The sequence below is a fragment of the Shewanella sp. UCD-KL12 genome (genome assembly GCF_001957125.1).
Taxonomy (GTDB): domain Bacteria; phylum Pseudomonadota; class Gammaproteobacteria; order Enterobacterales; family Shewanellaceae; genus Shewanella.
Window position 1 is genome coordinate 1 of record NZ_MPHJ01000005.1, and the last position, 230,686, is coordinate 230,686.

The following is a 230,686-nucleotide window of genomic DNA, read 5'->3' on the forward strand; positions in this document are numbered from 1 at the left end:
CAAACCTCTTTGATGGACTGGTTACGTATTAACCCCATCCAAAGCACGAGCCAGACTGCCTGCTGTGCAGGCAAACGGCGATTACGGATACTTGCCTTGTTGGCTGTGAGTAATGACTGCTCTATCCACTCTGAATCAATAGCCTCCATTACAGAACCATAAGACCCACTTTCTTCAACAGACTCATGAACTAGCTCAAGCTCTTGCGCAAACATAAAAAAATCCCCACCAGAATACTGGTAGGGATTATCTTTCATCTGCAGGATCGTTCAAGTCCTCTTAAACGATCGGCATTATCCATAAGGAAGCCATTATTAGGGGGACAGTAAAAGAAGATGCTCGCTGGACCTAAGGGTTTAACTCATCTCCCTTCGGCTGTTTTTAGCCTTGTGGCAGTGGGCTCAAGATAATTTCAACACGGCGGTTTTGAGCGCGTCCTTCTGCGGTACTATTGGTAGCAATCGGTCTAGCCTCACCAATACCTTCAGATTTAACTCGTGCATACTCTACCTTCTGGGCAACTAAGTAATTACCCACTTCAATAGCACGTATTTTAGATAAACGAAGGTTATACGATTCAGAACCTGAACTATCGGTATAGCCTAATACGTTTAATTGAGTTTGATCATACTCCTTGGCAACTAGAGCCACGCTATTAAGTACATTCTTGGCACCTGGGTTTAATTTCACCTCGTCGACACCAAAAGTCACCTCATTAGGCATATTCAGTACAATATTTTCGCCCGAGCGCGTCACGCTCACACCGGTAGATTGGAGCTGCTTTCTAAGCTCAGCTTCTTGAGTATCCATGTAATAACCGATACCACCACCTAATGCAGCACCAGAAGCAGCACCAATCAGTGCGCCCTTACCTCGGTCACTTTTACTTGAAGATGCAACACCAATAGCGGCACCAGCTATCGCCCCAATTAAGGCGCCATTAGTGGCTTTAGCATTTTGGCCTTCATTGGTGTACGGATTCGTTGTCTGACAACCTGAGATGAAGAGCATTGAGCATACTGTCGCTGCGCTAACTAGGATTTTTGTTTTTTTATTTATCATGTTCACTCCAGGCAAACAGCCAATAATATAGTGGCTTTGAGCCTATAACTTAATAATCATAACCCTGCAATATAACCCATATTGTCGCATAACCGCAGCGTGATACTCACCTTAAACTTCATTAATTTATTAATACAAACTTAATGATGAAATAGCACAGAGCATATACCACTAGCGAAAGGCGAGTTTATTTGCCCCAAGCCAGTTAATCACTAGACCTGCAAGCACGCCTATGGCTAAACACGCAGCAGACCAATAGGGAACATCTATAGCGAGTGAATTAAAAAAGTAGAACACGGACAGATTAACCATAGCCGCCAAGCAAGCAACAAGCGCACAAAGCGATAACTGCTTGCCTTTTTTCATCTTTGGCCGATGGCTAAAAGTAAAAATGCGGTTTCCCGACCAGGTAAAAATAACCGCAAAACCAAAGGCAGCTAATCTCGCGACGATCACAGGCCAACCAAGATAATGTGAGAATGATAGGAATAGCAGCATGTCTACAACAAAACCGCCGCCCCCTACCAATAAGAACTGCAAACCAGTTACCTCTTTCAACCCTGCAAGCTTAGATGGAAGCTTCATGGGTTTTCACAGAATAGCAGCGCTTTTCTTTTTCTTTGCGCTTGCAACTGGCAGTTAGCAAACACGCTAGTGTCCTGAAGTTGCTTTAACCCAACCACTAAATAATGAGGACTCATTTGAACCTGGCGATACTCCTCTGCATCTTTTACTAACTCTGCCTTTCCTTGACTATAAAAGCGGGAAGAGAACTCAAGGTTTTGCCAATAATAGGTAGGAAGCGCTTGAGTACGTTGCTGTAAAAGCCAACGGTCACTCTTATCTTTACTTGGGCCTAAACCTAATACAATTGCGGTGAGTAATAACAGAGCTGAGATAATTAAAGCTATCCCTTTAAACTTAGGCACTTCTGCCCCCGCCCACGCATGAGCGATTAACAAGGCAACGGCCGGCACGCCAGGAAGGACATAAGCTGGCAGTACGTTTCCAGCAAAAGTGAATAATATCATTGGCGATATCATCCAACTGACAAAGAATTTTGTCTGCAGATCAAGCCCCTGGCCTTTACGCCATAGACGCCATAAAGCGCGAGGAATAAATAGAGTCCAAGGCAGTGCGGCAACAGCAAAGAATAGCCAAATGGTGCCTCTAGGCTCATCATGTGCTGTGCCATATAGATCGCCCTGCCAGCCACTATCAACAAACCTTAGCCAGTGCTCTCCTAGAATGAAATACTCAAGAAAACCCGGTGTAGCCTGCTCAGCCATCAGATACCAAGGTAGACTACAGAGCAACATCAGCAGTAAGCCCGACACAAGCGGCACTCTTTTAACCAGCTCTCGCCAAGGCTTAATAGCACCAAAGCCCCAGACTAACCATAAGGCAACGGCTAAGCCCATAAGAACGAGTATGACAGGCCCTTTTGCCAATAAACCTATCGCTAAGCCCACAAAGCCTAAATAGCCCCAAGACTTGTTACCTTGCCAGCACAGGTAAAAGCCAACCATAGCCAGCGTCATACCGACAGTCAGCGCCATATCTGTCATGACTGCACCAGCACTGACATAAAACACCACAGTAGAGGTCAGAAGAATGGCGACTTTAAGTGCTGATAACCCCAACGTTTTAGCAAAATGTGCGGTTAATCCGATAACCACGACTGCAGCCAACCAATGAGGGAAGCGCACAGCAAACTCCGAAACGCCAAATAACTCAATGCCAGTTGCACTCATCCAAGTATGCAGGGGCGGTTTGCCCCAGAATGGCACATCATAATTAAACAGTGGTGTTAACCAGTTGCCTGTTTCGGCCATCAGTCGGGCCATCTCACCGTATCGGGCCTCTGTCGTATCCATCAATGGATAGATAGCGAGTGATAATAGGCGAACAAGTAACAAAATACTCAACACCGCCATTAACGGGTTGGCGAGCAAGGCCTTACTTAATCTGTTATTCATCGGGTCTGGTCCAAGTAACTGACATTACTCTTTGGCGTTCTATCTCGACCACTGACTTGATGAGTCACATCACCTATCACGTAGATTGGCCGCTGTTTTACCTCCATAAAAATTCGCCCGATATACTCTCCCATCATACCTAACGCGAGCAACTGAATACCGGCTAAGCCTAATTGGATAATCATCATAGAGGGATAACCTGCAACAGCATCTCCCCAAATGGACGTTTTCACCAGCACCCAGATACCATAAATGAAAGCACTTAACGCAGTGAGCAAACCTGCCCAAGTCGCCAGTCTTAAAGGTTTAATGCTAAAGGAGGTAATGCCATCCATCGCTAGCCCTACTAACTTGGGGTAATTCCATTTAGTTTCACCGATAAATCGAGGGTCACGATCAAACAGTATCGTCACTTGGCTAAAGCCAGGCCAACTGAGGATCCCCTTCATAAAGCGGTTACGCTCTGGTAATGAGTTAATACTATCGACAACTTGACGGCTCAATAATCTAAAGTCACCAACATTTTCAGGCACCGCAGAGTCGGACATTGAGTTAATCACTCGATAGAAAGCAGCGGCTGAAAAGCGTTTAAACCACGACTCTCCATGGCGCTCATCACGCTTCATGTTGACAACATCAGCCCCATCTCTCCAGGCTTCAAGCATCTGCGGGATCAATTCAGGTGGGTCCTGCAGATCGGCATCGAGCAAGATAACGCAAAGGCCTCTTGCCTGCTCAAGCCCTGCCGTCATAGCAGCCTCTTTACCAAAATTTCGGCTTAGTTTGATGCATTGATGCTCACTTACTGATAAAGGGAGTTGCTGCACCAGTTGCCATGTATCATCGCTGCTACCATCATCGATAAAGATAATCTCCGATGTCACAGAAACTTGTGATAACACTTTGCTTAACCGTTTAAAGAGAGGCCTGATAACCTCTGATTCGTTAAACATAGGGATCACGACGGAAAGGCAGATTTGCTGCTTACCATCATTATCATTTCCCAACTGTGTCATACTTGTCTCCCGTACAGGCTAAAAGAGTAAATTACACTATACAGCTTGATACACAGGCTGTGAAATTATTGTCATCGACATTTCTTCTACAGTCAACTGACACAATTCTAAATTTTAACGGAGCTCTCATGGATAGAACAAAGATACTCGTCGTTGAGGATAATCAGGATGTAGCGGGGATCCTTGCGGACTATTTTGAAGCCCAAGGTGCAGAGGTAGATTTTGCAACGAATGGGGAACTCGGGCTGTCATTAGCACTAAATGGCACGTTTGATGTCGTCATTTTAGATCTTATGTTACCGAAAATGGATGGTTTAACTGTCTCCAATAAGCTCAGAGAGCAAGGGTGTACGACCCCGATCTTAATGTTAACCGCACTCGATGATAAACAAGATCTCCTTAATGGATTTGCCTCCGGTGCCGATGACTATCTAGCCAAACCCTTTGACTTAGATGTGCTTGATGTCAGAGTGACCGCTCTGCTAAAGAGACAGCAAGGCCGGGTTGCCAAAGGCGTCATATCTTTCGGTGAAGTGGAATTAAATACCGCTGAACATCAGGTGTTTAGACAGGGTAGAAAACTCGCTCTTACCCCTGCTTGCTATCAAATATTGCAACTGCTTATCAATAAAGCACCTAATGTCGTCAAGCGTGAAGAACTTATTGAAGAGCTATGGGGTGATATGCCGCCGGGAAATGATATTTTACGCAGCCACATGTATCAATTGCGCAATCAACTTGATAAACCTTTCGATCACCCAGTATTAGTCACAGTACCAAAAATTGGCTTTAAGCTCCTGCAAGATCCAAGCAGTGATACAAACAACGGCGCATGCTAATGAGTCAAAAAATTAACTCCTCAACAAAGACTTTTACCAATAAGCTAAGCCTGTATTTTAATGGCATAGCCTTATCAATTGGTGTGCTGATATTTATTTTATCTCAAGCGGGTCTTTACTGGCTTGAGGATGAGATTAATACGCGAAATTTAAACCAAAGTGTCGACTACGCCATAGATAAGTTTCAACGAGGCGCTGAATCTCCCTTAGCCATCGGCCCAAATATTGTTGCTTATGACTCAGTATCTGACATACCTAAAAATCTTGGTCAGTTAGGAAGTTTCCCCATTGGTTTCAATGCCGAAATCACTGATGATATCGCCCAAGATATGTTTTTATCCCATCAAACATTCCTAAAAGATGGGGTGAAACACTCGTTATACCTAACCATGGAGGCAGATAGTGTTGAGCTGACCTCAAAAGAGTGGCGCCACATAAATATTGCGTCACTGGTGGTCATGATTATCCTATATCTTGCCTTTGATTTTGCTATTTCCAAGCTATCAAAGCGCCTCGTTCAGCCTGTCGATCACCTTAGCTCACAGCTAAAATCTGATAATAAAAATAAAAGTTTTTCAGTCCCTGGGAGCTCAGCTTCAGAGTTCACTCAACTTGCTGACACATTAAATAGTTACCACCAAGAAAACCAACAACTTATCAAGCAAGAGCAAGCGTTTGCACGATATGCTAGCCATGAGTTAAGAACCCCATTAACCGTTATTCTTGGTGCCTCTAAGTTATTAAAAAGGGGCGGCGATCCTCAGTTTCAAACACGCCAAACTGAACGGATCTGTAAGTCAGCCATTGATATGCAAAATACGATTGATGCACTGCTTAGCTTAGTGAAGCAGGAGCAATCTAAAGAAAACAGTCAACCTAGACGCCTACATGCGGCAGAGATTGAACGCCTACTCGAATACCTAAAGCCGTTAATCGACTCTAAAGGCTTAACCTTAGTTTTAAACCTATTAGATGAACCCTTAATCCGGCCAAGTGAACCTGTGCTGAAGATGTTACTCAGCAACTTACTTCATAATGCGATTAATGCCACAGAGTCTGGTGAGATAACATTAACGATTAGCAGCAACTTGATTGAAGTCCGCGATTCGGGTAGTGGATTAACTGAAGCCGAACACTCTTCAAATGGACATGGATTGGGCTTGCAGATAGTTGACGCTCTTTGCCAAAGGTATCACTGGGATTTTAGCTTGGTAGAGGCTAGTGGTGGTGGTTGTATCGCCAGTTTATCTTTTCAAGATCAACAAGTAGCAAGTAAATTTACTTAGTGCCTGACCTATGCCTAGATAAGCTTTCAAAAAACTTACAATTACGCTTTTTAAGGGTGTATTCACGAACTGTTTTCCACTCTTGGAATAACGCGAAGGCAAAGGCACCAAATACGGTGATCATGATAATCAACCCCAGTGAAGTGATAAACTGAATCGCTATCATGGCGTTGTAATCAAATACAGTAGGGTCGAAACCGATCATAAATCCTCCGAGGTCGTTAAGGGCTAACAAGATGAATAAAAATTAAAATCTATTGTCATTAGCCTGAATCAAACTACTGAGCAAATAATACACGGTAATAATTAACCTTAGCTGAATAGAATTATTTTAATGAGAGAGAATATCAGGAAATATAAATGATATTTATTAGCAATTAAGTGTTCATTGAAAAATAAAAAACATAAGCCAATAAGACTTATGTTTTTTAAGTGTCTAGACCATTAAAAGGTCAAAGTTCAGCTTTTGTTTGAAGTCTTTGAGCATGCACAAGTTCTTGATCAAATACACCTGAGTTCACAGCATGCATTAACTTAGCTTTCATCTCTTCAACTTTTAACCTAGGTACTCTGAGCCGTGAACATCCATGGTGGATCTGCTCCATAGTCAGAACTTTCTTACCTAGTTTCAAGGTCAATATTCTAAAGTTATCATCATCATCTTTGGCATCATGCACCCGAGCGCGCTCTCTACACTCCTCTAACGTCAATTCCCAAATACGCTTTCGAACTTTATTGCCAGCACCATTGTTAACCATGGCGTACTCTTGAAAACACTCAAGTGAACTTTTATTGGCAGTCCCCATCATTATCCCCCTGCATTGAATAATTGATTGTTAGCCGTTGTTATTATCTTTACAAATAGTGCAGTTACCATACAAGCAAATACCTATTTAGATATAGGTTATATTCCTTATCTAAGACACTTGTCTACAGTGTTCATCTGCTAGTGTGACCAAGCTCAAGACGAGTATCTTAAAACAGTGATCTTCATAGTATTCAGGGTTTTGAACTCATTTTTCTACTAATCAGTCACCACCAGAATTAGTGCATTAATTCTAAACAATGACTGTTGTTAGTCCTGTTAGAATACAAAAAAGGCACCCTAAGGTGCCTTTGCTTTTGCAGGAAAACATTTTGGAGCATAAACTCCTAGAGCTAGCTTAAGTGCCTCTCTAGGAACTTAACAATTACAGAGTAAAACCGTGGTGACCCATGATTTTCTCTGGGCTATGACAAGTTGCACAAGCTTCCTTAGCATCTTTTGCATTACCCGCATCATTCACATCAACGATATGATCAGCATCTTTGTTAGCACCGAAATAGCCACCGTTGCTTCTAACATGCGACATAGCAGCATCAGACATATACTTCTGGTGACAGCTCATACAAGCAGCTACATCAGGAGAGGCATAGAAGGTTTCTACCACTTCATCTGCTGCAGGGCTCTGAGTGCTTGGAATCGCATGAGCTTGACCTGCATTACGACCTAATTCGAAGCCATACTTCAAGCCACCGTATCCCTCAGTTGCTGAGTGACAAGTAGTACAGTCTGTCTTAAGGATTGTACCGCTTCCGCCATGGCCATTATCATGTCCTTCAGCTTTATGGGCCTTGTACATGAAACTGGTAGACTTAAGTAAAGCCGCGCCATTGCTCGCTTCACCATTGCCCTTAAGGCTCTTATCGTTGGTATGACAAGCAATACAGTTCACACCATTTGAATCATGGTAGAACTCATAGCTATGACACCCATGACAAGATGCAGTATCAACAATCGGACGACGCTCACCAACAACGGCTTCAGCATCAGCTAACACTGTGCGGTAAGCAGGAGTCTGTACATAAGCTGGGTAAGCGTTTTCAGCATCGCAGCTAGTACGTTTATCAGTCCCCTCTTCGAAACAAACTTTTAGTACAGGTAGCACTTCAAGTGAACGTGTTGCTACATCTGCAGGGAAGTTGATAGTAACAGCAACACTTACCGTGTTATCAGCATTCCAAGTCGCTTTAGTCTCATCTTTGATATCGATTCGACGCTCACTGTATGGTGCTTGATTATAATCTGGGTAGTCTTTCTCTACATCCCAGCTAACAACCATATAAGGTTTGCTGTAACCTTCCTTATAAACCTCATCCTTAGCAACTAACTCACCATTGGCATCCATAACCTTCATATCAAACTTAATCAGGTTAGCAGCATCGATAGTCACATTACTGACTTCTACACTGTAATCTTTAGCTGCTTTATAAGGGTTGGCTGCTTGAGTATGTACCTCAACACTGTGACAGTCAGTACATGCAAATTCAGGGTTCTTATCTGATTTATGCTGTGCTGGTGAATCAGTGTGACAACCACTACATGCATTAGCATTGGCATTGGCCAGCCATAAATCTTTATCTGCTAGCTCTTCGTCTTGCACATGACAAACCGCACAATCCATAAATGGCTTAGTTGGGAATGCAGGGTAATCAAATGCATGGTCACCGCCGTAACCCGCGATTGTGTAAGGCATAGGAACAACGTTGCCTTCTGCATCTTTACCTTCACGCTCTGGTCCCATATGAATCGCATGTACCATATGGCCTAGCTCAACAGATACAGCATTTGGATCAGAGACAATACCGTTATGGCATGACTGGCAGTTTTCTAGATCAAGTCTACGACCACCGTGAGCCTTAAGGCTGTCAGGCTGATGACAGGTGTAACATGTCTCAAGCGTCACTAACTCACGAGTTTCAAGACCCTCTGTGCCATTGGTAGCAGGGATCCAATCATAATGAGCATTTTCAGCTAGCTCATGACCTGAGTCATATTCAAACTGCATCTCGATTGCAATACGTTGAGTCAGCGCAGCATCAAATACCACACCAGCAGGATCAACAGCTGAAGTTAGATTAGTACTGAATGTATAGGTATAGGTACCATCTTTATGATCAACTAAACACTCTGCACAGTTTTTTAGCTGCTCAAAACCTTGCTCGAAGGTTGTACCAGCATCATTAGTTGTTTCATTTAATAGTGAAATCCACTGCTTTAAATCAGATCCTTCATTGGTCTTTAGCTGGGCTAACGAGAAGCGGAAATCATGAAATTCATTTTCAGCACTCAGACCGTGTAGTCCTACACCCTGTTTATTTTCCAGATCGAAATCAACGGTAATGATACCGTCTGCATATGTCGCATTGCTGATACTCGCTACTGCTTCAGCAGCCATATCAATGTGAATCCCTGAAGTCCCTGGCTCACCACCGCCACCAGGCTGACCATCTTCGCCATCCTTGCCATCTTCACCATCGCTACAACCTACGACTCCCATAGTCATAGCAGCAGCGAGCACTAACCATAATTTACTTTTTTTAGTATTTAACATTGCTCATCATCTCCGTGGAGTTGTTCAATATAATTATTTTGTGAACAGAGCAATATTACCCACAAAGTGGTACTTAAAACTTGAGCAAGCTCAAAAAATCATTAACAAGTTATTTACCACTAGTTGCAATTATTAACAGCTGGAAACATTGGCAAGCAATAAATAACAAGTCATCTCTCCAAACATTTCAAAAATCATCGACGCAGCACTTAAAAAAAACATTAATCAATCATTCAAGCAAACATTTTGAAGAAGCTATTCTGCTCGACTATTAATTACTAAGAGAAAACTTCAGCTGCAGCTAGATTATTTAATATAAACTTATTCAAAAGACTATACAGATGTGTATACTCCACATTTATTTTACGTCCAGTTTGTCATAGTAAAAGTCATAACAAATATTTAGCTATAGGGGAGAACACTTGAAATACATTCAAGTTCCAATATTAATCATTGTCATCGCATGTTGTTCAATGATGTCAGGTGCCATCGCTCATGAGCATTCGAGCTCGTTACCTACCAAGCATAGCCTGCTACCCTTTTTTGAAACTGTTGAACAAGCTGAATTAAGAAGCTATACCTATGATAAAGCAATAGATGAAGCCAGTGAGGCTCAAGACGATTGCAGCTCAGAGCCTGAGTGCGATCAGCTCAGCCTATATGAGACAGATCTCGAGTATGCCAAAAGCGCCCATATAGACAAAAATGGACTGGATATGTTCGACATTCTTGGTGGGCCGGCTTACTCACCAGAGGGCGGTATCATGGCTGCCGTCGGTGGGCTCTACTCATTTAAAACCGATCGAAACCAAGCCGAGCTGCAACGTTCAAGCGTCTCTCTTTTTGGGGTCGGCAGCAAAACAGACGGCGGTCTAGGTTACGGTATTCGCTCAAAGCAAAACCTATTTTTTGATAATAATGCTATCCGCTATACTGGGCATTTTTTACTCGCTAATCAGAGTGAGAACTTTTGGGGGGTTGGCCAAGTTGCAGGTGAACAACGGGAGCCGTCCGATGACACACTATTAGATAAGATGTCACTGACCTATAACGCTAACTTAGATTTCCAAAACACCTATGGTTTCTATATTGGCCCTGCGATAAGAATTAAGTACTTTGACCCCGATCAGAGCACATTACCTCCATCAGCGATTGAAGATGAAAACTTCCAAGCATTCAAAGATAAACCACTTTCTATAGGGCTAGGATTTAGCCTCAACTATGACAGTCGAGATGTCACAGTTAACGCCTGGGAGGGACAATATCTTAACTTTGAATACATTAACTATAATCCAGCTTTTGGCAGTGATAACCAATATGAAAAGGTATTGCTTGATCATCGCTACTACTTAAGCCTTAACCCGGGACGTGTATTCGCCTTCTATAACGCATTCCAGTGGAGTACGGGAGATGTCCCTTATTATGATATGCCTACGTTAGGTGGCCAATCTTCACTGCGAGGGATTTATCAAGGGCGCTACCGAGATAACAGCACCATTGAACACACCCTCGAGTATCGCCACACCTTTTTACGGGGCAACGGCGATCTTTCTGCCCACGGTATGACACTTTGGGCCGGTATTGGCGCTATCGCCGGCACTGATACCGATCTATACCAAGCACTCCTTTATAGCTACGGCATTGGCTACCGCTATGAACTCCAACCCCGAATGAACGTACGCCTAGACCTTGGACTTAGTGAAGATGGAAATGGATTTTATCTGACGTTTACCGAAGCTTTTTAATTCCATTTCCGAGATATAAATAACATGAAATACCCAATATTGGCGCTCGCCGCCCTCTGCACTTTTAGTACTTCAAGTTTTAGCAACGAAGCCACGAATACTGAAAATATGGATTCAGCGACAAGCGATATAGAGAGAGAACAACCCGAGCACTGGAGTCATCTACCTTTTCTTGGCGAAAAAGCCAGAGAGCTTGGCTATGAACTGCCAATTCCAGTCGGGATGAATTTCTACTACAACACCCAATCAGTTAACTACGACGCGACAGATAACTTCAATTTAGGATTAGAAGGCACTGGCTGGCTTGGTAATATCAACAGCGATGTCGTTATTCCAGCAGAAGATGTGGTGATCACAGGTGAAGATCAAAGCTTCCAACTAAAAATAGATGCTTGGGTACTGCCTTTTCTTAATGTTTATGGCTTGATAGGGCATACAAAAGGGGAGAAAAATATCCTCGCAGATCTGAGTAATGCAGAAGGATTACCCGGTGGTGGCTTTGAAGGTGTTGTCCTGCCAATCCCTATCGACTATACCGCTTATAATGTGGGTTTAGGTACAGTTTTAGCCGGTCAAGCAGAGATAATTCCAGGTATGCACCCGTTTATCTTTACCGGTGTTGCCGCGTTTACTAACTCCTGGACAACCACAACCGACAGTAAAATCCAAACTTATATCGGTTCAGTGCGCGTCGGACAACGTCACGATGTCTACGGTGGTAAGCTTGCTGTTATGCTTGGCTATAATTACCAGCTAATCAATCAGAATGTTACCGGTAGTTATGTCTTTAATGTGCCCTCACCTAGAGGCGCACCAGGCAGCTTAACCGTTGATTACGATGTTAACTTGGTTAGCTCGCAGAGCCACAATATGTCGGTAAGTATGGTGTATGACTTTGGCCCAAATAATGAGTGGAATATCTTTGCTGAGTATGGATTCCTCAACTGGGATCAACTCATCGTATCGATAGGCCGTAGGTTCTAACTCTCGTCACTAATGTATGATCAACAAGGGAGCTCACGGCTCCCTTGATGTCTACAGCGACTCTTATCCCTGACGAGTAAAACGATATGATTGTATCTGCTGCTCTTCGCCTTTAATTTGGCTGAAGGTATCGACTAAGAACACATCATTACCAATGAACCTTAACTCTAAACGCATGTTATTACGCTCATCGCCATTTAAGGTTTGTCCCTGAACATTCACAGGATAATAGCTGTATCTCTGAGTGGTACCATCTAACTCCCCAGAAAATCGCATCTGCTCATTATTACTAAAATTCGTTTTTAGGCTATAACCATCATTTTGCGTATAGGCGAGTTTCACTTTTCCATTTAAAGCATGAGGTTCACCATTAACAGCGAGTTCGTCGAAATTAAGTTCGGCAGCGGTTGTTTTTGCAAGGCTACCTGTTGCCGTCCCATTAGCTTCAATGCGCTCACCATTGGCATCAAATGCCCAAATATCAACTCGCCATTGACCTGTAAACGTATCTAACTTATCCCAATTTTGCATCGCAGTGGCTGCTGGTGTGGCTAAAGCAGTATTGCCCAGACCACTCACGTTGATGTTTTTAGTCGCGTTTTCATTGCGGTGATCTTCTCTATCATTTTGGTAATCCGCTGCAGCACCAGCTGCAGCGCCCGTCGCCGCACCTACCATAGCGCCTTTGGCTGCAAGGCTTGCATCGCCCATCGCCGCCCCCATAGCTAAACCAACTAAGGCTCCACCAGCCGCACCAGTTTTCAAACCACGATTTTGATCTCGTTCACCATCTTCACCGGTACTCGCGCAACCACTCAGAACAGAAACGCACAATGCAGCAAGTAAACTTCTTTTCAAATTTGTCATAGTGTATTCCTCGACATAAAGCGGTACATTGGTACCAATAGGTGTGTATGGCTATCATTCAGTAAGTGTGATTATTTAACCAGATGCCATGCGTCCACATTAGTGCAAGCGAAGGATAATTTAATTAACACATGCCTAGGTCTTTTAGCCCCATTGGTACAGCATGGGTTCAGCTTAAGTTATTGAGTTATCAGCGAAGTCTCCAACAGGAAAATGAATCTGATGAAATACACAGGGATCGATGAGTACTTACTTCAAAAACGCACTCAACAGAACCTTTCTCAAGAATCTTTGGCGATCGCCTTACAAGAGTTCAGTTCACAGTTCTCGGAGTTAGATTCATTGACAATAAGTCGCTGGGAGCGAGGACGGGTCAGCCCTAACATTCGAAGGCAAGTAGCACTGATGGAGTTTTTTGGCGATGAGCCACACTTGCTACTCTCCAATCCAGATTTTGAGTTGAAACAGCTGCCATCAATGTCAGCTTTTCAGCAGATGTTAGCTCAGCAAACTAATTACAACCACCTTATGGGCGCCCACCCCTATATCCCTCAAGATGCCCTCAACTTTGAAAGGCTTAACAAGCATTGTGATAACCTGGCTCAAAAATTAGCTTGGGTATGTCACTACCATAATAATTTAACCCGACAGCGTGAGCCTTGGACTGCTGAGTTTTTATCTCAACTAACTTCATTTCCTTCTACTGAAGTGCTCTTCTATCAAATAGACGATATCTTGATGGGCCACTCCATCTATATACGTGTCAGTGAGCAGACTCTATCGGACTTGCTCACAGGGAGAATACAAGAAACAGATCTCACCACTCAAGACTTTATCGCTAAGGATAAGCCTGCTTGTCTGTTTATGTTAACGGCATATATTGGTGGTCGGCAAGTTGCCGAAGATTACTTGCTATATCTGGTATTCACTTTAGTTGAAAATCCGCTCAACCTATCCTTAGGATATAAAGCCCGTAGTGATATCGGCATTAAGTTAATGGATTTTCTTTCTGGGGAGCGTTGCGGGCAAGGTGAGCAATTAAAAGACCGTCTAGATGGCGCTAAATACCTCGGGAAACGTTATAGCTATATCTCGTTTAACGTACACAGATCCGATCTGCTTTCCAGCCCTTTGATGCTCAATGTTATGCGTAATCATAGTCCTAGCTAACAAGTGAAAGAGTGCCCATGCAGGCACTCTTATCAGGGGCAGTTGCTCATGACTCAACCGATATCATTCAATCACCACTACTCGATAACAGCAACTTTATAACCTAGCGACTGTTCAGTATCTTGGTATAAAGCTAATGCATACTGACTGCCATCAAATTGCAGGGTCTGTGACTGATATAGCAAGGTCAGATTACCATTATCATCCTCATGAACCACATTAAGCTCATAGTCCCCTAACGGTATAGTGAGATAGGCGATATCGGCAAGCTCTACCCCATCAATTTTATACTCCGCAGAATCTATCGTTTCACTGTCAGCAACAAAGTAAAGACTTAGCTCATCAAAGTCATCAACAAGATTGGCGAAGCTTATTTCACTCTTATAAGCCCTAGGCCTAAGGTCATGTGTTTGCGTTAATCCTTTTATCTGCCCCTCAGCATCTTGGTAAATCAGCATAGACTTACTCTCATCCTGATTGAAAGTCACTAGGAGGTTATTGGCTAATAATTGCTGCGATTCAGTGTCAGTAATCGTCACACCATAGTCATCGAAATCAACAGCCTGAAAGTCAGTGCTCTGACCGAGCACAATATCTTCCATTTCAACATTACTGCCGTTATTCGAGACCTTAACATCCACCGCACTATGCTCGCTGAGACCATTGAACACTCTAAACTCAGCATTAGCCTCGATATTGGCATAATTATCAGCACCAGAGGTGGAGTCCACATTATCTATCGTGACCTTAAGACTCCCTGGCCCAAAACTGTCTCTAATAATCAGCTTGTAAACCGTTTGTGAGGTGAGAGAAAGCGTTGCCGTTGTGTACACAGGCACTAAGGATCCAGGTTCGGTCAGGTAAACAAGGTAATCTCCAGTATCTAAGGTCACCCCTGTAGTACTGCCTTTATAGCTCAGGTTATCGAGCAAGGTGGCATCAATAAACTCACGGCCATCGACTCCGATATAGACATCAAACGAATCAGCTTGCATTGCAACATGCCCGACAAGCAGTTGCATCTTGCTGTAACTCTCATCTTCATTATCGTTAAACTCATCCATCTCAGTCGTCTGATAGCTGATATCGATAAATTCAGGCGAATGATAATCACCGATCAACATAAAGAGATGATGCTCACCATTATTTAAATCAACACTCCCCTGATAGCTAACCAACTCATCGCCTATCTCATCTTCGCCAATGATCTCCAAATCAAACTCACCCGTTGAATACGCATACTTAGGCATAGCATTGCCATATTCCACCGCGGTATACAGGTAATCATCTAATGACAAACTTAAGCTAGTACTATTAGCTGATGCGTTATAGAGCTGAATATAGCTCGCATCCGATGAACTCTCTTCATCATCAGAGCTACAAGCTGTAGCCCCCATTAGCATTCCTGTAAGTAGGAATGCATATCCCCATAATTTATTTTTCAAAATTTAACTCCCTTTGACACGCATTTGTTATCGCCTTTTTACTCAGGCGTTAATTATGACAAGTGAAAGCGGTCAAGAAGTGTCAAGCTAAGTAATAGTAAGTAATAGTAAGTAATCCTGCCTTTTGATTTGTTAGCCATTGAATATCAAGGTAAGCAAACAAAAAAAAGAGCACCTATTGGCACTCTTTTTTGTTTTTAACTGTCGTGAATAATGTTATTTAAATGAAGCTTAGAGTTTGCACCGCTAATCGACAACGCCAGCTATTACAGATCTATATAAACAACCCTACCCAGCTAAAATAACCATAAACTTATTCTGCAATGGCTCATCGTCTTGTTGACCATATTTAATCAAGAGATCGTCTTTGCCATCACCATTCAAATCTTCACTGGTGACCATGCCGCCATCTTGAGGAAGTTTTACACCAACTTTGTCACTGTGCTTAGAGAAAAGTCGCTCACTGTCGCCGCCAAGAAAAACCTCCAGCGTATCATCTCCATCCGACAGTAAAAGATCTTGTAAACCATCACCATTAAGATCGGCAAGCTTAACGACTGGGCTGCCGCTTTGGCCAGATGTTAAGCTAAAGCTTAACTCAACCTCTTTAGTCGCATTCGCATCTTCAGAAAACTGGCCCTCTTCATCCATCTTAAACAGATAAACATCTTGGTCTATGCTGCCAGAGATTAATGCACCAATGATTTGTGACAAGCCAATATCAAAACCCGCCACCAGTACTTCATCTTTCATATCGCTATCGATATCGATAAACTCAAGCCCAGTTAGCGTTCCATCGGCTCTTATGACACTGTTAGGTTTTTTGGGAAAGGTCAGCTTGCCCTTTATGTTTTCACCTAGGTATACCTCATAGTCATTAACTCGGTCGAGTACGCCTGAACTCTTGGTATAACGTACGACCATATCCGTCAGGCCATCATTATTAATATCCTTAAGCTCCTCCACTTTTCGGTAAACAAGATCGCTTTGATCTAACTGTTCACCATAAGCATCTCGCTTATTCCACCAATCCATACCGCTAATGGCCAAACGCACCGAACTGTAGCTAGCGATATCATCAAAACTACCAGACTCTTGCTGAGCATAAACCTCAAGTTCACCTTCACCAATTTTGACAATATCCGGTTTTCCATCCAAGTTTATATCTGCACTATAGACCTTTGATTCAGTGTAACGAGCACCATTATTATAAAGCCTAACTTGAGGCTTAATAGGAAGGTTTTGTCGCTTGAATCCGCCCTCACTCTGGGCAATAAAAAGCTCAACTTGAGAAAAGTCAGAGATAATAATGTCATCGAGTCCATCGCCATTAAGATCACGAATAAAATCGCTATCACTGATATGCGCTGGACGTGACTTTAAAGACATAGAGTGGATATCGGCAACGACCTGAAAGGGATTGAGCTTGTCACTTGGAACGAATTTATAGAGGTGATGACTCGAAGCAAACATCAGCTGCTGTAACTTATCTGCTTGAGCTGAAGATGCGTCATCACGTTGGGTTAAATCAAATCCCCAAAACTCGCCAGTCAGTTTGGTTTTCGATACCTCAGCATATTTACCGAGTGCTTTATCAAAAGCAAAAACACTCAGCCACTTTTGCTGCAAGCCATCCACACCAAACGTAATCAACTCTTTCCCATCGCTTGGTAATATATTGGCGGGTAAAATGGGATGAGTCAGGTTATAGGAGGCCTCAACATGATGAGACTCAAGTACCACTTCACTATTCTTCGAGGCTGCATGCGCACCAAATGATGCCACTGCAATCATAGGTGCCAACACTGAAAGTGCAACAAGCACCGATGAGCGAGGTAAACCGCCTGTTCTATTTTCCATCTGCCACTAACTCCATTTAAAGTCCCGATATGATCGCGATAACACTCATATTCTTGAGTGTCTAATCTATCGACTCTGAAAAAAAAAGAAAGTTCAGTTAATCAGATGTTACAAACTAATGGTTCAAATGAGGAGGAATCTACAAATAGGCGCAATATTAGCCTTCTTAACAGCATCGAGCTTTGATGGTCACCCTGCATTAAGAAAGCATTATCATTGCGCTTTAGTGGTCGCTATTTCCATACACGAGTCATCTCACGTCGACCTAAGGCGCCAGGATAGGCTTTCACCTTAAAGCCCGCCGCTTTTAAGTTGCGCTTAAACTGCCTATTGATTGCCGCAGTAGGAATATTCCCAGTTCCGCAGCATACCTACTTCCACGCCCGTGTCATCTCACGTCGACCAAGTGCTCCTGGGTATGGCTTTACTTTGAATCCCGCCGCTTTTAAGTTGCGCTTAAACTGCCTGTTGACTGCCGCAGTAGGAATATTCCCAGCTCCGCAGCATAGCTACTTCCACGCCCGTGTCATCTCACGGCGACCAAGTGCTCCTGGGTATGGCTTTACTTTGAATCCCGCAGCTTTTAAGTTGCGCTTAAACTGACCATTAGCGCAATAGGATACCAACATGCCGCCTGCTTGCATCACAGGAAACAGCCTATCGAAATTGTCTTGCTGCCAAAGCTCCGGCTGTTTACTCGGCGCAAAAGCATCATAGAAAACGAGGTTTATTGAGTCTGTATCACCAGTAAAGTCCTGCAACTTGCCATGTACCTTGTGCAGGATAAAACCTGGAATGATCTCCACATCACAATCCCAAGGCGCTTGGTGTAACTTATCGAACAGTACAGCAAGTTCAGGGGTAAATCCGGCCTTATAGTTAAGTTGAGCGACCACATCCATAGGGATGGGATACGCCTCAATAGAGGTAAATCGAATTGGCCTCTCTATCTTACCTGTTTGAGATAAAGCGCTTTTTAACGTCAAGATGGCATTCATGCCAGAGCCAAAACCTAGTTCAAGAATATCGACTCTGTTGAAGTCTGGAGAAAGAGCAGCAAAGCCTGCATCAATATAGACATGTTCAGACTCACTCATAGCACCGTTGTGAGCATGATAACTATCATCAAACAATGAACTCATCAGCGTATGAGAACCATCTTTTGTCATCTTAACTTCAATCTTATTTTCCACTCACTCATCCTACTTGTCGCTAAAGCAGCAGGTTGTTCGCCTGCAAAAATCATAATCATTCACTTGGGGATTATACCTGAAATTGTATCACTCTTGGTTCAATTGGCTTGCTATCAATGACAAGGTTCCCCTAGGCAGAGGCCAGCCCCCTTTAAGCATTACTGTAAACAAAAGTGGTAGGTTAACAATCTGTAAACAAGACGATTCATCGATAAGTACAGAAAAACAAATAACCACAAAAATACCTATTAAACAATAGGTTAAACAAGCCAGACTTTAAAGTGTTAGTTAGTAAATTTAACATCTGTCAGCCATTAAAAACTTCCCTTTGATAATCCCAACTATGTTGATAGTATCTGCCTATTCACTCGAGCCTAATACCACTCGGTATAACCATAAAAGTTTCATTTTCATCATCCTAAGTCGTTTTGGATACAGCCCTATGCCACACACAAGTCGCCCGACATTCCAAGGCAATGCACTTGCCGCCTTTGCATTTATTCTTTGGGGATTAATGCCACTCTACTTTCAGATGCTGCCTGGTGCAGATACCAATGAGCTGCAGGCCTTTAGGATCACTTTTTCAGTACCATTTATGCTGTTAGTGATTCTCGTTTTAGGAAAAAAGCTGCCCTCTTTAGCTGCGCTTAAAGCTGATAAGCGCTCGGTAGCCCTTTGTGGCCTCGCCGCAGTCATCATGTGCTTCTCTTGGTATAGCTTCACTTGGGCTATCACCCACGGGCAGGTCCTTGCCGCCAGTCTTGGCTTCTTTATTAATCCTTTATTTGCCATAGGGCTCGGGGTCGTGTTTCTTGGGGATAAACTGTCCAAAGCGCAATCACTCGCTGTGATATTAGGCATTTGCGGGATCAGTTATATGATCTTTAATTACGGCGAATTGCCTTGGCTATCTCTGTGTATGGGCGGATTTTTTGCGCTATATGGCTTATGTAAAAAGTTTATTCGATTCGACTCCATGACCTCTGTGACACTCGAGGCGGCGCTTCTTATGCCTATTGCACTAAGTTATCTACTTTGGCTAGGGCTATCTGAGCAAAGCACTGCTTTAGCAGGGCTATTTTCTGAAGTGCAAGCCTTTGATTGGCGACAACTCTTTCTGTATATGGGAACGGCTCCCGTGACCTTGATGCCGCTTATCTTTTTCGCACTCGCTATCAGCCGTACTAGCCTGTCTATGATAGGTCTAATGCAATATATCGAACCTAGCATGCATTTTCTTTTAGCTGTTTTGCTATTTAACGAGCATTTTGATCAAGTCAAAGCGGTCAGCTTCGCCTTAATCTGGACAGGATTATTGGTCTGTTCGTTAGAAGCTTTGCCAAAGCTTAGGCGCAAACATGCAAGTGTTAAATCATAAGAGAAGAGTCTTAGCTCTCCAGCCGACATAAGATCTCATCAACTACTTTTTGACTGAAGATCATCGACATATGCAGATAAACACTAAATTGTTTATTCGTCGCTATAGCCCAATATGAACGGCTAGGCGCTACGGTATAATCTATTGCAGCACTGTATGAGTGGAGCGAAAGTTCACTCAAACTAGCAGCCGTTTTATCGAGTAAGCTCAGTAACTCACTCTCGGGTCTAAGCTGCTTGAATGCTTTAGATGGATAGGGAAGGTAAGCCATATAACTGCCAAGATGTGGACTTGAGATAGTGAACAGGTGGGTGGTCCGCACGCTCCCCCCAAGTTGCTGCAGATAAAAGCGGGCAACTATCCCTCCCATACTGAAGCCGATAATCACAATTTTTTCATCTTCACCGAATTGAGCGATAATCTGTTGTTTAAGCTTTTCAGCCGCATACTCTATACCTTGCCCACCATCGAAGGGAGATAAGGTTGGCGTGAAACAGTCAAAGCCCTGAGACTGAAACTGCTTCTTCATCCACCCCATCACTTTGCCGGTATTGAATATGCCGTGGACCAAAATAAGCTTAGGTTTTTTCTCAATTATGCTCATATCTGCCTCGTTGAACATGTAAGTCTCATTTTTATCAGGCCCGACACCGATTTTAACGGGCTATTTTGTTATCATTACACTCAGGCAACTGCCCACCAACCCATATTAGCCATTTAACTGAGTTTTTTACCATGACCATCTCCGCATTATTAGCCACCGCGCTCGAAAAGCGTCACGATCTGCTTGCCCAAGCAAAAGAGCGCAATACAGATTGTTATCGGGTATTTCATGGCACTGTCGAAGGTATCAATGGATTAAACATCGACAGATATGGCGAGGCATGGTTAATTCAGAGCTTTCATCAAACCTTGACTGATGACGAATTAAAAGAGGTCAGCGACTCGCTCACTCACCTTGAGCCGTTACCCGTTATCTACAATGACCGCTCAGATAAAAACTCGCGTGTAATGAACAAGCTTGATGTCATTAATGATGATTTTGCTAACCAAGCCCAAGTTATGCATGAAAACGGCATCAAATTCACCTCAAAGCTGCGCCATGAAGGGCAAGACCCCTTGCTGTTTCTGGATATGCGTAAAGGCCGTGAGTTTGTTAAAGCCAATAGCCAGAATAAAACAGTGCTTAACCTATTCTCCTATACCTGCGGCATAGGCACCGCTGCAGCGGTTGGTGGTGCAACTCGGGTGATGAATGTCGACTTCTCATCATTTGCTCTGGCGGCAGGTAAAACCAATGCAGAGCTCAATGGTGTCAGCGATGTTTGTGAGTTTGTCCAAAGTGATGCTTTTCCTGCGCTTAGACAGCTGGCAGGGCTTAAAGTCGGCGGACGCCGTAACCAAAAGCTACCTAAATACCCTAAGTTACCCACAACACAGTTCGATCTGGTTTTTCTCGACCCGCCACGTTTTGCTAAAAGCCCATTTGGTATTGTCGATCTGATCAATGACTACCAAAGCCTATTTAAGCCAGCCCTACTCACCACCAAATCAGGTGGCACCATAGTCTGCTGCAACAATGTGGCTAAAGTAGATCGTGATGCTTGGTTTAACGCACTCGTTCGTTGCGTCGAAAAGCAGGGGCGTACGGTGAGCCAACATAACTGGCTAGATTGCCATGAGGATTTCCCATCATTTGATGGTAACCATCCACTGAAGATGGTCGCACTGACTATAGATTAATACCTATCAGATACGCCTACTCTGTACGCCTAGATGTCGTTGACCGCTAGGCGTTCTCTTATGTCTATTCGATAAATTTAAGCAGTCAAACCCGCTTTAAAAAACTGGCTGGTCACACGCAGCTCATAAAATAAGTGATTAAGTTGCTGCTGCTGCACGTCTGTATCGACTAATCTAGTAAGGGCACTGAGCGGTTTATAGATATTGTCTAAACACCAAATACGCCAGTGTCCCTCTAGCATATCATCAGACAAGGTATCTAACAGTAAGCGATACTCAGCCATATAGAGCAACCAAGCTTCCTCTTTGCTCCCTCCCATCCCTGCTTCCTCCATCGATAGCCAGATGGGGATCAAACCTGGGTTGTCAGACTCCTCAGCATAGCGAACCTTATGGCGTAGCATATTGATGGCAGGATCTTGACTGTCAAACTGTGGGAAACATCTACTCATAAAACGACTTAATGGGAATGACAACTCCTTGCATTAGGTCGTTTTCTTTTTAATGAGTCAACACAATTTACCTTAAGGTGCTTTGTCTATACCGCTTATTGTGATGCAGCCCACCATTGAGGTGGGCACTCATTGTCAACTCAAGCTAAACAGGTTAACACTCACCTAAGGCGTGACGATATTGAACACACCTTTTGGCTTATCTAATAACCTAAAGAATCCGATTAAATCTAACTTACTGCCTTGAATGTTCAACTCATCAGAAAACAGCAGATCACTCGCCCCTGCAGTGCCGATAATCAGATCAATAAACAGTTCATGGCTGATATTTAAGGTCACGTTGGCATTAGGCGCCTTGGCTGCTTTTTTATGGTGCAGCACTGAGTTTTTCAGCTCTAACACATAGTTTTCATTCAAGTCAGTGAAGGTAATATTAAGCAGGTAATGTTGACCAAACGCATCAGGGCCTATCACACGTGACGCCATAGATTGCAGAAAGTTCTCTACAGGAGATCGCAATAAGATCTGCTTCATAGAGACAAGATCGATCCCCTTCTCTGGCGCACCATGACGCAGTTCAAATGCAGCCGAGAGATACACATCGCGCCAGGCTGCAGATTCAGCCTGATAGCCAAGCTGATCATAGGCCTTAGCCAGCAGCGCTTTAGCTTGCTGATTAGTACTATCAGCAAAAACCAGTTTATTGAGCAGCTCTGCCGCCCAGCGATACTCCCCTGCAGCAAAGGCTTGCTCGCCATGGGTAAGCACAGCAGCGTTGCCGCCCATTAACTCAATATATTTTTGTGCCGATTGAGAGCTAGGCAGAGGGTCTAAGTTAGCCGGGTTTGCGTCATACCAGCCAAGGTAGGCCTGATAAACCGCCTTGGCATTATGTTTAGCGGTACCGTAATAGCCTCGACTGGCGAAGGTATTAGCCAGCGCTGGTGGCATCTCAATCGCTTCTGCTATCTCAGCAGGCGTCAGCCCCTGATTGAGCATACGTACTGACTGATCATGGATATATTTATAGGTATCTCGCTGCTTAACTAAAAAATCAGCAATAGCATCTCCACCCCATATCGGCCAATGATGACTGCCGAAATAGACCTTAGCCTCTTGCTGATTAGTGAGTGCCTCATCGATCGAGCGACTCCATTCCAGTGCATCCCTCACTTTTGCACCGCGTAAGGTATAGAGGTTATGCATGGTCTTTGAGACAAGTTCAGCGCCGCAATAAGCCTGATGCTGCGGTAGATAGAAGGTAAACTCAGAAGGCGCTTCAGTGCCTGAAACAATTTGAAATTCAAAGGGCACCCCATCGATAACCTTAGCCTCATCAGTCTCTACCGTAATAGTCGGAGATAAAATACTAAAGGTGCCAAAGGCAGGCTCTTTACCTAAGCCTGAATCGATATGACCCCGAGCCGTTCTCGGCAGCTGCTTACCATACATATACATAGCGCGGCGACTCATGGCGGTCCCCGCCATCACATTCTCACTGGTGGCTTCATGCATAAAGCCACCCGGCGCCACGACCTCAATGGCAGCAACCTCTTGCTCTGACAGTGTATCAAGCAAGCCCAGTGCTCCGCCAAAGTGATCCATATGGCTATGAGTAAAAATGATGCTAGAGATAGGTCGCTTGCCTAACTGTTCATTGATAAAATCCAAGGCAGCTTTGCCCGTCTCAGCGGTCGTCAAAGGGTCGACGATTATCCAGCCTTTTTTACCTGCAATAACGGTCATATTGGCTAAATCGAAGCCACGAAGTTGATAGATCCCCTCCGTCACCTCAAAGAGGCCATCGATATTGTTCAAACTTGCTTGGCGCCATAAGCTTGGGTTAACAGTCGCAGGTGCCTCCCCCTGAATAAAATCATAAGCTGGCCTATCCCAAATTTTCTTGCCCTGAGCATCAAGCACCACCAGCGCTGGCAGCTTGGCGATAAAGCCTCGACCTGCGTCGGTGAAATCTTGCTTATCTTGAAAAGGCAGCTGAGACATGAGCCCCGAGTTTACCGCTAAGGTGTGACTTGTTGCTGGTGTAAATCCATAAGCGTCAATAGCATCCTCAGTAACAGGTGTTACCGACGCTGCGGGGGCTGAGTCGACTGAGGGTTGGCACGCCACCAGCCACATTGCGCTTAACCCAGGCAATACAAGCTTGAGTCTACGCGCGACTTTTGTACCCATTTTTGCACTAATTCTTACGCTATTTTTTTCACTAAGCTTTACACTGGGGAGACGCTGTAAGCAGCAGTCCATTTTATTATGATTATTCGCCATCTTAGTTCGCTCTGGTATTAACAACTAGAGCCAACCTATTACACTAATGCAACATAGTAGTTATCATTTTCGGCCAATATAAACGTACGTTTATATTTTACTTTGTTCGCGAAAAGCGGCGGGACTGGCACCATGCCAACGATGAAAGGCACGGGAAAAGTTGGTCAAACTGCTATAACCTAATCTATCTGAAAGCAAGGTGATGGAGAGTTCAGTATTCATCAAGTAGTGATACGCCAGCTCTTGACGCTTTTGTTGGAGTAACAGCCGAAAGCTGCTGCCCTCAGCGTTTAATTTACGGCTCAAGGTCCGCTCACTCACATTGTACACTTGGGCCACTTTCTGAGCCGTTGGCTCACCAGAAGCCAACATGGCGTGAATAGCCTGGCTGGTTCTCTCCTGCCATTGCAGGGCCTGCATTGTATCTAAGTACTGCCTGACCTTAGTTTCATTTTGAGCCGCCAACTTGGGATTCCCCATCACAGTCGCTTGCTCAAGCATCCCTCTATCCATCCATAAGCAGTTCACTGGCTTATTAAAAGAGACAGGACAGGAAAAGCTAGAATGCCACGGCGTTTTATCTTTAGGCTCAGGACGCATCAACTCGACAGTTAACACGAATTTTCCATGACCCAAAATGAGTTCACCGTGATGCATTAAGGTCGCAAAAAAAGCATCTATCGACATAGGGCTAATATCCACGCCCGGCAATGGCATGATAGTAAAACCGAGCCTGTCTGGGGTTCTTTGTAGTGTAATTGCCGCAGAGTTACTCACCAATGCCGAGTAATTAGGTAGCGTCTCAAACGCTTGTGCCAGCGATGCTGATGTCATCATCAATAAACCAAGAGAGCGAAAATGCATTGGGTAAGCATATTGCCCAACAGTTAAGCCAAATGCTGATGACCCCGTCGCTTTGTCTGCCAAGTGCCAGAGCCGAGTCATATGCTCAATCGCAATTCTAGACTCTGGAGATACTTCTACATCCTTAAGGGATAAGCCTGCGGCGTCGAATACTTGATATGGATCGACACCACTGGCGCTCAAGGCTCTTGATATGGCAATAGCCCAGGCCGCAATCGTGCTGTACTTTGAGGGGCTCTCCATTTAAGGACTCTCCATAAACTGGGCTCTATTCACTATAAAGTAGGCCCAACTAATAGCATAAAAACTAGCTAGAGATCATCTAACTCTTGCTAAGTTAGCCATGACTAGGCCAAGTTTTTACCTCTATTTTCGATGAGATTAAATTTTGTACAACATAGATTGCACAGCTATTTAGGCAGTATTACTCAGTAAGCGTGTAACAAAGGAGATTTTTGCAGTATTGCATTGCGTCATTTTGTCTATTTAGACAAAGTATCAAGCTCTTTTAAGAATCAACAACGGCGCCTCACACGTTCAGGCTAACTTCCGCCGCTAAAAAAAATGAGTAACAACTCACAGCAGTAACCAGCGTGAACGCTCTACAGTGTTCAGTTCTACAGGCATGATGCTGAGATGACAACTCAGTATATTGGCACTCCCCCCTCAATAACGGCTGTACCCAATAGCCAGTAACGACATCTACTAATAGATAAATGCATAATAAAGCACCTCCCAAAGTGAGACATTTTGACACCAACAGCAGCGACATTTAGTCCAAACCCGCAAAACTGCAGAAAATTAGACATTAAAACCACAACAAATAAAAAAACCAGAACAAACAACCAGAAATCAAGCGATCAACCAGCATCAACCACCATTGCAATCCAAATGAGATCTAGCGCATGACGGACTTATTGTCAGTTTAGGTAAGTTTACGGATAATTTAATTAGAGCTTGTCTAGTATTTTTCACTCTGTAACTAAGCCTGATGAGTTTAACAAATAGAGTGAAGTGAAACTAAAACAAACTGTGTGAACCTGGGCAGCACTGTTGGATATGCTGCTTATTGATAACTATGAGAGGGTAAGATGAACAGACGTCAGTTTTTTAAACTGTGCGCAAGTAGTACCGCCACCTCGGCGATTGCAGGGCTAGGCTTAATGCCAAGCAGTGCAATGGCTGACGTGCGCGAGTATAAGCTACTTCGAGCCAAAGAGACCCGCAATAACTGCTGTTATTGCTCGGTGGGTTGTGGCCTGCTGATGTACAGTCACGGTAGTACAGGTAAAAATGCCGAGAAAGCCATTTTCCACATCGAAGGTGACTCCGATAACCCAGTAAACCGCGGCGCACTTTGCCCTAAAGGTGCTGGCTTAGTGGATTACGTCAACAGCCCTAATCGTAACCAGTTCCCTGAAGTCCGTGAGCCTGGCTCCGACAAATGGAAGCGCATCAGCTGGGATGATGCATTCAACCGCATCGCTCGTCATATGAAAGATGACCGTGATGCCAACTTCATCGAGAAAAACGATGAAGGCCAAACCGTAAACCGTTGGCTATCTGCAGGCATGATGACCTCATCAGCACAACCCAACGAAGGCGCGTTTATTACCCATAAATTTGCCCGTTCTCTTGGCCTAGTGGCCATCGATACTATTGCGCGTAACTGACACTCCCCAACGGTAGCAAGTCTTGCTCCAACATTTGGGCGCGGTGCCATGACCAACCACTGGATCGATATTAAGAACTCAAACGTCGTGGTGATCATGGGCGGTAATGCCGCCGAAGCACATCCGGTCGGTTTCGGCTGGGTTACAGAAGCTATGGAACACAATAACGCCAAACTGGTTGTTGTTGACCCTAGATACAACCGCAGTGCAGCACTATCTGACTGTTACGCCCCCTTGCGTAGTGGTACCGATATCGCGTTCCTGCTAGGCCTAAGTCGATACCTTATTGAAACCAAACAAGTGAACTATGACTATGTAAAGGCGTACACCAATGCCAGCTACATTGTCCGTGAAGACTTCGAGTTCAATGAAGGTCTATTTAGCGGCTTCGATGAGAAGACCCGTACCTACGACAAAGAGACCTGGCACTACGACTTAGACGAAAATGGTTACGCCAAAGTTGATGAAACTCTGTCTCATCCACGCTGTGTGTGGAACCTGCTGAAAAAGCACGTCGATCGTTACGATTTTGAAACCGTCAGCAATATTACAGGTACCCCTGTTGAAGATTATGAGAAGGTCTGCGCCCTAATCGGTAGCACCCATACTCATGATAAAGCAGCGACCTTCATGTATGCCTTAGGTTGGACTCACCACACTAAGGGTGCACAAAATATTCGTTCTATGGCGATGGTCCAGCTACTACTGGGTAACATCGGCGTACTTGGCGGTGGTGTTAACGCACTACGTGGCCACTCGAACGTACAAGGTGCAACGGATATGGGTCTGCTATGTCAGGCACTACCGGGTTACCTTAAGCTGCCTAATGATAAAGATACCGACCTTAAGAGCTATCTGAATCGTTACACCCCACAACCACTGCGTCCGGGTCAGACCAACTACTGGTCAAATTACCCTAAATTTTTTGTCTCGCAAATGAAGAGTTTCTGGGGCAATCACGCCACTAGCGAAAATGATTATGGCTACGACTGGTTGCCTAAATGGGATCTCCAGTATGACTTCACCAAGCACATCGACATGATGTACAAGGGTGAGGTTAACGGCTACTTCATTCAGGGCGTTAACGCGATTAACTCCATGCCAAACCGTAACAAGACTTTAGCGGCATTCTGTAAGCTCAAGTATATGGTTGTGATGGATCCGTTAGCGACAGAGACCTCTGTGTTCTGGGAAAAAGCCGGCGAGTTTAACAACGTCGAGCCAAGCGAGATCCAGACAGAAGTATTCCGTCTACCCACTACACTGTTTGCCGAAGAAGAGGGCTGTATCGTCAACTCTGGTCGTTGGATGCAGTGGCACTGGAAAGGCGCTAATCCACCGGGTGAGTCTAAGCCAGATGCCGAGATTTTATCGGGTCTATTGATGAAGCTTAGAGCCCTGTATGACGACGAAGGCGGTGTACTGCCAGAGCCTATCCAAGCCGCTCACTGGGCTGGATACCACGATAAAATGTTCCCACATGGCTTTGAAGTCGCTAAAGAGCTTAACGGTATCGATCTGAAAACCGGTAAGCAACTCAATAGCTTTAGTGAACTAAAAGATGACGGTAGCACCGCCTGTGGTTGTTGGATCTACTCAGGTTCATGGACCGAAGAGGGCAACATGATGGCCCGCCGTGATAACACGGATAAGTCAGGTAAAGGTATTACCCCTGGCTGGGCATTCGCATGGCCTGCAAACCGCCGCGTACTGTATAACCGCGCCTCAAGCGATGTTAATGGTAAGCCGTGGGATCCAAAACGTGCAATTCTCGAGTGGGATAATGGCAAGTGGCATGGCATAGATGTGGGTGACTTCAATATGAAGATCTCTCCACAAGAATCAGCCCATCCATTTATCATGCAGCCAGAAGGTGCAGGACGCTTCTTCGCCCTAGACAAATTGGCTGAAGGCCCGTTCCCTGAGCACTATGAGCCGGTGGAGTCACCAATTGGCACTAACCCACTGCACCCTAACGTTATCAGTAACCCTGCAGTTCGTATGCTAGACGGTGTGGCTGAAACCTTAGGATCGCACAATGACTTCCCCTATGTCTGTACCACTTATTGTGTGACAGAGCACTTCAACTTCTGGACTAAGCATTGTCGCCTTGCGGCTATCTCTATGCCTGAGACCTTTGTTGAACTCGATGAAGTGTTAGCTAAAGCGAAAGGGATCAACAACGGCGATTGGGTCACTGTGAGCTCTAAGCGTGGTGAACTCAAGACCAAAGCGCTGGTGACTAAACGTCTGCAGCCGCTGAAGGTCAATGGCCAACTCGTACACACTGTCGGCTTGCCACGTCATGGCGGTCATAACGCGCTGACTCGTAAGAGCACCAGCTGCAACATTTTGACCACTGAAGTGGGTGATGCAAATACTCAGGTGCCTGAATTCAAGGCCTTCCTGGTGAATGTTGCTAAGGTTGAGGGAGTCTAATCATGTCTACACAAGATATCATTTTAAGCTCAGGTACCTCTTCTTTGACACCTGCAGCTCAGGTAAGAAAGAAGCTCAGCAAGATAGCCAAGTTATTTGATGCAACTAAATGTACTGGTTGTAAAGGTTGTCAGGTGGCGTGTTCTGAATGGAACGATCTTCGCGCCCCAGTTGGTGAGTTTACCGGTAGCTACCAAAACCCAGCCGACCTTTCATCAGAATGTTGGACGCTGATGAAGTTCAACGAAGTCACCGATGATAAAGATAAGCTACGTTGGCAGTTTACCCACAGTGGCTGTATGCACTGTGAAGACCCAGCCTGCTTGACCGCCTGTTCAACCAAAGGCGCAATTGTTCAGCGCGCCAATGGTGTGGTGGATATCAACTCAGATAAGTGTATTGGCTGTGGCTACTGTGTGACAGCTTGCCCATTCGATGTGCCTAAGCTCGATAGCATCGATCAGAAAGCTTATAAGTGCAACATGTGTTCAGACCGACTGCAGGTAGGCCAAGAGCCAGCCTGTGTGAAGTCTTGTGTCACGGGCGCACTAAGATTTGGCACCCGTGAAGATATGCTGTTTATCGCCGATCTTCGTATCAAAGAGCTGCATAAGCGAGGCTTCACCAAAGCCGGACTATACAACCCTGAAGGTGTGGGTGGCACTGGCATGATGATGATCCTTCATGATGTCGACAAACCAGAAAGTTATGGCTTACCCGCCGATCCCAAGACCAGCGTGCCGATTAAACTTTGGCAAGATGTGGTTAAGCCATTGGGCGCGGCAGGTATCTTGGCAACGGTGGCAGTGGCGTGTGTGCACCGTATCACTGTGGGTCGCAATCTCGTAGACGAAAGTGATGTCGAAGAAGATGAAAATCGCGAAGCGATTGATCACAGCCATCCAACCTCATCGGATAAGGAGTAACGTTTATGAATAAGCCAAATATGATTATGCGTCACACCCTGTTCGATAGGCTTTGCCACTGGTTTATTGTGGCAACTGGGCTTGTAACCTTTCTAACAGGGTTTGCCTTCTTTTTCCCATCTTTTCAGTGGTTAGGGGCTATTGCGGGTACACCGCAAATGGCGCGCTTCGTTCATCCCATTGCCGGCCTGATGATGTGTCTGCCGCTAATGTTGATGCTCGTGCGTTACTACCACCATAACAAGTGGGAAAAGAACGATCTGAAGTGGATGCTAGCCATCAAGGATGTGATGTTTGAGAACGAGGACAAGATCCCCGCCATCGGTCATTACAACCCAGGTCAAAAGGTACTGTTCCGCACGTTTGTGGTGACCTCTATCGTACTCACGGTAACTGGCATCATGATGTGGCAGCCCTACTTTGCCCCATATTTTGAATCCGCCGCAATCCAATGGGCCATTCTACTGCACGCCGTTTGCGCGGTGATCATGTTTATCTTCGTGATCGTGCATTTCTGGATGGCAACTTGGGTGGAAGGCTCCGTTGCAGGCATGTTATATGGCAAGGTTTCCCGCGCCTGGTGTAAAAAACACCACCCTAACATGCTCAAGGATCCTGAACTAAAGACTATTAAGCAGGAAAAACACTAATTATGAGCACAGCAATACTGGATGCTGAAAAGATCCCAAGCCAAAATTTGGCGATCAAAACAATGATCCCAGCCGATCCACGATCGGTCTACCAATTCAGGGCTACAAGATTGGCAGAGCTAGCAGAAGAGTCAGGGCTTCCTGAGTACTTTCAGCTACTAACCTTAGTCGTTAACGCCCAGAAAAAGGTGGCCACACCAACTGAAACATCCGATGAGAGCTGCTTTGGCCCTAAGCCAGAGTTCGACTTAGCATGCGCTCATCCTATGGCTCAGGGACATTTTGACTGGGGGAATTATTGGCAGTCGGTATTGCTGGAGCTGATTAGTGAGCTCATGCCTAAGCTCTCCACTAAGAGCCAAGCTGAGCTGATAACTGTGTTGAAGGATCTAGCTGTCACTGAAACGGCGACTTTACAGCAATATGCCAAGTCGATGTTGCTAGGCAAGTTTGCCGAGGTCCCGGCTAAATACACCCTGTTTATCTGGGCTTCTTTGGCTGTTTATTGGTCCCATTGGGCAACAGGCGTAGCGAGCGAGTTGGCGAAGACTGATGAAGGTCATAAGACCTTATGCCCTGTTTGCGGTAGCCATCCTGTGGCGAGCGTGATCAAGGAGAAGCCACGCGCTGGTTTACGTTACCTGCACTGCAGCCTATGTGAAACCCAGTGGCATCAGATCCGCGCCGAGTGCACCAGTTGCGGTGAAGACAAAGGGGTTTTCCTCTGGTCTGAAACTGAAACTAAGGCGCCGGTTAGAGTCGAAAGCTGCGACACCTGTAAGGGATACACCAAGATGTTGTTTACCGATATCAACCCTAAGCTGGAAGTTGCCGCGGACGATCTCGCCACCCTGATGATGGATCAACATGTCGTCGAGCAAGGCTATTTAGCGACAACTGTGAACCCGTTATTACTGGCTCACGAACAGTAAAATCGACAAGCGCTGCAGACTCAAGCTTGAGTCTGCAGCGCTTTTTACTGTTTTGATAACAACTGACTTTAACTTTAAGTAACTGAATCTGATGACCCAAGCTATCAATACCACAGCCGCCCTATACCGCTCTCTACCAGCCATGGATAACCTGCTGCTGAACAGTACAGTATTAAAGCTGCGGCAGGAATATGGTGAGGCTTGGGTAAAGCAGCAACTTAGCATGCTGCTTAATCAAGCAAGAGCCCATATTGCCGAGCGAGAGGTGTTACCAAAATTTTGCGCAACCCATGACACCCTCATTAAAACGTTATCCGAGCAATTATTAGCAGCCCAGCGTCATAGCCTGCAAGCGGTATGGAATCTAACCGGCACAATTTTACACACTAACCTTGGCCGCTCTCAACTTGCCGAAAGTGCCATCTCTGCAGTCACTAAGGTGATGCGCTACCCCACTCCGCTGGAATTTGAGCTTGAAGCTGGCAAACGTGGTCATCGCGACCAAGCGATTGGAAAAATTCTCCAGCAACTCACTGGCTCCCAGAGCTGCTGCCTAGTGAACAATAACGCTGCCGCTGTACTGCTGATGTTATCCAGTGTCGCTGCGGGCAAAGAGGTGATTGTCTCGCGGGGTGAGCTTGTGGAGATTGGTGGTGCATTTCGAATTCCCGATATCATGCGCCAAGCTGGTTGCACCTTAATAGAGGTCGGTAGCACCAACCGCACTCACCTTAAAGACTACCAAGAAGCCATTACCGACAACACCGCAGCCATTATGAAGGTACACACCAGCAACTATCATATTCATGGTTTCACCTCTGCGGTAGATGAAAAAGCATTAGCACAGCTCTGTCAGCAACATAAGCTGCCGTTACTGTCAGACTTAGGCAGCGGCGCGCTGACCGATCTTACCGAGTTTGGGCTCGGTGATGAGCCTACGCCTCAGAAAATGATCCAAGATGGCGTTAACTTAATCAGTTTTTCTGGCGACAAATTACTTGGCGGCCCGCAAGCAGGGCTAATCGTTGGCGATTCTGAGCTAATAGAAAAACTACAGCAGCATCCGCTTAAGCGCGCACTGCGTTGTGACAAGATGACCCTAGCAGCGCTTGAAGCCACCTTACTTCTCTATCGCAACCCAAAAGCACTCAATGATGAGCTACCTATGCTGCGTAAAATGTCCAGGCCAGTGGCAGAGCTAGAGCAACTTGGGCAGTTGTTGATGGTTGAGCTTCCTGAGTTCTTCGCTCCCCACTTCAATCTGGCCATAGTGCCGACACAGACTCAAGTCGGCAGTGGCTCACAACCTGACACCTTACTCGAATCATTGGCACTCACCTTTACCCCAACCTCAAAGAGTCTATACCCAGTGCATCAACTGGAGCAGAAATTTAAGCAGAGCCCACGCCCCATTATTGGCCGAGTGAGCAATAACCAATATTGGCTCGATTTAAGGGGGTCTGAACAAGAGGTGCGCTTGATCAATGCACTGAGAGAAGTAGGCCAGAAATTATGATCATTTTTACCTTTAGGCCTATCGTCACTTTGCTAGTTTCAACAGGGGGCTCACAATGATCATAGTCACTGCGGGGCATGTCGATCATGGGAAAACCACACTACTTCAGGCGCTCACAGGCACAGATGCCGACAGACTGCCGGAAGAGAAAAAACGCGGCATGACAATCGATCTTGGCTACGCCTTTATGGATGTGAGTCCAGATTGTCGCCTCGGCTTTATCGATGTTCCCGGCCATGAAAAATTCATCAGCAATATGCTCGTTGGCGTCAGTGGTGCAAAGCATGCCATGCTCGTCATAGCCTGTGATGATGGCGTAATGCCGCAAACCGTTGAACATCTCGATATCTTGAGGCTGCTTGAGCTGGACAACTTAATTGTTGTGCTTACCAAAGTCGATCGCATTGATGCAAGGCGCCTTAAAGAGGTCGAGCAAGAAACCCAACAGCTATTGGCAAGCTATAACGGCAATGTGAGTGGACTATTCGCAGTTTCATCCATCACAGGCAGTGAAGTTGAGACACTAAGAGAGCATATTAAGCAGCTTGTCATTAAGCAAACTGCTCAAGCCTCAATTCAGAGCTTTAGAATGGCAGTCGACCGTGTCTTTAGCGTCAAAGGCGCAGGCCTTGTTGCCACGGGCACTGTGGTGAGTGGCGCCATTGAGCTTGACCAAAAGCTCTACTCGTCCACCCAAAACCAAACCCTGAGAGTTCGTAATATACACAGCCAAGGACGCCAGTCTCTAGCTGCACATGTTGGGGATAGAGTCGCATTAAACCTGACTGGCGTCGACTCTCACTCAGGCTTAAATCGAGGTGACTGGCTAACATCGCTAAAACCAGCGCCCCCATTAGATAGAGTGACCGCCATTTTTGATGGCCAGCAAGGTATTAAGCACTGGCAAAGTGTCCATGTCTATCATGGTGGCAGCCACAGCATGGCAAGAGTATCACTACTTAAATCACTGCAACAAAACCGTGCATTAGTCGAATTACAACTTGAACAAGCACTCGCACTCACCAAGCAAGATAGAATAATCATCCGTGATGCCGCAGCGACTAAAACCTTAGGTGGCGCACAGGTGTTGGAGCTAACAGTGCCAACTAGGGCCAAGCGGAAACCTGAGCGGCTCGAGTATCTTAGCCAACTTGCAAATTGCCTTTCACCGACCAGTGCACTGCAGTTCCAAAGCCGCTTTAAACCTGTGCTAATCACTGACTTCTGTTGGAGCTGGCAACTCAAAGATAAGCAGCTGAAGCAGCTATTTTCGCAGCTTCAAGTGGTGAACCTTGCAGGATACGCGCTTCACCCTGAGCTTTTAGTGCTGATAAGGGCTCAACTGTTGTCGATTATCGATGAATATCATAGCCAATACCCAGATCAACTTGGCTTAGCGATCAGCCGAGTTCAACGCATGAGCCATGGTAAATATCCCTTTGAGATTGTTAACAAGGTGATTGCTGACCTATGCCAGCAGCAAACACTGAAGATGAGCCGAGGTTTAGTTCACCTCCCTAAACACAATATTGAGCTAACAGAGCAAGAAACCCTGCTGTGGCAACGTATCTCCTCCCAGTGTGAGCAAGCCAATGCGCCACTTTGGGTGACTGATTTTGCCATGCTAAATGATGTCACGCCAAAATCGATGCGCCACTTTTGCTACAAACTCGTCCAGCTAGGTTTTCTTACCTCAATTTTAAAGGACAGATATGTCATATCAGAGTCAATCTATTGCTATGCAGAACATATTCGCAGCCATATTCATAATCATGGCGAAATAAAAACGACTGAATTTAGAGAACTCGTTAAATTAGGAAGAAAGGCAAGCATTCAGATATTAGAGTTCTTCGATAGAAGTGGTTTTACAAGTAGAAAATATGGCAGTAACAGCCGAGTTATTCGTGATAACGAATTATTTACCAGAGAAGAAATTTGGCGGAAGAACATAGGAGTTGAACCTACCCAGGACTGCTGGCAGCCCTACCCGGATTTGAAGTCCGGACGCCTCACCGGAGACGACGTTCTTCCTCTTGAACGAACTGGATAATAAACAGAACCATATTCATAAACAAGATAATTAATTTATTAAAATAACATTTGTGACAGACAGCAATAATTATAACAAGCGTTATTGACTAGCTATAATTTATTTAAAGGAAATATATATTATGAGTTCAATTCAAAATCAATTAGACAATGTAATTGAACAGAAAACTGTTAGATGTTTCAGAAATTTCAGAGAGTCAAAAATTATAGAATCAGTCGCATCTGAAGCTAGGGTTGCCTTAATTTATAATGGTATTTCACATACAGTAATGATGGCCAGCCCTGCAGATCTTGAATGTTTCGCCATAGGTTTCACCCTGTCTGAGCGCATTGTAGAGAAGATGTCTGATATAAAATCTATCGATGTTGAACCTAATAGTAGTGGGGTATTGATACATATTGAGATCACCAATAGATGTTTTATGGCCTTAAAAGAGCAGCGTAGAAATATGGCTGGTAGAACGGGCTGTGGGCTATGTGGCGTCGCTCAACTCGAACATGCAGTCAAGCCAATAACACGTGTCGATAATAATAATGAGTTCAACATTAACTTATTGCCACACTCATTAGAACAATTAGCTAAAGTTCAATCTATGTTTAATATCACTGGTGCCACACATGCTGCAATATCACTATCTGATAACGGTGACATTATTTCAAGTTATGAAGATATAGGCAGGCACATCGCACTCGACAAATTAATTGGTTCTTACTCAAAATATAACAAACCAAGTCCTTCTGCTATTATGTTAACTAGCAGAGCCAGTTTTGAAATGGTGCAAAAGTCTGCCAGTGCTAATATTGAAATCATATTTGCAATATCAGCAGCGACATCTTTAGCAATAGAACTCGCTGAGCAATCAAATATAACTTTAGTTGGTTTCTGCCGTAATAACAGAGCAACAATATACACGCATCCTCAGCGCATCACCTCAACAAAAATCAATAAACTTGTTGGTATTCCAGCTTAAAGACCTTATTGGCTAATCGCTGAGTTTGTTCGGGGCAATGTGACACCATCACCATGGTATATTGCCCCTTAAATGACTCCAGCAACTCCTCTATCACTTGTGTATTTAGAGGATCTAGCGAAGCCGTGGGCTCATCTAATAGGAGTAATTCCGGCTCAAGTACTAAGGTTCTGGCTAAGCATAACCTTTGCTGCTGCCCGCCAGAAAGTGAGTATGCATCCCCATTGAGCCTGTCTTTGACCTCATCCCATAATCTCACCTGCTGTAACACCTTTTCACAACGCTCAATAGCTGGAGTTGATTTGAGCCCAGCGACAACCTTCAATGGCAACAACAAATTTTCGATGATGCTACCCGGTAACAGGTTAGGTGTTTGAAACACCATCCCCACCTTTCTGCGAAGCAGTGGCAAATATTGATGAGTAAGCTGACTGATATTGAGCTCTCCTTCGGTCAACTTCAGCCGAATATGACCATGCATATAATGCTTGTCGAAACAGTCATTAAGCCGGTTTAATGCCCTTAACAAGGTTGTTTTTCCACAACCTGACGCACCAGTCAGCATATGTAATTGGCCTTTATGGAGTTGCAAATTTACCCCTTTAAGGACAGCTTTATCGGCAAAGCCGATATCTACATCTTGGAATAAACCTATGATCTCGCCGTCGCCAGCCTTATCTAACATGTGTCACCTTTATTACTGTTTGAGAGCCTAGTAAACTTAGGTCGTTTGATACTGGCGGCGAGTAAGGTAAAGACTGTACTCGTCACCATAAGCAGTACCAATGCTGCACCAAAGGCCATATTGAGCTCTTGCTGGGATTGATATTGAGCGCTGTAATAAAAAATAGTAAATGGCAAAGCTTCAAATCGTTCTAAAAATCCGCCTGGCAAACCTGCATTTGCAACGGCCCCGGTAAGCATTATCACAGCAGTATCTTCAGCCGCTCTACCTATCGCCAGCATGAGACCACTCATAATGCCATTTTTAGCTTGTGGTAAGAGTATTCGATAAGTCACTTGCCACTGCGTCAACCCTAATGCAGCCCCTGTTACAGCTAGCTGTTTAGGTAAACTCGTTAATGCATTTTGGGTCGCACAAGCGATGTAAGGTAATATGAGCAAGGCTAGACAAAATGCCGCCAGCAATAGGCTCGCATTAGCCTGTGGGAACACACTTGCCCTTAACAGTAGTATTAAGCTAAAGCCAAACAACCCCATTAAAATCGATGGGATCCCTGCCAAAATATCAACAAGCGTACTCAGTATTTTCTGAGCGGGTTTATCCGGTGCACTAGCGAGCCAAATGCCGCAGGCAACACCTGGCCCAGAGGCTAAAGAGACGGCAAGTATGACAACGGATATAGAGCCGACACAGGCGGGCCATATCCCTTCCCATACAGGCTTTTCCCCCAAGATTGCAGCAAGAGGGGGGGTATCACCAAAAAAGAGCTGAAAATCTACTATCGGTAAGCCTTTAAATAAAATAAAGCCAATCAATATCAGCATGGTAATCAATAGTAAAAAACTACAGATATTGCCCCAATAACGTATCCAGCGACTCATTTAGCGGCTGCCAATCTTGTTCGCCCCACCAAGTAACGCGACAATATACTGATACAAGCACTACTCATTAATAGAATGATCCCAGCAGCAAAGAGTGAGTTGTAAGCTTGGCTACCTTGATCGGTCGCTATCACTAAGGCGATATGCGCAGTTAAACTTCGAATGGCATCGAAGACTCCCGAAGGCAACTGAGTGGCATTCCCCGCAAGCATCAAGGGCAGCATGGTGTCACCTATCGCTCGGTTAAACCCAAGCAGTGCTGCACCACATATATTCACCTTACAGTGAGGTAAAATCACATATAAATAGGTTTGCTCAGGGCTCAAGCCTAGCGCTTGCGCACTTAAGGAATGCTGCTGCCATAAAGGCCGGGTAATATTGTCTAAAATGATACAAATCACAGGTAAAATAAGTAGCACTAGCATGCATATAGCTGCAAATAGGCTATAACCAGAACCTAACTGAAAGGTATTACGCAATAATGGTAATAGAATAAAAAGCGCGGCTAGGCCATATACCACTGTCGGTATAGCGGCCATAAATTTGAGCATAGATTGTAAGCTACAAACCAACCAACGTTGTCGTGATAGCAAACAAAAGCTATTCAATCCTATGGCGATAACAAATGCCAGCGATGCAGAGATTGACGCTAGCAATATTGTGCCCAAGACCATAGCTAAAATGCCGAAGTGTCCCTGCTCTGGTCGCCAGGTGAAACTGAAAACTTGATTGGATTCACTGAAAAAAACCGGCAAAGAAAACCAAATCAAAAACCCAAACACTGCAAGCAATATTAGCCCGCTGACAACCACTAAGGTTATCAACAAGCCTTGCATGCAGGTGTTTTGCTTTAGTAAAAGCTTATAGTTTGGTATCAAGTGCTATATAACCAGCAGCCTGTATGTGCTGCGCACCTTTCGGGCTATAAATATAATCAATGAAAGCTTGAGTTAAACCACTCGGTGCTCCCTTGGTATTCATATATAAACGGCGGACAACAGGGTACTCTCCAGAAGCACAAGCCTCTTGGCTAGGTGTGATTTTATTGTAAGTTGGCGCTTTGACCATATCATCAATGTAGCCAACACTGCTGTAACCGATCGCCCCTAAATCTTGTGATACAGCGGTTTTCATCGCCCCATTAGATGGCACGATATTAGCGCTTGTTGCGAGTGTGGCACCTTTTAATAGTTTCTTGCTAAATACTGAGCGAGTACCACTCGCCTCATCACGGCTAAATAGATGTATCTGTTTATCTTGGCCGCCCAGCTCGCGCCAGTTCGTCAGCTTACCTTGGTAGATGTCTATTATCTGCTGCTGACTTAAATCATCCACTGGGTTTTCAGGGTGAATGATCACTGCAACACCATCAATTGCAAAAGCGAAAGAATCTAGCCCTAAGCCCATCTCCTTATTTTTTAAAGCACGCCCTGTATTACCTATATCCACTAAACCTTTAGCAACTTGCTGCACTCCCACCCCAGAACCGCCACCTGCAATAGTGATACGAATATCTGGGTTATGACCCATTATCTCTCTCGCGGCTTTCTTCATCACTGGAATATGTGCAGTGCCACCAGCAATGTTCAATTGACCACTCATGTCATCAAAAGCAACGAGTTCATCGGCTGCAAGTGAGCCCGATAAGAGTAAGGGAAAGATCGTGATTAAACGGATAAAGTTGTTCTTCAGCATAATAAATAATTCCTAGCAGATAATTGAATTTGAATTAACGACAACCAAGAAGTAAAGAGTAACTTCTCATTATTCCTCTTAGTCTATATTTTTCAATAAAAAAATCTGTTTTTTGTCGCATAAATCATTTATTTAGCAATTTAATTTAACAACATGGACAGAATGACTAATTAACACCCTTACCTAAATTACCTTATTAGAATACACCCAAAAAACCACCATTATTAAAAACACTAACAACAGATAAATCACTCATTCACAAAAAACAACAAAACATATTATAAGTTACACATAACAGGTATAATAATTAAAACAAAACAAACTATAAACCACACAGAAAACAGTAATGTCAACTACAAAAATATCAAGCAAAAACTTAAAAAGCCCAACAATAAAAACCAACACAATTAAAAAACTTAAAACAAACAGCACAATAAAATCAGATACCAACCACTCATTGGCTAAAATACAACTAGAAGACATAGCTAAATATGGGTGGAATGAAATAGAAAAAATCACTAGCGATGAGTCGAGAAATAAAATGTCAAAATTAAGGCACTGGCGCAAGAGGTGATATACAGCAACAATATTATAATTTTATTGCTGTATACCCATCAATTTAAATTAAAGTTATTTCAATTTAAAACGTTCAACTAAAGTATTTAATCTGCTATTGGCAACAACTAAAGTTTTTGTTTCTTTAACTGTCTGTTCTCCACTAGTAGTTAACTCTGTAACCATGTCATTCATTGAAGATATATTGCGAGTTATTTCTGAAGACACAGAACTTTGCTCCTCAGCAGCTGTTGCAACCTGCGTATTCAACTCAGTAATCTTTCTTACCGAGTCACTAATAACATCTAAGTCATTAGCAACTAAACTCGTCGCCTTTGCCGTTTTATAGCAAGTATCTTTAGTCGACTCCATAGCAGACATTGCTGTATCTGCCCCCGTACGTAATTTTGATAATGTAGCTTCAATTTCAGCAGTGCTTGTCTGTGTTCTTGCTGCTAATGCTCTAACCTCATCAGCAACAACAGCAAAACCTCTGCCTTGTTCTCCTGCTCTCGCGGCCTCAATAGCTGCATTTAATGCAAGTAGATTCGTTTGATCCGCAATGTCACCAATGACCTTTAGTACATTGGTAATATCTAATGTGTCTTTGTCTATAGCGTTAATGCCAGAGGCAGTCTTATCAACTTCTGAAATGAGCAAGTCAACGGTTTGTGTTGCCTCACCCACCCCAACCTTGGACTTTGTTGCTTGTAAATTTGTATTTTGTGCAAAGAGTGCCGTATCAGAAGCGTTACTAGCAACATCATTTGCAGTCGCACTCATCTCCTCAATCGCGGTAACAACCAATTCAGTTTCACGTGTATGTGAGTCTAATATTTTAGTGTTAGTCTCTGTTTGTAGTTTCAAACAATCCACACTGTATGATATATGATTAGCAGACTCCTTTACTTCTAGCATCAGCCCTTGCAGCATAGAGATAAACCGATTGATTCCTGCTGATATCTCCCCTAAATCATCATTACTATTAATTGTTAATCGCCTTGTTAAGTCACCTTGTCCTGTAGATAGGTCACTCACCATATCTTTAAGCTCTACAATCGGACGATACAGTACTTTGAGTACAGTAAGAGAGGTTAATATACTGACTAACAACATTACTATAGAAACAGTAATTGCGTCTTTTAAAGCTTCATTAACACTGGCATATGCCACACTTTTATCCACACCAACAATTAAAACCCAGTGTTTACTATTAACTAACTCTATTGTTTTTGAGTAAGCCAACTTCTCCACACCATTTAATTTGTACTCCTGTTGAGTTTCAGCACTAGCAAGTACCTCTTTCTCAACATGAGTTAAACCTATGTCACTAAAGCGAGTCCCAAGCCGGTAATCTAGTTCACTAGACGCCATAATTCTACCTGCCGCATCAGTGATGACAGCAAAAGCGCCAGGAAAATCAATACTTGAAACTGTCGCATCTAACCTAGTAAGTTCTATACTTCCGAAAATAGCACCATCTCCAAGGTTGCTAACTATTGATACCCCTTTTTTTCCAGTATATTTGTCAATATAAGTATCCGTAACATCAAGCCCATTTACATTGCGAGCCTGCTTATACCATGGCCGTATCCGAGGATCATAATCCGCTGGGCTCATACCATTAACCCAGCCATGGTCACTAGTTGATGAGTACGCAATTCCAGATTCAAATCCCAGACAAATATTGGTCAAATGGCTGCCCTCCTGAGCCACTCTTGCTATAAGAGAGAAGTCATCATTAATCTTGCCTCTTTTGTAATTATTAACGATAGAGTTAATTACCAAAGTTTGATTATCAAACCACGTATTCAACTTTTTTGATTCAGAGTTAACGAAAGCTAGTGTTTGTTCATTCACACTCTGAACTGTTATATCCCGAATATGAATATATGAAAGCCAATTTGAAACTAACAAGCTCACAGTCAATAATAGAACTGATGATAATATTAATGCTTTTTTAAAACCCAACAACTCAATCCCCTATAAAACCAACATATTAAAATACTGTAGCTAACAACTTTCTAAAAAAATTCGCTCTATTACGCAAATGACATTAGCAATATTAGAAAAAAACCACATAGCAATAACACCAAAGAACTTAGGCCAATGATTAAATGTAAAGACTTCTCAAATTCCATCTTTTTGTCCTGTTTGATACATATATTGATAAATGCTTTCACTATAATGAATATCCTGACCACTATCTGTCTGCTCAATTATCATCACAGGAAGTACAAGTTTATTCGCTATCTGTAACGAACGTTCCACCGTCAATACCATCATCGAGGTGGCAAAAGCATCAGCAACTGCGCAGCTTTCATGAAGCACCGTGACTGACAGTAAATCACTCCAAATAGGCATACCTGTGTTGGGATTAAATATATGGCTAAGGTGCTGATCATTACTCTCAAAATAATTCACATAGCTACCAGATGTAGCCATCGAAAAATCTTTTAGAGTGAATACTCGCTGAAACTCTAAACTAAGTTTTTGTGGCCGTGTCACTGCGACTTTCCAATTTAACCCTCTAGCCCCAACACCACGTGTTTTCACCTCACCACCAATCTCAACCAGATAATGACTCACCCCAGCTTTATCAAGCACCTCAGCAATACGATCAACACCATAACCTTTAGCCACCGCAGAGGGGTTTATCTGCAAGCCTGCTATGACCTTAGTTAGCGTTCCTGCATCTAAACTAAAACCATTCATGCCAGTTTTCGAACGTGCATACTCTAGTTGCCCTCGATCTTTATGTTGTAGATCTCTGGGTTTAACCCCAAAACCCCAAAACTCAATCACAGGCCCCAATGTCACATCGAGTGCGCCATCTGTTTGCGCCGATATAGCCTGAGCAATCTTGAGTACATCCCAAAGGTACTTAGATACAGGAAGAGCAACACCAGTCTCATTCTCATTAAGGGTCGAGATTTCAGAATCTACACGGAACACAGACAGAGCATCATTGACTCGCTCCAGCTCCTGCTCTACTGAGGTTTTTATCTCTGACTTTGTCGCGTTAGAATCCTCTAATCGCAACTGTATGGTGTAAGTTGTTCCCATGGTATTACCAGTTATCTGCTCGATATTGATATGGGCCTCAACCTGAGTAGCAAAAAGAGGTAAACTCAACCAGAGCATCTGCAGAAGCTTCATACTAATCCTCTATAAATTATATAAAAATGCCGACCAGCTCAGTGATCGGCATCTTATGGCACCTTTGTAGTTATCCCCTACTGCGCCGCAGCTTCTTTACCAGCAATACGGCCAAATACAGTAATATCGGTAATGGCGTTGCCACCTAAGCGATTAGAACCATGAGTCATACCTGTTACTTCACCTGCAGCAAACAAACCAGCAATCACCTGACCTTGGGTATCCAAAACTCGGGTATGTGTATCAGTCATTAAACCACCCATGGTGTGATGCACTGAAGGCTTAGCAACCAACATGTAAAAAGGCGGCTTCATAATGGTCTTAAGGCCACCACGATGATTAAACTCTTTATCATTATCGGCTTTGGCAAACTGGTTAACACGTCCAACTTGAGCCATCAGTGCCTTTTCATCGATACCAAACTTACCTGCAAGCTCTTCTATTGAATCAGCCTTAAACATCATACCTTTACGGTTTAGTTCACCAAATTCATCTTTATGAATATCAACCACACCAGCAATATCTTCGATTTCACCGCCCCAAAGCACGTAAGCTTGCTGGTCAGTTTGGGCTAAGATTGCACGACTAATCACATCACGGCGCTCAAGCTCTTCAACAAATCTATTGCCCTCTTTGTTGACAACAATGGCCCCAAAAAAGCGTGAGTCGGCAATTAATGAGATAACGCCAGTATCCGTATGACAAATAGGGTATGTTTGTATCGACTCCATGTTATGAGTTTTGGCATTCAGCTTCTCAGCCATCACGATGCCGTCCCCCATAATTCCACGAGCATTGGTGGTGCCGTAGCGATTATCCAACTCTGGAACATACTTGGTACGCATTTCAACGTTAGCACCGAAGCCACCCGTTGCCATAATCACTCCGCGCTTGGCGTAATAGCTGATCACCTGACCATTCTTCTCAGCTTCTACACCGATAACGCGTCCGCTCTGATCTTTAATCAAGGCTGTAGCTGTGGTGCGAGTATGAATAGGGATCTGCAGTTCATCTGTTTTTGCCATAAACTTACTGATCCATTCTGCACCTGTATGGTTACGAGGGATCAGAGCACGCTTAACGCTATGCCCGCCGAATTGAAATAGTTGGTCTTGGTAAAAATCGACCTTGATATAGTCTCTAAGCCACTCTGCTGCAGGAAGTGCCTGCTCAGCCAAGATCTGGACCATTTCCGGATTTCCCTGATAATCGCCGCCTTTCAGGGTATCTTTCACAAACAGTTCGATGTCGTCTTCGATGCCCATCTCCTTCTGCACCCAGTTACCAGGCACGTTCATCTGGCCACCAGTGATCAAGCTGTTACCACCAACTGTTGGCATCTTCTCGATAATCACCACATTAGCACCAGCATTTTTAGCCGTTATCGCCGCGCTGAAACCTGCTCCACCAGAACCTATCACTACAACATCGAAGTTCTGCTCACTGGCCAGCAATGTTTGTGATTTATCACTCCCCTTCGCTAAGCCAGCAACTAAGGTTACGCCAGCAGCAGCGAGTGAATTTTCAACAGCCTCTTTAAATGCACTACTGGTGATTGTCGCTCCACTAATAGCATCAACTTGGGTACTGTTATTGGCAATCATGGCATCTTTCATTTCGGTAAATACCGATGCCGCTAATACTTTATTTTCATTTTGCTTAAGCACGCTGATATCGACTAGCTGACCATTTTTAGTTTCGGTCTGCACTTGAATCTCACCGTGCTTACCAAAAGCCGTTCCCTCAGTCTTAGTTAATTGATCGCTCTCTTTTACTGAGCAGCCCATAGCTAATGCAACTATCGCACTAGCGAGTATTGTTTTTTTAATCACTGTGTTATTCCTATTGTTCGATCCGATGCTAGAAGGTAAAGCCAACCGCTACGCCATATTCGATACCATCGTTAGCCGTAGAGCCCCAGCTATCGAAATGCGTCATATGTAATTTGGTATAGAAAGAATCGGTCATACTCGTCTTTAACGTCGTAATGAGCTGGTGACCGTAACTGGCATAACCTAAGGTGCTCATATGCTGCTCATCACGATCAAACTGTCCTTCATAATTAACTGATAACGAGTGCTTAAGTCCTAAGGCTGAGAATGGATAACGGGCATTGATAACGGCTGCATAGCCGCTGATACCATCGAAGCTTTCGCCTGTTGGAGTTAAACTTGCTGCAGAGTAATTTACACCTGCTCCCGCGTTAAGAAATAGATCACCATATTTACGGTTTGTAGTAACCCCTAGATATAAATTATCCTCCATCACTGTTCGATTAGAGACAAGGAAGTTTTGCATCCAGAAATTATATTTAGAATCTGAAATCTGCTTATCAACAATAATTAATGATTTAACGGTTAACTTGCCGTCAGCATCATGTTGGGCATCCTTAACCTCTCCAGGATTCTCTAACTTTATATAAGCCAGTAACGTTCCCCAATCAGCCTTATTAAAGTGGGTTAACTTTACAAAAGGTTGATCGTACGCTCCGCCATTATCATCCTTGGTATCTGAGGTGTAAGCTTTATAACCAATATCTACTGAGGTAGCAGACATAGCTGGCGCAATCAGAAAAGCAGTCATAGCTGTAATAAGTTGCTTTTTCATATAACAATTCCTTATTCATAAGATTCAGCAACAGATTAAAGAAGCGAGCAATATACTTTGTGAGCGCAATCCATATCTGCTCATAAATTAAGAAGCACTGTGGTTTAAGGAAGGAAAAGTGTAAAAAACAAATAAAAAGGCTAAAAATAATTAAAATAAAACGTGAAAACTACGTCAAACTAAAAAGATATAAATTTTAACAATGTGAAATCTACGTCAAACAATATTTATATCTTGAACAAAAAATTTAAAATCACATTAAATAAAAAAGTGGCAGGTAATATAGATCACCTACCACTTAAAATATTAAAATAACAAACAGAAACGGATTCTCTAAGTGTTAACAGTTAATACTGCTCTAAACAGCTTATCCTCTCTGGTAGAATGATAAGTCCAGCCTAGCTGGTTAGCTAAACGCTCAACAAGCATTAAGCCTAAACCAAAACCACTACTGTTTTTCGGCGACATAGCATTAATAATTTCAATGGTATTACCCACCTGCTCGACTCTGATCCCTTGCGCCCCATGCTCTAAACTATTACGAACTAAGTTGTTTAAAATAATGGTGAGTGGATCTTTTTGCACAGTCACTTCGGTTTCATCACATATCAAGTCTATCGGTGAGTGATCCCCTTTAGCGTCTTGCTGATCGCTTATAACCTGACGTAAGAGTTCTGCCAATTTAACCTTGCTGTGCCCCATGGATGTACACTCAGAGCTCATTAACCAAAGTAAAGTTTCTGTAATAGACTTCATCTGCCGAGTTGCCTGGCTAGCATGTAAAGTCGGCCCCTCTAATTGACCGTGCTGCAGGGTTAGAATATCAAAAGATGACTGACATATAGCAATAGGTGTGCGCAGTTCGTGGCTAGCAAAACGTAAAAATGATAACTCCCTTTGCTGCGCGTCTTTGAGCTGCTTAATCGAGATATCCAGAGCATCTACAATCGACTGTAATTCGGCGTAGCATTGCTGGGGGAAGTTAAGGCTTTGCATTTTTTGCCAGTCATGCTGCTTAATTGCACGACTTATTTGATGGACTGGCGATATAACTCGACTTTGCATATATAAAGCCAGGCTGGCAACAACACCGAAAGTCATGGTGATCAATAGACAGATTGCCGCCATATTTTTGGGGGCAAACTCCAGATCATGGGTCGCATTATAGTTAAGCCAGACATATAAATTCTCACCAGTGCGCTGCTCATATACCATTAATGCATCGATGAACTGGCCATTATGGTGATGATATTCAACGTCATTTAATTGCGTCGGCTTAATGCCATTAGTAATTGATTTAACTTGCTCTGGAGCGCTGTCCCAATCCCTATATATTTTAATATTGTCTGTTTGGTAGAGGTTACCAGTCTCTACCAGATGCTGTTCTGCCGCCTGAGCCGCGCTTTTCATCGTGATCTCATGCATGCTAAACATGCCAGTACACATCATGCATAAAGGAATAAAAATGTTTATCAATAAAGTCACAGCCAAAAAGACCACGCCATAGCATTGATATACACGCTTTAAACTCATCTTATGCTTCATTAACATCAGCCTTCAAACATAAACCAACGCCCCGAATAGTATGGAGATATTGATATTTATAAGGCTTATCAACGATTTTTCTTAATAGGTGCATATGACTTCTTAAACTGTCACTATCTGGCAAACTATCAGGCCATAATATGCGTTCAATCTCTTCACGCTCAACAGTCTCTGGGCTACGTCTAGCGAGTAAAGATAATATCTGCCAGCCTGTACGAGAAAGTAGTAACTCTTCACCTAAACGGTGTACGCGATGGCCCGCAAAATCGAACTCTAGTTCACCAATTTTTAATAATTTGGGGGCTGGCCTACGCTCAGCAACGACTCTTAACCTAGCCACCAGCTCAGGCATGGCAAATGGTTTAATTAAATAGTCATCAGCTCCCACTTCAAAGCCGGATAGCTTATCTTGCAATCCACTCCTAGCTGTTAGCATGATAACAGGTGAAATTACCCGCTGATCTTTCCACTTTTTACAGGCTTCAAGACCATCGCCATCAGGCAAGTTCAGGTCAAGAATAATGGCGTCATAAGGTCGGCTGTAAACTTGGCTATCAGCTTGTGCTAACGAACGAGCGTAGTCACACTCGATATCGATAAGCTCTAAATAATGAATAATATTCTTTGCTAATAAATGATTATCTTCAACAAGTAATACCAACATGGCCTATATAATCTCCAGCTGATGAGCAATATGAACCAAATTCGCTCGATTGCTTGCCGACAGCTTATTTCTCATGGTCTCTAGATGATATTCCACTCCACGAATAGTAATGTGAAGCTCCTCCGATATCTCGGAGTTTTGTAAGCCTCTCGCTACCATTTTTAACGCTTTAATCGCTGTTTGATTAAAAAGTGTGGCTTGTCTATAGGGATTTAATTGATGGTGATAATGTTCTAGCAATGTTGATTGCGCTCGTTTCATTGAAGTCTCTAAATGGACAAGATTTAACTGTGTATCTTTATCTTTAGATAGCAAGGTGAAACGCCCACTCCAAGCTTCAGAGGCGTAATGTCGAACAGGGTAACTGAGCACGGTTTTTATGCCATAGGTGTTAAATAGCTTATGGGCTTTTTTAGCCTGCCCACTTCCAGATAACTGGTAATAATAGGCTTGCTCTAAATTTAACGCATGACCAAAATTGCAGTCTCTAGCAGCGACTTGCTCTATATATTGGCGTTGTAACTTCTGGACTGTACGTGACGAGCTATATACGCCTCCCGAGCTATATAACATTCGCCGACTTAGGATACTTTTCTTACTATTGAGCAGGAAGTCTTGAGACGCTCTATTTGGGATACCTTGAAACCAAAATCCAGCAAAACCCAGCTGTGATATTGCAGGCATCATTGTCTGTAGAATCAAAGGAGATATGACGAACTCAGCTAAACTATCGCTTTCACTATTTTGCATACGACATCTAACCTTCTAACTAAAACATCTTGAGAAATATTGAGTTTAAAACCGCTAAGATAATGCAAGTAATTAGCATTTGAGCTTTGCCACTCACCATACTCAAAAGCGTTACATTGATAAACTTTGAAAAACAAAATATTCCAAGCAGGTAACAAAACCACAAATTATTTTCATCAGGATTGCTTTTTTGACGAAGTTTTGACGAAGACTCATATACACTCAGCTAGATCAACAGCAAAAATCAGTGACTTGGACTAGCAAAGAATAATCTAACAGTTTTTTACTCCCAAACACCTAATGCTCGTATCATCTACAAACTACAATCCACCTGCCGCATCTGATATAACAACAAATCCAGTAAAGCATTGATGTAAAGTAGAAAAACAAACATTAACGCTAATTAATCCTTCGACTGTTTATTCTGCTTTACTTCCCTAAAAAAAGTTCTAGAATCCGCCTCCCGATCCAGTCAATCAACTCGATTTTTAACCTGTTCACTAGGAGATAAAGGTGGATACTACCGCCGTTCATGATTCAAAAAATAGCACCTTAGTTCCTGTTCTAGGACTGTCCTTTTTTGCTGTTGCATCAGGCTTCTTAATGAGTCTGATCCCTCTATCGATGACCTCATTTGGGCTAGACCATTCACTCGCCCCTTGGCTCGCTAGCATCTTCTATTTAGGCCTACTCATTGGCGCTACTAGCATAGAAAGAGTGGTACGAAAAATAGGACATAGAGTCGCATTTATCGCATTTCTTAGCCTGCTAATTGCAAGCATCATAGTCATGCTAATGTTTCCCAGCGCTTCAGTTTGGCTTGCAGCTAGGTTTATTGCGGGCATGGCGGTAGCTGGGGTATTTGTGGTGGTCGAATCATGGTTGTTGATGGCAAATAGCGCTAAAGCCAGAGCTAAGCGTTTAGGGCTATACATGACCTCGCTTTATGGTGGTAGCGCACTGGGACAACTCGCGATCGCCCCCATAGGAATAGAAGGGATGACGCCTTATTTGTGCATTATAGGTTTACTGCTGCTGGCTATACTGCCCCCTCTTTTGATTAAATCGGGGCAGCCAGAAAGTAAGGCACAAGAAAAGATGCTAATGAGCGAAATAAAGAAGTTAAGCCGCCCCGCTATCTTAGGCTGCTTAATCTCTGGTCTGCTATTAGGCCCTATTTACGGGCTGATGCCACTGTATATTTCGACCCAAGCGACTCAGGCACCGTTTGTTGGCGTATTGATGGCAGGCATTGTATTGGGAGGCATGCTAGTGCAGCCACTGGTAAGCTACCTCTCTACAAGAGTGGGTAAGAGCTTGCTGATGGCGATGTTTAGCTTATTAGGTACACTTGCTGTAGTAGGCGTGCTCGAGTCTCAGTCACTCCTGTTAATTGGGATCAGTTATCTGATATTAGGTGCGGCGAGTTTTGCCTTGTATCCGATAGCAATAACGCTGGCTTGTGACGCGCTGCCGATGGCCAAAATTGTTTCGGCCACTGAGATCATGCTACTCAGTTACAGTATTGGCTCTGTAATGGGGCCGTTATTAGCCACTAAGCTCAGCCAGAGCAGTAATGGAATACTCTATTACCTCGGCGGTATTATGCTAACGACGTGTCTTTATATGCTGATAAAAAGTATTGAGAAAATACACACAGGTCACAAACCTGTGGCAGGTTTATAGCCAGCAGTGATCCAGCATAGAAAACTGATAGCGACATACTGGTTTATGATCTTTAGAAAAAGTAGATAAATTAAAATTTAACAATGACATACTCAGTTAAATGAGTATGTCATTGGAAGCGCTAGCACGTTAGGCTGAGCGATATTTTTGCTGCTATGCGCGATTGCTATACGGCTGAAATAGCCTTTAGAAGAGATGGCGTTAAGGTTTTTCTCAAAGCCAACATGGCAACACCCTTGCAGATTTTCTTGGCATAGTTACGAGTTAAACTGCTTACCAGCTCATCACTCGCCGTCACACTTAGCCATTTTGAATTCTCAACCATCTGCATTATATCTTCAGCGCTATTGAGCTTGTTATCAAAAACAATAGCCACAGAACCTGCATATCGCTTGAAGCTAATATCAACAATACCAGTCAAATCTTTCATTTCATCTATTTGCGCAGAAACAAGTTTTGGATTAGTTCTGATGAAGTCAGAACGGACTCTGATGCGATTGGCAGTGCTGTGAATGAGAGGCTTCATAGATTCAACGCTAATGAGAATGACTTTTATTCATGTTACACCTGACGTCTTTACAATTCAACTCAGATTTCTTTGATCTTGAGCAGTTTTTCACGTTTGCAAAGGGGATAATCTGAGCCTAATTTGACGCAAGTGTATATTTTTATGATGAAAAGTGAAGATGATAATCATTTCGAACAGCTCAAGCAGTGGGTGTCTGTTGCTCACCATATTCCAGGGCGACTGAGACTCAAATTTAAATTAAGTGTTATTAGCTACTTAAGAGACTTTAATACCGACGGGATAAAAAGCACCCTTCAAAGTTTTCCAGCTTTGAAAGATTATCGCCTCAATATCGCCGCCGGCAGTTTAGTGATCGAGTATGACGCACAGGTCATCCCATTTAACTTGATCAACCAAGCCTTCGACCAACACCCAGAAACATCCACTGCGGCGATCAATCAGCTGCAGCAGTTAGCTGAACAACTTTTACCTGAACTAGGAGAACTATCATGAATAATAAGGACCAAGAGAACTATCAAGGTATGCCTTTCCCGCCTCATCAAGATCCTGCCGCTCTATGGCATGCTCAGGCAATGCACTACTACGGATACCCACCGCAGCCGATGACTCCTCCGCCAGGTTACTATCCACCTCAACACATGATGCCACCTCAACCTATGATGCCGCCTCAAGGTCATCCTCAGATGCATCCCCATGCTCATATGCACCAGCATCAAGGACAATTTCAGCATGGTCACCCGCATATGCATCACAATGGTCACCAAGATCATGGCTCTGAGCACCATGGCCAGAGCGATGCTATTTTTCAGCAGGCTCAAGGCATGCTTGAGGGTATGATGGGCGATCAAGCAGGCATATTCAAAGACCTTATTCATAAGCTCGGCGTCGATGATAAAGAGTTTTGGAAAGGGGCAATGATAGGTGCGGCTGCCGCCATGATTATGAGTAATGAAAATGTGCGCAATAGCATGATGCAGATGTTTATGGGCGCTGGCGACATGCTTAAAACAGGTGCCGACAAGGTCAAACAAGGCTCAGCACAGACAGCCAGCAGCGTAAAAAATAATGTAAATGCGGGTAGCGAGATATTCCGCGAAACATATCAAGCGGGTAAACAAGGTTTTAATGAGTCAGTTGAGCGTCACCGTGCACCAGATGAAGCTACGCCAACAGAGCCGAATGAGACTCCAGAGCCAGCAAGCGTGACGCCAGAGAGCGAAAAGTGAGTAACCAATCAGATCAACTCAGTCCTGCCAGTCGCGCCATGATAGCCGCGGCCTTGATAGGTGGTGGCGCCTCCTCTGCTAAACAGTGGCACGCCTATCAACAGCAGGAAGTGAGTTTAGATGAAGCGACAAAACAGGTGCTTACCGACGCGGTTAAAGCGGGCGCGATTGGCGGCCTAGCCACTGCAGCCGCTGGAGCGATGGCGGGTCGACCTCTGTTGTCGATGTTAGCTCTACTCAGTGTTGGCGCCGCAGGCATGCACCTAATGGACGAAATGAAAGGAAATACCCAAGATGAAGAAGCCTAATTCTCCCTATTACAACCCATATTACAATCCATACAATCAGCCATATTATTCACAAGCTCAGGCACCCGCGGCGCCCTACAGTAAACAGAATAACCGCACTCACTTAGTGACAGGCATAGTGGCTGGCGCTGCTATTGCTTACTTAATGTCGAATAAGAAGGTTCAGCAAAGTGTGACACAAACAGGTGCAAAGGCCTGGTCAGCTGTACGCGGTGAAGTTGAAGAGTTGAAAGAGAAGCTTGAGGATAGCCAAGCTGAACTTGAGTATTATCGAAATCTACACAAGGATGCTCAATGACCTCTATCCTGCTTGTCCATCATGTTCCCGGACGTGCGCGTTTCAGAGTGCCTGAAATCGCCTGCCATCCGGACACTCAATCATGGGTGAAACAGGGCTTGTTGGCTATTCAAGGTGTATTGCAAGTTAGAGTCAATGATGCAGCTAAATCGATTGTTATCGAGTATGACCACCAGCTGATAGAGCCATCTATGCTGCAGCAGCGTATCGACGATCTAGATTGGGAGAGTGCCACTCAAGGCGAGAGTGAACATGACTTTACCCGAGGTGATGTCGTGCTAAATGTGATTGGCGTATTGGCGAGTTATTTTCTTCCCGGACGCTTTGCAGCATTAACGACCCTCCCTTTGATTGCACCGACAATTCAAGAGGGTGTAGAGAGTATCAAGGAGCGCTCTCTTAAAGTTGAAGCACTTGATGCGATTGCTGTTGGCCTTTCTGCTTGGCGTGGTGACTATAAGACAGCCATGTTAACGCAGTCACTGCTGACCTTAGGCGAGTATATGGAGCAGGAGACTAGCCGTAACAGCGATCAAATGCTGGCTAACCTCATGCAACCTAATGTTCGTCAGATCTGGGTTTGGCGTGATGGTGTTGAGATGCAGGTCGCCTCTGACAGCTTAGTGGTTGGCGATAACATGCTATTAAGTCCTGGCGACCCTGTGCCTGCTGATGGCAGAATTGTCAAAGGCGAAGCCTTGATCAATCAAGCCTCACTCACTGGCGAAAGTGTCCCCGTAAGGCGAGAGTTAGACGCCTACCTTTACGCTGGCACCTTAGTACAGGAAGGTAATATTGTCGTTGAGGCCGATAAGGTCGGTAGTGAAGCGACAACGGCTCGTATTGCCCAGTTTATCGCAGACTCTCTTAGCGAGAAGAGCGAGACTCAACAAGCGACACAAGCGATGGCCGATCGCCGAGTTAAGATCACCTTAGGCATAGGCGCACTCGTGTTCGGCCTCACTCAAGATGTGAACCGCTTAGCCTCAGTGTTTCTTGTCGATTACTCCTGCGCCCTGAAATTAAGTACCCCAGTGGCCTTTAAGTCCATTATGTACCGCGCTGCCAATCAAGGCCTGCTGCTAAAAGGCGGTCGCGCCATTGAGCAATTAGCGCAGGTCGATACCTGTATTTTTGATAAAACAGGTACCCTGACCTATGGGGATATGGAAGTCACAGATGTGATCTGTCTGCGTGATAAAGATGATGCCAGAGAGCTGTTAGCCATCGCGGCTTCAGTTGAAGAGCACTGTAACCATCCTTTATCGCAATCGATAGTCAATGCAGCCAAACATCATGAGTTGCCACATATTGACCATGGGGAAGTTGAATATGTCATTGCGCATGGACTACGCAGTAACCTTAATGGCAATGTTCTCGTCATAGGTAGCCGTCACTTCTTAGAGGTGCATGAAAATGTTAACTTCGCCGCTTCTGAAGAGCAGATTGAAGCATTGGAAGCTCAAGGAAGACATCTGCTATTTGTCTCTAAAAACGAGAAGTTAATTGGGATTATAGGCCTGACTGACAATATCAGGCCTGAGGCGATTGAAACCTTGCAAGCATTGAGAGCAGCCGGTATCAAGCAACTGGTGTTGCTTACAGGCGACAAGCAGGCAAAGGCTGAGCAGATTGCTGCCGAGCTCGGTATGGATATGGTGTTTGCTGATGCCACGCCAGAGTCGAAAGCAGACATAGTTTCTCAGCTGCAAGCTGCTGGTCATAAGGTGATGTTTGTGGGTGATGGGGTGAATGATGCACCTGCACTCACCAATGCAGATATCGGTGTCGCTATGGGTCAAGGTACTGAGCTTGCTCAGCAAACCGCTGATGCCGTCTTGCTGAAAGAGGGAATATCTGGCCTAGTCGATGCGCGTCTATTATCCCAAGAAGCGATGAAACTAGTAAGCAGTAACATCCGTATAGCAGAAGTAGTAAATAGCGGTATTATGCTCGCAGCTGCGCTCGGGAAACTCAGCCCTGCAGCAAGTGCTTTACTGCATAACGGTACCACCTTAGGTGTGTTATTAAGATCCCTCGCGGTCAGAAAAGCCAGCTAGTACAAGCAATGAAAAAAGCGCTGAACTGTCAGCGCTTTTTTATTGTTCAGCCGATATCTACTCTAGCCATAAACTTGAAACTACACAGGTTAACTAGCCCCAAATCTAGCGCTCTTTATGGTTTTTAGCATACCAGTTAGCAAAAGGCTGAGCAGTTAAGCCATGGGCGAGAATACTCATCAACACTGTGACTGTAACCACAGCATAGATGGTTTCAAATCCCTCTATGCCACCAAGTTCATGCGCGACAATAAGGACATACAAGATAGATGCGATACCCCGCGGGCCAAACCACGCGATAAAAGCCATGGTTGCCAGATCTAACTTAGCTCCAATTAGGCTTATCATCACCGGCAGCATTCGCAGCACAGTCAGGCTTAATAGCGCATAGAGAACCACATCAAGGCTAATATGCGCCAAAGTCATAGGCACAAACGCGAGACCAAATAGGAAGAAGCTGACGAGTACAAACAACTCCCCTTCGGTTTCGGCAAAATCTTCAATATGCTGCCGCGTCGTCTCGCAAGTATTACCCGCATAGAGTCCAGCAAAAAAGGCAGCGATAAAACCATTACCCGCTAATGATTCAGACAGATAAAACGACAATATGGCTAAGGCAATTGGTATCAGGTTTTGGTAGTTAGACTCCATCCAGTTCTTCTCAACAGCCTGCATGGTAAGCTTAGTTCCCAGGTAACCGACAACCCCGCCGACTAATGCACCAAACACAATTTGCTCAACGACATAGCCAACCCAGCTATTGTCTTGTGTTTCAGTCAGCCCGCTGACAATCATGGCGACAACGGTTAAAACGATGGGGAAGACAATGCCATCATTAAGTCCACTCTCAACATTAATACTAGAGCGGATTTTTTTCGGTACTTTCGGATCTGATACTACGGCTTTTCCTAGCGCTGCATCTGTCGGTGTGAGCAGAAGTGCTAATAAGATCAGATAAGTCATCGGCTCGCCGGGGAAAACCAGTGTCGCCACATAGGTGCCCGCAAGAATGGTGATAGGGAGTCCGATAAAAAGCAGCCTTGCAGGGATCTTCCATGACTGCTTGAGCAATTTAAGGTCTAGTAGAGCGGCGTCGGCAAACAGCACTAACACCAAAGCTATCTCAACGATAATAGTGACAAACTCGGCGTTGACCTCAACTTGAGTGATATTGAAACCAAAAGGGGAAAGTAACAGGCCAAAACCGGTAAACATCATAGGGCCAGAGATATTTAACCGTGACAGTGCCTTCGAAATATATCCGTAGAGTAATATCACCAAAGCAATGATTAAAATAACAATATGCTCGTCCATGTCCATCCTTGAAAATCAGTCGTTTAATACGCTAGCGCCTAAACTAGCAAATCTTATGTTAATTAGCATTGAATACCTGAGACTGACCTAAGACATGACTGAGACTCGCTAGATTTAACCGCTTTAGATTGAGACTTTAGATTGAGACTTTCAATTAAGGGCATGGGGTAAGGCGCTCAAGCTTGATTTAACTTAGGTAGATTGCGCTCGACCAAGTTATCAAGCAGAGTATCAGACTTGCCTCCTCATCAGGCTACTCGTTTTTTTAGTGATTTAGGCGCTGAACGCCCCAAAGAGATTGAACTGATTAAGCTGGAATCTGATTGCTGCTCATCCCATTGGCGTAACTGTAAGTCGCCCCTTTCAGACTCTGCAATGAAAGTGCAGTTTTCTACCCAGTCGCCATCATTGGCATAGATCATCTTGCCCTCACGGGAGAGCTCTGGTTGATGAATATGACCGCAGATCACCCCATCGACACCTCTATCAGTTGCGTAGGTAACAACGGCATCACGAAACAGGCTAATGGCTTGTTGAGCCTTGTTCACTCTGAGCTTGATATAACTTGCCAATGACCAATAGGGATAGCCTAAGTGAGTACGAACTTTATGAAGCTGCCTGTTAAGCAGGAGTAAGATATCATAGAGGCGATCGCCCAACTTAGTTAACGCCTTACCGACACAAACTTGAGAGTCAAATTGATCACCGTGCAGCATTAAAATCCGCTGCCCACCTATCATGGTATGCACATGCTCCTTGGCAATGGAAACGTCCCACAAATGAAAGCCATCGTAGGATTTAAATTGCTCGTCATGGTTGCCAGGAATATAGATTATTTGGGTGCCATTCCTGGCCATTGAAACCAGTTGCTGTAGAACCTGATTATGCGATTCAGGCCAATATACCCGCCGCTTCATCGCCCAGATATCTATGATGTCGCCAACCAGATATAGCGTCTCCGTCTGCGTCTGTTTGAGCAGCTGCAACAGGTACTGCGCCTTGCAGTCTTTCGTCCCTAAGTGAACATCTGACAGCCAGATGGCATTAAACACCTGCTTGCTCGCTTTGAGCTGTTTTACATTTGAGTCCAACTGGCTTTCAGCCCGCTTTTGACCCCTCTGCATCGCGTGAACCTTGCTCTCTAATCTTTTTGTCGGCTTTAACATAGTGTCATCACCATTGACGAAATATGTGCATAGCCTAGCCCCGAGACTTGACCAACACATGAAAGAAATGTTGCTGATTTGTGACTTTGCCAGCTAAGAGTGCAATGAAGATCCCTGAACTATACTCAACATCAGGCTTTAGCTATTACCAAGCGGTTTAACAGGAGAAGACAATGGCTGATGAACAAATGGCTGATGAACAGAAGTGGGCTCTGTCTATGCACCAAATTGAGTGCTGTAACTGTAGCCATGGCTGCGGTTGCCAATTTGCAGGCTTCCCGGATAGTGATACAGGCGGCTGTCAGGCGATGATTGGTTTTTATATCAAGTCAGGCCAGCTGAATAAAATTGACCTCACAGGCATGAAGATTGTGATGGCGGCATCTTGGCCAAAGGCGATTCATGAAGGTGACGGCACCGCTATACTATTTATCGACTCAGCAGCTTCTACCGAACAAGTAGGGGCCATTGTTACTATCTTCTCAGGCTCTGCTGGCGGCATGCCGTTTGAGGCACTTGCTGGCACCTTCTCAACCTTTGTCGGCCCGCAAATTCATGCCATTAAGATGGATACCGATGACACCCGGGCAGGCTTTTCAATTGCGAATATTATTAGCGTTCAACATAAACCTCTGCTCGACCCTATGACAGGTAATGACAAACAGGTAAGAATCAGCTTCCCCGATGGTGGTTTTTTCTGGAATGAAGGGATCATAGGCACAACAGAATCGATGAGCCTCAAACATGATGCGCTCTCGTTTGAGCATGTTGGCCGCTTCGCTGCCAAGGCCGAGGTAAATTGGAGCAACAATGGTTAATACCTTAGATTTAAAGCAGACCCGTTAATATGAAGAGGCAAGCACTCAACTATAGCAGGGTGGGGCTTATGGTCACTATTCTCGCCCTCATAGCCCTCTCCTGGTATTACATGCTCGAGCTCATGTCGATGAACATGCAGCCTATCGCCGCTTGGAGCAGCAAAGATATTGCTATGTTATTTGTGATGTGGGGCATAATGATGACAGGCATGATGCTGCCTTCCGCCATTCCTGTCATCTTATTAGTTCAGCGTATTAATGACAGCAGGAAAGCAAGGCAGGTTGCTTATACCTCTAGCTACTATTTCGTCGCAGGTTATCTGCTAGCTTGGATGTTATACAGCCTGATAATCACTGGCATTCAATATTACCTGCATACGGTGTCGTTACTTACACCTATGATGAAAAGCGGCCACCTTAGTTTTACGAGCCTGTTGTTATTACTCGCTGGTATTTATCAATGGCTGCCTATCAAACAGAGTTGCCTGAAAAACTGTCGTTCCCCTTTAAGTCTTATCACTAAAGATTGGCGCGAAGGCAGATTTAATGCCATCAAACTGGGCTTTAGTCATGGTCAATATTGTCTAGGCTGTTGCTGGATTCTGATGGCACTGCTATTTGTCCTTGGCGTGATGGATCTCTTCTGGATAGCGATATTAACCTTGGCTGTATTTGTCGAAAAAGTCGCGCCCAAAGGTGAGGTATTCGCTAAAATCTTAGGCGTTATCCTCATCGGCATTTCAATACTCATTCATTTTATCAATATTTAACCTGACACAAATGCTATACATTCCCTCTGCCATATAAAACTCAGCTTAGGCTTCTCTCATATGAAAATACAAGCTAGTCTGTGAACGGCAATATAGGCAAATGTAGGTAATCACATGAACAAAACCGCCATAGTACTAGGCGCAACGGGTGTTGTTGGCCGTGAGCTTGTGGCGCTCCTGAGTCAGCATGAACAAATAGACAAGGTTATCGCGATAACTCGCAGACCGATTGCCTATAACAGTAAAAAGATCACTAATCATGTGGTCGATTTCAGTAATCTAGAACAGTTTTCTACAGCTTTTCAAGGCGATATTCTACTCTCTTGCCTAGGCACAACATTAAAGCAGGCAGGTTCAATCGAGCAACAGAGAGTTGTCGATGTATCAAGCTGCCGAGCTAGCCCTCACCAGTGGCGTAAAGCACTACTTACTCGTCTCCTCTAGTGGTGCAAACCCAGATAGCGCTAATGCCTACATGAAAATGAAAGGTGAGTTAGAGGCTAAGGTAACTACATTTAACTTTGAGAAAATCAGCATCATTCAGCCCTCACTGCTGTTAGGTGAGCGTAAGGATTTTAGACTAGGGGAGAAAATTGGAGCAAGCTTGCTGCCTTTAATATGCCGACTTGGCCTGCTAAAAAAATACCGCCCAATAACAGGTAATCAAGTAGCCACTAAAATGTGCCAAATAGCACTTCAGCCACTAGCGCGGGAAGACGCTGTTCTAGAGAAGCAGTTACAATATTATCGACTCGATGAGCTATTTAGTTGAGCCCTGAGACTAGATCAGTTTTAGTCATACTCTGAGGGGCCAATACCCGCTTTAAGATAACCCTTTAAGCCCTCCTTCATAAAGTAGTACTCCTCGACGCCCTCTTTTTCGAGTAGATATTGTAGCCAGCGAGTTTGCTTACCCACAGCATCATAGATCAGCATAGTCTGATCGTATTTCTTGGCCTTTCGAATCAAACCAATAATCTTATCGGATGAGGCAACGCGAGTCACTTTAGTCAATATCACTACATCTCTTTGAAAGTGTTCTCTTATATCAATCACCATAGAGTCACTATCGATTTTGGCAACAAACTCTGCAGGAGAAAGCAGATGAGCCGCTTTTTTCTTCTCATCGATTAACCGCTCTATTGGTACAGGGCTTTCACCAAGCAATACCGAAGCATCAGGGTGCGCCTTAACCCATTCAAAAATACCAAGATCGAAAGTCGACACATTTTTAATACCGAATTTAAGGGCTTTATCGCTCGCTTTATAGGACTTGGCACAAGAGATGCCATTACAGTAAAAAACAATAGGTCGACTATCTCTCTCGTATCTTCATTAATCGCGTAATAAAACCCGCATTTGAGATAGAAATATTAACTGCGTCGGCAATATGCAAGGTATCAAATTCATATTTAGACCTAACATCAACAACAATAGTGGAAGTTAATTCACGATAGAGCGCTTGATGAGAGATGGTCGGTACGTCATGGTACTTTTCACGTAAAGGGAAGGCTGCATCCTCAGCTGCAAGTACTTGCAGGCAAAAAATACTGCTAGCAGCAAGAGGTAAAACAAGTAATAAGCTTAAACAAGTGGCTCTGCTAAATGTCTTGAGCATGATATTGCCTACAATTGCCAATCAACACCTGAAAATGTATTCAATAAAGTTTAGTCATCCCCCAAAAATCACGCAAGCTAGCCACCAGCTAACTGTGATAAGGTCATGTAGCTAGAGTCTGCTATCCCAACAGACACTGATAGACGTAAGCACCTGATTAATACTGAGTAAGATAAAAAGAATATGATAGAAACTAACACTAGCCAGCAAGTAATGACCGCCTACTTAGGTGAAGTGTATGGCATCAGCTTTTTTCAGTATTTTGAACAATATTATTCGGACAAAAGCGCGCAATACCTCTGGCAAAGCCTCATCGATGTAGAGTCACGAACTGCAGATAAACTAGAAATATTTTTGAGCAAGAAACAGATACCTTTCAACCGCGAAGATAAGCAGCAAATGCTCAAAGGAGAAAGTGATGCCAAGCGGTGGCTAACACTTGAAAAGGAAGAGTTATTAGCAACCTTATCAGCATGGGTCAAACCCTATGAGATAAGGTATCGACAATGGTTAAGTGATGCGCAGGCTCAGCAGCTAGATCAAGATGAACTCACTGCATTTAAACTTATCGCTGCACATGAGACAGCGATATATTTATGTTTAAACAATGAGACATCAGGTCAATCAGGGCTCCACTATTTAACTCAGTTTTTAGATAACAATCAGTAGGGGTTTACCGATTTAAACCGAGGTATAACAAGTCCTAAAACTCGCTAATAAGCTGCCGATAGCATTCATGGTCAAGGGCTTAAGTAAGTAAGCGTCACACCGACCTTTAACGTACAGTATATCGTTACGATCTCGACTTGAGTCGTTAGACTAGTTGTGATTTTCACAGCAAAAATTGCGATATAGATCTGTCGTTTTAAACAGGTTCAACTTCGGTTACCTACTTGGAGGTAAATGTAACGATTTAGTTCACCTCCAAGCGCAAAAACGAGACATCTGTTACAAACACCCAAACCCTAAATCAGTTAACCGATTGCAAGCCAGACTTCAAATACAAATCCCAGATGCAGAAACAACAGAAAACAGCATGATTAAAAATAATCAAAATAAATTTTCGAGCACTTACCTATTTAAAGGTATTTAATCAATAGCGGTTTAATTCTAAATTATGCGGAAAATATAGCTATAACATCTGTTTTTTCAGAGAAGTTGGCATAAGTAACAACAGGATTAATCACACGAGCACCCCACTGTTCACAAACAAAAACAATCCAGCCAAAAGACATATATTACAACCAATTAGAGTTAGACAGTTTATTTGATACTGTTTACTCTGATAACCATAGCATTAACATTTCAGCTGTTATTTGCATAAAGTAATTGAGGGATACACGACTTTGTATGATCTTAACGTCTTTAATCATCTTCATACTCCTGTATGGATATACGATATAAAGAGAAAAAGAATCCACTGGGCAAATCAGGCCTCGCTGCCAATGTGGGAGTCTAGCTGCACCTCAGAGTTACAGCAAAGAGATATGGGCGCCGACATGTCAGCAGCCGTGGCAGCCACACTAGAAAACTACCATGCAAAGTTTTTAAACGGTGAAGTGATAAAAACATGGTGGAGATTCAGCCCTAAATTCAAGACTAAGCAAGCCATGTGTCATTTCTCAGGCTTTCCCCTGCCGGACGGAACTATCGCTATGCTAGTCCAAGTGTTAGGCCATGAAAGCACCATGCGCCGCGAGTTAGCCGCCGTTGATTGTACCAATCTCTCACTGCTTTTCTCTGAGCAAGGAGACTTGCTTAGCGCTAACCAAGCTTTTACAGAAAAGTTTGGCGATGAACTCAAAAATCTGACTCAGTTTTTAGGTAACCGTGACAAACAGAGGGCCTTAATCAGCTCAGTAAAAAAGCATATAAAAGTTAAGCTAGAGCTTGAGTGCCATACAGGTAGCAAAAAAGTATGGTTTCGAATTGAGCCTATCTGGCAAGAAGATACGAGCCAGCTGCTGCTTCAGCTCACGGACTCCACGGCGCAAAAAAAGCGATTTTTTCAGGAACAATACAATGCTGAGCATGACGATTTAACCCAAACATACAACCGCAGAGGGGGCATCAAGCAGATCCAAAACCTCTGTAATACACAACAAGCTTTCAGTTTATTCTTCCTTGATATTGATGGCTTTAAGCTCATTAATGATACCTATGGTCACTCGACTGGCGATCAAGTACTGATCTCAGTCGCGAACCGATTACTCAATACATTATCGAAAGACTGCGTGCTCGCGAGGTTTGGCGGGGATGAGTTCATTATTTTACTCAGCGAAAAAAACTACTCTCCACCCGATGATTTTGCCGCTTCTATCACTCATATTTTGACCCAGCCATTTTATATCGACGGTATCGATCAGTTATCTTTAAGCTGTAGCATAGGTTACTCAAGCTTTCCTTTAGATACTGTCGATCCTGAAGAGCTGATCGCTCAAGCAGATATGGCGATGCACCACGCCAAAGAGCGGGGAATAAATCAATATCAACACTTCTCTGAAGACATTGCTAATGCGTTATTTTTAAAAACTCATATCAGGCAACGTTTATCACAGGCTATTGATAACAACAGCTTACAGCTTTACTTCCAGCCTATCATCGCCACAGACACGCTGGTTGTCGTCGGCTTTGAAGCCCTACTACGATGGAATGATGCAGAACTCGGCCAAGTCTCTCCTGCTGAGTTTATTCCCATTGCAGAGGAATCAGGACAGATCCTCTCAATAGGGCAATGGGTACTAGCAGAATCTATTAAGCAGTTAAGGAAGTGGCATAGGCACTACGACCCCTCATTGACCATGAGCATCAATCTATCTCGAAAACAGTTAGATAAGAGTCTGCCAAAGCAAGTCAAATTACTGTGCGATAAGTATCAGGTTCCACCTAAGCACATCGCGCTGGAGATCACTGAATCAGCCCTGATGCAAAACTATAAAGTGGGGCTTAAATGCTTATATGAATTGGCAGCCATTGGCGTACATCTATACCTAGATGATTTCGGTACAGGTTACTCATCCCTTGGTCAGCTTCAAAACCTGCCGATTAGCACAGTTAAGCTAGATCAGAGCTTTGTACAATCTACAGAAGATGGCTCACACGCAATTGTTGAAGCCACCAAGGCAATCTGTGAAAAAATGGGGCTAACACTTGTGGCTGAAGGCGTGGAGGAGCAGGGGCAGCTCTCTTACCTACAAGAGTGTAAGTATGAATTTGCCCAGGGATTTCTGTTCTCCAAACCTCTACCTGCCGAGCAGATAGAGGAGAAGATCTTAATGCAAAAAGTGTAACACCACTTAATAGTAGCCTTACGTGATTGTCACCTTCTCAATTATGATAGCCTCTCTTGGCACATCATCATGGCCCATTTTTGAGGTCGTTCTGGCCTTCTCTATCTTTCTAACCACATCCATACCAGCGGTCACAGCGCCAAATACCGCATAGCCCCAGCCCGCATTCGTGGTGCCAGTGTGATCGAGAAAGTCATTATTCCCTAAGTTAATGAAGAACTGCCCTGTCGCTGAATGCGGCGCATCGGTGCGCGCCATGGCTAAGGTGCCTTTGATATTTTTCAGTCCGCGATTAGCCTCATTAACTATTGCCGCTCGCGTCGGCTTTTCATCCATATCAGCTGTAAAGCCACCACCTTGGATCATAAACCCTTTGATCACACGATGAAAAATAGTGCCCTCGTAGAAACCATCCTCACAATATTTCAAGAAGTTCTTCGAGCTCACTGGTGCGGTTTCCATATCGAGCTCTATCTCAATATCGCCAAAATTGGTGGTAAAAGTAATCATGATAAGTAGCTTTGATAGTCAGAATATAAGGATCCAAAGTATACCCTGAAAGTTGGAAAAGGGCTTGAATCCACAGCTGCATCTTTCATGATTTATGCCTTCCGCCCTTAATTATCAACTTACCTAGTGCACATAACCAAGGTATTCATTTCATTATAATGGAGTAATTCACGCTGCTCGTTGTCTTTAAAAGGCTTCACAGACAATTTCGTTCTGTGTTTCAAAGTCGAGTATGTATCGAGGAAGCTCCCAGGTCCGACACTAAACCTGATAACCCCTTGTTTAAGCAACAATTCAGCGTGTGTTGAAACCGCTAAGTGGTCGCCAGCTAGCATAAAATTCAGTGGCATAATAAGATCGCTACGCAACCGCAAAGCGATATCTTCAGCATCTATACCTGGAATAAAGCCACAATCTGCGCCTGCTGCTTGATAACGTTTTAAACGAGACTTAGTTATATCTAGCGCTCCATCATGAGATACAAGCTCTCGAAGGTATACATCGGTTCTGGCATTGATAAATACCTGTCTACAACATGAAGATGCCCGTATCGCTGTTATTTTATCCACCAGCAACTCAGATGATTGTTCTCCATCCTCTATGTTGATACCAACCACGCCTAAACGAACAAGCTCAGCCACTAAAGACACCACCTCTTCGGGTTTATCGCTATAGCCATCCTCTATATCCACAGTCACAGGCAACTTGCTCACTCGCATGATATTCGCAACAGCAAACAACAATGCATCAACGGGAAGATCTCCGCCATCGGCATAACCTAATGACCAAGCCAGTGATGCACTACTGGTCGCCAATGCCTTGGCTCCTGATGCTTGTACTATCATTGCACTGGCTGCGTCCCAAACATTGACCAACACCAAAGGTGAAGTCCCTACGTGCAACTGATGAAAGGTTTCAAGCTGTTCACTAAATTGAGTTTGCTTCTTCATGTTATGACTCCAATGTCATGCCGCTAATTTAAGAGAGTAAGCACTCTAACAAGCGATCACTTATCAACCTCGCGGGAAACGGCACTCAACATAACTTGACCTAATATTGATCCTAATATCGACATGATTAGCTGGGTAAGTCAGGTTAGCTAGCTAGAAATATAGGCTAACAATTCCCCTAGATAACCTTTTTTCAAAATGGCGATTTTTTGATACTGTTAATCCTGCTAAAACTCAATAAAAGAAAACCACACAATAATAACAATGAGGTTTCCATGAATCAGCCCACTTCGGCTAAACCCTTATTTTCAACTAAGCGTATCGCTTCGGTATTGCTGGTTTCAGCCGCACTTGCAGGCGTACTATTTACCAGCAGTAGTCAGGCTAAAGCAATAACCGCCGCTCCCTCTCAAGAAGATATGCGTCTGTATGACATCGCCAGCGCCCCGAGTGCTGAACGTCTTCGTCGTGATGTAGAAAAACTTGTCAGCTTTGGCACTCGCCACACCCTATCTGAAACAGAGTCTGACACCCAAGGGATAGGCGCTGCTAGACGCTGGATTAAAGCCGAATTTGAACGTATCTCTGCCGACTGCGGTGGCTGTTTAGAGGTAATAACCTTAGCAGATACTGTTACTGGCAAGCGCATTCCAGACCCAACCGAGGTGGTGAATGTCATTGCTATTCAACGTGGCTCTATCTCACCAAATCGTGTTGTCATGATGAGCGGTGATATCGATTCTCGCGTTACCGATGTGATGAATTCAAGTTCAATCTCCCCCGGCGCGAATGATAATGCCTCAGGCGTTGCAGGAGCTATTGAAGCTGCTCGCGTACTGTCTAAGTACCAGTTTTCAGGCTCTATCGTCTACGCCGCACTCTCTGGTGAGGAGCAAGGGCTCTATGGCGGTGCAACGCTTGCTCAATACGCCAAAGATAAAAACTGGCAGGTACAAGCGGTACTCAATAACGACATGATTGGTAATATTGAGGGGGTCAATGGCGTCATCAACAACCACAGCGTCCGTGTATTTTCTGAAGGCGTTCGCATAGCAGAAACGGCAGAGGAAGCGAAAGAGCGTTATTTCAGCGGTGGTGAGAATGACTCAGCCTCACGTAACTTAGCGCGCAAGATCAAGTCCCTATCAGATCAATACATGACCAACTTAGATGTGATGATGGTTTACCGCTTAGATCGTTTCGGCCGCGGCGGCCATCACCTTCCCTTTAACAAGGCTGGCTTTCCTGCGGTACGTATCATGGAGACCAACGAGAACTACAACCGTCAACATCAAGATATCCGTGTCGAAAGTGGCATAGCCTACGGTGATGTGATTGAAGGCGTGGATTTTGACTTTAATGCTAAGCTCACCGCACTCAATGCTATAAGTCTAGCCTCTATGGCCTGGGCACCTGCGCCGCCAAAAGCTGTCACGATTGAAGGTAAGGTCTCGGCCAGCACCACACTTAATTGGCAGCCTAGCAAGCAGCAAGATATTGTGGGTTACCGCGTTTATTGGCGCTTAACCACAGAGCCTGAGTGGACCCATAGTCGCTATGTCGGCAAGGTGGAGTCCTTTAAACTGAAGAATATGGTTATCGATAACTATCTATTCGGCGTCGCCAGTGTTAGTGCTAATGGTAACGTTAGCCCTGTTGTCTTCCCGGGAGCAGCAGGTGCGTTTTAGACGCTATAACTACAGCAAAGTAGACTCTTCTAGATTAGATCCTTCAAGGTAAAGAGTCTGGTTATCGATAACTAGCTTCTTGTCGGCGTCGCCAGTGTTAGTGCTAATGGCAACGCAAGCCCTGTTGTCTTTCCCGGTGCTGCAGGTGCGTTTTAGATGCTATAACTACAGCAAAGTAGACTCTTCTAGATTAGATCCTTCAAGGTAAAGAGTCTGGTTATCGATAACTAGCTTCTTGTCGGCGTCGCCAGTGTTAGTGCTAATGGCAACGCAAGCCCTGTTGTCTTTCCCGGTGCTGCAGGTGCGTTGTAGATGCTATAACTACAGCAAAGTAGACTCTTCTAGATTAGATCCTTCAAGGTAAAGAGTCTGGTTATCGATAACTAGCTTCTTGTCGGCGTCGCCAGTGTTAGTGCTAATGGTAACGTTAGCCCTGTTGTCTTCCCGGGAGCAGCAGGTGCATTTTAGATGCTATAACTACAGCAAAGTAGACTCTTCTAGATTAGATCCTTCAAGGTAAAGAGTCTGGTTATCGATAACTAGCTTCTTGTCGGCGTCGCCAGTGTTAGCGCTAATGGCAACGCAAGCCCTGTTGTCTTTCCCGGTGCTGCAGGTGCATTTTAGACGCTATCAGCTGGTATTAAATGCAGGCTCTATAACTGTGAGCCTGCAATCTTTTCTCGATATTGACCATGAAGATTTCTAAGTTAACCGCTAAAAATAGAGCTGCTATGATTATATAATAGGTGATAGTGGCGATTGGGAGCGGTTAGCTAATGGGAAAGACGGGTCGATACCATCATAGATACAGTGCAAAAGCCTCAAAGGCACTCTCGCCAAAATTATCGCTAAAATTAGTGCCAAGCCCCTTGTTATACCTGATAGTACTCACTCTCTATATGGCGATGATGCAAAAAGCCATCGCCGAACCTTACACTTCCCAAGCAAGGTTATCTCCCACGCCCACCCCAACGCTAAGAATATGCTACGAAGATAGAAATAATTTTCCATTCGTCACTAAAGGTGATCAGAACTTTACTAACACTCTTGGCAATCGCGGGACACTGGCTGATATCATCATTAATGCGGCGCAAGCTATCGAGCTACCCATTACATTCAGCCGGTTACCTTGGAAGCGCTGTATTCAGCAGTTATCTCAAGGGAAATCCGATGCCATTTTTGCTGCAATCTGGACGCAAGACAGAGATTCCCAATGGGTATTTCCCAAGGTAGATGGTGTGATAGAACCTAAGCTGAGACTATGGCGAGCAAGGTACCCAATATTCACCGCAAAGCACTCTACACTGCAGTGGCATAACGGTCGCTTCACTAATCTTAAACTAGGTGTATCAGCGCCTTTAGGCTATGTCGCCCACGACAAGCTCAACAAACTTGATGTATTGCCTGCCAACAACTTAAGCGTCGAAGAGGGCTTTAACCTCATCGCCAGAGAAAGGCTAGACGGTTATGTCGTTGAGCGGTTCATCGGTCAACATACCATTCAAAAGCTAAGACTAAGCCAAGAGATCTCAACCTTAGATGAGGACTTTATGCAGATGGACTGGTTTGTGCCAGTCTCCCACGCTTGGTATCAAGAGCATCCTCAGCTTACTCAGCAACTGTGGCAATCAATCAGCGAGGTGAGAGAGCAGCAAGGTGACGCGATTTTCAAACGCTACACCGAGCCAAAGCTTGACGCTACTCCGTAACGTCTACGACATTATTCAATGACTCGTCCTGGTAACGCCGATACATAGCTTCAATGGATTCGTAGGGGGCCAGGTAGCCTTTATCGGTTAAAAACTGTGGATTAAATAGCTTAGAGGAGGAGCGCTCTGGCACATCACAGCAAAAGGTCACTATGGTTTTCCCCCTGCCCAGCTTAGCTGCAGCATAGAGCGCGCCAGCAAGATTAAGGGCTGAGCTGCTACCGAGCACAATGCCATCGAGCTCCTGCACTTGCTTGGCGATAGCGATCAAATCTCTATCGGGTAAGGTGATTGCCCTATCCACCTTAGCCTGACGAAAGTTCTCCACGCAGCGCATAATACCGATACCTTCGGTGAACGAGCTTCCTGTCGACACATACTCGCCCGTTTTTAGGTATGAGTAGATCCCCGATCCATCCGGATCCACCAGCCAGGTCTCTAAGTTGGGATTACGCTCTGACAAATAACGCGAATTACCAGCAATCGTCCCGCCAGTGCCGGCAACTGAGACCAGCGCATCGATCTTACCTTGAGTCTGCTGCCAAATCTCCGGCCCAGTATGTTGATAATGGGCTTTGGCGTTACTGGTATTCTCAAACTGATCGGCCCACCAGTATTTATCATCACTTTCACCGATACGCTTAGCGGTATGATAAAAGTGATCGGGATTGGCAAATGGACAAGCATCAACCAACTTAAGTTCGGCGCCATATAGTGTGACCATAAGGGCTTTTTCTGGTGCTTGCCCTTTGGGCATCACCACCAACATCTTAAAGCCTAGTGCCTTAGCCACTAGGGCTAAACCTATGCCAGTATTACCTGCAGTGCCTTCGACAATTGTCATACCAGGCTTAAGCTTGCCACTGGCGATGGCATCTTGAACGAGTTGCAGTGCCGCCCTATCTTTGATTGAGCCACCAGGATTTTGCTGCTCACACTTGAGTAACACTTCACAACCTGTCAGATCAGAAATGCTGTTTACTCTAAGCAGATCTGTATTGCCAATGAGCTCTGTGACACTAGGTAAAATCGACGATTTCATATGAAGTACATCCATGACAAACATTCATTAAATAGCAGTTACAGCTAAATGCTGCACGCTCACCTATGCACTAAAGATATCAGTCTTTACTATTATGGCAATCCCTTAGCTGCGGTAACATTAACTAATCCCCCTAGTTATACCTGCTTTAAGCCTATCTGTTAGAATGGCACGACCTACTTATCACTTTTTTGATTACTGAGAACGCTTTTTTCTCAGCTTAGAGGACTATTTTGAAGTGTAAACTCATAAGCTTACTTGCCTTAGCCATATTCAGTTTTTCATCAAAAGCAGAAGAGATTATTATCGCATCAGATATCTGGTGCCCCTACATCTGTGAGAATAACTCAGGCTATGTCGTCGAGCTTACCGAGCAAGCCTTTGCAAGCGTAGGCGTTAGAGTAAAGTTTGAAACCATCCCTTTTCAGCGGGCACTAAAACTGGCTAAACACAATAAAATTCATGCCGTTCTCGCGGTTACTCCTGAGCATGTCAAACAGTTCAACTTATTGATCTATGATGACGCACCTGTGGGGCAGTTTAGTAATGATTTTTACGTCCGTAAAAATTCAACTTGGCGCTACCAAAGTATTCATAGCCTGCAACAGCAGAGCATTGCCAGCATTCGCGGCTATGATTATGGCCCAGTGCTTAATAAATACTTATCTGCACACGCCTATCACTACATAGCCTCAGGTGAAACGCCACACAAAATAAACTTAAACTTACTTCAACGAGGAAGAGTCGATCTGTTTATCGGTAATCGATATGTCATTGAACATACCGCCAAAGAGCTTGGTTACGACAAATATATTAGCTTTGCCGGCAGCGAAAATATCACAACGCCACTCTATGTCGGTTTTAGCCGCCTCGACAACGAAGCAGCTTATGCAGAGAAGTTTGCCCAAGGCCTAGATAACATCAAACAATCGGGTGTTTACGACGCCATTTTGAGCAAGTATCAGATAGTTCAATAATACCAATCGATATAGCGACGATCAGCACAGCGTCACACCAAACAAAAACACAATAAAACCGCAACCAACACAACCCAAAAAGCAAACCAAAAACAAACGTAACCCCATAAAAATAAACAAAGTTAATTGCAAAAAGCACAAAAACGATACAGATGTGAAATAAACATAAAAAACGACAGGTTTCGCACTGATATCTCTGGTAGATTACCGCCCCATACTCGATGGGGAGATATCATGAAACTTAAAATACTTGCAGCAATAACAGCCTTAAGCCTCACTCAATGTTCAAGCATGGATATGGAACAATGCCAACTTGCTGATTGGTATTCCATAGGGATGACTGACGGTAATAACGGTGTAGTCTCTTATACCGTCAATGATTACATCAAAGACTGTAATGAGTTTGGTTTATCAGTGGATAGCAAGCAGTGGACTTCAGGCTATCAAGCCGGGCTTAAAAATTACTGTCAATCAGAAAATGGCTACAAGCTGGGGTTACAGGGGGCCTACTACAATGGTGTTTGTTCCAATAACGAATTCCTAAAAAGGTATAATGAAGGCCACCGTAAATATGAGATAAAACAGCGGATATCAAGCATTGAATCTAGGCTGGACAATATTAACCGTGAAATAACAAGCCTCAACAAAAAGATTAATGCTGGCCAAGAGGTTGCTAATAGCAAAGAAGATAAAAAGAGCCTGAAACGAGAAGAAGATAAGTTAAAAACAGAGCTTATGCTACTGCGTATCGGAGCAGCAGACATACTCCCTGTTCAGTTCAATTTCTAAGCCCTTACCGTGTCAGTCTATGATTCGCTCATCAAGGGGAAGAAATCACAATGTCTGCATACCTATAGTATCGATTGCAAGCAGGGCCTCCCTGCTTGCAATCCAAGATTCACTCGCCACTCAACTAGCATCTGCAAAGTCGTACCTATTTAGCTAATTGTCGATGCTAAAACCTGAATAATGTAGCTTACCTATGTCTGAGGTTTCGAGTTTAGTTTGAGGCGGAGCAACCAGTGCTAACTTATGCATGTTAGGGCTAATACTTTTTTTGCTACCGCAACCACAGCCCCCCGTTGCACCACTGCAACATCCCCCCTTTTTCTCATGATTGAGTGAGGCTCGGCCTTCTGATGCATCCAGTAGACGATGATTAAGATCGAGACTAGCCGTTAATAGCGTTTCAATAGAGTCCTGGCTATCTCCCTTACTAACACATACTCCCGCAGCCAGTAACTTACCCAACATACGTTCACCTATGTGCTGCACAATAACGATATCTGTCTTCTGTGCTTTAATGAGATCTAACATCGCCTTTTTTGCACTACAGCCTCCAGCAAGGGCCGGGTTATCAAAACTGGTGAGCAACTGATGATACTGATTGAAAAAGCCTATCCTTTGCGCTTTAGTAAAGTGACTTGCTAGCCGTCCTCGGCTCATTGGCAGTGCGATAATCATATCGTTTCCTTATCTACGGCTCGTACTATGAGTCGCTTTTGGGTAATAGCAAGGCATCTCCTCGAACAATGGCTGTGGCCACTTTCTTACGTGCACTTGCGAGTAGATAACCAAATGTCTGCCTTGAGATCCCCATAGCCTTAGCGGCTTCTAGTTGAGGCATCTTTTGCACATCCCCTAAATTCAATGCTTCAAATTCATCGGCTTCTAACTGCGTTTTCTTCAGCTCGACAGATGGAATGCCATTAGGCTTAAACATGCTACACGGTGCGCAGCACGAGAGGTTGCGAGACTTCTTAGGTCTAGGCATAAATAGAACTTATCTAGATAAAGGTACAGAGAGAGTAACGAGTATCGACAAAGCCTCTACTCATTAATCAGTTTATGGCCTAGGCCAATAACGACTGATTATTTGATAATTTCACGCACTAAACTGTGTGCAAGTTCACAGTCAAAAATATTCAAACAGTCTAAAAAAGCAGGCGTTTTATTAGCGCTTTAGATAATAAACAGGTTTGAGCTACCAGTGAAGGATTTGAAAAATTCAATTGAGATATAAGCAAATCTATCTCCTATCAGGAGCATGCAATTCAGACAAGAATGATGCTAGAACAACAGTAAAAAGGGCAGCTTAAAAGGGATCGTAGCCTAATAAAAAGCGTGTTTAGCGAATAAGATAGCTTGCGCTAATTAGCTTTATACTCACAAATTACCGAAAAAAAGCGACGATGAGTGGTAGAATTGGAACATATTTTAAAACTAAACAGGTAATGCAATGAATCCTATTCTTGCCATCTTAAAAGAAAACAATATCAATGATGAACAAATTAGCGAGCTATTTCAAACGCTAACCGAAAACCCAATCGCTGCTATGGCGACTATTGGTCAACTAGGTCTACCTCCTGAGCAGCTACAGCAATTGATGGGTCAGGTAATGCAAAACCCAGCCCTGCTAAAAGAGGCGGTCGTTGAGTTAGGGCTAGACTTCTCAAAAGTTGAAGCCGCGAAGGCTCAGTTACAAAAATAGGTCACCGACGATTAGATAGCGCTGACTTAAATGCACTGCTCTTGGGGCTTAACCAGCCTCAAAGCAGCTCAAATTACCACTCATAAACTCGCCCAACCCACATTCCCTCCCCTTTAATACCTGCCTTAAAATTAAGTGCACTCTTAATTAAAAAATACTGACTACACCGTTAAATTAACTCAACTATTTCTAATCAATGATTGGTCTTAATATTTAGCTATCTTATCTCATGGGTTACTTGATCACATCACCTCCAAATCGAGTTTTCAAGTTAATCAATAGAAAGGAAAGTAAATGAAACCAACGACTTTAAGGCTTAAGCCAGTAAGTTTCCTTATATCATTAGCCCTAGTATCTTCATCTTTTGCCTTTGCACAAGATGAAGGTCAAGGCCTTGACCCACGCAGCGAGCAATACAGTAAGAAGTTTCCTAAACAGTATAAAAGCTGGAAGAAAACCACAGATTACAGTGAGAAGATTGATGAAGTCGCCGAAAACCCTAACCTGGTCGTTTTATGGGCAGGCTATGCCTTCTCCAGAGACTACACCCGTGCAAGAGGCCATCAATATGCCGTTACTGATCTCAGAGAAACGCTGAGAACCGGCTCCCCAGATGAACAACAGCCCGATATGATGCCCATGGCTTGTTGGAGCTGTAAGGGCCCCGACGTACCAAGGATGATCGCTGAGCAGGGGGAAGATGGATTCTTCGATGGCAAGTGGAGCAAAGGCGGCTCAGAGATAGTTAACACTATCGGTTGCCAAGATTGCCATGAGCCTGGTTCATCAAAATTGCGTATGGCTAGACCTTTCGCTGAGCGAGCGATGAGTAGCATTGGCTTAGAGTGGGATGACGCAGGCCGCAAGGATAAACAGGCTATGGTCTGTGGACAGTGTCATGTCGAATACTACTTCGAGGGTAAAAATAAAAAAGCCAAATTCCCTTGGGATAATGGGGTGAAAGCAGATGAAGTTGAAGCTTACTTTGACTCCATAGACTTCACCGATTGGACTCATCAACTGTCGAAAACACCTATGCTTAAAGCCCAGCACCCAGACTATGAAACTTGGAGTCAGGGAATACATGGCCAAAACGATGTCACCTGTATCGACTGTCACATGCCGAAAGTCGTCAATGAGCAAGGTCGTAAGTACACCGACCATAGAGTCGGTAACCCATTCGATCGTTTCGAACAGGCCTGCGCTAGCTGCCATGAGCAATCTAAAGAGCAGTTGCAAGATATTGTCGCTCAGCGTAAAGCTAAGATTGACGAGCTTAAGGTTAATGCTGAAACCCAGTTAGTACATGCTCACTACGAAACTGCAGCAGCACTGGCGGCAGGAGCGACTGATGAAGAGGTTCATGACATCCAGCAGGATATACGTCACGCACAATGGCGCTGGGATCACGCAACAGCTTCACATGGCATTGCCATGCATAACCCTGATGAAGCACTTAGAGTCTTAGGTACCGCTATCGACAAAGCAGCCAATGCACGGATTAAACTGGCTAGGCTGCTGAGCAGCAAAGGGGTTAAACAGCCAGTTGCTATCCCAGATATCTCAACCAAGGCAAGAGCTCAAGCTGCTATCGGCTTAGATATGGATAAACTCAATTTAGAAAAAGCTCAATTCATCGACAAAGTCATTCCTCAATGGGATGAGGAGGCGAAGTTAAGAGAAGCTAAATACGATAAGCATTAACCTATAAACATCCCCCGCTCACAAGGAAGTGAGCAACCACAATTCAGCCTTTAATCATTTTAATTATATTCGATTAATTAACAAGGAATTAGCTACCGACATTCAAAACCAATCAATAAGAAAATTAATTAGCATACTCACCTAGGTAAACTAAAATATTATAGTTTTAGTCGTAAAGTATAATATATCTAAAATTCAACTGTTAATAACCAATAATTATTATACATCCATAATGCCTGGCTATACTTCAGTGCTGATAGAGACGAGTAACCTTTATCACAAATTGAATTGAATGGATCAATTCAAATATTTCATGGAGAATAATAATGTCTTTAATTAATGTACAAGTAAGTGTAAACGCAGATCAACTTTCTACTCAAGTTAGAGATGGTTCTATACCTGCCGGTAATGTTAATCAGCCAACTAATCTGGGTTCATATAGTTCATCGGATGTTTTTATTTCAATGGTCGCACAAGATAATGTGGTCGCAAATGATCAAGGAAAATCCGAGCTTCGTATCAATGCCGTAGCAGGTGATGCCATAAGGTGGTCGATGACAACACTGGATGATAACGCACGCAACACGGCATTTCTGTATGATGGTCACTTTAATCCGAGTACCTGTATTACCCCTCTTACATATTTCAATATGCATACTAAACTATACCTTCCAGCAGGGGCTGAACCCAAAAATGGTGTCATAGTAGAATATGATAGTTATGATTATGTCGCTCAAGGAAGTATTATTGAACCAGGCCAAACGATTCAATACACTCTCTCATTTAAGCTTATCGATAATAGTAATGGTCAAGTAATAGGTTACTTTACTTGGGATCCATTTATTAATGTAGCCCAGTAAGTTTAACAAATAAGCTCTCAATATTTTATTGAGGGCTTTAAAACGAGAACAAAATAACACTCTCTTAAATAGTTAGTAAGTAAATAACAAATATCAGCTAAAAAAGTTAATTAAACGACTATATAGCATTGATATAATAATTATCGATTATTAAACGCTAAAATTACGCATCCTAAGCCCAAAATAGTGATGACTGCTATTGAGTGTAAACCTTACACTGATCTCAACTCTCGAATCTCAACTCTCGAACCTCAACCCCAGATGAAACAAAATTGTTACAGCTCTACACACCTTCCCTCTAGTAGGTGAACTTAATGTCACTCAATTGCTACAACTTGGATTAACTAGAGCCTTCTATGCGGCTTAATGAATACATAAAGGTGCATTTTCAGTATATTGTTCCGATAAAAATCGGACAGTAGATCATTACTACGTTTAATGATCACTTGATATGGACAGTCTTTTACTCATTCAAGTTGGAGAAAGATTGATGAAGTTAGTTTTAAAGCTCGTAGCGGGCATATTCATTGGTATTCTAATGGGCTTTTTTGCGCCAGATATCATAGTTCGCTGTCTACTTACGATCAAAGCCGTTGTCGGCCAGCTGATCGGGTTCACCATCCCCCTCATTATTCTGTTTTACATCACCAGTGGTATCGCAAGCCTACCCAAAAATTCGGGTTCCTTGTTAGGTAAAACTGTTGGCCTAGCTTATGGCTCAACCGTCGTGGCTGGTAGTCTTGCATTCCTTGTAGCAAGTTTTGCACTGTCAGGCTTACCATCGGCGCCAGCAGTACCGGCTGATTCAGCCAACCAGTTAACAAGCTTCATCACCTTAGAGGTTCCTCCTCTGTTTGGTGTTATGACCGCATTAGCCGCAGCCTTCCTATTCGGTTTAGGCATCAGCGTAACTGGCAGTAAAAACTTGAAATCGATAGCCGATGATGGTCGCGCGATTATCGATTTACTACTCTCTCGTGTCGTTATCCCGGTATTGCCCTTCTTTATCGCTGGTATTTTTGCCGAAATGGCCGCTGAAGGAACAGTATTCTCGACACTGAAAACCTTTGGTGTGGTGTTAGCACTTGTCGTGCTTATGCACTGGGTATGGATCACGATTCAATATATTGTAGCGGGCCTAGCTGTTGGCTTATCACCCATTAAGCTAATTAAAAACATGCTACCTGCCTACTTCACAGCAATTGGTACCATGTCATCGGCAGCGACGATTCCGGTAACGCTACGTCAGACTAAAGAGAATGGCGTTAAGAGCTCGATCGCCAACTTTACCGTACCACTTTGTGCCACGATCCACCTTTCAGGCTCAACCATCACCTTAGTGACTTGCGCGACGGCAGTGATGGTGCTCAGCCAAAACTTAGCGCTGCCATCACTACTTGAGATGCTACCGTTTATCATGATGCTAGGTGTAACTATGATTGCAGCACCAGGTGCACCTGGTGGCGCGGTAATGGCAGCCCTTGGTCTTATGGCTACTATGTTAGGTTTCGGTGAGGCAGAGCTTGCGCTAATGATAGCCCTATACATGGCACAAGACAGTTTCGGCACCGCCTGTAACATTACCGGTGACGGCGCAATCTCATTGCTAGTAAACAAGCTGGCTAATGAAGAAGTTGGCGCAGAAGCAAGTATTGCTCAACCAAACGTATAAGCGGTTATTATCAAATAACCCTTAAGTAAAAACTAAAAAGGCCCTTTATTGGGCCTTTTTGCTATCTACTCGCGCTCAATATTCACCGCTTACAAGGCGATATTTGCATAACCAGAAGCTAGGTCTAACTCAATGATCCCCTCGGTTTTCATCTGCGTTAGGGCATCATTGATGGCAGTGCAAAGTGTTTTACCTGAGAGCGAGTCTTGGCATACATAAAACACCTCTAATACATCAAGCGGTGCAGTTAAATCATAATGTATCATCTGTGCAAACTTGCTACCTTCTATGGCGGCGACAGTTGATTTGCTATCACCAATAATCGCATCAATATAACCTCGCATTAGCCTTTCAATATTAACATCATCATTTTTGGTGTAGTCCAAATGGATAGCTGGGTTTTGGGTAATATTTTCACCATAACTGTAGCCAGTGACGGCCCCCACAAGTTTACCTTCTAAATCATTGATGGTCTTAATATCTGAACCTAGCTTAGTAAACAGCACTATTTTTTTAAGATAAAAAGGCTCCGAGATGATGACACTAGCCTTAGGTAAGTTTTCTAATAATTCAGGAAAATAGGCCTCTAGCTTATATTGCTTAAAGTCTCGCTGGGTGCGCTTAGTAGGCTGAATAATGAGGTTGGCATCCAGTGATATACGCTGCAACACTTGGTTATGCATTTTAATAAACAGACCTTGCTGCTTATCTACCACTAATTTTGGAATGTAATAGCTGCCAATCGTGGTGCTAACAGCCGTAGTTGAATACAAAACTAACGCTAAAAAAAGGGCAAACAAATATCGCATTCACAGAGGCCTTTGAAAGTTCTTCGTATTATTTTAAACAAAATTATCGTAGATTAATCATACAGTGATGACTAATAGGCCTCAACCTTGCCACTAAATCAATGAAATGAACCAATGAAATAAGCCTGGCTTGAGCGGTATAACTCAGGTTAGTTACACTGCTTGCCGTAAGCATTTGCATAAATTAAGGTGAGCCGAACAGCTCACCTCTTGGGTAGAGTGGACGCGGGTCCGCTGATACAGCACACATCATAGTAACGATAATATTTACTAATCAGTGACTAACAGTCGTAGGCACAAGTGACTTCCGAGCTAGCACTCTTGTCTTTACCATGCTCTAACTGACGCTCCGCATCTTGTACTGAAATCTTTTGGAAGAACACTTCCATAATAAGCGTCAGCCTCTCCTCAGCATTGCCAAATTTGTCCATGCCACCGTACTGAACAGAGTCAAAATCAAGTGCGGCAAGTTTGTTTCCTTTGTTGTCTGTCACATCTAAGTTTACATAGCGCATGTAAGTGGCAATATCCCACCACCAGTTAGCATTAAACTCAAACATAACCTGATCATCTGCTAATTGAGCTGTTGGGCTTGCTGTGGTCTTAGAGACCTTATAACCATTATCGACCATCCAGTTCGTCACAATACTTCTAACTTGCGCCGTCTGCTTCGAGTCGTTTGTCATGACGATCTCTTTATCGAAATTAGGATCCATCGGCTTTAGCTCAGTTAACCCATTACTTGAACACCCAGTAACGGCAAGCAAAACTAAACCTAATAATATCTTTTTCATTTGACTCTCTCTTTGAAATTCCGCTGGATTTTACAACACAAGAGAGACAGGTGTCTAGCCATCAATTTACTCACTAAACCTAACGACTTATATTCAGGTTTAGTCATGGCAATGGATTTTTATTAGCTAATGGGTAATGTATAAAACGGATAGTCCATTGGCCCTCAATCGCTCAAGTACTATTTAGCTATCATAAACGCAGCTTACTTTCTCCACAGTCTTTAAACTGACTTTGAATACAGCGCTGACTCAGCCCTTGAGCTTGTTGTAATTCACTCTCACTCAGCATAGGTATCAATAACGCCATACGCTCCCGAGCAATTTCGTGACCTTGGGAGTCTGCCGCACTGAGCCAGACATAACATTGCATTAGATCTGACTCGCCGTTGATACCATTAAACTCAAGTGTTGCAAGATTCACTTGGCTATCGGCACTGCCCATTTCTGCAGCCTTCAGGAACCACAGCCTAGCTTGCTGTTGATCGGTATGCCCCATCGAACCATCTGAATACATCAAACCCAGTTTATGATTAGCAGGCACATGGCCCAGCTCTGCACTTTTTTGAAACCAAGAGTGTGCTCGCTGTATGTTGTAGTACTCATCGAAGTTAATCTGTCCAAGCAGATAAGCCGCTTCGCCATGGCCATTATCAACACTGAGTTTAAGCCAATGCTCGGCTGCCGATAGATCTTTGCCCCCGCCATTACCTTCAAAATACATCAAACCCAGCATAAACTGAGCATCCTTTTGATATTCATGTTGCTGCTGAGCAGCCTTCATATACCATTCTCGCGCAAGCTTGGGCTGTCTCGCCCCAGTAAAGCCTGTACGATAGAGCTCAGCCAGAGCATATTCAGCCGTCGGCTCTCCCATACTCGCTGCCATATGGTACAGCTCCGTTGCACGTTTGGGGTTGGTAGCAATCAACTCCGCTTTAACATAGAGGTAAGCAAGGTTCATTGCTGCATGACTATTTCCTTGTTCGGCTTGAGCGATACATGATTGGGAAACCGTATCGACAAGCCCCGCCACAGCATAGTCACAAAAGAGGTCGTTCATCGATGGCTTGGAGTCTGAGGTGCTACACCCCAGCAGAGGAACAGTTGAAACGAGAGCTACGATGGCAAATAAGGCACGCATAGAAAAATACCAAAAACATCAGTTTATGGTGATTTATAGCGACCGCCAAGGCGATAATTAAAATATGAGACTGAAAACATGGAGATAATTGTTACAGGGTTATAGGTTGCATAAGTTGAAATTAAGCCTCCCATGAAAACCAGTGACTCTTTAAGATCCACTATCCACCGAAGGTAATATCAACTTCATGCTCCTCTTCACTAACTGGTTTTACCGTAAAGAAGATACCTAGCGGACATTCATCAGCTTTGACTGGAGCGGGAGACAGGAAGCCTTTTTGCCCACCTTTACTCGTCGTCCACACTCGACAAGCGCGTTCACCTTCATCTGTCATAAAAACAATCTTAGTTGTACCCTGCTCATCTAACTTAGGCCCAACGCTTGTGCTCTCATCCCAATCCTCTCTTAAGGCTTTAATCACACTATGACAGATCGCTTTAGCATCATATTGGATGTTCGCTTCATGCTCGGTAGTACCGAGTGAAGTCGACGCATGAGCAGCTAATGGGATAAAGCTAAAAATAGACAAGATAACCAGAGTAGTTTTCAACATTTGCAGGCCTAAATATAGTGATATTCAGCAATATGACCTAAGGGCTCAAGGTAAGTTCGCTCAGTGGTTAGCGCTTTTCGTATTGAAGCCATTTATTGTGACGCTGAGCTCATTTTTAAAAAGCGAAGAATAGTCAATAAGGAAGTACAAACATATCAATTTATAATAGTATTCTATGAATATAAAGATTTAGTATTAGAATCGCTTGGCAGTGTGAACTTTATCAAATACACACTGCCATCAATATTACTCTACCATGTGATATAGAAGCAGAAGCCCCATAAACACCCTCCAATTGAACCATCTGGATTAACTACGTCATCTGCTGCTAGTGCAAAGTTTGAAAACATAGCACTTGCTGTTAGCATTGCTGTTAACCCAATAAGTTTATTTTTCATATAAAACTCCTTTAATTTACATTAATCGCACTTCATTGTGCACGGTAAGTTATAACCTAAATCATAACTAAACTTTCAACTTTATATTAAAATTACACCATATTCATATTAGATTTATATTAACAATATGAAACTCATTTAAATTTAGCACATCCATATATTCTTTCTGTTCATTACATGGCTCACAATCAAACATCTTGCTAACAGAAACATTTATTATGTAATAATTGGCAGTGGGATCATCACTCTCTGCTGCAGATAAAACCATCTTTATTAAAGCTTTTATTTTTGGTATGTCATCATCGTCAATATCTACATCCAAGCTATTTTTATTTATCGACAGCAAAAACTCCACTAGTTCACTGGAGTTTTCACCGGTTTCAAAATAAACAGGAGAAAGGTCTTTCGATATAATAAAGGTTTGTGGGAAACGATTGGGAAGATCTAAATCCTTCCAGTCTTTAGCTCTTACATCTAATTCTACAGCAGAAGATAGTGTCGAAAATGCTATAGTTGCTATCGCAACCAATATTAGTGCTCTCATCCGTGAGTCGCCTTTTATTTTATGAGTCGAACATTATATATGTTACAGCGAGATTATAAACTGCAAAATAAAATTTTGTCAAACAATAAAAAGCCCAAAACAATTATCCACAATAAATAATTTCATGTAGACCAATAAACACCTGAGATTAAATAAAACATAAACTAAACGGCTAGTACATTAGTATGGACCATATAAAACATAATAATAAATCCAACTATACCAAACTATAAAAGGCAGATAAAAATAAAGACTTATAAACATCCAACTAGAAAGAAAAATTTATATACAAATAACTCATATTATTAGTCATGCGACTCAGGTAGCGCAGCTTACATAATATTTTGTATAAAAAAGCCTCAGCCTTCATAGCGAAGTACTGAGGATTTCTGTTAGTGGTTGCTCTTAGTTGTTAGTGTTTGCTCTTAATGAATTAGGGCGATGACCTCAATGTCAGACACTTTTCTATTAGGTTGTTACTTAGATTCCTAATTCAGTTTCTAAAATAGACTCTTAAATAGCTTAAAAATTAAATCCTTGGTAACCACATTCCCATTGAAGCAGCGAATATCCCGCCAGCCATAGCGAGAGTAAGTACCACTAAACTGAAAGAAAACGCTAACTTAACCTTTGGGCTTTTACTGTCAGATGCAGCAAAGTACATTTGAGCGACCGCCAGCGGGATCAGGTACTGAGCAAAGCCTAAGAAGCTTAAAAATGGGCCTTCGAATGTTTTAGGATCAAAGCCTACCGGCGCTTGGTGTACCATCAACCACAACATCAGCCCGATACGGAAAAACCACACCCCTCCCATAGCGATAAACAAGCGTAATGCCCAACGTCTATGGGTTTTAATATCACGCTTAATCGCATGGTATACCGCAAGACCTGCAAACATCATGATTAAAATAGCGTTTAAACTGATGCTGTACTTACCGATTTCGCCGCCTGCAACACCACGGCTCCACACCATAAATAGGCCGCCTAAACTCAATATAAAAGCGGTAAAAATATAGATCCGCCCATTTACGCGGTGCAACTTAGGCGCATAAGATCTTATCTGAGGAATAAGCTGTAGTGGACCACCAACAAGCACCACTAATGCCAATAAAAGATGCATACCAACAGCGAAGTTTCCTATGCTGTCGCCTGCAACATAACCGTGTGGCATCACCTTGTTCCATCCTGACAGATCGCCAGAAATTGCAACCCCACCATAAAACATGGCCACATAGGCTGCGAAAATCCATTGCCCTACAACGGTCACTGCAAACCATAGTTTGGCACTATGGCCCAGCCAGCTCCCGCTTCTAGAATCACTCATTGAATGGCTCACCGATTGAGTCGTTACATTCTGACTTTCCCCATCTACCGCTATTGTTTTGATTATTGCAGCTTCACTCATGCCTATCCCCTTGGCTGTCCCTTAAGATTTATCGAACGATATTTAACACATCGTTAACAGCAAAAGTTATGCCAAATTCATACTCACACAAAATCAACAAGTTATAGATTTAGTTCTTCTTAAAGTGATGATCGTTTTCACTGATAGTTAGTTAATATCACAATTTCTATACAGGGTAAGAGGAGTGGACACAGCCTAAACTGAAGCATTAAGTAGATAGGGAAATTGAGTGTAAATTGAGTATAAATTGAGGTAGTAGCAGACGTTAAGCCTACTAATTAATTCTATTTACTGAAGGATGTAGGCCTGTCTATGGGGGGCTTTTTATGAGAGCCTTTTTATGAGAGCCTTTTTATGAGAAACTTCTTCGATATCAAATAATTCAAATGGACCTTGAATGAAAAACCTCACCATAGCCATACTCGTCATCGCCATCATATATGGTATTTATGATAATAGTTCTACTAAAGAAACTGTCAGTGACATTATCACCTTGACCCCAGTCGCCGCCGAATTCACCTCAGACCTCTCAAGATCTTGGTCATACCAAGCTTTAGAGAAGCACATAGATTCAAAACACCTCATTTCAAACGAACAAAACTATCGCAGTATGCTTGAAAAAGCTAAACCTCTTGGACAGATGGAGCGTTGCAACAAACTACAGATGAACCAGCTCCATAAACAAAAAACGGATGGACCCATTGTCGTGTCGGGCGTATGCCAATTCGAATATGGAACCGCCTCCCTCATGCTGGTTTTTTCTCATAAAATTGAGGAGTTTGAAATAATAGCTTGGTCAATTAAGTCAGCCTAGTTTTCACACTTTTCTTGTAGATATTATGAGTCCAATGATTATCAAGCTCTAGCTCTCCCTTCGCTTGAGAGCTAGCACAGTAGAATGGATGCGATTGATAGATGATTCTTAAAACTAAGCAGCGACAAAGCATCAAGTGCTAGTCATCAAAGACTAAAAGTTCGCTTTTAATGAAAGCTAACTCTGCCAACTTCATTTGCTTGCTAAAGAAAAGATAAGCTACGAACATTGCGTAAAATCAAACAATTACACCCCAATGTATGGCAAGTTTGACTCTCTTCTAGGAATTAGTACGTGAAATGCAACATATGCACAAAGAACACGCCGATGAAGCAGGGCTGCCACCGTCTCAAAACAAAGAGCAAAAGCAAGAATACTAAGGTGCAGAAGCGCAGAGAGGCCTATACGTTGAACTGCCAAGATTGTGGTTGAAGCCAACAGACAGTCTAAGGAGTAAAACTTGAAAAGCATGGAAAGAGGCAAGATTGTTCGTTGGAACGATGAAAAAGGCTTTGGCTTTATTAAACCAGAAACGGCTAACGGCAAAGATGTGTTTATTCATATCTCAATATTAAAGCAGATGGTAAGAAAGCCTGTCGTTGGTGACCAAGTTAACTATTTCTCAGAATTGCAGAGCGATGGCAAGAGTAAAGCTATCAAAGCCAATATTGAGGGTGTTGCTGTTATCGCATCAACCTCTAAACGGGATGCAACCACTAATCATAATAAGAAGAGTCACAACAGACACAGTCGCCAATCCAAATCATCCAGTGTCATGCTTATACCGCTACTTGTCATTCTTGTACTAGGTATCTTCGGCTTTCAAAGATTCGAAGCGCTAACAGCACAATCAAACACACAAGTGGAAATCAGTAACGAGCCTCCCCTGCAGCAACTAGCTGCAGAACCAATAAAGTGGGAGCAGCCCAATGAGACATTTCGCTGTGAAGCCGGGAAGCAACACTGCAGCCAAATGCGCTCATGCGCCGAAGCAAAGTACTACCAGAGAAACTGCCCCGGCACCAAAATGGATGGCGATAGCGACGGCATCCCATGTGAAAGGCAATGGTGTAATTAATATTAAAAAGGGTCGGAGTAAAAGTTTACTCTGACGCCATTTATTACTCGGCTTTACGACATTAAAGGAACTAAGAATGACTGCTAAACCCATAAAACTTTTCATTTCTGTATTTTTTTCACTTCTAACGACTTCATGCGTGTTTACAGAAGCCTTATGGCGAGAGTCTAGCTATGATGAGTCATTCGCTAGTTTTTTAATTAGTGAAGATAACAAGAACCTAGTCATCATCGGAGAGAAGTACCACTACGTTATCAAGCCGTCAGAAACGCTCGTCAACATTTTAAAATCAAGCTATAAACCGAACATCCAAGGTCACTTTGATTATTTTAAAGTAGAGGCTAATGACAATATCAAGGGGACATATTCCCTCACCTTTAATGCTATCCCCTCAGAAGCAACTAAAGAGTGGCTTAATGCCAATGATTTTAAGGTAAAAGAGCATAAAAAACTTGGTGATAAATTTGTTTTTCAAGGCAATATTTCAGGAGTAAGGTACCTTCCAAGTGAATCCGTCAATAATACCTTTAGTTTCAATAAAGCCTACTCGGTCAGTATTTATGAAGAAATATCTACTGCAGGACAAGCATATAGAACGGCACTATCACCTATATCTGTAGCACTAGATGGCACTTTAGCCATCGGTGGGATGGCTTTATTCATTACGGCTTGCACTGGGAAAAGAGTCACAACAGGGAAAGGCGCCGATAATATCTGTTAAAGATATAATAAATGGGATCAGAGTAAATTTAACTAAAAGCTAGATTCCGGCTAAGAGCATCACCGGAATGACGGTAAAGAAAAAGCCCCGATACCGTAAGGTATCGAGGCTTTAAATCTTTTAGGGTTTAAGCTTCTAGGCTAAGACCAGCAAAAGTAACTAACGCAGGAAAAATCGATTTAGAGCAAGGCTTCTTGCCACGACGTTTAGCTTCTTAAACGGATATGATAAAGGGAACAGAGCCCATTAGCAGAAAAGCCACTAGATTCCGGCCCACAAGCATTGCCGGAATGACGGTGTTCACAACATTGCACTAGCACCTATTTAGTTAGCACCTCTTCAAACTCCAGACATAAAAAAACCGATACTCTAAAAGTATCGGCTTTCATCTTTAGTTCTAAGCTTTTGAGCTATAGACCAACAGACGTTTTTGCGCAGGATAGATTGATTATGACAAGGCGCCTTGAGCGACGCGTAGTCTTTCTTACGCGAGCGAATGGCAACGCAGTAAGAATCAATTTAGACCAGCAAAAATTACATCATGCCGCCCATTCCACCCATACCGCCCATACCACCCATATCAGGCATGCCACCAGCTGCTGCATCTTGTGGAATCTCACCAACCATAGCTTCGGTAGTGATCATTAGGCCAGCAATAGATGCTGCGAACTGTAGTGCGCTACGGGTTACTTTAGTTGGGTCAAGGATACCCATCTCTAGCATGTCACCGTAAGTGTCGTTACCCGCGTTGTAACCGTAGTTACCTGAACCGTTCTTAACGTTGTTAGCAACAACTGAACCTTCTTCACCAGCGTTAGTCGCGATTTGACGTAGTGGTGCTTCCATAGCGCGTAGTGCGATAACCACACCGTGCTTCTGGTCTTCGTTGATAACTTCAACATCACCAATCTTGCTAGCAACACGTACCAGTGCAACACCACCACCAGCAACTACACCCTCTTCAACCGCAGCGCGAGTCGCGTGTAGAGCATCTTCTACGCGTGCTTTCTTCTCTTTCATTTCAACTTCAGTCGCTGCACCAACCTTGATAACAGCTACGCCGCCAGCAAGTTTAGCCATACGCTCTTGAAGCTTTTCTTTGTCGTAATCTGACGTTGATTCTTCAGCTTGGATCTTAATCTGTGAAACGCGAGCTGAGATCTGCTCTTGCTCACCAGTACCGTCGATGATAGTGGTGTCATCTTTAGTGATGATAACGCGCTTAGCAGTACCTAGGTCTTCTAGGGTCGCTTTTTCAAGCTCAAGACCAATCTCTTCAGCAATAACAGTACCGCCGGTTAGGATGGCGATATCTTGTAGCATAGCTTTACGACGGTCACCAAAACCTGGCGCCTTAACTGCTGCAACTTTAACGATGCCACGCATGTTGTTGACAACAAGTGTTGCTAGCGCTTCACCTTCAACGTCTTCAGCAACGATAAGCAGTGGCTTACCCGTTTTAGCTAGACCTTCAAGGATAGGGAGTAGTTCACGGATGTTTGATACTTTCTTATCAACAAGCAGGATGAACGGGCTTTCTAGCTCAACGCTACCAGTCTCTGGCTTGTTGATGAAGTATGGAGATAGGTAACCACGGTCGAACTGCATACCTTCAACAACGTCTAGCTCGTTCTCTAGTGCCTGACCTTCTTCAACAGTGATAACGCCTTCTTTACCTACACGCTCCATCGCAGTTGCGATGATTTCACCGATTGTCTCATCAGAGTTCGCAGAGATAGTACCAACCTGAGCGATAGCATTAGTGTCTGCACACTCTTGAGATAGGTTTTTAAGCTCGGCAACAGCAGCAATAACGGCTTTGTCGATACCGCGCTTAAGATCCATTGGGTTCATGCCAGCAGCAACGGCCTTTAGACCTTCAGTAACAATTGACTGAGCAAGTACTGTTGCAGTTGTAGTACCGTCACCGGCAGCATCATTGGCTTTAGAAGCAACTTCTTTAACCATCTGTGCGCCCATGTTTTCGAACTTATCTTCAAGTTCAATCTCTTTAGCAACAGACACACCATCTTTAGTGATTAGTGGAGCACCGAAGCTCTTGTCTAGTACAACGTTACGACCTTTTGGGCCTAAAGTAACGCGAACTGCGTTTGCTAGAACGTTAACGCCTGCAAGCATTTTTACACGTGCATCGTTACCAAATAATACTTCTTTAGCTGCCATCTTTAAGTGTCCTTTAAATTCTTTTTAAATTGTCTGTGGCCTAATTCGAGGCCATCACACATTGGAAAATATCTAAACGAAGTGATTTAGCTCACTACAGCCATTAGATCCGACTCTGAAAGGATCAGAACTTCTTCACCATCAATTTTTTCTTTCTTCACGCCGTAACCTTCGTTGAAGATCACTGTGTCGCCAACTTTTACGTCAAGTGGCTGAACAGAACCATTTTCAAGAATACGGCCATTGCCTACTGCAAGTACTTCACCGCGAGTTGACTGCTCAGCTGCACTACCGGTTAGCACGATGCCACCCGCTGACTTTGATTCAACTTCAGAACGTTTAACGATAACGCGGTCATGTAATGGACGAATATTCATGTATGCTCCTAATGATTTTTTTACCCAACACTGTGTTGGCTGATTATCAATTTATTCGGCGGTGTTAATAAGTTGACCACTGCAACCTTTAACAGACTAATGCCGTTAGATGTTTGAGATATGGGGGTCAAGACGAACAGATCCAAGGCCTTTACAAAAAATATCTCACTTTTTTTAACTGGTCTTTATAAATGAGCAAGCAATCCTGATAGAATTGCGCTCCCTCAGTAGATTAGGCAAGACTTCTCCATGAAAGACAGACACGGGCTGCTAACACAGCCAATTGGTCGTGTACTGCTAAATATGAGCCTCCCAAACCTGATTGGTATTTTAACCATTCTTGGGTTCAGCCTCGTCGACACTTTTTTTATCAGTCAGTTAGGGACAGAATCCTTAGCTGCGATCAGCTTTACCTTTCCGGTAACCTTAGTCATCTCTAGCATTGCCATAGGTATCGGCGCTGGGGTATCTACTAATCTTGGTCGCTTGATAGGCGGTGGTCATGCCCCCAAGGCCAAGGTGTTTCTGCATGACTCATTACTGTTGACCTTTTTGCTTATCGCCTTTGTTTCCCTGCTTGGCAGCTTGTGTATCAACCCGCTATTTAGCCTGCTTGGAGCTAATGACTCTAGCCTGCCACTGATCCGTGATTACATGTTTATCTGGTATCTTGGCGCACCTCTGTTAGTACTGATGATGGTTGGTAACCAAGGGCTTAGGGCTACGGGTGATACCCGCTCTCCAGCTAAGATAATGATGTTAGCGGCGTTAATTAATCTGATACTCGATCCGCTGCTTATCTTTGGTATTGGCCCCTTTCCGCGGCTTGAAATACAAGGTGCGGCGATAGCGACGGTGATCTCCTGGATTGTCGCCCTGTCTCTGTCGAGCTACCTGCTGATCTTTAAGCGTCACTTAGTGGAGTTTGCCGAGTTTAATATCGAGCGACTCAAGTGTAACTGGAAACAACTCGCTCATATTGCCCAACCTGCGGCCTTAATGAACCTGCTGAACCCGTTAGCCAACGCCATGATAATGGCTATGCTGGCGCGCATCGATCATAGTGCGGTCGCCGCCTTCGGTGCGGGTACACGTATTGAGTCGGTGCTGCTTATCGTAGTCATGGCACTATCATCAAGCTTAGTGCCCTTTATTGCCCAGAATTTAGGGGCTGGACAAACAGCGCGAGCCCGTGATGCCCTGCTGTTGTCGCTCAAATTTGTTTTGGTGTTTCAGACGCTACTTTATCTGCCGCTATTTTTATTAGCCGCACCTCTTGCGCAGCTTTTTAGCAGCGACCCTCAGGTTATTGAGTGGTTAACCTTCTACATTATTGCCCTGCCTGCCGCCTATGGGCCATTGGGCATAGTGATACTCATTGCCACGTCGCTGAATGCCTATCACAGACCCATGAGCTCTTTAGTGCTCAACGTATGTCGCCTGTTCTTAATTATGTTGCCGCTGGCAGCGCTTGGCTCATATTTAGGTGGTGTAAAAGGCTTGATGATGGCGCTACCAATTACCAATACTGTGATGGGTATAGCCTGCTATATTTTGGCCAAAAAGATCTCAGAACCGGATCACCTAAAAAAGAGCACCTAAAGAAACCAGCAAGCTAAGGAATAGATATGCAGCCAGAGAGGTTCACAGACAAAAGTTATTATGAAACGAGTTTCAGCGGCGAAGACCTGCAAGAGGTTATATTCGAACGCTGCGAATTTACCCGTTGTGACTTTGGCCGCGCAGACCTGACCGATGCCAGCTTTATCAACTGCCGCTTTATCGAATCAGGTGAAAGCGAGGGCTGTAACTTTAGCTATGCCACTCTGATTAGCGCTAGCTTTAAGCACTGTAACCTGAGCATGGCAATATTCACTGGCTCTCGCTGTTTTGGCATTGAGCTGCGTGAGTGTAACCTGCAAGGCGCTGACTTTTCTCGTGCATCGTTCGCCAATCACATCACTCACAAGACTTTTTTCTGCAGCGCTTATATTACGGAATCAAACCTCTCCTACGTCAACCTTGAATCCGCCAAACTAGAAAAGTGCGAGTTGATGGACAATCGCTGGCGCGGCGCAAACTTACTGGGTGCTTCGATGAAAGGGTCTGATCTGAGTGGCGGTGAATTTTCTCAGTCTCAGTGGGGCAGTTTCGAGCTTGAAGGCTGCAACTTGTGCCGAGTTGAACTCGAAGGGCTCGACCCGAGAAACGTTAAGCTTGAAGGGGTGATGATAAGCCAGTGGCAGCAGGAGCAACTGCTAGCACCACTGGGGATCATAGTGGCGCCGGATTAAAGCTGATTAAAGAAGTGGTACATTTTACGTTCAAGAGCATATCTAAGAAGCTATAAGGCAACCTGGTAGGGACAGTGACAACCACTGTATCGAATACTGATTGGTATAAAGCCAAAACAGTAATATAATGCCGGAAGGACCTGCTAGTCACATACATGGAATGTAAGGGTAAATATGTATAATATCTTTAAAATCACAGTTATAGCTGTAATCATCACCTTTGTTTATCAACAATGGTTCGCCGCACTCCCGCTCACGGGATACCACCTGTCATCAGTCCCCGTCAAAGTTGAAATGCTCAAAGGCTCTCAGGTTAGCCGCGACACGGATACGACTTCTGACATCGAATCAATTATTGCTCCCAAAAGCAAAGAGAAACAGATTGTTATGGTAGCAATGTCTGTAAGCTCAACCATGGAGAACTTCGAAGAGTCTGACATTGAGTTTATTCCCGATGAATACGAAAAATTTAATCAATTGAGCGCTATCTACGGCAATATTGCTGGCAGTAACTTTGCCGTAGACCAAGAACGTGGCTTTATCGATCAAAATGGCAAGCGTGGCTATCAGATGAAAGTAAAAATGCAGGCCCAAGAAACTGAAGTTACTCTAATCCAACAGGTATTTATTGTCGGTGAGCATCTATTAGTATTTATGGCCAGCTACAGTGATACACAAGAGGAAAATACCGCTATGGCTTTCCTCGACTCTATAGAGTTTCTATAACTTTCAGCCATTCCAAACGGGTTAAGCTTAAAGTAAAAAACCGCCTTAGTTTGGCACTTTCAGGCTGCATAAAATATCAGTATGAGGGCTAGAGACACTAGGATGCTTATCCAGGCCTCAAGCCCTTACCTCAAACCCTCCAGCCCTCAAAAAGAATCTACCTCTTATCACTGATCCCAAGCATCTGTTCGAGATTCACAAAGCGGTAGCCCTGACTGCGGTAGTACTCGATAACGGTAGGCAGTGCATCGACGGTATTTTGTCTATTACCACCCGCATCGTGCATCAAGTTAATCACTTCAGGATGCAGATTGTTAATCATCACATCACTGATATTTTCTGTGGTGACTGTGGGCGAGTTCCAGTCTCGCGTATCTACCGACCATAAGATCACTTTCATGCCTTTTTCATCTAAAAAAGCGATCTGCTCGTCGGTGATCTCACCAAATGGCGGTCGATAGAAACGTGGCGTTATGCCAACTGAACTTTGAAACAGTGCATTGGTTTTAAGCACTTGTTGTTGCCATAACACTTCATTAGTGAGTGAGCGCCCATAGGGATGGCTCCAGCTATGATTGGCCAAAGTATGCCCCTCCGCCAAGGCTCTAGCCATAATAGCTTGATTAGATTTCATGTTTTCCCCCGTCCAGAAGAAACTTGCCGGAACTTGATGCTCCGCTAACCGGTCTAAAATTTGGGTCGTATAAGGTGAAGGGCCATCATCGAACGTTAAAGCAATAAGCTTCTCTTGGTTCCAGCCCTCTAGAAAATAGGCGCCAATAAAGTCACTCGCTTGCCTTGTTAATTCGCTGACAGCAACTTGTTGGTTAACATCATCCGTTCTGACATATTGCTCGGCCTTATGACTCACTGCTATTGATGAGTCTAGACTCACTTTAAAGAGGTTTGCATCGACTGCGAAGGCATTACTGGCATCGCTACCTGGATATCTAGCAAAATGCTCTGCTGCAAGGTAATGGCCCAGCTTCCACGCCGCTCCATTATCTTTAAAATCTGAGCCTAAAACATTAAGCCCGCTATCTTGTGGATTGAACCAATCTGCGACTGTACCGCCAGCATCAATCGCGGCTTTGGTTAAGGTAAGTGCATCAGCCAGCTCAGAAGTTGAGATTTGTGTCGCTTGATACAAGTGATCAGGCTTAACTTGTGTTGCTATAAACTGCAGCGCTAAACCATGACTTACCAGTTTTTCTAGCAAATCACCTTGAACTTGATGCGCTTGTCTTAAGCTTAAATAGATTGCTGTTGCCAAAGGTTGAGTTAGCTTATCCGTGTCAGGCATTGCAGATAAGGTTAGCTGCACTCGACTCATACCTATCTGTGAACTTGAATAATCTATGACTATCGCTTGCGTTTGCAACGGATCGAGACTGATGGATAATGCGAAATCTTCAACAGAGAATTGACTCGAAAATAGTTCTGAAAGCCCAGTTAACTGGGCTTTCAATGCTGATAGTATCTCTTCACTTGGCTCACTCGCTGCAAGCCAGTAGGTTGGTAGAGCCAGTTCATCCAAGATCGGCTGATACTCAATACCATTGATCGCTAAATTTGCACGTGAAATCTGCTCGTCAGCAGAGTGACCAGAGTCGATAGGCGCGCTATTATCGGACGATTGAGCCGTCGAGTCACTCCCGCCACAAGCTGACACAAGTAATACACTCCCAATGACTGCGAAGAATAGCGGTAACCATGACTTTAATACTCGATAAGTCATTGTATTAGTTTTAAACTTTGTTTTAGCGCTTATTAGCCTCATGATCCATATCCCTATCTGTATCAATAATATGCTTTAACTTAGATTTAGCTTCCTGTTGTGACTCTCGCTAAAGCTTTCGTTTTTAACAACAGGAATCGCGACGCCCCACTTTTGCCAGATAGCCCTAACAATACTAGAACTTTGACGGTAGTGACAGCGCTGTCATTTTACGCAATTAGACTAACAAATAAACACAGAGATAGGTAATGAATCTGAGGAAGACGTTATAACTCAAGGCTGGTCGAAGAAAGCGGAAAGCTTAAAGGCTAAAGCTTAAAGACTAGAGTTTAAAGGATAAAAACAGCAGAGCCCAGATAGATCTCCGGGCTCTCGCTTTACTTACTGCTTAGAGCCTACAACTCATAACTAACGCTATACCCAAGATTTGATAGAACCACGGAGTCTTTCCTCGCGGCCACAAGCCTGGCCTGAGTTACAACGCTCTAGCGCCGCCATCATATGGTCAATAAATCGTTGGCTCGCGAGGCTAATAAAGCGCCTTGACGGATACACCAGATAACACTTACCCAGGTATGGCTCTACATCTTCATACAGCATAGTGAGCTCACCCCGCTCTACAAATTCACGGGTGACCTCAATCGGCAGAAAGGCAATACCACGTCCCGCTAGGCTCGCTTCTAAACAGAGCTGAATACTATTGAGACATAAGTTACCTGTTACCGCTATTTTCATATCATTACCAAATGGCACCTCATTAAAGATCCGTCCATTAGGGTAGCGAAATAGAATTGAATTATGCTTCTCAAGCTCTTCGGGGAGCACAGGTGTTCCCGCCTTTGCTAGATAATCTGGGCTAGCAACGAAATGCAGCTCTTCATTGAGCACCTCGCGTGCCACCATCTCATTTTCATTAAATGAGTCCTCAACCATGAAGGCCAGATCGATATTATTACGGATCATATCTTGAGGCTCGGTACTGACGATCAGCTCGACGGTGAGCTCAGGGTTATGATCCATAAAGTCGAAGATGGCATTGGCGATATCCAAAACTTCAGGCACAGGAAAGATCAGAATCCGCAGATGGCCACCAATTTCTGCTTCGCTATCGGTGAGCTCAGTCATCGTTTGCTCAAGCTCGCCGAGAATAGACAAGGTTTTATCGTAAAAATGGCTACCTGATGCGGTTAATGTCATGGAGCGGCTCTGGCGATGAAACAGCTTTACGTTAAGATCATCTTCTAAGATCTGTAACCGACGGCTCACTGTCGATTTAGGCAGGTTAAGCAGGTCGGCTGCATCAACGAGACTGCCAGTTTCGACGATACGGTGGAACAGGGAGATATCTTCAGTTTTCATCACTCACTCTCAAATTTTAATAAAACGCTTAATACCGCTCTCAAAAAAACACTCAAAACAGCAAAAATAACCTCAGAGATGCGCCTGAGTTATTGACTAAAAGCTCGAGCATTTTATAACAAATCAGATCATGCACACGCTTTGTGATAACAATCAACCATAAATAGTCTCAAAAAATGGAACTGATGATTCCGATCATTCCCGTTTTGTAAATTAGTAGAGACTGTTATCTTAGCCATCAATGATACAACTTGTCGCAAATATGGAACTCGCTTTATGAAGCATCTATCAAAAATACTCATCCTTTTAATATCTACAGCCTGGTTAGCTGGTTGTAGCGTAGAGTCTACTGAAATTGCTCCTACGCCTATAAGACCGGTGAAATTGTTAGAGGTCACTGATATTAATGCGAGTTCAATTCGTGTTTTTCCTGCAAAAATAGCCGCCACTAAGCAAGCTGAGCTAGGCTTCAGAGTCTCTGGGCAGCTTATCGATTTTACGTTAGTCGAAGGCGTACACGTTAAAAAAGGCGAAGTGTTGGCGCAGTTAGATGACAGAGATGCCCGCAACACCTTACTTAACCGTGAAGCCGATCATGAGCTTGCAGCTGCCGACTTTAAACGTAAGGGTGAATTACTGCGCCGCCAGTTAATCTCACCTGCCGATTACGACTTAGCTAAAGCCCAGCTAAAATCAGCTACTGCAGCCTTGTCCAATGCTCGCGATCAACTAGGGTACACTAGCTTAATAGCGCCATATGATGGCACAGTTGCAAAGATTTCAATCGATAATTTTCAGATGCTCCAAGCCAATCAACCAGTATTAGTGTTACAGAAAGATGCTGATATCGATGTGGTCATTCAGGTGCCTGAATCTATGGCCAACCGAGCGATTACATTTAACCCTAACGCTAAGTTTCAGCCTAGAGTCAGCTTCAGCAACCAGCCTGTAAATAACTATCGAGTTACCCTTAAAGAGTATGCAACCCAAGTCACGCCTGGCACTCAAAGCTATGAAGTTGTTTACACGCTACCTAGACCCACACAGATTAACGTACTACCAGGCATGAGCGCCGAGTTAACCTTAGACCTGTCATTGGGCAACGAAGAAAGTAAAACCGTTATCCCCACCAGTGCAGTGATGAAACGCGATCTTGATGGTGAGAACATCATCTGGCTCTATCATGCAGACACTGGCAATGTGACAGCTCAAATCGTTACTTTAGGTCGCATCACAACTGATGGCGTGGAGATTGTTGATGGATTAAGCCTAGGCGATCAGCTAGTTGTCGCAGGCGTACAGTATTTATCAGATGAGCAACAAGTTAAACCGCTTCGCTGGCAACGTGGCGTATAACGCCTGAATCTACCAGAATTAATTTTAGCTTTCGTCTGCAAGGATCTGATCTGTGAATTTCGCTCAATACTCAATCGAACATAAAGTTGTTAGCTGGATGTTCGCCCTATTACTGCTCGTGGGGGGCAGTATCTCATTCCTTGGTTTAGGCCAACTTGAGTTTCCCGAGTTTACCCTCAAGCAAGCACTTGTTGTTACCGCTTACCCTGGCGCTTCACCAGAACAGGTTGAAGAGGAGGTCACCCTTCCCCTTGAAGATGCTATACAACAACTCGATGCCGTTAAACATATCACTTCAGTCAATAGCGCTGGGCTATCTCAGATAGAGATAGAAGTTGAAGATCATTATGGCGCAGATGAACTCCCACAGGTTTGGGATGAGCTACGCCGTAAGGTGAATGATAAGATCAATGAGCTCCCCCCTGGAGTGGCCACGCCATCAGTTATCGATGATTTCGGTGATGTTTATGGTGTTCTTCTCAATATTACAGGCGATGGTTACACTAGTCGTGAACTGCAAAATTATGCTGACTTTCTTAGACGAGAGCTGGTATTGGTTGATGGCGTTAAAAAGGTCAATATTGCTGGTAAAATTACCCAGCAAGTCGTGGTAGAGATCTCCCAGCAGAAACTCAATGCTTTAGGGCTGGATCAAGACTATATCTACGGCTTAATCAACAGCCAAAATGTCGTTTCTAACGCGGGTAGCATTCGCGTCGGTGATAACCGTATTCGTATTCACCCAACCGGTGAGTTTAATCAAGTTGATCAGATGGAGCGCCTACTAATCAGCGCGCCAGGCAGTACCAAATTGGTTTATCTTGGCGATATTGCCAAAGTCTATAAAGATGATGACGAAACACCAACAGAGATCTATCACGGTAACGGCGAGAGTGCTCTATCAGTGGGTATCGCATTCTCAAGCGGCGTTAACGTGGTCGATGTTGGTGAAGCCATTAATCAAAGACTGGCAGAGCTTGATAACCAACGCCCTATAGGCCTTGAGCTAGTGACCGTCTATGACCAGAGTAAAATGGTTGACCAGACTGTTACAGGCTTCTTAGTCAACCTCGCTGAGTCTATTGCCATCGTTATTGGCGTGCTACTGATCTTTATGGGCGTACGGGCTGGCCTGTTAATGGGGCTAGTCCTGCTACTGACCATTTTAGGCACCTTTATCATGATGAATGTGCTTAATATCGAGTTACAGATCATCTCCCTTGGCGCCCTGATCATCGCATTAGGTATGTTGGTTGATAACGCAATCGTTGTCACCGAAGGCATACTCATAGGCATTAAACGTGGCCATAGCCGCTTAGAAACCGCTAAACAGGTCGTCACTCAAAGCCAATGGCCACTACTTGGTGCCACTATTATCGCTATTCTTGCCTTTGCCCCAATCGGTTTATCTGATACGGCAACGGGTGAGTTCTGTGCATCGCTGTTCCAAGTGCTATTGATCTCCCTGTTTATCAGCTGGATCACAGCCATGACCTTGACCCCTTTCTTCTGTCACTTGATGTTCAAAGATGGCGAAGTTAGTGGTGATGACAACGACGACCCTTATAAAGGTTGGGTATTTCAGATCTATCGCAGCAGCTTGAATTTTGCGATGCGTTTTCGTGCCTTAACGATATTAACTGTCATTGCAGCTTTAGTGGCCTCAGTGATGGGCTTTGGCCATGTGAAAAACGTTTTCTTTCCGGCTTCAAACACACCGATGTTTTTCGTCGATGTGTGGATGCCTGAAGGTACAGATATCAAAGCTACTGAGCACTTACTCGGACGCATAGAGAAGGACTTGATGCAGCAGCAGGAGAACCATGATATCGGCTTAGTCAATCTGACTAGTGTCGTTGGTCAGGGCGCTCAACGATTTGTACTCTCCTATGCACCAGAGAAAGGCTATAACGCTTATGGCCAGCTACTTATCGAGATGACAGATCTCACCAGTCTGAACCAATATATGCGCACACTGGAAAAGGAGTTAAGCCTTAAGTATCCAGAAGCTGAGTACCGTTTTAAGTATATGGAAAATGGCCCAAGCCCAGCAGCTAAGATTGAAGCCCGTTTTTATGGCGAAGATCCTAAAGTACTACGTCAGCTAGCGACTCAAGCCAAGGCAGTATTAGATGCAGAACCCACCGCTGTTGGAGTGAGACACAGCTGGCGTAATCAAGTAACTATGATACGTCCTCAACTGGCTCTGGCTCAGGCACGAGAAACCGGGATCAGTAAACAAGATCTCGATAACTCGCTACTGGTTAACTTCAGCGGTAAGCAGGTTGGCGTCTACAGAGAGAATAGCCACCTGATGCCTATCATAGCTAGAGCGCCAGCAGAGGAGCGTCTCGATGCTGACAGCCTTTGGAAGCTACAAGTATGGAGCTCAGAGAACAATGTCTTTGTGCCTGCAACTCAAGTGGTGTCTGAATTTACTACCGAGTGGGAAAACCCGCTTATTATGCGCCGTGACAGAAAACGTATGCTAGCTGTGTACGCCGATCCTATCAACGGTACCGATGAGACTGCGGACTCTGTATTTAGAAAAGTCAGGGCAGATATTGAAGCCATTGCCCTACCAAGTGGTTATCAGCTCGAATGGGGCGGCGAATTTGAAACAGCAGGCGAAGCTCAGGTATCTGTGTTTAGCTCAATTCCTATGGGCTATCTGGCGATGTTCCTGATCACAGTGCTGCTATTTAACTCAGTACGTCAGCCATTAGTTATCTGGTTTACCGTGCCCTTAGCGTTAATCGGTGTGGTGTCAGGTTTATTAATATTCGATGCCCCCTTTAGCTTTATGGCACTGCTTGGCCTGTTAAGTCTGACAGGTATGATTATCAAAAATGGTATCGTGCTAGTCGATCAGATAAATCTAGAACTAAGTGGCGGGAAAGAAGCTTATCAGGCTGTGGTTGACTCTTCGGTGAGTCGTGTTAGGCCAGTATTAATGGCTGCGATTACGACCATGTTAGGTATGGTGCCCTTACTGTCTGATGCCTTTTTCGGGTCAATGGCCATCACCATCATATTCGGCTTAGGCTTTGCCTCGGTGCTGACACTCATTGTGCTGCCAGTCACCTATGCACTCGCTTTCCGCATTCCTTACCCTAAACAGAAATAGACTGTTTGGTAGAAACGGCAAGGAGGTAAAGTATCCACAGATTGAATTAGCTCATAATATATTTGCTTCCCGGCAATCCCGGCCCCATCAAGGGTCGGGCTTAACCTATTAATCACTAAACTCCCCTGATATGCTGCAGTTCAGTATTTTAAATGGGGGATCGCTATGAAACTGCGCATCAACATCATTCTATTCAGTGCACTTTTACTCACCGCCTGTGCCCAACAAAACAATGTCACTCCAACAAATACAGAGCATGATCAGGCTTCACAAACCTATCAAGTAGGCGTCATGGTTGAGGCAATCTCATTAGCACTCAGTAAACCTAATGAAGCCAGCTCGCTTGAAACTATAAGCCTATACGGCACCGACTCACGCTATTATGTGATGATTAGAGGCTGGCTCGTTCAGGAGCAAGCCGGCGTACAGAGTCAGCTTAATGCAATACGCTCAAGCGGAGCGACTACAGCGAAGCAAGCTCAAACTAAACAAAAATTCATCGACAAGCTGGCTTTTTTAACACTAGCAATACGTAGAATTGATTTAGAATGACCCCACAGTTGAGCCCAAACCGTATTAATAAACAGTGCTAGGTAAAAGGATGGACAATGAATAAGGCAATTACAGCAAGCTTACTTTCAGCTTTTGTCTGCCCAGGTGCAGGACACTTTTATTTAAAAAAGTACAATACCGCAACCTTGATCTCAGCCTGTAGTTTGACTGGTTTGGTATACCTGCTTTATCAAGCCGTTGAGCGGGCGAAAGAGATCTCTGAGCAGATCTTATCCGGTGCAGTACCGCTCGACATTAGCGTTATCACTAAGCTAATCACTGAGCAGCCCGCAAATGGGCAATATGTTACTTTGGCGACTTGGGTGTTTATCCTAGGCTGGGCTATAGGCGTATTTGATGCCTATCGACAGGGGAATGCCATCGATAAGAGAGAGCAGAAAAATGAGAAGCTATAAGCTATAAGTTTTAAGTTTTAAGTTTTAAGTTTTAAGTTTTAAGTTTTAAGTTTTAAGTTTTAAGTAGAAAATAGAAGCGAATCTTTCAAAAAAGAAAGCCCCTAGACCAGACTGCTCGCCTTAGTCCAGGGCCTTTACTTCAAACGCTTTTACTATTCTTTATCTGTCTACTCTTTATCTGTCTACTCTTTATTGCACAAGAATACAGTCCAGTGACTTTCAGCTCTGCTTGAGTGCTGTCGTCGTTGAGAAATCATGCTGGGTTGAAGGCGCAACACTCACCTTAACTGCTGGGATCTCATTTTTTGAGAACTGATAATCTTTATCTGCTGCAACAGTTTTTGAGAAATCATGACGAGTCGATGACTGCTGTAAATGATTGCCTGATATAGGTTTATTCTTTGAAAAATCATAGCTTGATTTAGCTGCTGAGGTTTTAGAGAAATCAGGAATATCGGCGACAACCGATGCTGAAGAGAACACAAATACTGCAGATAAGGCCACGCTGGTTAACAACTTCATATAGAACTCCAATCTTTTTGACCACAAGTGTGTAACAACACTCTAGTTTAAATTACATCACCAGTGAACAAATGAATTACATTTTATGCAAATTGATACATTTATGCTCAATTGCTAAATTTGAACGCTTTAGAGATTTTCGCTATTTATCAACATGAAAATAGTCATCTCGTCTGAACTGAAAATAAAGTTAAGCGATTGGAGGGCGATAATCTGGAGTAGACTCTGCAGTCTGAATAGACCATAAACGGTTAGGCACAGGCTCAGAGGATGTTGATCGAATTAAAATTAACGGTGAGTGAATAACTATTCCTGTTAGTAAAGTGCAGTGTGTTACACAGTGGCCACTCGCTAAAATCATACAAGGCTGATCGCAGTGTACAATTTGGCCATCAGTAAAAATTAAGGCTCTGATATCACCAGCTTCGGTCGCAGTCTGATGTTTCTGAGATGTCACTACAGGTTGTTCAGCGACTTTATGACTAATTGAGTGGAGAAACTCCGGCATGGCCATCGCTGGAGACAGCAAGCTCTGCCCAACAAGCGCGATAAATATCAGCAGATGTATGATCTGTTTTGCCATGTTCTGTTCGCTACAGTCCTGAAACAACACTTATTAGAGTCAAAGATGTAAAGGGGAATCCCCCAGCTACTCCAATAGACAAGCTAGCAGTAAATAAGTTGCAAAGTGTCAGCTTACAATGACTAACCGAACAGAAATAAAACAAAAAGCCCAGTTCCTCAGGAACTGGGCTTTAGAATTTTTGCTTTCAAGTCACAATGACTTGAAAAGAAAATTAACCTACTGCGCAGGTCTTCTCTTCTTGAACTAGGCCAGCTTCAATAGCATCGATCGCTTTTTGATCGTGATCGTTTGCTGGGCAACCACATGCGTGCTCACTTGTTGCGTGAAGACGAGCCTGTTCGATGTGCCACTGAGCTACTTTAAGGTGCTGATCTACGTTCATGTTGAACTCCAAATAATGATAGTACTTTTATTAGTACTAATGTTGATATATAAAAGCCGGCGATAAAATATCATCACTAAAAGGCTTTACACAACACTTACACGGCAACAAAAGCCAATTTATAAGAAATATGTTTTAATATTAGAATTTACATTCTTACTATGTTGATATGTTAGTTTTAAACGCAACATTCAACGCCAATGACCTAGCAGCTTTAAGGCAATCGCTAAAAAGGATACAGATGAGCAACCCGATCAATGAAGGTATTAAACGCTTACGCGCTCAACATAAACTGACCCAAAATGAGTTAGCCGATATGGCAGGGATCCCCAGAGCAACATTAGCCAATATGGAAAGCGCCAACAGTAACCCAAGTATCAGCGTTGTAGTAAAAGTGGCTCAGGCGTTGGGTGTATCGGTAGATGATTTAATCACTCACAGGCAGTCGGTGCACGTAACTAAAGTTGAACGTAAGGATATGCCCGTTTCTCATCAAGATGACGGTAAGTTTATCAGTACCCGTACTAGCCCCATCAGTACACAAAACCTGCAGATAAATGATGTGATTATCATGCCTGGTTGCAACACTAAGGGCGTACCTCACCCAGAAGGCAGTCATGAACTGTTTCTCTGCCTTGAAGGTACAGCAACATTGGAAGTTCATGGAGAGATGTTTGAGATTGAAGCAGGCAACCTCACCTATTTTAAAGGTCACCTGCCACACCGATACGGCAATGCCAGTTTAAAGCCTGTGCATGCAGTAGTCGTTGTGTTTATGCAGAAGTAAAGGCTAGTCCCTAGTTTCTAGAACCTAGGGACTAAAGATACTAGATCGGTGAGCCTGGAGGCATTTTAAGAGGCTTAGTTATCAAGTTAACTTTAGAGTCTTTCATTCCCTTCTCAACACCTTCTGCAAGCCATGCAAAGTGCGCAGCTTCATAAGCACTCACACGCTTCACCTTACGCTTAAGTTGCTTAAGGGTATAACGCAGACGGTCAGCCAATTGCGCTTTCACTTCTGGGCTGGTTTGTTTGTCATGGTAGCTCGTTAATAGCTCATCAAGTACCACGCTGTTTACGCGCATCCAAACCCCTAACTCTGCACCAGTTGGAATATCAGCATAGAGCGTAAAACCTAGTACTTTATCGACTAATGAAGGGACTGATAGCTGCTCTCTATCACTCATATAGCTCTGGTTGACTCGATTTAGTCTAAGTGGCGAGAACAACTGCTTGGCTGTATGACGGCTCAATACTTCGGCCATGCCGATAGGATCAGTGATAACACCTAAGCCAGAGTCGAAACTTTCACGAGTCCTGCTATAATTGCCCGCTTTAGGGACTAATGACTCACTCAAGCTTTGTGAAATAGCCAACTCTTGGGGCGAAAGTGTTTGCAAAAGCGCATCCAGGGCACCTTTTTGCAGTTGAGGCGCGATATAGTGCCACGCTTCTCCATCGACGCCCTCATTGTAGCTATAGGTCGTTCCACCAATAAACTTAGCCGCAGCAGTTATCTGATAACGATTAAGTAGGTAGATAGGCACAAAAATATCACTGAGTTCACCAAGCGGTTGCCCAGTGAGCAGGGCTTTTGCAGAGAAGTCTTTAATCGCTTTAGCGCGAACTTCACCAATGCGAATGAGCTCCTTCACAGGATCTTCGCCTCTATCCCAAAGACTCGCATAAGCGTTACTTGCACCTTTTGCTCTCGAGTCTGCTTCACCAATATATCTAAGCCCCTGTTGCTGAGCTTGACTCATCAGCGCATTCAGTTGACTCGCCTCTTCAGTTGCATCGGCAAATTCGCGATAACCATACTCCACGATATATTTGTCCCATGCGCCAACACCTACACCATAGGGCTCAGAGATATCAATTTTATCGCCATTAAGCGTCGCTTGAGGATGGGGGTAATCCATTACAGAAGCATCTGAATTACTTGATGCTGCAAAGTTATGATCAAAGCCTAAAGTATGACCCACTTCATGGGCTGAAAGCTGACGAATACGGGCGAGAGATAGCGCCATTGCTGCCTCTTCAGCCGCTTGTCTATCTTCCCAGCCTGCAGTAAGTCCACGAGCAATGAGATGATCTTGGCGAACGCGCTGACTCCCTAAGGTGACATGGCCTTTAATAATCTCACCCGTTCTTGGATCAGCGACTGCAGAGCCGTATGACCAGCCTCTGGTGGCTCTATGCGCCCATTGGATCACGTTATATCGCACATCTTGCGGATCGGCATCTTCAGGTAGCAACTCAACCTTAAAGCCACCGATAAAGCCAGCTTGTTCAAATGCTTCTTCCCACCAGCTCGCACCATCGAGAAGCGCGCTGCGGATAGGCTCAGGTACACCAGGGTCTAAGTAGTAGGTAATAGGTTTAACGACTTCACTGGGCTCAGAGCCAGGATTTACCTTTTGCAAGCGATGACGCAACAGGTGACGTTGGCGAATATCTTGGTTAACTTGAGTACCGTAATCTAAATACTCATCAGAGAGGTAGCCACTCATTGGGTGGTAGCTTCTTGCTGTATAGCCAGTTTCAGGTAACTGAATAAAGGAGTAACGCAGACGCACCGACATATGATGTGCATCTGGCGTCACCTGAGCGACATAGTTACCCGCTTTGCTACTGTTAAAGGTTAACAGCACATCCACATCACTGTTGCGCTCAAAGGACTTCACTCCTTCAGGGATAATGAGTGAGCGAGATTTATCTAGCTGATAACTGCCCTGCTTCGTCTCTTCGAGCACAGTGCTAATACCGTGAAGATCGTTCACAACCAGCTCATTGATAGAGACCAAATCGCGCTTACCATCGATAACTTTTCCGCGCCAAAGTACAGACTCGGCAAATGCTTCTTTGACCGCACGCTGCTCGGCGGCGTTATCTGTGCTGGCACGGTACTGGGTATTAAGCTGCTTTAAAATGAGATATGGACCATGGCGCTCAAACTGCACCATGCGGGTATAACCAAGCTGACCTCTGTCTAGCCCAATATCATTAGATCCCACACCATGGGGCAAACTCGTTAATAGCAGAAAAGGTTGCTCTAGTTTGTTCGCCTCTAAATAGAGTTCGCCATCTGTTTTTGAATAAAAGAGATTGATAAAGCCTTTGGCAGACTGGCTTTTTTTGATGATAGTTGCGGTGTTCGATGGGGCTGCGACGACATCGACAACAGGCACAGAAAGCAGCGCTATTGCCAATGCGAGATTGTAAGGTTTCATTTTGTCTCCTTGAATGAGGCTCAAACAGTATTTATCTCAACAGTTCACTATTAATTTTTGTTCTATATCTAAAACGTTGAGATTCTGTTCTATTTTTGCACTAGAGTGCTAAGAGATAGCTTAACAGCTATCTCTTTAGTCTCAAGTGCAAATCATTCATTTAGCGATTTAGTGAAAATCGCGCGCTTAGCTAAGGTGACAATTAGCTAAGCTGTAGATGTAACCTTAGCTCTTCTCTTCTTTCTGCTTAACCCAAAAGCTCAAGGTATCAAACAGCTCATTAAGTACGATAGGCTTAGTGATATGGGCATTCATTCCCGCAGAAAGGCTTTTTTCTCTATCGCCAGACATGGCATGCGCCGTCATAGCTATGATAGGTAACTCCTGCTGATTAAAGTGCTTTCTAAGCTCTTTAGTTGCCGTTAAACCATCCATAACCGGCATCTGAATATCCATCAACACCGCATCGAAACGCTTCTCGGCAATCATATCGATAGCGATCTGACCATTATCGGCCACATCAACCTCATAACCTGCACTCTTAAGTAGCTCAGTAGCCACTTGCTGGTTAATGAAGTTATCCTCAACCAACAGGACGACACCTGCGTGCTCATCGATAGCCTCCTCAACCTCTAACTCCTTCACTGGGTTCAATTTAGGCTCATCGGCAAATGCACCGATAATTTCATCGAATAGTGCAGAGGCTTTAAATGGCTTTTGCAACATGGCGTAGATATCTGAGCGTTCAGCGTCCTCCCTTAGCGGCTCTGCTGCATAAGCCGTCATCATGATCACTATTGGTCGTTTATCTAAACGCCCATCAGCCACCATTTTATCTAGCTCTTCGATCACTTGAATGCCATCCATTTCAGGCATCATCCAATCGAGTAGTAGCAGATCGACAGAGCTCTTTCCTAGCTTATAGAGGGCTTCTGAACCACTCGCAGCAGTATCCACTTCAAAATGGAAATCGCGCATTACCGCTGAGTAGATCTGTAGTGCAGTAGGGTTATCGTCAACCACTAGCGTCTTCAGATTCCCTAGTCGCTCAGGGACTATCATAGGCTTAACTTCAGCCTCTTCAGCAATCTCGAAGCTGATGGTGAAACTGAAGGTACTCCCCACTCCCATCTCGCTTTGCACCTGCATCTGACCGCCCATCATAGACACTAAGTGTTTACTAATAGAGAGACCAAGACCTGTACCACCATACTTACGCGTGGTAGAGCCGTCGGCCTGCGCGAAAGCATCAAATAAGCTCGCCTGCTGCTCTTTACTGATACCAATACCTGTATCGCGAACCCAGAACTTAAGGGTTATACGATGATCTCGCTCGCCCACATCTTCACAGCCAAGTTCAATTTCCCCACTTTGGGTAAACTTCACCGCATTTGAAAGCATATTGATCAAGACCTGCCCTAGACGCAATGGATCGCCCTCAAGGATCAAGCCTGCCGTAACCGGTGCATAGAGCAGTAGCTCAACACCTTTTTGTTGCGACTTTAACGCATTAAGATCCAGTGCATGATCTAACACTTTGTCCAGTGGGAAAGCGACTCTTTCAAGCTCAAGTTTACCCGCTTCAATCTTTGAGAAATCGAGAATATCATTGATAATCCTCAATAGTGATTGCGCCGAGAAGCCCGCCTTATCAAGGTAATCTTCCTGCTTAGGGGTTAAGTCTGTTCGTTGAGCAAGTTGCAGCATACCTATGATGGCATTCATAGGAGTACGGATCTCATGGCTCATATTCGCCAAGAACTCACTCTTGTAGAGGTTGGCAGATTCAGCGTCTTGCTTAGCCTCAAGTAGCGCGACTTCGTTACTCTTATGTCGAGTAATATCTTTATGCGTCCCCACCATACGCTTAGGCTGATTATCTGCGGTAAATTCAACAACACGCCCACGGGAGAGTAACCAGTGATACTGTCCACTCTTACTGCGCATTCTAAATTCGATATCATAAGCACCAATTGGATCGCCAAGGTACTGCTCGCGATACTCCTCTACCCGAATCCTGTCATCAGGGTGGATAAGATCGTCAATTGTAGAGACTAACGCTGGGAACTCATTACTCTTATAACCCAACATTGAATAGTAAGCGGGGTTACAGATGATCTGCTTAGAATCGAGATACCAATCCCATAGACCATCTTCTACCGCATCCATGGCAAGGTGATAACGCTCCTCAGACAATCGAAGCTGCTCAGCAGATTCATACTCACGAGTCACATCACGCCATACGGCAATCAAACCTAATAGCTCACCACGTCTGTTATAGAACGGCAGCTTTAAGGTATCTAGCAAAATAGGTTTACCGGCTAGCTCGACCTTTTCTTGGTAACGTAGCGGCGTCCTATCAGACAACACTCGCTCATCTTCGGCGCGAATACGTACTGACTGCTCATCTGAGCTGACCTTAATCGTTTGTTGGCCTATCATCTCGCTTTCGGTATAACCCAACATGCGCTCGGCTGACTTATTACACCCTAGATACTTGCCCTCTTTATCCTTAAAGACAATCGCCTCAGGAATCGCATCGAGCAGTGAACGCAGCAATGCATATTCTCGCTCACGGCGCTCGGTGGTCTCTTTAAGTCTGTCAGTTCGACGGGCCACCAGCTTATCGAGTCGCCTGTTTTGTTCGGCTAAGTGCCTAGTATATTGCTGGTTCTCTTCAAAAATTCTACTGACTAGCTGGAACCAAGGTTCCCAGCCTTGGGAGATCTGCTCTGGGGGTTTGCGCGGCTCCTGAGAGCAGCCCTCTAGGTGACTCAATAATCTTGATGCCGGATTGACGAAAGAGCGCCTAGTTTGCCAGTGAACTATGGTCACCAAGATAGACAGGGCTAAAACGACTAAAATAAACGTCAGCTCTAACTTCTCCCAAGAGTCCATAAATAGATCATCTCGGTCTTGAAGGTAGAGTAATCGCCAAGGGGCATTTTGCAGCGCAACTGAGTGGATATAGTAACCATTTCGAATGATGCCTTCATGCGCATCAAACAACTCAGACTCAGGAATAGAGTGCAGTTCAGAAGGGATCTTTTGACTGATATGATAAACACGGCTTATCTCAGTGTACTCATCATCACTGTGAGACAAAATATTATTGTGCTGATCAAGCAGGATCACTGTGCCTGGCATTTTGAAATAGAGGCGTATTTGACGCGCAAGCGATGCGAGTGTCATATCTAAATTTATCGAACCGATAAACTCATCTTGCAAATAGATAGGCACACCTAAGGTAGTCAATAAGCCCTTATCAGTTGGATCAACATAAGCTGGACTCCAAAACACCGTTCTTTGCGGATTCATAGCCGGTGTGGCTAGCTGGAACTGGTTCTTATTGAGCAGCTCCTCTCTAAATCTTTGCTCATCAGATGGCCAGGGGAAATATGACATGATGCGGCGTTTGGAGATGTAATAGATGGAGTCGGCTTTTGGCGCAGCTTCTGTTGCCACCGGGAATGAAAGCGACAGCTCAAATAGCATCTCTAGCTCTTGGTAAAACTTTTCGCTACGACCATTTAGCGAGCCGGCACCAGTAATACGTCCCATATTGGTAAAGGGCTCACCACTTTGTGCATAGCTAGGTTCTAAGGTAAAGAATTGGCCACTTTCATTGAATTTTTCATATTGAGGTAGGCGGTCTTTACGCACAAGCTCACCCAGCCTGAGATGATCGACTGCGACATTTCTTAAACTTTTTACCGCACGGATACTGGATTCAAGCAGCAAGTCAATCTGCAAAACATGACGTTCAACCTGCTCCTCTCTTTGATCCATAAGCAGTGTTTTTTGGCGTTCGAAGAAAAACCATGCGGTTAGGAGTGCCATGATGATCACACCAATATAAGTATAAAAAACAGCACGGTTGTAGTTTTTCTGTATCGGGGACTTCAGTTGAAGATCCGGCTCAGTCGATTTCATTCATGGCCCTTGATCGAACCTGTCATTCCCAGTACAGGTTCTTAATTTCATTACCAGTATAGTATCAGGAAGTTAGGTGAATGGAATACACTATATTAGTCTAATAAGTCCACAGAGGTGAGATATAGACCTCTAGTAAACACCTCTCTTACAGTCAGAAACAGAGCTGATTAATTTTTTACCATTTTGCTACAAATCAGCAGAAGAAAATAATAAGGCCCCCAGTTGCTATGGAGGCCTAACTTTAGCTGGCAAGCAGCCAATGGTTAAGTTAACTAATTATTAGTTAAAGATTTTCTTCAGCGAACTCAGCAAGGCGAGAACGCACAACACCGTTAAGGTAAATATTGGCACTGCCTTCAAAGTCTTTAAATCGCTCCACAATATAGGTGAGTCCTGATGTCACCGGAGTCAGGTAGTTAGAGTCAATCTGAGACAAGTTACCGCCACAGATAAGCTTAGTGCCCTCACCCATACGAGTGATCATGGTTTTAATTTGAGAAGCGGTTAGGTTTTGACACTCATCCAAGATGACGACAGAGTTTTGAATAGAGCGCCCACGCATAAAGTTAATTGATTTAAACTGGATATTGGCCTTATCCATGATGTAGTTCATGCTGCCACTCGGGTTAACGTCATTCTTATGCAGCACCTCTAAGGTGTCTGTGATTGCCGCAAGCCAAGGCGCCATCTTCTCCTCTTCGGTACCAGGTAAAAAACCAATGGACTCGGCGATTTCTGGGGTATTTCGGGTAACGATCACTTTGTCATAAAGCCCCCGCTCTACCACCATCTCAAGGGCTGCTGCGATGGCGAGTAAGGTTTTACCACAACCTGCAGGGCCCGTTAAGATAACCAGATCAATGTCAGGATCGAGCAGCGCCTGCAACGCCATGCCTTGATAGATATTCTTCGGCCTGATCCCCCAAGCGTTAAGGTTGAGTAACCTGTCTTTACCTAAATCCAGCAGTTTCAGCTCACCGTTATCGATATTTTGAATTCTGCCACAAAAGTTAGAATCTTCATCTAACAGGTATTGGTTAGTGTAAAAGTGCTCATCACCCACTTCGGCTGTAGGCACTGTATGTATCGTGTGTCTACCTTGGGTCTCGGTTGAAACATGCTCTTTACGTTCCCAAAAATCCCCTCCAAACTGATGAAAACCTTTAGTGAGGAAACGAATATCATCGATTAGCTGGTCGGTACGATAGTCTTCGACCAACTTGATACCCGCACCTTTAGCCTTAAGGCGCATATTGATATCTTTGGTCACCAGAACAACGCTACGGGGCTGGTTTATCTTCTGCAGGTGAAGTGCGGTATTGATGATGCGATTGTCGTTATTATCTGCCGGTAAGGAGGCAAGGGTCATTTCAAGTTGGTGATCGGGAAATATAGAAAGTGTGCCACAGGCATCACCATGATCTTCTCGCCGTGGTAGAGGTACACCCTGAACGATCTCCTCGGGTGTGGTTTTGCCACCTAAGATATCTTCGAGTGCTCTGATGGCAACTCGAGCATCTCTGCTTACATCTCGTTTTCTATCTTTTATCTGATCCAGTTCTTCTAGAACGGTCATTGGGACAACTACATCGTGTTCCTTAAATGAATAGATAGCTAAAGGTTCATGTAGTAATACATTGGTATCCAGTACAAACAACTTTCTGTCGTCTTGTTCCATGGCGCCTCCAATTATGTCTATCGATATGATGTCGTGTTTTCGCGGCTCCTAGTCCTTAAATTAATCCATTAATTATGTTTATCGAAGAAAATGTTCAGTGATCATAAAGCAATAAATAGCTATCACCTTGATTTTATACTGACACTATTAAGAAGCCGCTTCAATCACTTGCTTAGAACTTTCTTTTACTGAGACTCTACCACTTAGATTACACTGATATGACAAATGGCAATTAGATAAACTAGCTGTATAATTTATCATCGACTCCGGTAATAATTATGCTGTTGATAAACAAATATTACCCAAGCAGATCCCCGCTAAAGCTAGGGCCAGAACCTTGCACTTTGAGGGAGTTTAGGTAAAATACGCGCCCTTTCGTGGTTCACCCGTAGATGAGAAATAGTTAATGCCCTTTTCCTTAGGTCAACGTTGGATAAGTGATACTGAATCAGAACTTGGTTTAGGTACTGTAGTAGGATTAGAAGGCCGTATGGTCACACTAATGTTTCCAGCCACCGATGAGAACAGGTTGTTCTCACGTGCAGATGCCCCCCTAACTCGAGTTATCTATAACCCAGGCGACAAAGTTGAAAGCCATGAAGGCTGGAGTCTGACAGTTACTGAGCTTGAGGAAAAAAACGAGCTCATTATCTATCACGGAGTTCATTGCGAAACAGGCGAACAAACCAGCCTGAGAGAAACACTGCTTAATCACAATATTCGCTTCAATAAGCCTCAAGACCGCCTTTTTGCTGGCCAGATCGATCGTCTCGATAGATTTGGTGTGCGCTTTAATAGCCAGCTATTGCGTCATAAACTTGCGACATCCGATCTACTTGGGCTCCAAGGGCCACGTGTAGGCTTGATCCCTCACCAGCAGTGGATTGCCCATGAAGTGGGTCGCCGATTCGCACCTCGGGTATTACTTGCCGATGAAGTGGGCCTAGGTAAAACCATCGAAGCTGGCTTGATTATTCATCAGCAGTTACTCACTGGCCGTGCTGAACGTATCTTGGTGATAGTTCCCGATACATTGCGTCACCAATGGTTAGTTGAGATGTTACGTCGCTTCAACCTTAAGTTCTCTGTATTTGATGAAGACAGATGTATCGAGGCCTACGCCGATAACGATAACCCTTTTTACACTGAACAGTTAGTGATCTGCTCCCTTGAGCTGCTACGTAAAAAGAAACGTCTCGAACAGGCTCTGGATGCTGATTGGGATCTAATGGTTGTCGATGAAGCGCACCACCTTGAGTGGACTGAAGAGGCGCCAAGCCGTGCTTATCGTGTGGTTGAAGCCCTGAGTGAAGTGGTTCCTGGAGTTTTACTACTTACAGCAACGCCCGATCAACTTGGCCATCAGAGTCACTTTGCTAGATTACGCTTACTCGATCCTGACCGCTTCTATGACTATGAAGCTTTCCTCGCAGAGGAGAGCAGTTATAAAGAGGTTGCCAGTGTTGCCGAAGCCCTTGCTAGTGGTGGTGAACTGGACAGCGATGCAGTTGCAAACCTCACTGAACTATTGAGTGAAAAAGATATTAGTGATGTGCTTGAACTGATTCAATCGAGCAGTGCCGATAGCGACCAGCAGCAAGCTGCTCGTGATGAACTACTGCAAGATCTACTTGACCGTCACGGTACTGGCCGAGTGCTTTATCGTAACAGTCGTGCATCAGTAGCAGGATTCCCAACGCGTATTCTTCATACCCACCCACAACAGATGCCGTCGCAATATGCTACCGCCGCTCGTGTTGGTGCAATGATGAATGGCCACTTGGATACTGCTGCAAAAGTAAAGCAGGCATTGAGCCCTGAAAAGATCTACCAAGACTTCGACAGCAGTAGTGCCAGCTGGTGGAAGTTTGATCCAAGAGTTGACTGGCTCATTGAGTTCCTAAAAGCCAATCGCAGTAAGAAAGTATTAATCATTGCTAGCCAGGCTGAAACAGCACTAAGCCTAGAGGAAGCCCTACGTACCCGTGAAGGTATTCAGACAACCGTTTTCCATGAAGGCATGTCGATTATTGAGCGTGATAAAGCAGGGGCTTACTTTGCACAAGAGACAGGTGGTGCTCAGGCGCTTATCTGTAGTGAAATTGGATCTGAAGGTCGTAACTTCCAATTTGCTAGCCAACTTGTGCTATTTGATCTGCCGCTTAACCCAGATCTTCTCGAGCAACGTATCGGTCGACTCGATCGTATCGGTCAAAACAATGATGTTGAGATCCACTTGCCCTACCTTGCCGGTACTGCGCAAGAGTGCTTGATGCAGTGGTACCACCAAGGGCTTAACGCCTTTGAGCAAACCTGTCCAAGTGGTCACATTCTGTTTAACGAGTTTTCAGAGTCACTACTGTCACAGCTCATCAACCAGGATGAATCTGCCTTAGAAGCGCTGCTAGAAAACACTCAGACTCGTTACCAAGAGCTAAAGGTAGCCATGGAGCAAGGGCGCGATAAACTGCTTGAGATTAACTCTCACGGCGGTGAACGTGCTAACAAACTCGTTGAGCGCATTGCCGAGCGAGATGAAGACACTCAGCTTATCGGTTCAGTGATCAGATTGTGGGATATTATCGGTGTCGAGCAAGAAGACAGCGGTGAAAATAATATCGTACTCAGAACCAGTGAACACATGATGTTCCCTACCTACCCAGGTCTTTCTGAAGATGGTATGACAGTAACTTTTGATCGTGATGTCGCTCTATCTAGAGACGATATTGCACTGATCACACAAGAGCACCCTCTGGTTCAAACGGGCTTAGATCTGATCACCTCATCAGAGACGGGTACCACAAGCGTGGCAGTATTGAAAAATAAAGCCCTGCCTGCTGGCACCATCTTCCTTGAGCTAATCTATATGGTCGATGCTTCAGCGCCGAAATCAAGTCAGCTATATCGTTACTTGCCACCAACGCCTGTACGTATTTTACTGGATAAAAACGGCAATAACCTCTCTGATAATGTCAGCTACGAGAGCTTCGATAAGCAGCTTAGCGCGGTAAATCGTCATATCGCCAGCAAGTTAGTGAACGCATCTCAAACCGTGTTGCACCCACTATTTGCCAAAGGTGAAGAGTTTGCTCAAAGCGAGCTTAAGCTACTTGCCGAAAGTGCTCGCGCACGAATGACTTCGCAGCTAACGGGCGAGCTTGAGCGTCTTGAAGCACTCAAAGCGGTTAACCCGAATATTCGTGATGAAGAACTGACTCACCTAAAAGAGCAGATGACAGAGCTTAATGGCTATTTAGACGACAGCCTGCTACAGCTTGATGCTGTGCGCCTAGTGCTCGTCAGTCACGCCTAACGCTACAAGTATTTAGACCTTAGGTGCTAGCACCTAAGGTCTATCAATTTGGCCCTTTTTTACTCTCTTAGTCTGCATATCCTGTTATACTTTCACTATTGTATTCATTAGCTTCTTTCCTCTTTTATGCGATCACCGCTCAGTTTAAGCCTCCTGATACTCGTTAGTTCAGCCAGCCTATTAATTTGTATTCCAAGCTTTGCCGCCGATCCAGAAACCAATGTGACTAATGAGCAAGTTGAAGAGAAAAAAGTCGATAAGCACAGCAAATATGATTACCTGCCGCAAGAGGAGGTCATAGAGATAACCGTTGGCCAGCAACAGAGCGAGATTTTAGTAAAATCATGGAGCGGTAAGAAGAAATTAGGCGCAGCTATTTTATTTGCAACTCCAGGTATGGGTGCAGACGGGGCAGGATTAAACGCCTACCTTAGGCGCGAATTAACGCGAACAGGCTGGGCAACAATCGCCATAACGCCACCGAAGAAGGTCTCGACACCCAATTTTGCGACTCAACCTGAAGAGGTAGCAAAAGCAGGCGAAGGTATAAATAATCAAAAAGCCAATGAGGCAACTAAGCAGTACTCAGAAGAGGTTTGGAAAGATATTCGAGAGAAGCAAACTCAGTTTGTTACCCAAACAATGAGTCAACTTGATGCTATCGGCGCTCCCTATCCAGGTAAACGTTTACTGATCACTAGCGGTCAGGGAGCTGGCCTTGCGATCTCAATGATCAGTAATAATCTCTTACCTAAGCCAGATATCTTAGTGCTAATAAACCCTTATATGAAGATGAAAGAAGAGAATCAAGCGCTAGCGAAAATGTTAGCCCAACTTGAGGTCCCTATTCTCGATATTCAATCTGAAGACGGCCATAGAGCTTCCTATGCGACCGTCAAAGATAGGGCTGAACTCTCTCCTCAAAATGCCCCCTATCGTTATAGTCAGCAACGACTGGCGTTAAACCTTAATAACGAAACAGCCTGGAATACCACTTTAAAACTGATAGAAGGCTTTGCACAAAGGATTAGCAAACGCTAGAAGCCTGCTTCGGAAAACCAGAGTATAGGCACTAGCGATATTGGCTTAATCTTTTTTCTCTTTGGTCAGCATCAAAGCCAGTGCAATTAAGACGACTATGATGCCCATATAGAGCAGCTCTAACATAGAAGTTGGCTTCATCTCGGTAAAGTATGAGAACACCTTGATAATCAACATCATCAAGATAACTTTACCCAACTTACTTTTAAGTGAATCAATACTGCTTATTATCAGTATCTTACCACCCGCCTCACTCTTCTCCGCTGGCTCTAATTTACTGATAAACAGCTCGTATAAACCAAAGGCAAAGATAAGCAACACTGCACCTAACAGGAAGGTATCGAGTATCTCTACCACCACCATCACCAGTTCATTTCTCACTTCATGACTACTGGTTAAAATATAGTTCCAGATAAGCTCGAGCATGTGAATAACATCTAGTACACCCATGATGAATATTACGAATGCAGCAACAATGCAGGCAAACACTCCGAGCATCACCGACAGCCGGCTACTCCATAAAATTCGTTCAAATAGGTTTCGCATCTCGATCCTTGATTATAAAGATATGGCAATAAAAATTGAGTGGGATAATAGAGATTCGATTAAAGAAGACTAGCAGCTGAACGACAGAGTGTGATCAAACTCACTTTTTAACCAGTAAGCGTCTAGTAGGAAAAGTGAGTCTCTCATTTTTCAAGCTACCACCAAGATTGCCTCACTTTATAAGCTTTATCAGGCTCGCCAGTTTGACGTTTTGCTGCAACAATGCGGTTTTTACCAAGCAGTAATTTAATCTGGCTGATTGACTCACGAGACAGCAAGCTTCTAACGCTTGTCGTCCAGCTTCGATTGATACTATGTTTTATGGCTGCATTAGCATCGGGTGACGTTTTCGACAGTTGTGATGCAAGCTCACTGGCCCGTTCTATAGGCGACTCAACCACCTCAGTCACTAGCCCCTTTTTGAGTGCCTCAGGGGCCGCTAAAATCTCTGCAGTCATAGTGAGCAACATCGCTTGATCGCGAGAAACCACTTCACGTAGCGAGACAAGCCCAGCCATATCCGGTACTAAGCCCCACTTAGCCTCCATAATAGACAGCTTGGCTTCTTTCGATGCGATACGAATATCAGCGCCCAGCGCTATCTGCATGCCGCCACCAAAGCAACAACCTTCGATAACGGCAATAACAGGCACAGGTAAACGGCGCCAGCCTACTGACACTCTTTGCGCTAAGTTGGCATTGCCCGGTAACCATTTAAAAAGCAGCTTTAACGGTTGAGTCGGTGAACTAATGACACTTTTAACATCTAAACCCGAACTGAAATTCCCCTCACTGCCTGAAAGAATCACAGCCTTTAGTGTGCGATCTTTTTTTAGCTCGCTAATTACTGCATCAATCTCACGAAACATCTCAAAGTTAAGCGCATTGAATTTATCAGGTCGGTTTAAGACAACATGTGCCACCTGTTGGTTAATCTTAAGCTGAACGAACTTCCTTGCCATATCACCCTCTACTAATCAAACTGGTCTGTCCAGACTAGAGGTTAACATATTTGGATTATTTAACTAATAGAGATAACATACAAAGAAAGTTTGACTGACGTCAAAAAAATGGCATAGTACTTTCCTCTTTTGACTCAGAGTAATAGACAATAACTTATAGGGTATCGATAGCGCTTTATTTAGCTTTTTATGGAATTAACGTTAGAGACTTGTCTTTGAGTTCAGCATAGACATTAAGCCAATGAATAGATCGGCATACTCATCAAATACAGATTAATACCTATTTATCGTCCGTTGAACCTGAAAAAATTAACAAAAACTGCGCCTAAATTTATCATTTGAAGCACCGAAGTCAGTAATAAGTGTTATCTTGAATATATGGGCAGATTAGGATGTTGAAACGATAATGCCGATCCCAGTACTGATATGCGATGATTCCGCTCTTGCCAGAAAACAGATGGCGAGAACCCTACCCAAGGAGTGGGATGTCGATATTACCTTCGCTAATAATGGTGCCGAAGGCATTGAAGCTATTCGAGCCGGTAAAGGTGAGGTGGTATTTCTCGATCTCAATATGCCGGTCATGGATGGCTATGAAGTCTTACAGACCATTCAGCAAGAAGATCTTCCAGCTTTAGTCATCGTCGTGTCTGGCGATATTCAAATCAAGGCTCACGAGCGTGTCAAAGCCATGGGTGCGCTCGATTTTATCCAGAAACCTGTCAGTGCTGACGCGATTAGCAATATCTTACAAGAATATGGCATTCTCACCATCGCACTCGGGGATGAAGTCGCCGAAAGCCCGATGATTGAAGTCGATCTTCGTGATGCTTGTCAGGAGATTGCCAACGTCGCTATGGGCCGTGCAGCCGACCTACTCGCAAAACTCCTCGATGTTTTCGTGCTATTACCTATTCCAAATGTCAACGTCCTCGAGGTCAGTGAGCTGACAATGACCCTTAAGGCGACTGAAGAACATAGTACGGTATCTGCGCTTTGCCAGGGCTTTATTGGCGCAGGAGTCGCAGGCGAAGCCCTGTTGCTGTTCCATGACTCATCTTTTAAAGATATGGCCAAATTAATGGGCCTAGCAAACCCTGAAGATAAAAATACCGAGATGGAAGTGATGATCGATACTGGTAATGTATTGATTGGGGCTTTTCTCAACGGTATCTCTGAACAGCTACATATGAAGTTTAGCCAGAGCCATCCGGTAGTACTCGGACGTCACTGTACGGTGAATGATCTCATTCACGATAATTCAGAAAAATGGTCTCGCACATTAGCAATGGAGATTAACTACCGAATCGAAGATCACGATGTTCAATGCGATCTACTTTTGCTATTCACCGAAGACTCATTACCGACGCTTAATTTTAAGCTCGGTTACCTGTTTGATTAAGTTGGACCCATCTATGTCACATGACCAAAGCGCAATGAACGAACTCCACTGGTTAATCGATATGGTTCAAACCATCGAAGTCGGCTTAGTGGTTCTCGATAAGAATTTCAATATTCAGCTTTGGAATGGCTTTATGGAGAACCACAGTGGGGTTTCTCCAAACTCAATAAAAGACTGCAACCTGTTCGAGCAGTTCGAGTACCTGCCTGAGGCTTGGCTCAAACAGAAGATGGAATCGGTTTTTTTACTGAAAAACCGCGCTTTTATTAGCTGGGAACAGAGACCTTACGTCTTTAAATTTAAGAACTATCGTCCCATTACAGGACGCGCTGATTTTATGTACCAAAACGTCACCCTACTGCCCCTATCATCACTGACTGGGCAGATCACTCATATCAGTATGATTGTTTATGATGTGACAGATGTGGCGATCAACAAGCTTCAGCTAAAAGCAGTTAATGAACGTTTAGAGCATCTGAGTCAAACCGACGGCCTTACTCAATTACATAACCGCAGACATTGGCAGATATGCATGCAAAAGGAGTTTGATCGCCATGCCAGATACGGCGATGAAACCAGCCTAGTCATGTTCGATATCGATCACTTTAAAAAGATCAATGATACTTACGGCCATATGGCGGGTGATAAAGTTATCCAGCATATTTCGCACTTGTTAAAGCAATCGCTGCGTGAAACTGACTGTGCAGGGCGTTATGGTGGTGAGGAGTTCTCGGTAGTACTCGCCAAAACCAATGCCCAAGATGCCCTTAACTTTGCCGATCGCCTACGTAAGAAGATAGAAACCACCTCGTTAGTTTATGAGGGGCAATCAATTAAGGTTACTGTCAGCATGGGCATTAGCGATCTCCAGGCACAACAAGAGAATAGTGGTCAGTGGTTATCCTTTGCCGATCAAGCACTCTATGAAGCCAAGGAAGCTGGCCGAAACCAGTGTGTGATCTATCAAGAGAAGCCATAAGGCTCAGAAAGCAAAAAGGCCCAATTATGGGCCTTTTATTGAGTTTCGCAAGACTGGAAAATATTAACGAGAAATATCTTCACCGTCATCTAATTCATCATCGAACTCATCGTCACGTACTTCGCCATTTTCATCAATGAAGTAAGTGCCCCAGCCGTCATAATCAACTTTCTGCTTCTGAGCAAGTTTGAGTAACCCCTCACATGCTAGATCAAGGATCTCAACTTCAAGCTTATGCTGGGCTACAGCATCGAAACAGTAGATCACAGAGCCATCTTCTAGCTCCATCTCTTCAGCATCATTCACCTCAAAACCTTGCTTGAACGCATCTACCGCTGCTTTTTCTAAACGATCGAAGCTGGTCGATGAAAAATGGTGCTCAATTGTGTACTCAGCATCAGGCTTTGATCCATCCCCAAGAATAGCTTCAACTATCTCCAGATTTTCCTGTTTCTGTGCCGTAAGTAAACGCTCAATTGACATGAATGACTCCCAATAAAATAACTGAGGGGATTATATACGTATCCCACTGACACATCAAAACCAGAGTTATTCCGATTAAGATTAAATTTCTGCCGCCACAAAAAAGCCTCCATGTAGGAGGCTCTCGATTTAACGTCTAGCTATAATACCAATCAGTATAAGTAGCAGATTATTTTGCCATCAAAGCCGACGCTTCAGAGTTTAACTGAGTGAGCTTAGCCGACATCAAGGTATGAATACGTGACGAAAGCTCCTTCACTTGGTTTTTAGCGAGTCCCTTAGTCTCAATAGGGTCCATCACCTCAATAATCACCACGCCATTATTCCAGCGATTCAATTTGATATGACCTTGGTTAGAGGCAAGCACTGGTACCATAGATACGCCAGCTTCTATAGCGGTATGAAAGGCACCAGATTTAAACGGCAGTAACCCTTTACCACGTGAGCGAGTACCCTCTGGAAAAATCCAGATTGAGAGACACTTCTCTTTAATCTTTCTCGCTGTTTGCGCCATGGTTTCAAACGCGCGATTGCGGTTTTTTCTATCGATCAAAATATTACCGGATAACCAGTATATCTGCCCGAAAAATGGTACCCAAGCTAAACTCTTCTTACCTAAGCTCACAGTTCCTTTAGGCACAGCCGCGGTGTGAGTGAACATATCAAAATTATTTTGATGGTTCGCAAGGTAGATGCAAGGCTCGCTTTTTACTACAGCAGTTGGCTTACGTACAATAACTTTTATCCCCAAAACTGGGGCGGCAAAAGAAAATATTTTAGCGAACATGTGTACATTGTCTCGATGGCGAGGTCTAAGTAAACAAAAAAGACCACCAAAAACAAATGCTAGCAAAAGCATCATAGCCAATATCAACGATCTGAGGATTAACAGCACAACTAACTCCCATGATTCCAATGGCGACAGTATAGCCAGCAAGGGGGTGCGACTCAATATTTTGTTTACGAATGTAGCCCGAGATTGACGATAATTAATTAGAGCAAAAAGACTAATTTAAGCGCCTTTATCGCAAACTGATATTAATTATGCACCTACCTCTTTATCTGCAACGCCCTTTGAATTGGCCAAAAAATGCAGCGTCAATCTAAATAGAGTCGCACTCACAGCAAGGGTAGCAACAATTGCCGCACCACTTGGTAAGTCAAAACTTGCCGACAAGACTAACCCGAAAAGGTAACCTGATAAGCCGACAAAATAAGCGGCAGCAAGACGATATTTAGCCCGGTATTTATTAACGGCAAGCGCCGGTAAAATGAGGGTACTAAACACTAAGTACACACCTACAAGCTCCACCGAAAGAGTAATCACAATCGCGAACAAGATATAAAAGCCACTACCTTCGAGAATATTTGGCTTAAATACAATTAGCGCTAATACTATGGCTGATATACAAGCTGGTAAAATAAGCTGCGACCAGTTAACCCACAATATTTGCCCTGACAGCAACTGCTTAAGCATCTCCGCACCATGTGGATCATTCGACAGCATCAGCATAGCTGCGACAGCAGCTAAAACATAAAAGCAACCAATAATCGCTTCCAGTTCATCAGCCATACGTTTAGATAACCAAGCAATAAGACCCGCCCCCAAGAGTGCGAAAAGGGCTGGCATCCATACGTTAGCAAATGGAAGATGAGCTATATCATGGTTAAGGTGGGCCACAATAGCACCTAAAGCAGCGACTTGAGCAATGGCTAGATCGATAAAGATAATGCCTCGCTTTAAAACCTGCTGACCTAAAAGCACGTGAGTGGATAAGACTAAGATCCCTGCTGCGAGTGCAGGTAATAAAATAGAGAGTAGATTGATATCAAACATAAATTTTACTCATTTATAGAGGGTACTAAACCTGTAAGCATACGAAGTTTAGCGCCCAATATAGATAACGGTTCGACACCTCATAGAGATGTCGAACCTGACACATTAGCCTGCCTTAATACTTAACAGCAGATCTAACACGCTGTCATAAAGTGAGAATAGATCTTGGCTTTGATCATTCCCTCCAACAGACATAGGTAAAACTTGCACAGGAAGTGATGCTCTATCACCTAACCAGTTTGCACCGCGCTCGTCTTGGTAAGACGCGACGATGATCCCCATAATATCACCAGCTTCTGCTCGAGTAAGCAAACTCGCTAAGTGGCTGCTACTTGGTGGCAGACCCGGCTTAGGCTCAAGATCAGCAACCTGCTCCATTCCAACCCAGTCAAATAGGTATTTAAAACTAGAATGATAAGCGATCACTTTTTTACCTTTTAAAGGTAAAGCTTTACTTTCCCATACCGGAATCGCAGCACTCCAGCGTTGACTAAAGTCATTCAGCGCAGCCTCGTACTGAGATTTTGAACCAGGATCGGTAGCTATCAACTTCTCAGTTAGACTTTTGGCAACTTGTAACATTCTCTCTGGAGAGAAATGAAGGTGAGGATTACCCTTAGCGTGTACATCACCCATGCTACGATCTACTGACGTAAGCTGATCTATCGTCTCAACCTGCTCTGCAGCAAAGAAGAGTCCCTGATCTGTCGAACGTACTTTTGCATTCGATGATTTCATCTGCAGCATTGGAAGCCAGCCCACCTCTAAGTCAGCGCCAGCACAGACAGCAATGTCTGCCTGACGCATCTTAGCGATCAAGCTAGGTCTTGCCTGTACTTGATGCGGATCTTGCATCGCTGTTGTGGCTGAATAGATCTCCGCCCCAGGTGCAAGCTCTTTAGCTAATGCTGCATACTCAGGCTCACAAGCAAAAATATTTAGCTGTGCTGTTGCAAGACCAGAGTAGCTAACCGCTAAGGCAGTAACTGCCACTTTAATTAACTTAGAATTGATGCGCACCGTGAGCCCCCAAAGTCATTACATATTGAAGAGTGAAAATATTGTCATCTTCTATACCGAAGTAGTTGGTACCTTGCTGATTGGTGTATTGCAAACGCACAGTCGAAAAATGACTGTGATGCCACGCCAGGCTTACTTCGGTTTCTTTTAACTTTTCAGGGTGAAAATGGTCACCATGTAGCTCCTGAACATCTGTTTCGCCATAACGAACACCCGCAGACCAGTTAGGAGTGAATTGATAAACACTACTTAGGTACCAGCCCGTCATGTCGTCAACACTTTCTGCTGAATGTGCATCATGATCATGCCCATCTTCCAACGGTGCAAAGTCAGTCACTTTAAAGTACTCACCACTTACAGTTAGATGCTGGTACTTATAGTTTCCATTTGGTGCCCACTTATAAACAAAGTCAGCTATATAGGTGTTCTCACCTGTAAAGGTTGCACTATGGCTATGATCGTCATGACCTGCTTCGAGTGCTGCATGATCTTCATGCTCACCCTCAACCATACGGCCATTCTCATTGCGCATATAGCTTAAACCAGCCTGCCATGAGCCGTTACCAATATCACCACCTATTTTAGTATAAGCGGTGTAGATACCTATATTTTTATAGTCACGTTCTGCATGGTCATCTTCTGCATCAAAATGGTCATGCTCATCATGCTCACCACCCGCAGCGCGCATACTGTCACCTTTAAAGCTTTCAAGCCCCATGGTCCAATAGAGATCTGTCGGAGCAACCCAGTTTAGGCGTACACCATCATCAAAATAATGACTCCCCAGAAAGGCGCGATATGCAGCTGGTCTATCTGAAAATGAATCGGTATGAACATGTTGGTTATTCAAGTAACCCACATCGGATAGGAAGCGACCGGCACGGATTGATAAGCCACCTGGCATAGCGAGTGTTTGAATAAACGCTTCCTCTAGGCCGATCTCTGTTTCGCCTTCATGCATCTCGATGACAGCAGTTAGCTTACCGTAGAACATATCATCAATATTGGCACTCATTGCCAATTCAGTATGCCCTAAACCAAAGCCTTCACCACGTTCAGCCATAGGGCGATCACTGTTTTGATAATAGCCATCAAGCACTGCACTAATAGCAGGATTAGTTAAGCTTGAGTCTTGTGCAAAAGCGGAAGTCGAAAAAATTGCACATGCAGCAGCCACGCAAGTTACGCGGTTATTTAAAACGTTCATTTGTTTCTCCAAAATACAGCATAAACCTCCTGACTTTTTATAGAAGTAGGATCAGGTAGGCATAATATAAAAGTTAATAAACATGGAGTTAACGAGTTACAAGCAAGCCCAAAGCCTTTGCCCTCTTTACAGAAGTCGCGGCATGAATATCTAGATAGCGAGCATATAAAATGCACTTAGTCTATCTAAGTAAGTACTTATGAGTTGTTGAGTTTGGCTAACTAAAGTTGAAATTAGCTATACTGAAATTGGTGGGGCGCGACTGCGAAATGCATTGGTATGAACAGCATGACGCTCAATAAGCTGAAATGCTATGGGTTCAAATGTTTGGCTTACTACGGCAAGGTGAAGTAGCTCACTTGGCAGCAGCTTATTAAGCTGGTGCTTATGAAAACAGAGAGTACAGTGCTCTTGAACACCATGATCTATGTGCTCAACACTGTGGGCAGAGGCGGCAAACGATAGGCAGATCAATATGGCTGAAAGCCATAAAGCAACTCCTCGTCTTACACTACTGACCATGAATACCACCGATGAAAGCTATAGAATAACCCAAATCTCGCTATAATAACGAGACGAAATCGCGTCCAAGTTTATGCAAACAGCAACTTAAGTCAAGTTACACTTTTAATATAAATAGCAAATATTCACGATATAAATGTAATAAAAAATTTATCAAACTGATGAAAAGTTGAGGTATATCACAGCGAAGCGCTGTAAAATAACATGATCAGCGTCACTTTTTATCGAGTGATAATTAATACTGACTTAAGCTCTAAAGCCTAAAATTACAGCAGATAAACCAATAAGCATAGCTAATTGGACTCAAGATTTAACCCATTAAAGGGAGTAAACACCTATGTTAGAGTTTCTACGTGAAAACGGTAAAATGCTTTTTTGGACCACCTTATTCTTTATCGCTATCGGTGGCGGGATCTACTATGTAGATGCTTCATTAGAGTCTCAAGTACAAGTTGTTGGCTAAATAGCTAACCTCTAAGCTTCAGTTGAGTTAATAGCACTTTATTGAAAGTGCTAACGCTTAAGTACTAACAGCTAAGTACTAACGTTTAAGTACTGGCGCTCAACTGCTCACCCTTGGGTTTCAATTGGTATCACTGATAAAACCCAAGGTAGCCTTCCCAAAACAAGCACTCAGCTATAGCTGCACGCCTTCTCTTCCAAGCTTGAAAGTTTCACGCCTTAACTACTAGTGATTTAAGTGCCAGCCTTTAAATATTAAGGTTTAAAGCGCTTTAAACTAAGACATTATCTTAGTTATCTAAACCATTGAAATTAAATTTTGTGGAGACATAAACAGGCACAGCTTTCGCGTTACTGTCTGCAGCTTTATATTCAAGGTTTGATAGTGCAAGCAGTGCAACCCTATCCCTGGCGCCCTCAGGATACGATTCTTCAACTTGTGGGTCGAAAACCTGCCCTTCAGAGTCAATCAAATATTTAATGGAGACATGACCATCAACCGAGGGTGGGGTAAGGGTGTTGCTAAAACTGAACTGCTGCGATTCCTGTACCCAGTACTGAGACAGCTCAGATTGCTTAACAGTAATTGGGTCTTGGGATAAGCTCAGTTCCGCTTTTGCACTACAACCTACTAATACAAAAGATGCAACAAAGCCTGGGGGAAATACTTCATATACAGCTCCATGTAAGTCATTAACTATGATTAGCTAACGATCAGAATTCCTTTCTGAAATAACCTAACAGTATATTACCAAAAGTGTAAAGAAGTGAAAGTCATATCATCAGATAATATGCCCAACACAAGCTTAATCTAGCATACGCATAATAGTGTTAGCGGTATTTCTGCCTATGCTCACTGTCATCTTTCTCTTCGACTTCTGGGGCCTCAGTCACTTTAAGATGATCCATCATATGACTGACTAGCAGCGCAATCACAGACACTATCGCTATGGGTGTCGTTATATTTCGCATATCTGGCGTAAAGTAACCAAACACTAAAGCTGCAACACCGGCATAAAAGGCAAAAATTTTAATTCGAGTCAGGATAGGGTTTTTGCCTAGCCATGCATGGCAATGTGGGCACTGAACCTGTGCATTTAGCCCTTTCCCGCGCTGGTTCTCAACCGCATTGACACCGAACGCTTTACTACAATGGGTACACAACACTAGATGAGCCTCTACTCTTAAAAAATTAGGGAGGGGAGTTTAGCAAAATAAAAAGCAAAATACCCTTTGTTAGCGGCAAGTCATGGCTACTTTTGTACGAAGTAAGACCTAAAATGTCATCTATTAAAAATTCAAATACAGATAATTGATAATGTGAATTTACACTAAGCTAATGAAAGTAATATTATAGCCTCTACAAAAGTAACTGGATTTTACCTATGCATCGTACATTCGTCATAATGATGTTCCTGCTCACAGCAATTATCGCTATCCCATCACAAGCCCAAGAGGCCAGCATAAGCTCTGAGCTTAACGCTCTACAACAGGCTATAGATCGTGATGTTAATAAGCTAAAACTTGAGCAAGGTGAACTCGCTCAATTTACTGAGTATAGAATTAAACAGAAAGCGGATGAGTTGCATCTCAAGCTCAAAGAGCAAATGAGTGTCAATCCAGTAGATGCAAAACTACTTACCCCTTATATCAGTGACCATCTCAAGTTCCTACAGGCTGTCGATACACATTACTCGGCAAGCATAGAAAAGCTCAAAACGGGTCTTGGTAATGGCCATGACGCCGATATTATGATGCAGTTTTCCAATAGAGAAACTGAACGTGATGAGCTGATCCAGGCCAAGCTTGAAACAATTAGCTGGTCAGAAACGCTTTCAATAAACATTGGCAATCTAAAGTCTGAATTTACAAGCGCTCTAATTGAGCGTGCCGATGAGCTCGATAGCCTAGTGCATTACACACAAGATAGATTAAAAGTAGCCGTTGATGATGCGAGCCTAGCAGGTAAAGATGTCTCTTCAGAGCAAACGCTCAGAATCACTCAGCTCAATGAGAGGCTTGCTCACAGTAGCGCGAGTTTAGGTGTTGCTATCGAGAGCTTAGACTCTCTAGGTCAAGATACCTCTGAACTTAAACAGACACTATTCAGTACCTCGGGAGATATCACTCAAGATGTCCTCAATATCGATGTTGCTAGTAGCCTTATTGAGCAATGGTTTGATGCAGCAAAAAACCAAGCCATTGAAAACGGCCCAAGTATAGCCTTTAAGTTATTTGTATTTTGCTTGATCTTATTTATTGCCAATTTGGTTGGTAAAGGGGTCGAAAAGATCGTTAAAAAGGCGGTCAGCAACTCAAAGCTAAAATTCAGTAAACTGTTACAAGACTTCTTTATCTCACTCTCGAGTAAAGCGGTATTTACTATCGGTGTGCTTATCGCACTGTCTCAGCTTGGCTTCGAACTCGGCCCACTGTTGGCAGGTTTCGGTGTTGCTGGTGTGATCATTGGCTTTGCACTACAAGATACCTTGTCAAACTTTGCATCCGGCATGATGATATTAATCTACCGCCCATATGATGTCGGCGATCTGATCAATGCCGCTGGCGTTACAGGTAAAGTCAGCCATATGAGTTTGGTTTCGACCACGATTAAAACCTTAGATAATCAGAGACTGATCATTCCAAATAATAAGATTTGGGGCGATACCATCAACAACATCACAGTTGAACACCAAAGACGCGTGGACATGACCTTTGGCATCGGCTACAGCGATGACATAGAAAAAGCTGAGCGCGTACTCAATGAGATTGTTGCAGCACACCCTATGACACTCAAAGAGCCTCAAGCTATGGTAAAACTGCATACGCTTGGCGAATCTTCTGTGGACTTTATTGTGCGCCCTTGGGCTAAGCCTGAAGATTACTGGGATGTTTACTGGGATATTACTCGCGAGGTGAAAATGAGATTTGATCAAGAGAACATCAGTATTCCGTTCCCACAACGCGATGTTCATATCTATCAATCAGAGTGAAGCAGCAAAACGCTTACCAAGTGAGCGTCTTGACAGCGCCAGCTTAGCTGGCTGCACAAGCCTAGACGATACTCACTGCGTGAGCTGACGAATGGAAAACATGGCTTCAATTTTTTTGTGGCCATGTTTTTCCATATAGAGCGTAGCTCGTCGTATAGGTTTCACCGCCCGCGAAGCAATAGGCCACAGGCCGCCGTCTTAGCCTTCTTCTATTTATGCTAAACCTACGATTTCATCGTGTTCATTGATATCGATATTGAGGTAGCCTGGTTTTATTCCAAGCCCTGGCATAGTCATCACCTTCCCAACTAACGCAGTGATAAATCCAGCACCTGCATTAATCTTAAATTGAGTGATCGGTAACTCAAAGCTTGATGGGATCCCTTTAACTTTAGGGTCATGACAGATAGAGAGTGGCGTTTTAGCTACGCAAACAGAGAGATGCTCTAAGCCCATAGCTTTAATCTTAGCTAACTGAAGTTTAGCTTCCTCTGACAATGCAATTCCCTTTGCCCCGTATCCAGCTTCAGCTATGGTCAATAGCTTGGCTTCGATACTGGCCTCTGTTGGGTATAGGTGTTTAAACTGAGATACATGCTTAGTGGCATTAACCACTGTTTTAGCTAATGCTTCAGCACCTGCTGCCCCTAAACTAAATGCTTCGCTGACTTCACAGCCAAATGCGCTAGTTTCATTGACCGCAGTTTTAAGCCAGTCTAACTCAACACTGGTATCGGTCGGAAAACGATTAATCGCCACGACAACAGGAATACCGTATTGGCTAACATTGTCGATATGCCATTTAAGATTAGCAAAACCTGCCTGAAGCCTAAGCATATCCTCTTGATTAATATCGCTATCAGACGCAATACCTGAGTTAGCTTTAAGGGCCTTCAATGTCACCACCAGCACAGCAGCATCTGGCGCTTTACCTGACTCACGCACCTTGATATTACAAAATTTTTCAAACCCCATATCTGAACCAAAACCGCCCTCAGTCACAACAAAGTCTGACAGCTTTAATGCGATTCTATCGGCAATTATCGATGAGTTACCATGGGCGATATTGGCAAAGGGGCCAGCATGAATTAAACAGGGGTCCCCTGTTAGGGTTTGCATCAATGTGGGCTCGATTGCATCGGTCAAGATAACTGTCATCGCCCCTGCTACTCCTAACTTTTCAGCAGTAATCGGCAAGCCATGCTTATCTAAAGCTAATATGAGCTGACCAATACGCTGACGCATATCTTTAAGATCTCGACTTAGCGCCAAAATCGCCATCAGCTCTGATGCAGCAGTAATATCAAAACCTGAATCATGTATTGGACCGTTTACATCGCCCAGACCAACAGTAATATTTCTTAAGCTACGTTCGTTATGATCGACCACGCGACGCCAAAGGATCTGCTCAGGGTCGATATCTAATGGCTCCGTGCCCGACAGCTCAGTAAACTCATCTCTAGATAGCCTAGACTCATGAAACAAACGGGCGTCAATTGCAGCAGCGGCTAAGTTATGGGCGCTGCTCACTGCATGTATATCTCCAGTAAGGTGCAGGTTAAGCTCCTCCATAGGCACAACCTGCGCATAGCCGCCGCCCGCTGCACCGCCCTTAATCCCAAAAACGGGCCCCATACTAGGCTGACGAATACATGCCGTGGTTTTGCTGCCAATAGCATTTAACCCTTGAGTCAAACCTATCGTAGTCACTGTTTTTCCCTCTCCATAGGGAGTCGGCGTTACCGCAGTAACGATAACTAGCTTTCCTTCTAAGTTATCTTCTAATCGGTTCAGTACAGATAGCTTTACTTTAGATTTAGTTTCACCAAACAGGGATAATTCACTCGGCTCTAACCCTAGGTTATGGGCAATATCTCTAATTGGCTGATGCTTCGCTTGGCGTGATATTTCGATATCTGTCAGCATTCTTATTTTCCTCTTTTCAAAGAGTTTATAGGGGAGTTTTGCGTGTTTTTGATGAGAGCCAAGAATATAAAAGATCTGTGTCACTAGCTAAATACCCAAACGAAGATTAGTGAAGCTTATTTAAGCTTTTTGGAATCTACATCAATAAATAGTAATCTAGCGACACGAATTAATTTCAGGTTAAGCCGAAACTAATCTCAGCACGCCTAAAAGAAGGACATAAATAAAATGACAACTGAAACAAACTCACTGCAGCTATCAGATTTTATTGCAGGTTTTTGGCGTATGGATTCATGGGGCTTATCAGCGCAGCAACGACTGGCACTCATTGAAACCTATCTAGAGTTAGGTGTAACGAGTATGGATCATGCCGATATCTATGGTGAGTATCAATGCGAAAGACTCTTCGGTGAAGCACTCGCTCTAAAGCCCTCTTTGCGTGGTGAGATGCAATTAATCAGTAAGTGTGGCATCAAGCCCGCTTTTCCCAGCACAGCTGAGCGATATGTTAACCACTATGATTCGAGTAAGGAGAACATTTTAGTATCAGTCGATAACTCTCTCACACAACTCAATACCGACTATTTAGACTTACTACTGATACATAGACCTGACCCATTAATGAATGCAGAAGAGGTGGCATCAAGCTTCGAACAGTTAAAGCAAAGTGGCAAGGTACTTAATTTCGGGGTGTCTAACTTTACGACTTCGCAGTTTTCACTACTCGAATCCAGCTTAGCTCAACGAAATATCAATCTGGTCACTAATCAAGTTGAGCTTTCTCCGATAAATATGGGTTCACTCAGTGATGGCACCTTAGATCAATGTCAGCAACTGGGCATTTCGCCAATGGCTTGGTCATGCTTAGGTGGCGGTGATATCTTCAACTCAGATAGCCAGCAAGCGATTAGACTCAGAGCCGTGCTCAATAAGATTGCTGATGAACATGGTACTGACGATATTAGTCAAGTTATCTATGCTTGGGTGTTAGCCCTTCCAAGCCAACCAAAGCCTATAATAGGCAGTGGTAATACAGCCAGAATTGGTGCAGCTGTTGCCTCGAGTAAAATAAAGCTAGATAGACAGCAATGGTTTAGCATCTGGCAAGCTTCGACAGGGCATAGCGTGCCTTAACATTTATACTAGATAGAAAAAAGGCGCCATCGGCGCCTTTAATATTGATACCAACCAGCGTAACAATTATAGGAAGCTTATCTGTCCTGATAAGTGTGGTCGACGACCGCGAGCATCCCTCAGCTCAAACACGAGATTGTCTTCATCTTGTTCACTGTCAAAGCTGACATCTGATGGCATAAATAATGGCAGTTTAAACGCAACATCTACCGTGCAAGGACGCTCACCAATTTGTGGCATCATCTGAGCAATACAGCGAGCCTTAGACCACATACCATGGGCTAAGACACGGTCAAAACCAAATCGCTTTGAGAGTACAGGGTGAAGATGGATCAAGTTATAGTCGCCAGATGCTTTCGCATATCGGCGGCCTAAATCTTCAGCTAAACTCCAAGACTCTGGCGCATCCCAAGCCATTGGGTTGGCTTTTGGTGGTCGTATGCGACGTTTGTTATTTTCGATTCGATACAGGTAGGTCGACAGTGACTCCCAGACCAGCTCATCACCGACAAATGCTTTTGATACTAATTCAAACTCTAAACCTGAATCCGTCACCGTACTACTTGTTAGCGCACACTCAATGTTAAAGGTCTCATCAACAGATAGCCCTCTATGTTGGGTGATACTATTTTTCAGGTGAATCATTCCCAATAGGGGAAAGGTGATACCATCATGGGTAAAAATAACCGCGTGTAGCCTAAATGCCATTACGTACATATAAGTCATAGGCAGTGTCTTACCGTCAAAGTCAAAGCCACATACCGAAGAGTACTGCTCGACTTTTTCTGGAGATAGGCTGACATTGGGCGTTGAGACATAGATCTTAGGTAGAGCTTGCTCATTCCACCCCGGCTTTCGCCCGAAGAAAATCTTACGATACAGGGAAAATAGGGTAGGCATCGCCTTCAATTCAATCGAAAAATCATTTTCCACGTTAACCGAACCTTTCAAAATTTAAACTCATCAAACAGATTTCAAGCCCGCGAGTATACCTTAAAGTAAACACCCTTGCCTAAAATTCAGACTTGATGAAGAAAATTTAAAGTTTATTGAGAGTACAGCAGATAGAAATAGCAGTCCTTGTAGCCTCAACATTTTAGGCTACAAGGGCTTGCTGAACTTTCGAGATTGAGTTTTGCTCAACCTCAATGGTTTTAGTGCAAGGCATCGAGCGATGTCACCTAATGGCTTAAGCGAAAAGCTCGCTGTAAAAACACCTGAGAGAACGATGCTTAGTTAAACAGGGATAAAGTCAAAACAACTCAACTTGGTTATCCTCTTGATCTTTAACGATATGCTTGAGGTAAACCTTCTCCTCTTGCATCATCTGTTCTATACGCGCAGGAGATAGACGTTTAAGTAAAACTTTGCCGCTATTGGGATGAAACAAGACTTTGCGCGGCCAAGGGCCTGCTAAATCTTCCTTTTCAATCTCTATCCCTTCAAGGCTAAGGTACTCCTTTACAAACTCAATATTAGACAAGCCAACATTCAGCACAGATGACTTAGTCATCTGGGCCCCGCCAAAAATTTTAGCCTTGAGCCGCTTACGCTGACCACCCGCTTTCAAGATCCCATTAATCAATTGTTCCATGGCTAAATTGCCATATCGACAGGAGTAACTGGTTAATTGATGCCAATCTTCATGCAGCTCACGCTCTGGTAAAAGAAAATGATTTAAACCACCAATACCAAGCAGTGGATCCCAGATGCAGGCCGCAACGCAGGAACCTAATCGAGTAAAAATGTATTCATCGTGCGAAGAGATATAGAAGGCACCAGGATCGACCCTAGCAATCACCTTATTATGCTTATTATCCCAGCTTCTTGGAATATCCTCGAAACCTGTTCGTGGGGGAGGAATCGCGATAGCTTGCATTCAGCCTCCATGCTGCTCATACCTAATGAGTTCCAAGTATAGTCAGACATATGCAAGCTAGCGTTAATAGTTCGCCATTTTTTAAAGAAGCTTTTCAAATTGGATTAGTTACAGTGTTTTTCCCAACAGTTTTTAACTTTAGCTCCATGGTCAATGAGCTCTAATGGAATACTCTTCCCACCTACTAGATGGCCGGCACCTATGACAATAAACATCGGCTGAGGGGTATCAGGAGCAGCCATTAACTCACGGATTCTATCAGCCATAGTTACATTTCGTTGCCATAGCAACTTTTCTAACATCAGCATGTCGCCATCATCCGTGAGCTGCCCCTCCATAAGCTCATCAATATGGGCTGCATCTCCAGTTCGCCATGCCTGAACTAAGCCATGCATATCATCATCGGGGGACTCAATCGCCTCTCTAACCATTCCGAGCTGCGCTTCTTCATCAAAGGAGGAAAGCAGTTGAAACTGGAATTCAGTACTTTCCAGCTCAAGCAGTGGCCGACCTCTATTTTTTGATATAAGTACCTGATCAACGCCATAATTAGCGCTGTAACCTAACTCTTCGAATCGATTCATGCCTAGCTGCATTGATTGCAGCCAAGGAGAGAAGCCCCCTAATGACGCGCATACTCGGCTTTGGGTTTTACAATACTCATCTAAAACTGATTGGGTTTCATCATCCATTGCCACTTGCTTTAAACCATATTTCTTTATCAGCGCCATAATATCTGCACTTGCGGCATCAGCTTCAACAGCTAATGAGGCCGATGAATCAAACTTCGCCTCTATCTGTTTTGCCATAGGATAAAAGTCAGCTTGTCCCACGTGAATTGAACCAAGTAGGTACGCAGTTTGTCCCTGGTAATCGATTCTAAAAAATGGCGGTTTATCCTCTACTGCTGCTTGTACAGTATTAGCTGAGCTAGCGCCGATAAGCAGCGCAATTGCAAGTAATAGCTTATGTTGACTTGTTGCCATCTTATTAGCCCCTTATAATCTCGATAATTAGTTAGTTTATGCATTGAGAGGCTGTTATGCCACACACACGTGTTATCGAACAATTGAAAGAAAATTTACAATCAGCCTATCGCAAATCCATCGATGCAGATGGCAAGCTAGATGAACTGAAAAAAGCAGGTCACGGGAAATTTAATACCATCTTCACCCAAGAGCAAGGATTTACCACCAGCAGCAAGCGGTTTAAGCCTTATGTTCAGGAGCTTGCAGATGAGCTAGATAGACTCCCAACAGATGCTGAAGAGCTACCGGCAGCACTAGAAAAGTTTGTCCCTAAATTAGCAGTACTACTGCAGACATTACAGGCATTTAAAGAGCAAGCGAAATAGAGGCTCTACGGTTATAACGCAGAGATCAAAAAAGGCTAAATAAGCGAGTTGCTCATTTAGCCTTTTCTTTCAAAGTAAAAATAAAACTATAACTTAGGTTCTACAGTCTTCTTTAACCAGTCAGCTAATAGTTTTTCTTCAAAGCGTAATGGCTTGTCATTCATTCTACCGGTTGTATGCATAAAGCCCATATCAGTTAGCTTCTCATCACCAACCATAATCACCTTATCTCCCTCAAGGATAGAGTAGCTAAATGTAATACGTGGTGGGTAGATATCCTTGATCACACGAATATCATTCATGGTCGCACCAAAGGTAGGTCTAACATCACCCGCAAGATCGAGATCAGTGACTATCATCTCTAGCTTTTGCTCAGGTTTTAGCAACTTACTCGCCTCTTTATCAAGGCTTTTAGTCAAGCTTTCAAAGGTGCGCTGCTCATAGCGAGACTGTATATCACTTGCAGCTTTAACATCACGAAAGCTTTTTGGGTCTTGCCAAGTGATTTTCACAACTCCCTGTTCAGTGATAGGGGTTTCAACCACTTCATCAGCAACTGCGGAGCCAGAAAGCAAGGCTCCAGAAACCATAGTCCCCGCTAACAACAGATGGGTAAACTTCATGTGAGCCTCCTAAGGCTAAATTTTGTCTATGTGCAATTATCGTACAAAAGCTAACCTGAATATTAGCTTAATGCAAAACAATTAGTGATTATTCACCTGTATAGTGCACGATATAGATAAGACCGCAACAGCTTTGAAATAATTCCCTAGAAAGCCGATAAATTTGTATCAAATGTTATCTTGTCAAAATAGAATAGCCCTACTTCTTATTAAGCATACAAAGCTGATGAAAAATCTTCCCGCCATTATCATTGTCACCATTATTTTTACCACTCTCGGTGCCAGTCTATACCTGATTAACCGTTCAGAGACTCACAATGAGCCAGAAACTTGGTCCTCTTTTGTATACACCAATGGCTATAACTCTGGACGATATAAGAAGGTCGATGACTTTAATGACTATCAATCTTGTCGCACGTTCTCGCTAGAAACATCGGCTAAATTTGATAACGCCCCTTGGGAGTGCGGGCTTAGATGTCGCTTTGACTCTAGTAGGCAAGGTTTTCAATGTGAAAAAATGCAGAGCGATTAATCGTAAAAAAAATTTGAAGACCTCATAAAAAATTCAGCAAATATTCAACTTTAGCATGCTAGTATGCCGAAAATTTCCAGCTTAATAATTGAGTATGACTATGACTTCATCACTAAAAACTATTTTGATGCTCTCTCTTTTCACCGTATCAACTTTCTCAGCAGCGAGCGATATCTCCTCGATTGAGATAGATGAAACAGCGACAGCCGATGAACTGCTTAAGCAATATGAAGCGCTAACTGAAGATATGAATGCCGAAGTTCAGCTACAGCAAGTTGAACAACAATTAGAGCAAGAAAGCCACGAGCTACTGCAACCTATCTGTCTTGAGTATTCGATCGATATCAATACAGGTGAAGAGAGCTGTATCTCTCAATAAAGGCGCTATTTCAATTCTCTTAGTTGTTGCGAGACAATCTCTTGCAACAACTTATCTGATACAAAGCCAACCTCACACTCCACGTTGCCATCCCTACCCTCTTAACACGTCCAGCCCTAACTGCTCAATTACGTCTCTAGATTAATCCCAACATTCTTTTAGCACATATAGCACATAAGATTAGTGCTCAATATTTATTCAGCTCGTGTTCAACTTATACGAGATAACATACGTATCAGAAAGTAACCAAGAGGTAAGTTGAGTTTCCATGCAAGTTGAACAGTATAAAAGGCGGTCACTTTTCATTCAGCTTAGGTTCATGGTTTACCGTTTAACATACTGAATAAGTTAACGAGCATCAGCTCTACTCAAATATGAGTTAAATCAATTTAGCACCAGAGGACGACACCTCCTCATCGAACCAAGCCGTTACTGACATGACGTAACTGCAGACGATTAAATTATTTGGAGACAAATTATGAGCCACACTATCACACAAACTAAAACAGTCTTCTCTGGTAAAGTTGCCCTACTATCTGGCCTGATTATCGGTGCTATGCTGTCAGGGCAAGCATTTGCAAATGATTTCACCCCAACAGAGCAAGCATCGATAGATCAGCATCATGAGATACTGGCAGATCAACAAGCCCAGTCAGATGGCGCTATGATTAATAACCAGCAGCAAGATTTTGATGCTGATTTAGAGAAGGCCGAAGACCAGTTTATGAATAACATCTGTGATGACCATGGTCGTGCGTATGACAATGCCACAGAAGTCTGTTACGAGAAGTAATACCATTACTTAAACTTAGCCAATAAAAAAGCGAGGATAACCTCGCTTTTTTATTACTTAGTCGTTGCATCTCACAAGGTGAAGCTTAAAAGGGAAATCTTTGACTCAGTTGAGGGTAAGCCAGTTTTAACTGCTTTTTCTTGGTTGTGAACTTCTTGCCTTGAGGCGTCGCCCTACCTGAAGGAACAAACGGCAGCTCATCGGCAGTTCTATCCTCAAAGATTTGACCCGCTAACAAGTCATATTCATCTACGTATGGATAGGGATAACCATCTTTTTCTGGCCACTCAGGAAGCAGCGCAATATCGTCTGGATTGGCAATAATTCTGTCGTACCAATCTTTTCCCAATGAGATAAGAAAACACCTAAACTCAGCAAAAGCATACTCAGAATCACAACCTGTAATAATGTACGCAGCTCCCCACACAGTCCAGAAGTAGGACCTTCTCATCTGTTGACCAAAAATCTTGTCGAATTCAACTAGCTCTTCATCAGACAAGCACTCAAGTTTTGCTTTCAAGTTTTCAGCTAAGCTCACTTGATCTTGTTCAGGTGAAACTCTTGTTACTAACTGCCAGAAATCTAATTCGGTCATTAATTTACTCGTCACTTAACAATAATTATCAATACGCGACTATTCTATCAAACTCGCATCATAGCGCTGTATTATTTTCCCTAAACATTTTCTAAATCTATTTTAAAGGCAATCGTCTGTTATATGTTCGATTGCTTTGACAGAGCCAGCCGACTTTTTTACACTCGCCAGCATAAATACGTGCAGTCGCTGAGAGCTCAATGAAAAAACCACCCATAGCATTATTGATACTTATGATCTTGTATTCTGTTTTAGCCTGTATTGCGCTATTTCGAGCTGTGAGTATTCAGTCTGTTGACCTTTTTTCACTCGGTGTGATCCCAGTATTAATAGGACTAGCTTTGAGAGCCAACTGGGCGAGCATCATTTTTAAAGTGTATCTAGCTATTCAAACACTCGGCCTCTCTGCACTAGCTGGCACGGCTATTATCGCTTACCAAATTTCCCCAGAAGATGTGAAAGTCGTTATTGATGGTCACGATATTCCAGTGCCAGCAATCGCAGCCCTTGCTGTACTACTTTTATCTTTTCAGATATATGTGGCTTTATCTAATAAAACAAAGCATTACCTTCGAAGCAGAGAACAAGCTGACAACACTTAGATATGTTGCCCCTCTGTAAAGATTAAGGTAGTTTAGCCGCAACGAAAACTACAAGAGAACCGTGACGATGAGTATGCTGTTGCCAAGTGAACTTTCTATCCTGCTTGTTGAGCCCTCTGACACTCAAAGAAAAATTATCTGTAGCAGGCTAAGTGACGAAGGGATCAACAACATACAAACGGCGAAAACCTTAGATGATGCTTTGACGATTATCGACAGGCACCAGCCAGATCTTGTCGCGAGTGCAATGCATTTTGAAGATGGCACCGCATTAGATCTGCTTAAGCAGCTAAAGGAAAATGATGAATATCAAGATATCCAGTTTATGCTGGTATCTAGTGAATGCCGTCGTGAACACTTAGAGGCTTACCGTCAATCGGGAGTCGTCTCCATCTTGCCCAAGCCTTTCTCCTCTGAGCATCTAGGTAGAGCACTCAACGCGACCATAGATCTATTGAGTAATGATGAACTCGACCTCAACCATTTTGATGTACATAACCTCAGAGTACTCGTTGTCGACGACAGCAAGATGGCAAGAAATATTATCAAACGCACTATCGGCAATTTAGGCCTGAGGTTGATCACCGAAGCGTGTGATGGTGAGGAAGCCATTGAGCTGATGAAGCTAAATATGTTCGACTTAGTGATCACTGACTACAACATGCCAAGTGTTGATGGGTTGGAGCTAACGCAGTTTATTCGTCACCATAGCCAACAATCTCATATTCCCATCCTGATGGTGTCATCAGAGGCCAATGATACGCACCTAAGCAATGTGTCACACGCAGGCGTAAATGCCCTGTGCGACAAACCTTTTGAGCCACAACTTGTTAAGCAACTCCTCTACCAGCTGCTTGATGCATAAAAACCTCAGTGAATAAAGGCGATTAAGTAAGCTGAGGAAGGCGTTTATTCAACACTCCCCCCCCCTTTCTAAAAGGGCTCACTTAAGCAGCAATTGACTGATGATTCGCCCAACAGCTCTATTTTGGCGATTATTTACCCCAAAATTGACTTCAAACATTAATTCTGGGGGCTAAAACCCTTTAAATATGCCAACTCTTATGGCATGTTAGGGAAAGCAATTACTAAGTATTTAATGTGGTTAGCTTAATTTAATCTACGGAAAGAAGAGACGATTCAAATGAATAAGACTGAACTTGTTGCAAAAATGGCTGAAAATGCAGAACTGACTAAAGCAGAAGCTGCACGCGCACTAAAATCTTTTGAAGAGACTGTTACTGAAGCAATGAAGAGCGGTGACAAAATCTCTATCGTTGGCTTTGGTTCTTTTGAAACTTCTAGTCGTGCTGCACGTACTGGTCGTAACCCACAGACAGGCAAAGAGATCCAGATCCCAGCAGCCACTGTGCCTAAGTTTAAAGCTGGTAAGACTCTAAAAGATAGCGTTAACTAATAACGTTTATTCTCTTGAAAAAACCTCCTATATGGAGGTTTTTTTATATCTACATTTCAATGTATGCACATTTTATGTGCACCTCTGCCCTATAATAAGCCAGCTTTGTCTCCCACCGTGCAAATGAACTTAATTACCCACTAATATTCAATAGTTTAACTATTGGCACAATACTCGCTTCTTTCAGTGAACATCACTGCAAATACTAATACCAATTCAACTGCAGCGGTGAATATGCTAACCACTAAAGGGAATGAACATGAAACAAGCATTACTATCAAGCTCAATCTTAGCTTCGACTATCCTCATGCCGGCTACTGCAATTGCAGAGGTCACCGGTAATATCGGTGCCGCCTCTAACTATCTATGGCGTGGTGTAACACAAACTCAAGACGCAGTGGCTGTACAGGGAGGTCTCGACTTTGAACACGAAAGTGGACTCTACTTAGGTACATGGGCTTCAAATGTCGACTTTGGTGATGACACTAGCTATGAAATTGACTTCTATGCTGGCTATGCAGGTTCAATCGGTGATGAGTTCGGCTACGACATTAGTTATTTGTATTATGCCTATCCAGACAGTGAATCAAGCGTAGACTTTGGTGAACTCACCGCCGCAATTAGCTGGAGATGGTTCAGCTTAAGCTATTCACAAGTCGTCAATGCTGACAGCGATGTCGCCAGTGAGCCGCTGGATAACACCGATATGAGCTATATCGATGCAGGCGTGAGCTTCCCACTGTCTGAAACTCTCTCAATATCTGCGCATTATGGCTACTCATCAGGTGATGTAGTCACCGCGTGGTTTGATACTAGCAACTATGCTGATTACTCTATTTCCCTCAATAAAGAGACTGACTTTGGTGCTATCTCTTTTATGGTAAGCGATACCGATCTTAAAGGTGATGACCCTAAGGTTGTACTGGGCTATAACTACAGCTTCGGCCTATGATATTCAACCATATTAAGAAGCAATCCATTCAAAGTAGATATTAGTTAGCGTTTGCTAAATTTGTGATCTTCGTCAGTTTGAGTTATCGCCACCCTGGCGATAACTCATAAGCGACGTGATAATTAAACACTTAAAATCAATAACTAGCTGCAGAACAGTCTCACAAAAAATGACTTAAACATCATTTTTAATCACCTACAAATAATGTTAATTCGATCTCACTTTTCCTTTTAATACCCTGATATCTTTCTTATCAGCGCTTACTAATATGAAGCCGGACATTTCCAACTCAACAGAGTTAACGTCCTAAGCTATAGCGCTTTTTTTAACAAAGTTCCTGACATATTGTCAGCCTAATTTTCTACTTTATGGCCTAACAGATATGGCCAAGAGTATTTCATAATTAAGGAGTTCGTTATGGCTCAGATTATTGAACTTGTGCCCAACGATGCAGAGATCGAAGCGTTTACCGCCCCTAAAAACCAGCAGGCAGCGGATGAGATTAAACATAAGCGTGAAGTCAAAAAACGTTTAGAGGAGTTGCTCGCTGAAGCTGAGCTACAACGTGCTATGGGCGGTGATTTTTACTGATAGCCTTGCCTTAAAACAAGTCGCATTAAATCGATGAATCTAGGAGTGCTTCTTAGATTCATCACTAATCTGGGTCAATAACTTATTTGCTTTACTCTGGATAACCCGTGATATCTCTAATCTTGCTATAAAGAGGTTGTAACTTTTTATAGATATCTAGATACACTTCCCTATAAAGCCGCTCATACATCTGATTATGATCAGTATCTGGTTCAAACCTCTCTCCGGCATGTACCATAGCTGAAATCGCACTATCAAAATCTGCATGTAGTCCGAGTCCAACTGCTGCATCGATTGCAGCGCCCAGCCCAGAGGTCTCCACCGTATGTGCCCTTACCGTTGTGAGTCCGAAAATATCTGCGGCTATCTGCATCGCAGCATCGCTTTGGGCACCACCACCTGAGACCCGTAACTCTTTGACCTTACAGCCTCCACGTTTCTCTATCGCCTCTAAGCCCTCCTTTAAGCCAAAGACTATCCCCTCGATAATGGCCCGGTAAAGATGTGCCCGAGTATGTAGATCGCCAAAACCGATAACAGCGCCTTTTGCTTCGGGCCCTGGCTGTTTAACTCCTGGTCCCCAGTAGGGCTGTAACATTAGTCCCATGGAGCCTGGAGGTACACTATTCACTAATTCATCAAACAGCTCTTCCGCTTCAATCCCCGCTTTTTCGGCTTTGGCTAATTCTATATGCGCAAACTGCTCCTTGAACCAACTCACCATCCAAAACCCACGGTATAGCATCACTTCGCTACAAAATGCCCCCGCAATCGCAGAAGGATAGGCAGGTAGAAACCGGACAGCCTCAATGTAACGCTTCATGGTGACATTTATCGTTGCCGTAGTGCCAAAGCTTAAACAGCCAATATTACTATCTTGGCCACCAGAACCTAACACCTCACAGGCTTTATCCGCTGCGGCGGCAATCACTTTTAGCCCCTTAGGAATTCCAGTTTGATCGCTCGCAGCTTGGGTGATCTCACCTATTAAGGTACCCGGTTTTACCAGAGGCAATAACTGTTCAGGCTTAACATTCAATGCTCGCCACTTCCAATCGAATGGTTTAGCCCAGCGATGCTTTTTATAATCGAATGGAAGATAGCCGACCTGAGAGCCTGTTGAATCAACCCAAGCCCCTGTTAATCTGTGATGAAAAAAGCCTGATAGGAAGGCAAACTTATGAGTTTTCTCCCAAAGCGCACGCTTCTCAAGAAATAGCCAGTTTGGTTGAGCACGGCAGCGGAAATTGTTGATAGTCTCAGTGAGCCCCATCAGCTTAAACAGAGGATCCCAGATCCCACCAAGCCCTGCTACTGGCTGTGCTTTTCTCTGATCGAGCCATAATATCGCTGGGTATAAGGGCTTACCTTGTTCATCGAGCGGTAACATGGTGCCACGCTGCGTCGTGACAGACATCCCGCGGATCCTCGATTTATCAACTCCTTGAGCCCATAATTGCTGACAGGCTAAACATACATTGTCCCAATAGTACTCTCCCCCCTGCTCACACCAACCTGAGTTGGGTGACTCATAGGGCGTTAGTTTTACCTGAGATTTGGCCACTAAGTTGCCTTTAAGATCGAAAAGCAAAGCGCGCACACTTTGTGTGCCATTATCTATGGTTAATATCCAATCCTGACTGTCACCCTCTGGCATATTTGTATCAATATTCTGCTCACTCATATGCCAATTCCCTTAGCTTGCTCTGTCGTTTTTATAGGTAGCTGATAACTATCATTAAAGATGCTTTTAAAACGTTGCCATTCACTATTGGCCTGCTCATCACTCCAGCTAAGCACTCGCTGACATAGACAAAGAAGTTTGGCTCTATAAAGCTCAATCTCCTCACCTAATATTAAGGCTAAGCGTGTACGACGAAGAAGAAGATCATCGAGATGAGCCACGCTTTCACTTTGCAGTGACCACTCAAGTTCTCGCCACTGACACTGGCTGACACCAAGCGTGTCATCATTTTGCATCGAGGAGACATCTGCAGCAAAGTGACCGAAATAACCTTTAAGCCTTTTATCTGCATACCCTTGTGTTAATTGACTAAAACTGGCATTGGATATCTGCCCAATCAAGGTAGGATACTGCTTCTTGACCTCCTCAAGCGTCTCCCTCGCCATGAGCTCTGAACTTGTCAGCTTTCCCCCTGTCACAGAGATTAAACCCGCTTTTGACCAGATCATATGCTCTCTAGACTCTTTAGATGGGGTTTGGCTCTTGCCTTGGGTAACTATGGGTCTTATGCCACTCCAGCAACTAATGACATCATCTTCATCAATAGCCAACTGAGGAAAATAGTGGTTAGCCAGCGACAATAGATACTCTACCTCTTGATGAGAGATCCCAGGCTCCTCATCTAGCGATCGCCTATGATCAAGATCCGTTGTACCGATCACGCTGCAACCTTGCCATGGATAAACATAAACTGGACGGCGATCTTTAGGGTGAAAAAAGGTGATACAAGCAGAAACTGGAAGTCGTGCAAATGGCAGCACCAGATGACTGCCCCTTAAGGGTCTAAGCTCACCTTTATTTAGCGGATGGAGCTTATCAGCCCAACTGCCTGTCGCATTGATTACACATTTTGCATTAAGTTGGTGACAGCTCTTGCCACCATCAAGTGTCACCTCAACACCGGTCACACCAGTTTTATCCTCGAGCAAGCACACAGCTTTGGCATAATTTAAGGCTACGCCACCAGCTAGCACGCCATCTTGAAGCGATCGTAATACTAAGCGGGCATCATCAGTCACACCATCAGCGAATAGGCTAACACCTGCCACATTCTCGAAGGAGAATTCAGGTAGCCAAGATGCGGCACGCTCAAGCGTCACAGGCTTATGATATTGCGTGCCAGCAAGCTTATCGTAAACTGACAACACCCGATGAAATAACGGTGCTGGCGGAAAATCACCTTGCTGATGCAACATCAGATAGGGCATCAACTCTACCAGTCCGGGGAGTTCACTCAGCAAGTTTTCTCGCTCTCTAGCGGCATCACGCGTCATACGCCACTGACCACTTGCTAGATAACGTAGGCCGCCATGGACCATTTTAGAGGAGCGACTCGACGTGCCCCAAGCAAAATCCTGTTGCTCAAGCAGCAGGACTTTTATTCCCTGCGCAGCCGCCTGATGGAATATTCTTGCCCCAGTGATGCCACCGCCAATCACTATGAGGTCAAACTCAACCTTAGCTTGCTCACTGAGGGTAAGCCTCAATTCTGTCGCTGCTTGTGTTAAGGTTTTCATTGTTTACCCTCTGGATTTATCTATAGAAGGTATCGCCTTAAAGAGTTTACCAGCGTTGAGTTGCTTGTCTGGATCGAAGTGATTAAAGCAACTTTGGAGTGAAGCAACGACACTTGCCCCCTTCTCTTGTACTAAATAATCCGCATGATCTTGGCCAACACCATGTTGATGACTAATAGTGGCATTATTCTTCACGATAATACTTGAAGTGGTAGATTTGAGCTTTTGCCACCTCCTGTATGTCTCCTCATAACTATCGGCGACGGGAAACAGGTAGGTGGTATAGATACTTGCACCATCGCTATAGAGGTGTGAAAGGTGTGAAAACACATGTACCGGACTGTCGAACTCCTCTAGTCCGCCACTTAGTGAAGCCTCTATTTTATCAGTGAGATCATCGATATTAGACCAATTAGTCGCTGTTTCTAACGTATCTATGGCATAACCCATCTGCCATAAAGTCTCCCTAAGATAGGGGAAAGTAAAGCGCTTTTCAGCCCAGCGTTTACCCAGTTTCTGGCCTGTATTGACCCCACTGAACTGTTTAATCACCTGCTTTAACTGTTTATAAGTCCCTCTATTAACACTTTTTGACCCTGTGATGCCGTAGACCATCATGCAGCGGTCATCCCCGACACCTTTAATTGAGAGTAGCCGTTTAAGCCACTGCCTTTGTGTCTGCGTTGCAGACAGAAATAACTGGGTCTGGGTTTCTATGCTGTTGCTCACCCGTAACATAGACAAAGGTAATCCTTGCTGAATCACCTCTCTGGCACAAGCAACGCCACTTTGCCAATCAGGCATAAAGGCGACACCAAAAAACTCCTCCTCGGGCAGGCGGCTCACCTTTACCTTAGCTTCAGTCAATATCCCTAGGTGACCTTCTGAACCAAGCACTAACTGACGCCAATCAGGCCCTGCCGATGAAGCTGGCAGAGTGGGAAGTTTTACCTCACCGCCAAACGTTTCCATCTTGCCACCAGCAAAGAGATCTTCAATTCGTCCATAACCTAAAGATTGTTGCCCACTGGAGCGAGTAACAACCCAGCCCCCTAAAGTTGATAGCTCAAAAGACTGTGGAAAATGCCCCAAGGTATACCCCTGCGCCTGAAGTTGAGATTCAAGGAATGGGCCCTTTACACCAGCTAAAAAGGTAGCTATCTGATCGGTGCGATCGATATCAAGCAGACGGTTCATACAGCTCATAGAGATAGTCACAACGATCTGCTCGGTAGAGATAGGAGTGATATGGCCAACAACTGACGTGCCCCCACCATAGGGGATCAATTGCCAACCAGCTTGTTTTGCTTGCATCATCAATGTACGTACATCTTCTGCACTTTTTGGGAATGCCACTGCATCAGGAAAGAGGTTGAACTGACCACTTTTCATCGCTAACCAATCAGGTAAGCTTTGGCCACGAGCATGACGTAGCCTCACCTCTTTATCTATGGAGTAAAGCGCACTCTGCTCAAGTCTAGACTCAGGCACAGTCGCAAGAACCTCAGCTAAACTAGCCACCTTTAACGGCTTAGGCCGACCTAAAACCTGAGTAATAAACGCCGCGCCATCATCGCTAAGAGCAAGGCTTTTATCCTTATCTCCCCATCCATTCCACTGACGATTGTCCTGTTGTAATGTCTTCATCTAGTCGTCCCAGCCTTGAGCTATTGATTTCCTTTATTAGCTTATCCTACAATGTGGGCAGAACCTGTCAGTGACAAATATGGACAATGTGTATAGTTAAAGAGCAAAGAAAGCCCATATTAGGTTCAACCTCCCTCCCTCCAGTGCAGCAATTTCTTCATGCAGCAAGACAGTACCATGTCGATATTTCAGCGGGCTTAAAGCAGACTGGAATTGAGTTTGATACCTTCTTGCAACTGGATGCAAGGCTAACTGGAGAGCAGTTTCAACAGCTACTGGTCTACCTTATAACTCAAGCAAAGCATCCACTATTTGGCCTCTACAGTGCCAAGTTTATTCAACCGGATCGCTTTCATATATTAGGACAAATAGGCCTTCACTCGAGTCATTTAGCTCACGCCATTAATGAGGCTATGCCACTAGAGAAGCTGGTCGGTGATATGGGTGTCACAGAGCTGAAACAGCACCAACTAGGCGTTAAAATGGTATGGCGCTGCCAATATAGCAACCCGTTAGTGATCCCTCACCTCATCGATAATGTGCTGGCCTCTTGGGTTAACTTCGCCAGATACCTGCTTGATGACAAAGTGGCCTCCCCCTTAGAGGTAAAGCTACAAAAATCGCAACCGACTCCCTTAGAAGTCGTGCAATATGAGGAGGTATTTGGCTGCCCCGTTAAGTTTGGGCAAAGAGAAGATTCAATCTTGATTTCTCACATTATGCTCAACCGCTCATTACCGGATAAAAACCCCAAACGACTGCAGCAGCTCAAAGCAAGCGCCACACTTAGCCTGGACCATATTGATAGCAGTGACCGACTAGAGCTTGAAACAGCTAGAATTATTCGCCAGCTTCTTCCTCAGGGAAAAATAGATAGGCAAAAAGTAGCAAAACATCTTCATATGTCAGGCCGTACCCTGCAGCGAAAACTGTTAAGTACAGGCAAAAGCTATCAAACGCTGGTAGATGACATTCGTATCGAGATGGCTGATTACTGGTTGACTTGTAGCGAGCTATCAACCGATGAGATAGCACTACAGCTAGGTTTCAGTGATGCCCGCGTTTTCTTTCGAGCTTATAAAACATGGACAGGAAAAACACCTGGAAGCCTACGAAGGTAATTAGAGGCTTGGGTTAGCTTCCTCATAATCTCTGGCGGGGTTTAAGCAAAAAAGCGGAAAACAGCTATCACTTTAAAGCTGACGTCTATGATTTACTCTCTTAAAAAGAGCTTAAACAGTCAGGTACATGCCAACTAACACACCTATCACAAAGCCTAAGGCTACGCGCCAGTTGAAGCTAATAGGGATGCCTTTTTTATGACTTGGTAAAGCCCTATGCACGCCTTCAGCTTTAAATCGCTTCAGTTCAGCAATACGGTTCTCTAACTCAATAATTTTTTTATCTATCTTTACATCGCTTTTTTTATTCATCGAGCAACTCCACCCTACCTTAAACCAACGACTAAAATATAAAGTTCATATCAGCTTCAGTGATAATATCACTTACACCATTTAATTCAATTGGTTAACTCTTATACCAATCAGTATAAAGATGTGATCGCTCAGCGCATTTTGTCATGAGAGACGCATAGCGAGCGAGGAGCCCTTGGTAGTCATAGGGAGGTGTTCACTTTAGATTCGCTGCAGCACATAGCAAAAAGCCAGCAGCTTTTAGCTACTGGCTTTTATACGAGTTATCACGTTACTGCTAAGAAGAAGCTTTAGCAGCCTCTTCATCTTCGCGCTTCTTGATAAAGTAATCTCGTGTCAAACTAAATACCACAGGGCTAAGTAACGCTAACGCAATCAGGTTAGGTATTGCCATCATCGCATTGAGGGTATCGGCTAACAGCCAGATAAAGTCTAGAGAGCTAATCGCACCTAATGGCACCACTAAGATCCATAACACTCTAAATGGTTTAACCGCCTTTACTCCAAATAGATACTGAACACACTTCTCGCTATATACGCTCCAACCTAAAATGGTAGTGAACGCAAATACCGACAGCGCAATTGCTACGATATAGTTCCCCATCGGAATAGCTGTAGAGAAAGCGAGAGAGGTCAGTGCTGCACCATTCTCACCAGAAGTCCAAGAACCAGATACGATAATCGCCAAGCCAGTAATAGAGCAGACAATCAAGGTATCAATAAAGGTACCCAACATAGCAACTAATCCCTGAGCAACAGGGTTGTTAGTCTGCGCTGACGCATGAGCAATAGGCGCACTACCTAGGCCCGCTTCGTTAGAGAAAACACCACGTGCGACACCAAAACGAATTGCCGCCCAAACAGCAGCACCAGCGAAACCACCTTGAGCAGCCACTGGGTTAAATGCACTATGGACAATCAGTGCAATCGCATCGGGGATCTCAGATGCATTAACCACTAAAACAGCAAGACCTGCGGCGATATAGAAAAGAGTCATCAAGGGAACAAGCTTACCCGCAACATCGGCGATACGCTTAATCCCCCCCATTAGTACAGCACCAACCAGCACCATAAGCACCAGACCTGTGACCCATGTCGGTACACCAAAGTTACTGCTTAGTGCATCGGCTACTGAGTTTGACTGTACAGTATTGCCGATACCGAAACCTGCGAATGAGCCAAATAGAGCGAACGCTGTACCAAGCCAAGCCCACTTACTACTCAAACCATTCTTGATGTAGTACATAGGGCCACCAATGTGATTCCCATTAGCGTCTACTTCACGATATTTAACCGCAAGTACCGCCTCAGAGAACTTGGTAGCCATGCCGACCAGCGCCGTACACCACATCCAAAATAGGGCTCCCGGACCACCAATAAAGATAGCTGTTGCAACGCCGGCAATATTACCGGTACCAATTGTTGCTGACAGTGACGTCATCAGCGCGTTAAAAGGGCTAATTTCCCCTTTCTGTGATTTATCTTTATCAGGGATCCGACCAGACCAAAGCAGTTTAAAACCAGTCCCTAGCTTAAGAATTGGCATGAGTTTCAAACCGACTGATAGAAACAGGCCAACACCTAAAATCATGACTAGCATGGGGGTACCCCATACAAATCCATTGATTGTACTGACAATCTCAGTAATTACTTCCATTCAAACCTCTTCAATACTTGCTGATTATTTTTATAGTTTTTGCGTTTAGCTCTATGGCTAATATTGTGATCGCGTCCCAGAGTACAACGAATAGTCAGGGTTTGAAAAGGGTGGAGGATAAATCTAGCCATGAATAGTTTTACGCATGCAAAACGGTAACTTGACTAATTATCTTAATAAAATTAGTGGTTCCATCTAATTAGGAGTTGAACTTGTCGGATAACAAGTTTGATTCAAATATATTTTCGACATTCCATTTGCCGAGGTTGGCATTAATAGGGTTAATGAAGGCCAGTGTGTTAATCACTTCCCAGTGCTCAATCCTCAATCCTCAATCCTCAATCCTCAATCCTCAATCCTCAATCCTCAATCCTCAATCCTCAATCCTCAATCCTCAATCCTCAATGCTCAATGCTCAATGCTCAATGCTCAATGCTCAATGCTCAATGCTCAATGCTCAATGCTCAATGCTCAATGCTCAATGCTCAATGCTCAACACTAATACACAGAGCTAATAGAGAAAGTACAAGTAGCCTTCATTTGAAAGCGATTTAATTCACTGTAACTATTAATCCTAGCAAGTCTATGATAGGCGACGAACAAAAGCACAATATCACTTATAATCAATATTTTACAAACAGTAACATCGAGTATTACACTTGGGTAAATATTGATTTACAGGTTAATGTGTGAGCAAATTACGAGTCAATGAAGATGATAGTGAAGAGGGATTTATGGAGGCATCATGGAGATGATTAGTGCTACAGAGTGGCTTGGTTATATTGCATCAGGGTTTATTGCGGTCTCATTTATGATGAAAGATATCATCTATTTGCGGTTACTCAATTTCACAGGCTGCAGTTTATTCGTTATCTATGGCTGCTATATTTCCGCTTGGCCTGTGGCAGGCATGAATGCCTTCGTAGCCTGCATCAACCTATATCACATGATAAAGATATACCGGGAGCGCTCAAACACCTTAACAGCAACAAAAGAGTGACTAGCACAAACTAACAAGACTGTTTGTTTAAGCAATCTAGAAAAACATATCAAGGGGGACTATCTGAATGACAAAAATGAATGACAAAAAGAGTAAAAAAACAAACACAGCCCTTTATCTATTCATCGCAGGCAGTATATTCGGCTCAGGCCTTTACTTCGCAATATACTTTTACTAGCAATAAAGCCAAATCGAGCATTAAGAATTGAGAAAAACTCAATGGAGGTGCTCGCTAAAAATTTCAATGAAGCGTGCCAACGACCTTGAAAAACACCGCCTTCAAAAGCTACCAAATTAAAATACCATCAAGCACCACAGAAAAATGTAACCTAGCCTTCACTCCAGGACGACTAATTCTTAGGAAGATAGATACTAATAACAGCCGTCATCGCAAGCATCACACTTGATATCCATAAACAAGCTTCTAATCCTGCGACCTGGTACACATAACCTGATAGTACAGTGCCAATCAGGCGACCCATCGCATTGGCCATATAGTAAAAACCAACATCAAGGGATACACCATCATCGCTAGCATAATGGACGATTAAAAAACTGTGTAATGAGGAGTTAACCGCAAACACAGCGCCAAAAACCATTAAACCAATCAATAAGCTCAGTTGTGGACTCAGATTAAACATCAAGGCGAGAGCTATTAATGCTGGGATAGCAGCAAGCATAGCGACCCATAATAGGGCTTCTCTCCCGCCAGGCGCAGTGCCATCGGCTTTTTTTGTTAACCTAGGAGCTTGGGTCTGTACAAAGCCATAAGCGATCACCCATAAGGCGAGGAATCCGCCGACAGAGTAATGATCCCAACCAAACTGGCTGCCTAAGTAAAGCGGCAAGGCTACAACAAACCAAACATCACGAGCAGAAAACAGAAACATACGTGCAGCCGAGAGTATGTTGATGCTGCGGCTCTTAGAAAATATCTCACTAAACTTCGGCTTATTTTTGGCTTTACCTAGGTCCTGCTTTAAGCTGAAAATACTCAACATCCAGACCAAAGCTAGCGCCATAGCCATAATGGCAATAGCGAGAGTAAACCCAAACAGACTTAACAAAGCGCCACCAAGAAAGAACCCTGCTCCTTTGAGGGCATTTTTAGAACCTGTAAGCTTGGCTATCCAAGCATAAAGCTGCTGAATGTCCTTGTCCTTATCACCCGCTTTATATGAGCTCACCAACATCTTTATCGAACTCTTGGCACTCATCTTATTGAGATCTTTAGCGATCCCTGAGATCCCTTGAGCGACCATGACCCATACTAAAGTCAGCATCGAGCTGGGCACCAGTAACATAGCCAATGCAGCAACCTGTAAGCCAAGGCCGATATTCATGGTTTTGTTTAGCCCAAGTCGAGCCCCTAAGTAGCCGCCGACTAAGTTGGTCACCACACCAAAAATCTCATAAAAGAGAAACAGCATGGCAATCGACAGGGGGGTGTAGCCTAGCTGATGAAAATGCAAGACCACCAGCATACGCAGCGCACCATCGGTCAAGGTAAATGCCCAATAGTTACCTGTCACGATAAGATATTGTTTCACCTGCTCCGGCAGGGCTTTGATGCTGGTTAACATAAACAACCTACAGTTTCGAGTTTCGAGTTTCGAGTTTCGAGTTTCGAGTTTCGAGTTTCGAGTTTCGAGTTTCGAGTTTCGAGTTTCGAGTTTCGAGTTTCGAGTTTCGAGTTTCGAGTTTCGAGTTTCGAGTTTCGAGTTTCGAGCAGGTGATTAAGCAAACTTAGCGATATAAAACCAAGTGCTTTTCTCATTATCTTTGCTCTAGCTCGACACTCGTGACGTGCTAATCTTTTTCTTATAACTCGAGGCTTTCTTAGCTTTTGTCTTTAAGACCGACCATTAGTGCAAGCTCTGCTGTTCGGTTGGCATAGCCCCACTCATTGTCATACCACACATAAAGCTTCACTTGTGTACCGTTGACAACCATAGTCGAAGGCGCATCGATAATGCTCGAACGCGGATCTGTCTTGTAATCTACAGATACCAGCGGACGCTCTTCATAGCCTAAAATATCTTTAAGTTCTCCCTCTGCAGCCTCTTTAAGGAGTGCATTAACTTCCTCCTCTGTCGTCTCTTTTTCAAGCTCAAACACACAATCGGTAATGGATGCATTCGCCAAAGGAATACGTACCGCATGGCCATTGAGTTTGCCTTTTAGCTCAGGGAAGATGTGGGTGATCGCAGTTGCCGACCCTGTCGTCGTAGGGATCAGGCTCAAGCCACAGGCTCTAGCGCGGCGCAGGTCTTTGTGGGGTGCGTCTAGAATGGTTTGAGTATTGGTGATGTCATGAATTGTGGTCATAGAGCCATGCTTAATACCAATCTTCTCATGGAGTACCTTCACAACCGGTGCCAAGCAGTTGGTCGTACAAGATGCTGCTGTCACTATTGGGTGGTTTTGTGGGTCATAAAGATGATGGTTTACTCCCATAACAACATTCAGTACTCCCTCCTCTTTCACTGGTGCGGTTACCACAACACGTTTAACACCTTGGTCAAGGTAAGCTTGAAGTTTCGCCTTGGTTTTCATTACACCTGAAGCTTCGATAACTAAATCACAGCCTGACCAGTCAGTTTCTGCAATTCCTGTATTCCTGCTAGTAGGGATACGTTTATCATCAATGACAATATGGCCATTACCGATAACATCACCACTAGACTCATCGCTTGTGGCTTCATGACTCCAGCGGCCATGAACAGAATCAAAGGTCAGCAGGTGAGCTAAAGTTTTAGCGTCACCAGCGGGATCATTAATGTGCACAAACTCAACATCATCCCACTCCCACGCAGCACGAAGTGCTAAACGTCCCATACGGCCGAAGCCATTGATACCTATCTTTACAGTCATAACCAACCTCTTTCCAAGATATTTAAAATCGTAAAGCTGCAGCTTCTATCGCAACACTCGCTAAACAAAGTGCTGCATATCAGCCAAGTTATTTAATTATGTTTGGGCTTCTAAATCTGATGAATCAACCTGAGTATCGGCTTGATATTTCTCACTATTACGATTTACAAAGGCAACAATAGATAACATCACAGGCACTTCAACTAACACGCCGACAACGGTGGCTAATGCTGCTCCTGAATGCAGGCCAAAGAGTGAAATTGCGACGGCAACTGCAAGCTCAAAAAAGTTAGATGTCGCAATCATGCTAGCCGGCGCTGCAATTTTGTGGGCTAGCCTCATCTTTTTAGCGACATAGTAGGTCACAAAAAAGATGCCATAAGTCTGAATAAGCAGTGGAATGGCGATAAGCAATATAGCCTGTGGCTTATCGAGTATTGTCTGTGCCTGAAAGCCAAATAGTAGAACTACGGTACCTAGCAAACCGAGAATTGACCAAGGTTTGAGTTTAGCGACGAAGCGAACAAGTGCCTCATTTTTCGTATCTGCGGTTTGAGAATCAACTTTTTTCTCTAGCAGCTTGCGGGTCAGAACACCGGCAACAAGGGGTAAAACGACATACAAAAATACTGAAGAGAGTAAAGTCTCCCAAGGCACCTGAATATCACTAACCCCAAGCAAAAGCGCACAAATCGGCGCAAACGCTACCACCATGATCAGATCGTTTACCGAGACCTGAACTAAGGTGTAGTTAGGATCGCCCTTGGTAAGCTGGCTCCAAACAAATACCATGGCAGTACAAGGGGCAACTCCAAGCAGGATCATACCCGCGATATATTCGGTAGCTGTTTGCGGATCGACCCAATCAACAAACAGCACCTTAAAGAATAACCAAGCAAGTAGCGCCATGGTAAATGGCTTCACAAGCCAGTTAATAACGACTGTTAGTACCAGACCTTGCGGGCTCTTTTTAACATCTTTGATTGATGAAAAATCTATCTGCACCATCATGGGGTAGATCATCACCCAGATAAGTACTGCAATCACTAAATTCACATGGGCATATTCCAGTGATGCCACTAATGCAAATAGATCGGGTATAACATTGCCCAAAATCAGACCAGCAAGAATAGCTAAGCCTACCCAAACACTGAGATAACGTTCAAACAGTCCCATCATTAATTCCTCTAACTAGATAACGGCATAACAAGGGTAAATCAATTAACTGCAGCAGGCTTTGACTCGCTCAGGCCTGTCGCCCATTTGATGTAAATTGGCAATATATTTAGTAATCAACATCTTGTTATTTGTACTCACCTCAACAAGTATCTTGTTCACCCAATCCGACAGCTCAGGGTTAACGCGATAAAACACCCACTGACCCTGGCGCTTATCTACAAGTAAACCTATCTTCCTCATTTGAGCTAAATGGCGAGAAACTTTTGGCTGACTCTCACCAAGCGCTTGCATTAATTCGCAAACACAAAGCTCCCCCTCTTCAGTAATAAGCAACAGACTTAGCAGTCGGGTTTCATCGGATAGCAGTTTAAAAAGTTCTAGGGCTGTCATAGCAGGCTCCAAAGTCACTATCAGGCGTTGAGACATACCACCAGATAAACGCCATAAATATATGGCAAATAGAATATACGCCAAATCATATATCTGTTTATCCATATATTCAACTATTAATGCTATGGATTAGCAAAATGATTAAAAAAGAGTATTTATAGGTATACTCAAACTTCAGTTATCAAGGAGAGATTAACTTATGGGGTTTGTACGTTTTTTCGTTTCATTCTTTTCACTACCAATACTGCTAGCTTCATTCGCCTTAGTTTTAACTGGCTGTAGTCAGTTTCGCCATCTAGCGAAGGATGTTGAAACTCTCAAACAGGATTTTGTTCAGTATGAAGTGCAAATTAAGGATAGGCTCGAAACAGATACCCTCATTTTGATCTTACTTGAAGACCTTGATGCTTTAAAAATTGATGGCTTTGACGTCATGCTGGGGGAGCACGATATAACCCTGCAGGCCCACTCATCTAGCCGCTATCTATTTGTGTTTATCGACAAAAATAATGATCTCAGATTTCAGGTCGATGAAGAGTTTGAGCTGATCAAATTAACTGAAGCTGATAGTAACAACCGACTTAATGTCACACTCAATGCCACAGATACTGACTTTCCAATAAACCTTGTAGATAAGCCACTTAAAGAGATCACCAACATGAGGATCTCTAAAGCCAGATTTGCAGAAGTGACCACACTAACTGACAACAGGTTTGATAGAAGCAGGGCTAGGTTAGGTATGTGGCAACCTATCACTCATCTGCAGCAGGAAAATGCAGGTTTGTTCTTCTTATCGCCCTTTGATGAAAGCAAAATCCCGGTCATTTTAGTGCACGGTATGGCAGGAACAGCTAGGGATTTTGAGCCTCTAATCGCTGGGATTGATAAAGAAAAATACCAAATATGGGTGTTTAACTATCCAACAGGTCTTCCACTATTAATGGTTGCAAAAGGGCTTGATAATTTAGTCCGTATTATCAAAGCCAAACATCAATTTGATCAAGCTCATCTGCTTGCTCATAGCATGGGCGGGTTAGTATCTAAGGCCTATCTTAATATCTGCACTAAAACTGGCAGTTGTAATGAGATAATCAGTTTCACCTCGATTTCTAGCCCCTTTGGCGGTGTCGACTCTGCACAAAGTGGTGTGGATTATGCGCCTGTAGTTATGCCCTCTTGGCGTGATTTAGCGCCAAAGAGTGAGTTTATTGAAGACCTGTTCACAGCATCCGAATCTATGCCACCTCACCAATTAAACTTTGGCTATCAGATATCAGGGTTACTCAATCAACAGAGCGGCGATGGAGTAATAAGTCTTGCGAGTCAATTAACACTTCAAGCCCAGCAAAGCGCTGATATGCTCCGAGGCTATGATGAAGATCATGTGGGGATTTTAACTAATGAACAGCTACACAGAGCAATAGCAGAATTCTGGCAGCAAGCTGAACAAAGCCAATAGCGCCTATATCCTAGGAGCTATTGGCTGGTAACGATTAATTAGTCGCTATTGACTAAAAGGTCAGGAATATTTAGCTGCCAGCTATCTTCATATCGCTCAGCAAGATACCACCGGTACGGATCGATGATCTAAGATCGCGATCTTTACTCACAGCAACAATATTCTGATACATATCCTTAAGGTTACCCGCTATGGTGATCTCTTCAACTGGATATAAGATCACGCCATTTTCAACATAGAAACCCGCAGCACCACGTGAATAATCACCTGTTACAGCATTCACCCCTTGCCCCATTACTTCAGTGACAATGAGGCCAGTTCCCATCTCTTTAACGAGTTCATCAAATGTCTGACCTGTATCAGACAGAGTCCAGTTGTATATACCGCCAGCATGACCTGTGTTTTTAAGGCCCAATTTACGTGCCGAATAACTAGTTAACAGGTAAGTTGACAGAATACCGCTATCGATAATCGAGCGCTCTTGAGTCGCAACACCTTCGCTATCATAGTTAGCACTTGCTAGCCCACCTAACAGATGTGGCTGCTCTTCAATATTAAACCAATCAGGGAATATCTTGGTGTCGATAGCATCAAGTAGGAAGCTCGACTTACGATATAAGCTGCTACCACTTATCGCGCCAACAAGGTGGCCCATCAGTCCAGTTGCTATCTCTGGCGCCAATAAGACGGGTAACTCGGTAGTGGCAATCTTTCTCGCACCAAGACGACCTAAAGTCTTTTCTGATGCTTTTTTACCGACCTCTTCAGGAGACAACAGCTCATTGAATTTACGAGATATCGTATAATCGTAATCACGCTGCATATTGCCATCGGTCTCACCGATAACAACACAACTTAAACTATATCGAGAGCTTGAATAACCGCTTAAGAAACCATGGCTATTACCATAAACCTTAACGCCAGTATGGGCATTGGCACTCGCACCGTCAGAGTTTTTGATACGGCTGTCGACATCCAACGCTGCCTCTTCTGAGCGAGCCGCAAGCTCAGTAAGCTCTGCAGGAGAGATCTCTTGGGGATGAAATAAGCCTAAATCGGGAAACTCTTTGGCCATCAAATCCGCTTCTGCGAGGCCATTAAATGAGTCACTAGAGGTAAATTTAGCAATACCATCAGCGGCTTTTACGGCCTGTTTAATTGCTTCAGGACTCAAGTCTGATGTTGATGAACTGCCTTTACAGCCATCACGAAACAGTGTGATACCTAACGCGCCATCCTTATTAAACTCAACGGTTTCAACCTCTTTTAAACGAGTTGAAACAGATAATCCCTGTTGCTTACTGATGGCTACTTCCGCACCTGATGTACCGAGTTGCTTAGCAAACTCTAAGGCCATAGATACAGCGTCTTTCAATGAATCTAATTCAATATCAATGCTAGGTGTCGTCACAAATCTGCTCTTCTGTTATCAGTGATCTTGATAGCATAGCAAACCCAAAACCCAAGTACATTAAATAACTACTCTCTGAGATAGGTGATTTTCTTATGAAATGTTATTATTACTGTAATTAAAGATAGAGATTTTAGATATGAAAGTAGTTGGTGATTCAGAACATTTTAAACAGCCCTTTGACCATGACGAAGAATATGTCAGCAGAGCGGACGTTAAGCGCGAAATCGCGATATACCAGGAGCTAGGCAATAAGGTCGTTAGCCTAAGTAAAAGTCAGATCGAAAAGTTAGATCTCGATGAGCACTTGTACGATAACGTACTTAAAACAAAGACCATCAAAATCAATACTGAAGCTTACCGCCGTCAGCTACAGTACCTAGGTAAATTGATGCGCTTTGAAGATATCGAAGCACTTCAGGTCAATATCAAAAACGTTTTAAACCAAAACAGCAATGAAAGCGCTAAGTTAAATGTCGCTGAGAAACTCAAAGACCAGTTGCTCACCGAAGGTGACAGTGCAATTCAGAGCCTAATTGAAAAGCACCCTGAGCTTGAGAGACAAAAGCTGCGTCAGCTTGTACGTCAATCAAATAAAGAGCTAAGTAAAAAGCCTGATGTAGCGTCTAAATCAGCTATTGAACTAGTTAAATATTTACGTAGCGAAATATCTGAATAATATAGATAAAGCTAGATATATAACGATATAATTACAACATAATATTTCATTTTCGACTTTTTGTTTCACAAGGATGTTGCATATGCGACTGATAAAACTTGCTTCAACGGCTTTAGTATCACTACTTGGCTTGTCTCTACTCTCGGGCTGTAATGGCTCATCAGACGGTGGCGACGATGGTGGTAATACTGGGGAATATGCCCTCTCATTGAGCTATAAAACAGTCGTTGATGGCCAATGTGCCGAAGCGACCGATGAGCTAAGTTTTAACAGTAACGCTAGCATCTGTGCAGTTGCAAAGCTGACTCAAGGTGGCAGTAATAGCAGTGGTGGTCTGGTCAGTTTCAGCGCCACACTGGGCACGCTATCACCGACGACTAAGTTAACCAACTCAAGTGGTATCGCCGAAGTTATTTTGGCAAACTCTGACAGCACCTTAGGTGCAGGTACGCTAAGTGCAGAGTTTGATACAGGCGCGGCAGAAAACAATATTTTATCGGTTAGCAAAAACTATGAGTTTGTTGATGGCGGAACACCCGGTGAGGATACACCAAAGATTAGCGCGAGCATTATCAACGGCGCCGCTACGGTCACTCAGTTTAAAGTCGATGAAACTGTCCAGCTACAGGCGCAGTTTTTAGATACTTCAAGCCAAGGGATCGCTGACCAGTTAGTCACCTTTACCGCAGGCAACGTCACTTTAACGCCAAATACCGCCCTGACCAATGCTCAAGGTATTGCCCAAGTAAATTATACGCCTAGTGATACAGAGCTTGGTGCTGCTAGTCTGAATGTTTCATTAGATTATCAAGACCAAAACTTCCAAACAAACAGCTTATATGAAGTCTTGTCTGCCGATGCCATTGGTGGCGAGGGAGTACTAAAGCTTGGCCACTTTGACAGTAACAATAACTTTGTCGAAGGGGTGCTCGAAACCTCACTGACTCCAACTGACGGACAATATGTTATCAGTGCTGGCGGTAGTTTTGGTGTGACTGCAACTCTAATCAATCAGGCCGATGATGGTACGATTACTCGGGTACAAACCCCTTCATCGATTAGCTTTAGCTCTGACTGTGTTGTGGGCAACAATGCCAGCCTTGATACGCCAGTAACGACGCTTGCAGGTCAAGCTAGCTCAACCTTTCAAAACACAAGCTGTAGTGGTAATAGTCAGCGTAATGACCAAATTGTTGCAACGACGCAATCTGGCAATTTGACCTTAACTGCAAATCTAGCTTTTACTTTAGAGAGTCAAGCCTTAGCAAGCCTTAGCTTTGAGTCGGCAGAACCTAAGGTTATCCGCATCAAGGGCGCTGGCGGCACAGGCAGCACAGAGTCTTCACTGGTGACCTTTAAAGTCACAGGCTCAGATGGACAACCTATCGCCCAGCAAGAGGTATCCTTCTCGCTTGACACCTTAGTCGGCGGCTTAAGCTTCTCTAACGGTCTAGCGACAGATAGCAGCTTTACTAATTCAGCTGGTATTGCCAGCGTGCGCGTAGAGTCAGGTACAGTACCAACGCCTGTGCGGGTAATTGCTTCTGCGACTGATAGCGACACAGGTAAAGTGATCACGAGTCAGTCGGAGCAGTTAACCGTCAACACTGGCCTGCCTCAGCAACTTGGTTTTAGCTTATCTACCTCAACCCTAAATCCTGAAGCTGGCAATGTTAATGGTGTTACTGAGACGATTACCGCTTATGCTTCAGATAGCTTCGGTAACCCAGCGCCAGATGACACTACCATTAACTTCACCGCTGAAGGTGGACAAATTGAAGCGAGTTGCCCTACAGTAAATGGCGCTTGTACCGTCACTTGGACGTCTGCAGACCCTCGTGTACCCGACCATAGAATCACTGTGATGGCATACGCACTAGGTCATGAAACCTTCTTCGATACTAATGGTAATAACATTTTCGATAGCGAAGACGGAGCCGCAGTCGATGCTTGTCTAGCTGGGGACATCCTTGTTGCTTGTAGCGGCAACGGCATGGATACCGAAATATACGGCCCTAATGGCTTTAGTGACCTACCTGATGCCTTTCGTGATGATAATGAAAATGGCATCTATGATGAAGGAGAGAAATACTTCAGCACTACGGGCAGCAATGTGTACGGCGATCGAGACGAGCTCTTTAACGGCCCTCAATGTGAAGGGAGCTTATGTGGAACAGGCCAGAACAATAAAACATATATCCGTAAAGCTTTGATCATGACAATGTCAGGTTCAAATGCGGGCTTCACCATCTGGCAGGGAAATAATCTAGTCCGTGACGATTTCGGCCTAGAGACTGACCCTGTCGTACCTGTAACTGCAATCCCAGCAGAAGGAAGTTCAACGTTCAGCGTTCGCTTCTATGATAGTGCTAATCAAATAATGCCAGCAGGTAGTACTGTAGCTATTTCAGCAACTGATGGTAACTTGGCCTTTAATGGATATACCGTCCCGAATGCTAATTCCCATGGCGGAACAGGTACAAGCTTTGGCTTGTCACATGGTGGTACAGCTGCTACTAGCCAAGTATCTATCAGCTTAACAACACCAAGCGGCGTTATTACAACAGTGCTGCTAGGAGTACCACTTAGCTAGTAATAGATAAAATATTAGTTAAGTACACAAAGCCCATTTAGACTTGCGCTAAATGGGCTTTGTTATACTTTCAGGCTATACGCAAACCTCACATATCTCTATATACTCCTAACCGCTGAATATTAGACAAGGCTGTCTCACTAAACCGCATAATAAGGATATAGACATGCGCATTAACACCCTAATTACTACTCTCATTTTCACCGCTTTTCTCGCTGGTTGTGCTGCCACGCCACCGATCATAGCCCAAGAAAAATCTGTTACTGTTTCTGGCCAAACACTTAAGTTTGGTGGCAAGTATGATGTAGAGAAAAAGAAACTAGAGCTAACCGTCAATGGCGATGCATTGATGAAAGGCAAGTTTCCTCCTTATACACCAACACAAAACTTTAAAGCCAAATATAAAGACTTGCGCATTGCCAGCAGCTGTTACTTCGGCTCAGTACTCGGCGATCAAGGCGGTGCATTTGGCGCTATCGCAGGTGCAATCCAAGCGAGTAAGTCTAGCTCTGGGGATAAGTGTGAACTGTTTATCGATGGCGAGAGCGTAGAGACACTCTACTTCTAAACACAGCTAATTCAGCTAACCTAGCTTCGCCTAGTCTCATCGAGAAAAGCCCGCTAACAGCCTTGCTAGCGGGTCAAATTAACACGATGCAGCAGTCTAACATTCAGCCGTTATTCAATTGTTTACCTATTACAGCTTAACCATGAATCAATGCTTACTCATTGTGACCTGTTGGCTGCGGCTTTAATCTCTTCGACACCCCATAAATAGCAAGCAAGCTAAATACGCCAAAAAGCCCCCATAGCTGTAGCCACTTAGGTAAGACACTCGACCAAACTGCCCCCATTTGATTAAGCTCTAACATCCCCATGATGGCAGGGACGGCAGGAACCAGCTGAGATAGCCAGATTAGTGGCTCAGGTATCAAAGCTAATGGCCATACAAACCCAGACACAAACATAATAGGCATAGAGACAAGTAACAGCACTTGGGTCGGTAGATCTCGTCTGGTAAATAAAGTGCTCAACGCTATGCCTGCAGCTCCCGTAGCCAGTAAAAATGGCAACATCCACAACGCCACGACGCCAAGACTGGCTTGCACACTCACTTGGTACCAATAGAAGCAAAACCCGATATAGAAACTCGTGAAAAATAGATAGAGCAGCATAAATGCCGACAAACGACCACAGACGAGCTTAAGTGGCGAAAGCTCGCTCCAATAGCCCTTATTGCGCCACTGCCCCGCCCCTAAGATCCCTGTGCCTATCAATAGGGTTTGATGCAAGATAAGCAGAAATAGTCCAGGCACCACATAAGGGGTATAACCTAGGCTTGGATTAAAAGCTGGTACACTATTTATCTTTACCGAATTGAGGCTAAGTTCCGCCTTTTTAGGGGCCTCCCCCTTGGCTAACATGCCTATAAGCTGTACCTGTTTACCTGCATCTATTCCCGCTGCAACTAACCCCTCAGCCACTGCTGAATAGATCAGAAAATAGCTTGCATCACCGCCATAACTTAGCGTGACACCTCTACCCAGTAACAGGTTTCGTCTAAAGCCTTCAGGAATCACCAATAAACCATGGGCTCGTCCCGACTCAATCCAGCTCTGCGCTTGAGTAATGCTGGTAACTTGCCCTATCACGCTTATCTTAGCGCTGGCATCAGCATGTCGAATAAGTCGGCGGCTTAGTGAAGAGTGATCCAGATCCACCACCACTAATTGTTGCTCTGTGGGCACTTGATGAAGGTAAGGCAGAGGATATAGCACTGAATAAAACAACACCCCACCAAATAGGGTCACGGCAATGGCTTTATCTGCAACAATGGCTTTAAGCTCTGCCAGTATTAACTGCAAAAAGCTCATCTGGTTAGTTCCATTCATGCTGACCCCTTACTCGAAGCACTCAATGATACCGAGTGAGTATTCATACGTCGGGAGAGTAGTACCAGCACAGGTATTATTAATAGAAAGCCCCAATAACTTGTCAATTGCCCAGCAACCGTTTGCCAGCCTGAGCCATAACTTATCACGCTAACATGGGAGTCTACATAGTGACTCGATGGCATAATCAATCGCCACCACTGCGCAACAACTGGCATCTCATGTACCGGAAAAGTGATCCCCATAAATGCAAATGCAGGCGCGAACATGGCAGTGCCGAAACTGACCATACGTGCACTATCGCGCATAAGGAAAAAAATAAGTAATACCAATAACCAGACAGCTAACAGCATCACAGCTTGAGCCACAATCAATAAACCTAAACTCCCAGCCGCAGGTAGTGACAGATATTGATAGAGAAATACCAGAATAAAGCCGCCTTGCAGCAATAAAAGTGGGGTAAACACAGCAAGCTTAGCCAACACTCTCAGCCATATACCTTCACCAGGGGTTAATTGACCTTCAGGGGTTAACTCTCGACTTAAGCTATTAGAAAAGGTCAGCATGGCCAGCAACTGCCACAATGCCACCAGCACTGGCGGTACCAGAAAGCCAACATAGTTATTGTTACGGTTAAATAATGCTGTTGTTTGACTCGTTACTGGGCTCAAGTTAACCGTCAGTTGAGACTTGGGGACACCTTGGAGCAGTAACTTTTCCTCAGCAACATCAAGCAAACCTGCGCCTAATGTTAACTGGATCTGACTCGACAGTAGTTTACCTACCAGCAAGAATTGGCTGTTGTAACGAATATCGATGGTGGGACTATGGCCAGTGACTAAATCACGCTTCAAGCCATATGGCAGCACTATGATTGCGTATACTTCGGCTTGCTTCATGGCTGTTACAGCGCCTTGAAGATCAACAAACCCCTGCGGTGAAACCACTGGGTTAGCTGCAAGCTTACGCGTTAACTCTCGACTTAATTGACTGCTATCTTGGTCGACGACAGCAACAGGCAACTGTCTGGGCAAGCCTGCGCTGAATAGCCACCACAGGCAAAGAATACTCAACAGGGGAATATAACTAACCAAAGCGAGCTGCCAAGGTGAGTGCCATAACGCTTTACACTCCCCCCGAATAAGAGACAATATTGACGTCATCATGATCCCCAGGTTAGCGGGTAAAAATCACTGACATGCCAACTCTAAGATCATCAATTTCAACACTTGGCCGCAGCTCAACTTCAAAGGTGCGCATATCAAAATCATGACCACTTTCAGTCGAACGCCAAGTGGCAAACTCCCCCATCACACTGACATGGCTAACGGTAAACTCAACGTCGCGTTCAAGGGCGGGTAATGTCATCATCAACTTAGTGCCTTTGGCAAACTGCTTGAGTTGATCTTCACGTACCTGAAATACCGCCCATGCATCTTGCATGTCGATCAAACTGACTACCGGAAACCCGCTCGGTGCTAACTCTCCAGCTTGAAGTAAAACTTCGCTTATCTCACCAGACTTAGGCGAGCGCATCTGACTATCAGCTAAGATCGCACTGACTTCATTTACTGCGCCTTCCGCCATTCTTGCATTACCAGCAGCGGCGGCTTTAGTTTCTTCACGGGCACCCTCCTCTGCCATTTCATACATGGCTAAGGCAGCTTGCTCGGTATATTTTGCAGCCTGATACTGCGTAAAGGCTTCATCACGCTTCTGTCTCGCTAGCACACCTTCTACAAATAAAACTTCAACTCTGTTATAGGTCGTCTTAGCTAATGTTGCTGCCGCCTTGGCTTTCTGCCACTGCTCACGAGATGCCATCACCTGCTGCTTACGTGCACCACTGTCAGCTTCAAGCTGCATCGCTGCCGCCGCATCTCTGCCGCCTTCAGCCTGCATCAGTTTGGCACTTAACTCTGGGCTATTGATGGCAAACAGCAGATCGCCAGCTTCAACGGTATCACCACGTCTCACCATTACCTGTTCAACGCGACCAGGCACCTTAGATGAGATGTTGTACTCGCGCGCCTCTATCTGTCCCTGTAAAACTTCAACTTTCGGGGTATAAGCTAGCTTAAGGCCATAACCTAAGACGCCAACTAGTCCTACAAGTGCTGCCACTGCAAAAATTCGATTAGCCTGCATTGTTACTCTCCTCCATCGCGCGAGCTTGAGTACTGCTGCGACCTAAAAATTCATCCAGTTGACCACTCACAGCCATTAAGCGTGCATATGCCTGTATATAACGATACTTAGCACCGAGTTGTTGAGTATCAACAGCGGTTAGCTTAAGTTCAGCATCGACCTTCTCTATCGAGGTTGATAACCCTTGACGGAAGGCTAAATCACGCAGACGTTTGTTCTCTTTAGCTAAGGCAAGCGATAGCTCTAATGATTTAACTTCCTCTTGCGCCTGCAGTAACTGTCGGTAACTTTGATCTAGTAGCAAGCTCAGATCTTGCTGTGTCTGTGCCTTGGTGTATCTTGCTTGTAGCAGAGCACTCTTGGCTGCTTTCACCTTGCCGCTACGACCATCTCGGCTCAATAACGGGACTTTAACCCCGACACCTAACATCCAATCAGGTTCCATCTTAGCGAAGAGGCTATCATCCTCATAGAGGGTATAATTACCATAAAGAAATACTGTTGGGTGGTACTTGCCTTGCTCGATGGCTACTAAGCCTTGCGCCTGCTCTTCTTTAGCTTCAAGCAGCTTAAGCGCAGGGTGCTGCGCCATAGTTAGCTGGCTTAAGTGAGGTAAAGAAGGGGCTTGAGGTAACATAAACAGTTGCGAGCGCGTAGCAACTTCACGCTCGTGTAGCATACGTGCAAGGGCTATTTCAGCCATCTCAGCCTGGCGCTTTGCACTGGCAAAATTAATTTTGGCATTCTCAAGTGCGACTTGAGCATTTAAGCGCTCGACTTTGGCTATCTGTCCCTGCTCTTCTAGTTTTTTGGCATGCTCAGCATGTTCCTCCAATGAGGTAACTAACTGGCCGCGAGTCTGTGCCAGAGATTGACTCACTGCGACACCGTAATAACGATCAACAAGCTGAACAAAAAGATCTCTAGTGGTCAGCTGAAATTGCTGCTCTTTTTCGGCAACCTCTGCAGCATGTATCGCTTGGGCAGCAGTAATTTTACCGCCTGTATAGATAGGCCACATAGCTTGTAAGCTTGAGCGGAAAATATCTTGCTCTGTGAATGGCGTAATAAACATTGAGCTTGGTATCGTCGCTAAAGCGCCGCCAAGTGCAGGAGGAAGTGTTGAGGGATCCATTGACGCCAGAGGATTTAGATCGCGAAGATCCATCTCTAAAGGCTTCTCTAATCGTGTATAACTACCATTGAGTGATATTGAGGGTAGATTGAGGTCTTTACCCGCCTCATGCTCGGCCTCTGCTCTATGTACCTCTTGAGCGCTAGCCTGCAGTTTATCGCTCACTGTCAGCAGCTGTTTCCAAGCTTGTTCAAAGCCTAGGCTAGCTGCCTGTGCAGTAAAAGAGCCTATTGTCAGCAATGACATCAAGGCTAATCGTGAAAGTTTCATCCCCATTCCTCTGCACTTAAAGCACACACTCTAGAGCATTAACTCTAATCCATAAGTGAATTTTAGCATTCATTGAGGTGGAATAGAAGGAACTAGGTCGAGCGACTAGTTCCTATCACATTGTTCCTGTCATATTGACATATATTAAGCAGTGCCACCTACAGTCAAACTATCTAGTTTCAGTGATGGCTGACCCACTCCAACAGGTACACTCTGACCATCCTTGCCACAAACCCCAACGCCTTTATCTAGCTCAAGATCATTACCCACCATAGATATCTGCCCCATAGCTTCAGGACCATTACCGATAAGCGTAGCTCCCTTGATAGCCTGAGTCACTTCACCATTTTCAATCAAATATGCTTCAGAAGCTGAGAATACAAATTTACCAGAGGTGATATCGACCTGACCGCCACCAAAATTAGGCGCGTAGATCCCCTGTTTTACAGACTTGATCATCTCACTTGGATCAGATTCACCCGCTTCCATGTAGGTGTTGGTCATACGAGGCATCGGCAGGTGAGCGTATGATTCACGACGACCATTACCTGTTGATTGCTCGCCCATAAGACGCGCATTAAGCTTGTCCTGCATATAACCTTTTAAGATACCGTCTTCAATTAGAACCGTCTTTTGAGTTTGAACACCCTCATCATCGATACTGAGTGAACCACGGCGATTCGCTATGGTGCCATCATCAACAACAGTCACTAGCTTTGAGGCCACCTGCTGACCGACCATACCACTAAATGCGCTGCTGCCTTTGCGGTTAAAGTCTCCCTCTAAACCATGCCCTACCGCCTCATGCAGTAACACGCCAGGCCAACCAGCCCCTAAGATTACTGGCATCTCACCCGCTGGAGCATCTACAGCAGTCAAGTTAACTGAAGCTTGTCTCACCGCTTCACGGGCAAAAGAGAAACAGTTTGGCAGACCGGTTTCATCCGTTTCCATTAGCACTTGATAGTCATGACGACCACCGCCGCCACTTGCACCACGCTCACGCTTGCCATCATCTTCAAGGATAACACTGCAGTTAAAACGAACAAGTGGACGTATATCAGCAGCCAAAGTGCCATCACTCGCGGCGATAAGTATCTCTTCATGCACGCCTGAAAGGCTGACTACCACTTGAATGATTCGGCTGTCTAGACTGCGAATATAAGCATCAGCCTCTTTAAGAAGCGCAATCTTTTTGGCCTCTTCCATCGCGGCAATAGGATCAGCGCTTTGATAAAGCGCCTTCATCTCTTGACGTTTCCAAGCCTGCACACCAGCATTTTTTCCACCAGCAGCCGCAATACCACGAGCAGCCTCAGCAGAAGCCGTTAATGCCGCTGGATTAATCTCATCAGCATAAGCAAATCCAGTTTTCTCACCAGTGATAGCACGCACGCCGACACCACGTTCGATATGAAAGCTTCCCTCTTTAACTATGCCATCTTCAAGTACCCAAGATTCATGACGGCTGCCCTGAAAATAGAGGTCTGAAAAGTCAATCTCATGCTGATGGATCTTATTGAGATACCCCTGCAAATCGTCCAGTGAGAGTCCATCTTGTAATAGGCTCTGTTCTACTTGGGTTAAAAATGGCATTAATTTCTCTCTCTTGTACTTAATTTTTACAAAATACTAGGTCTTAGGAGCTGACGATTAAACGCTATTCTTCTGTCGCTTATTCTGTCACTGAATCTGTTAATTACTCTGTAACTCTTTCTATATCTATTTCTGCAACTATTTCTGTAATTGGGGCTCTGAAAATCGGTTATGGCCAGCAACGGGCATCTGCTGTCTAATTTTAACTATCTCATCCCGGTCAAGCTTAGCTTGCACCCAACCACAGCCTGTCATCTTTTGTGCTTTAATCTGCCCCCATGGGTCAACAACCATACTTTGACCCCATGTTTCACGGCCGCCCTGATTGTGTTGTCCCCATTGTGCAGCAGCTAAAACATAACATTGATTCTCAATTGCTCTAGCTTGAATCAATGCTTGCCAGTGCGCCTCTCCGGTGACTTTAGTAAACGCTGCAGGCAGGGCGATTATCTCTGCCCCTGCTAATCTCATAGCTCTAAACAGATCGGGGAAACGCAAATCGTAACATATCGCTAAGCCTAACTTACCAAAGGGTGTATCGATTACACTAACTTTATTACCTGGGCAGAAGGTGTCACTCTCACGATACTCTTTAGTATTGTCTGAAACTTCAACATCAAACAAGTGGATCTTGTCATAATCGCCTAACACCTGCCCCAAGTTATCAAACAGGTAAGTACGGCTATACACGCGATTATCACCTGCAGAGACAGGAATGGTACCCGCAACTAGATAGAGGCTATATTGCTTAGCAAGTGCACTTAACGCACTCTTAAGTGGCGCATCTTCTCCAGCATATTGCAGCTGATGGCTCTCATGACCACCAAAAAGCAAGCAGCACTCAGGAAGCACTACGAGTTGAGGCTCTCCCTCTACTCTTGGTAGCGCCTTAAGCTGCGATTCTATGTAGTCTAGATTCTCCGATACGTCTTGACTGCTTTGGCACTGTAGTAGGTTGACCTGCATCTTCAATTTCCTTTTCTATCGGCTCACTTTCTTTAAAAGTTGGCATCTCTATGACATTTGTCGCCGGGATCTCAACGCCTGACTCCTGCAGCTCAGTGGGTGGCTGAAGCTGATCACTCTCCTTAGCATTGGGTTGTGGTTCAGCGCTGTTTTCAGTTGGCTCGAGGGGGACTGAGTCTTTGTCATTACTTTTATCTGTTGCCGGCTCTTCAGGTTGGCGCGGCAGTATAGATTCAGGGATCTCAATCTCCTTACTCTTACGGCCAAGCTCTTCAAGCTTAGGCTCAGCCATGGTGCCAGTCAGCTGAAAACGGATCTCTGAAATGACCTCAATGACAGGCTCTAACACTTTAGTGAGCGCGAAAGCACCTAGACCGAATGTCCAACCACCCGTTGTCAGTAGCACAACAGTTGGTACACTGGAAGCTAGCTGAGGGACGAAGCGAATGTCGTAATTCAAACTTTCAGTCATCAAGTCGGTATAACCGCGAACCCTCATATTCCCCGCAACAGCATCCATTTCAGTATCATGTGTTTTAACCACACCATTGTCGATATTAAGGGTGCCAGTAAAAGAGTTGAAATATAGCCCTTTGCCGAAGACATCTGAAAAATCTAAAGAGAGTTTTCTCAGCAGAGAGTCCAAGCTAAAGAGTGAAAAAATTCGTGCGCCCTTATCACTGACTTCAGACAAGTGACCTTTCCCTAAGTCGAAAGTCACCAAACCATTCAGCGACTCCACAGAAAATTGATAGGGAGCACCATGCCAAGAGATCTCAGCTTCAACCTCAACGGGTGCATCTTTAAGGCCTGGGTCCATGCCTACAATTTCAGATAAAGCATCAAACTTTACCGCAGTTAGGCTCACATCAAGTTGAGTGAGGTTCTCGTTATTACCATTTTGCCATACTCCCTTACCGCGTAACTTTACATCAGGAGTAGTCAGCGACAACGTTTGGATCTGATAACTGCTCTCTTTAGGTGTCCCTTGTAAAACAAGGTGGCCTAATGGACTGCCATAAAATGAAAACTCGTCGACATCTACCGCTAACGGCGGCAGGTTCTCTAATACTGTCTCAGATTTAAAGTCGGCATCTTGCTGTGATTTAACTGTGGGAGCAAGGTGGAACTTTGATGCGACCAGCTTTAAACCTTGAGTCACCCAATCTGGATAAAAGTCGACTCGACCATCAAACTCATTGGACTTTGCTTCGAACCGCCAACTGTCTTTGGTAGGAAACGCTGTCATACTTAAATCTGTTAGAGGCTGTCCCATCAGGTTTAGATGATTGATATCGGCATCGATACTGACTAATGGCGGGAAAAAACTCTTCCTGCTGCTCTTAGCGTCTAAAGGTTGCTGAACGGCACCGTCTGTAACGGCCAACTCAGCAGAGTCCTGTATGACTGAAACCTCACTAGGTTCTTGTGACTCGCTTTGGCCTTCTGCTGTTTCAAGGCTCTTAGTGGCTGTAAATCTATTGATCACAGGCAGCCATGGTGTTAGCTCTGTGTGGTCGATAGCTAGCTGCAAATGACCTTGCTCTTTTTTAAGTTGATCGCCAGGCTTGAACAGGCGCCCTAATAACAAGTCAAAATGAGCGAGTTTATTTTCTGAGCCCTGATCAAAGCCGCCCCAAAACTCCATCTGTTTACCGAGCTTGATACCTAAAGATGACTGCTTATTATCCCCAATAAGCTCTGCGGTCAGCTTTCTTGATTCCTCTGCCCCTTTGTAAAATGGTGCAGGCAGGTCAAGCTCAACCCCCATTAGGTCGGTCTCCACTTGCGCTTGAATACGGTAGCCCGTTTGATCAAACACTAAGGTCATAGAGCCCCCCCAGTTTACATCACCTGAATAGAAATCTTGCAGCGGGTTATCTAGCTCTTCAGAAAGCTTGTCCAAAGCCCATTGGCCAGTCATATCTAAATTTAAGCCATAATTTCGACCAATATTACCAGTATCAAAACTCAACGATATTGGCTGTTGATAGAGGTTAGCAGAGACATCTTTACCCTTTACCACATCGTTATTAAAGCTTATCTGCCCAGTCACTTCATCAAGCAAGACACCGGGCTCAGTGATATACACAGGCGTTTTATCAAAGGTGACTAAACCTGCGATCTCCTCTTTTACTGATTCGCCTGGCTCACCATCATATAGCGGAATAGCAAGATCTAAGGTCGCCTTAACATCACCATTAATCTGTACCACTGCTAAAGTCGATCCTACAGAAGCGGCTAATGGCGATGCTTGTATGACCTCTGTCGCAGCTTGCCCATGGGCTTGTATATCCCCTTTAACTTCTAATAGCGATCTTGGCCCAAGATGTGGAATATCGACACGGGCGCCATCAACGACCACATCAAGTAGGTCACCCCTATTGATAAGCAGGTCCATACGGTCATTGGTGAACATTGCAGAAAGGTTGAGATCTGTCACTGCTGGCCAAGTGGGTAGAAATTTAAATTCAGCCTCTTCAAGGGTAAAGTCAGCTTGGAACATGCCCGAGTTATCATGATAGGGGTAATCACTCAATGCACCATGCCAGACCAGCTTTGCATCTTGAACAGCCCCTTTAACTAGGCCAGCCTCAAGATAATCAACGAGCCCCTTACTCATCCCCTTTAGCGGCAGGTAATTACCGACATCGGCGACATCATTGATCTTTACATCCGCAAGCAGAGCGAGATGAGCTTTCTCAGCAAAGCCGAGTTTCATCGAAGCATCGATCATCAAATCATGGTTATTTAACTGTATCTGAGGAAGCGTAAGCGCCTGCTCTGTGAGATCAAATTTAGCCTCAAATGCTTCACCGTTAAAACTTAACGGCGCTTTAAAACCTGAGCCGAAATCTAACAGGTAATCTTGTTTAGGCGCTGATATATAAAGTGCGCTATCAGCAAAACCCAATTGAAGATTCATAGGATTCACCCCAGGGATCCCATCATAATGAGACCAAGCAAGCTTATCCATATCCATTGAGATCTGTAGTGACTCGCCAGCTTGCTTGCTTAACTTAATCGAATTGACTTCACCTTGAGGGTCTACCTCTTGCCAAGCCTTAAGGGTAGAAAGTTCCATTCCTGGGGCCAGAGGTAGCAAAGGTAAAAGCGCTTGAGTATCGAGTTTATTAAGGTAAGTAAATAAACTATCCCCGCTTTTATGCGCCACAAAAACAGGGGCTGGCCAAGCTTGCTGATTAGACTCAAAAGAGAGCGCTCGGCTACTTAACTCCCAGCCGTCACTGGTAGGAAGCCACTCAAGCTGCCCCGCCTTTATTTCAAAACGTTGTAGCTCATCATATAAACTCCACTCGAGCCAACTAGGTGAAAACTCAACCAGTCCCGACTCGATAGAGCGCTGGCTTAATTTCATCCAAGCTTGAAGGTTCACGACTCCCTCTAACTCAAGCTTTTCAGTTTCATCAAAAGGATTGGTCTGTCTCGAGGCCCACTCACCTAAATCGAGAGAATGGGCTGCTAGGTAGATCTGCCCAACAAGTTCATCAGGCTTGTTGCCATTGCCCTTAACATCTAGCTGTAGTGATAGGAGCTCGACTTGAGATGCATCTTCATCAAGATAGAGCTTGCCTTGGCCGCGGTGTAGATTAGGGCTGTTAAACCACTTGAGGTCTTTGACAAAGATAGGCCGATAATCATGATTTTCACTGAGTAGCTGTAAGCTCGCCTGCTTAATAGAAAATCGTTCTAGCTGTTCCAGTAATAAAAGATAGATCCAATCGGTATCGCTCTCCTTGATACTTGTAGAGCCTGAACCTTGATTCAATTTATCAATATCAAGCGCCACATGAACGCCATCAAAAATGACGTTCTCAATTTGCGCAGAGGTGGTAAATAGGCTTTCCCAGAAGTCGAGCTTTACATGAACAGCATCGACAACGAGTGTAAAAGGCAGATGCTCTTGAGGAGGAATAGCCAGCTGTTTTACTGTTAATGCAGGACCAAAGGCCTGCCACTCAGCAGCTAACTGGCCCACATTAACTTCAATCTGGTATTGGTTTTCTATATATTTTACTAACTCAGTTCTTACCTCATCAAGCTGAGGTAGCAAGCCCCTAAATAAGCTAACAGCCAGCGCAAAAAGCACTAAAATGATAGCTAAAACTTGCCAGCAAAAACGGCTGAACTTAAAGGGGCAGAATTTACGTGACACTACATTATCACCACATCGAACTTGTTTTGTGCATACATAGGTTCATTCTGGAATCTGACACGTTTACCGATATAAACACCTAACTCAGCAACCAGATGGCTCTCCTCTCCTGTCAGGCTGTGATAAACAGCAGGCGAGCAGTAAACCAAAAACTCATCGGCGTCATAGCCACGGTTAAGGCGAATTATCTCTCTGAAAATTTCATAAGAGACTGTCTCAACGGTTTTTAAACTCCCAGTGCCTAGGCATGAGGGGCACTCACCACAAAGCACATGCTCTAAGCTCTCACGGGTGCGTTTGCGGGTCATCTCAACTAAGCCTAAGCCAGAGAAACCACTTATATTAGTTTTTACTCTGTCGCTAGAAAGCGCAAGCTCAAGACTATTTAACACGCGCTTTTGGTGATCGCTATTAAGCATATCGATAAAGTCGATAATGATAATGCCGCCTAAGTTGCGCAACCTAAGTTGGCGAGCAATCGCTTGCGTCGCCTCTAAATTAGTATTGAAAATGGTCTCTTCAAGGTTTCTGTGACCGACAAATGCACCGGTATTAATATCAACGGTCGTCATAGCTTCAGTCTGATCTATGATGAGGTAGCCCCCAGACTTAAGCTCGACCTTACGGCCTAGGGCACGTTGAACTTCATTTTCAACATCATAAAGATCGAAAATAGGCACAGGCCCAGAGTAGTGCTCAATTTTATCAGCAATCTCTGGCATAAACTCCTGAGTGAAGGTTTGTAGCTCATCGAATGTTTGGCTGGCATCTACTTGGATCTGATCGAGCTCAGTACCAACAAAATCACGAACGATACGAACAGGGAGCGCTAGATCTTGATAGAGCAGCGATACGCCTCTGCGCTTTCTTCGTTCACTGACCTTAGCCCATACTCTTCTTAAAAAAGCGGCATCTTGAACTAGCTCTTGCTCACCCGCACTCTCAGCAGCCGTGCGGATAATAAAACCGCCATCTTCATCGACAAAAGGTTCTGTTAAACCTTTAAGGCGTGCTCTCACTTCTTCTGATTCAATCCGCTGAGAGACACCGATATGACTTGAGCCAGGCATAAATACAAGATAACGAGAAGGTAAGGTAATATCTGTGGTCAATCGAGCGCCTTTAGTGCCTAGCGGGTCTTTCACCACCTGCACCATAATATCTTGCCCCTGCCTAACTAGCTGACCGATATCACGTACGACAAAGTTGCCTTTTTCAACATCGGCAACACACTCAGTATGGGGAACAATATCAGAGGCATGTAAGAATGCAGCCTTATCAAGACCGATATCGACAAAAGCAGCCTGCATACCAGGTAAGACTCGGCTCACTTTGCCCTTGTAGATATTACCCACTAGCCCACGCTTCATGCGCCGTTCGATATGAACCTCTTGTAGCACACCGTGCTCAACCAAAGCGACTCTGGCTTCGGTTGGGGTCACATTGATCAATAGTTCAGAACCTATCTTTGTCTGTACTTTGTTTCTGACGGCGCGGCTCATATTTACACTCACTTATAATAGGTTCTAGGTTCTAGGTTCTAGGGCCTAGATAACTTTATAAAATGTTCATCTCTTTTAGCAGTTCACGGGTCTCTACCATGGGCAGCCCCACAACAGCAGAATAGCTACCCTCAATGCGCTCAACAAAGCTGCCACCTAAAGCTTGAATACCATAAGCTCCAGCTTTGTCCATAGGCTCACTCGTGGCGATATAGGCTAAAATATCTTGCTTACTTAGTTGGCAAAATTGCACCTTGGTCTCAACTAAACGAGTCACCGTTTTAGTTCCATCCGTTAATGCCACAGCTGTCATAACACTATGACAATGGCCAGATAATCTAGACAGCATAGCCATAGCATCGGCTTCATCGACTGGCTTACCCAGTATAGTATCGCCCAATACCACTATGGTATCTGAGCCTAATACGACAGCATTCTCAAGCGGAGTCATTTCAAGCCCGGCTTGCGCCTTCTCAACGGCTAAGCGCGAAACAAAGACTTGAGGAGACTCGCCTGCTATATGGCTCTCATCGATATCAGCCGACAAGGTAGTAAAACTAAAGTCCTCTACAGAGAAGCCTAACTGTGCCAATATCTCTTTTCGACGCGGAGAGGCCGAAGCTAAAACTAATCGTGCTGATAACGCCATCTTTATCTCACCTTATATATGCGTCGTAATCGGCGTAACATCCAAAAAACCCAAGGCCAGATGATCAAGCTAGAGATAGCAGGAAGAAATAGGGTTTCATCAAACGTAACGGTAGACACAACAAATTGGATCCAAAAAACCACCAGATGATGCAGGCAGATTAAGCTGGCAATCATCATTGACTGTTGCCACATGGGGAAGTTTCGCAAACGCTGAAAATGCAGCACAACCACATAAACGACGATAGAGATAGAAAGCGCACGAATGCCTAAATGTGCCCCCAATAAGATATCCAACATCACACCCAATATCCAAGCTGATAGGATATTGTATCTATGCGGCAGAGCCATAGCCCAATAGATGATAACTAATAACAACCAATCGGGACGCCATGCTTCGACCAGATCAGGTAGAGGCATAATCTGCAGTAGCATAGCCCCTAACAGGCTTAACCACACGACCCAGCGGCCGTTGGCAATATGCATACTCATTCGCTCACCTCTATAATGGCTTCATCTGAAAGCTCATCTTCCGCTTCTTGTTGCGGCTCGATATCATCAGGCCAGATAAGTAACAGGTACCGAATTCTATCTAATGCGGCTAATGGTTGTGCGGTAACCGTCGCATAGCTTTGGCCATCATCTTTAACCACACTCATCACGCGAGCTACGGGATAGCCCTCAGGAAAACGATTCCCCAGGCCAGACGAGACCAATAGATCTCCAACTAAGATGTCGGTACTCTTAGACACATATTTAAGCTCAAGTTCATCTAATACGCCCGTGCCATTAACCACTAAGCGGACGTCATTACGCGTCACTCGAACCGGAATACCATGAGTCGCATCAGAGATTAACAACACTCGACTGGTCAACTCACTGACCTGTACGACCTGACCGACGACTCCTTGGGCATCAACGACTGGCTGACCAACAAACACCCCCGTTCTCGCACCATGGTTGAGCACAACATATTGATGATAAGGATCGCTTGCGACCTCCATCACCTCAGCCACGACCTTTTTTGAATCCATGTGTACAGGGGAGCCAAGCAAGTCACGCAGACGATCATTTTCCTGACGAAGATGCTCAAAGCGCTGCAGTCGCTCACTCATTAATAACTGCTGACGTAGGAGCTCTTTATTTTGCTTAGCTAGCATGTTGCGGGTCGCGAAGCTTTCAGCAGACCAATCCAACATTGCGCCAGGGATATTGGCAACATACTGAAGTGGACTTAGGACTGAGGAGATAGATTTACGAACGGGATCGAGGCGGCCATTAGCCACAATAAGGATCACTGACAAAATGATCGCCAGCGTCAATCTGAATTGGTTTGAGATACCACGTGCAAAAATTGGCTTCATAAAAACTTATAAACGATTGAAATACCAGTGACCGTCTCAGCATTGTAATTCTTATAATGAGTACGGCATTCTGAAAGCTATCAATAGACTACAGAATAAAAGAGCTTCTTGAAATACCCACAGCTCCCCTAGATCCAATATATAGACTGATGAGTGCGGTATTCTGACTTGCTATCTACAAAATAGAGTAGGAAGGCACAGAAATTATATCAATAGATATAAAATAAGGCGGTGAAACACCGCCTTTTACAAACTGGTTAGTTCTCGTCTGAGAAGAGGTCACCACCGTGCATATCGATCATCTCTAATGCTTTTCCGCCACCGCGTGCAACACAAGTTAATGGATCGTCAGCAACCATGACAGGAATACCTGTTTCCTGCATCAATAAGCGGTCTAAGTCACGAATAAGTGCACCACCACCTGTCAATACCATGCCGCGCTCAGAGATATCTGATGCTAGCTCCGGCGGTGACTGCTCAAGTGCAACCATAACAGCACTCACGATGCCCGATAACGGCTCCTGCAGTGCTTCTAAAATTTCATTACTGTTCAGAGTAAAGCTACGCGGTACACCTTCGGCTAAGTTACGGCCACGTACTTCAATCTCTAACACTTCATCGCCTGGGTATGCAGTGCCTATGGTATGCTTAATGCGCTCAGCAGTTGCTTCACCAATCAGGCTACCGTAGTTGCGACGGACATAGTTGATGATTGCATCATCGAACTTATCACCACCAATGCGTACCGATGAAGAGTAAACCACACCGTTAAGCGAAATAATTGCCACTTCAGTAGTACCACCACCGATATCGACAACCATTGAGCCTGTAGCTTCTGAAACTGGCAAGCCAGCACCAATAGCCGCAGCCATTGGCTCTTCGATTAAGTAAACTTCACGAGCACCAGCACCCATTGCAGACTCACGAATTGCTCGGCGCTCAACTTGTGTAGCACCTACAGGTACACATACCAAAACCCTTGGGCTTGGACGGAATACGCTGTTGTTGTGAACTTGCTTAATGAAGTGTTGAAGCATCTTCTCGGTCACATAGAAATCGGCGATAACACCATCTTTCATTGGACGAATTGCTTGTATGTTACCTGGAGTACGCCCCAACATCTGCTTAGCTTCAGTACCTACAGCTGCCACGGACTTCTGTCCGCCACTTCCTCGTTCGCCACGAATAGCAACAACAGAAGGCTCGTTTAGTACGATACCCTCTTCGCGAACGTAAATTAAGGTGTTAGCTGTACCCAAATCGATCGAAAGATCGTTAGAAAAAATGCCACGCAGCTTCTTGAACATGTAACCAGCCTGTCTCAGTGGAGTCCGAAAATAAAAAATCAGGTAACTCTAACAACGAGACACTGATGACACAAGGGTGATGAGGTTAACATTTGCTAATGAAGCGACTTTTTTTTCAATATCTTGCGAAACAGCGCTTTTACGCCCTAAATTCAGCGAAATATGCCCTACAAAGAACAGTGTACAGGTGTATAGCTAAGATAGGGAGCACACCTAGAGTTTTAGCTCTAGGCGTAGCCTTAATGCTAATTAACTTCTCGCCAGTGGATCACTTTATCGTGGCCACGATAAGTACCAAAAAAAGCACTCGCTCTTGGATCTGATAACGCACCATCACCTTCCCAATTCCAATACCACTGCAACCATAGTGGCACCTCAAGAGGAGCGGTCACTTGACCACGATAACGATTCGGTGTGGCAACTAATGATTGCCACTGAAGCTCGAAACGTCCAAGCCCAAAAGTAGTGCCGCCGTTACGTGTCACAGCCTGACTACCATCAAGTGCCGGGTTATAAATAACACCAGCTGTAGGCAATATACTCGCTACTGCACTACAGTTATCGAGCGTATTCACAGCCCATTGTGCGCCATTCCAAAACTCTGCTGTGGCAGGCATTCTCAATATGGCATCTTCAGGCCCATAGGCATTTTCTAAGGTAATTCGACCATGACGGTAATGCTGAATGGTTAACTCCTTAGCATTACAACTAGCCGCAGTGGCACAGTCGCCAATTGTGCCCGCATTCATATCTGCTGCAGCGATTTTCACGCTGTCAGCGTCATTCATCTGCAAACCTATTGCCATAGAGGTATAGGGGCCGTCGGTAGCGCTATTTAATAAGCGAGAAAATTGAATGTTACTATTAATATTTTCAACCCCTTGGCTAGCCTGACTCCAATCTAAAGAGGGCAGGTCAGACAATCTAGCCTGGTAATTGACACCAGCATTACTGTCTTCACCTACGAGCAAGCCCGAACCAGAAGCAAAATCACCAAAGTAGTTCTTCGTGGTGTCACCACTTAAGTTTCTTGCTCTGATTTTCATCATTAACGTAACAGGCTCATCCATATAGGAAAACACCCCATCACATGACGCGATCATACTTTCATCATAGACTGCAAAATCATTGGGATAGAATCGGCCAATGGGTTTGCTTTCAGCTGCTGTGACTGTGATAGCCTCACCTAAATAGTCGTTTGTTGGCGGCGTCGCTTTTAAGCTAAACACTCCGACCTCACTGATAGACAGCTCCAGTTCATTGAGGCTATTGGCATTAGCATCATGGCTATATGAATCTAAGCTAAGCTCTCCTAACACTCCAGCTGAAGGCTGCTTTAGTATGTGTTTTAAGGGGATATCAGCCTGAACATAGTTTGGCGTCGTTAAGTTATTACAAAAATCGGTATCACCATCTTTTTCCCAAGCCATCGCCTGTATCGATACATCGAAGGTGTCACCTGCAACCTTAAATGCACCACAGGAAGCATCACCCGCCGTGCAGGTTTTTTCAGGTTTTATACATAGACCAACAGGATAACGCACAGTATTGCCTGAACCTTCCATAACCAAGCCTTCGTCATCATCCCCTGGCAGTGCAGTATATTTAGCATGCAGGGCTATTTTACCTGCATCGGCATAATTAAGCTTAAACTTAGCCTTACCTTGGCTATCGAACGCTAAGGTAAATGGCGTGGCATTTAATGCACTCTTGCCAATGTTTGTCTCATTAACTGAGATAGATTTTGCCGACACCATATCTGCTGGGGTGGGGCTGACATATTCACTCCAAAAGTTAACCACTTTACTGGTACTGGCAAATGTTGGTTCACATTGAGGGCTAGAGTCACTCTTTTTAACCGCTGTTATCTCGACATTGTCTTGGGGTTTATTGGCAAGAAAATTGTCGATATTAACGATAAAGCCAGCCTCGGCAAAGTTGAGTGAACAAGCTGTATTGTCGACCAACTTGTCATCGATATAACAAAAGTAGGGCCCCGAAGGTGAAGTTGCGCCTAATCCTAAGGTCGTTAAGCCACCTTCCCCATGCCAAACAGGGGTATCAGTTTCACCTTTAATGCTCACATCACTGTATTTAACATCACCTTTGTATAGCTCAACCGATGACTCAATAGAACTTAAAGTACTGCAATCCTCATTAGCACAAGATTTAATCGTGATCTCTTTTGCCGTACAGCTTAATGCATCCGATGAGAACTGAATACGGTAATGGTTAGTCGCCGGAGGCTCGGCTTCTGCTTCAAAAGCAAAGTAGCCAATATCTTCTGCGAGATGACTACGTTCAGCATCAAGCTGCTGGTCTTCGTCTACTCCAAAACTAACTGTATTATTAAAACTGTCATGGCGACAGCGCCTTATCCAGCCCCCATCTGCACCACGACGTGAGTTTTTGCTTGCCACAACATAGGGCTGACTTACATAGTTGTTTTCATAAAGGGTCGGATGAGCACATTGCTGAGTCAAATTACGTGTACTATTCCCCCCATTGTGATTGGATGCATAACCAAATTCATACAAGATGCTCTCGCCATCTACCAGTATTGAGCCTGAACCTAACCCGGCCACATAACCCAAAATTTCATCCTGATTAATCGCACCGCTTAGCTCTGATGCTTCAATGGCTATTTCAAACTCATCACCCTCAGTATCCACATCATTAATCACTGTAGTAATGAATCTATTATTTTCTCTGGATAACGTTTGCCCGACCATTGCAGGCTGCGCGCCAAACTTATGCCTGAAGTCTATTTCCTCGTAACCCCTTCCTGAAGAGGCTAATCGCTTACCTTGATACTTACCCGTCTCCACTTTCCCTGCTTGCAGTGCACTACCTTGAGCTAAAAAACGGTAGCCTGCTTCCATGATAAAATAATCCACTTCAGGGATAGACGTTGAAGGAACTCTATTACTCGGCGGATCGTTTTGAACAATGGTAGCTGCCCCAGCACTACTAGAAACTAGCCTTACCGTTGATGGCCCATCAGCAATAGAATTAGCGCCATTAATAGTTGGCATTAACATGATGACCGGAGCTGTAGCATAGCTATTTTCGAATTGGATGATCGCGCTGCCGCTATCATTCAAGGTGACTCGTCCAAACTCAAACTGTGGGAATGGACAAGTTAAATAAGCAGAATCTGGGACAAGCACTAAGCTAGACGCCGATGGCGGCTGCCAGTAAAGATGATACGCCTCAGCGCCAGTAGCTTCGTGAAAGCGCAACTCAACCTTATGAGTCCCCGCAGCAAGACCAATATCTCCAGTTCGGCAAGGACTGCCACATTGACCGTGCAACCCATAAAAACCTACAACGACTTGATCATCAATTAGGAGCTCTATTGCATCATCACCATCAATACCGAAGGTGTACTTGCCAGTCTCTGGCACATCTATGTACCCTTCGAAAACACCTACGTAGTTGTCTCCCTGGCTCGAGTGAGGATTAATGCTCACCCCATAGCCATCGATTCGAGGCTCAATAGACTCACCAAGTTGGTTGGTGGTGGTCTTTACCGTATCAAGCAGATCATTGAAATCATCATGATCGACAGGGCTAGTGTATTGCCCAGGCTTCCACTCTCCTGTGTCGTATGTACGGTAGGTGATACCCGCTATTCCAACTTGTTCAGCAGGACATTGAAGAGGTACCACTGGCAGCACAGGTTCTGAGTTATTATCACACATGCCACCAAAGTCGGCATCTTCGATAGCATCATCATCAAAGCCAACATCGCCATTGCCACCTATATTAAGGCTACCACCAGATGCGAGTGCTCCATCAATACTGGCGTTACCAGTTAAGGTGACAGAGCCTGCAACATAGACAATGCCATTGATATAGTTTTGCCCTGCAACAGATAAACTTCCCCTGACATAGATGATGAGATCTTCTGTCTCACCAAAACGATTGAGCGATGCATTGTTCATCGACAAACTATCAAAATAGAGACGTGTGGTAGCGCCATTGGTACTTAAAAAAGATTTGTTACCAAAGCTACCGTGCCTAAAATCATAATCACCAGGGGTAAATGATGCACTGTGACCACTGCAGCCGTTACGACCACAGGTAAGGTTGCCTAGATCAGGACCAATATCATCAGGGTGGACTAAACCATTCGGGTGATGATTTCCAGTAGGCGGATCAGTAAAAATCTCATCACATTGCGGTACAGCGAAGGCCATACCGATACCGCTTAGGCTAATAAGTAGTACTGCTAGCATAGCTCTAATCACGGGCCTCAACCTCCACCTGTCGGTTAACTCTTAAGCAGTTACCATTATCATTGTCACAATCACCCGTTTCGCACGTTGCAGTGCTGGTTATTCGATAATGGTTTACCGTATTTACTAAACTGGCGTTACAGGTTAACGCTACACGGCAGCCATGAAACCCTGGCTCATTAGGGACAGTCCAATCACTGGTTGCTGCGCAAGTTGCCGCTGAGGCATCAAGTGGAAACAGCTGAGCTAATGCACTGTCGGCACCAGAGTTTGCGGCCGCCAGAGCGCGGGTCCCCCACACCTCAAGGTTCACCTGCTCATCTGCATCTTCGAGCACATTGATTAGCGCTGACGCCATTAAAAACATCACTGTGATAACAAAAATACCAATCACCAATGCGCTACCTTGCTGATTCGCAAGGCGACGGCTTAATCCTTTTTGCAAAGGTATCTGGCTATGTCGGCGCATATTAAGGGACATTGACTACCTGCACTTGATGTTGGTATTGAAACTCTTGACCATTGACTGAAAACTGCGGTGTTAATTGCACCACGGCATTATTAGCTAAAGTGCCCGGTGTATAAAAGATTGGCCAACCTGTCGTATTATTAATCACTACATTTTCAGCCATCAATGCACTGTCATCATCGCCTCCCATATCATCTGGCGAAGGTTGCAAGTCATTAAACATATTATAACTGTCGTAGCGTCTGATATCGCCATTAGCAAAAAAACAGTAGCTCACCGCATTAGCTACCATAAAATAACGACTTCTAGGCGAGGCCTCACTGAAACGCACTAAGCCATCGAAAGTAATGGTTCCACTTCTTGGGTCAGCATCAGCAGTAAAACTTGCAATATCTAGCATACGACTTTCTGCTGCAGTGGGTGTTGCCGAGTAGATATGAGCTGGCTGCAAAGGGTAAACCAGCATACGCTGATTAGTATTGATACCTTGTGAAGCGGTCATCACTGTTCCAGTTAATGCTGAAGCTGCGGGAGCAATAGGAATATCAAGATAGGATGCACTTCCCTGAATCGGCACAAACTCGATACACTGAAATGTTGTAGGGCTTTCTGTGACCCGTAAACTATTTGGCACTGCATTTCGAACTTCGCGGGTCATACGCTCCATCGCGAAACGACTTTGACTGAGTACTTGATCAACTGATGTCGACTCAACAAATATTCGTGTTCCCAAGATCACAAAACTACTCACGCCAAGCACTAACACGCCAAGTATGATGATCACCATCACCATCTCAACCAGCGTGAAGCCTGATGCTTTAACCTTGTTTAAACTCTTCATCAGTAGTTACTCCGCACAGCATTGTAAGTGATCACTTCATTGCTAGGGGTAGTAACATCAATGCGAATCAACTTGGTATTTCTATTGGGATTATTAGGGTAGGTAACTGTGACACTAAGCTGATAGTTAGGATACTCACTTGCATAGGTGTTATTCGAGTTAAGCATCAAACTCGCCTGTGTTAAACCATGATAGTCATCGACATCATTAAAGGTATTTCGGGTTTCTCCAGCATCCGGGCCAAAATTAACAGGTGGCGTGCAATCGTCTCCAGCTGGCAAGCCTAATTCAGGTCTAGCCACTGCTCCACATGCGGGAGTACCACCATTGGCGTTAGTATTTTGATCATAGCGCTTACTCCAGATCTCATTCAATATCGAGTGAGCAAGCTCAGCAGAACGAACTCTATGTAAAGTCTCAGCGGCACGGTCGGCTTGAGGAAACAACATACTCGTCAGCAAGACTAGCGCAATACTCAACACCACCATACCAACGACTAACTCGATTAGAGTAAAGCCCTGTGACTTAGACAGAGTTTGAGAGCGGAACATTGATAATTTAGAACAAGGATTAGCGACCATGGATATACCCCTGACTCTCGATAGCGATCTGCAAAGTCTCATCGGCGATCACATTGATACATGGTCCGCTACAACCCATATTGGTGAGCCCTGCATTATCGAAACTCACGTTAAAGGTATCATGACTATCGGATGCTCGCGTTAAGCTAGCGCCGCCAGCAAAATCCTGCTTAGCCTCAGTTCGACTTGCTCCACTGCAGTTATTGTTGTCGAATCTGCGCAGTTGATAACCATCGCTATCAATATCAACTCGATAGCAACGATCTTGGTTATTCATCGCCATCAACTGAGCTTTACGCAGTTCACTAATAAACTCATCTCTAAGCGTAAAAGCACTGTAACTTGAATTGGTCATCAGGCGCGGCAAAATCACCACTGACAGGATGGCAATTAGCATTATGGTGGTCACTAGCTCTACTAAGGTAAAGCCGGCATTATTTCTCATCTGCATACCGTTTAATTAAATCGATTAACACTCCGATGTTCAAAGCTAAGTATGACAAAAAAACCTGATTTTTTATATGTATATAATATCTATCAGCTTAAAAAATAAAAACCATTCTTTTGACACTAAACTACATGGCTTAAATAAAAAAACCTCCAGCTTTTGCTAGAGGTTCCAATAGTAATAGCTAACTGTAACTTGCCGCTAAAAATTAGCAGCCTGTTTCAACAATCGCGTAGCTCGGTGGAGTGATCACATCGTTAGTTTCAGATGCCTCAGTATAATCTAAACGACAATCTCCCCCTGGAGTTTTCCCTTTAGGAACAAAGATAATCACTCCTCCTTGCGAACGAACTCCCCAATCCTCTGTAGCAGCAGTGTTGTTTCCAGGTACCTCTTCAAACTGCATATCTAATGCAAGCTCTAGGTTTGTAATGGTCGTTGTTTCACTGTTAAAGCTTCTTATATACCCATAATCAAGTGTTATCGTCACACCATCTTCCAGCTCAACATCCTGATTATTTTCTGTTTCTAAGCCTTGAATTGCAGCCTTAGAGTAAACGAGTGCGTTCGCTCCTTGGAGTGCAGCCTTCATACCACTGAGAGTCGACTCTCTAGCATCAGATTGTAAGTTGATAAACTTAGGTGCAGCAGTTACCGCTAAAATACCCAGAATGATAATCACCACAACCAACTCTATCAGGGTAAACCCCTGCTGTTTAAATTTATTCATACGACTCACCATTATTAAAATCTATAACAAAAACACCAATTAACAATAATGTAACACCGTAATCATTCATTGAATAGTATGAAGAAGAATATCTGCAGCAATTTACCTGAGGTTACAGCAATGGTAGATGCCTATGTAGATGATGTATCAGCTACAAAAAAGGCCCACTCTTACCAAGTAGACCTTCTCAAGATAGCGCCCTATCGATTGCTAACAGGCAAATGGATCGTCACCACCGCCTGGAGTATAGAGCTGGTAAGTTGGCGACGTTGACGCGTCAGCTGCCTGTACATAGGTAAAGTGACAGGTATCTGCTGGCGCATTAACAGGAGCAAACTTGAGCTCTCCAGCCGTAGATGAATCAACTTGCCAATCTGCAGCCTCAAAGTCCATCGCATTAGCAACTTCATCGATATCAGCTTGTAAATAGCCATAATTGGTTACCGCTAAGTCATCAGAGCCAATGTCGACCCCATCGTTGTTCGCCCAATCGCCAGAAGCCGTTTTTTCATCCCCACCAATAGCAGCCTTTGAGTAAACTAAGGAGTTAGTCCCTTGTAGCGCACCTTTAAATCCATTTAGTGTAGAAAGTCGAGCATCGCTTTGAAGATTGATAAATTTAGGTGCTGCAGTCACTGCCAAGATCCCTAAGATAATAATCACTACAACTAACTCTATCAGGGTAAACCCTTGCTGCTTCACTCTACCCATATCTAACTCCCCCTTAATGCCAGCCTTGTTAGGCTCATTATTTAATTCTAGTTAACAGAAATACAGTTAACAATAACGTAACAGAATAAATGACTGGTGAGTAGTAGAGAGGGTAAAGATCTGAAGTCTTGTTTAGAAAAATACGAGTAAGTATGTAGCTCTTAAGCTTTCTGGAGTTAAAAATAGCAGGCATGAAAAAAGCCAGTTGAATATCTCAACTGGCTTTATAAATCAGCTCAACGTTTGCAGGCCTGCTTAACAATCATCAGCAACAGTTTTGTAAACTGGTGCTGTTGTACTTGTAGCATCAGTATACTCAACGAAACATTGTTTATCGTCGGCAGGAGTAATATCTTCTGGATGAATGATCATGTCAGCGTCACTTTCAGAGCCTGGAGCTACGATTGTCCATTCAGCTGCATCGATATCAAGGATTTTAGCCATCTCATCTTTATCAGCCTTCACATAACCATAGACACCAATAACATCTGCAGTTCCATCATTATCAGTATCAATGTTGGCAGTTGATCCGCCATCAACCTTTTCTTGACCTTGGATAGCAGCCTTAGAGTAAAGCAGGGTGTTTGCGCCCTGTAGTGCTCCTTTCATACCATCTAACGTTGAGGCACGAGCATCAGACTGAAGGTTGATAAACTTAGGCGCAGCTGTAACAGCTAAAATACCTAGAATGATAATAACGACCACTAATTCAATTAGCGTAAAACCATTTTGCTTTTTCATTGTAAAAACTTCCTAAAGTATTAACAGCCAGTAACGACACTATTTATTGAAAACTCACCAGCAGTTGTCGTAACAGTGTTGGTATACGTAACATTACATGTCGCTTTAGTTGCACCTTGAGGGTAGATAACAACAGTATTTGTTCCACTTTCATCGTATACCCACTCAGTTGTTGTAATGCTGTCATCTTCATCAGACACATCAATATCAAGCATATTAATCAGGCTATCTTCCCAAATAGCGACCGCATGGCCAAAGTTCAACAACACCTTGTTTCCCGCTGAGTCGATAATTACTTCAACACCACTTGCGGCAGCCTTACTCTCATTACCTGCAATCAAAGATTTTGAATGAACTAGGCTATCGCCACCTTTTATCGCTGCTTCTAAACCAGCAACCGTTGATGCACGAGCATCGGACTGAAGATTAATAAACTTAGGTGCTGCAGTTACAGCAAGAATACCTAGAATGATAATGACAACCACTAATTCAATTAGCGTAAAACCATTTTGTTGCTTCATTTGTACTACCTTTTATACAACTTAATATATGACTCTATTACAGAGAAAACGTCTCAAAACTCATGTATTGGTTTTAGAGCTCTTAATTAGTAAAACTAACTACAGTTCCAGTACCAGGGTTATAGGTGATCCCCTTTCCGTCATCAAGATCAGGAGCTGGTGTTGGTACACCTGTAGTCTGATCTAACACTAACGAAGCAACCTGATGATAGACACATAAACCTATACCTGTGACAGTGTCTCCATTCAGATCTGTGGCTGTTCCGCCAACACCTGCGAGCATTCTCACGGTGTAGCGTTGATTACGAGCATCTTCATCGTACTGAACATTTCGTGGCGCGCTTTGCAGTACTGAGTCAAACACCTGCTGGCAGCGGTTATCGTTCATAGCAGTCACATCTGTACCATTTGGACCTGTTCCTGTAGGGAAACCAAAGCGAGTATCCAATGAAACACTAGTACCATCGAGAATAACTGTATTGTTATTTCTCCCATCTACTTCCCACTGGGCACGAACAAAGCCAACAGCAGTAGCCAAGCCACCAGTCACACCATCTAAACTGGCATCTTCTGCATCTTCTGTGACATTGAGAAAACGTGGAATCGCGGTTGCCGCTAGCAAACCAAGAATTACAATGACAATTACAAGTTCTATTAACGAGAACCCTTGTTGACGGCTTCGAGCATTAGTCATAGTTGTACCCTTAAATTGAGCATTCACTTGGTTATTCATTTGGCTAACCATTCGAACACAGATTTGCTTATCCATATAAGCCCCCATAGCATATTTTACAATTCTAACAGTTCACAGAAAATTAGAAACCTATGATCTAGCTCTATTTTCTCAATTATTTGTCATTCGTCAAAAAAATTACGCGACCAGAGGCCAGCTGATAACCAATACGATCAGAGTTGTTAGCAATGTAGCTACAAACATCTCTTTTGGCGTCGATCTCAGATACAAACTGTTGTAACAAAGTATCCTTCCCCAACAATTGGTACCAGAGCTGTTCACAGCCTGATGCGTCCAGACTGTTAGGTAAAGGCCAGCCGCCAGCACTCATTTTCACATAAGACTCAGCATATTCTGTGCCAGTCGAATCCCAGCTCAGCTTCATCTCTGTCGGGCGACCTTGTGCTAACCACTGCGCCTTAACCATACCTAGTACATTGAGCAAACGGTTATGATCCACTCTTAACCCTTGTGAACTAATATTGCTCACTGAGCCAAAGTAACGAAATCCCAAAACGCTAAGCAAAGTCAGAAGCAATACGATAGCGACCACCTTGCCAAATACCTGTAGCAGTTCGCCATCTGCCTTTTGCTGGCTCTTCATCGCCTTTCAGACCTTTCAAACATCTACTGTCCACCTTTGACAACGTTAAGCATATCCCACATCGGTAAGTAGATACCCAAGGCTAAGATCAGCACGATCACAGCAACAAAACCAATTAAGATAGGCTCGAGCTTGGCAGTGAGGTTCTTAAGATCATAATCGACCTCACCTTCATAGAAGTCAGCAGCATCATTAAGTAACTGATCGATTTGTCCTGTCTCTTCACCCACTGCAACCATCTGCAATACCAGTGGAGTAAATAGTTGGCTTTGATTCGAGACACGTAGCATGGAGTCACCCGATTCTATTCCACGGCGCATCGCGACAATTCGATCATGCATATAAGCATTATCAACCGCATCGGCGACTAAACTGAGTGCCTGGGTCATAGGTACGCCTGCGCTGAGCATCATAGAAAAACTACGGCAGTAGCGAGACAGAGTTGAACGCTCGATGATACTGCCTACAGCAGGGATATGTAGTTTCCACTTATCCCACTGCTTCTCACCTTTCTCAGTACTATGCCAATAGCGGATACCGATAAAGGTGGCAGCAAGCCCCACCAACATAACAGGCCAATAATTGACGAATATACTCGATGTATTAATTAACAGTTTGGTCGCCCAGGGCAGGTCTGCACCGAAACGGGAGAACATATCGGCAAACTTGGGGATCACCATAATGTTTAATATCACCATGGCAATGGCGATCGCGATCAATACAAAAATAGGGTAGCGCATCGCCGCCTTGATCCGACGACGAGTCTCCTGCTCACGTTCAATGTAACCAGAGAGCTGCATAAAGGCATCTTCAAGCTTACCTGTATTCTCACCTACGTGAACCATAGAGACAAACAACGCATCGAACACATCAGGATGATGGTTCATCGCAGAAGACAGCGGTCGACCAGAGGTTAATTGCTCTGAGATATCATTGAGGGCATCGCGCATTCGTTGAGAATGCGTCGTCTCAGAAAGGCCGGCAATCGCTCGTAAAATAGGGATACCAGAGCGAGTTAAGGAATACATCTGCCGAGTAAATATCTGTAGTTCAGCTAAACTCACCTTACCTTTGAAAATAGCGGCTAAAGAGAAATCCTGTTTCTCCTTCGCTTCATTAAGCTCTAATGGAATAACAGATCGTGACATAAGTTGATCGGCAGCCGCACTTTCAGAGGTAGCATCAACCACCCCTGTCACTTGCTGGCCTTGGGCATCACGCCCTCGGTACTTATAAACCGCCATTAGCCTTGCCCCTCTTTTCAATAGTCACTTATTGCGTCACCATATCCGCAGAAAGAGGTATTTGAGATTCAGTCACATCCTCTACTAACTTTGAAACCTCTTCGATTGTCGTCATCCCCTCAGAAAGATATTTTAAGGCTGACTCTGCTAGCGGCGTAAAATTCGGACTGTTTTTTGCTGCTTGAGCAAAATCTTGTGGATTACCGGTACGCATGGCTTCAATCATAGATTCATCTAATTCTAAGATCTCAAACACACCAATACGCCCACGATAACCACTGCCATTACAGCTTTGACATCCTGAGCCGATTTTAAACTTGGCCTGAGAAAAGTCCTGATGGCTTACTGAGCCGAGCCAAGCACTGTCTTGCGCCGTTAACTGATAATCACGGGAACAGTTATGACAAACCCGTCGAACCAGTCGTTGAGCGATAATTACTCTGAGTGCGCTCGCAACTAAATAGCTGGCAGCCCCCATATCGAGTAAACGCAGTGCACTAGTAACCGCATCGTTAGTGTGAAGTGTTGACAGTACAAAGTGACCAGTTAATGCACCTCTAAGCCCAATTTCTACGGTTTCTTGGTCTCGCATCTCACCGACCATGATGATATCGGGATCTTGACGTAAGGTGGTTCGAAGGACGTTAGAGAAATCTAAGCCAATTTTATGATTTACCTGAACTTGGTTAATACGTGGCAACTGGTACTCGACAGGATCTTCTACCGTAATAATTTTTCTGTCTGCAGTATTCAGCTCACTGAGCACACCATACAAGGTTGTCGTTTTACCGCTACCCGTTGGGCCTGTCACCAAGAGCATACCGTGGGGTCGCTTTATCTGTTTACGGACTCGCGCCAAGATCTCTGGTGGCATCCCAGTTTCATTTAGGGTCAATAAGCCTGCCGATTGATCAAGCAGTCGCATCACCACTGACTCACCATGATAGATAGGCATAGTCGACATACGTACATCTATCTTATGGCCCTTGATCTCCATATGAAAACGCCCATCTTGAGGCAAGCGTTTTTCAGAAATATCCAAGCCAGCCATTAGCTTCAGCCTAAGTACTAAGGCTGCAGCAATACTGGCTTCAGGTAAGGTGTTTTCATGCAGCTGTCCATCAATACGTTGACGAATACGCAGCACTTTCTCACCAGGTTCAATGTGAATATCCGATGCTCTCATCTGTACTGCATCTTCAAAAATCGACTGCAATAACTTAACAACTGTGGTTTCGTTATCACTATCACCATCGGTTAGGCTGGCGAGATCAAACTGGTCATCGGCTGCATACTCCTCCTCCAGCTTACCAGCGATCTGAGCAATCTCATCGGTACGTCGATAAAGGTTGTCAAAGGCATCGAGAAGTTGGCTCTCAGTGACAACAGCTATTTTGATTAACTTAGGTAGTAGTTGTACTTCAAGGTTATCCATAGCCTGCAGATCGGCAGGATCGCTCATGGCAACGAGAACGCTGTCACCATTATCTTCGACCACTAAAGCACGGTAACGTCTAGCTTGTACCTCTGGCAGTAGATTGACAACTTCAGCAGGAATTGGACGCTTACTGATATCAAGAAATGGAATATTCAGTTGCTGGGATAAAAACTTTAATAATTGCTCTTCGGTAATACAGTTAAGATCGATGAGCGTACGACCTAGTTTTTTACCGCTATTTCTCTGTTCTGATAGTGCTTGTAATAGCTGGTCTTCACCAATAATCTGCTCTTGAACAAGGAGATCACCTAGACGCATCTTTAACTTTGGTTTCACTCGCTCTCTCCTAACTGGACTAACCTGTTTTCAATGTATTCAGCAGCTTGCTTAGACAAACCACTAGCAGAAAGGGCTTGATGGTATGCTTGTTTAGCAGGCTCATATTTCTGCTGGGCATCGAGTGCATGCGCCAACCCCATCCACCACTTAGCTTGATGAGTTTCTATACGTAATAGATTGCGGTAGCTCTGCTCCGCTAACAGGTAATCGCCCTCTTTCTGCGCTAAACTACTCTGCATTGTCCATTTCTGCTTGGCGTAACTACTTTGATCTGAGATCAAACCAAGCGTCAATATGGCTTGTTTACGCTTACCGGATGCCAGCTGAACACGAGATAATAAGATCGCGTAATCATGCTCCTGAGGAAAAAGTGCCATACCTTTAGACAGAGTATCACTCGCTAAGTCGAGCCTATTTTGACCATAATACAGTGCCGCAAGTTGCCTTCTTGCTGCGTGCATCTCAGGTTTCAATGCCAGTACTTCGCTGTAATAGACAACCGCATCACTCAATAAGCCCTGGTTTTCAGCTTCACTCGCTAAGCGGTACCTTCTTTGTGCCAATTGCTCATTGGAAACTTGCACTTCAGTCACCGCCATTGAGCTAGCTCTAGGCTCTGTTCCTGCCTTTGTTATAGTCTCTGACTGCTCAAGCATAGGTTCGAGTTTAGCTTCAAGTGCAGGCTTAACTTTAGTCACTAATGGCTGAGAAGGATTAACTTGTACACTAACAGTATTTAAATCCGAAGCCTCCACTACAGCACTTGGTGAGCTTGCAGCCTCACTTGGCTTTGCAACCAGATCTTTAGTCTGTGTCGAGTCTGCTGTTGTTGAGGCAGTCGCGATAGCAGGAACTGGCTCAATCACAAGCTCGGCTACAGTCATTGGATTGGTATTAGCCGAAGGTTCTATCCCTGCTGATGGCTCTATTCCAGCGGTAGGCTCTTCTATAGCTGAAGATTCTTTCCTAGCTAATGGCTCTTCTCCAGCTGAAGGCTCTATCTCTTTTGGGGTCGGGTTCGAGGCTGGTAATTGATTTGAGGCTGGCGGATTTGAAGCCGTAGGCTCTATATTCGACAGTGTTATCCAGCTATAAGTGATACCTGCGATAAGTAAAACAGAGACGATTGCCAGTAAGATCCAAGGTAAGCTTGAAGCAGGTTTACCACGATATTGGACTGGGGCAACATTAAGGTTCTCTAGACTATGAGGCTGCTGGCGCTTATCCAGATCTTTAAGCATAGAATTAATGACACTCATGCATTAACTCCATAAAAAAGATGTAACCCAAGGCCACTCACCGCAGAGATTAAACTTAATCCTATTAGCCAAAGCCACCGACCTCGAATACTTAGCTGAGCATCTTGGGTATCAATAATCGCGCCCTTAACATGACGATATTCGACCCGACTAGCTCCTTCACCGAAGCTCAGCAACAAGGCCTTATGAGCTAAAATATTGATCAATCTGGGTATCCCTTTTGAGGCTGCAGCAAGTTTACGGGTATCTTTATGGCTAAATAGCGGCTGGCCCACGCTACCAGCAACCGATAACCTATGTTGTACATACGCATCAGCTTCATCAAGGGTTAAAGGTCTTAGGCAATAGCTAAAGGTTATCCTCTGCCTAAGTTGCCTAAAGTGATGTTTATTCAGTCTTTCATCTAGCTCAGGCTGAGCAAACAGCACAACTTGCAAAAGTTTTCGACTCTCAGTCTCTAAGTTCGTAAATAGCCGTAAAGCTTCCAAACTTTCATCTGGCAGAGCCTGAGCCTCATCAAGTACTAAAACAATTGAATGACCGTGGGCACAAAGTGCCAGCAACTGTTGTTGAATAAGGCCCGTTAGCTGTATCTGATCGATATCGGCTGAATACTTCAACCCCAGCTCAAGCGCGACAGCCCATCTTAATTCAGCTGGAGAGAGATAAGGGTTAGGAAGATAAGCACAATGGAAGCGTTTTGGTAGCTCATTAATAAGTTTACGACAGATGAGTGTTTTGCCGGTTCCGACCTCACCTGTCACCTTGATAAATCCTTCCCCCGTTTGCAGGGCTGTTTGTAGCACCTGCAACGCCTCAACATGGGGCGCGAGCCCAAAGAAGAACTCTGTATTAGGGGTGAGTGAGAAAGGCGTTTCCGCTAACCCAAAATGTTGCAGGTACAAAATTTACTGCCCTTGATCGCTTTCATCTTGCTCTTCTGGGTACCAACGATCGAGTAACTCTTTAGAGCGTTGTAGTTCATCTTTCCAGGTATCGGCACCAACAACTGTTGGCTTCAGCAAGATAACAAGTTCAGTTTTCTTCAATGACTTAGAGCGGTTGGTAAATAACTCACCTACAAGTGGAATATCACCAAGTATTGGTACTTGAGATTTTATCTCAATATTTTCACTCTTCATTAAACCGCCAATCACGACAACATCGCCAGTCCTAGCCTTAATCACAGTATCAGACTCACGAATATCACTCTGAGCTAAAGGCAGTTCAAGCGCACTATCAGAGATCTTGATGGTTTTAACCTGCTCTTTAATATCGATAACTGAAGGGTGAATATGCAGTAGCACATTACCTTCACCATCAATCTGAGGCGTCACATCTAACGCAATGCCTGAGAAAAAGGGCGTTAACTCCACTTCAGGTGTCGTAACTGGCGTGGTACCAGCTACGGTTGTAGAGGAGACATCTGTAACAAAGTACTCATCTGTCCCTACTTTAATCACAGCCTTCTGGTTATTTGACGCCGTTACTCGTGGGCTAGATAGCACATCAACATCACCTTGAGTGTCGAGCAGGCTTATCATCGCGCTAAAGTCACTACCTGAAAACTTAAGTGATGTCACCCCACCAATTACACCCGTTATCTGATCAGATAAGCCGCTACCACTTGGCGATGTGCCAAAAGAGATATCTGTATCACCGACATGACCCAATACATTTTCCCAATGGATCCCTTGCTGGTAACCATCAGACAGAGTGACCTCTAAGATCTTGGCTTCTAAAATAACCTGACGCTGCAGATGGCTTTCAGCTGTTTGTAAAAATGAGCGAACCTGTCTTAATTCATTCGGATAGCCACGTACAGTCACAAGCCCAGCCTGAGGAGTTACAACAACCTGACGTCCGCCCCCCGTATTACCCACTATCGATACTAAGGTTTCCTTTAACTCACCCCAAAAGTCTGTCTTAGTTTTTGAGCGAATAAAAGTACCATTGGTTGTTTCGTTACTATTACTGCCACTTGAGTCTGAGCTATTGTTAGAGGAGCTGTTGTTACTGCTGTTGTTACTATTATTACTATTGCTATTTCCAGAGCTCGAATTGTTGTTACTGTCCGAGATACGTCCAGAGTTGACCGAGGTCAATGAGAGACCATGTCGCTCCATATAGAGATAGTTCAGCGGAAATGTTTCTGTGCGCATGCCAGCAGGATAGATGCGTAAGATGCGCCCTTCACGACTCACTTCATACCCATAAATATCTTCAACAACTTGCAGTGCTTCGCTGAGCGTCACTCCTTTGAGAGATAGCGAGATGGTGCCCGTCACTTCTGGGTGAACAGCTACACTCAAGGGCGTACCCTGCACTAAGCTCGGGAAAAAGACACTCGCCTCTACATCATGGGCCGATACATCAAATCGACGTTCAGCCCTTTGAGTGGGTGCAATACCCGCTAATAGGTCCGATGAAGCAAGCTCCTGCTGTATTGCTTCAGGCATTTGCGCTGGCGGTGGGGTGTTACTTTTAGCTTCTTCAGCTTTCACCGACTTATCTAATACCTCTTTCGAGGCTTGAGGGTCGGGTCTGTCAGTGGTTTGGCATGCAACTAAGAGCAAAGCTAACAGGGGCGTAATTTTTATAAGCGCAGTCATTTTTTTAATTTCCCTTTGTCTCTGTTATAGCTTGGTACATGGTTAACTTACGTCCGTCTGATAATGACACTGAAATGGTGTCTATGGCGGTAATTGTTACCCCCTGCACCCTATCACCCAATGAAAAGATTTTATTATTGATAACGGCATAAGATGAAGCTTCAGCCTTCACTACACTGTTAAGCGTTAAGGAGGTATCTATGTCAGCAGCCGCTGAAGATATAGCCACAGCACCGTGACCGGGTCGCGTTGGATCCCTTAACGTATCAGCTTGGGCAGCCGAGACACCTAATAGGAACAGCAATGTCATGACCGAATTAATCTTGATTAGCGACACTAATAAAGTCCTTATTTATACTTAAGGTATAAAGCTCCAATACCACGTTAGCAGCAGGATACTCATCCACCTTATAATCTATTTTTTTCCAATATAATTTATTCGGCATCCCTTCTACGGCCTCAATGAACTTAAGCACAGAGAAGTAATCTCCCTCTAAAGTGAGGCGAATACCGTGACTATAGAGATTCATCTTCTTTTCATCACCAACGGCAAGTAGCGGCGTGGGTGCAATTGAGCTGAACTCGTGTAACTTTACACCTGTGACCTTACCAAGTAGCTCACTCAATAACGCAGGCATATGATTAGCAGGCACCATATCAACCATCTGAAACGATAGTTGATTATCTAAGTCTGCATCTTGTTGCTGTAGTACAGCCAAACGATTCTTGTATTCATCATTGGGATCTTGAGCAAGGCGCTGCTCATACAGCTCTATCTGCTGCTTCGAGATTTTGTTCTCACTTTCAAGCGCCTTATTCTGCTTAACCAATTTTTGCTGCTCTAAGATCAGAGACTCGAGCGGTAGATAACAGAGCATGCCAATGACAACAAATGCTGCGGTAGCAACCATCACCCTTTCTCGTTGACTTAAGATGTCGAAACGGGCAGCCAATTCATTCCATTTTTGCTTCACTGGGCCTCCTCCGTTTGTGCTTTACTCGTCAGGGTAAATGCCAGTGGTTGGTCTTCCCCTCGACTCATCGCCATAGCAGCAAAAGCATGTCCTTTTAGGGTATCAGTGGACTTTAAGCGCTCTACCCACATAGGAACACTGTTAGGAGTGGAGCTATAACCTTCAAAAATGAAGTTGTTATTCTCAACTTGAATCCGGTTCAGCCAGATATTGCTGTTTGAAACGCGAGCAAGGTCTTTAAACAATACTGAATACCCGTGACTGGTTAACGCCTCTCTCTGGCTTAGCTCTCCAATCAACATAATCTTTAACTCTACCTGTTGAGCCAGTAGATCCACTTGCTCAACCAGTTTGCTGTCGGGGGCACGTTGGGATATAGCTTGCTCAAGGGTTTTCTTTTCATTATCTAAAATGCGCTTTTGCTGAGTGAGTTCATCCCTCTCACCTTCTGAGCCCACAACCAACACATATACAGAGATACCACTCACCATAAACACAGACAGCATTAAAACTAATGCTTGCGTTAGACGTTTAAAACTCAGTCTTTGCTCAGGAGGAATTAATGAATCAGAGTACAGGTTGACCCTTCTCTTTAAAGTCATACTGATTCTCCATTGACGGCTGAGTCAGCTAGCGTAAACTCATCGCAAGCCAGTAAGGCCATTTTAGCCTCCACTGAATCAACAGTTATCACATTCACTTTCTGGTTAAAATTGGCACTAACAAGTTCGGCTAAGCTTTCAACTTGGCCATTAATTAACAGTTCAATCGAGGCAACCGGTGCTTGTCGCAGCTGACTCTCAAAATAATCCATAGAGCGCTGCAGTTCCAAACTCAAGTTATCAGCCATTCCCATTGCTAGCTCGTCTGTCGTTACAGTATCAAGCTTATTAAAGCCTCGAACGCGTCGCTGCATATACAGCTCACCCTGCTTGACTACGGTTAACAACAACTCCTGGCCTGGAACATGACACAAAACCAGTCGCGCTTGGCTGTCTTGGGGAAACAAGCTTGAAACCACCATCTCCTCAATACTTATACCAGCTACCTGCATATGGCTCTCTTTTGCTGCCATCACCATAGAGATAAGTGATTTTCGATCAGCAACAACGACACTTAACTTACTGCTATTAGGTAGAGGAGAATCAAAATAATCGATATGAATTTCAGAGACAGGCTGGCTGACCATATCTTTTACAGACCAGAGCAGTGCCTGCGACAGCTCTTCAACTTCAACGTTAGGTTTATCAACAGTGAGCAGTTGGTAAAAAGAGGCACTTAAAATAAGTTGTACTTTGGCGGTATCGAACTGCTTAGCAATCAACCCAAATACAGCGGACCAATTTGAGCCATTAAACTCAAATTCATGCACAAGAGCTTCTGTTTCTATCGTTTCCTCAGCATCAGAACCTTGCGCTTGATACACGACAAGTTTATCTGGACAGACGTAGATGCCAAGTTCGAGTTTCGAATGGTTTTTTTGCCAAAAGGCCAATCTACTTAGAAGACTCTTTTCCATTTAAAGAATGTCCATAATATCTTTATCATGTTCCAATTTGGAATGGGCTGTCAGGAAGCCAAAACGGTTACTTGGCCGGATGAAGTAGCAGCGAGCTACGACTTCGATTACGCTTTCTAATAAAGCGTCAAATTTCTTACACTTATTGTAGCGGCTAATCTTCTAATTTTATAGAAAAAATACACATTGGAAACTAACTGCTAGTGATTTGCACTATACTGGCTTCAAATTCATTCATAACATCAACATTAGCAATACCTTTGTTAGCAGACATCATTCACTATCAGTGGAATGTAAAAAGCGAAAATTAAATCAAACTTCTTCAACAGGATCGCTAAATAAACTGCCCTGCCCGGCGCTCACACCAAGAATTTTTAATGTTTGCCACTCCTCAAAAGACTCTATCCCTTCAGCAAAAACTTGCACGTCAGTTCGATATAGCCCCCCAATAAGACTACGCACAAATAGTTGATTCTCTTGCCTTAGGTGAATTTGAGTCACAACAGAGCGATGTAACTTAATAAAATCAAAATGGCACTCTTTAATATACTGAGTACTCACCACTTGCTGGCCAACTCTATCCACACACAAGCTCGCCCCCATCTTTCTGATCATATCTAGTCTTGCTTTTAGCTTGTCTTGATTGTGAACAACAATATCCTCATTGACCTCGAAAATAAGTCTAGGAGTCAAATGACGATATTCTAATAACGTGGTCTTAAGCCAACGAATAAACGCACGGCTTAACAAGGTGTCTAAGCTCAGATTAATACTAAATTTTGTGGTTGTATCTTTACCACCAGAGAGCAAATCAAATAGTACGGTTTCGATAACCTGACGTTCAAACTGAGGTGTTAGGCCACACTTAATGGCCATAGGAATATATAAGGTTGCCCTGATTAGGTTATTGCGGTTATCTCTAATTCGACTTGAAACCTCAAGGTGTTGGGTCTGCATATCACTGTCGACAACAGGTTGGGAAAAAACCACCAAGCGTCGATTAACCAATGCATATTCTAGGAAGCTACGCCACCTAACTGAGCCTTTTGCCAGCTCCTCATCTACAGCACCTTTATCATACATAAACCAGCCACTAGTACCTTGGAACTGAGCAGCCCTTAGTGCGCGTTCAGCCTCCTCTAATAGCTGCTCCTTGCTATCACCCACTTTAAAGTATGCCGCGCCAATATGGAAAAAGTCCTCACTATTATCTGTTTCTGGAACGGTTTGACTTAAGCATGCCCTTAATAATTTAGCTGCTAATTTTTCAACATCTTTTAGCGAAATTTGAGGCACGACGATAGCAAATTGATTAAAGGAACGACGAGAGAATATGCTGTTTGCCTGGCTGTCTAATATCTGGTTAATATCACTGATGGTCTGATGTAGCATCTCGTCGATAGAGTCATCACCTAACTCTTGCACTAGCAGATCCATATCCTCCATCTCGAGCAAAAACAGCACCCCGGGGGCCATCATGCCACGGTCATTACTCAAAGCATCGAGACGGTTTTTTAGAAATAATCGATTTCCTATGCCAGTTTCAGGATCTAAAAAGGTATTTGAGCGGATAAATTGATCGAATCTAGCTCGCTGCTTTTCTGCGTCATCGAGCTCAAGCAGCAGGTGAGTTAAAGCGCGGTTGATCATTCTTGGTCTGCCATCTCCTCTCTCAGCTAAAGCCCTCTCGTAATCATTTTCTAAAATAAGCTTGCTCCGCAATGCGAGATCTTCAATCCCCTGAAGCTCATTAGATAGCCACTTCAGTCCAAAACGAACAAAAAGTGCAATCGAGGTAACGCCAATCACCAAAATTAAAAGTTCATACCAAGATAATGCGTAGAGCTGAAATGGGGGAGGTAAAGTGACTTCAAGCATTAAGCCGCTCTCTTTAAGCAGCATCCTTTCATAGGCTACACCAGCCGTAGAGGGCTCATCGGCCTGATACTCGTAGAGTATTCCCCCCTTAGAACTCACCTTTAAGCTTACAGTGTTATACGCGGTCAAAATAGATGGTAACCAAGTAGCAAGTGATTGACTGTCATCAAGCTCATAGTGATGCACCAGCATTGACTCAAGCTCAGTCACTTTTTGTTGCTGAAACTTGTACGTTAACTGAGTAAAGCCGACAAAGGCGATCAGCAAAAATATAAACGCTACAGCGGCAAGAGAGAGTAGCCAAAAGCTGGTTAACTTATTCGTTAAAATTCGTGTTAGTTTCATTATCCGCTTCCCGCAGAATTTATTATTGTTATTAAATTCGAAAACACACTTATGGGACAAAGCGCCGTTCTCGATTTGTAGTAAGTCGTAATGGCGCTCAATAGAGATTAAACAAAAATCAAAGAGCTCAAAATGGAGCCAAACTAAAATTCAACAATACAAACAAATCTTGCTATCTACAATTAAAAAAGTGCGATAGAGGGTTAATTAAATTTCAAAATAAAAAAGGGGCCTTAGGCCCCTTTCAGATATCAAGCTAAAAAATTAGCTCATATAATTTTCTGGTAACTCAGTAATAGCGGCAACACCTGACTCAATTGCTGCTAGCGCTACAGCCTTAGCAACATTTGAAAGTAAGCGAGGGTCCATGGGCTTTGGAATGACATAGTCAGGACCAAAACTTAATGCGCTCACATCAGGGTATGCTTCGAGTACCGATGTAGGCACTTCCTCTTTAGCCAGTGCAGCAATCGCATGAACGGCAGCAATTTTCATCTCATCATTAATCTTAGCAGCGCGTACATCTAATGCACCGCGGAAGATAAATGGAAAACAAAGTACGTTGTTTACCTGATTAGGGTAATCACTACGTCCAGTTCCCATGATCAGATCTTTACGAACATCATGAGCGACTTCAGGTCGAATCTCAGGATCTGGGTTTGAGCAAGCAAAGATAACTGGCTTTTCGGCCATTAGTGCCACATCTTCAGCAGCAAGAACATCAGGACCTGATAGCCCCAAAAATGCATCTGCGCCTTTAATTACATCTTGCAGCGTACGCTTATCGGTGTTGTTGGCAAACAAGGCTTTATATTCATTGATATCTTCGCGGCGCGTATGGATCACCCCTTTTCTATCAAGCATATAAACATTTTCACGTTGAACGCCACACTTAACCAACATAGTCATACATGCAATAGCTGCAGCACCTGCGCCCATACAGACAAAGATTGACTCTTCAATCTTCTTACCCTGGATCTCTAACGCATTGATCATACCTGCGGCAGTCACAATCGCAGTGCCGTGTTGATCATCATGGAAAACAGGGACACTACAACGTTCGATAAGTGCTTTTTCAATCTCAAAACATTCAGGCGCTTTAATATCTTCTAAGTTAATGCCACCAAACGTATCAGCAATCGCCTCAACAGTATTGATAAACTCTTCAGCGGTACGGTGCTTAACTTCAATATCTGTAGCGTCGATGTTAGCAAAGTGCTTAAACAGTAATGCTTTACCTTCCATTACAGGCTTAGATGCTAGCGGCCCTAAATTCCCTAAGCCTAAAATAGCAGTACCATTAGAGATAACTGCAACGGTATTACCTTTCGCTGTATAGCGATAAGCATCATCAGGGTTAGCAGCGATTTCACGAACCGGCTCGGCTACACCTGGGCTATATGCAAGGGCTAGGTCCATACTGGTATCAGCTGGCTTAGTTAGGCTAACAGCGGTTTTTCCTGGTACAGGGAATTCGTGGTAATCAAGGGCTTGTTGGCGAAAATCTGACATTTTTTTAATCCTGAAAATGCGTCGAGTTAACTTTTCAATAAGGTCTGTTTTAGCTCATCCAGAGGTTCACTTTTTGCAAGCGATTATTCTTGGCCGACTAAAGTCGCTACGATACTCGAAATGTCACACTATTTAAACAAGATATTAGTAAAATTCAACTAAAGTCTGCAACTATTGCTCTAAGGCCTATTTTGCAAACTTATCTGGGATGGATGAGAGCTAATCAACTGCCACTTTTTGTAGGAATAATACAACGAACCACGCACAATAACTGGGGTTTCTAGCAAGTTAAGGTTCAAAATGTTGCTAAACTTACTATAATCTTCCCTAGGTATACCAATATAGAATTTGTTATCCATAATTAACCATAAATGTTGGCCTTTTCTTTCATATCCAGTGATTACACCCTTTACCTCTCGCCAACGATTACGATCTTCTCTCGATAACTCACCCACAGTTTTTGCTTGATAGTCAGGATGAGACCAAAGCCCCCTCTTTTTATCACGCGCAATGAGCTCTACATCATTAAGGCATTGCCAGAAGTAATCATTCTGATAGACCCGAGTCTTTGCAAACCCTCTACTTAGCATAGTTTCTTGAAGGTGCTCCCCCTCTAAGGTATAGACATAAGCTAAAGTTCGCCCAAAAGGATCGAGTTTCTTTTGATCAAAAGAGAGGTAGAGCTCCTGCCCAGGATGCAGATACTTCTGTAAAAAATGCCTTGCTTCATCCCCATAAGGTTCAGACAGTTCTGGATATTGAAAATCGACCTCAGGTGAGTCGATGCCGATCAGACGTACAAGTCGTCCATCACTCAGGGTCAGAGTATCTCCGTCATTGACATACTCTAGCTCAACCTGCTCATCGTACTTAGGCGCCATACAATGGCTAATCGGCTTAGAGGCTTTTGCCTCAAGTGGCGCTGCAGCTAAAGTAAAGCTTACAAGTATCGACATAGCGACTAAGGGGAAAAGTCTAAGCTTTAATAGCATGTCTCGTGGCAAAACCAGACTGACAACAGATAAAGCATTTATGGGCTGCATCTGCATAGCCTTATATTAGGAGGGAGAAGTAACAATATAACAGCTATCGTAGAAAACAAAAAAGGTGCCATACCTAAGACGACACCTTTGCTATTGCTCTAATATAGTTACACAAGATAAATTTCAGACACAAAAAAGGTGCCATGTAGGCACCTTTTAGTTCGGTATAGAATACTTTTAAGTAAAAGTTACTTCTTACCAAGAGCACCGAAGCGCTTGTTGAACTTGTCAATACGTCCACCAGTGTCCACAACTTTCTGTGTACCAGTGTAGAATGGGTGACATGAACCACATACGTCCAAGTGCAGAGCTTTACCTGCAGTTGAATTTACTTTGATCACGTTACCACAAGTACAAGTTGCAGTGATTTCTGCGTATTCAGGATGAATGCCTGTTTTCATTGGGATTACCTCAAGTTGAAGGCCATGTCGCTCTCCCAACCCGAAGCTGGACACCACATGATGTTAATAAAATATTCAGGCGCAGAATATTACAGCAGTCAGATAGTAGTTGCAAGCGTAAAATCTCAGCAGAAATAACTATTTTATAGAGCCTCGAAAGCCGCCTTTGCGACTTTGCTGTCAGCGTATTTATCTCTTAACGCTAAAGAGGGACACAATAACGGCACATCCGCTCTAAGGCTATCTATACGCCCTTTTAAAAAAGCCTTCTTATTGGCTTCAAAAATAGCGAGTATTGCACCATAAGTACTAATCCCCCACGCCTTTGATTGCTGAGTACCAATCCGCCACAAGGTCATATCTGAGGTATAGTTCAGCGTACAAGAATCATCCACTAAGGCCCCCCGATATTCATCAGATATCTGCTGCTGAGTATGCACCACGGAGTTATCAGACTTGGAGGCGTCAGAGTTAACAGCCCCAATATTATGTTGTTGCACAAGCTTTTTTTCAGCTGCAACATTAGAAGCTAAGCGAGTGGCAAGCTCAGGCGATAACTCTTGCCCCTTAAACAGTTCAAATGATTTTATGTCTCGCCACTTATTAACTCTATACTCTCTAATCACAAGCATTGCATCAGGATCCACCACATCTTCAACACCTGTTACGAGTAGCAGAAAGTTATTGATAGGCTTAACCATCAACCTCTCTTCACTGGTGCCTTGTGTTAAAACAAACTGCATTTTGTCTAAATTCTCATGCTGAGAGACGATATTTAACCTGATCTTAGGGTAGCCCCCTAAGATAAACTGCTGAGCATTAATACTAACATGGGATACCTTTGAAGAGGCCGCCACTGAAGCTGATGGCAGGTAGATAAGCATTAGCGAAAGCATCATTAAGGTTATAGTTTTTTTCATTGAATCCTTCCCGTTGCAACACTGATATTCATAGATAAAAGTAGCCCTATACAAACTGGCTGGGTACACTGCTTTCATCCTTTGATAAAGCCTGTCCATTTATGCCCCTGTTCGTTGAGGTTGCTCTTCCTGTCCCCATGCGACAAAACTTCAGTTATAAAGTACCTGAATCGATCACACCTGCACCTCAAAGAGGGACGAGGGTTAAAGTCCCCTTCGGTCGTCAGCAGTTGATTGGCTTAGTTACGCAAACAACTGATAACTGTAACTTAGCACCTAACCAGATAAAATCTATCATTGAACTGTTAGATGATAGCCCCTTACTGCCTGATTCACTTTATAAACTTACTGCTTGGGCCGCAAGGTATTACTTTTGCAGTCTAGGTCAGATGCTATCTCAGGCTATTCCAGTGGCACTAAGAAAAGGTGCACAAGTCAGTGCAGAAACTACAGTTTACTGGACTGTCACAGCAGCAGGGAAAGAGGCTTCACTCGACACACTTAAACGCGCCCATGCACAGAAAAAGGTGATGGAATATCTGTTAAAAGGTGAAGTAACCCAAGATGAGCTCAATAGCTCAGAGCTGAGTAAATCAGCAGTTAAAGCTTTACAGGACAAGGCTTGGATCGAAAAAACGGAACGAGTTAACCAAATAGATCTTAGCTGGAGAGACGGGCTAGATTTAGGCGAAGATCCTCTCACGCTCAACCCAGAACAAGCTATCGCCGTAGCCACGCTTAACCAGCAATCTGGCTATAACACCACCTTGCTTGAAGGCATTACAGGCTCAGGCAAAACAGAGGTTTACCTAGCCCTATTAGAATCAATTCTTAAGCAAGGCAAGCAGGCACTGATTTTAGTCCCTGAAATAGGCTTAACTCCCCAAACAATTAGCCGATTTAAGAGTCGTTTTAATGTCAAAGTGGCTGTGATTCATTCAGGGTTAACAGACAATCAAAGATTGGCAGCTTGGCGACAGGCAAGAACAGGTGAAGCGGCCATAATTATTGGCACTCGCTCTGCGCTTTTTACGCCGATGGCATTCCCTGGAGCGATTATTTTAGATGAGGAGCACGATGCTAGCTTTAAGCAACAAGAAGGCGTCGGCTACCATGCAAGAGACTTAGCAGTTATGCGTGGCCACCTTGAACATATTCCAGTAATACTCGGCAGTGCAACCCCTTCACTAGAGACATTGCAAAATGCCTTAAGTGGCCGTTATAAGCACCTCAGTTTAGGCCAGCGTGCAGGTAACGCTGAAAAAGTCCGACAAGGCATCATAGATATCAGCAACCAGCCCCTTAAAACCGGCCTGTCACATGCGCTGATTAATGAGATGCGCATCCACCTTGATGCTGGCAATCAGGTATTACTGTTTCTCAATCGACGTGGCTTTGCCCCCGCTTTGCTTTGTCATGAATGTGGCCATTTGCATGAATGCGATCGCTGCGATGCCTTCTTCACGGTTCATCAAGCACTCGGGGAGATCCGCTGTCATCATTGTGGCAATCAATATGCTATCCCACGGCAATGTCACAACTGTGGCAGTACCATGTTGATGGGCCAAGGTGTCGGAACCGAACAACTTGCCGATGCCTTAGAGAAGGAGTTCCCTAAACACCCTGTTGTACGAATAGATAGAGATACCACCAGCCGAAAAGGTGCTTTAGAGGGACACCTCAACGCTATTCATAAAGGAGAGTATAAAATATTAGTTGGCACCCAGATGCTGGCGAAGGGGCATCACTTCCCCGATGTAACTTTAGTCGGCCTCCTCGATGTGGATGGTGCACTATTTAGTGCTGATTTCAGGGCTCCGGAGCGCTTCGGTCAACTCTATACTCAGGTATCAGGTCGTGCTGGCCGCGCCAGAAAGCCTGGCACAGTTTTAATGCAAACTCACCAAGCGGACAATGCCATACTCCGTGAGCTGATGCATAAAGGTTATGGTGAATTTGCCCGTGGTCAACTTAATGAACGTCAGCAAGCATTGTTACCACCGGCCTGGAATATGATGCTACTGCGCGCTGAAGCACACTTGGCCCAAGATGCTGATAACTTTCTGTCACAAGTTGCAGAGCTACTGCCACAAAATGATGACTGCGAAGTCATTGGCCCCATGCCCGCCCCTATGGATAGAAAGGCTGGAAAGTACCGTCGCCAACTGATGTTTCAGACAAAATCTCGCAGCATGATGCAGCAAGCTTTCGAACATGCTCTTCCTAGTATTGAAGCCTTACCACTTGCTAAACGCTGTCGCTGGAGCCTAGACAGAGATCCTCAAGATCTGCTCTAAATCGATGAAAAATGAGAACAGTTGTAAAGCGCTAGCGAGACAAAGGCAGGAAACCAGTAAAATTAACCAAATAAATTGGTTTTGAGGATAGCAATTGACCGCCACTAACGGCTAAAATGTGCGGTTATCCCTTAATCTTTTAATCATCTTTAAGTGCCAAGCAAACGCCAATGAAATCACATATTCAATCTTTACTTATTCAAGCCCTAGACGCCCTCAAACAACAGGACGTTATTCCAACTGATTTTGAAGCTCGCATTCAGGTGGACCGAACTAAAGATAAGACCCACGGTGATTTCGCTAGTAACTTGGCGATGATGCTAACGAAAGTTGCTCGCAAGAATCCTAGAGATATTGCTCAGCTTATTATCGACAACTTGCCTCAAGATAGTCAGGTAGCAAAAGTTGAGATTGCTGGGCCTGGTTTTATTAACTTCTTTATCGACGAAAATGCATTAGCTAACCAGCTAATGGCAGCGTTAAAAGATGAACATTTAGGTATCACGCAACCAGAACAACAAACGGTTGTAGTGGACTACTCTTCACCGAACTTAGCCAAAGAGATGCATGTGGGCCACCTGCGCTCAACCATTATTGGTGATAGTGTCGTCCGTGCACTTGAGTTTCAAGGTCATAAAGTGATTCGTCAAAACCATGTTGGCGACTGGGGTACTCAGTTCGGCATGTTACTCGCTTATATGGAAGAACTTAGAGCTAAGAATGGTGAGCAAGCTCAAATGGAACTTTCCGACCTTGAGACCTTCTACCGTGCCGCCAAGGTGCGTTTCGATGAGTCTGAAGAGTTCGCAACCCGCGCACGTAAACTTGTAGTCTCTCTACAATCTGGTGATGAGTACTGCAATAAGCTGTGGCGTGAATTTAATGATATCTCGCTAAGCCATTGTCATGAAGTCTATGAGCGCTTAGGGGTTAGCCTGACACGTGCAGATGTACGTGGCGAAAGTGCTTATAACGATGACCTTGAACAGGTTGTCAACGAACTCGCATCTCAAGGCCTGCTATCTGAAAGCAACGGCGCTAAAGTTGTCTTCCAAGATGAGTTTAAAAACAAAGAGGGTGAGCCTCTTCCTGTGATCATTCAGAAAGCAGATGGCGGCTACCTATACGCAACGAGTGACATGGCAGCGATGCGTTACCGCTCGAACGTACTAAACGCCGATCGCGCACTCTATTTTGTCGATCTTCGCCAAGCGCTGCATTTCCAGCAGGTATTTAACTTAGCGCGCAAAGCTAACTTTGTACGCCCAGAGCTCAGCCTTGAACATATGGGTTTCGGCACCATGAATGGCGCTGATGGTCGTCCATTTAAAACTCGCTCTGGTGGCGTGGTTAAACTCGTCGATCTGCTATCAGAAGCCGATACTCGCGCACTGGAACTTGTTCGTAGTAAGAATCCTGATATGGATGAAGCTGAACTCGAGAAGATCGCTAAAGTGGTAGGCATTAGCTCTGTTAAATATGCAGACCTTTCTAAAAACCGTGCTAGTGACTATATCTTTAGCTTCGAGCAGATGCTTAGCTTCGAAGGTAATACTGCACCTTACCTACTTTACGCTTACACCCGTGTTGCAGGTATCTTTAAGCGCGCTGCAGATATTGATTTGAGCGATGCTAAGATGGTTCTAGAGCATGACAAAGAAAAAGAGCTAGGCAATAAGCTAGCGCAGTTTGGCGAAGTGCTTACTCGCATGGTAGCTAAAGGCCAACCTCATGCGATGTGTGGTTACCTATTTGAACTTGCTGGTGCTTTCTCTAGTTTCTACGAAGCTTGTCCAGTACTCGCTGCTGAAACTGAAGAGCAGAAAAAGAGCCGCCTATTGATCGCACAACTGACAGCTAAAACGCTGAAGCAGGGCCTAGATCTGTTGGGTATTGAAACCTTAGAGCGTATGTAACCAACGGTATTTCAATACAATGACAAGTCGCGATTACGCCAATAGAAAGCCCACTAAGAAAGGTCAGGCCAAATCAAGCCGTAGAAAGAGTCAAGCACCTGCTCCCAAAGGCTTTCCTCTTATCAAATTATTAGTGATAACGGCACTAACGGTTGGCTTTGCTTACTTCCTATGGAGCATCAATGGTAGCGCTGATAACACAGATAGCCCAGCTACCACTGAGGCCCCTGTCACTGAAAAAGTAGTTAAGCCTACGGTAAAGAAAGATCCTAAGGCTTTGCCGCCTAAGCCTAAAGAGGAGTGGACCTATCAGCAAGAGCTGGAAAATAAACAGGTCGAAGTTGATGTGCCACAAGAGGTAAAACCAACACGCCCTTATCAGATGCAGTGTGGCTCCTTTAGAAAGGAATCACAGGCAGAACAGATGAAGGCGGTGATTGCATTCCAGGGACTGGAAGCCCAAGTTCGCAAGGTCAAAGGTCAAAGTGGTATCTGGTATAAAGTAGTGCTCGGTCCCTATGAACGTAAACGTGCAGCAGAGAAACATCGCCATGTACTTCAAAGAGGCGGTTTGAACGGTTGTCAGATCTGGTTCTGGGAAGGAAGCTAACCGAAAAGTATCTAGAGCCTACATCTAGGCTCTAGATATTAATAATCAAGCTCACCTCATACCTCCACTCATAAACCTTATACGCAGTTTTATCCCTCTTTTCCTTGATATTTATCGAACCACCCCCATATATCTTCTATCACCCACTGACGAACACCAGTTCGTTGGTTTGAGAAGAGGATTCAGTCGTGACCACAATCGTATCAGTTCGCCGTAATAACCAGGTCGTTATCGCCGGAGATGGACAAGTATCTCTTGGTAACACAGTGATGAAGGGTAATGCTAAGAAAGTCCGTCGCCTATATCACAATAAAGTTCTAGCTGGTTTTGCAGGCGGTACCGCCGATGCTTTCACTTTATTCGAACGTTTCGAAGCCAAATTAGAGATGCATCAGGGACACCTGATGAAAGCTGCCGTTGAGATGGCAAAGGACTGGCGTAGTGACAAAATGCTACGTAAGTTAGAGGCACTTTTAGCTGTCGCTGACAGCGAATGCTCACTGATTATTACCGGTAATGGTGATGTCGTGCAGCCAGAAAATGATCTTATTGCCATCGGCTCTGGCGGAAATTTCGCTCAGTCTGCAGCCACCGCACTACTCGAGAATACTGAACTACCAGCGTTAGAGATTGCTGAAAAATCGCTAACCATTGCCGGTGATATCTGCGTGTTCACCAACCAGTTCAAAACCATCGAAGAATTAAACTACTGATCTTGAGCCGCTAACCTTACATTCGTAAGTTGCGGCTTAATTTCTATACTGATGCTATTGCATGAGGAAAGAATATGTCTCAAATGACTCCACGTGAAATTGTCCATGAGTTAGACAGTCACATTATTGGCCAACATAATGCTAAACGCTCAGTGGCCATTGCACTGCGTAACCGCTGGCGCCGTATGCAACTTGATAGCGATCTGCGTCAAGAAGTCACACCAAAGAACATTTTGATGATCGGCCCAACGGGTGTCGGTAAAACCGAAATTGCTCGCCGCTTAGCTAAGCTTGCTAAGGCTCCTTTTATTAAGGTTGAAGCAACTAAATTCACCGAAGTGGGCTATGTTGGTAAAGAAGTTGAACAGATCATTCGCGATCTAACGGACTCAGCAATCAAGTTGACCCGCGAAGAGCAGATGAAAAAGTGCAAATTCAAAGCTGAAGAAGCTGCTGAAGAACGCATTTTAGATGCTCTGCTACCTAAGCCTAAAGAGGATTGGGACAGCGAAACTAAAGACGATAGCGGTACTCGTCAAATCTTCCGTAAAAAATTACGTGAAGGCCAGCTAGATGATAAAGAGATTGAGATTGACGTCTCAGCACCTCAAGTCGGCATCGAAATTATGTCTCCTCCAGGCATGGAAGAGATGACGAACCAACTACAGAGCATGTTTCAAAACATGGGGCCTGGTGATAGCAAGCGTCGTAAACTGCCAATCAAAGAAGCCTACAAGCTGATGATTGAAGAGGAAGCGGCGAAACTTGTTAATCAGGACGACCTAAAAGAGCAAGCTATTGAGCTCGTAGAACAGCACGGAATTGTCTTCTTAGACGAGATAGATAAGATCTGTAAGCGCGGTGAAAGCTCAGGTCCTGATGTCTCACGTGAAGGCGTACAGCGTGATCTACTACCTTTAGTCGAAGGCTGTACGGTTAACACTAAGCATGGCATGGTTAAAACTGACCATATTCTGTTTATCGCCTCTGGTGCATTCCAGATGTCTAAACCATCAGACCTTATTCCAGAGCTACAGGGCCGTCTACCTATACGTGTAGAGCTTGAAGCCCTTACCGCAGATGATTTTAAGCGTATTTTGACAGAGCCACACGCATCACTTACTGAACAACATGTAGCGATGATGGGTACCGAAGATGTCACAATTGAATTTACTGAAGATGGGATTGAGAGCATAGCGCAAGCTGCGTGGCAGGTGAATGAACGCACTGAAAACATTGGTGCTCGTCGTTTACATACTGTGATGGAAAAGCTAACTGAAGAACTTTCTTACGAGGCTTCAGATAAATCTGGTAGTACCTTTGTTATCGACGCTAAATATGTAAGTGATCACTTAGATAATTTAGTGCAAGACGAAGATCTCAGTCGATTTATTTTATAACCTAACCATCCTTTTGGGCTCACTCAACAGTCACGAACTAACATAAAGCTAGGTTAGTTCGTGACTATTATCGCACCACCTATTCCCCCCCCCTCAAAGTATCTCTCTTGAAGAGCAATTGATTTAGTTCAATTTTCCTTTTCAAAATATCACTAATTCTATGAGCTCAACTATAGTTAAGTAGAAAAAATACGCGACGATATGAAAGCATAGGGATTATGTATGGATACCATCTCCAATTTAACTGTGAGACAGAAGCTATTGCTTGGGTTTGGCTTAGTGATCGCTATCTTTATTATCAGCTCAAGTATCGTCTATTTACAGATTGTAAGTATCAATACGACACAGGCTAGGCTGCTAGAACTCAGAACCCCAACAGTTCAAGCAGGCTTGAAACTAGAAGCCTCTATAACACAAACATTATCAGGTTTAAGAGGCTACCTGATTCTGGGTGGAGATCCTCAAAAAGCCAAACTCTTTAAGAATGAACGGGCGAAAGGCTGGGAGATGCTAGAGCAGTCTCTCTCGACTATGGAGCGTTTTGCAGAAAATTGGACAGTTCCAGAAAATATCAATCGCCTCAATCAGATGAAAACTGCGATTAGAGAATTTAAACAGGCCCAGCAACAGATTGAAGATATTGCCCATACAGATAAGAACATTCCCTCATTTAACCTTCTTCTCACTAAAGCAGCTCCCACAGCAACTAAGACATTAGCAACACTCACAGCAATCATTGAAAGTGAGATGCTAAACTCAAGCGACATTGAACATAAGCAGTTACTGAAAGTTTTAGCCGACAGCAGAGCGGCATTTGCTATGAGCTTAGCAAATATTCGTGCTTACCTGCTTTCAGGCGATCCCAAGTTTAAGGATAAATACCTCAATTTAGAGAATAGAAGCAATAAATTACAACAAGATATTCAGCTTTTATCCAATTTGATGTCTACTGACCAACTGCAGTTATGGGAGCAATTCACACAGTTTAGAGCTGACTTTACTCCATACGTCAAAGAGATGTTTGACTCCCGTAGTAGTGCTAAGTGGAATATAGCCAACCATTGGCTAGGTACCCTAGCAGCGCCAAAAGCGAGAGAGATAAAAAGTATTTTAGAGGAGATGAGAACCTCCCAGGCAACCCTGTTCAAAGCCGATCAACAAAGCCTAGTTGAAGCTAGTGATACCTTAAGTTTTATTCTACTTCTATCAAGCATACTCACAATCATCATGGGTAGTATTATTGCGATAATCATTAGTCGCTCTGTTACACAGCCCCTGGGAGGAGAACCCTCAGAGATGGTTGAAATAGCCAATAGCATAGCCCAGGGAGATTTAGACATAAACTTTAGCCATACTTCTAATGCACAAGGTTTGTACCTATCAATGCATAAAATGCACACAAAATTAAAAGAGCTAGTAAGTAGTATCTCCACAGCTTCTAAGCAGTTAACTGACACCGCGCTACAAACATCAGAAATGTCAGAGCAGACCAATAATAACGTTCAAGAACAATTCCAACAAACTGAACTCGTTGCCACGGCCATTGAGGAGATGACCGCAACCGTCAATGAAGTTAGCGTCAATGCTTCTAGCTGCCTAGGCGTGATACAAGATTCAGAAGTCACGATTAAAGAAGGTCAGAAAAATGTCCAACAAACCGTCAGAAATGTAGAGAAACTATCCAATGATATTAATGACGCTACTAAGGTTATTCTCTCCTTACAGGAAAAAAGCTCAACCATTAGCTCAGTTTCTGAGGTCATAGGCAGTATTGCAGAACAGACTAACTTACTCGCTTTAAATGCTGCTATTGAAGCTGCAAGGGCTGGTGAACAAGGAAGGGGATTTGCCGTAGTTGCTGACGAAGTACGTGCTCTAGCTTCTAAAACCCAAGAGTCTATATCTAGCATCAACTCCGTCATTCTCGATCTACAACAAAGTGCAGATGAAGCAGCTAAAGCAATGCACTCAAGTCAAACAAGTGCTGAAAGTACAATTTCTGAAGCGAGGGGTTCTGGTGAGTCCCTTGCAAAAATAGCAGGTTCAAGCCAACAGATCGTCGATATGGCCAGCCAGATATCTGTAGCATCTGAGGAGCAAGCCAGTGTTACACTAGATATAAGCCAGAATATTCAGATGATCAGGAATGGGGCAGAGCAGACCTCTATAGGTGCATCAGAAATGGTAAAAACCAGTGAGCACCTATCGACTCAAGCAAATGATTTGAAGTCTATGATAGCTTCATTTCGTTATTAATGATTACTCATAGCAGGTGAGATGAATTAGAAACTAAAATAATACCAATTGGTATTATTGCACTTAGTTTTGATCAATATTTGGGATTTACTCACCTAAAAGCGCTACTCTACTGGCACGTTTTTATTTTATCAGGTTAACTATGAATAACTCTGAAACGCCTCAAGTCACTGCACTCAAGCTGAAGAAAAAATCTCGATTACTCGAAGTCACATTTGATGATGGCCAGACCTTTCAACTCAGTTGTGAAATGCTTCGTGTCCACTCGCCTTCTGCAGAGGTACATGGCCACGGCAACCCAGTGTTAGTCACTCACAAGAAAAACGTTAACATTACCGCCCTCGATCCGGTCGGTAATTATGCCGTTAAAATCACCTTCGACGATGGTCATAATACCGGTCTATTTTCGTGGAAGGTACTACATGACCTTGGTACACACCAAGTTGATCTGTGGGAAAAATATCTCGCAAGGTTACGTGCAGAAAAAGCGAGTCGTGAGCCTTTAATCGACATGGCTGTAAAATACCATAACTAATTGAATACGTTAGATCCTAGGTACTAGCTCCTAGGATCTGGTTTTATTAATCTTTATTGAAGTTTGTGTTTGCGTATTTACATTTAGAGTAAAAATATCTGGCCTTGAATAATGGCCTACAACATCTAGCACTCGCTTAGCTAAAGCAGCCTGCTGTAAATCGATGTCACCATAGAGTATCCCCTTCTGCTTTCTTAATGGCCCTGCCACTATTTCACCACCTGGTGCCACAATCACTGAGTCCCCAGGATTAATCCATTCATCAGTTTCAGGGTACAAGCTATCCTTCTCAGGAAAATCCTCCGGCAGATCGCTACGCTCTAAAGCTACTCCGCAACAAAGCACCCAACAGCGCCCCTCTCTCGCAATATGTTGCATAGTGCCAAGCCAAGCATCACCGCTATCGTAAGTTGGCGCAATATAAACCTCTACACCTTGAGAGTAGAGAGTATACCTAGCTAACGGCATATAGTTCTCCCAGCACAGCAAGGTACTGAGCCTCCCCACGGGAGAGTCTATCACTCTTAAGCTAGAGCCATCACCAAAGCCCCATACCATACGTTCGGGGTTAGTAGGCATCAGCTTTCTATGACGATTGAGCAGCTTTCCCTCTTCAGAAATCACCACTGCAGTGTTGTAGAGTGTGGCCCGGCTTTGCTCTGTTCCCCTCTCATTCAAGCCACAGACTACCGTCACTTGATGCTTTTTAGCGGCCTCACATAATGGGGCTAATTCACCAGCTTCAATATTGACTGAACTATCGAGTAATCGCTTATGTAATGCCTCATTTGTTCCCCAGTCTCCCCCCGGCCTTAAACGCCATATCCAAGCTGGATATCCAGAGATAAAAGCTTCAGGGAAAATGACCAACTTAGCTGCACAGGAGGCAGCCTCTTGAATGAGTTGAACCGCTTTTAGTAGGGTTTTTTCACGATTTAATACTATTGGGGACTCTTGAACTATGGCGACTTTAGACATATCAATTACTTCCGTCTGCAAAACTGGCTCTAAAAAATCTTATTAAATTAAAGCTAGACGAAAGGGGCTATAAAGCCAGTCTTTAGCGCATTGAGCTACTAGTCTGTTTTTTCTATAGTGATCGTTAGATTTTTAGTGTCACTGGCAAACCACTTCTGCACATAGATAGTGCCTAACACTGGAGCCTGACCAGGCTCTGGGAGCTCTTGATAACGGACACTATTTTTAGTCTCTTTTTCATATTCAAACTTAATGGTTTTCTGGGTCACTGTTTTCTCTCACTGCTGACGCGTACTTAGCTAAACATTTTGATAAACTATCATGCCAACAACTTAAATGCAGCCACCATGTCTAAGCTCAAACCTGATGTTAAGATTATTTATAGCGGTATTTTTACCAAGTGGAATGAACATGAAGATGAGCTACCGAGACTAACAAAAGCGACCCTTCACGTACCTGCGGAAATAGACATTGAATTTGGCTTTATTGCCCAGATAAAAAAAGCCAAAAATCAGAAGTTAAGATACTGCATCTACCATCCAGATATCCCAGATGATGACGGTAATATACGCCCGCCTTTCGATGGCGAGGTATTTATAAAAGAAAATGATTGGAAGTTTTACCTTGGCGATACAATTTGGGCCCCTGAGCACAATAAGCTTGGTAAGTGGCGTATGACATTAGAGATTAAAGGAAAAGTCATCGCAGAAAAGACCTTCAAGGTACATATGCAAGAGGAGCAAGATCAGATCTCCGCCTTTTGGAAACGAAGAGGCTTGTGACCTCTAACAGTGAAATAAATGCCTCTCGAAAGTAATCCATTTGAGAGGATATTAACCCTAATTAAACCAACTTAGCTTCACGTTTACCCTGCATATTTCCAGCGAATCCTCATAAGCAATTTCCGCCAGTTATGCTTAACTTAATAAACTGCTTAAAGCGTTACGACTGCAGTCATTTTCTTAAGTAATTGCCGCTAATGCACGATATGAGAAAGGAAATACGATGAACCTCACCATTGCTCAACGCTTATATGCAGGTTTCGGTATCGTCATTCTGTTGATGATCTTAATCTCTATCACTACTTGGACAAATAGCAATCAAATAAGAGCAATCTCCACAGAAGTAGAGATGGATGATGTGCCAGGCGCAATCCTATATCTCCAAGTACTCGATGAAGTTGGTGACATGCAGTCCAGTGTTCTCGAGTACCTCACCGGAGAAACTGATGAGGTGGCCAACTTTGAAGAGAACTATGCAGAGTTTAATACCTTTTATAACAAGCTTAGACCGTTGGAATCTGCCAAACAAAGTGACATTGATAAGATGGACACCATCAAAAGCTTGGTAGATGAATACGCCATGCGTACTCGAAGAGATATATTCCAGCGCTATAACCCAGATACCGAAGCTTGGGCATTTGAGGTAATAAAAACGTTAGAGTCGACAGTGGGTGTTGAACTGGAAAACCTGTTAGATACGTTAAAACAGGAGGAGTACGAGGATGCCCTTCAGTCCACCGACCTTGAAGAGTCACTTCAAGATGACCTTCCCGGCGTTCGCCTTTATCTGGAGCTCATCGATGAAGCTGGCGACATGCTAGCCTCAGTCACAAGTTTCGCCGCAGGAGATACCAGCAAAAAAAACGCTTTCGATAAAGATGCCGAATCGTTTGTTAATTACTTAAACCAATTAAGGCCTCTGGAGCAAAAACCTGCAGAGCTTAAAAATTTAGAAAAGATTGAGCAGCTTTATAACAAGCTTAAATCTGACTCTTATCAAATTTTTGAACGCTTCGATCCTACGGGGCGCGCATCGGCATTAAAAGCCATTGATGATATGGAGCACTCGCTGTTTGAGAAAGTGGAAGAGATATTGGACTCTTCGGCAAGTGAAGAGCAAACGGATGCCACAAACGCGCTAGAGGAAACCTTACACCTGCTCGACAGCATGATTTTCACCCTCATTGTCGCTACAGTTATTGGTGTATTGTTAGCAGCCATTATCTCTTATCTGCTTGCGACTAGCATCAAGAAGCGCTTAGGCGAAGTGCTTACTTTAGCGAACCAGATTAGCCAAGGCGACCTCACCTCTCAACCTATTACTGACACACGCCCGGATGAGATAGGTAACTTAGCTTCAACCATGAATATCATGACCGATTCTCTCAATGAACTACTCAGAGAGATAAACTCAGTGGCTGCGACAGTAGCAAATTCATCATCTGATATCCAAAGTGCGACCCTAGAGTCAGCAGCCAGTTGTAATGAACAGGTGCATCGAACGACGGCAATAGCAACGGCTGCTGAAGAGATGTCAGCCACAGTGTCTGAAGTCGCTCAACAAAGCGCACAGGCGTCAACTAATGCAACTGAATCTGGAGAGCTGGCTCAAGAGGGAGGTGACATAGTTAAGCAAACTGTCGACGGCATAAACCGCTTGTCAGAGATGGTCACCGATGCGGCAGCGACAGTGGATCAACTGGGTACTCGCAGTAATGAGATAGGCGATGTGATTCAGGTTATTGATGGCATCGCTGAACAGACCAACCTGTTAGCGCTAAATGCGGCTATTGAGGCTGCCCGAGCAGGCGAGCAGGGGCGAGGATTTGCCGTGGTGGCTGATGAAGTCAGAACACTGGCAAGCCGAACGAGTGAAGCGACACAGGAGGTCGCCAAGTCCATAGGCGCGATTCAAGCCGATACTAAGGTAGCGATTGCCAGCATTACCGAGGGTACTGAACAAGCACATAGAAGTGTGGAGTTAGCAAAAAAAGCCGGCGAGTCCCTCGACACCATAGTCGATGGTGCCAGTGGCTTGGCAGCTATGATCACCTCAATCGCCACAGCAACAGAGCAGCAATCTGTCACCACTAATGAGATAGCAAAAGATGTCACCTCTATCAGAGAGTCATCAAATGAGGTGCTAGAGATCTCTAATCAGACATCTGAAAAGGTCCAAGGGATGAGTTCACAGGCAGTGCAACTCGAACAGCTGGTCAGTCGATTTAAACTCAGATAGGTGAGCGGGTTTTAAATTTTGGCCCCCATGATTCACTCTACAGGCATACGAAAAAGCCCCTAGCCCTCTTTATTATTAGAAGTGCCAGGGGCTTCATCTGAATCTTGGCTGAAATGAATGCGGAGAGATAGCTTACTTGAAACAATAGGAACCCTATATTAATGAGCTACAAACCTGCTTGTAACTATTAACTGCTTTAAACGAAAAAAGGCTCATCACTATCCCTAATAAGAAGTGATGAGCCTTTCGATTTTATATACGAAAAAGCCCCTAGCATTTCTGCTAGGGGCTTCATCTGAATGTGGCGGAGAGATAGGGATTTGAACCCTATATTAATGAGCTACAAACCTACTTGTAACTATTAACTGCTTTAAACGAAAAAAGGCTCATCACTATCCCTAATAAGAAGTGATGAGCCTTTCGATTTTATATACGAAAAAGCCCCTAGCATTTCTGCTAGGGGCTTCATCTGAATGTGGCGGAGAGATAGGGATTTGAACCCTAGATGGGCTACAAACCCATGCCGGTTTTCAAGACCGGTGCATTCGACCACTCTGCCATCTCTCCGAACGCCGCTGATAATAGGGATTGTTGACCTTGATGTAAAGAGCTAAATTGCATGACTGGACAAGAAAACATCATAAAACGCAATAAACCCTTAAAAAAGGGCTTAACTGCTGCTTTTTCGGCTCTTTATATTTATTTTAACTCACTAGCGTTATTTACTGTCCACAGTTAACAGTAGATTTTGCAACTCAGATAATGAGCCCACTTGATAATGAGGAGTTATGCCTTCAGGTATAGCTTGGCCATCACTGTTAAGCCAGCACGTATCAAAACCTGCATTTAACCCGCCTTGAATATCTGAATGTGGGTTATCCCCAACCATTAAAACCTTTTCCCTTACAGGGTTGTTCATATGACCTAGAGCATGCTCAAAAATGGCCACATCAGGTTTAGCAACTCCAACCTCCTCAGAGATAACAACAGGAGAGAAGCTCTGCAATAAACCGGTTCGCTCTAATCGAATTGTTTGCAACTCAGTAAAGCCATTGGTAATGATCCCCATTTGAACTTTACCAGTTAGTGCCTCGATGAGCTCTTTGGCACCTGGTAGCAAGCTACAAATATCCGCCATCGCCGCTAAAAAACCGCTATTAAGGTGCTGAGTCGGCACTGATAACTTCTCGGCCCAAGACTGAAAACGGGTATTTTGCAGTTCACACGCCGATATCTTACCGTCTTGATAATCGACCCATAACGGTTTATTCACCTCCTGATAGATCTTAAAGTCAGATAAAGAGAAATCGACATCAAATCTTGAAAACATCAGCTGTAAACCTTTAAAGGCGTCAAAATGAAACAAGGTTTCATCAGCATCAAATAAGATCCATTGGTACTTCATTATTTTCTTGTGCTCCTAATAATACCGATTGATATAAACAAAACATTGTTTGTGCGCCGACAATAATCTTCCGATTCATTAGTGTCAAACATCCTCAAGAACTTATCCCACAATCACAATTCCCCCTGTTACATCTGCTTACTTTTATTACACATTAATTAAGCCCTTAAAATGAACCTATAAGCCAAACCTGTAGTCATAAGTTGTGCAGCGAACAGCTAGCAATATGAAATTTATAGGGAATGAATAGATGATCAATGGATTACTCAAGTTACTAAAACAGAACCGCTCTTTCTTACTCTTTGTGGCCTTGATGCTGGTATTTAGAAGCGCTGTGGCCGATTGGAACTCAGTCCCCACAGGCTCTATGAAGCCTACTATTCTTGAAGGTGACAGGCTCTTGGTTAATAAGATGGCTTACGATATACGCCTGCCTTTCACCCATATCTCCTTGGTCAAGATGGCGGACCCCGCTCGAGGAGAGATCATCATTTTCGACTCAGTCAAGGCTGACAAAAAATTAGTAAAGCGTGTCATTGGTATTCCAGGTGATATCGTCGAAATGCGACAAAATACACTTTACATCAATGGCAAGGCGCTGAGCTACGAGCGACAAGACAAGCTAGCTTCCAAAACCGATAGCATAGAGAGGCTATTAGGCGTCGACCATATGGTTAGAACCCACGACACTCCTTCTCGACTTGCTAGCTTTGGCCCAGTACGTGTACCAGATAATGCCTATCTAGCACTGGGAGATAATCGCGATGCCAGCGCTGACTCTCGGGTTATAGGTTTTGTGCCCAGAACTGAGATCACAGGTAGAGCTAAGACAGTTGCTTTCTCCAATGACGTTGATAATTATTACCTATTTAGGCCAGAGCGGTTTATGCACACTCTCTAGAGGGAATAAAGCTGCAAAACTTGAGCGCGGGTTCAGTTTTGTTTATGTCATGGGCTTGGGATAATACCAGTTGCATTAAACATCTGGTCAACTCCTTAATCGAATTGGTATTAATGCCGAAATTTGCTATTTTAATGCCACTTTCTATTAAATGGATTTGCGATGAAGCAGCTCATTTCCGCCTCACTCCTCTCTTTGACCCTTATCATCTCAGGTTGTGCATCGACAACAGATAGTAAACACCTTGAGTACCTTACTTATGTAGAAGCGGGACAGCTGGTTCCAGTGACTGAATTTACCGATATTCAAGGTAATTTGATTGATCTTAACCAGTCGAGTAATGCCAAATTAATAGTGCTATTTGCAACTTGGTGTCCAGACTCCCAACGCGCGATGAAAGCCCTAGAGGCATCAGATCTCAACCTTGATCCAAATGTAGATATCATCGCGATAGGCCGCGAAGATAATAGAGAGGCGTTAGACAAGTTTGCTACTGATTATGAGATAAACTTCCCCTTGATTGCCGATACCGATAGAAGCATCTACGCTAAGTTTGCCAACGCAGGAGTGCCTAGGCTTATCTTGCTAGATGCTAAAAATACTGTTGTTAAGACCATAATCGGCGAAGGTGAAAACCCTTTAGCTGAAATACAGTGGTAACAATTCAAGCAAGATTAGGAATAACACCTATCAGCTATTCTTGTGGGCAACCTGTATTGATAAAGGGCAGGTTTGATTGCTGAAAAGTACTTTAAAGTGCGCTTGCTGCATGGTGCGGTATTGACAGATAAGCACAGTGCCATCGATTTCTGATTTTACCAACGATGCTGTCACCGCAGTATGATTAGACGCAAATGCCAAGCTAGTAGAGAAGATAAATGAACAGGCTATCACCACTGTTTTTTGGATTAGGTTAGGCATCATGTTTTTTATCATTCAGTCATCCTTTTGTACTAGTAACGCAGTAGAACACTGCATACGGTATACTCTACCAGAACAAGCTGAACGGCTACTTAACACTCTAGGTATAACACCCTAGGCATAACAGGACGTTAGCGTGCTTATTTCGTTATAAATTCATTGATGATCTCAGCAAGATGGTTAACACCTGACTCCATTTTCTCATTCCATGGCAGAGCAAAAGTAATTCTGAAATAGCTGTCGTAATTAGATGTAAATGAAAACATAGCCCCAGGAGCAATCGAGAGCTTTTGCTGGATAACCAATGACCACAAGGCTTCAGCAGATCTTCCTTCTGGCAATTTAAACCAGATACAGGGCCCACCCGTTGGCTCACTCATATACACAGAGTCATCAATTCGCTCATCCAGTAAACGTTTTGTTTTTTGATAATTGATATTCATCTGCGCCCTGAGCTTACCTGTCAGCGTATGATACTCCCCTGATGACAAGAGGTTAGCCACCATATACTGCAGTGCAATACTCGGCTCTTCGCTAAGAATTTGTTTAGCAAACTGGCATTGATCAAAGGTATTAATACACAACAGATAACCTAAACTTATGGCTGGTGAAATAGTGTCATAAAAATCACCTATGCTAATAACACTACAAGAGGAAGTTTCTGCCACTAAACTCGCGATAGTGACAGGGCGAGAAGCACCAAAGTATAGCTCACCACGATCATACTCAATCAAGGTGACATCATGATCTTCAGCCCAATTAATCAGCGACTTTTTTTCCTCAACGGACAATACCCGGCCAGTAGGATCGGCAAAGTTTGGATTCACCAGATAAGTATCAAAAGGCTGCTCTTGATATGCTTTTGAAAGCAATGCCAGCTCACTTTTGTAACTCACTTGCATGGGAACTTCTATCACATCGGCATTAAACTGCTTTAGGATCGCCTGAAAGAAAAACGATACTGGCGACTCAACCGCCACCGTTTTTCCTATCGCTTTTGCGGCAGTCAATGCCAACAGTAGCCCCTCTTGCCTACCGTTAGTCACCAAAACTCGCTCTTTAGCAAAAACTTGACCCGAACGTAACAGATGACGACAAATTTCATGCCTTAGCTCTTTGAGTCCCTCGATAGGATCTTGCATCAAGAGTTTATAGGGGCGGTGCTTTATAACCTGCTTGTGTAAGCGATTAAGCACCAACTCTTGATCAATAACGGTGCAAGGCGCTGTACATGAAAGTGGCAAAATATCAGGGTCGTTAAACGAGTATTGCACTGCATTGGCTAAATCAAGCTGAGCATGAACCCGATTAATACGAGCGCCATAGTCAGGCGGAGACACCATGCGCTTTTTAACGACAAAATAGCCGCGTTTAGGCACTGAGTGTATCCAACCTTGCCGCTCCAACTCATGGTATGCCTGACTCACAGTCGATATCCCAACACCTTTATCCCTTGCGTAGCACCTGACAGACTCAAGCTTATTACAGCCAATAGCCTCAGAATAGATGCCCGCCTCAATCCCACGAATAATCTCATCAACGATCTGCTTATACTTAAATTTAGCCACGGCATCACCATCTGTATTGGTTTTTATAACTATTAACTGTATCTGTTTTGGGTTTAAGGCTCCATATAAAGTAAAAGCCAATACAGTTAGTCATGAAATTTAAAATAGAAAATGAAGGTGAGTGAAGAATGAGTAGAGTCATAACCCAGACAGAGCGCCTCATCATTCGAGAGTTTAATCTCGATGATGCCAAAGCCGTTTATCAATTTAATGCCCCCGAAGAGGTCAACAAATTTACTGGTGATGCAGGCAAGTGTAGCAACATTAAAGATGCTGAATACATCATCAGTAACATCTGGCTAAAAGAGTATAAACAGTTCGGTTATGGTCGTTGGGCCGTGGTACTAAAAGCGACCAATGAGGTCATTGGATTTTGTGGTTTTAAAAATGATGCCCATATCAAGGCCGTTGATATTGGTTACCGCTTTCACCCTACTCACTGGGGTAAGGGCTATGCCACAGAGTCGAATCAGGCCTGTATCGAATATGCAAAACAGCATATGGCGCTTGATCGAGTTGTCGGTGATGCAGTAGCTGAGAACTTAGGTTCTATTAAGGTGTTAACAAAGTTAGGCATGCGCTATCACAGCCAATACCAAGAAGATGAATTCACCATACATCGATATGAAATCTTCTTAAAAAGCTAAGCCAATACGATAAAAAGGGGTTGTGATGGAGCCGTTTCCTAAGCTAGAAACCACAAGGCTATTATTGAATGAAACCACGCTGGCAGATACAGACTCAGTGTTTGCCCTGCTGAGCAATCCACGCGTGCTCACATACTACGATATTGAACAGTTCCAAGAGATAGACCAAGCAGCCTCCTTGATTAATTCAGATGCTGGTAAATACGCTAAGGGCTTGATGCTCAGATGGGCAGTTAGACAAAAAGAGAGTAGCAAGTATATTGGTGGCTGCGGTATTAATCGGTTTGAAGCGGACCGACATACGGCAGTCATTGGTTATGAGTTCTGCCCAAGCACATGGGGAAAAGGGTTTGCCACTGAATCCCTTCAAGCTGTCATTGAGTTCTGCTTCTCTACTCACTGCCCGCAACATGTTAATCGTATAGAAGCGTACACTATGACTGGTAACCACGCCTCTGAGGCCATACTAGGCAAACTTGGTTTTAGCCGGGAAGGACTGTTAAGGCAGCATAGCTTTTGGAAAGGCAGCTATCATGACTTAACACTGTTCTCGATACTAAGAGACGAGTTTAATCACTGATAATCACTTATTAAGCTCAACAAGGTCATCGATCATAGCAACCATACGGCCAATTTCAGGTTTAGTGATAGTGTCGTTAGCCCCTAGCTGCAGCGCCTTTTGACGGTTCCCCTCACTCATCAAAGAGGAGAACATAACTATCGGCGTCTGTGCATAGTGGCTGCTATCCCGCAGTCGCTTCAGCAGGTGTAGCCCATCCATTCTTGGCATCTCCACATCTGACACGATTGCATCAACAAAATTTTCGACAGAGCCTCCCTCCTCCTCTGCCAGACGAACAAAGTCTTCAAGGATCTCAAGCGCATCCTGACCGTCTTTGGCATCTAAGATGTTATAGCCCGCAGACTGAAGCGTTTTTTCAATCATCTTACGAATAAAGGCAGAATCATCGACAACCATCACGGTTTTAGCTTGCCGCTTGGCAAGCATATTGTCATTAATCACCACGCTCTTATCTTGAGTTACATCATATTTATCCATGCTCAATTCAGGATTAATATCGGCGATGATCTTCTCAAAATCTAAGATCATTATCAGGTGACCATCTCGTCTTACGACCGCCACCACGCAATCTTGCTCTCCAGCCTCTAAAAACTGACTCGGCGACTCAACCTGCTCCCAGGAAACACGATGAATACTCAATACGGTATCGACTAAAAAACCGTTAATCATCTTATTAAAATCAGTCACTATCACGATTTTATTGGTCAAGTCATCACAGGTTGGGATCCCCAGCCAGCTAGCTAGATCCACTAAAGGGATGAGGTTATCTCGCAAGGAGAAGACACCCACCATATGTGCCTGGGCATTAGGGTAATCTTCAGTTTCAGGAACCCTTATGACCTCACGCACTTTGGCGACGTTGATGCCATAGTGACAGACTTTATGGCCACCATTAGGTAAGGTTTTATGAAGGTGAAACTCAATAATTTCGAGTTCATTTGTACCACTTTCAGTAAGGATCTCTGATTTTTTGATGTCATTCATACTCAAAGGTGCCATGTCGCTAAAGAGATTAGCGCTAAAGAGAAATAGCTCTCAATAAAAGAAGCGCCAACTATGAGTATAGGAAGGGATTTACGCTTAGTATATTAATCAGCCAGGAAGGAAGTTTAAAAGGACCAAATATATAAAGAAGCACCAATACCACTTGATGCCTCTTTGGTTATCATTAGAAATGAATTGATTACAATTAGAGCCTCTAATGGTGAGAGCAACAGACCAGCTTATATGAGTTAATTAAGTTTTTGGTAGGCCTCGCTGCCCCAATCGAAAATATACTCGACCCCTTGCCATTCATAGATGGTGCGTCCATCCCTTTGCATAACACGCGCATTTGCAGGCAAGCTCTTCAATCCAGATGCGTATTGCACACTAGTTGTGACTCGCTTAGGTGCTTCAAGGGTGTTAGGTGGAGTCGATGCTTTCGGCGTTGAACAGCGCTGGTAGCGATAATCATTATACCTGTCATAGCGATAGGGATAGCGCCAGCTATTACGCCAATAGGGGCGATACCAAGGCCGATTCCAATAGTAGTTATGGTTATTCCAGTAGGGGGAGCCAGTACTAACACCCACTCCCCAGCGCCAACCACTATTGTAATTGGAATAGTTATGCCCCCAGCTACTGCTCCAGCTCGGTTGCACCCACACATTACTGCTCCAGTTGAAGCGATCTGAGGCTTGCGAGTCAAAGCTAGAGAGCAGCAACAAACCAGACAAGAGCAAACTTATGCCAATTCGATTTAATTGATTCATCTTACCTCCTCTCATAAGCGTTTTATTGCGCCTCAACCTTAAACCTAACCCCATATTACTCCTATTTACAGCAAGAAGTAATTTACCTCTATCTTATCTATTTTTTGTCTCTTCATTAATCGCCCTATTCTCGTCCTAAGCAGTTAAACATACGTACGAAAAATGCTATAGTGCGCGCCATATCACATTTTTATAGCAGCGACTATCAATGAGTTTTAAGGATCTACGTAGTTTTATAAGCCACCTAGAAGCCAATGGTGAACTTAAGCGGATCAGCCACCCAGTCGACCCTCATCTTGAGATGACTGAGATCGCCGATCGTGTGCTTCGTGCCAAGGGCCCAGCTCTGTTATTCGAAAACCCAGTCGGTAACGAGATGCCTGTACTAGCCAACCTGTTTGGTACACCAAAGCGGGTTGCTATGGCATTGGGTAAAGAAGATCCCCTCGCCCTACGTGAAGTGGGTGAGTTGCTTGCCTTTTTAAAAGAGCCTGAACCTCCTCGCGGCTTTAAAGATGCTATTTCGAAAATTCCTATGTTCAAGCAAGCCTTGAATATGCCACCTAAGACTGTGCGTAACCCACCTTGTCAAGAGGTGGTAAAGACAGGTGATGAGGTGGATCTGACTAAGCTTCCAATACAGCACTGCTGGCCTGGCGATGTCGCGCCTTTGGTTACTTGGGGATTGACCATTACCAAAGGGCCACGACAGAAGCGTCAGAATTTAGGTATCTATCGCCAGCAGTTGCTGGGCAGAGATAAACTCATCATGCGTTGGCTCGACCATCGTGGTGGTGCGCTAGATTTTAAAGATTTTAAAGAGAAACACCCAGGTGAACGCTACCCAGTGGTCGTGGCTTTAGGCTCAGATCCTGTCACCATATTAGGCGCTGTTACCCCAGTACCGGACTCCATGAGTGAGTATGCCTTTGCAGGCCTACTTCGCGGCGAGCGCACCGAAGTCTGTAAGGCCATTAGCTGTGACTTAGAGGTCCCTGCCACCAGCGAAATCATCTTAGAGGGCTATATTGACCCTGACGAGATGGCTGAAGAGGGCCCCTATGGCGATCATACTGGCTATTATAACGAGACAGACTCTTTCCCTGTGTTCACTGTGACTCATGTGACTCACAGAAAAGATGCTATCTACCACAGCACTTACACAGGCCGTCCGCCTGATGAGCCTGCCATGTTAGGTGTGGCATTGAACGAAGTGTTTGTGCCAATTCTGCGTAAGCAGTACCCAGAGATCATCGACTTTTACCTGCCACCAGAAGGCTGCTCTTACCGGATGGCGGTCATCTCTATTCGCAAGCAGTACCCAGGTCATGCTAAGCGAGTGATGATGGGCGCTTGGTCTTTCCTGCGTCAGTTTATGTATACCAAATTTATTGTGGTAGTCGATGAAGATGTTGACTGCCGTGATTGGAATGATGTGATCTGGGCGATTACCACGCGTATGGATCCTAAACGCGATACCGTCATGATAGAGAACACGCCAATTGACTATCTGGATTTTGCTTCTCCAGTAGCGGGGCTAGGCTCAAAAATGGGCATGGATGCAACCAATAAATGGGAAGGCGAAACCGATCGCGAATGGGGAACCCCAATCGTAATGGATCAAGCCGTTAAAGATAAAGTTGACGCTATTTGGGCTGACTTAGGCATAGACAGCTAGACTTAGTAAGCTAGACATAGCGAGCTAACTACATATAGAAGGCTGCACCAAATCAACAAGATTTATCGCTTTGGCGCAGCTTAACACTGACTTTTGTACTCAAATTTGTGTACTTAACACTTTGTATTTTAATAGACAGTAAAACTCCCATAGAGGAGTTCGAAAAGGACGTTAGATGAACACCATAAGCTGTAAAATCGAAACTGTTAGCCCATTCAATGATGCGGTTTATCAAATCATTCTAAAACCTGAAACAGCGTTCGATTTCAACGCAGGTCAATATCTCTGCGTCGTTATGGGCGAGAAAGACAAGCGTCCATTTTCAATCGCCTCAGCACCAGACTCAGAACATATCGAGCTGCATATTGGCGCTGCTGTTAGCGAAAGCTACCCTATGCAAGTCGTTGAACGCATGAAAGACTGCATGGCCAATGATGGATCTATTGAGATTGAAGTTCCTGGCGGCGAAGCTCATCTAAGACATGAGAGTAAGCGTCCAAGATTATTGATCGCTGGTGGCACAGGTTTCTCCTATATCAAGAGTATTGTCGAGCACCAGATAGCCCTTGGCCAAAAGGTTGAAACCACACTTTACTGGGGTTGTCGCAATGCCGATGCCATGTATTACCAGTCAATCGCTCAAGAATGGCATGAAGCCCATCCATGGCTGCATTTTGTTCCCGTACTTGAGGAAGCTGGTGGAGATTGGAAAGGTAAGAAGGCTAACCTACTTGCTCAAATCAAAGCTGACTTTGTTAGTCTAAATGGCTATGACATCTATATTGCTGGACGTTTCGATATGGTGGGTGCAGCTCGTGAACAGTTCCGCGAGATGGGCATTGATGAACCGCATCTCTATGGCGATGCGTTCGCGTTTATCAAATAGAGGTTAACGATTAGGTTCTTGGCTCTAAGTTCTAGGAACTCGAGCCTTGAACCTAGAGCCATCTTTTATCCAAGCTTAAATCTGCACCTTGTCGTACTTATACCAGGCAACGGTATTCCCCAGTAGCGGGACTATCCAAACCGCTGTTTCTTTGTCCTTGTACAGGCGATAAAAGTAGAGATCTTCTTCAATAATCTCATGCTTTCTGATCTCACGATAAAATGGCATCGCCGCTGAGCTGACCTTGTCTGGCTTGATTAGCTGCTTTTGTGACACCTTAACCTGAAACACATCCACATCTAACTCACCTATCTGCTCTCTGTGCTGAGTAAAGTGTCCCTTAACCTTGTACTTGATTGGTGTAGTCAAACAACCTTCATCCGTTACACAGGCTGCCGAGTAAAACTTACCACTGTTATCGTCTTCATAGATCAGCGACAGGCTGATATCAGAACGGACCAACATCTCCCCTTTTACAGGATAATAAATATCTGCATGATAGTGATGCTCAACAAAGTGCGCGCTATCAAGTTCTGTTGGTGGAATGATAACCCGGTTATAGCGGATCCGCTGCTCCATAGCCTTGGTCAATTCAGCAAAGCTATCCATGTCTAATCCAGCTGGAGTGAGATCTGTAGCAGCAATATTGATCAAGCCATGGCCAGCGCAGCCATTTTTATCATAGTCAGGGCAAACTGCCATAGAGTAGTAATTACCATCAGTGGCAGCATAACCACTGTAAGGTGTAAGCTGAGCCAGATGATTACTCTCAGGTGCTAAATGCTTCTGCCACATACTGGGATGAAGATGCGCCACATCATCCTTATAAAATAGCGGAACCTCCTGCTTTATTCCGCCGATATTCAGTGGAATAGTTTTCTCACTATTCCAGCTGCCAGCGTCTTTCACGACGCCATGATAGTCACTGCTATACCACAGGTAGGTTAGCAATATTATGGCGATAACAATGCCACTGATTTTCACCAGCAAAGAGACATCAATAATGGCATCGCGAACAGCAACAGGATCGTTGACCGCCAACATCTTGATATGGGAGCGATTAGAGATATTTAGCTGATAACCACGACCAGCAATAGTCCTCAAGACGACTTCTGGATAAGGTTCGAGCTTTTTACGTAATGTACTTACACACTGAGTTAATGACGTTGCAGCAACAACTCTATCTACCCAGCCAGCAGCGAGGAGCTCCTCTTTAGTGCAGACTGCACCAGTGGAGATAATAAGCTGATTTAACACCGCCGACTCGGACAGAGTCAAGGTAATGGTTTTATTTTCAGCGCGATCCACCAACTGCTTGGCTTCTTCGTCTAACTCCAGATAAGGAGTGATTTTTTGCACCTTAAACCTCAATTAATCGATAACAATTTTATTGGTATAATAGATCGACTACAAATTAGTCTACTGACTTTAGTTACTGAATAATGTGACTCTTTTAGCAAATAGTCTAGGTAAGACTCTTCCAAAATAGAAGGTTATCACAGATTATCTGTTCGGCTTTTACATTATTCAAACAAGTCAATGACGCCTAATTTAGCAAGGGTGAAATTAGAAAACCAGTGCTAAAGAGGACGCTTATTAAAAATGGTATAACTCGCTGCCGTTAAGGCTAATATCCAGCTCAACATACCAGCAAAAAGCCCAGAAACGCCCCAGCCAGAGTCGACAAATACCGATAAGCCGCCACCGCCAGCATCTAAACCAGAAACATTCATCGCGCGATAAAGATCCGTAGGATTCAGTACCATTAAAAAGTTGATCACTTGCTGATTGATAAATGAAAGGTCAGCAATGAGCAAAGTTAACAGCAACAGATCGTAGATCAGCACGAATAGAAACCACAGCAGTAGAATGGTCGCTACTGCCTTAGCCTTCTCACTCGCTTTTAGACTGACAATGTAGCCAAACAGGATAAAGGTGATCGCCAGCATAATACTGCTGCAAATAAACTGCGCAAACTGAATAAGGGTATCGAGCGTGTTATAACCATTCCCGACTAACAATAGAAGCAGACAAGTAAAGCCAAAGGCTGAGGTGATAGTTAACCCCATCACTATGCTATGCCCTAGCAACTTCCCTTGCAAAATTTGCATCCGACTCAAGGGGTAGGAGAGCAGTAACAGCAAGGTACCCGCCTCATCCTCTCCAACAAACGCATCATAACTGATCAGCATGGCAGCCAATGGAATAATAAACACCGCAATAGTCGAAAGGCTAGACATCAAGGCTGAGATATCTGGCAATGACAACTCTCCACGAATGGCACTACCCGCAAAGGTGACACTCAATGAGAGCACTAAAAAGATGATGGAGATAAACATTCCCCAGCGATTTCTCAGTGAGTCCCTGATCTCCTTCTTGGCGATAATCATCACAGGGGAGCGTTTTAACTGACTAATATTCATAAACATATAACAAGGCGCTCTTGGCTTTGACCCGATTTAACGGTCACAAGCTTGGTCATTGTAGTAACGATAGATCTCTGCAAGACCTGGCTCAAAAATAGAAAGATCAAACACGCTATGCTGAGAAGTTAAATATTGCAGTATTTCCGCTTTATGCTCCCTATCAATATAAAGCGCCTCATCAATGCACAGGCTTTGTAACCGTGCTGATTGTGAAACGGCCTGCTTAAGCGCTGGGGAGGTAATTTTTATCTTGAGCTGACTTTGCTGCCTTAGAGAGTCCATACCGCCGGAGGCTAGACTTTTCCCTCTTGCTAAAATCAGTGCATGGTCAATATTATTTTCAATCAAAGACAGCTCATGGGTGCATACAATCACAGCTGTCCCCTGCTGCTTTAACTCATCTATCTTGGCATAAAGAAACTGAGAGGCCGCAGGATCGAGTCCTACTGTAGGCTCATCGAGTAGCAATAACTCAGGTTCACTCAAAATAGCTTGGGCAAAGCCCAGTCGCTGAGCCATGCCTTTAGAATAGGTTTTCAGTTGACGGCCTTTTGCATACTCGAGCCCAAACTCCTCAATAAGCTCAGAAACCTTGCTGGCACTGACGCCTTTTAACTCGGCAAAGTAAGTTAAGATCTCTTCGCCAGTGAGCTTGTCATAAAAACTGACATTTTCAGGCAGATATCCAATTCTAAGATCGGCTCTCGCACTCTGCTGAGTGACCTTGCGGCCTAGAATATCTATCTCACCGCCCATAGGAGTGATAAGCCCAAGCAATATTTTAATCAAGGTAGATTTACCGGCACCATTATGGCCCAGTAGCGCCATCGTCTGCCCTTGAGGCAAGTCGAAGCTGACATCGTCTAGTGCTAAAAAGTGACCAAACTCATGTCGAATATTGCGCCCAGTAACTGCAAGGCCCTTGTTCATCTTACATCCTAATTCTATAAAACAATGGCTGATCTGAGTCAGCACACGATATCGATTATTGTAATAGGGGGTAGCTATCGATAATGCCGTTTGCATCACCCAATTCAAATTGCCTATCAACCCATCTGAGCACTGCAACTATAGGGCTATCCATCAAAAAGCTCGCTTCAGGATAAAGCCAAAATAATTTATCAATATTATCATTGGGCCTATAGGGAGTATTGCCGATGCCATCCAAATTGTGATCCCAACCTAGATAACCACTCCAGTAGTTGCCACGGCCATCTTTACTCCATTCAAGTAGCTTATCGCCAACATATTTCACCTGACTAAAGTTATCGATAAACAGGTTCTCATAGACCCGATTGCCCTCTCC

General features: G+C 44.1%; 208 protein-coding genes, 2 tRNA genes and 2 pseudogenes (1 of these 212 cut by a window edge). 81 read left to right on the forward strand and 131 right to left on the reverse strand.

Going from position 1 to position 230,686, the window contains the following annotated elements; translation table 11 throughout:
* From BM736_RS10760 to BM736_RS10780, 5 genes are all read right to left on the reverse strand, one after another.
* Nucleotides 1-215: transposase domain-containing protein (locus tag BM736_RS10760; protein ID WP_179079049.1), on the reverse strand; the 215-nt coding region annotated here is incomplete at its 3' end.
* A 166-nt stretch (nt 216-381) separates the two neighbouring features.
* Nucleotides 382-1,011 carry an OmpA family protein gene (locus BM736_RS10765; protein WP_256717827.1) on the reverse strand — a complete coding sequence of 210 codons (630 nt, stop codon included), beginning with the start codon at nt 1,009-1,011 and terminating at the stop codon, nt 382-384.
* Nucleotides 1,012-1,233: 222 nt separating this feature from the next.
* Nucleotides 1,234-1,647 (reverse strand): GtrA family protein, encoded by a 414-nt coding sequence (locus BM736_RS10770; protein WP_076411823.1) that lies wholly within the window; start codon nt 1,645-1,647, stop codon nt 1,234-1,236.
* Entirely contained in the window at nt 1,644-3,041 is a 1,398-nt protein-coding gene (locus BM736_RS10775) for a glycosyltransferase family 39 protein (protein ID WP_076411825.1), read from the reverse strand. The genes BM736_RS10770 and BM736_RS10775 overlap by 4 nt, the downstream gene beginning before the upstream one ends.
* A complete protein-coding gene (locus tag BM736_RS10780; protein WP_076411828.1) occupies nt 3,038-4,057 on the reverse strand; it encodes a glycosyltransferase family 2 protein in 1,020 nt (339 codons plus the stop codon). Before BM736_RS10780 ends, BM736_RS10775 begins: the two co-directional genes overlap by 4 nt.
* Before the next feature lie 128 nt (nt 4,058-4,185).
* Here BM736_RS10780 and BM736_RS10785 point away from each other — a divergent pair, with 128 nt between their 5' ends.
* Nucleotides 4,186-4,896 carry a response regulator transcription factor gene (locus tag BM736_RS10785; RefSeq protein WP_076411830.1) on the forward strand — a complete coding sequence of 237 codons (711 nt, stop codon included), beginning with the start codon at nt 4,186-4,188 and terminating at the stop codon, nt 4,894-4,896.
* Nucleotides 4,896-6,182, forward strand: coding sequence for a HAMP domain-containing sensor histidine kinase (locus BM736_RS10790; RefSeq protein ID WP_256717783.1), 1,287 nt, complete (start codon nt 4,896-4,898; stop codon nt 6,180-6,182). The genes BM736_RS10785 and BM736_RS10790 overlap by 1 nt, the downstream gene beginning before the upstream one ends.
* On the opposite strand, the gene BM736_RS10795 is transcribed toward BM736_RS10790, so the two are convergent.
* From BM736_RS10795 to BM736_RS10805, 3 genes are all read right to left on the reverse strand, one after another.
* Complete coding sequence (locus BM736_RS10795; protein ID WP_076411834.1) at nt 6,175-6,387, reverse strand: hypothetical protein; 213 nt, start codon at nt 6,385-6,387, stop codon at nt 6,175-6,177. The genes BM736_RS10790 and BM736_RS10795 overlap by 8 nt on opposite strands.
* A 247-nt stretch (nt 6,388-6,634) precedes the next feature.
* On the reverse strand, nt 6,635-6,988 hold the full coding sequence (locus BM736_RS10800; RefSeq protein WP_076411836.1) for a hypothetical protein: 354 nt from the start codon (nt 6,986-6,988) through the stop codon (nt 6,635-6,637).
* Between the two features lie 384 nt (nt 6,989-7,372).
* On the reverse strand, nt 7,373-9,556 hold the full coding sequence (locus BM736_RS10805) for an OmcA/MtrC family decaheme c-type cytochrome (protein ID WP_076411839.1): 2,184 nt from the start codon (nt 9,554-9,556) through the stop codon (nt 7,373-7,375).
* Between the two features lie 422 nt (nt 9,557-9,978).
* Here BM736_RS10805 and BM736_RS10810 point away from each other — a divergent pair, with 422 nt between their 5' ends.
* A complete protein-coding gene (locus BM736_RS10810; protein WP_306170161.1) occupies nt 9,979-11,301 on the forward strand; it encodes a BamA/TamA family outer membrane protein in 1,323 nt (440 codons plus the stop codon).
* 24 nt (nt 11,302-11,325) lie between these two features.
* On the forward strand, nt 11,326-12,285 hold the full coding sequence (locus tag BM736_RS10815; RefSeq protein ID WP_076411841.1) for a hypothetical protein: 960 nt from the start codon (nt 11,326-11,328) through the stop codon (nt 12,283-12,285).
* A 63-nt stretch (nt 12,286-12,348) separates the two neighbouring features.
* On the opposite strand, the gene BM736_RS10820 is transcribed toward BM736_RS10815, so the two are convergent.
* A complete protein-coding gene (locus tag BM736_RS10820) occupies nt 12,349-13,152 on the reverse strand; it encodes a glycine zipper domain-containing protein (RefSeq protein ID WP_076411843.1) in 804 nt (267 codons plus the stop codon).
* A 222-nt stretch (nt 13,153-13,374) separates the two neighbouring features.
* On the opposite strand from BM736_RS10820, the gene BM736_RS10825 reads away from it, so the two are divergent.
* On the forward strand, nt 13,375-14,322 hold the full coding sequence (locus BM736_RS10825) for a helix-turn-helix transcriptional regulator (RefSeq protein WP_076411845.1): 948 nt from the start codon (nt 13,375-13,377) through the stop codon (nt 14,320-14,322).
* A gap of 77 nt (nt 14,323-14,399) precedes the next feature.
* Here BM736_RS10825 and BM736_RS10830 read toward each other — a convergent pair whose 3' ends face one another.
* From BM736_RS10830 to mnmD, 4 genes are all read right to left on the reverse strand, one after another.
* On the reverse strand, nt 14,400-15,767 hold the full coding sequence (locus BM736_RS10830) for a hypothetical protein (RefSeq protein ID WP_256717784.1): 1,368 nt from the start codon (nt 15,765-15,767) through the stop codon (nt 14,400-14,402).
* Nucleotides 15,768-16,055: 288 nt separating this feature from the next.
* A complete protein-coding gene (locus BM736_RS10835) occupies nt 16,056-17,627 on the reverse strand; it encodes a VCBS repeat-containing protein (RefSeq protein ID WP_076411849.1) in 1,572 nt (523 codons plus the stop codon).
* Nucleotides 17,628-17,998: 371 nt separating this feature from the next.
* Nucleotides 17,999-18,115 (reverse strand): MnmC family methyltransferase, encoded by a 117-nt coding sequence (locus BM736_RS24875; protein WP_083700119.1) that lies wholly within the window; start codon nt 18,113-18,115, stop codon nt 17,999-18,001.
* A gap of 21 nt (nt 18,116-18,136) precedes the next feature.
* Entirely contained in the window at nt 18,137-18,820 is a 684-nt protein-coding gene (gene mnmD, locus BM736_RS10840; RefSeq protein ID WP_083700077.1) for a tRNA (5-methylaminomethyl-2-thiouridine)(34)-methyltransferase MnmD, read from the reverse strand.
* 442 nt (nt 18,821-19,262) lie between these two features.
* Here mnmD and rarD point away from each other — a divergent pair, with 442 nt between their 5' ends.
* On the forward strand, nt 19,263-20,198 hold the full coding sequence (gene rarD / locus BM736_RS10845; RefSeq protein WP_076411851.1) for an EamA family transporter RarD: 936 nt from the start codon (nt 19,263-19,265) through the stop codon (nt 20,196-20,198).
* A gap of 10 nt (nt 20,199-20,208) precedes the next feature.
* On the opposite strand, the gene BM736_RS10850 is transcribed toward rarD, so the two are convergent.
* Nucleotides 20,209-20,802 (reverse strand): triacylglycerol lipase, encoded by a 594-nt coding sequence (locus BM736_RS10850; RefSeq protein WP_076412469.1) that lies wholly within the window; start codon nt 20,800-20,802, stop codon nt 20,209-20,211.
* 131 nt (nt 20,803-20,933) lie between these two features.
* Between BM736_RS10850 and BM736_RS10855 the strand changes: the two genes are divergently transcribed.
* Nucleotides 20,934-21,941: a class I SAM-dependent rRNA methyltransferase gene (locus BM736_RS10855; RefSeq protein ID WP_076411853.1), complete on the forward strand. Its 1,008-nt coding sequence runs from the start codon at nt 20,934-20,936 to the stop codon at nt 21,939-21,941.
* 77 nt (nt 21,942-22,018) lie between these two features.
* Here BM736_RS10855 and BM736_RS10860 read toward each other — a convergent pair whose 3' ends face one another.
* From BM736_RS10860 to BM736_RS10870, 3 genes are all read right to left on the reverse strand, one after another.
* Entirely contained in the window at nt 22,019-22,393 is a 375-nt protein-coding gene (locus BM736_RS10860) for a hypothetical protein (RefSeq protein ID WP_076411855.1), read from the reverse strand.
* Between the two features lie 165 nt (nt 22,394-22,558).
* A complete protein-coding gene (locus BM736_RS10865) occupies nt 22,559-24,586 on the reverse strand; it encodes an alkyl/aryl-sulfatase (protein WP_083700122.1) in 2,028 nt (675 codons plus the stop codon).
* A gap of 183 nt (nt 24,587-24,769) precedes the next feature.
* Nucleotides 24,770-25,786 carry an AraC family transcriptional regulator gene (locus tag BM736_RS10870; RefSeq protein ID WP_076411857.1) on the reverse strand — a complete coding sequence of 339 codons (1,017 nt, stop codon included), beginning with the start codon at nt 25,784-25,786 and terminating at the stop codon, nt 24,770-24,772.
* An 848-nt stretch (nt 25,787-26,634) separates the two neighbouring features.
* Here BM736_RS10870 and fdnG point away from each other — a divergent pair.
* From fdnG to selB, 6 genes and pseudogenes are all read left to right on the forward strand, one after another.
* Nucleotides 26,635-29,655 carry a formate dehydrogenase-N subunit alpha gene (gene fdnG / locus BM736_RS10880; protein WP_143562381.1) on the forward strand — a complete coding sequence of 1,007 codons (3,021 nt, stop codon included), beginning with the start codon at nt 26,635-26,637 and terminating at the stop codon, nt 29,653-29,655.
* Nucleotides 29,656-29,657: 2 nt separating this feature from the next.
* A complete protein-coding gene (fdxH, locus tag BM736_RS10885; RefSeq protein ID WP_076411863.1) occupies nt 29,658-30,581 on the forward strand; it encodes a formate dehydrogenase subunit beta in 924 nt (307 codons plus the stop codon).
* A gap of 5 nt (nt 30,582-30,586) precedes the next feature.
* A complete protein-coding gene (locus BM736_RS10890) occupies nt 30,587-31,231 on the forward strand; it encodes a formate dehydrogenase subunit gamma (protein WP_076411865.1) in 645 nt (214 codons plus the stop codon).
* Nucleotides 31,232-31,233: 2 nt separating this feature from the next.
* On the forward strand, nt 31,234-32,163 hold the full coding sequence (fdhE, locus tag BM736_RS10895) for a formate dehydrogenase accessory protein FdhE (RefSeq protein WP_076411867.1): 930 nt from the start codon (nt 31,234-31,236) through the stop codon (nt 32,161-32,163).
* 88 nt (nt 32,164-32,251) lie between these two features.
* The gene (selA, locus tag BM736_RS10900) at nt 32,252-33,679 is read left to right on the forward strand and encodes an L-seryl-tRNA(Sec) selenium transferase (RefSeq protein WP_179079050.1); all 1,428 of its coding nucleotides are present in this window, start codon (nt 32,252-32,254) and stop codon (nt 33,677-33,679) included.
* A 55-nt stretch (nt 33,680-33,734) separates the two neighbouring features.
* A pseudogene (gene selB, locus BM736_RS10905) lies at nt 33,735-35,525 on the forward strand (selenocysteine-specific translation elongation factor); the annotation flags it as partial.
* Between the two features lie 90 nt (nt 35,526-35,615).
* On the opposite strand, the gene BM736_RS25160 reads toward selB, so the two are convergent.
* Nucleotides 35,616-35,710 (reverse strand) — tRNA-Sec (locus tag BM736_RS25160).
* 149 nt (nt 35,711-35,859) lie between these two features.
* On the opposite strand from BM736_RS25160, the gene fdhD reads away from it, so the two are divergent.
* Nucleotides 35,860-36,699, forward strand: a complete 840-nt coding sequence (gene fdhD, locus BM736_RS10910; protein WP_372828699.1) for a formate dehydrogenase accessory sulfurtransferase FdhD — start codon at nt 35,860-35,862, stop codon at nt 36,697-36,699.
* Here fdhD and BM736_RS10915 read toward each other — a convergent pair.
* The 11 genes from BM736_RS10915 to BM736_RS10970 all read right to left on the reverse strand — a co-directional run bounded on the left by BM736_RS10915 (nt 36,671) and on the right by BM736_RS10970 (nt 49,240).
* The gene (locus tag BM736_RS10915; protein WP_076411876.1) at nt 36,671-37,384 is read right to left on the reverse strand and encodes a phosphate ABC transporter ATP-binding protein; all 714 of its coding nucleotides are present in this window, start codon (nt 37,382-37,384) and stop codon (nt 36,671-36,673) included. The genes fdhD and BM736_RS10915 overlap by 29 nt on opposite strands.
* Nucleotides 37,378-38,265, reverse strand: coding sequence for a PstA family ABC transporter permease (locus BM736_RS10920; protein ID WP_076411878.1), 888 nt, complete (start codon nt 38,263-38,265; stop codon nt 37,378-37,380). The genes BM736_RS10915 and BM736_RS10920 overlap by 7 nt, the downstream gene beginning before the upstream one ends.
* Nucleotides 38,262-39,101, reverse strand: a complete 840-nt coding sequence (locus BM736_RS10925; protein WP_143562382.1) for a PstC family ABC transporter permease — start codon at nt 39,099-39,101, stop codon at nt 38,262-38,264. The genes BM736_RS10920 and BM736_RS10925 overlap by 4 nt, the downstream gene beginning before the upstream one ends.
* Nucleotides 39,102-39,126: 25 nt before the next feature.
* The gene (locus BM736_RS10930; RefSeq protein ID WP_076411881.1) at nt 39,127-39,960 is read right to left on the reverse strand and encodes a phosphate ABC transporter substrate-binding protein; all 834 of its coding nucleotides are present in this window, start codon (nt 39,958-39,960) and stop codon (nt 39,127-39,129) included.
* Nucleotides 39,961-40,590: 630 nt separating this feature from the next.
* Nucleotides 40,591-42,489: a methyl-accepting chemotaxis protein gene (locus BM736_RS10940; protein ID WP_306170162.1), complete on the reverse strand. Its 1,899-nt coding sequence runs from the start codon at nt 42,487-42,489 to the stop codon at nt 40,591-40,593.
* A gap of 156 nt (nt 42,490-42,645) precedes the next feature.
* Entirely contained in the window at nt 42,646-43,674 is a 1,029-nt protein-coding gene (locus tag BM736_RS10945) for an FAD:protein FMN transferase (protein WP_076411887.1), read from the reverse strand.
* A gap of 77 nt (nt 43,675-43,751) precedes the next feature.
* The gene (locus tag BM736_RS10950) at nt 43,752-45,506 is read right to left on the reverse strand and encodes a flavocytochrome c (protein WP_143562383.1); all 1,755 of its coding nucleotides are present in this window, start codon (nt 45,504-45,506) and stop codon (nt 43,752-43,754) included.
* 28 nt (nt 45,507-45,534) lie between these two features.
* On the reverse strand, nt 45,535-46,281 hold the full coding sequence (locus tag BM736_RS10955) for an outer membrane protein OmpK (RefSeq protein ID WP_076411890.1): 747 nt from the start codon (nt 46,279-46,281) through the stop codon (nt 45,535-45,537).
* Nucleotides 46,282-46,614: 333 nt separating this feature from the next.
* Nucleotides 46,615-47,826, reverse strand: coding sequence for a HAMP domain-containing sensor histidine kinase (locus tag BM736_RS10960; protein WP_076411892.1), 1,212 nt, complete (start codon nt 47,824-47,826; stop codon nt 46,615-46,617).
* Nucleotides 47,816-48,490: a response regulator transcription factor gene (locus tag BM736_RS10965; RefSeq protein ID WP_076411894.1), complete on the reverse strand. Its 675-nt coding sequence runs from the start codon at nt 48,488-48,490 to the stop codon at nt 47,816-47,818. The genes BM736_RS10960 and BM736_RS10965 overlap by 11 nt, the downstream gene beginning before the upstream one ends.
* A 3-nt stretch (nt 48,491-48,493) precedes the next feature.
* Complete coding sequence (locus BM736_RS10970) at nt 48,494-49,240, reverse strand: response regulator transcription factor (protein WP_076411896.1); 747 nt, start codon at nt 49,238-49,240, stop codon at nt 48,494-48,496.
* Between the two features lie 513 nt (nt 49,241-49,753).
* On the opposite strand from BM736_RS10970, the gene BM736_RS10975 reads away from it, so the two are divergent.
* Entirely contained in the window at nt 49,754-50,926 is a 1,173-nt protein-coding gene (locus BM736_RS10975; RefSeq protein WP_076411898.1) for an MFS transporter, read from the forward strand.
* Nucleotides 50,927-51,092: 166 nt separating this feature from the next.
* Here the strand turns inward: BM736_RS10975 and BM736_RS10980 are convergent, their stop codons facing one another.
* Nucleotides 51,093-51,452, reverse strand: a complete 360-nt coding sequence (locus BM736_RS10980; protein WP_076411900.1) for a hypothetical protein — start codon at nt 51,450-51,452, stop codon at nt 51,093-51,095.
* A gap of 144 nt (nt 51,453-51,596) precedes the next feature.
* On the opposite strand from BM736_RS10980, the gene BM736_RS10985 reads away from it, so the two are divergent.
* Genes BM736_RS10985 through BM736_RS11005 form a run of 5 tightly spaced genes read left to right on the forward strand, consistent with a single transcriptional unit; the run spans nt 51,597 to nt 55,347 of the window.
* Nucleotides 51,597-51,947, forward strand: a complete 351-nt coding sequence (locus BM736_RS10985) for an HMA2 domain-containing protein (RefSeq protein WP_083700080.1) — start codon at nt 51,597-51,599, stop codon at nt 51,945-51,947.
* Nucleotides 51,944-52,681 (forward strand): hypothetical protein, encoded by a 738-nt coding sequence (locus tag BM736_RS10990; protein ID WP_076411902.1) that lies wholly within the window; start codon nt 51,944-51,946, stop codon nt 52,679-52,681. Before BM736_RS10985 ends, BM736_RS10990 begins: the two co-directional genes overlap by 4 nt.
* Entirely contained in the window at nt 52,678-52,989 is a 312-nt protein-coding gene (locus tag BM736_RS10995; protein WP_076411904.1) for a hypothetical protein, read from the forward strand. Before BM736_RS10990 ends, BM736_RS10995 begins: the two co-directional genes overlap by 4 nt.
* Nucleotides 52,976-53,287 carry a hypothetical protein gene (locus tag BM736_RS11000; RefSeq protein WP_076411906.1) on the forward strand — a complete coding sequence of 104 codons (312 nt, stop codon included), beginning with the start codon at nt 52,976-52,978 and terminating at the stop codon, nt 53,285-53,287. Before BM736_RS10995 ends, BM736_RS11000 begins: the two co-directional genes overlap by 14 nt.
* Nucleotides 53,284-55,347: a heavy metal translocating P-type ATPase gene (locus tag BM736_RS11005; protein ID WP_076411908.1), complete on the forward strand. Its 2,064-nt coding sequence runs from the start codon at nt 53,284-53,286 to the stop codon at nt 55,345-55,347. Before BM736_RS11000 ends, BM736_RS11005 begins: the two co-directional genes overlap by 4 nt.
* A gap of 105 nt (nt 55,348-55,452) precedes the next feature.
* Here BM736_RS11005 and BM736_RS11010 read toward each other — a convergent pair whose 3' ends face one another.
* Nucleotides 55,453-56,661, reverse strand: coding sequence for a sodium:proton antiporter (locus tag BM736_RS11010; RefSeq protein WP_076411910.1), 1,209 nt, complete (start codon nt 56,659-56,661; stop codon nt 55,453-55,455).
* A gap of 248 nt (nt 56,662-56,909) precedes the next feature.
* A complete protein-coding gene (locus tag BM736_RS11015) occupies nt 56,910-57,785 on the reverse strand; it encodes a UDP-2,3-diacylglucosamine diphosphatase (RefSeq protein ID WP_143562384.1) in 876 nt (291 codons plus the stop codon).
* 215 nt (nt 57,786-58,000) lie between these two features.
* Here BM736_RS11015 and BM736_RS11020 point away from each other — a divergent pair, with 215 nt between their 5' ends.
* From BM736_RS11020 to BM736_RS11030, 3 genes and pseudogenes are all read left to right on the forward strand, one after another.
* Nucleotides 58,001-58,645: a DUF1326 domain-containing protein gene (locus BM736_RS11020; RefSeq protein WP_083700086.1), complete on the forward strand. Its 645-nt coding sequence runs from the start codon at nt 58,001-58,003 to the stop codon at nt 58,643-58,645.
* Between the two features lie 68 nt (nt 58,646-58,713).
* Nucleotides 58,714-59,415 carry a DUF2182 domain-containing protein gene (locus tag BM736_RS11025; RefSeq protein ID WP_256717789.1) on the forward strand — a complete coding sequence of 234 codons (702 nt, stop codon included), beginning with the start codon at nt 58,714-58,716 and terminating at the stop codon, nt 59,413-59,415.
* Between the two features lie 114 nt (nt 59,416-59,529).
* Nucleotides 59,530-60,187, forward strand: a pseudogene (locus tag BM736_RS11030) (NAD(P)H-binding protein).
* Nucleotides 60,188-60,207: 20 nt separating this feature from the next.
* On the opposite strand, the gene BM736_RS25420 reads toward BM736_RS11030, so the two are convergent.
* Nucleotides 60,208-60,642, reverse strand: coding sequence for a hypothetical protein (locus BM736_RS25420; RefSeq protein ID WP_076411914.1), 435 nt, complete (start codon nt 60,640-60,642; stop codon nt 60,208-60,210).
* Nucleotides 60,643-60,730: 88 nt separating this feature from the next.
* Nucleotides 60,731-61,033, reverse strand: coding sequence for a rhodanese-like domain-containing protein (locus BM736_RS25425; protein WP_076411916.1), 303 nt, complete (start codon nt 61,031-61,033; stop codon nt 60,731-60,733).
* Nucleotides 61,034-61,216: 183 nt separating this feature from the next.
* Between BM736_RS25425 and BM736_RS11045 the strand changes: the two genes are divergently transcribed.
* A complete protein-coding gene (locus BM736_RS11045) occupies nt 61,217-61,702 on the forward strand; it encodes a hypothetical protein (RefSeq protein WP_076411918.1) in 486 nt (161 codons plus the stop codon).
* A 776-nt stretch (nt 61,703-62,478) separates the two neighbouring features.
* Complete coding sequence (locus BM736_RS11050) at nt 62,479-64,323, forward strand: bifunctional diguanylate cyclase/phosphodiesterase (protein WP_083700089.1); 1,845 nt, start codon at nt 62,479-62,481, stop codon at nt 64,321-64,323.
* Nucleotides 64,324-64,341: 18 nt separating this feature from the next.
* Here BM736_RS11050 and BM736_RS11055 read toward each other — a convergent pair whose 3' ends face one another.
* Nucleotides 64,342-64,833, reverse strand: coding sequence for a peptidylprolyl isomerase (locus BM736_RS11055; RefSeq protein WP_076411922.1), 492 nt, complete (start codon nt 64,831-64,833; stop codon nt 64,342-64,344).
* 119 nt (nt 64,834-64,952) lie between these two features.
* Nucleotides 64,953-65,783 carry an isocitrate lyase/phosphoenolpyruvate mutase family protein gene (locus BM736_RS11060; RefSeq protein ID WP_076411924.1) on the reverse strand — a complete coding sequence of 277 codons (831 nt, stop codon included), beginning with the start codon at nt 65,781-65,783 and terminating at the stop codon, nt 64,953-64,955.
* Nucleotides 65,784-66,058: 275 nt separating this feature from the next.
* Between BM736_RS11060 and BM736_RS11065 the strand changes: the two genes are divergently transcribed.
* Entirely contained in the window at nt 66,059-67,471 is a 1,413-nt protein-coding gene (locus tag BM736_RS11065; RefSeq protein WP_076411926.1) for a M28 family peptidase, read from the forward strand.
* A 776-nt stretch (nt 67,472-68,247) separates the two neighbouring features.
* On the forward strand, nt 68,248-69,180 hold the full coding sequence (locus BM736_RS11070; protein WP_076411928.1) for a transporter substrate-binding domain-containing protein: 933 nt from the start codon (nt 68,248-68,250) through the stop codon (nt 69,178-69,180).
* Here the strand turns inward: BM736_RS11070 and BM736_RS11075 are convergent.
* Nucleotides 69,170-70,222 (reverse strand): cysteine synthase A, encoded by a 1,053-nt coding sequence (locus BM736_RS11075; protein ID WP_076412485.1) that lies wholly within the window; start codon nt 70,220-70,222, stop codon nt 69,170-69,172. The two genes, BM736_RS11070 and BM736_RS11075, sit on opposite strands and share 11 nt — an antisense overlap.
* A gap of 233 nt (nt 70,223-70,455) precedes the next feature.
* Between BM736_RS11075 and BM736_RS11080 the strand changes: the two genes are divergently transcribed.
* Together BM736_RS11080 and BM736_RS11085 are read left to right on the forward strand one after the other, a co-directional pair.
* Nucleotides 70,456-71,199 (forward strand): ABC transporter substrate-binding protein, encoded by a 744-nt coding sequence (locus BM736_RS11080; RefSeq protein WP_076411932.1) that lies wholly within the window; start codon nt 70,456-70,458, stop codon nt 71,197-71,199.
* Nucleotides 71,200-71,433: 234 nt separating this feature from the next.
* A complete protein-coding gene (locus BM736_RS11085; RefSeq protein ID WP_076411934.1) occupies nt 71,434-71,988 on the forward strand; it encodes a DUF2799 domain-containing protein in 555 nt (184 codons plus the stop codon).
* A 153-nt stretch (nt 71,989-72,141) separates the two neighbouring features.
* On the opposite strand, the gene BM736_RS11090 is transcribed toward BM736_RS11085, so the two are convergent.
* Both BM736_RS11090 and BM736_RS11095 read right to left on the reverse strand, forming a co-directional pair.
* Complete coding sequence (locus tag BM736_RS11090; protein ID WP_076411936.1) at nt 72,142-72,663, reverse strand: NifB/NifX family molybdenum-iron cluster-binding protein; 522 nt, start codon at nt 72,661-72,663, stop codon at nt 72,142-72,144.
* Between the two features lie 25 nt (nt 72,664-72,688).
* Nucleotides 72,689-72,973, reverse strand: a complete 285-nt coding sequence (locus tag BM736_RS11095) for a DUF134 domain-containing protein (RefSeq protein ID WP_076411939.1) — start codon at nt 72,971-72,973, stop codon at nt 72,689-72,691.
* Nucleotides 72,974-73,438: 465 nt separating this feature from the next.
* On the opposite strand from BM736_RS11095, the gene BM736_RS11100 reads away from it, so the two are divergent.
* The 4 genes from BM736_RS11100 (at nt 73,439) to BM736_RS11115 (ending at nt 77,926) form a co-directional block, all read left to right on the forward strand.
* Nucleotides 73,439-73,690, forward strand: a complete 252-nt coding sequence (locus BM736_RS11100) for a DUF2999 family protein (protein WP_076411942.1) — start codon at nt 73,439-73,441, stop codon at nt 73,688-73,690.
* Between the two features lie 294 nt (nt 73,691-73,984).
* A complete protein-coding gene (nrfA, locus tag BM736_RS11105; protein WP_076411945.1) occupies nt 73,985-75,394 on the forward strand; it encodes an ammonia-forming cytochrome c nitrite reductase in 1,410 nt (469 codons plus the stop codon).
* 326 nt (nt 75,395-75,720) lie between these two features.
* Nucleotides 75,721-76,254 (forward strand): AidA/PixA family protein, encoded by a 534-nt coding sequence (locus BM736_RS11110; protein ID WP_076411947.1) that lies wholly within the window; start codon nt 75,721-75,723, stop codon nt 76,252-76,254.
* A gap of 490 nt (nt 76,255-76,744) precedes the next feature.
* Nucleotides 76,745-77,926: a dicarboxylate/amino acid:cation symporter gene (locus BM736_RS11115; protein WP_076411950.1), complete on the forward strand. Its 1,182-nt coding sequence runs from the start codon at nt 76,745-76,747 to the stop codon at nt 77,924-77,926.
* Nucleotides 77,927-78,015: 89 nt separating this feature from the next.
* Here the strand turns inward: BM736_RS11115 and BM736_RS11120 are convergent, their stop codons facing one another.
* From BM736_RS11120 to BM736_RS11145, 7 genes are all read right to left on the reverse strand, one after another.
* Nucleotides 78,016-78,735 (reverse strand): ABC transporter substrate-binding protein, encoded by a 720-nt coding sequence (locus BM736_RS11120; RefSeq protein ID WP_076411952.1) that lies wholly within the window; start codon nt 78,733-78,735, stop codon nt 78,016-78,018.
* A 281-nt stretch (nt 78,736-79,016) separates the two neighbouring features.
* Nucleotides 79,017-79,529 carry an Sbal_3080 family lipoprotein gene (locus BM736_RS11125; RefSeq protein ID WP_076411955.1) on the reverse strand — a complete coding sequence of 171 codons (513 nt, stop codon included), beginning with the start codon at nt 79,527-79,529 and terminating at the stop codon, nt 79,017-79,019.
* 190 nt (nt 79,530-79,719) lie between these two features.
* Nucleotides 79,720-80,670: a tetratricopeptide repeat protein gene (locus BM736_RS11130; RefSeq protein WP_083700095.1), complete on the reverse strand. Its 951-nt coding sequence runs from the start codon at nt 80,668-80,670 to the stop codon at nt 79,720-79,722.
* A 160-nt stretch (nt 80,671-80,830) separates the two neighbouring features.
* Complete coding sequence (locus BM736_RS11135; protein WP_076411958.1) at nt 80,831-81,223, reverse strand: hypothetical protein; 393 nt, start codon at nt 81,221-81,223, stop codon at nt 80,831-80,833.
* 251 nt (nt 81,224-81,474) lie between these two features.
* The gene (locus tag BM736_RS25165) at nt 81,475-81,621 is read right to left on the reverse strand and encodes a hypothetical protein (protein WP_179079045.1); all 147 of its coding nucleotides are present in this window, start codon (nt 81,619-81,621) and stop codon (nt 81,475-81,477) included.
* Nucleotides 81,622-81,724: 103 nt separating this feature from the next.
* A complete protein-coding gene (locus BM736_RS11140; RefSeq protein WP_076411961.1) occupies nt 81,725-82,165 on the reverse strand; it encodes a hypothetical protein in 441 nt (146 codons plus the stop codon).
* Between the two features lie 529 nt (nt 82,166-82,694).
* Entirely contained in the window at nt 82,695-83,570 is an 876-nt protein-coding gene (locus BM736_RS11145) for a DUF2306 domain-containing protein (protein ID WP_218638760.1), read from the reverse strand.
* A 397-nt stretch (nt 83,571-83,967) separates the two neighbouring features.
* Here BM736_RS11145 and BM736_RS11150 point away from each other — a divergent pair, with 397 nt between their 5' ends.
* From BM736_RS11150 to BM736_RS11160, 3 genes are all read left to right on the forward strand, one after another.
* Nucleotides 83,968-84,384 (forward strand): hypothetical protein, encoded by a 417-nt coding sequence (locus BM736_RS11150; protein WP_076411963.1) that lies wholly within the window; start codon nt 83,968-83,970, stop codon nt 84,382-84,384.
* Between the two features lie 469 nt (nt 84,385-84,853).
* Entirely contained in the window at nt 84,854-85,462 is a 609-nt protein-coding gene (locus BM736_RS11155) for an excalibur calcium-binding domain-containing protein (RefSeq protein ID WP_076411965.1), read from the forward strand.
* Between the two features lie 76 nt (nt 85,463-85,538).
* The gene (locus BM736_RS11160) at nt 85,539-86,183 is read left to right on the forward strand and encodes a hypothetical protein (protein ID WP_076411968.1); all 645 of its coding nucleotides are present in this window, start codon (nt 85,539-85,541) and stop codon (nt 86,181-86,183) included.
* Nucleotides 86,184-86,717: 534 nt separating this feature from the next.
* Here BM736_RS11160 and groL read toward each other — a convergent pair.
* Both groL and BM736_RS11170 read right to left on the reverse strand, forming a co-directional pair.
* Complete coding sequence (gene groL / locus BM736_RS11165; RefSeq protein ID WP_076411971.1) at nt 86,718-88,367, reverse strand: chaperonin GroEL; 1,650 nt, start codon at nt 88,365-88,367, stop codon at nt 86,718-86,720.
* 86 nt (nt 88,368-88,453) lie between these two features.
* Nucleotides 88,454-88,744, reverse strand: coding sequence for a co-chaperone GroES (locus BM736_RS11170; RefSeq protein ID WP_076411974.1), 291 nt, complete (start codon nt 88,742-88,744; stop codon nt 88,454-88,456).
* A gap of 249 nt (nt 88,745-88,993) precedes the next feature.
* Between BM736_RS11170 and BM736_RS11175 the strand changes: the two genes are divergently transcribed.
* The 3 genes from BM736_RS11175 to BM736_RS11185 all read left to right on the forward strand — a co-directional run bounded on the left by BM736_RS11175 (nt 88,994) and on the right by BM736_RS11185 (nt 91,764).
* On the forward strand, nt 88,994-90,346 hold the full coding sequence (locus tag BM736_RS11175) for an MATE family efflux transporter (protein ID WP_076411976.1): 1,353 nt from the start codon (nt 88,994-88,996) through the stop codon (nt 90,344-90,346).
* Nucleotides 90,347-90,372: 26 nt separating this feature from the next.
* Nucleotides 90,373-91,038, forward strand: coding sequence for a Qnr family pentapeptide repeat protein (locus BM736_RS11180; protein ID WP_076411978.1), 666 nt, complete (start codon nt 90,373-90,375; stop codon nt 91,036-91,038).
* Between the two features lie 174 nt (nt 91,039-91,212).
* Entirely contained in the window at nt 91,213-91,764 is a 552-nt protein-coding gene (locus BM736_RS11185; protein ID WP_076411980.1) for a hypothetical protein, read from the forward strand.
* Between the two features lie 157 nt (nt 91,765-91,921).
* Here the strand turns inward: BM736_RS11185 and BM736_RS11190 are convergent, their stop codons facing one another.
* The gene (locus BM736_RS11190) at nt 91,922-93,544 is read right to left on the reverse strand and encodes a polysaccharide deacetylase family protein (protein ID WP_076411982.1); all 1,623 of its coding nucleotides are present in this window, start codon (nt 93,542-93,544) and stop codon (nt 91,922-91,924) included.
* A gap of 372 nt (nt 93,545-93,916) precedes the next feature.
* Nucleotides 93,917-94,861, reverse strand: coding sequence for a LysR family transcriptional regulator (locus tag BM736_RS11195; RefSeq protein ID WP_076411984.1), 945 nt, complete (start codon nt 94,859-94,861; stop codon nt 93,917-93,919).
* 276 nt (nt 94,862-95,137) lie between these two features.
* Here BM736_RS11195 and BM736_RS11200 point away from each other — a divergent pair, with 276 nt between their 5' ends.
* The 4 genes from BM736_RS11200 (at nt 95,138) to BM736_RS11215 (ending at nt 100,312) form a co-directional block, all read left to right on the forward strand.
* On the forward strand, nt 95,138-96,217 hold the full coding sequence (locus tag BM736_RS11200; RefSeq protein WP_076411986.1) for an efflux RND transporter periplasmic adaptor subunit: 1,080 nt from the start codon (nt 95,138-95,140) through the stop codon (nt 96,215-96,217).
* Nucleotides 96,218-96,269: 52 nt separating this feature from the next.
* Nucleotides 96,270-99,344, forward strand: a complete 3,075-nt coding sequence (locus BM736_RS11205) for an efflux RND transporter permease subunit (RefSeq protein ID WP_076411989.1) — start codon at nt 96,270-96,272, stop codon at nt 99,342-99,344.
* Nucleotides 99,345-99,509: 165 nt separating this feature from the next.
* Entirely contained in the window at nt 99,510-99,896 is a 387-nt protein-coding gene (locus tag BM736_RS11210) for a hypothetical protein (protein WP_076411991.1), read from the forward strand.
* Between the two features lie 56 nt (nt 99,897-99,952).
* Complete coding sequence (locus BM736_RS11215) at nt 99,953-100,312, forward strand: DUF6677 family protein (RefSeq protein ID WP_076411993.1); 360 nt, start codon at nt 99,953-99,955, stop codon at nt 100,310-100,312.
* Between the two features lie 219 nt (nt 100,313-100,531).
* Here BM736_RS11215 and BM736_RS11220 read toward each other — a convergent pair whose 3' ends face one another.
* The 3 genes from BM736_RS11220 to BM736_RS25170 form a co-directional block, all read right to left on the reverse strand.
* Complete coding sequence (locus BM736_RS11220) at nt 100,532-100,834, reverse strand: hypothetical protein (protein WP_076411996.1); 303 nt, start codon at nt 100,832-100,834, stop codon at nt 100,532-100,534.
* A 190-nt stretch (nt 100,835-101,024) separates the two neighbouring features.
* Nucleotides 101,025-101,417 carry a hypothetical protein gene (locus BM736_RS11225; protein WP_076411999.1) on the reverse strand — a complete coding sequence of 131 codons (393 nt, stop codon included), beginning with the start codon at nt 101,415-101,417 and terminating at the stop codon, nt 101,025-101,027.
* A gap of 214 nt (nt 101,418-101,631) precedes the next feature.
* The gene (locus BM736_RS25170) at nt 101,632-101,802 is read right to left on the reverse strand and encodes a hypothetical protein (RefSeq protein ID WP_179079046.1); all 171 of its coding nucleotides are present in this window, start codon (nt 101,800-101,802) and stop codon (nt 101,632-101,634) included.
* A gap of 241 nt (nt 101,803-102,043) precedes the next feature.
* On the opposite strand from BM736_RS25170, the gene BM736_RS11230 reads away from it, so the two are divergent.
* The gene (locus tag BM736_RS11230; protein ID WP_076412001.1) at nt 102,044-102,589 is read left to right on the forward strand and encodes a helix-turn-helix domain-containing protein; all 546 of its coding nucleotides are present in this window, start codon (nt 102,044-102,046) and stop codon (nt 102,587-102,589) included.
* A gap of 40 nt (nt 102,590-102,629) precedes the next feature.
* On the opposite strand, the gene BM736_RS11235 is transcribed toward BM736_RS11230, so the two are convergent.
* From BM736_RS11235 to BM736_RS11245, 3 genes are all read right to left on the reverse strand, one after another.
* Nucleotides 102,630-105,035: a zinc-dependent metalloprotease gene (locus BM736_RS11235; RefSeq protein ID WP_076412004.1), complete on the reverse strand. Its 2,406-nt coding sequence runs from the start codon at nt 105,033-105,035 to the stop codon at nt 102,630-102,632.
* 225 nt (nt 105,036-105,260) lie between these two features.
* Nucleotides 105,261-108,968, reverse strand: a complete 3,708-nt coding sequence (locus BM736_RS11240) for a response regulator (RefSeq protein ID WP_076412006.1) — start codon at nt 108,966-108,968, stop codon at nt 105,261-105,263.
* A gap of 286 nt (nt 108,969-109,254) precedes the next feature.
* On the reverse strand, nt 109,255-110,649 hold the full coding sequence (locus tag BM736_RS11245) for a PhoH family protein (RefSeq protein WP_076412008.1): 1,395 nt from the start codon (nt 110,647-110,649) through the stop codon (nt 109,255-109,257).
* Nucleotides 110,650-111,055: 406 nt separating this feature from the next.
* Between BM736_RS11245 and rapA the strand changes: the two genes are divergently transcribed.
* Nucleotides 111,056-113,962 carry an RNA polymerase-associated protein RapA gene (gene rapA, locus BM736_RS11250; protein ID WP_076412011.1) on the forward strand — a complete coding sequence of 969 codons (2,907 nt, stop codon included), beginning with the start codon at nt 111,056-111,058 and terminating at the stop codon, nt 113,960-113,962.
* A gap of 126 nt (nt 113,963-114,088) precedes the next feature.
* Nucleotides 114,089-115,003, forward strand: coding sequence for a DUF3530 family protein (locus BM736_RS11255; RefSeq protein ID WP_083700098.1), 915 nt, complete (start codon nt 114,089-114,091; stop codon nt 115,001-115,003).
* A gap of 45 nt (nt 115,004-115,048) precedes the next feature.
* On the opposite strand, the gene BM736_RS11260 is transcribed toward BM736_RS11255, so the two are convergent.
* Nucleotides 115,049-115,549: a YqhA family protein gene (locus tag BM736_RS11260; RefSeq protein WP_076412013.1), complete on the reverse strand. Its 501-nt coding sequence runs from the start codon at nt 115,547-115,549 to the stop codon at nt 115,049-115,051.
* Between the two features lie 155 nt (nt 115,550-115,704).
* The gene (locus BM736_RS11265) at nt 115,705-116,511 is read right to left on the reverse strand and encodes a crotonase/enoyl-CoA hydratase family protein (protein WP_076412016.1); all 807 of its coding nucleotides are present in this window, start codon (nt 116,509-116,511) and stop codon (nt 115,705-115,707) included.
* 406 nt (nt 116,512-116,917) lie between these two features.
* On the opposite strand from BM736_RS11265, the gene BM736_RS11270 reads away from it, so the two are divergent.
* Together BM736_RS11270 and BM736_RS11275 are read left to right on the forward strand one after the other, a co-directional pair.
* The gene (locus tag BM736_RS11270; protein ID WP_076412019.1) at nt 116,918-117,913 is read left to right on the forward strand and encodes a response regulator; all 996 of its coding nucleotides are present in this window, start codon (nt 116,918-116,920) and stop codon (nt 117,911-117,913) included.
* A gap of 13 nt (nt 117,914-117,926) precedes the next feature.
* Nucleotides 117,927-118,892 (forward strand): sensor domain-containing diguanylate cyclase, encoded by a 966-nt coding sequence (locus tag BM736_RS11275; RefSeq protein WP_076412021.1) that lies wholly within the window; start codon nt 117,927-117,929, stop codon nt 118,890-118,892.
* 63 nt (nt 118,893-118,955) lie between these two features.
* Here BM736_RS11275 and rraB read toward each other — a convergent pair whose 3' ends face one another.
* The 6 genes from rraB to BM736_RS11305 all read right to left on the reverse strand — a co-directional run bounded on the left by rraB (nt 118,956) and on the right by BM736_RS11305 (nt 123,961).
* Nucleotides 118,956-119,375, reverse strand: coding sequence for a ribonuclease E inhibitor RraB (rraB, locus tag BM736_RS11280; RefSeq protein WP_076412023.1), 420 nt, complete (start codon nt 119,373-119,375; stop codon nt 118,956-118,958).
* A 169-nt stretch (nt 119,376-119,544) separates the two neighbouring features.
* Nucleotides 119,545-120,270 carry a 1-acylglycerol-3-phosphate O-acyltransferase gene (locus BM736_RS11285; protein ID WP_076412025.1) on the reverse strand — a complete coding sequence of 242 codons (726 nt, stop codon included), beginning with the start codon at nt 120,268-120,270 and terminating at the stop codon, nt 119,545-119,547.
* Between the two features lie 147 nt (nt 120,271-120,417).
* Nucleotides 120,418-121,212, reverse strand: a complete 795-nt coding sequence (locus BM736_RS11290; protein ID WP_076412028.1) for a metal ABC transporter permease — start codon at nt 121,210-121,212, stop codon at nt 120,418-120,420.
* A 105-nt stretch (nt 121,213-121,317) separates the two neighbouring features.
* Nucleotides 121,318-122,232, reverse strand: coding sequence for a metal ABC transporter solute-binding protein, Zn/Mn family (locus tag BM736_RS11295; protein ID WP_076412030.1), 915 nt, complete (start codon nt 122,230-122,232; stop codon nt 121,318-121,320).
* Nucleotides 122,216-123,439 carry a hypothetical protein gene (locus BM736_RS11300; protein ID WP_076412033.1) on the reverse strand — a complete coding sequence of 408 codons (1,224 nt, stop codon included), beginning with the start codon at nt 123,437-123,439 and terminating at the stop codon, nt 122,216-122,218. Before BM736_RS11300 ends, BM736_RS11295 begins: the two co-directional genes overlap by 17 nt.
* A 237-nt stretch (nt 123,440-123,676) precedes the next feature.
* On the reverse strand, nt 123,677-123,961 hold the full coding sequence (locus tag BM736_RS11305) for an ABC-type zinc uptake system zinc chaperone (RefSeq protein WP_076412036.1): 285 nt from the start codon (nt 123,959-123,961) through the stop codon (nt 123,677-123,679).
* A 337-nt stretch (nt 123,962-124,298) separates the two neighbouring features.
* Here BM736_RS11305 and BM736_RS25430 point away from each other — a divergent pair, with 337 nt between their 5' ends.
* Nucleotides 124,299-124,424, forward strand: coding sequence for a hypothetical protein (locus tag BM736_RS25430; protein ID WP_256717798.1), 126 nt, complete (start codon nt 124,299-124,301; stop codon nt 124,422-124,424).
* Nucleotides 124,425-124,713: 289 nt separating this feature from the next.
* Here the strand turns inward: BM736_RS25430 and BM736_RS25540 are convergent, their stop codons facing one another.
* Together BM736_RS25540 and BM736_RS11315 are read right to left on the reverse strand one after the other, a co-directional pair.
* Entirely contained in the window at nt 124,714-125,127 is a 414-nt protein-coding gene (locus BM736_RS25540) for an energy transducer TonB (protein ID WP_083700101.1), read from the reverse strand.
* A gap of 127 nt (nt 125,128-125,254) precedes the next feature.
* Nucleotides 125,255-125,590: a hypothetical protein gene (locus BM736_RS11315; RefSeq protein ID WP_076412040.1), complete on the reverse strand. Its 336-nt coding sequence runs from the start codon at nt 125,588-125,590 to the stop codon at nt 125,255-125,257.
* Between the two features lie 218 nt (nt 125,591-125,808).
* Here BM736_RS11315 and BM736_RS11320 point away from each other — a divergent pair, with 218 nt between their 5' ends.
* The gene (locus tag BM736_RS11320) at nt 125,809-127,416 is read left to right on the forward strand and encodes a mechanosensitive ion channel family protein (RefSeq protein WP_076412042.1); all 1,608 of its coding nucleotides are present in this window, start codon (nt 125,809-125,811) and stop codon (nt 127,414-127,416) included.
* A 213-nt stretch (nt 127,417-127,629) separates the two neighbouring features.
* Here the strand turns inward: BM736_RS11320 and BM736_RS11325 are convergent, their stop codons facing one another.
* Nucleotides 127,630-129,342 carry a formate--tetrahydrofolate ligase gene (locus BM736_RS11325; RefSeq protein ID WP_076412045.1) on the reverse strand — a complete coding sequence of 571 codons (1,713 nt, stop codon included), beginning with the start codon at nt 129,340-129,342 and terminating at the stop codon, nt 127,630-127,632.
* 228 nt (nt 129,343-129,570) lie between these two features.
* Between BM736_RS11325 and BM736_RS11330 the strand changes: the two genes are divergently transcribed.
* A complete protein-coding gene (locus BM736_RS11330) occupies nt 129,571-130,476 on the forward strand; it encodes an aldo/keto reductase family oxidoreductase (RefSeq protein WP_076412048.1) in 906 nt (301 codons plus the stop codon).
* 66 nt (nt 130,477-130,542) lie between these two features.
* On the opposite strand, the gene BM736_RS11335 is transcribed toward BM736_RS11330, so the two are convergent.
* The 3 genes from BM736_RS11335 to BM736_RS11345 form a co-directional block, all read right to left on the reverse strand.
* Nucleotides 130,543-131,376, reverse strand: coding sequence for a MaoC/PaaZ C-terminal domain-containing protein (locus BM736_RS11335; RefSeq protein ID WP_076412496.1), 834 nt, complete (start codon nt 131,374-131,376; stop codon nt 130,543-130,545).
* A gap of 352 nt (nt 131,377-131,728) precedes the next feature.
* Complete coding sequence (locus BM736_RS11340) at nt 131,729-132,355, reverse strand: chemotaxis protein CheD (RefSeq protein WP_076412051.1); 627 nt, start codon at nt 132,353-132,355, stop codon at nt 131,729-131,731.
* A 104-nt stretch (nt 132,356-132,459) separates the two neighbouring features.
* Nucleotides 132,460-133,341, reverse strand: coding sequence for a TraB/GumN family protein (locus BM736_RS11345; RefSeq protein WP_076412054.1), 882 nt, complete (start codon nt 133,339-133,341; stop codon nt 132,460-132,462).
* 56 nt (nt 133,342-133,397) lie between these two features.
* On the opposite strand from BM736_RS11345, the gene BM736_RS11350 reads away from it, so the two are divergent.
* On the forward strand, nt 133,398-133,709 hold the full coding sequence (locus tag BM736_RS11350) for a prephenate dehydrogenase (protein WP_076412057.1): 312 nt from the start codon (nt 133,398-133,400) through the stop codon (nt 133,707-133,709).
* A gap of 86 nt (nt 133,710-133,795) precedes the next feature.
* Here the strand turns inward: BM736_RS11350 and BM736_RS11355 are convergent, their stop codons facing one another.
* Nucleotides 133,796-134,332: a DUF3016 domain-containing protein gene (locus BM736_RS11355; protein ID WP_076412060.1), complete on the reverse strand. Its 537-nt coding sequence runs from the start codon at nt 134,330-134,332 to the stop codon at nt 133,796-133,798.
* 226 nt (nt 134,333-134,558) lie between these two features.
* On the opposite strand from BM736_RS11355, the gene BM736_RS11360 reads away from it, so the two are divergent.
* From BM736_RS11360 to BM736_RS11370, 3 genes are all read left to right on the forward strand, one after another.
* Complete coding sequence (locus tag BM736_RS11360) at nt 134,559-134,864, forward strand: hypothetical protein (protein ID WP_076412063.1); 306 nt, start codon at nt 134,559-134,561, stop codon at nt 134,862-134,864.
* 100 nt (nt 134,865-134,964) lie between these two features.
* Nucleotides 134,965-135,243 carry a hypothetical protein gene (locus BM736_RS11365; RefSeq protein ID WP_076412066.1) on the forward strand — a complete coding sequence of 93 codons (279 nt, stop codon included), beginning with the start codon at nt 134,965-134,967 and terminating at the stop codon, nt 135,241-135,243.
* A 478-nt stretch (nt 135,244-135,721) separates the two neighbouring features.
* Nucleotides 135,722-136,036 carry a hypothetical protein gene (locus tag BM736_RS11370; protein WP_076412068.1) on the forward strand — a complete coding sequence of 105 codons (315 nt, stop codon included), beginning with the start codon at nt 135,722-135,724 and terminating at the stop codon, nt 136,034-136,036.
* Between the two features lie 85 nt (nt 136,037-136,121).
* On the opposite strand, the gene BM736_RS11375 is transcribed toward BM736_RS11370, so the two are convergent.
* A complete protein-coding gene (locus BM736_RS11375; RefSeq protein ID WP_076412070.1) occupies nt 136,122-136,631 on the reverse strand; it encodes a DUF4240 domain-containing protein in 510 nt (169 codons plus the stop codon).
* 200 nt (nt 136,632-136,831) lie between these two features.
* Here BM736_RS11375 and BM736_RS11380 point away from each other — a divergent pair, with 200 nt between their 5' ends.
* From BM736_RS11380 to BM736_RS25175, 5 genes are all read left to right on the forward strand, one after another.
* Nucleotides 136,832-137,233 carry a hypothetical protein gene (locus tag BM736_RS11380; RefSeq protein WP_076412072.1) on the forward strand — a complete coding sequence of 134 codons (402 nt, stop codon included), beginning with the start codon at nt 136,832-136,834 and terminating at the stop codon, nt 137,231-137,233.
* A 67-nt stretch (nt 137,234-137,300) separates the two neighbouring features.
* Nucleotides 137,301-138,098 carry a response regulator gene (locus BM736_RS11385; RefSeq protein WP_076412075.1) on the forward strand — a complete coding sequence of 266 codons (798 nt, stop codon included), beginning with the start codon at nt 137,301-137,303 and terminating at the stop codon, nt 138,096-138,098.
* A 279-nt stretch (nt 138,099-138,377) separates the two neighbouring features.
* The gene (locus BM736_RS11390) at nt 138,378-138,650 is read left to right on the forward strand and encodes an HU family DNA-binding protein (RefSeq protein WP_076412077.1); all 273 of its coding nucleotides are present in this window, start codon (nt 138,378-138,380) and stop codon (nt 138,648-138,650) included.
* 259 nt (nt 138,651-138,909) lie between these two features.
* Nucleotides 138,910-139,602, forward strand: a complete 693-nt coding sequence (locus BM736_RS11395; RefSeq protein WP_076412079.1) for a TorF family putative porin — start codon at nt 138,910-138,912, stop codon at nt 139,600-139,602.
* 417 nt (nt 139,603-140,019) lie between these two features.
* Nucleotides 140,020-140,193 (forward strand): hypothetical protein, encoded by a 174-nt coding sequence (locus BM736_RS25175; RefSeq protein ID WP_179079047.1) that lies wholly within the window; start codon nt 140,020-140,022, stop codon nt 140,191-140,193.
* Nucleotides 140,194-140,284: 91 nt separating this feature from the next.
* On the opposite strand, the gene BM736_RS11400 is transcribed toward BM736_RS25175, so the two are convergent.
* Genes BM736_RS11400 through BM736_RS11410 form a run of 3 tightly spaced genes read right to left on the reverse strand, consistent with a single transcriptional unit; the run spans nt 140,285 to nt 145,101 of the window.
* On the reverse strand, nt 140,285-141,877 hold the full coding sequence (locus tag BM736_RS11400) for an FGGY-family carbohydrate kinase (RefSeq protein ID WP_256717800.1): 1,593 nt from the start codon (nt 141,875-141,877) through the stop codon (nt 140,285-140,287).
* Nucleotides 141,874-143,454, reverse strand: coding sequence for a glycerol-3-phosphate dehydrogenase/oxidase (locus tag BM736_RS11405; protein ID WP_083700104.1), 1,581 nt, complete (start codon nt 143,452-143,454; stop codon nt 141,874-141,876). The genes BM736_RS11400 and BM736_RS11405 overlap by 4 nt, the downstream gene beginning before the upstream one ends.
* A gap of 3 nt (nt 143,455-143,457) precedes the next feature.
* A complete protein-coding gene (locus tag BM736_RS11410) occupies nt 143,458-145,101 on the reverse strand; it encodes an FAD-binding oxidoreductase (protein WP_076412082.1) in 1,644 nt (547 codons plus the stop codon).
* A gap of 86 nt (nt 145,102-145,187) precedes the next feature.
* Between BM736_RS11410 and BM736_RS11415 the strand changes: the two genes are divergently transcribed.
* A complete protein-coding gene (locus BM736_RS11415; RefSeq protein ID WP_076412084.1) occupies nt 145,188-146,222 on the forward strand; it encodes an AraC family transcriptional regulator in 1,035 nt (344 codons plus the stop codon).
* A gap of 111 nt (nt 146,223-146,333) precedes the next feature.
* Here BM736_RS11415 and BM736_RS11420 read toward each other — a convergent pair whose 3' ends face one another.
* Nucleotides 146,334-146,534, reverse strand: a complete 201-nt coding sequence (locus BM736_RS11420; protein ID WP_076412086.1) for a hypothetical protein — start codon at nt 146,532-146,534, stop codon at nt 146,334-146,336.
* Nucleotides 146,535-146,811: 277 nt separating this feature from the next.
* Nucleotides 146,812-148,191 (reverse strand): sodium:alanine symporter family protein, encoded by a 1,380-nt coding sequence (locus BM736_RS11425; RefSeq protein ID WP_076412088.1) that lies wholly within the window; start codon nt 148,189-148,191, stop codon nt 146,812-146,814.
* A gap of 745 nt (nt 148,192-148,936) precedes the next feature.
* Between BM736_RS11425 and BM736_RS11430 the strand changes: the two genes are divergently transcribed.
* Nucleotides 148,937-149,191, forward strand: coding sequence for a YgjV family protein (locus BM736_RS11430; protein ID WP_076412090.1), 255 nt, complete (start codon nt 148,937-148,939; stop codon nt 149,189-149,191).
* A 350-nt stretch (nt 149,192-149,541) separates the two neighbouring features.
* Here the strand turns inward: BM736_RS11430 and arsJ are convergent, their stop codons facing one another.
* The 4 genes from arsJ to BM736_RS11450 form a co-directional block, all read right to left on the reverse strand.
* Nucleotides 149,542-150,774: an organoarsenical effux MFS transporter ArsJ gene (gene arsJ / locus BM736_RS11435; protein ID WP_076412093.1), complete on the reverse strand. Its 1,233-nt coding sequence runs from the start codon at nt 150,772-150,774 to the stop codon at nt 149,542-149,544.
* 256 nt (nt 150,775-151,030) lie between these two features.
* Nucleotides 151,031-152,065 carry an ArsJ-associated glyceraldehyde-3-phosphate dehydrogenase gene (locus tag BM736_RS11440; RefSeq protein ID WP_076412096.1) on the reverse strand — a complete coding sequence of 345 codons (1,035 nt, stop codon included), beginning with the start codon at nt 152,063-152,065 and terminating at the stop codon, nt 151,031-151,033.
* Nucleotides 152,066-152,161: 96 nt separating this feature from the next.
* A complete protein-coding gene (arsB, locus tag BM736_RS11445) occupies nt 152,162-153,241 on the reverse strand; it encodes an ACR3 family arsenite efflux transporter (RefSeq protein WP_076412504.1) in 1,080 nt (359 codons plus the stop codon).
* Nucleotides 153,242-153,286: 45 nt separating this feature from the next.
* The gene (locus BM736_RS11450; RefSeq protein ID WP_076412506.1) at nt 153,287-153,634 is read right to left on the reverse strand and encodes a metalloregulator ArsR/SmtB family transcription factor; all 348 of its coding nucleotides are present in this window, start codon (nt 153,632-153,634) and stop codon (nt 153,287-153,289) included.
* A gap of 199 nt (nt 153,635-153,833) precedes the next feature.
* Between BM736_RS11450 and BM736_RS11455 the strand changes: the two genes are divergently transcribed.
* Nucleotides 153,834-155,093, forward strand: coding sequence for an alpha/beta fold hydrolase (locus BM736_RS11455; RefSeq protein ID WP_076412099.1), 1,260 nt, complete (start codon nt 153,834-153,836; stop codon nt 155,091-155,093).
* Between the two features lie 70 nt (nt 155,094-155,163).
* On the opposite strand, the gene pmbA is transcribed toward BM736_RS11455, so the two are convergent.
* Nucleotides 155,164-156,504, reverse strand: a complete 1,341-nt coding sequence (gene pmbA, locus BM736_RS11460; RefSeq protein WP_076412102.1) for a metalloprotease PmbA — start codon at nt 156,502-156,504, stop codon at nt 155,164-155,166.
* A gap of 139 nt (nt 156,505-156,643) precedes the next feature.
* Here pmbA and yjgA point away from each other — a divergent pair, with 139 nt between their 5' ends.
* The 3 genes from yjgA (at nt 156,644) to BM736_RS11475 (ending at nt 160,344) form a co-directional block, all read left to right on the forward strand.
* Nucleotides 156,644-157,183 (forward strand): ribosome biogenesis factor YjgA, encoded by a 540-nt coding sequence (yjgA, locus tag BM736_RS11465; RefSeq protein WP_076412105.1) that lies wholly within the window; start codon nt 156,644-156,646, stop codon nt 157,181-157,183.
* A gap of 82 nt (nt 157,184-157,265) precedes the next feature.
* Nucleotides 157,266-159,776, forward strand: a complete 2,511-nt coding sequence (locus BM736_RS11470) for an Ig-like domain-containing protein (RefSeq protein ID WP_076412107.1) — start codon at nt 157,266-157,268, stop codon at nt 159,774-159,776.
* Nucleotides 159,777-159,942: 166 nt separating this feature from the next.
* Complete coding sequence (locus BM736_RS11475) at nt 159,943-160,344, forward strand: hypothetical protein (RefSeq protein ID WP_076412110.1); 402 nt, start codon at nt 159,943-159,945, stop codon at nt 160,342-160,344.
* A 154-nt stretch (nt 160,345-160,498) separates the two neighbouring features.
* Here the strand turns inward: BM736_RS11475 and BM736_RS11480 are convergent, their stop codons facing one another.
* The 37 genes from BM736_RS11480 to BM736_RS11660 all read right to left on the reverse strand — a co-directional run bounded on the left by BM736_RS11480 (nt 160,499) and on the right by BM736_RS11660 (nt 202,885).
* The gene (locus BM736_RS11480; RefSeq protein WP_076412509.1) at nt 160,499-161,650 is read right to left on the reverse strand and encodes an ABC transporter permease; all 1,152 of its coding nucleotides are present in this window, start codon (nt 161,648-161,650) and stop codon (nt 160,499-160,501) included.
* Between the two features lie 14 nt (nt 161,651-161,664).
* A complete protein-coding gene (locus BM736_RS11485) occupies nt 161,665-162,831 on the reverse strand; it encodes an ABC transporter permease (RefSeq protein WP_076412113.1) in 1,167 nt (388 codons plus the stop codon).
* Nucleotides 162,832-162,844: 13 nt separating this feature from the next.
* Nucleotides 162,845-163,816, reverse strand: a complete 972-nt coding sequence (locus tag BM736_RS11490; protein WP_076412115.1) for an HlyD family secretion protein — start codon at nt 163,814-163,816, stop codon at nt 162,845-162,847.
* Nucleotides 163,806-165,221 (reverse strand): TolC family protein, encoded by a 1,416-nt coding sequence (locus BM736_RS11495; protein WP_076412117.1) that lies wholly within the window; start codon nt 165,219-165,221, stop codon nt 163,806-163,808. Before BM736_RS11495 ends, BM736_RS11490 begins: the two co-directional genes overlap by 11 nt.
* 144 nt (nt 165,222-165,365) lie before the next feature.
* Nucleotides 165,366-166,817 (reverse strand): metalloprotease TldD, encoded by a 1,452-nt coding sequence (tldD, locus tag BM736_RS11500; RefSeq protein WP_076412119.1) that lies wholly within the window; start codon nt 166,815-166,817, stop codon nt 165,366-165,368.
* Between the two features lie 138 nt (nt 166,818-166,955).
* Nucleotides 166,956-167,783: a carbon-nitrogen hydrolase family protein gene (locus BM736_RS11505; RefSeq protein ID WP_076412121.1), complete on the reverse strand. Its 828-nt coding sequence runs from the start codon at nt 167,781-167,783 to the stop codon at nt 166,956-166,958.
* On the reverse strand, nt 167,707-171,960 hold the full coding sequence (locus BM736_RS11510; RefSeq protein WP_076412123.1) for a YhdP family protein: 4,254 nt from the start codon (nt 171,958-171,960) through the stop codon (nt 167,707-167,709). Before BM736_RS11510 ends, BM736_RS11505 begins: the two co-directional genes overlap by 77 nt.
* On the reverse strand, nt 171,960-173,462 hold the full coding sequence (rng, locus tag BM736_RS11515) for a ribonuclease G (protein ID WP_076412125.1): 1,503 nt from the start codon (nt 173,460-173,462) through the stop codon (nt 171,960-171,962). The genes BM736_RS11510 and rng overlap by 1 nt, the downstream gene beginning before the upstream one ends.
* 55 nt (nt 173,463-173,517) lie before the next feature.
* A complete protein-coding gene (locus BM736_RS11520) occupies nt 173,518-174,111 on the reverse strand; it encodes a nucleoside triphosphate pyrophosphatase (protein WP_076412126.1) in 594 nt (197 codons plus the stop codon).
* Between the two features lie 2 nt (nt 174,112-174,113).
* A complete protein-coding gene (mreD, locus tag BM736_RS11525; protein ID WP_076412128.1) occupies nt 174,114-174,602 on the reverse strand; it encodes a rod shape-determining protein MreD in 489 nt (162 codons plus the stop codon).
* Nucleotides 174,599-175,474, reverse strand: a complete 876-nt coding sequence (gene mreC / locus BM736_RS11530) for a rod shape-determining protein MreC (RefSeq protein ID WP_076412130.1) — start codon at nt 175,472-175,474, stop codon at nt 174,599-174,601. The genes mreD and mreC overlap by 4 nt, the downstream gene beginning before the upstream one ends.
* Before the next feature lie 257 nt (nt 175,475-175,731).
* Nucleotides 175,732-176,781 carry a rod shape-determining protein gene (locus BM736_RS11535; RefSeq protein WP_076412133.1) on the reverse strand — a complete coding sequence of 350 codons (1,050 nt, stop codon included), beginning with the start codon at nt 176,779-176,781 and terminating at the stop codon, nt 175,732-175,734.
* Nucleotides 176,782-177,026: 245 nt separating this feature from the next.
* Entirely contained in the window at nt 177,027-181,034 is a 4,008-nt protein-coding gene (locus BM736_RS11540; protein ID WP_083700107.1) for a DUF6701 domain-containing protein, read from the reverse strand.
* Nucleotides 181,027-181,503, reverse strand: a complete 477-nt coding sequence (locus tag BM736_RS11545) for an MSHA biogenesis protein MshP (protein WP_372828698.1) — start codon at nt 181,501-181,503, stop codon at nt 181,027-181,029. The genes BM736_RS11540 and BM736_RS11545 overlap by 8 nt, the downstream gene beginning before the upstream one ends.
* Complete coding sequence (locus tag BM736_RS11550; protein ID WP_076412136.1) at nt 181,493-182,332, reverse strand: PilW family protein; 840 nt, start codon at nt 182,330-182,332, stop codon at nt 181,493-181,495. Before BM736_RS11550 ends, BM736_RS11545 begins: the two co-directional genes overlap by 11 nt.
* Nucleotides 182,332-182,913 carry a type II secretion system protein gene (locus tag BM736_RS11555; protein WP_076412139.1) on the reverse strand — a complete coding sequence of 194 codons (582 nt, stop codon included), beginning with the start codon at nt 182,911-182,913 and terminating at the stop codon, nt 182,332-182,334. Before BM736_RS11555 ends, BM736_RS11550 begins: the two co-directional genes overlap by 1 nt.
* Complete coding sequence (locus BM736_RS11560) at nt 182,903-183,358, reverse strand: Tfp pilus assembly protein FimT/FimU (RefSeq protein WP_076412512.1); 456 nt, start codon at nt 183,356-183,358, stop codon at nt 182,903-182,905. Before BM736_RS11560 ends, BM736_RS11555 begins: the two co-directional genes overlap by 11 nt.
* Nucleotides 183,359-183,569: 211 nt before the next feature.
* On the reverse strand, nt 183,570-184,091 hold the full coding sequence (locus BM736_RS11565; RefSeq protein ID WP_076412141.1) for a type II secretion system protein: 522 nt from the start codon (nt 184,089-184,091) through the stop codon (nt 183,570-183,572).
* A 210-nt stretch (nt 184,092-184,301) separates the two neighbouring features.
* Nucleotides 184,302-184,802 carry a Tfp pilus assembly protein FimT/FimU gene (locus BM736_RS11570; RefSeq protein ID WP_076412144.1) on the reverse strand — a complete coding sequence of 167 codons (501 nt, stop codon included), beginning with the start codon at nt 184,800-184,802 and terminating at the stop codon, nt 184,302-184,304.
* A 255-nt stretch (nt 184,803-185,057) separates the two neighbouring features.
* A complete protein-coding gene (locus BM736_RS11575; protein WP_076412147.1) occupies nt 185,058-185,543 on the reverse strand; it encodes a type II secretion system protein in 486 nt (161 codons plus the stop codon).
* A gap of 20 nt (nt 185,544-185,563) precedes the next feature.
* Entirely contained in the window at nt 185,564-186,064 is a 501-nt protein-coding gene (locus BM736_RS11580) for a type II secretion system protein (RefSeq protein ID WP_076412150.1), read from the reverse strand.
* An 82-nt stretch (nt 186,065-186,146) separates the two neighbouring features.
* Entirely contained in the window at nt 186,147-186,758 is a 612-nt protein-coding gene (locus BM736_RS11585; protein ID WP_076412520.1) for a Tfp pilus assembly protein FimT/FimU, read from the reverse strand.
* Nucleotides 186,759-186,912: 154 nt separating this feature from the next.
* Nucleotides 186,913-187,401: a hypothetical protein gene (locus tag BM736_RS11590; protein WP_076412153.1), complete on the reverse strand. Its 489-nt coding sequence runs from the start codon at nt 187,399-187,401 to the stop codon at nt 186,913-186,915.
* A gap of 23 nt (nt 187,402-187,424) precedes the next feature.
* Nucleotides 187,425-188,645: a type II secretion system F family protein gene (locus tag BM736_RS11595; RefSeq protein WP_076412156.1), complete on the reverse strand. Its 1,221-nt coding sequence runs from the start codon at nt 188,643-188,645 to the stop codon at nt 187,425-187,427.
* Between the two features lie 28 nt (nt 188,646-188,673).
* Nucleotides 188,674-190,419: a GspE/PulE family protein gene (locus BM736_RS11600; RefSeq protein ID WP_076412158.1), complete on the reverse strand. Its 1,746-nt coding sequence runs from the start codon at nt 190,417-190,419 to the stop codon at nt 188,674-188,676.
* On the reverse strand, nt 190,416-191,681 hold the full coding sequence (locus tag BM736_RS11605) for a lipopolysaccharide assembly protein LapB (protein WP_076412161.1): 1,266 nt from the start codon (nt 191,679-191,681) through the stop codon (nt 190,416-190,418). Before BM736_RS11605 ends, BM736_RS11600 begins: the two co-directional genes overlap by 4 nt.
* Entirely contained in the window at nt 191,678-192,586 is a 909-nt protein-coding gene (locus tag BM736_RS11610; RefSeq protein ID WP_076412163.1) for an ExeA family protein, read from the reverse strand. Before BM736_RS11610 ends, BM736_RS11605 begins: the two co-directional genes overlap by 4 nt.
* 3 nt (nt 192,587-192,589) lie before the next feature.
* A complete protein-coding gene (gene mshL, locus BM736_RS11615; protein ID WP_076412166.1) occupies nt 192,590-194,293 on the reverse strand; it encodes a pilus (MSHA type) biogenesis protein MshL in 1,704 nt (567 codons plus the stop codon).
* A 4-nt stretch (nt 194,294-194,297) separates the two neighbouring features.
* Nucleotides 194,298-194,630 carry an MSHA biogenesis protein MshK gene (locus tag BM736_RS11620; protein ID WP_256717805.1) on the reverse strand — a complete coding sequence of 111 codons (333 nt, stop codon included), beginning with the start codon at nt 194,628-194,630 and terminating at the stop codon, nt 194,298-194,300.
* Nucleotides 194,611-195,267 (reverse strand): MSHA biogenesis protein MshJ, encoded by a 657-nt coding sequence (locus BM736_RS11625; RefSeq protein ID WP_076412171.1) that lies wholly within the window; start codon nt 195,265-195,267, stop codon nt 194,611-194,613. The genes BM736_RS11620 and BM736_RS11625 overlap by 20 nt, the downstream gene beginning before the upstream one ends.
* Nucleotides 195,264-195,869 (reverse strand): PilN domain-containing protein, encoded by a 606-nt coding sequence (locus tag BM736_RS11630; protein WP_076412174.1) that lies wholly within the window; start codon nt 195,867-195,869, stop codon nt 195,264-195,266. The genes BM736_RS11625 and BM736_RS11630 overlap by 4 nt, the downstream gene beginning before the upstream one ends.
* Nucleotides 195,866-196,786: an MSHA biogenesis protein MshI gene (locus tag BM736_RS11635; RefSeq protein ID WP_076412177.1), complete on the reverse strand. Its 921-nt coding sequence runs from the start codon at nt 196,784-196,786 to the stop codon at nt 195,866-195,868. The genes BM736_RS11630 and BM736_RS11635 overlap by 4 nt, the downstream gene beginning before the upstream one ends.
* Nucleotides 196,787-197,098: 312 nt before the next feature.
* Nucleotides 197,099-199,009 carry an RNase E specificity factor CsrD gene (csrD, locus tag BM736_RS11640; protein WP_076412179.1) on the reverse strand — a complete coding sequence of 637 codons (1,911 nt, stop codon included), beginning with the start codon at nt 199,007-199,009 and terminating at the stop codon, nt 197,099-197,101.
* 264 nt (nt 199,010-199,273) lie between these two features.
* A complete protein-coding gene (locus BM736_RS11645) occupies nt 199,274-200,521 on the reverse strand; it encodes a malic enzyme-like NAD(P)-binding protein (protein WP_076412181.1) in 1,248 nt (415 codons plus the stop codon).
* Nucleotides 200,522-200,700: 179 nt separating this feature from the next.
* The gene (locus BM736_RS11650) at nt 200,701-201,564 is read right to left on the reverse strand and encodes a thermonuclease family protein (RefSeq protein ID WP_256717808.1); all 864 of its coding nucleotides are present in this window, start codon (nt 201,562-201,564) and stop codon (nt 200,701-200,703) included.
* A 188-nt stretch (nt 201,565-201,752) separates the two neighbouring features.
* Nucleotides 201,753-201,965 carry a 50S ribosomal protein L31 gene (rpmE, locus tag BM736_RS11655; protein ID WP_076412183.1) on the reverse strand — a complete coding sequence of 71 codons (213 nt, stop codon included), beginning with the start codon at nt 201,963-201,965 and terminating at the stop codon, nt 201,753-201,755.
* 143 nt (nt 201,966-202,108) lie between these two features.
* On the reverse strand, nt 202,109-202,885 hold the full coding sequence (locus BM736_RS11660) for a hypothetical protein (RefSeq protein WP_076412185.1): 777 nt from the start codon (nt 202,883-202,885) through the stop codon (nt 202,109-202,111).
* Nucleotides 202,886-202,986: 101 nt separating this feature from the next.
* Between BM736_RS11660 and priA the strand changes: the two genes are divergently transcribed.
* From priA to BM736_RS11695, 7 genes are all read left to right on the forward strand, one after another.
* Nucleotides 202,987-205,182 carry a primosomal protein N' gene (priA, locus tag BM736_RS11665; RefSeq protein WP_076412187.1) on the forward strand — a complete coding sequence of 732 codons (2,196 nt, stop codon included), beginning with the start codon at nt 202,987-202,989 and terminating at the stop codon, nt 205,180-205,182.
* Between the two features lie 170 nt (nt 205,183-205,352).
* Complete coding sequence (argS, locus tag BM736_RS11670) at nt 205,353-207,098, forward strand: arginine--tRNA ligase (RefSeq protein ID WP_076412189.1); 1,746 nt, start codon at nt 205,353-205,355, stop codon at nt 207,096-207,098.
* Between the two features lie 19 nt (nt 207,099-207,117).
* The gene (locus BM736_RS11675) at nt 207,118-207,708 is read left to right on the forward strand and encodes an SPOR domain-containing protein (protein WP_076412191.1); all 591 of its coding nucleotides are present in this window, start codon (nt 207,118-207,120) and stop codon (nt 207,706-207,708) included.
* Nucleotides 207,709-207,896: 188 nt separating this feature from the next.
* Complete coding sequence (hslV, locus tag BM736_RS11680) at nt 207,897-208,421, forward strand: ATP-dependent protease subunit HslV (protein WP_076412194.1); 525 nt, start codon at nt 207,897-207,899, stop codon at nt 208,419-208,421.
* A 74-nt stretch (nt 208,422-208,495) separates the two neighbouring features.
* The gene (gene hslU, locus BM736_RS11685; protein ID WP_076412197.1) at nt 208,496-209,821 is read left to right on the forward strand and encodes an ATP-dependent protease ATPase subunit HslU; all 1,326 of its coding nucleotides are present in this window, start codon (nt 208,496-208,498) and stop codon (nt 209,819-209,821) included.
* Between the two features lie 222 nt (nt 209,822-210,043).
* Complete coding sequence (locus BM736_RS11690; protein WP_076412200.1) at nt 210,044-212,077, forward strand: methyl-accepting chemotaxis protein; 2,034 nt, start codon at nt 210,044-210,046, stop codon at nt 212,075-212,077.
* A gap of 142 nt (nt 212,078-212,219) precedes the next feature.
* Nucleotides 212,220-212,612: a gamma-butyrobetaine hydroxylase-like domain-containing protein gene (locus tag BM736_RS11695; RefSeq protein ID WP_076412203.1), complete on the forward strand. Its 393-nt coding sequence runs from the start codon at nt 212,220-212,222 to the stop codon at nt 212,610-212,612.
* A gap of 30 nt (nt 212,613-212,642) precedes the next feature.
* On the opposite strand, the gene BM736_RS11700 is transcribed toward BM736_RS11695, so the two are convergent.
* Nucleotides 212,643-213,611 (reverse strand): carbon-nitrogen hydrolase family protein, encoded by a 969-nt coding sequence (locus BM736_RS11700; RefSeq protein WP_306170163.1) that lies wholly within the window; start codon nt 213,609-213,611, stop codon nt 212,643-212,645.
* A 77-nt stretch (nt 213,612-213,688) separates the two neighbouring features.
* Nucleotides 213,689-213,859, reverse strand: a complete 171-nt coding sequence (locus tag BM736_RS25180) for a hypothetical protein (protein WP_179079048.1) — start codon at nt 213,857-213,859, stop codon at nt 213,689-213,691.
* Between the two features lie 78 nt (nt 213,860-213,937).
* Between BM736_RS25180 and BM736_RS11705 the strand changes: the two genes are divergently transcribed.
* Nucleotides 213,938-214,372 carry a DUF3859 domain-containing protein gene (locus BM736_RS11705; protein ID WP_076412209.1) on the forward strand — a complete coding sequence of 145 codons (435 nt, stop codon included), beginning with the start codon at nt 213,938-213,940 and terminating at the stop codon, nt 214,370-214,372.
* Between the two features lie 223 nt (nt 214,373-214,595).
* Nucleotides 214,596-216,611 (forward strand): methyl-accepting chemotaxis protein, encoded by a 2,016-nt coding sequence (locus BM736_RS11710; RefSeq protein ID WP_076412212.1) that lies wholly within the window; start codon nt 214,596-214,598, stop codon nt 216,609-216,611.
* Between the two features lie 476 nt (nt 216,612-217,087).
* Here the strand turns inward: BM736_RS11710 and BM736_RS11715 are convergent.
* Nucleotides 217,088-217,178 (reverse strand) — tRNA-Ser (locus BM736_RS11715).
* 151 nt (nt 217,179-217,329) lie between these two features.
* Nucleotides 217,330-218,016 (reverse strand): pyrimidine 5'-nucleotidase, encoded by a 687-nt coding sequence (yjjG, locus tag BM736_RS11720; RefSeq protein ID WP_076412214.1) that lies wholly within the window; start codon nt 218,014-218,016, stop codon nt 217,330-217,332.
* Nucleotides 218,017-218,266: 250 nt separating this feature from the next.
* On the opposite strand from yjjG, the gene lepB reads away from it, so the two are divergent.
* Both lepB and BM736_RS11730 read left to right on the forward strand, forming a co-directional pair.
* Nucleotides 218,267-218,917 (forward strand): signal peptidase I, encoded by a 651-nt coding sequence (gene lepB, locus BM736_RS11725; RefSeq protein ID WP_076412216.1) that lies wholly within the window; start codon nt 218,267-218,269, stop codon nt 218,915-218,917.
* Nucleotides 218,918-219,079: 162 nt separating this feature from the next.
* On the forward strand, nt 219,080-219,577 hold the full coding sequence (locus BM736_RS11730; protein WP_076412218.1) for a TlpA disulfide reductase family protein: 498 nt from the start codon (nt 219,080-219,082) through the stop codon (nt 219,575-219,577).
* A 30-nt stretch (nt 219,578-219,607) separates the two neighbouring features.
* Here BM736_RS11730 and BM736_RS11735 read toward each other — a convergent pair whose 3' ends face one another.
* Together BM736_RS11735 and BM736_RS11740 are read right to left on the reverse strand one after the other, a co-directional pair.
* Entirely contained in the window at nt 219,608-219,853 is a 246-nt protein-coding gene (locus BM736_RS11735) for a hypothetical protein (protein ID WP_076412221.1), read from the reverse strand.
* Between the two features lie 125 nt (nt 219,854-219,978).
* Nucleotides 219,979-221,406, reverse strand: a complete 1,428-nt coding sequence (locus BM736_RS11740; RefSeq protein WP_076412525.1) for a PLP-dependent aminotransferase family protein — start codon at nt 221,404-221,406, stop codon at nt 219,979-219,981.
* 128 nt (nt 221,407-221,534) lie between these two features.
* Here BM736_RS11740 and BM736_RS11745 point away from each other — a divergent pair, with 128 nt between their 5' ends.
* Both BM736_RS11745 and BM736_RS11750 read left to right on the forward strand, forming a co-directional pair.
* Nucleotides 221,535-222,053, forward strand: a complete 519-nt coding sequence (locus BM736_RS11745) for a GNAT family N-acetyltransferase (protein WP_076412224.1) — start codon at nt 221,535-221,537, stop codon at nt 222,051-222,053.
* 25 nt (nt 222,054-222,078) lie between these two features.
* The gene (locus BM736_RS11750; protein WP_076412226.1) at nt 222,079-222,633 is read left to right on the forward strand and encodes a GNAT family N-acetyltransferase; all 555 of its coding nucleotides are present in this window, start codon (nt 222,079-222,081) and stop codon (nt 222,631-222,633) included.
* A 3-nt stretch (nt 222,634-222,636) separates the two neighbouring features.
* Here BM736_RS11750 and BM736_RS11755 read toward each other — a convergent pair whose 3' ends face one another.
* On the reverse strand, nt 222,637-223,620 hold the full coding sequence (locus BM736_RS11755) for a chemotaxis protein CheV (RefSeq protein WP_076412229.1): 984 nt from the start codon (nt 223,618-223,620) through the stop codon (nt 222,637-222,639).
* Nucleotides 223,621-223,868: 248 nt separating this feature from the next.
* Nucleotides 223,869-224,390: a hypothetical protein gene (locus tag BM736_RS11760; protein ID WP_076412527.1), complete on the reverse strand. Its 522-nt coding sequence runs from the start codon at nt 224,388-224,390 to the stop codon at nt 223,869-223,871.
* Nucleotides 224,391-224,598: 208 nt separating this feature from the next.
* Between BM736_RS11760 and ubiD the strand changes: the two genes are divergently transcribed.
* Together ubiD and fre are read left to right on the forward strand one after the other, a co-directional pair.
* Nucleotides 224,599-226,068: a 4-hydroxy-3-polyprenylbenzoate decarboxylase gene (ubiD, locus tag BM736_RS11765; RefSeq protein WP_076412233.1), complete on the forward strand. Its 1,470-nt coding sequence runs from the start codon at nt 224,599-224,601 to the stop codon at nt 226,066-226,068.
* 175 nt (nt 226,069-226,243) lie between these two features.
* The gene (gene fre, locus BM736_RS11770) at nt 226,244-226,954 is read left to right on the forward strand and encodes an NAD(P)H-flavin reductase (protein WP_076412237.1); all 711 of its coding nucleotides are present in this window, start codon (nt 226,244-226,246) and stop codon (nt 226,952-226,954) included.
* A 75-nt stretch (nt 226,955-227,029) separates the two neighbouring features.
* Here the strand turns inward: fre and BM736_RS11775 are convergent, their stop codons facing one another.
* From BM736_RS11775 to nosD, 4 genes are all read right to left on the reverse strand, one after another.
* Nucleotides 227,030-228,313: a winged helix-turn-helix domain-containing protein gene (locus tag BM736_RS11775; protein WP_076412240.1), complete on the reverse strand. Its 1,284-nt coding sequence runs from the start codon at nt 228,311-228,313 to the stop codon at nt 227,030-227,032.
* A 221-nt stretch (nt 228,314-228,534) separates the two neighbouring features.
* Entirely contained in the window at nt 228,535-229,383 is an 849-nt protein-coding gene (locus BM736_RS11780; protein WP_256717811.1) for an ABC transporter permease, read from the reverse strand.
* Between the two features lie 30 nt (nt 229,384-229,413).
* Nucleotides 229,414-230,310: an ABC transporter ATP-binding protein gene (locus BM736_RS11785; RefSeq protein WP_076412243.1), complete on the reverse strand. Its 897-nt coding sequence runs from the start codon at nt 230,308-230,310 to the stop codon at nt 229,414-229,416.
* A gap of 55 nt (nt 230,311-230,365) precedes the next feature.
* Nucleotides 230,366-230,686: the 3' portion of a nitrous oxide reductase family maturation protein NosD gene (gene nosD, locus BM736_RS11790; protein WP_076412246.1), read on the reverse strand. It continues 930 nt past the right edge of the window; 321 of the gene's 1,251 nt are visible here — the last part of the coding sequence; its start codon lies off the right edge, out of view; the stop codon is at nt 230,366-230,368.

Coding starts and splice junctions, on each gene's coding strand:
- hslU (WP_076412197.1), top strand. CDS start 208,496: ATGTCTCAAATGACTCCACGTGAAATTGTCCATGAGTTAGACAGTCAC.
- BM736_RS11320 (WP_076412042.1), top strand. CDS start 125,809: ATGCATCGTACATTCGTCATAATGATGTTCCTGCTCACAGCAATTATC.
- BM736_RS10980 (WP_076411900.1), bottom strand. CDS start 51,452: ATGAAGCCTCTCATTCACAGCACTGCCAATCGCATCAGAGTCCGTTCT.
- BM736_RS11000 (WP_076411906.1), top strand. CDS start 52,976: ATGAAGAAGCCTAATTCTCCCTATTACAACCCATATTACAATCCATAC.
- BM736_RS11745 (WP_076412224.1), top strand. CDS start 221,535: ATGAGTAGAGTCATAACCCAGACAGAGCGCCTCATCATTCGAGAGTTT.
- BM736_RS10855 (WP_076411853.1), top strand. CDS start 20,934: ATGACCATCTCCGCATTATTAGCCACCGCGCTCGAAAAGCGTCACGAT.
- BM736_RS11245 (WP_076412008.1), bottom strand. CDS start 110,649: ATGGAACAAGACGACAGAAAGTTGTTTGTACTGGATACCAATGTATTA.
- BM736_RS11630 (WP_076412174.1), bottom strand. CDS start 195,869: ATGACTTTAAAGAGAAGGGTCAACCTGTACTCTGATTCATTAATTCCT.
- BM736_RS11215 (WP_076411993.1), top strand. CDS start 99,953: ATGAATAAGGCAATTACAGCAAGCTTACTTTCAGCTTTTGTCTGCCCA.
- BM736_RS11210 (WP_076411991.1), top strand. CDS start 99,510: ATGAAACTGCGCATCAACATCATTCTATTCAGTGCACTTTTACTCACC.
- BM736_RS10765 (WP_256717827.1), bottom strand. CDS start 1,011: ATGCTCTTCATCTCAGGTTGTCAGACAACGAATCCGTACACCAATGAA.
- BM736_RS11010 (WP_076411910.1), bottom strand. CDS start 56,661: ATGGACGAGCATATTGTTATTTTAATCATTGCTTTGGTGATATTACTC.
- mreD (WP_076412128.1), bottom strand. CDS start 174,602: ATGAGTATGCATATTGCCAACGGCCGCTGGGTCGTGTGGTTAAGCCTG.
- BM736_RS11130 (WP_083700095.1), bottom strand. CDS start 80,670: ATGCGTGCCTTATTTGCCATCGTAGCTCTCGTTTCAACTGTTCCTCTG.
- fre (WP_076412237.1), top strand. CDS start 226,244: ATGAACACCATAAGCTGTAAAATCGAAACTGTTAGCCCATTCAATGAT.
- rraB (WP_076412023.1), bottom strand. CDS start 119,375: ATGTCAATTGAGCGTTTACTTACGGCACAGAAACAGGAAAATCTGGAG.
- BM736_RS11735 (WP_076412221.1), bottom strand. CDS start 219,853: ATGATAAAAAACATGATGCCTAACCTAATCCAAAAAACAGTGGTGATA.
- BM736_RS11400 (WP_256717800.1), bottom strand. CDS start 141,877: ATGAGTGAGCAGAATATTGATACAAATATGCCAGAGGGTGACAGTCAG.
- BM736_RS11405 (WP_083700104.1), bottom strand. CDS start 143,454: ATGAAAACCTTAACACAAGCAGCGACAGAATTGAGGCTTACCCTCAGT.
- BM736_RS11225 (WP_076411999.1), bottom strand. CDS start 101,417: ATGGCAAAACAGATCATACATCTGCTGATATTTATCGCGCTTGTTGGG.
- BM736_RS11660 (WP_076412185.1), bottom strand. CDS start 202,885: ATGAAAAAAACTATAACCTTAATGATGCTTTCGCTAATGCTTATCTAC.
- BM736_RS11495 (WP_076412117.1), bottom strand. CDS start 165,221: ATGAAACTTTCACGATTAGCCTTGATGTCATTGCTGACAATAGGCTCT.
- BM736_RS11385 (WP_076412075.1), top strand. CDS start 137,301: ATGAGTATGCTGTTGCCAAGTGAACTTTCTATCCTGCTTGTTGAGCCC.
- BM736_RS11020 (WP_083700086.1), top strand. CDS start 58,001: ATGGCTGATGAACAAATGGCTGATGAACAGAAGTGGGCTCTGTCTATG.
- rpmE (WP_076412183.1), bottom strand. CDS start 201,965: ATGAAAACAGGCATTCATCCTGAATACGCAGAAATCACTGCAACTTGT.
- BM736_RS11185 (WP_076411980.1), top strand. CDS start 91,213: ATGTATAATATCTTTAAAATCACAGTTATAGCTGTAATCATCACCTTT.
- BM736_RS10800 (WP_076411836.1), bottom strand. CDS start 6,988: ATGGGGACTGCCAATAAAAGTTCACTTGAGTGTTTTCAAGAGTACGCC.
- BM736_RS10805 (WP_076411839.1), bottom strand. CDS start 9,556: ATGTTAAATACTAAAAAAAGTAAATTATGGTTAGTGCTCGCTGCTGCT.
- mreC (WP_076412130.1), bottom strand. CDS start 175,474: ATGAAGCCAATTTTTGCACGTGGTATCTCAAACCAATTCAGATTGACG.
- BM736_RS11550 (WP_076412136.1), bottom strand. CDS start 182,332: ATGAAGAGTTTAAACAAGGTTAAAGCATCAGGCTTCACGCTGGTTGAG.
- BM736_RS11650 (WP_256717808.1), bottom strand. CDS start 201,564: ATGCAGCCCATAAATGCTTTATCTGTTGTCAGTCTGGTTTTGCCACGA.
- BM736_RS11045 (WP_076411918.1), top strand. CDS start 61,217: ATGATAGAAACTAACACTAGCCAGCAAGTAATGACCGCCTACTTAGGT.
- BM736_RS11115 (WP_076411950.1), top strand. CDS start 76,745: ATGAAGTTAGTTTTAAAGCTCGTAGCGGGCATATTCATTGGTATTCTA.
- BM736_RS11090 (WP_076411936.1), bottom strand. CDS start 72,663: ATGATTATCGCACTGCCAATGAGCCGAGGACGGCTAGCAAGTCACTTT.
- BM736_RS11260 (WP_076412013.1), bottom strand. CDS start 115,549: ATGCGAAACCTATTTGAACGAATTTTATGGAGTAGCCGGCTGTCGGTG.
- fdhE (WP_076411867.1), top strand. CDS start 31,234: ATGAGCACAGCAATACTGGATGCTGAAAAGATCCCAAGCCAAAATTTG.
- BM736_RS10820 (WP_076411843.1), bottom strand. CDS start 13,152: ATGACAAATTTGAAAAGAAGTTTACTTGCTGCATTGTGCGTTTCTGTT.
- BM736_RS11375 (WP_076412070.1), bottom strand. CDS start 136,631: ATGACCGAATTAGATTTCTGGCAGTTAGTAACAAGAGTTTCACCTGAA.
- BM736_RS11055 (WP_076411922.1), bottom strand. CDS start 64,833: ATGATTACTTTTACCACCAATTTTGGCGATATTGAGATAGAGCTCGAT.
- BM736_RS25175 (WP_179079047.1), top strand. CDS start 140,020: ATGGCTCAGATTATTGAACTTGTGCCCAACGATGCAGAGATCGAAGCG.
- BM736_RS10785 (WP_076411830.1), top strand. CDS start 4,186: ATGGATAGAACAAAGATACTCGTCGTTGAGGATAATCAGGATGTAGCG.
- BM736_RS11355 (WP_076412060.1), bottom strand. CDS start 134,332: ATGAAGTTTACCCATCTGTTGTTAGCGGGGACTATGGTTTCTGGAGCC.
- BM736_RS11325 (WP_076412045.1), bottom strand. CDS start 129,342: ATGCTGACAGATATCGAAATATCACGCCAAGCGAAGCATCAGCCAATT.
- BM736_RS11390 (WP_076412077.1), top strand. CDS start 138,378: ATGAATAAGACTGAACTTGTTGCAAAAATGGCTGAAAATGCAGAACTG.
- BM736_RS11015 (WP_143562384.1), bottom strand. CDS start 57,785: ATGCAGAGGGGTCAAAAGCGGGCTGAAAGCCAGTTGGACTCAAATGTA.
- rarD (WP_076411851.1), top strand. CDS start 19,263: ATGCCACACACAAGTCGCCCGACATTCCAAGGCAATGCACTTGCCGCC.
- BM736_RS25430 (WP_256717798.1), top strand. CDS start 124,299: ATGTTAGAGTTTCTACGTGAAAACGGTAAAATGCTTTTTTGGACCACC.
- BM736_RS11005 (WP_076411908.1), top strand. CDS start 53,284: ATGACCTCTATCCTGCTTGTCCATCATGTTCCCGGACGTGCGCGTTTC.
- nrfA (WP_076411945.1), top strand. CDS start 73,985: ATGAAACCAACGACTTTAAGGCTTAAGCCAGTAAGTTTCCTTATATCA.
- BM736_RS11360 (WP_076412063.1), top strand. CDS start 134,559: ATGAAAAATCTTCCCGCCATTATCATTGTCACCATTATTTTTACCACT.
- BM736_RS11200 (WP_076411986.1), top strand. CDS start 95,138: ATGAAGCATCTATCAAAAATACTCATCCTTTTAATATCTACAGCCTGG.
- BM736_RS11135 (WP_076411958.1), bottom strand. CDS start 81,223: ATGTTGAAAACTACTCTGGTTATCTTGTCTATTTTTAGCTTTATCCCA.
- BM736_RS11690 (WP_076412200.1), top strand. CDS start 210,044: ATGGATACCATCTCCAATTTAACTGTGAGACAGAAGCTATTGCTTGGG.
- BM736_RS11555 (WP_076412139.1), bottom strand. CDS start 182,913: ATGGTCGCTAATCCTTGTTCTAAATTATCAATGTTCCGCTCTCAAACT.
- BM736_RS11450 (WP_076412506.1), bottom strand. CDS start 153,634: ATGACAGCCCTAGAACTTTTTAAACTGCTATCCGATGAAACCCGACTG.
- BM736_RS11505 (WP_076412121.1), bottom strand. CDS start 167,783: ATGCAGGTCAACCTACTACAGTGCCAAAGCAGTCAAGACGTATCGGAG.
- BM736_RS10815 (WP_076411841.1), top strand. CDS start 11,326: ATGAAATACCCAATATTGGCGCTCGCCGCCCTCTGCACTTTTAGTACT.
- BM736_RS11760 (WP_076412527.1), bottom strand. CDS start 224,390: ATGAATCAATTAAATCGAATTGGCATAAGTTTGCTCTTGTCTGGTTTG.
- BM736_RS11595 (WP_076412156.1), bottom strand. CDS start 188,645: ATGGCGGTTTATAAGTACCGAGGGCGTGATGCCCAAGGCCAGCAAGTG.
- ubiD (WP_076412233.1), top strand. CDS start 224,599: ATGAGTTTTAAGGATCTACGTAGTTTTATAAGCCACCTAGAAGCCAAT.
- BM736_RS11190 (WP_076411982.1), bottom strand. CDS start 93,544: ATGAGGCTAATAAGCGCTAAAACAAAGTTTAAAACTAATACAATGACT.
- BM736_RS11335 (WP_076412496.1), bottom strand. CDS start 131,376: ATGCCTACCCTATTTTCCCTGTATCGTAAGATTTTCTTCGGGCGAAAG.
- BM736_RS11695 (WP_076412203.1), top strand. CDS start 212,220: ATGAATAACTCTGAAACGCCTCAAGTCACTGCACTCAAGCTGAAGAAA.
- BM736_RS11455 (WP_076412099.1), top strand. CDS start 153,834: ATGGGGTTTGTACGTTTTTTCGTTTCATTCTTTTCACTACCAATACTG.
- argS (WP_076412189.1), top strand. CDS start 205,353: ATGAAATCACATATTCAATCTTTACTTATTCAAGCCCTAGACGCCCTC.
- BM736_RS11085 (WP_076411934.1), top strand. CDS start 71,434: ATGAAACTTAAAATACTTGCAGCAATAACAGCCTTAAGCCTCACTCAA.
- fdxH (WP_076411863.1), top strand. CDS start 29,658: ATGTCTACACAAGATATCATTTTAAGCTCAGGTACCTCTTCTTTGACA.
- BM736_RS11150 (WP_076411963.1), top strand. CDS start 83,968: ATGAAAAACCTCACCATAGCCATACTCGTCATCGCCATCATATATGGT.
- BM736_RS11220 (WP_076411996.1), bottom strand. CDS start 100,834: ATGAAGTTGTTAACCAGCGTGGCCTTATCTGCAGTATTTGTGTTCTCT.
- BM736_RS11170 (WP_076411974.1), bottom strand. CDS start 88,744: ATGAATATTCGTCCATTACATGACCGCGTTATCGTTAAACGTTCTGAA.
- BM736_RS11675 (WP_076412191.1), top strand. CDS start 207,118: ATGACAAGTCGCGATTACGCCAATAGAAAGCCCACTAAGAAAGGTCAG.
- BM736_RS10915 (WP_076411876.1), bottom strand. CDS start 37,384: ATGTTAGATAAGGCTGGCGACGGCGAGATCATAGGTTTATTCCAAGAT.
- BM736_RS10825 (WP_076411845.1), top strand. CDS start 13,375: ATGAAATACACAGGGATCGATGAGTACTTACTTCAAAAACGCACTCAA.
- BM736_RS11480 (WP_076412509.1), bottom strand. CDS start 161,650: ATGAGCTTTTTGCAGTTAATACTGGCAGAGCTTAAAGCCATTGTTGCA.
- BM736_RS11430 (WP_076412090.1), top strand. CDS start 148,937: ATGGAGATGATTAGTGCTACAGAGTGGCTTGGTTATATTGCATCAGGG.
- BM736_RS11365 (WP_076412066.1), top strand. CDS start 134,965: ATGACTTCATCACTAAAAACTATTTTGATGCTCTCTCTTTTCACCGTA.
- BM736_RS11490 (WP_076412115.1), bottom strand. CDS start 163,816: ATGCAGGCTAATCGAATTTTTGCAGTGGCAGCACTTGTAGGACTAGTT.
- BM736_RS11350 (WP_076412057.1), top strand. CDS start 133,398: ATGCCACACACACGTGTTATCGAACAATTGAAAGAAAATTTACAATCA.
- BM736_RS11750 (WP_076412226.1), top strand. CDS start 222,079: ATGGAGCCGTTTCCTAAGCTAGAAACCACAAGGCTATTATTGAATGAA.
- BM736_RS11380 (WP_076412072.1), top strand. CDS start 136,832: ATGAAAAAACCACCCATAGCATTATTGATACTTATGATCTTGTATTCT.
- arsJ (WP_076412093.1), bottom strand. CDS start 150,774: ATGTTAACCAGCATCAAAGCCCTGCCGGAGCAGGTGAAACAATATCTT.
- BM736_RS11410 (WP_076412082.1), bottom strand. CDS start 145,101: ATGAAGACATTACAACAGGACAATCGTCAGTGGAATGGATGGGGAGAT.
- BM736_RS11070 (WP_076411928.1), top strand. CDS start 68,248: ATGGGAAAGACGGGTCGATACCATCATAGATACAGTGCAAAAGCCTCA.
- BM736_RS10870 (WP_076411857.1), bottom strand. CDS start 25,786: ATGGAGAGCCCCTCAAAGTACAGCACGATTGCGGCCTGGGCTATTGCC.
- BM736_RS11340 (WP_076412051.1), bottom strand. CDS start 132,355: ATGCAAGCTATCGCGATTCCTCCCCCACGAACAGGTTTCGAGGATATT.
- yjgA (WP_076412105.1), top strand. CDS start 156,644: ATGAAAGTAGTTGGTGATTCAGAACATTTTAAACAGCCCTTTGACCAT.
- BM736_RS10860 (WP_076411855.1), bottom strand. CDS start 22,393: ATGAGTAGATGTTTCCCACAGTTTGACAGTCAAGATCCTGCCATCAAT.
- BM736_RS11140 (WP_076411961.1), bottom strand. CDS start 82,165: ATGAGAGCACTAATATTGGTTGCGATAGCAACTATAGCATTTTCGACA.
- BM736_RS10790 (WP_256717783.1), top strand. CDS start 4,896: ATGAGTCAAAAAATTAACTCCTCAACAAAGACTTTTACCAATAAGCTA.
- BM736_RS11100 (WP_076411942.1), top strand. CDS start 73,439: ATGAATCCTATTCTTGCCATCTTAAAAGAAAACAATATCAATGATGAA.
- BM736_RS10955 (WP_076411890.1), bottom strand. CDS start 46,281: ATGAAAAAGCAACTTATTACAGCTATGACTGCTTTTCTGATTGCGCCA.
- BM736_RS11125 (WP_076411955.1), bottom strand. CDS start 79,529: ATGAAAAAGATATTATTAGGTTTAGTTTTGCTTGCCGTTACTGGGTGT.
- BM736_RS11300 (WP_076412033.1), bottom strand. CDS start 123,439: ATGAACGTTTTAAATAACCGCGTAACTTGCGTGGCTGCTGCATGTGCA.
- BM736_RS10835 (WP_076411849.1), bottom strand. CDS start 17,627: ATGGAAAATAGAACAGGCGGTTTACCTCGCTCATCGGTGCTTGTTGCA.
- BM736_RS11560 (WP_076412512.1), bottom strand. CDS start 183,358: ATGAGAAATAATGCCGGCTTTACCTTAGTAGAGCTAGTGACCACCATA.
- BM736_RS10960 (WP_076411892.1), bottom strand. CDS start 47,826: ATGAAGCATAAGATGAGTTTAAAGCGTGTATATCAATGCTATGGCGTG.
- BM736_RS10850 (WP_076412469.1), bottom strand. CDS start 20,802: ATGAGCATAATTGAGAAAAAACCTAAGCTTATTTTGGTCCACGGCATA.
- BM736_RS11415 (WP_076412084.1), top strand. CDS start 145,188: ATGTGTATAGTTAAAGAGCAAAGAAAGCCCATATTAGGTTCAACCTCC.
- BM736_RS11155 (WP_076411965.1), top strand. CDS start 84,854: ATGGAAAGAGGCAAGATTGTTCGTTGGAACGATGAAAAAGGCTTTGGC.
- BM736_RS11545 (WP_372828698.1), bottom strand. CDS start 181,503: ATGTCCCTTAATATGCGCCGACATAGCCAGATACCTTTGCAAAAAGGA.
- BM736_RS11605 (WP_076412161.1), bottom strand. CDS start 191,681: ATGAGTGTCATTAATTCTATGCTTAAAGATCTGGATAAGCGCCAGCAG.
- BM736_RS25170 (WP_179079046.1), bottom strand. CDS start 101,802: ATGAACGTAGATCAGCACCTTAAAGTAGCTCAGTGGCACATCGAACAG.
- BM736_RS25165 (WP_179079045.1), bottom strand. CDS start 81,621: ATGAAAAATAAACTTATTGGGTTAACAGCAATGCTAACAGCAAGTGCT.
- BM736_RS11175 (WP_076411976.1), top strand. CDS start 88,994: ATGAAAGACAGACACGGGCTGCTAACACAGCCAATTGGTCGTGTACTG.
- BM736_RS10795 (WP_076411834.1), bottom strand. CDS start 6,387: ATGATCGGTTTCGACCCTACTGTATTTGATTACAACGCCATGATAGCG.
- BM736_RS11580 (WP_076412150.1), bottom strand. CDS start 186,064: ATGAAGCAACAAAATGGTTTTACGCTAATTGAATTAGTGGTTGTCATT.
- csrD (WP_076412179.1), bottom strand. CDS start 199,009: ATGAAACTAACACGAATTTTAACGAATAAGTTAACCAGCTTTTGGCTA.
- BM736_RS11755 (WP_076412229.1), bottom strand. CDS start 223,620: ATGAATGACATCAAAAAATCAGAGATCCTTACTGAAAGTGGTACAAAT.
- BM736_RS11635 (WP_076412177.1), bottom strand. CDS start 196,786: ATGGAAAAGAGTCTTCTAAGTAGATTGGCCTTTTGGCAAAAAAACCAT.
- BM736_RS10985 (WP_083700080.1), top strand. CDS start 51,597: ATGATGAAAAGTGAAGATGATAATCATTTCGAACAGCTCAAGCAGTGG.
- rng (WP_076412125.1), bottom strand. CDS start 173,462: ATGAGCCGCGCCGTCAGAAACAAAGTACAGACAAAGATAGGTTCTGAA.
- rapA (WP_076412011.1), top strand. CDS start 111,056: ATGCCCTTTTCCTTAGGTCAACGTTGGATAAGTGATACTGAATCAGAA.
- BM736_RS11780 (WP_256717811.1), bottom strand. CDS start 229,383: ATGTTTATGAATATTAGTCAGTTAAAACGCTCCCCTGTGATGATTATC.
- BM736_RS11180 (WP_076411978.1), top strand. CDS start 90,373: ATGCAGCCAGAGAGGTTCACAGACAAAAGTTATTATGAAACGAGTTTC.
- BM736_RS11145 (WP_218638760.1), bottom strand. CDS start 83,570: ATGAGTGAAGCTGCAATAATCAAAACAATAGCGGTAGATGGGGAAAGT.
- BM736_RS25425 (WP_076411916.1), bottom strand. CDS start 61,033: ATGCTCAAGACATTTAGCAGAGCCACTTGTTTAAGCTTATTACTTGTT.
- BM736_RS11255 (WP_083700098.1), top strand. CDS start 114,089: ATGCGATCACCGCTCAGTTTAAGCCTCCTGATACTCGTTAGTTCAGCC.
- BM736_RS11485 (WP_076412113.1), bottom strand. CDS start 162,831: ATGACGTCAATATTGTCTCTTATTCGGGGGGAGTGTAAAGCGTTATGG.
- BM736_RS11265 (WP_076412016.1), bottom strand. CDS start 116,511: ATGGCAAGGAAGTTCGTTCAGCTTAAGATTAACCAACAGGTGGCACAT.
- BM736_RS11065 (WP_076411926.1), top strand. CDS start 66,059: ATGAATCAGCCCACTTCGGCTAAACCCTTATTTTCAACTAAGCGTATC.
- BM736_RS11785 (WP_076412243.1), bottom strand. CDS start 230,310: ATGAACAAGGGCCTTGCAGTTACTGGGCGCAATATTCGACATGAGTTT.
- groL (WP_076411971.1), bottom strand. CDS start 88,367: ATGGCAGCTAAAGAAGTATTATTTGGTAACGATGCACGTGTAAAAATG.
- BM736_RS11440 (WP_076412096.1), bottom strand. CDS start 152,065: ATGACTGTAAAGATAGGTATCAATGGCTTCGGCCGTATGGGACGTTTA.
- BM736_RS11730 (WP_076412218.1), top strand. CDS start 219,080: ATGAAGCAGCTCATTTCCGCCTCACTCCTCTCTTTGACCCTTATCATC.
- BM736_RS11370 (WP_076412068.1), top strand. CDS start 135,722: ATGAGCCACACTATCACACAAACTAAAACAGTCTTCTCTGGTAAAGTT.
- BM736_RS11710 (WP_076412212.1), top strand. CDS start 214,596: ATGAACCTCACCATTGCTCAACGCTTATATGCAGGTTTCGGTATCGTC.
- BM736_RS11160 (WP_076411968.1), top strand. CDS start 85,539: ATGACTGCTAAACCCATAAAACTTTTCATTTCTGTATTTTTTTCACTT.
- BM736_RS11590 (WP_076412153.1), bottom strand. CDS start 187,401: ATGAAGAGCCAGCAAAAGGCAGATGGCGAACTGCTACAGGTATTTGGC.
- BM736_RS11645 (WP_076412181.1), bottom strand. CDS start 200,521: ATGTCAGATTTTCGCCAACAAGCCCTTGATTACCACGAATTCCCTGTA.
- BM736_RS11535 (WP_076412133.1), bottom strand. CDS start 176,781: ATGTTCAAGAAGCTGCGTGGCATTTTTTCTAACGATCTTTCGATCGAT.
- BM736_RS11235 (WP_076412004.1), bottom strand. CDS start 105,035: ATGAAACCTTACAATCTCGCATTGGCAATAGCGCTGCTTTCTGTGCCT.
- BM736_RS11425 (WP_076412088.1), bottom strand. CDS start 148,191: ATGGAAGTAATTACTGAGATTGTCAGTACAATCAATGGATTTGTATGG.
- BM736_RS11095 (WP_076411939.1), bottom strand. CDS start 72,973: ATGCCTAGACCTAAGAAGTCTCGCAACCTCTCGTGCTGCGCACCGTGT.
- BM736_RS11270 (WP_076412019.1), top strand. CDS start 116,918: ATGCCGATCCCAGTACTGATATGCGATGATTCCGCTCTTGCCAGAAAA.
- arsB (WP_076412504.1), bottom strand. CDS start 153,241: ATGGGACTGTTTGAACGTTATCTCAGTGTTTGGGTAGGCTTAGCTATT.
- BM736_RS11075 (WP_076412485.1), bottom strand. CDS start 70,222: ATGAAATCGTCGATTTTACCTAGTGTCACAGAGCTCATTGGCAATACA.
- BM736_RS11330 (WP_076412048.1), top strand. CDS start 129,571: ATGACAACTGAAACAAACTCACTGCAGCTATCAGATTTTATTGCAGGT.
- BM736_RS11060 (WP_076411924.1), bottom strand. CDS start 65,783: ATGAAGAAGCAAACTCAATTTAGTGAACAGCTTGAAACCTTTCATCAG.
- BM736_RS11475 (WP_076412110.1), top strand. CDS start 159,943: ATGCGCATTAACACCCTAATTACTACTCTCATTTTCACCGCTTTTCTC.
- BM736_RS10890 (WP_076411865.1), top strand. CDS start 30,587: ATGAATAAGCCAAATATGATTATGCGTCACACCCTGTTCGATAGGCTT.
- BM736_RS11570 (WP_076412144.1), bottom strand. CDS start 184,802: ATGGGTAGAGTGAAGCAGCAAGGGTTTACCCTGATAGAGTTAGTTGTA.
- BM736_RS10970 (WP_076411896.1), bottom strand. CDS start 49,240: ATGCAAAATAGTGAAAGCGATAGTTTAGCTGAGTTCGTCATATCTCCT.
- BM736_RS10780 (WP_076411828.1), bottom strand. CDS start 4,057: ATGACACAGTTGGGAAATGATAATGATGGTAAGCAGCAAATCTGCCTT.
- BM736_RS11705 (WP_076412209.1), top strand. CDS start 213,938: ATGTCTAAGCTCAAACCTGATGTTAAGATTATTTATAGCGGTATTTTT.
- BM736_RS11575 (WP_076412147.1), bottom strand. CDS start 185,543: ATGAAAAAGCAAAATGGTTTTACGCTAATTGAATTAGTGGTCGTTATT.
- BM736_RS10925 (WP_143562382.1), bottom strand. CDS start 39,101: ATGCAAGGCTTGTTGATAACCTTAGTGGTTGTCAGCGGGCTAATATTG.
- BM736_RS11230 (WP_076412001.1), top strand. CDS start 102,044: ATGAGCAACCCGATCAATGAAGGTATTAAACGCTTACGCGCTCAACAT.
- BM736_RS11565 (WP_076412141.1), bottom strand. CDS start 184,091: ATGAATAAATTTAAACAGCAGGGGTTTACCCTGATAGAGTTGGTTGTG.
- priA (WP_076412187.1), top strand. CDS start 202,987: ATGCCCCTGTTCGTTGAGGTTGCTCTTCCTGTCCCCATGCGACAAAAC.
- BM736_RS11025 (WP_256717789.1), top strand. CDS start 58,714: ATGGTCACTATTCTCGCCCTCATAGCCCTCTCCTGGTATTACATGCTC.
- BM736_RS11470 (WP_076412107.1), top strand. CDS start 157,266: ATGCGACTGATAAAACTTGCTTCAACGGCTTTAGTATCACTACTTGGC.
- BM736_RS11290 (WP_076412028.1), bottom strand. CDS start 121,212: ATGTTTGATATCAATCTACTCTCTATTTTATTACCTGCACTCGCAGCA.
- BM736_RS11110 (WP_076411947.1), top strand. CDS start 75,721: ATGTCTTTAATTAATGTACAAGTAAGTGTAAACGCAGATCAACTTTCT.
- BM736_RS11120 (WP_076411952.1), bottom strand. CDS start 78,735: ATGCGATATTTGTTTGCCCTTTTTTTAGCGTTAGTTTTGTATTCAACT.
- BM736_RS11050 (WP_083700089.1), top strand. CDS start 62,479: ATGTGGGAGTCTAGCTGCACCTCAGAGTTACAGCAAAGAGATATGGGC.
- BM736_RS10930 (WP_076411881.1), bottom strand. CDS start 39,960: ATGCTGAAGAACAACTTTATCCGTTTAATCACGATCTTTCCCTTACTC.
- BM736_RS11195 (WP_076411984.1), bottom strand. CDS start 94,861: ATGAAAACTGAAGATATCTCCCTGTTCCACCGTATCGTCGAAACTGGC.
- BM736_RS10865 (WP_083700122.1), bottom strand. CDS start 24,586: ATGGGTACAAAAGTCGCGCGTAGACTCAAGCTTGTATTGCCTGGGTTA.
- lepB (WP_076412216.1), top strand. CDS start 218,267: ATGATCAATGGATTACTCAAGTTACTAAAACAGAACCGCTCTTTCTTA.
- yjjG (WP_076412214.1), bottom strand. CDS start 218,016: ATGAAGTACCAATGGATCTTATTTGATGCTGATGAAACCTTGTTTCAT.
- mshL (WP_076412166.1), bottom strand. CDS start 194,293: ATGACTGCGCTTATAAAAATTACGCCCCTGTTAGCTTTGCTCTTAGTT.
- BM736_RS11520 (WP_076412126.1), bottom strand. CDS start 174,111: ATGGCGTTATCAGCACGATTAGTTTTAGCTTCGGCCTCTCCGCGTCGA.
- BM736_RS11395 (WP_076412079.1), top strand. CDS start 138,910: ATGAAACAAGCATTACTATCAAGCTCAATCTTAGCTTCGACTATCCTC.
- BM736_RS11420 (WP_076412086.1), bottom strand. CDS start 146,534: ATGAATAAAAAAAGCGATGTAAAGATAGATAAAAAAATTATTGAGTTA.
- BM736_RS10770 (WP_076411823.1), bottom strand. CDS start 1,647: ATGAAGCTTCCATCTAAGCTTGCAGGGTTGAAAGAGGTAACTGGTTTG.
- BM736_RS11345 (WP_076412054.1), bottom strand. CDS start 133,341: ATGGCAACAAGTCAACATAAGCTATTACTTGCAATTGCGCTGCTTATC.
- BM736_RS10945 (WP_076411887.1), bottom strand. CDS start 43,674: ATGAAGCTTCTGCAGATGCTCTGGTTGAGTTTACCTCTTTTTGCTACT.
- tldD (WP_076412119.1), bottom strand. CDS start 166,817: ATGCCATTTTTAACCCAAGTAGAACAGAGCCTATTACAAGATGGACTC.
- BM736_RS11275 (WP_076412021.1), top strand. CDS start 117,927: ATGTCACATGACCAAAGCGCAATGAACGAACTCCACTGGTTAATCGAT.
- BM736_RS10965 (WP_076411894.1), bottom strand. CDS start 48,490: ATGTTGGTATTACTTGTTGAAGATAATCATTTATTAGCAAAGAATATT.
- BM736_RS10775 (WP_076411825.1), bottom strand. CDS start 3,041: ATGAATAACAGATTAAGTAAGGCCTTGCTCGCCAACCCGTTAATGGCG.
- BM736_RS11305 (WP_076412036.1), bottom strand. CDS start 123,961: ATGGTCAGTAGTGTAAGACGAGGAGTTGCTTTATGGCTTTCAGCCATA.
- BM736_RS10920 (WP_076411878.1), bottom strand. CDS start 38,265: ATGAGTCGCTGGATACGTTATTGGGGCAATATCTGTAGTTTTTTACTA.
- BM736_RS10990 (WP_076411902.1), top strand. CDS start 51,944: ATGAATAATAAGGACCAAGAGAACTATCAAGGTATGCCTTTCCCGCCT.
- BM736_RS11585 (WP_076412520.1), bottom strand. CDS start 186,758: ATGACTAATGCTCGAAGCCGTCAACAAGGGTTCTCGTTAATAGAACTT.
- BM736_RS11240 (WP_076412006.1), bottom strand. CDS start 108,968: ATGAAATCGACTGAGCCGGATCTTCAACTGAAGTCCCCGATACAGAAA.